This is a genomic window from Labedaea rhizosphaerae (assembly GCF_004362825.1).
GTDB lineage: Bacteria > Actinomycetota > Actinomycetes > Mycobacteriales > Pseudonocardiaceae > Labedaea > Labedaea rhizosphaerae.
In genome coordinates this window covers 1-225,601 of the sequence record NZ_SNXZ01000005.1, presented here as the reverse complement: position 1 = coordinate 225,601, position 225,601 = coordinate 1, and the positions used below count along the sequence as shown (strand labels likewise).

Sequence of the window (225,601 nt, the reverse complement as noted above, 5' to 3'; positions counted from 1 at the left end):
TGCCCGTCCAGCGCGACGTCCACGGCGTAGCCCTCGTCCCGCAGCGCCAGGGACAGGCTTTCGACGAGCTCGCTGTCGTCCTCCACCAGCAACACCCGGTGACCCGTTGGCGAGGAACTGCTCGCACCCTGCATGGTGCTCACCATTGCACCCGTGGACGTCCTGTCAATGTGAAGTTTCAACTTCGCCAAATGGCCGATTGCGTGCTCGGCCCCGGTCGCTAACGTGAGAACACGTCATGTTCCTGGGGTGCGGAGGTTGCTCATGATCCGGCGGCTGGCGTTGCTCGTGTCCGCGGTGGCGATCGCCCCGCTGTTCACCGTCGCGCAGGCGGACGCGTACCCGATCTGCCTGGCGGGATACCAGTGCTCGCGCACCTTCTACGCCGACAGCACCAACAGCCAGGTCGTCGGCGGCTGGGTCAAGTTCTGCGACGGCACCACCGACTCCTGGGGCACCGTGACGCACTACGTGTCGACCTCGCAGGTGCCCTGCGGCTGATCCTCAGCCCACGACGCTCCGGGCGAAACCCTTGAGCAGCGCCATGAACGACCGGTGGTGCCGCGGCTCGGGCGGCAGCATGGTGAGCAGTTCGTCGTCGGTCGCCGGGCGGGCGGACAGGGTCGCCGCGCGCAGGATGCCGCGGTCCACCGCGCGCGTGCCGAGGACGCGCACGAGGACCGGACCCCGGCGGTAGTAGTACTCGTGCCAGTCCTGTCCCGCGACGTAGGCCAGTCCGGGCCGCTCGACGGTGCACGGCGCGTCCCGGAGGTCCGTGTCGCCCGTCGCGCGAGCGCAGTCGTCGCCGGCCGGCACGTCCACGTAGGCGTACACGGAGACCGCACGTGGGCTCGGCGGCGCCGCCGGGTCGTCGGGTTCGAGGTACCAGAGGTTCAGGCCGGGGGCCGGGTGCAGGCCGTCGACCTGGGTGACGAAGTACTGGTTCCGGGTCGCGTGCACCGCGGCGAGCCGGCTCTCGACCTCATCCGGCGTCGTCGCGGCCAGGACGGTCAGCAACCCGTAGGCCGCGGCCAGCGTGAGCACCGCGGCGCCGGCTTGACGTACCACCGGCGCAGCAGCAGGGCCGCCACCAGCGCGGTCGGGATCGCGCTGCGCGGCAGGGCGAACATCGGGTTGCGCATCACTTCGGGTTGCACCTGGGCGTACACGACGGTCGCGAGGTACCAGGCCAGGGTCCCGGCCACGGCGACGGTCAACGCCCAGCCGGTCCGACCGGACGGCGTTGCGGTGAGGTTCGACGCGTCGGGTAGCGCCCAGGCCAGCCCGCGCAACGCACCGGTCAGCACCGTCACCATGACCAGCACGGCGACGAAACCGGCGCTACCACCGGCGAACGACGCCCCGACGATCCACGCGATGCCGATGCCGAACACCAGCGCGCCGATGGCGCCCGCCGCCACGACCTGCAACGCGGAACGCAAGACCAGCAACTGCTTCTCGGACACGCGACGAACCTTCGCAGAGTCCCGGTCCGTCGGCTTGAGTAGATTCACCTGCACCCGATAACTATTCGGCCGGCCACGTCCCCTGGCGTGGGTTCTCAGCCGCGCGGTCGCATACTGGCGATCATGAGACGTGCCGGTGTGTTCGCCGCGGTGGTGACGGTCGTCGCGCTGCTGCTGTTCGGCGTGCCGTGGTTGGTGCTGGTCATGGCCCCGGACTGGCCGGCCGCCGTGACCATCGCCGGCAGCGTGGTCGTGGTGGTCCTGCTCGGCACGCTGCTGACCGGGATGCGCTTCGGCCACGGCAAGCCCGCCAACGACTTCGCGGCACGCGTCGGGGACACCACGCTGGGCTCGGTCTGGGTGCTGTTCACGTGGTCGGTGCTCGGTGCCGTCGTGATGGGTGTGCTCGGCTTGGCCGGGGTGCCGCACGCCGGGCGCTGGAGCGCCGGCGGCGTGCTCGTGGTGGTCGTCGCGCTCCTCGCCCTCGGCAACTACGAGGCCATGCGCGTACCCGCGGTCCGCGCCACCGACGTGGTCCTGCCCGGCCTCGGCGCGGGGTTCGACGGGGTGAAGGTCGCCGTCATCGCCGACACGCACTTCGGCCCCATCAACCGCACGGCCTGGGGCAAGGCGCTGGTCGACCGGGTCAACGAGCTCCAGCCGGACATCGTCTGCCATGCGGGCGACCTCGCGGACGGCACGGTCGAGCGCCGCCGCGACCAGGTCGCCGCGTTGGGCAAGGTCGACGCGCCGCTCGGGCGCTACTACATCACCGGCAACCACGAATACTTCAGCGACGGCCAGCAATGGCTGGACCACATGGCGACGCTGGGCTGGGAGCCCATGCACAACCGCCACGTCGTGCTGACCCGCGACGGCGCCACGCTGGTCATGGCCGGGATCGACGATCCCACGGGCCTGGGCTCCGGCCTGCCCGGCCACGGCCCCGACCTGGCCGCGGCGCTGGCCGCGGCGCCGTCGGCGCCGGTGATCCTGCTTGCCCACCAACCGAAGCAGGTCAGGTTCGCGGCGGAGGCGGGCGTCGCGCTGCAGTTGTCCGGGCACACGCACGGCGGCCAGATCTGGCCGTTCCACTACCTGGTGCGCCTGGACCAGAAGTTCGTGCGCGGCTTGCATTCCCTCGGCTCGACCCAGCTCTACACCAGTGGCGGGGCCGGGTTCTGGGGCCCGCCGTTCCGGGTCTTCGCCCGCAGCGAGATCAGCCTCCTGACCTTGCGCGCTGGATGACGTGACCAGTATCAGTCCACTTCTTGTCCATTAGGCAGTTAATGGCCTGTTTTTAGTCTGTTGTCGTTGTCGGCGCGCTGCTTATGATCTGCCGCGTGCCCGGGTACGAGTTCGATGTGTTCATCAGTTACAGCCAGCGCGGCAGTGCGCAGAAATGGCTGAAGAACCATTTCCTGGCCAAGCTCGAGGATTGCCTGGCCGATCAGGGCGCGCAATCGCCGCGGGTGTTCTGGGACCGGACCATGCACAAGGGCGTGCACTGGCCGTCGCAACTGCAGAAAGCGTTGCACCGCAGCAAGATCATGATCGCGGTGCTCACGCCCTTGTACTTCACGTCGCCGTGGTGCATGGCCGAGCTGCGCAGCATGTACGCCCGCGAGCAGTTGCTCGGTCTCGCCGACACCGCGCGCCCGCAAGGCCTGATTTATCCCATTCTCTATTCCGATTCGCAGAACTTTCCGGCTGAGGAAAGCCTGCATCGTGCGTGGTGGGACTTTAAAGCACTCGCCACGCCGGAACCGGTCTTCCAGGAGAGCCGGGACTGGCATTCCTTCCATCTGCTCGTCTCGAAATTCGCCGAGGATGTCGTGGACCTGCTGAACGAGGTACCGCCTTGGCGCGCCGACTACCCGCTGATCGATCCACCCGACCCCCTGCTCCAGCCGCCGCCGAAGCTGCCGAGGTTCTGATGACCGGCACGATCATCACGTTCTACTCCTACAAGGGTGGCGTGGGGCGGAGCTTCACCCTGGCCAACGTCGCCGTGCTGCTGGCCCGGTGGGGCTACCGGGTCCTCGCCATCGACTGGGACCTCGAAGCGCCCGGCCTGCACCACTACTTCGCGCCGCTGTTGCCCGAGGCGCCCAAGGGCGGCGTCGTCGACCTCGCGGACGAGTTCCTCGCCAACATGACCGAGCCACGCGACCACGCCGTCCGGCTCACGCTCGACGACGGGGTGGTCGACCTGCTCGCGGCGGGCCGCCAGGACGAGGAGTACACGAGCCGGGTCCAGCGCATCGACTGGGCGCGCCTCTACGACCAGGGCTTCGCCGAGTTCCTCGAACGGTGCCGCGAGCTCTGGACCGAGCGCTACGACTTCGTGCTGATCGACAGCCGCACCGGGATCTCCGACATCGGCGGCATCTGCACCGCGCACCTGCCCGACCGGCTCGTGGTGCTGTTCACCGCCAACGACCAGAGCGTCGACGGCGCGGTCGACCTCGCCCGCCGCGCCGATGCCGCCCGGGACCGGATGCCCTACGACCGCCAGCCCCACCTGGTGCTGCCGATCCTGTCCCGCCTGGACAAGAACGTCGAGTACGAGCGGGCCGAGCACTGGCAGAAGCGCTGTGCCATCGTCGCCGCCCCGTTGTTCCGCAACTGGCTCACCAAGTCGGTGTCCGAGGAGCTGATGCTCCAGCACCTCACGGTGCCCTACGTCTCGTACTGGAGCTTCGGCGAAAAGCTGTCGGTGCTGGAGGAGACCACGCCGTCGGCGGGCCAGATCTCGTTCGCGCTGGAAACGGTGGCGGCGGTCCTCGCGCAGCAGTTCGACCGCACCGACCTGCTGGCCGACAACCGGGACGCCTACGTCGCCGCCGCGCGCACCCGCGGCCTGCGCAGCTACGACCTGGATTTGATGGTCTCCAGCCCGCGCTCGGCCATGGACATCGCCAACGGCCTCATCGGTGAACTCCGCGACCTCGGTCTGCGGGTGGACCGGTCCTTGTCCGGTGACGTCGAGTTCCTCGACCAGAGCAAGCTGCCCGCCCGGCACCTGTGCCTCATCGTCGACGGCAAGGTCAGCCGCTGGCAGCTGATGGAGGCCGAGCGGTTCCTGCGTCACGCCCTGGATTCCGATGACCGGCAACTGTTCTGCGTGCTCACCCGCGACACCGAACCCGCGGGCCTGCCCGCGTTCCTGCGCAACCTGCGGCACCTGGAGTTCGACACCGGGATGCGCCCACGCGACATGGCGCGGCGGCTGCACGACCTGATCACCGGCGTCGCCCGCCACACCGACTCCGACCGCAACGCGCTGCGCAACGCCGCCGCCGCTCTGCGTGCGGTGCCACGCGAGTTGCCGCGGGCCGCCCGGTGGGCACTGGTCGAGCAGACCGTGCAGGAGATGGACACGGCGCTGAGCAGCGGGGACCTGGCGTTGCTCAAGGACCTGACCGTCGACCTCGAAGTGCTGAACGAGGTGCGCGCCAACGGGTCCACGTTCCCCGAGCCCGCCGGGCTACGCAAACGGATCACCGCGCTGGGCAAGCGGATCGACCGACGAGTCGGTGCCGACGACAAATGAGGAGAGCGCACATGCCGGAGTACGGAAGCCACGAACGAGCGGCGTTGTTCGTGCTGGCACTGGAGAACCGGGCGATCCCCAACCCGGAACTGGTGCACGACTACGGGATCGACTTGCGTCCGCCGCTGCGGGACCGCCTCAACGAGGCGAGTCTGCTGGACACGACGAAGGACGGTCGGCGCTTCGTCCACCAGATCACCGACAAGGGCATTGTCTGGGTTCAAGATGAACTGGCCGAGGTCGAGACGCCGCCGCGGTCGGGTCCGCTGGCCCGGGTCATGTTCGGCATCCTGCGCAAGGTGGTCGCGCACCTGCGCAGCCTCGACATCGAGCTGATCGACATCCTGCGTCCGGCCGACGAAGCGGCTCCTGCCGATCAGGCAGCGCCGGCCGGCCTGGAATCGATGATCCGCGGTGCCTACCGCGAGCTGGCCACCCGGCCGCAGGACTGGGTCCGCCTGGCCAAGCTGCGGCCGAAGCTCGACGGTGCCGAGCGGTCCGAAGTGGACGACACGCTGTTCTCCATGACCAAGACCGGCCTGGTGCACCTCGCGCCGTCGGCCAACCGGCGGGCGCTCACCGACGACGACCACAAGGCGGCCATCCGGATCAACGGCGAAGAGAACCACCTCCTGGCGATCGAGGAATCATGACGCCCCCACGACAACAGGCGCTGGCCCGGCTGCGCTTCAACTTCGCCGAAACCCCGGACGACGTCTGGCACACCTCGGCGTCGCACGTGGACCGGTTGCACGACCGGGTCCAGCACCGCATCCGGGCCGGCATCACCGACGCGAAGAACAGCCACGGGCCGAGCCCGATCGGCATCGTCCTGCAGGGCCGCAAGGGCGTCGGCAAGACCCACATGCTCGGCTCGGTCCGGCGGATGGTGCAGGACGAGGACGGTTACTTCTTCCTCATCCAGCTCACCACCGGCGCCGCGTTCTGGGAGGACGTGGCCACCGCCATGCGCAGTGAGCTGTTGCGCACCAACGACAACGGGGTCCTGCAGCTCGAACACCTGTTGAACCGGCTGTGCGACAAGGCCGCCGTGTCCGGGGAGCTGCGGAAGGCGATCGTCGGCGCGGCACCGCTCACCACCGACAGCCTGAACAGGTTCATCGTCGCGGTGCGCCGGGTCGACGCCCGCGTCGCGATGGAGTGCGACGACACCATCCGCGCACTGGTGCTGTGCGCCACCTCCGACGGCGAGCAGTCCGACCTCGGCAAGGACTACCTGGCCGGGTGGAAGAGCTCGGCCGAGTGGGGTTTGGGCAAGACCAAGCAGCCGCAGGACACCGTGTCGGACTTCTCGCGGGTGCTCGCGATGACCGGCCCGAGCGTGGTGGCGTTCGACCAGCTCGACTCGTTGATGGACCTGCGGACCAACGCGATCGACGAACAGGCCGCCGACGTCAACGACAGCCTGGCGTTGATCGCCAGCGGGCTGATGCAACTGCGGGAGACGACGCGGCGCACCTTGTCCATCGTGGCCTGCCTGCCCGACACGTGGCAGCTGCTCAACTCGGTGGCCGCCGCCACGGTCACGGACCGGTTCGTCGAGGCGCCGATCCTCGCGTCCATCGTGGACCCGGAGGTCGCCCGCGAGCTGGTGGTCAAGTGGCTCGCCCCGGTGTACGACTCGCTCGCGTTCACCCCGCCGCACCCCACCTGGCCGGTCGCGCCGAGCGCATTCGGCGAGGCGAGCTTCTCCTACACCCCGCGCCAGCTGCTGCGGCGCATCGAGGAACACGCGGAGACGTGCCTGTACGGCGAGTTCAGCGAGCTGACCTCCTTCGACGTGCCTTCGACGCCCGAGGCCGCACCGCCTGTGCCGGCGCTGCCGGAAGGACCGGCGGCACCCTACCTCGCCGACTTCGACCGCCGCTTCGACGAGCTGTGCGCGAACGCCGACGTGGACTCCGCACTGCGCAAGGAGACCGTGGACGCCGTGATGCCGGACCTGTTGCAGGCCGCGCTGAAGTCGTGGATCACCGAGGTCGGCAACGACGACCGTTCCTGGGAGACCGAGCCGCCACCCGAGGGCGACAAGCAGATCCACGCGTCGCTTCGCCGGTTGCTCGACGAGGAACGGGATGTGGTGCAGCGCTGGGTGTTCCGCGCGATCGCGCCGCAGCACGGCAACGGTGTGCTGCGCAAGATCCGCGAAGCGCGCGCCGCGGCGGGCATCCGCGAAGGCGTGCGCAACCGGCACCTCGTGTTGCTGCACCGCGGCGAGCAGGGCTGGGGTGGCCAGAAGACGGTGTCCGTTGTGGACGATCTGGCCAGGGCGGGCAGCCCGCGCTTCGAGATCACCGAGACCGACATCAGGACGTTCTTCGCGCTGCGCGAGCTGCTCGGCAACCAGACCTACGAGCTGTTGAACTGGCTCGTCTCGCGCAAACCAGCGAGCAAGTCCGCGTTCCTGCGCGAGATCCTGTCGACCGTGGGCACGGCTGGTCCAGTGGGCCAAGCAGCTCAGACGGGCCGGCAGGAGTCGCGTCCGCCGCCGGAGCCCGTGGCCGAGGGTGAGATCGCGCTCGGCCTGAACGGGGAGATCCGGCTGAGCCTGGAGTCGCTGCGCAAGCACGCCGTGGTGTTCGCCGGGTCGGGGGCGGGCAAGACCGTGCTGTTGCGCCGGATCATCGAGGAATGCGCGCTGCGGGGCGTGTCGGCCATCGTGCTCGACCCGAACAACGACCTCGCTCGCCTCGGCGATGCGTGGCCATCACCGCCCGAGGGCTGGCGTCCCGGTGACGCGGCCAGCGCGGCCGAGTACATCGCGAACACCGAGGTCGTGGTCTGGACGCCGGGACGTGCGGGTGGGCGGCCGCTGAGTTTCCACCCATTGCCGGACTTCGAAAGCGTGCTCGACGACGAGGACGAGTTCACCGCCGCGGTCGACGCGTCGGTGGCCGCGCTCACGCCCCACGCCCGGGTCACCGGCGGCGCGAAGGCCGCCGTGCGCGGGCAGGCGGTGTTGCGCGAGGCGCTGACGCACTACGCGCGGTGGGGCGGGCGCAGCCTGTCCGGGTTCGTCGACGTGCTCACGGAGCTGCCCGACGGCGTGAGCAAGCTGACCACCGCCACCAAGACGGCAGCGGACATGGCCGAGACGCTGCGCGCCGCGATGGTCAACGACCCGCTGCTCGGCGGCTCGGGCGAGCCCATCGACCCCGGGTTGCTGCTGACGCCGTCGCCGGGCAAGCGGGCACGGGTCTCGGTGATCAGCTTCGTCGGGCTGCCGGGGGAGGAGCAGCGGCAGGGCTTCATCAGCCAGTTGCAGCTGGAGGTGTTCGCCTGGATCAAGCGCAACCCCGCGGTGGACCGGCCGCTGTCCGGGCTGCTGGTGATGGACGAGGCGCAGACGATCGCCCCGTCCGGCACCCGGACGGCCAGCACCCAGAGCACGATCCTGCTCGCATCGCAGGCCCGCAAGTACGGCCTTGCGCTGCTGCTGGCCACGCAGGCGCCGAAGGGACTGCACAACCAGGTCATCGGCAACGCGACCACGCAGTTCTTCGGCCGGTTGAACAGCCCGGCCCAGATCGCCGCGGCCAACGACATGGCACGGGCGAAGGCGAGCTCCATCCCGGACATCTCCCGGTTGGAGCGCGGCCAGTTCTACGTGACGGGGGAGGCGTTCGGGTTCCGGCAGATGCGGGCGCCGCTGTGCCTGAGCCACCACCCGCCGGCGCCGTTGCGGTTGGAGGAGGTGCTGGACCGGGCCCGCAACGGCCAGTGATCGTCAGCGCCACGGCCGTGGTGGGGTGGGACCCCACGGCCGACCGCGCGGGCGGGCTCGTCGGCGGTCGAGCCCGTCTCGCAACGAAAGGGCGCGTTCTCGCCACCCCAGCGAGAACGCGCCCTTTCCGTTGCCGGCGTCAGCCGGCCGTCGCGGTGAGGACGGTGTCGATGCGCTGCCAGAGCGCGGTGAACAACTCCTCCTTGGTGTAGGCACGCGGGTCGTTGCCGTGCTCGAGGACCGAGCGCCCAGAGCCGGGGACACCGTGGAGTTCCAGGCGCGGGCCGCCCGCCTCCGTGTCGTAGACCGGGCGAGCCCAGCCGTTGGTGCAGGCGCTGCCGTGGATGTCGCCGTCGTGCCGGCCGACCACGAAGTTGACCGTCTCGTCGCCGCCGATGCCGCCGCGCTGGATGTCCAGCGCGTAGACGGTGTCGCCCGCGCGCTCGATGCGCAGCGCGATCCGGGAGTCGCCGAGGTGGGCGGTGCCGACGAAGCCGCGCCCGCCCAGGCCCGGCATCGCGGCGGTGAACTGCTCGCCGAGGTAACGCAGGGCCGCGGCCTGCTCGGCGTAGCGGCTGAACGTCGCGGGCACGGTGGTGGGCGAGGTGGTCTCCCGCGCGCGGACGACCACCGTGCTCAGCCGGCCGCGGTGCCAGCCGGCGGACTCGGCCCGTTCGATCCGGGTGGCGAGCGCGTCGGCGAGCTGGTCCGGCTCGCCGGTCTTGCCCCGCACGTACGTCACGTGCGGGTGCAGCAGGTCGGCGGGCACGGCCACGTCGTCGACGAGCACCGGCAGCACGTGCCAGTCACCCGCCTTGACCGCACGCAGCACGGCCGCGGTGAAGTCGTCGATGGTGGCCACGAGCGGCACGAAGAGCCGGATCCGCGCGTCCGGCAGGTCGCCGTCGCTCTTGCCTGCCCACCAGTCGTGCGTGTGCTCGTGGCCGTGCAGGACGGTCAGGCCGCGTTGCCGGCAGGCCTCCACCACGCCGTCGACCGCGCCGCGCTGCGCTTCGTCGAACGACACCGCGATGTCGTAGCTGGCCACTTCGTTCACGGTCATCCCTCTCGTTGAAGTCCGGGTACCGGCGCAGCATCTGCGGCCGGTGTGTACCGGACGTGGATGAGGCGTGGATATCGGGTGTTGACCGTTGCCTCCTTTTCCAGGAAACGGGCAACTCCTTGTTCATGCTCTGGCCGTGACGAATCCTCGGAAGCGAGCAGGAAATTGCTCGCAAGCAAATCAATTGCAAGGAGGATTCGTCATGTCTTTGTCCAAAATCGCGGTGAAAATCGGTCTGGCCATGGGCGCCCTGTGCGCCGCTGCGGTGCTGGCCGGTGTCGGCGTCGCAGGCTCGGTGACCAGCGCGGACGGCGATACGCCGCCCGAGACCACGGCCCCCGCGACCACCGACGGCCACCCCTGGCACGGCTGAACAACGGTTGACTCGCCGGGTGCAGGCTCAGGAACTGTCGCGTTTTGTTTCGCAGGCTGAGTCAGTCCCGGTGAGTCAATTGAACGAGAACCTCAAACCCCGCACGCACACGTCAAACCCGACCGTTGCGTGCGAACCTCTTCCGCCTGCGGCAGTTCGAGCGAAGCGAACCCGGTCTCGGCCGCCACCCAATGCGCAACTGCATCACCATGAGATCCCTTGGCGTGCAACGACTCCGCCAGGTCCCGATGGGCAAGCGCCTGGTGCGCCAGGTTTCCCGACCCGCCGGCCAACTCCAGCGCCTGCTTCCCACACCGCAGGGCCCCGGCGAAATTCCCCTGGGCTCGCGCGGTGGCGGCCTGGTCGAGGGCCAGTTGGGTGTGCAGGTCGGTGTCGTCGGGGACGGATGCGGCGACCCGAGCTGCCTCGGCCTGGTAGCGCACGGCTTCGGCGAGTTTGCCTTGCAGGCGGTGCACGGCACCGATGCTGTTCAACGCGTAGGCAGCGCCGCACTGGTCGCCCAGTTCGACGGCCAGCGCGTGGGACTCCAGGTGGCTCGCCAACGCCTCCTTGAACAGGCCCAACCGCTGCTGCACCGAGCCGAGGTTGTCCAAGGTGTGGGCCAGGCCGTGCGTGTGCCCGACCGAGCGCAGCATGCGCGCCGCCGACGCGTGCTGCTCCAGGGCCGCGCGGTAGTTGCCGCGCTGTTCGTTGAGGTACCCGAGCATGCTCAACGCGTGCCCGTGCCCGCGGCGGTCACCGGTCTGCTCGTACGACGCCAGCGCCGCGGTGAAGTGCTCGATCGACTCGTCGAGCCGGCCGAGTTCCATCAGGGGCATGGCCATGGCGCACAACGCCGCGGCCTCGCAGTCGGGGTTGGCGAGCCGCTGCCACAACGGCACGGCCCGGCTCGCGTGGTCCAGCGCTTCGGCGAGCTGACCGCGCCGGTCGTGCGCGGTGGCCAGGCGCAGCAACACATGCGCCTGGCCGAGTTCGTCGTCAGCCGGCACGGTCCGCCACGCCAGGTTGAGCGTGCCGACCCAGTCGTCGAGCTGGTTGTGCGTGTTGAAGTACCGCCACAACAGCACGGCGAGCTGCCAGGTGTGTTCGGGCAGGTCGTGCGTCGCGGCGTAGCGGACGGCGGCGACGAGGTTGTCCCGTTCGGCGTCGAGCCAGCGCATGCCCTCTTTGGCGCTGGTGAACCGGACGATCACCGGGGACGTCCGGTGCACCGCAGGCCGTTGTGCGCGATCGAACGGGAAGGCGATGTCGAAGGCCGCGGCGAGGGTCACCAGTGTGTGGTCGAGGAGGCGGAGCATGGCGTCGGCGTAGCCGGCGCGCGGCTCGGCGGCGGCGAACGCCTTGAGCGGGTCCAGCATCCGGTACCGGTCCGCGACCGTCTCCTCGACCAGGCTGACCTCGTGCAGCTCGTCCAGCAGCAGGCGCGCCGAGGGCACGGTGCTGTCGCTCAACGCGGCCGCGCCCGCCACGTGGATGTCCGGTCCGGGCAGGCCGCCGAGAAACCGGAACAACGTTTGTTGCTGCTCCCCGAGTTGCTGGTAGGACACCCGGACCGCGGCCGCGCCCTCGTCGTCCCACGGGCCGCTCTCGTCGAGCAGTTTGACCAAGTGTTCCAGCGGCCAGCGGTCGTGGCGGCGCAGGAGCGTCGCCGCCACCCGGATCGGCATCGGCAGGAAGCCGCACCGCTTCACGATCGCGGCGACGTCGGCGTTCTTGCCACGCACGCGGTGCGGACCGGCCAGGGTGCCGAAGAGGTCGGCGGCTTCCTCCGGCGGCAAGGGCGCCAAGCGAATGGGTGGACCGGTGTCGGGGCCACCGGCCCGCCTGCTGGTCACGATGGCCATGCAGCCCGGCGCGTCCGGCAGCAGCTGGCGGATCTGGTCGGGGCCGGAGGCGTTGTCCAGCACGATCAGCGTCCGGGTGCCGCTCAGCGTCGTGCGCAGCAGCGTGACCTTGCGGCCCACCGTCGGCGGGATCTGCTCGGCCGGCACGCCCAGCTCGCGCAGCAGCTCGGCGAGCGCCTCGCCGGCGGTCAACGCCTGCACTTGCGGCGTGAACCCGTTGAGCCGCACCAGGATCTGGCCATCGAGGAACCGTTCACGCAACCGGTAAGCGGCTTCGATGGCGAGCCCGGTCTTGCCGATCCCGGGCGGACCGCTCACCCACACCGCGTGCAGCCCGGTCAGTGCGGCGTCCTCGATCGTGGCCAGTTCGTCCTCGCGGCCGGTGAACCCGCCCGGCCGGGAACCGAGCGAGCTGGGCGGCTCACCGTGCTCGGCCCGCGCGACGAGGTTGCGCAACACCGGTCCCGGTTCCATGCCGAACGCGGCGAGCGCGTCGCGGGTGGTGTTGAAGACGCGGACCGCGCCCACCCGGTCGCCGCCGGCGAGCAGCGCGCGGATGAGCAGTTCGGCGTGCCGGGTGCTCGCCGGATCGGCCGCCACGACGGGCCGCAGCCGGTCGCGCGCCGGACGGTGGTGACCGGCGTCCAGTTCCAGTTCGGCCAGGTCACCGACGGCGTCGGGATAGGCCTCGTCAGGGGAGATGACCTCCGCACCGCCGACCCGGTCGATGTCGATGTCCTCGAGGAACCGCCCGCGCCACAACGACACGGCGGCCCGGAGCAATTCGATCGCCTGGGCGGGCTCGGCGGCCGAGGCCGCTTCGGTGCGCAGCCGGTCGAATCGAACGGTGTCCAGGCGCTCCTCGTCGACGCGCAGCAGGTAGCCGGTCGGCGTGGTCTCGATCTGGACGTCCTCGGTGTGCTGGAAGGCGTCACGCAGGCGCTTGATGTAACTGCGCACGAGCGTGCTGCGGGCCGGGTTGTCGCCCCAGACGATCTCGGTGAGCCGCGCGGTGGACACGGGCCGGTTCGCGTGCAGCAGCAGCACTACCAGGATGAACCGTTGTTGTTGATCACCCAACGGAACCGGCGCGCCGTCGTGCCACGCTTCGAGCGGGCCCAACATCCGAAATTCCACGCCGGCGCCTCCCCTATGTCACGTTGCTGTCTGCAATTCCCATCGCTCGAACCGCCGCAGGAGTATCGAAAAGTGGGCATGCACGTTCTGTCCACTTCTCGTCCACCGTCCCACTGAACCCTGTTCAACGAAAGGAGCCGAACCATGGAAATCCACTAGGAGGGGCCGATGACTGGGAACGCCGAGCTGGTCCGGGAGCTGAAATCGCTGCGCAAAGGGCGTGGCGTGCTCGCGGTGCACATCGAGCAACGGATCGGGCCGGCGTTGCGTGCGATGTGCGATGTCGCGGACGGCGACGGCGCGACGGTCACCCGGCGGAAGGTGGCGGCCCGGCTTGCCGAGCTCGCCGAACAACTACCCGAGGACCTGCGTCTGGCCGCGCTGGCGGCATTCGCGGTCACGGCGGAGGCACGCCTGCCGCTCTACCAGGACCGGGTGCGGTGGGCCGCGGCCCGGGTCGAGCGGGACGCGCGGACGGTGCGGCGCCGGGTCGACGAGGCGATCAACCTCCTCGCCGACCTGGCGGGCGGCCTGACGCATTCGACGGCGCCGAGTGCCGTCACGAGCTGGCACACCACGGAGTTGCGTGTGTCGGTGGCGCTGGACCAGCCCCAGCCCGAGGTGCTCGAACAACGTGTGGTGGTCGCCGACCAGGACGATGTGCGCGAACTGGAACTCGCGATCTCGCTGCCGGTGGCGCGGCGGGAGCTCGACGTCGACTTGTTCTACGGCGGCTCGTTGCGTGATCGCGGCCGGGAGGCGACCGACCGGTTCGGGTTCACCCTCGGGTTGCCGAAGCCGTTGGCGCGCGGTGAGTCGCACGAGTTCGCGATGCGGTTCCGGCTGCCGGACGCCGAGGCGATGCGGCCCTACTTCGTCTGCGTGCCGCGCCGCCCGTGTGAGCTGTTCGACCTGCGTGTCCGGTTCGGCCGCGACCGGGTGCCGTCCAGGGTGTGGTTGCTGGACGGGGCTTTCCAGCGCGACGTCGCCGACCCGGTGCACTCGTGCCCGCGCCACGAGGTCGACGACGCGGGGGAGATCCACCTGCGCTTCCACCAGCTCGCGCCGGGCCTGGCCTTCGGCGCGCGCTGGGAGGACGACACCCGCTTCCGTCAGCGCCTGGCCGAATAACGCAGCACGACCACGCCGTTGGCGAACCCGCGCTCCTCGACCAGGTCGAGGTCCGCGTGGGCGCCGTCGGGGAAGAACCGGGTACCGCCGCCGACGAGCACCGGCGCGATGATCAGGTGGTATTCGTCGACGAGCCCGGCCTTGACGGCCTGCCCGGCCAGTTCGGGCCCGTCGATGGTGAGGTCCTGCTCGGATGAATCCTTGAGCCGCCGCACCGCCGCCGGGTCGAACTCCCGCTCGATCCGGGTGCGCGCGCTGGACGGCTCGGCCAGCGTCCGCGAGTAGACGACCTTCTCCGTGGCCTGCCAGAGGCGGGCCCACTCGAGGACCACCGGTGGCTGGCCGGGGTGCAGGTGCGCGGTCTCCCAGTAGGCCATCGTCTCGTACATCCGCCGCCCGTAGAGGAAGGTGCCGACCGAGGCGGAGAGCTCGTTGATGTAGCCGTGCAGCTCCTCGTCTTCGGGCGCACCCCAGCCGTGCGTGCCGTCGGCGGCCTTGGTGTAGCCGTCGAGCGACTGGATCATCGAGTAGATCAGCTTTCCCATGGTGGTCCCCGTTCAGTGGTGGTGCTCGTTCAGCGGTGGGCGAGTGCGCGAACGGGGGCGTCGTAGGTGCGCCGGGCGCTGGAGCCGGCCACGCGCAGGTCGACGCCGTAGACGTGCAGCGAGATCGTCACCCGGTCGGTGTCGTTGTGGATGCGGTGGATGTCGCCGGGTGGCGCGAGCGCGCTGATCGAGCCCTCGACGTTGCGTGTGGTGGCGGTTTCGACCAGGAAGTCGCCGTGGTCCTCGTACTGCGTTTCCTGCTCACTGCCTTCGAGCACGCAGACCACGCACCAGCACAGGTGGTCGTGGATGCGGGTCAGCTGGCCCGGCCGCCACACGATGGCCAGCAACGAGAAATCGTCCTCGGCGTGCAGGAGGTGACCGGCCGCCCGGTCCGGACCGCCGAGTCGCTGCTCGGGCGTCAGCAAGGCCGAGGTCGGCCGGTGCGCACCGAGCAAAGCGCCGATGCGGGCGGCGGTCGCGGCCGCGTCCCGGCCGGCTTGGACGGTGGGCCGGAGCAGGTCTGCGATGTCTTGGCTGTTCATGCCATTGACCATGACAGCCGCGGATTCATAGGTCCAATGCCGACTTCTGAGCATTCCATCGATAAGGTTGATGAATGCTCGACACCATGCGGTTACGCGTTCTCGCCGCGGTGGCGGCGCACGGATCGGTGACGAAGGCCGCCGAGGCGTTGCACTACTCGCAGCCGGCGGTCAGCCACCACCTCGCCCGGCTGGAGGCCGAGACCGGCGTGCGGCTGCTGCGCAAGGTCGGCCGCGGCATCCGGCTCACCGAGGAAGGGGAGCTGCTTGCCCGGCGTGCCACCGAGATCGTCGGGCGGCTGGACGCCGCGCACGACGAGCTCTCGGCGTTCGCCGGGCTGCGCCGTGGCCGGGTGCGGGTCGCCGGGTTCCAGTCGGCGCTCAGCGAACTGGTGCCCGCCACCGCCACCGCGATGACGGCCAAGCACCCGAACCTGGAGCTGCAGTTGGTCGACGCGCACCCGAAGGTCGCGCTCGGCCTGCTGCGCAAGGGCGACGTCGACTGCGCGCTGATCTTCCGCTACGACGACGAGGTGCCCGAGGGCGTCCGCACCCGCTACCTGCTCGACGACCCGATGTACCTGCTCAGCCGAACCCCGGGCGAGACCCTGACCGACCACGTCGACTCGCCGTGGATCGCCGGGTGCGAGAACTGCCGCGCCGAGTTCGTCGACGCGTGCGCGGCCGCCGGGTTCACCCCGCGCATCGCCTACACCAGCGACGACGTGATCGTGGAGCAGTCGCTCGTCGCGGCCGGGCTCGGCGTGACGACCATTCCCGGTCTGTCGCTGCGGTCGCACCGCGCCGCGGGCATCGAGGCCACCGAGATCCCCGGGTTCCGCCGCCGGATCCTGCTCGCCACCTTCGGCGACCCGCCCGACCCGCCCGCCACGGCGGCCTTCGTCGCCGCCCTCGACGAAGTTGTCCCGAACGTCGTCGCGCGTTCGTCTTCTGGGTGAGAGCACACTGTTCACGGAGGTAGCGATGTTGTACGCCATGATGATCCACACCGACCCGAGCCGCATCCAGGCGCTCTCGGCGGCGGACCTCGAGACGGCGTACGCCGAATACCTGGAGCTGGCGCACGACCCGCGCTGCGTCTCGTTCGCGCAGCTGCAGCCGGCCGACACCGCGACCTGCGTCAAAGGGGACGGCGACCGGACGCTGATCACCGACGGCCCGTTCGCCGACACCAAGGAGGTGCTCGGCGGCTTCTGCCTGATCGAGGCGGCCGACCTGGACGAGGTGCTGGAGATGGCCGCGCGCAGCCCGGCGGTGCGCTGGGTCGGCGGCACCATCGAGGTCCGGCCCGTGGCGCAGTCCTGACCGTGCTCGGCAAGATCTTCCGCGACGAGTGGGGCCGCGTGCTGGCTTCGCTCGTGGGGTACCTGGGCGACTTCGACAAGGCCGAGGACGCCGCGCAGGAGGCGTTCGCGATCGCGGCGCAGCGCTGGCCGGACACCGGCGTGCCCGACAACCCGGGCGCCTGGCTGGTCACCACGGCCCGTAACAAGGCGATCGACCGCATCCGCCGCGAACGCACCCTCGCCGCGAAGCTCCACTTGCTCGGTGCACCGGAGGCCGTGGCCGACGAGGTCACCGACACCGTGATCAAGGACGAACGGCTCGAGCTGATCTTCACGTGCTGCCACCCGGCGCTGCCGCTGGACGGGCAGGTCGCGCTCACCCTGCGCGCACTCGGCGGCCTCGCCACCGCGGAGATCGCCGCGGCGTTCCTGGTGTCCGAGGAGACCATGAAGCGGCGCCTGACCCGCGCCAAGGCGAAGATCAAGGCGACCGGGATCCCGTTCGCCGTGCCCGGCGCGCGCCTGCTGCCCGAGCGGCTCGACGCTGTGCTCGCCGTGCTCTACCTCATCTACAACGAGGGTTACCGCGGCCGCGTCGACCTCGGCGCCGAAGCAATCCGGCTCGGGCGCGTGCTGGCCACGCTCATGCCGGAGGAGCCCGAGGTCCACGGCCTGCTGGCGTTGATGCTGATCCACCACGCCCGCCGCGATGCCCGCTTCGCCGGCGACGACCTCGTCCTGCTCGACGAGCAGGATCGGTCACTCTGGGATCTCGACCAGCTCGCGGAGGGGCGCACGGTCCTGGGCCGCGCGTACGCGCTCGGCGGGCGTGGTGCCTATGCCGTGCAGGCCTTGATCGCGTCCATGCAGACGCGCGAGCCGATCGACTGGGCACGCATCGCCCAGCTCTACGGGCACCTCGCGGCACTGACCGGGTCGCCGGTGGTCGAGCTCAACCGGGCGGTCGCCGTCGCACAAGCCGGTGATCCGGCGCAAGCCTTGCGCGCGATCGACCGGCTCGACCTGGACGGCTACCGCTACTTCCACTCGACACGGGGTGAACTGCTCCGGCGCCTCGGCCGCGCCGAGGAGGCCAAAGCGGCTTATCGCAAGGCGCTCGACCTGGCCACGTCCACGCCCGAACGGCGGTTCCTGACCAGGCGCCTCGACGAATTCTGAATCGGCTGTCCCTTCGGCACGTGCCCGCTCGTCGCCTTCACGACAAGCGAGACCACTGGAGGGAACCATGACCGTCTCCACCGCGATCCCGGGGTACGTGGCCGGAACGTGGCGGGCCGACCCCGCGAACTGCACGATCGCCTTCGCCGTGCGCCAGCTGGCGATCAGCAAGGTACGCGGCCGGTTCGCCGCAGGCGACGTCACCATCGTCACGGGCGACAACCCGCAGCACTCGTCGGTCACCGCGACCATCGGCACCGGCTCGCTCGACACCGGGAACCCGCGCCGGGACAAGCACCTGCGCTCGGCGGCCTACCTCGACGCCGAGCGGTTCCCGGACATGACCTACCGGTCGACCCGGCTCTGGCCGACGGAGCACGGCTGGGTGGTCGACGGCACCCTGACGCTGCGCGGTGTCACCGCGCGAGTCCCGCTTTCCTTGACCCTGACCGAATTCGACGGTCGCCGGGCCCGGTTCACCGCGACCGCGCGGATCAGCCGGCGCGAGTTCGGCGCGGGGCCGTCGCTCGCCGGCATCGTCGCCGACGCGGTGTCGATCGAGCTCGAGATCCCCGCCGTCCGCGAGAACTGAAGGACGAACCATGTACAAGCGCCTGCACGACGCCATCAACACCAACGACCACGACCTGATCATGAAGACGATCGAGGAGGTCATGCGGCCCGACGTGGTGATCAGCACGCCGCTGCCGATCAAGGCCACCGGCGTGGACGCGTTCAAGGAGGTGTTCACCGTACTGGGCAAGGCCTTCCCGGACCTGCACATCGCCGTGGAGGACGAGATCCGCGAGGGCGACAAGGTGGCCTGCCGCACCAAGGTCACCGGGACCCACCTCGGCGAGTACCTGGGGGTGGCGCCGACCGGGAAGACCATCACCTACAACGAGATCTTCATCTTCCGGCTCGTCGACGAACGGATCGCGCAGACGTGGGGCGTGGTGGATTTCGCCGCGCAGTTGCGTCAGCTGGGCCTGCTGCAGTTCCCGCCGGCCTGATCACCGCCCGCCGGTCTGGCCGATGTTCCGGGCATGACCGTAATCGCCCGCAATGGGCGCACCGCACGTTCAGATGACCTCTCCGTCGGAACGGTCGCGGGTTGATGTCCTTGACGTCACACCGCGACCGCTCTAACGTGTCTTGGTAATTACGGTCGGGCCCGTAATAAACCGCAGACCCATGGGAAGGTCGTGGTACGGATGCGTGGCACCGGTTCACCCAGAACTCTGCTCAAGCTCGCCGTGGCGGGATTGGCCGCGTTGGTGCTCCCGGTCGTGATCACCGCCGGGACAGCGGACGCGGCGACGACGGCTTACATCTCCGCGCCCGGCACGTATGCGAGCGATCCGTCGAGCACCCCGTCCGGTTCGAAGCACACCCGCGCGCTCGGCGGCACGATCACCATTCCCGCCGGCCAGACGGACTACCTCAGCAGCAAGCTCAACGTGACCGGCTCGGGTGAGGTCACCGAGGTCTCCCACATGGTCTACTGCCGGCGGCCGGGGCAGACGACCAACGCCGCCCAGTTGGTGACCGGCCAGAACGTCCTGACCGGCGCCTCGGTCACGCTGCTCACCCGCGGTTTCGTCACCGCGCCGGCCGACAGCGCGCTCAGCTGCGCGGTCTACGCCCAGTTCGTCAACCACCACGCCGACGTGGCGGGCCACATCACCGTGTTGTCCTCGTCCTACCTGCAGGACGTCTACGGCGCCATCGCCTCGGTCAAGCAGACGTTCAACGGCAAGGTGCTGGTGAACTCCTCCTACAGCGCGAACATCGTGAACTACACCGCACCCGCCGGCGTCACGGCCATCCAGGCGATCGGCGATCTCAACGTGACGGTGTGCTACGGCACGGACAACAACCTCTGCCAGCGCTCGTCGGGCGCACGGATGGACGGCACCCGGTCCTTGGTGGGCACCCAGCTCGTGGCCAACCAGCTGAACGCCGACGGATCGGTCTGCCACACCACGACCAACGGCGCGCTCGCCGGCGTGTACGTCACGACCACCATCCACCACTACAAGATCAACACCTGGATGACGAGCGTGCCGGTGGACTCGACCTGCTCCTCGCGCAACTTCACCGTCTACACCAGGGTGACCGCCAACTCGGGCTACAACTCGTTCCTGATCGAGGCCAACAACCAGAGCGTCGGCGCGGCGTTCGTCGCCTGATCGAGCGGAGGAGGAGTCATGCGGAAACGTCTTGTGAGTTCGTTGGCCACCACCGCCATGGTGCTCGCCGCCGTGTTCGTGGGTTCGACGGCACCGGCGCAAGCGGTGACCTCGAAGGACTTCGGCCCGGTGGTCATCACCGGCATCCCCGTGAGCCAGTCGCCCGCGCTGCAACTGGTCGTCCCGCTGGCGACCATCGACTCGCCGCAACTGGCCGCGGGCTCGAACGCCTATGTCTACTCCGAACTGAACGCGTCGGCGGCCGACCAGGTGAACCTGGTGGACAACGAGATCCGGTGCACCGGGGCCGGAGCGTCCAATGTGGTCATGGGGGAGAACATCCTCCCGGCCACCGGTGACCCCGCGCACCAGAACATCAAGCTGATCACCCGTTTCCTGGTCACCGCGACCAGCGCGGGGGTCATCTCCTGCACGCTCTACCTGCGCACGTCGTCGACCTCGGCGCACGTCGCGAAGGAAACCGTGCAGGGCAACGTGCGGTTCGCGTCCTACTCCATCCCGGGCGACGTGGACGGCGTGGCCATCCAGAAGTCGTTGCCCGCGGGCAACACCGTGCTCAGTTCCACCGTCGTCGCGCCGGTGCTCGACCGGGTGATCCCCGCCGGGTACACGAAGGTCGACGTGGTGGCCGACATGGAATTCCACTGGTGCTCGACGAACTGCACCCAGCAGTTCGCGAAGGCCCGGTTCGCCCTCACCGTCACCACCTCCGGCGGCACGAACTGTTCCAGCGCGCCCGTCGCGCAAACCGACGAGTACGTGGCGCGGGGCGTCAACCACGCGGCGATCCCGCTCTACACCACCGTGGCCGTCCAACCCGGCTGCACCCACCTGCACGCCCAGGTGACCAGCACCTACCTGTCCGGCAACGTCGGGCTGGTCGGCGGGGCGGCCGCCGGCCTGACCGACACCACGGGGCACAGCGGCGACCTGCCCAACCACACGTCCGCGATGACCCACATGTTCGCGCTGCCGCGCACGGGCTGATCCAACGAGGCTGTCAACGAAGTGAAAGTGGACCAAGCTGTGAAACGAATCGGCGCCGTCGTCTGCGCCCTGCTGTTCCTGCTCGCGTCGGCGACGGTGCCGGCCACGGCCCAGCCGGTACCCACCAGCGACCCCGGTGCCCCGCGGTCGCTGGGGGTGCCGCTGACCGACGTGCTGCTCATCGGCGGCACGGTTGGCACGATGTCCGACGGGCGCCGGGTGATCTGGTCGGCGTCGTCGGGCACGCCCGCGATCCTCAACGCCGTCGACCCGACCACCGGGGCGCCGGTGCTGAGCGTGCCGCTGCCCGGTTCGAGCGGTGCGTACGGCGTCGAGCAGGCGCCGGACGGCTCGGTCTACGTCGGCACCTACAGCGACGGCAAGCTCTTCCGGTTGCCGCCCGGGGCCACGCAGGCCGAGGACCTCGGCGTCCCGATCGCCGGGGAGGCGTACGTCTGGGCGATCGTGGTGGCGCCGGACGGCACGGTCTACGGCGGGACGTCGCCGGGCGGCAAGGTGTTCAGCTGGAACCCGCAGACCAAGGCGTTCCACGACTTCGGCGTCATGGCACCCGGCGAGACGTACGTCAAGAGCATCGCCTACGCCAACGGCAAGATCTACGCGGGCGCGTACGCGTCGTGGAAGATCACCGAACTGGACCCGGCCACCGGAGCCAAGCGGTCGCTGCCGATGCCGGCCGATGTCACCAACCCCACGGGCAAGGTGGTCAACGACCTGCGGGCCTACGGCGACTACCTCTACGCGCGTGAGGGCACGCCGCCCGGGCCGCTGCGGGTCTACGACCTGAAGACCGGCCAGTGGACCAACACGGTGCAGAACGCGGCCGGTCTCGACGTGACACCGCCGGGACCGGACGGCCGGGTCTGGTTCTTCAAGCAGTTCGAACCGGGCACGTCCGAGCTGATCGGCTACGACCCCGTGACGCACGCCGAGCAGCGCACCGGGCTGCTGGCGTACGGGAGGATCGTGAACACCCGCGGCATCGGCTGGGCGCCGGTGAACGCCGACGGCTACCCGGGCCAGAGCATCGTCGGGTTGTTCTGGCGCGGGCTGGAGTTCCGCTACAACCCCGAGACCGGCAAGTCCGAGTCGATCCGCACCACCATCCCCGGTCAGCCGACCGAAGTGCTGGCGCTGGCGTCCGGCGCGCCCGGCACGGTCTACGCGGGCGGCTTCCTGCAGGGCGGGTTCGCCACGGTGTCCACAAAGGACGGCAAGGCGACCTACCAGCGGTTCAGCCAGATCGAGTCGATCCTGCCGACCGAGCAGGGCATCGTGATCGGCGCGTACCCGGACGCCCGCGTGTACCGCTACGACCCGGCTCAGCCGTGGTACAGCCCGGAGTACTCCGACGAGGCACCCTCCGGCACGGCGAACCCGGTGCAGCTGCTCAACCTCCACGAGCACGTCCAGGCCCGCCTGGACGCGATGGCGGAGGTCGGCGGCAAGCTGGTCACGGGGTCGATCCCCTCGGGCAACACGCTGGGTGGCACGCTGGCCGTGCTCGACTCGGCCACCGGTGCGACCGTGGCGATCCACGACCAGTTCGTCGCCGACGAAGGCATCATGGCGCTGACCTCGGACGAGAACGGCATCGTCTACGGCACCACGACCGTCGCGGGTGGACTGTCGACCACGCCGCCGACCCAGTCGCAGGCGACGGTCTTCGCCTACGACGTGGCGCACGACAAGAAGCTGTGGGAGGCGCACCCGTCGGCCACCGCGAAGTCGATCACGGCCGTCAAGGTCGACGGCCTGGGTAGGCTCTGGACCGTGGTGGATGGCGACGTGTACCGGCTCGACCCGCGCACCGGCCGGACGCTGAAGGTGCTCGACACCAGCACGACGGCGACCGCGGCGGCGCAGCTGGCCGTGGACGGGCACACGCTCTACGCGCTCGTCGGCGGGCAGCACGTCGTCCAGGTGAACACGGCCAACGGCAAGTGGAAGCCGCTGTTCGACCAGCAGGCGCTGCGCATGGTCTACAACGACGGCGACCTGGTGTTCGCCAACGGCGCCGAGCTGATCGTCCGGCGTGTGCGGTAGTGCCCACGTTCGACTGGCCCCTGGGTGAGCTCCGGCGCTACCAGCCGGAGCTCACCCATGAGCCCGACTTCGACCTGTTCTGGCAGGACACGCTCGCGGCCGCACGGGAGTGCACCGACGCTCCGTCGGCCACGCCCATCGACGCCGGCGTGCGTGCCTTCGCCACCTATGACGTGACCTTCCCCGGCTGGGCGGGCGAGCCGGTGAAGGGCTGGCTCGTGCTGCCATCCGGCGGATCCGCCCGCTGGTGCGTGGTGGAGTACCAGGGTTATGGCGTCGGCCGGGGCCGGGTGCACGACCACCTGTTGTACGCCGCGTGCGGGGTCGCGCAGTTCGTGGTGGACGCGCGCGGGCACTCGCGGGGCGACACCGGCGACCGGTCGGCCGAGTCCTCGGGACCGCACGAGCCCGGGTTCATGACCCAGGGCGCGCACGACCCGCGTGCGCACTACATGCGCCGCCTGATCACCGATGCGGTGCGTGGCCTCGACGCGGCGCGCTCGCTGGTCTCGGCTTCGCGCTTCGCCGTCGCGGGGCCGAGCCAGGGCGGTGGGCAGGCGCTCGCCGTGGCGGCCCTGGGCGATGGCGTGGCCGCCGTGCTGCCGGACGTGCCGTTCCTGTGCGACTACCGGCGGGGTGCCGACGTCTCCGATCGCGTGCCGTACCTCGAGATCGCGCAGTTCCTGCGCAAGCGGCCCGAGCTGGTGGACGACACGTTCCGGACGCTGAGCTACTTCGACGGGATGAACTTCGCGTCCCGTGCCACGGCGCCGTCGCTGTTCTCGGTGGCGTTGATGGATCCGATCGTGCCGCCGTCGACGGTGTTCGCGGCCTACAACCACTACGCGGGGCCGAAGGACATCCGGGTGTACCCGTTCAACGAACACGAAGGTGGGGGATCGTTGCACGCCATGCAGCGGCTGGAGTTCCTGCGCAAGCTGGCGGAGTTCTGATGGCGGTCACGTACGCGATCGTCGGCGCCGGGCAGCGGGGGACGAGCTACGCGGACTGGATCGCGGCCAATCCCGAGCGCGCCCGGGTGGTGGCGGTGGCCGAGCCGCGACCGGCCGCTCGTGCGCGTGTCGCCCGAGGTGCGGCCCGCGAGTTCGCATCCTGGCAGGAGCTGGCCGCGCAACCGCGGCTGGCCGACGTGGCGATCGTCTGCACGCAGGACGCCGACCACGTGGAGCCGGCGGTCGCGTTGGCGCGCAAGGGTTACCACCTGATGGTGGAGAAGCCGATGGCGCCGAACGAGCGGGACTGCGCCCGCATCGTGGCGGCCGTGCGCGAGGCCGGCGTGCTGTTCGCGGTGTGCCACGTGCTGCGGTACCGGCCGTACAACCGGGTGGTCAAGGAGATCCTCGACGCGGGCCGGATCGGCGAGATCGTCAGCGTGCAACACCTGGAACCCGTGGGGTTCTGGCACTTCGCGCACTCGTACGTGCGCGGCAACTGGCGACGCACCGACACGTCGACCTTCTCGCTGATGAGCAAGTCCTGCCACGACATCGACTGGTTGCGGCACGTGGTCGGCAAGCCGATCCGGTCGGTGGCCAGCTTCGGGTCGCTGCGGCACTTCCGTCGCTCCGAGCAGCCGGCGGGTGCGGGGGAGCGGTGCCTGTCGTGCGCGGTCGAGCAGACGTGCCCGTACTCGGCCAAGCGGATCTACCTGGGGATGCTGCGGTCCGGGCGCACGGGCTGGCCGGTGGACGTGCTGACCGACGACGTGACCGAGGCTGGGGTCACCGAAGCGTTGCGGGACGGTCCATACGGCCGGTGCGTGTACACAATGGACAACGACGTGGTCGACCACCAGGTGGTGGCCATGGACTTCGAGGGCGGGGCCACCGCGACCTTCACCATGGCCGCGTTCACCCCGCACGCCGACCGCCGGACCCAGATGCTCGGCACGCGCGGTTTCCTGGACGGCACGGGTTCGCGCGTGCTCGTGCACGACTTCGTGTCGGACACCGCCACCACGGTGAAGACGGTGAGCGACTTCGAGGACTTCGAGGACATCGACGAATCCCGCGGCATCGACACGGACACCGGCCACGGCGGTGGTGACGCGGGCCTGATGGACGCGTTCACCACGGCCGTCGCCACCGGCGACCCGAGCACGATCCTGTCCGGCCCGGACGAGTCGCTGGAGACCCACCTGGCGGTGTTCGCCGCCGAGCGGGCCCGGGTGACGGGCACGGTGCAGCAGGTCAGCGCAGGCGCCTGAGGGTCTCGGCCGCGACGTCCACAAGGGACTCGGCCGCGCCCGCGACGATGGGACTGATGACGGTCTCGTAGGTGGGCTCGCCGGCGAAGGCAGCCCTCGTGGGCAGATAACCGAGGTAACCGCCGACATAGCCGATCAGGATCCCGTTCACCCGGGAGCGCAGGTCCAGGAAGGGCTCGCCGGGAAGGCCGACCAGCCCCACGGGGCCGAGCCGCGCCGCCCGCACGGTGGCCTCGAGCGGGCGATCCGGCCATGGCAGGTGGTCGCGCAGCCGGACGGCCTGGCGCAGGGTTTCCGCTTGCCGGGTCGAACCGCCGGCCGAGATCGCCGAACCACGTTCGGTGGGAAGGACGACCGTGTCGGCTCGGGCCGTGCGCACCGGGCCGGACGTGCAGTCGACGGGCAGCGCCCGCACCACCTGGTCGGCGACCACCGCACCGAGCCGCGCGCACTCCCCGAGGTCGGCCGCCTGGCGGACGCCACGCGTGCTGATGTCCCCGGCCGCACCCGTCGCGACCACGGTCCACACGCCGAGCCGGTCGGTCAACGCGCGCCGCACGGCCCCGGTGAGGTCGGCGCTGACGACCGTGCTGCTCGCCGGGAGAACCGTCGGATGCACTGGCAGCACGGCGAAAAGCCCGGTCAGCTCGTCGCGCGGACCGCGGAAGGCGATGACGTCCACGGGTACCGGCCGGGTCGCGCCCGGCTTGCTGCGCACGGAGCCCACGTCGGTCACCGACACCAGCGAGGCGCCGATCGTGGAAGTGACCTCGCCGGCCACCGCGTCAGCGCCGGCGCGTCGCGCGGCCGCGGTGACGACCTCGGTCCACGGCGGGGGAGTGGCCGCGCCACCCGGCACGCAGCCGGTCTCGGGTCCGGAATGCGTGTGGGTCGCACACACCCACACGTCGTCGATGCCGAGTTCGATGAGCTCCCGCTCGACCGCGTCGGCAAGATCGACGTTCACGCACACCACATCGAGCACGACGAACGCCATCCGCCGCGCGCCGTCGGACACGGTCACGACGTGGGCTTCCAGCGGGTCCGCGACCCCGGTGCTGGCCGAGGGCCGGTCGACGTAGCCACCCATCGGCGACCCGTCAGGCACCGGGATGGTCGCGGTGCCGTGCCCCGCCTTCACTCGGCGATCGCCACCTCGGCGTACTCCGCCACCCCGATCAGCGCGTCGAAGGCGCGGCCGTACTCGCCCGCGGCCAACAGCTTCGCCCCGTCGAGGCAGCCGCCGCGGGCCTCGGCCACGACCAGCCCGTGCCGGGTCGCCGCGGCGGTGAAGGCCTTGCGCAGCAAGTCGTTGGTCATGATCTGGCCGACCGCGCAGCACCGGGGGTGCTCACCGGCGCCCAGCGCGTCGGCCGCCGCAAGGGCCGCGCTCTTGGCCAGGTCGGCCGCCGCTCGCGCGACGATCCCACCCGCGACCACGTCGCCGCGCTCGGCGGCGTGCAACACCGCCACGGCGAACTCGGCGACGATCTCGGTCGGGTTCGCCGCGCCGTGCAACCGGCGCGCGGCGTTCAGATCCAGGCCGCCGAGGTGGGCCCGGGCCTGCTCGGTCAACGTCGTCGCGGGCCCACGCCCGTCGACCGCCGCGAAAGCCGCGCGCAGCCCGGCCACGCCCATCGCCGACCCGCTGCCGTGGTCGCCGAGGATCGGGCCCCAGCCGTCGACCCGGGCGCACGTCTCGCCGTCGGACCACAACGCGATCGCACCGGTTCCGGCCGACACCACCACGCCGGCCGCACCGCGGAACGCGCCGAGGTGCGCGGTCACCGCGTCCTCGGTCACCAGTACCCGTCCCGCGCCGAGCCGGGCACGCAGCTCTTCGGCCAGCTCGTGGCGTTCGTCCTGGGTGCCGGGCGCGGCCGTGGTGCCGACCGACACGAGGTCGGGCGGCTGGGGCAGCCGGAGGTTGCGCACGGCGTCGACCACCGCGTCCACGCCACTCGACCCGGGCGGCGTGCCGCGGGTCAGCGACAGACCCGGCCCGGCCGAATGCACCCGCGCGCCGCTGCCGACCCGCGCCTCGGCCCGCGTCCCGGACTTGCCCTGGTCGACCGCGACCACCGTTGGTTCGGCCATGTCACGACTCGATCGGACGCAGCCGGGCGGCCCACGCCCGCTCGGCCTCGGCGTTGGGTTCGTCGGCGCCCGCGGTGTTCATCGACCGGTAGACCGGCACCGGGACACCGCGCTCGGCCAGCACGGACAAGGCGTTCGCCACCAGCAACTGCGCGATGAACACGGCGCTCAACGTCGAGGTGCCGCACGCACGCGTGCCATCCGCCAGCGCCACCACGGCATCGCCCACCGGGGTGAGCGTGTCGACCACGACATCGGCGACGTCGAACAAGACCTGCCCGTCGGCGTCCCGGCGTGGCGCCGCGGCCGCGTGCGCCATCGACCCGATGGCGATCACCGGCACCGACCGGTCCCGCACGAGCCGTGCCATGTCCACCACCGCCGGATTGGTGCCCGAGTTGGACGCGATCACCATGACGTCGCCCGGCCGCACATCGTGCAGGGCCAGGACTTCGGCGGCCACACCGGGTTCCCGCTCGAGCTTCGGGTCGCGGATCGACTCCGGCGACCGCCCGCCCCACATCACGAGGTCCTTGATCGCCAGCAGGTTCGTCGGGATGAACCCGCCCGCCCGCGCTACCAGTTCCAGCGCGACACTGCGGGAGTGCCCGGTGCCGTACGCGTGCAGGATCCCGCCGCCGGCCAGCGCGTCGGCAATCAGTCTTCCGCCGTTCGCCAGGGCGTCGCGCTGGTCCTCGGCGACCCGCTCGAGCTGGTCGAGCGCGGTGCCGGCGAAGGCCGCGGCGTACGTGGTCGGGGGCAAGTCACGTCCTCCTCAGGCGAGCCAGCGGTCGAGGTGCGCGCGGACGAACTCGTCGTCGGCGAGCTGGGGGTGGTCCTCGCGTACCCGGTGTATCTCCGCGAGCTGGCCAGCGGATAACACCTCGGCCGGGTCGAGGCAGCGGGCGCTGGTCAGCAGGCCCTGCTCCAGCAGCACCTGCTTGATCCCGGCGATGCAGCCGCGGAAGGAGTTGCGGGCGTCGAAGATCGCGCTGTTCGCGTCGGTCATCCGCCCGGACAGCGCCAGCAGTTCCGGGTAGAGGGCCAGGTCACCGGCGCGGGCCTGGCGGGCGAGCTCCACCATGCGCACCGCTTCGGTGGCCCACACACCCCACTGGCCGAGAAGGCCGCCGCGGACGTCGATGCGCACCCGGTCCTCGTCGTGGCCGAAGTCGAACGACGTCAACAGGTCCACGACGATGTTGTCGTCGTTCCCGGTGTACAGCGCGAGGTCCTCGGCGCGCCCGGCCTGGTAGACGCCACGCGCCACGTCCAGGGTCTGGTACCGGTCGAACGGCGCGACCTTGATCGCGACCACCTCGGGGATGAGCGCCATCTTGGTCCAGAACTCGGGGGAGAGGTAGCGCCCGCCGACCGACTGCTGCAGGTAGAAGCCCATCACCGGGAGGACTTCGGCGACCGCGCGGGTGCGGTCGAGGATCGCGTCCTCGTCGGCGCCGTCGAGGCCGCCCGGGTTGAGCAGGACTGCGTGGTAGCCCAGTTCGGCGGCGCGTTCGGCCTCGGCGACGGCCTGCGCGGTGGGCCCGCACGCGCCGGCGATCAGCACCGTCGTGTCCCGTGCCCAGTCGGCGACGGTCTCCGCCGCGAGCTCCAGCACCGGGCCGAAGAGGCCCGCCTCGCGGATGGCGAACTCCGTCGAGTGCACGCCGACCGCGAGCCCGCGCGCCCCCGCGTCGAGGTAGTACCTGGTCAGCGCGCGCTGGTGGCGTGGGTCGAACGCGCCCGTACCGTCCAGGGCGAGCGGGTGCGCGGGAATGGCGCAGCCCTGCCGCAGGATTCCCAAGGCGGCGTCGGCACCGTCCGCGGCGGAGCTCACCTCGGCCCCGGCGTCCGTCATGGTCATCCCCGCGGTCCCCTCGTTCAACCCCAATATCGGTCCTGACCGTAACTGTGCGGAAAGAGCGATGTCAACGCGCCGGGCCCGACTACGAACAGTCTTGACGGTGACTGTTGCGCAGATTACGGTCCTGGCTGAAATCCAATGAGTTAGGGGTTGTCGCCATGTCGATGCGTAGGTTCATCGCCCCGCTCGCCGCGTGTCTGCTGGTCAGCGCCCCGATCGCGGCGTGCAGTTCCAGCGACGACGCCGGCGGCGGTGGTGGGTCCATCACGGTGCGCGTGTATCCGCTGAAGTCCGAGGCCGACGACAAGGCGTTCTGGGCGACCCAGGTCGCCGCCTTCGAGAAGGCCAACCCCGGCATCAAGGTCACCGTCGACGTCCAGCCGTGGAAGGACCGCGAGACCATCCTGGTCACGCAGATCACCGGCAACAAGGCCCCCGACGTCGCCTACATGGTGCCCGACGAACTGCGTGCGTTCCAGGCGAAGGGCGCGCTCGAGCCGATCCCGGACTCGGTGCCCAAGGACGGCTACCGCCCGGCCGCGCTGAACGCGACCACAGTGGACTCGAAGGTCTACGGCGCGCCGATCCTGATGAGCGTCATCCCGGGCACCTGCGACAAGAAGGTGCTCACCGCGGCCGGCATCACCACCCCACCGGCCACGTGGGACGACCTGATGGCCATCGCGCCCAAGCTGAAGGAGAAGGGCTTCTACGCCACCCAGCTCGACGCGACGCAGGCCGCGGCGATCAACACGACCTTCTACCCGTGGGTCTGGCAGGCCGGTGGCGACATCTTCGACCAGGGCGGCAACCTCACGGTCAACAGCCCGCAGGCGGTGAAGGCGCTGACCTACTGGACGAACCTGGTGAAGCAGGGCTACGCGCCCAAGGCCGAGGCGACCACCGCCGTGCCGCTGGACCAGTCGGCCATGGCCAAGCGCAAGGTGGCGTGCGAGTTCAACATCGAACCGAACCTGCTGGAGAAGCAGTGGGGTGACGACCGGGTCGTGATCCCGCCGCTGAAGGACACCGTGCAGCGCACCTACGGCACCGTCGGCGCCTACACGATCCTCAAGGGCTCCAAGAACAAGGCCGCGGCCGCCAAGTGGATCTCGTTCGTCACGCAGCCCCAGGTGATGGCCGCGGTCGACAAGTTCGGCGGCTACTTCGCGCCGAAGACCACCGCGAACCTCGGCTACGCGCCGGGCACGCCCGCCGCCGAGACCGAGAAGTACCTCGACATGGGCTACACCGGACCGGCCGTGGCCAAGGGCCGTGAGGTCCAGGCCGTGATCGCCCCCGAGGTCCAGGCCGCGGTGCTCGGTCAGAAGACCCCGGAGCAGGCGTTGCAGGATGCGTCGAAGAACGCGCAGCAGATCCTGTCCAGGTGACCTCCTTGCCGACCCAGGTACACGTGGGACCGCCGCCCACCGAAGAGGAGCCCGCGCCCGCGCCCGCGCGGGCTCCTCGGGGGTGGTGGCAGCAGCACGGCGCGCTCGCCGGCATCGCGTTCGTCCTGCCGATGTTCGCGCTCTTCGTCCTGTTCCGGTTCCTGCCGTTCCTCGGCGGGTTCGGGCTCGCGTTCGCCAACGTGGACCTGGGCGGCGAGATCACCTTCGCCGGCATGGCGAACTTCCAGTACATGATCCACGATCAGCTGTTCTGGAAGGCCCTGACGGTCACGCTGCTCTACAGCGTCATCGTCGTGCCGCTGGTGATCGTCGTGTCGATCGGGCTCGCGTTGCTGGTGCGCCGGGGGACCCGGTCGATGCGGATCTTCCGGTCGGTGTTCTTCCTTCCGGTGATCACGTCGCTCGTGCTCGCCGGCGTGGTGTTCATCTGGATCTTCGGTGACGGGGGGCCGGTGCCCTCGCTGATGTCGGTGTTCGGCCTGGACACCGGGTCCTGGCTGACGAACTCGGCGCTGGCGCTGCCCGCGGTCGCGATCGTCGCGGCCTGGAGCCGGTTCGGCTTCGACATGCTCGTGGTCCTGGCCCGGCTCAACGAGATCCCGCGCGAACTCGAGGAAGCGGCCCTCGTGGACGGTGCGAGCGCGTGGCAGCGGTTCCGCCACCTGACCCTGCCGCAGTTGCGCTCGGTCGTGTTCTTCCTCGCCGTGATCGAGACCATCACGTCGTTCCAGGTGTTCGACGCGATCTACATCATGACCTCCGGCGGACCGGTCAACTCGACCTACACGCTGGGTTTCATGCTCTACGACCAGGCGTTCAAGTTCTTCAACTTCGGCTACAGCTCGGCGGTCTCGATCGTCCTGTTCGTGATCGTGCTGGCGTTCACGCTGATCCAGCGGTTCGCCTTCGGGAGGGACGACAATGGCTAGCGACATCTCGCCGGCTCTGGCCAGGCGCAGTGGTCCGGGGCGGATCCTCATCCCGGTCGTGCTCGCCATCGCGGCGCTGATCACGCTGTTCCCCTTCTACACCATGCTGATCATGTCGTTCAAACCCGTGACGGACCTGTCGTTCCCGAACGCGTTGATCCCGACCGGGCTCACCACTGAGGCCTACCGCACGGTGCTCGGCGGCAACGACATGATCCGCTGGATCACCAACACGCTCATCTACTCGCTGGTGAGCGTGGTGCTGGTGCTGCTGCTCGCCTCGATGGCCGGGTACGCCTTCGCCAAGAAGCGCTTCCCGGGCCGCAACGCCATGTTCTGGTCGTTCCTGGCCATGCTGATGGTGCCCTACCACATCACGCTGATCCCGACGTTCGTCATCCTGTCCCACATGGACGGTGTCAGCACCTACTGGGGTCTCATCGTGCCGACGCTGGCCAACGCGCAGGCCACTTTCCTGATGCGCCAGTTCATCTACGGCATCCCCGACTCCCTCCTGGAAGCGGCCAGGATGGACGGTGCGTCCGACCTCCGGATCTTCTTCCAGTTGATCCTGCCGCTGTGCCGCCCGATCCTCGCCACCCTCGGGTTGTTCGTGTTCCTGTGGCACTGGAACGACTTCCTGTGGCCGCTGGTCATCGGACAGGAGCCGGAGATGCGCACGCTGACCACCGGCATCGCCGGGCTGATGCGCGAGTCGACCCCGCTGAACGTGACCTTGGCCGGGTCGGTGGTGGCGCTGGTGCCGATCTTCCTGGCGTACATCCTGGCCCAGCGGCACTTCACCGAAGGTGTCGCCATGACGGGAGTGAAGGGCTGAATGGACATCCACACCGAGGACGAGCTCGAGCAGCTGCTGGCCACACCGTCACCGGAGCTCGTCGCCGACCTGGCCAAGGGCAGCGGTGATCTCGTCGTGCTCGGCGCGGGCGGCAAGATGGGGCCGACGCTGTGCATGCTGGCCGCCCGTGCGCTGCGTGAGGCGGGGCGTTCGGACCGGTCCGTGATCGCCGTGTCCCGCTGGAGCGACGCGGCCGTGCGGTCGCGTTTGGACGGTGCGGGCGTGCGCACGGTCGCGTTCGACCTGCTGGGCGACGAGCCCTACGACGAGCTGCCGGACGCCTCGGACGTGGTGTTCATGGTGGGCGCGAAGTTCGGCAGCGCGGGCGATCCGGCGCCGGCGTGGCAGACCAACGCCGTGGTCGCCGGCCTGGCCGTGCGGCGCTACCGCAAGGCACGGATCGCGTGCTTCTCCACCGGCAACGTGTACCCGCTCGTGCCGGTGGCTGGTGGCGGCGCGCGGGAGAGCGACCCGGTGGGGCCGGTCGGCGAGTACGCGATGTCCACGCTGGGCCGCGAGCGGGTGATGGCCTACGCGGCCGGGCGTTACGGCACGCCGGTCACGGTGATCCGCCTCAACTACGCCGTCGAGCCGCGCTACGGCGTGCTCGCCGACATCGCGACCGCGGTGCGCGACGGGCGGCCGATCTCGCTGGAGAACGGCCACGTGAACGTGGTCTGGCAGGGCTACGCCAACGAGGTCGCCTTGCGTGCGTTGACCATCGCCTCGCCGGAGGTCACCGTGCTGAACCTGACCGGCCCGGAAACGCTGTCGGTGCGCGAACTCGCCGAGACGGCCGGGGAAGCGCTGGGCGTGGCCCCGGTGTTCACCGGGACGGAGTCCGAAGTGGCCCTGCTCAACGACGCCTCACGCTGCCACGAACTGTTCGGCGCGCCCACCCGGTCGGCCGCGCAGTTGCTCGCGTGGCAGCTCGACTGGATCAAGGCCGGGGGAGTGCTGTGGGACAAGCCGACCAAGTTCCAGGTCCGCGACGGCAAGTTCTAGCGCACGGACTCGCAACAGGTCGCGGTGATGCGGACACAAGCCGTGTGTGATCGCAGATCTGCGGGAGAGCCGGGCCGGTTGGGTGTGGGCGGCCGTGGCCGCGCTCGGCTTCGTCGTGTTGCAGTTGTTCCTGGCGCCGTCGGAGCGGCTGTGGCCGGACTCCGCACGCTACGCCGAAGGCGCCTATCGCGTCCTGGGCAACGATCCGCACGACGCCCACCTGCTGGCGGTGCGGTTGTGGTGCACCGATCAGGTCACGGCAGCGCAGGCGGCCAAGGACGGCTACGCGCAGTGCGTGGCGCAGAACGCCGATCACTTCACGCCGACCGCGCAGGTGCGGTACCAGGCGATCTTCGACAGCCGGCCGGGCTACCCGCCGGCCGTGGCGGCGGTGGCGCCGGTCATCGGGGTGCGCTCCGGGCTGTGGGTCGTCCCGGTGTTCTGTGGGCTGCTGGTGCTGTGCGGGCTCTCCATGGCGTCCGTGGTCGCGGTGCTGCTGTTGTCGTAGCGGCTGGGCCTGCCCAGCGGCGCCGACTCGGCACAGGAGGTGCTCACCGGTCACTTCACCCGGCCCGATGTGCCCGACGTCTGGTCGACCCTGGCCGGCGCGAACGTGCGGTACTGGTCGCACTGGCCACGCCTGGTCTGGTCGAACCCGTTGCTGGTGGCCGGTTTCCTCGCCGGCGGCTGGGCGCTGTGGTGCTGGTTCCGCACCGCCGCGTACGTGGTGCTGGCCGTCGGGTTGGTGGGCGCGATCCTGGCGGCCGCGCACCCGGACGTCAACGCGGGCGATCGGGTCTACGCGTTGCTGTGGCTACCGGTCGTGCTCGGCCTGCCCGTCGCCGTGTGGCGCGCGGCCTCGATGCACCCTGTGGTAGGGGTAGTGAGGGTCGTGCGGGTCAGCCGGCCAGTGCCCGCCCGGCGCTGACGATCGCCTCGCCCACCGCCGCGATCTCCTCGTCGGTGTGATCTTCGTGCAACCAGAACACCATCAGCCGGCTCAGCGCCTCCTCGGCGTTCGGGCACAGGCCCGGCGGGTAGACCCCGCGACCTTCCTGCGCCAGCGTCAGCGGATACCCACTGCCGCCGAAGGCCTGACCGGGCCGCAACGCCGTCAGACACGTGTAGATCGGGTCGCCGATGTAGCCCGGCGAGGTCGGGACGCCTTGCGCGGCAAGGGCTTCGCCCCAGGCGGCGGTCTGCCCGGCCGGAACGAAGAACGGGTAGCACCAGTAGGAGGTGTCGCATTCGGACGGTGCCGTCCACCGGGTGGCGTCGGGCGCCCGGTCCACGGCCGCGTCCAGCACCTCGGCGAGCCGGCGACGCCGGGCGATCACGTCGTCGAGCGTGCCGAGTTGCGGAAGCGCAACGGCCGCAACGAGTTCCGTCGCGCGGTAGTTCAGGCCGAGGCGCGGGTAGCCGCGGGCCCCGGCGCTGACCCGGTCCCAGCCCTTGTCACGGAACAGCCGCATCTCGTCGGCGAGCCGGTCGTCGTCGGTGGTGCAGACGCCGCCTTCGCCCGCGGTCATGTGCTTCGACTGCTGGAGCGAGTAGACGCCGATGCGCCCGTACCGGCCGAGGAACCGCCCGTCGAAGCGGGTGGCGTGCGCCTGGCTGCAGTCCTCGATCAACGCGATGCCGTGGCGGTCGGCGATGTCGCGCAACGCCCGCGCGTCGGCGGCCCCGCCGAACGGGTGCACGGCGATGATCGCCGCGGTCCGGTCGCTCACGCAGGCCTCGACGGCGGCCGGGGACATGCCGAGGTGCTCGTCCACGTCCGCGAACACGGGAACGCAACCCTGGTAGAGGATCGGGAGCACGCTGCCCGCGTCGGTGATCGGCGCGGTGATCACCTCGCGACCGGGCGCCGGGTCGAGCGCGGCGAGCGCGGTGTGGATCGCGGCCGTGCCCGAGGAGACGGTGACCGCGTGCTTGGCGCCGTAGTAGGCGGCGAACTCGGCCTCGAACCGGGTGATGAGCGGGCCGCCGACGCCGAAGAGGGTCCCCGAGCGGATCGCTTCGGTCGCGAGTTTCACGGCCTCATCGGAAAACGGCTGCCGGGGCGAGAGCGGGCCGAGCACCACCGAACCACCTCCAATTACGGTCGGGACCGTAATCGCGCCGAAGGGCCCCTGTCAAGCTCAGAGGTACAGCTCGTAGGTCACCAACGGCCGGCCGCTGCCCTCCAGGCCCTGGCGCCCGGTCGACTGCGCGGCCCCCGCGCGCTCGAGCCGGTTCAGCAGCCGCCGCGCGGTGCGCTGCTGCACGCTCAGCGCGGCCGCGACCGAACGCGTGGTGACGGTCGGCTCGTCCTGCTCGGCCAGCATGTCCCGCAACCGCATCAGGGTCGCGGTCGAGAGCCCGGCCCGCTGGCTGAGCAGCGACAACGACGGGCGCCGCACGGGTTTGGTCGCCGTGCCCGACAACGTCAGGTCGATGTCGTTGCGCATCGACACGACCGCCGCCTGCTTACCCAGCTTGCCGGCCCGGCCCAGCGCCCGCTTGGCCAGCGCCTCGGCCTCCGCCGCCGACCCGCCGACGCCGAAACCGATCCGCACGGTCCCGTGCACGGCGCCGAGCTTCGCCACCAGCGGCAGCTCGGTGAACCCCGAAGTCGCGGCGTCGAGCGGACCGCGCGTGGTGAACAGCACGAACGGCCCGCCGCTGGACGCCACCACCGCGCTGCCCAGTCCGCTGGTCTCCCGGCGCAGGTCCGCTTCCGCGGCCGCGGGCAGGTCGCAGAGCCCGACCACGACCTGCGCGTCGTCCGAGCGCGCCTGGCCGACGGCGGCGAGCAACTGCTGGGTGGCGTAGCGGATCGAGTGGATCGACGGCGCCAGCCGGACGACCGTGATGTCGCCCTCGAGCACGTCGTAGGCCGAGCGCAGGCACGTGATCGCGATGTTGACGCCCTCCGCGGCCCGCTCGCGGTGGAACTCCACGATGTCCGACGCGGTCAGCCCGCGGCGATACGGCAGCACGTGCGCGCCGGAGGTGGCGATGCCCGCCTCGCGCAACGTCTCCTCGACCTGGCCGACGTCGAGGATGTCGATGCTGAACGACGACGGGTCGTGCCCGTCGCGCAGCAACCGGAGCATGGCGTTGAGCAGCGGTGCCCCGGTGTAGGTCACGAAGCTGGCCGGCCGGTCGAGCGCGCCCGCCGCGACCGCGAGCTCGTAGGGCACGATGCCGGTGAACAGGAAGACGTCGATGTCGGCGGGGGAGTCGCGGACCACCTGCGCGGCGTCGGTCTCCGTCTCGTACGGGAGCGGGTGCGTCTTCACGCCGGGCATGGCGTCGGCGACCTCGCGGGTCGCGGCCACGAGGTCCTGTGGCCCCACGACGCCAATGGTGATCATGCGGTTTCTCCAGTTGTTCGGTCAGCGACGGAGGTCACGATTCTACGGTGGACTCTACGATGAGCAGCGTGTCCCGGTTCAGCGACGAGACCCTCGGGTCGGCCCTGCGGCACAAGGTGACCGCGGCGGTGCTGACGCCGTTCGACGCCGACGGCACGCCGAACCCCGAGGCAGTCGGCCCGTATGCGGCGTCCTTGGTACGTGACGGCGTCGGCGCGCTGGCGGTCGGCGCGCACACCGGGCGTGGCGCGTTGCTGACCGACGCGGCCCGCATGGCCGTCGTGCGCTCGGTGCGCGATGCCGTGGACGCGCCGCTCGTGGCGGGGGTCGGCCCGGCGAACACGGAGCGGATGGCCGAGCAGATGGCCGAGAGCGGCGCGGATGCGCTGCTGCTCTACCCGTCCGCGGATCCGGACGTGGTCGGGCTGCACGCCCGCGTGGCCAGGGCCTCGGGGCTGCCGGTGATCGCGTTCGTGCTGTACGAGGCCGCGAGCGGTGCGCAGTACCCGGCCGACCTGACGCGCCGGCTGGTCGCCACCGAGGGTGTGCTCGGCGTCAAGGTCGCCGTCCTGGACGACGCCGTGGCCTGCCAGGACGTGCTCACCACGTGCCGCGCCGAGCGGCCGGAGACCATCCTGTTCACCGGCGAGGACCGCATGTTCGGGCCGTCGCTGCTGTGGGGCGCGGACGCGGCGCTCGTCGGGCTCGCGGCTGCCGTGCCCGGCCCGACCGTGGCGACGCTGGCGGCCTGGATCGAGCACCGCTACGCCGACTTCGTGCGGGCCTCGGCCGTCGTGGACGCGGTGGCCGCGGAGGCTTTCCGGGCGCCGGTCGACCGGTACGTCCAGCGCATGGCCTGGCTCGCCGAGTGGGAGGGCCGGCTGCCCGCGGACCTGTGCCACGACCCGATCGCGGACCCCGCGATGCTGCCCGAAAAGGACGCGTTCCTGACGCGGATCGCCCGGCTCCTGCCCGTCACCGCGGCCCCATGACCAGGGTCGGCCTCCACGACCTCGCGACGTCGCACCCGGGCATCTTCGCGCCGTTGCTGGCCGGGCTGGGCATGCCGGTGACCGCCGTGCACGACCCCGTCGCGGCGCGTGTGGACGGTTTCCTGCGGGCGCACCCGGGGGTCGTGGCGACCGCGAGCCTGGCCGAGCTGGCGGCGGTCACCGACGTGGTCATGCTGCTCGGCCGCGACTGGGACCAGCGGCTCACCCAGGTCGAAGAGCTTGTGGCGCTTGGGGTTCCGGTGTTCGTGGACAAGCCGATGGCGGGCACCGCGGCGGAACTGCGCCGCATCGCGGACCTGGCCGACGCCGGTGCCCGCATCGACGGCGGCTCGGCGTTGCGGGTCGCGCCCGAGGCGGTTGCGGTGCCGCCGTGCGCTCGGCTCGAGGTGACCTGCGACGGCCACCCGCTGTACTACGGCGTGCACGCCGTGGCGCTGGCCACGGCCGTGCTCGGGCCGGGTCTGGTCGCGTCGGCCGGGACGCCAGGGGACACCGCGCACGCGATCCGCGGCGTGATCGAGCATGCCTCCGGCGCGAAAATTTCCGTGTCCGTGACCGAAACCCAGCCCGCCGGTGGCTTCCGGGCGGTCGGCCCGGACGGCGTGATCGAGCCGTCGGCGGACCTGTTCTACGCGGCGCTGCTCGGCGACGCGCTGCCACGCCTGACCTCGGCGGCCCCGGCCCGGCCCGGCCGCTCGCTCGTCGAGTGCGAACTGGCGCTGCTGGCCATGGCGTGGTCGGCGGCGACCGGGGGAGCGCCGGTCCGGCTCGACGACGTGCCGCCGGGTTTTCGGCCCTGGCGGCCTTGACGCGCGCTTCACCGCAGTCCTATGGTTCGACCAATTACGGACGTGACCGTAATTGGTCGAAACCTCGTAGTTGGTCGAGTGGAGCGTCGCATGGGCTGGAGACTCGGACGTCGGTTGATCATCGGGCTGGTGGCCGCGGCGGCCGCCCTGGCCACGACCTCGATTCCGGCGGGCGCCGCCGGAACAACGGCAGCGGCCCCGCAGTGGTGGAACCGCGGCACCATCCCGCTGTACTCGACCACCGCGGCCGGTGGCGAGACCGCACGGATGCCCGACGGCTCCGTGCGCACCTACCTGGCGGTGAGCGGCAAACCGGCCTACTTGGCTGAGGTCGACACGTTCTCGGGACACGTGCTGCGGCAGATCCCGTTGTACGTACCGAATCCCGCCTCGACCGAGGTCCCGGCGGACACCGGCGCGCAGGGCGCGTGGGGTGTCTCGGTCGACAAGTTCGGCACCGTGTTCGTCAGCTCCTACGGCTTCGGGCACGTGTACCGGTTGCCGTGGCAAGGCAAGCTCGAAGACCTCGGCCGGCCCGACGCGCGGACCAGCTTCACGTGGGAAGGCGACACGGACAACGCAGGCAACTTCTACTTCGGCACCAGCGAGTACTTCGGCCAGGCGCCGCTGCCCGGCGGCAAGCTCTTCTCGTGGAACCCGGTCACCCGCAAGTACCGCGACTACGGCGACTGGGGCGCGAAGTACGGCTACGTGCGGTCGGTCGAGTACGCCCGCGGCAAGCTCTACGTCGGCCTCGGCCAGACCGCGGGCCTGTGGCAGGTCGACCCGATCACCGGTGCGCGCAAGGAGATCCCGCTTCCCGCCGGGATGCCGATCGACAAGTACGGCTACCAGATGGAAGACGAGGGCGGCTACCTCTACGTGTTGTTCGCCGGCGGCACGACCGGCAACGACAGCTGGGTGCTCGACCTCGCCACCCAGAAGTGGGTGCGCCACATCCCCGGCTACGGCGGCCAGACGATCTCCTCGGCCGACCAGTTCAAGCGGGTCTACCTCGTCGACTCGGGCGAGCTGAAGCAGTACGACCCGAAGCACGGCACGATGACCGGCACCGGGTTCATGGGCGGCGCCGAGCAGGCGGACAAGGGCGGTCTCGGCGCGGGCAAGGGCGTCGGCCGGTTCGTCGACCCGCGCACCGGGCACGAGAACATCGTCGGTGCCACCTCCGGCGGCGAGCTCTGGCGCTACGACACCGTCACCAAGCAGGGGACGTTCGCGCACCTGGATGAGCTGGTCGGTACTCCGACCGCACCGCGTTCGCTGGGCAGGGGCCCGGACGGCCGGATCTACGCGGGCGGCTACTTCCAAGGCGGGCTCGCCATCTACGACCCCGCGACGACACAGTGGACGAGCTATCCGTTCCACCACCAGATCGAGGGCATGGTCGCGCACAACGGCAAGATGTACTTCGGCGTCTACCCCAACGCGCAGATCTGGGAGTTCGACCCGGCTCAGCCCTTCGGCGACAACAACCCCAAGGAGTTGTTCGAACTCAAGTCCTACGGCCAGGAGCGGCCGTGGACGCTGATCGACGCCGGGCCGTACCTGGCGATCGGCACGACGCCCAAGAACAGCCAGCTCAACGGCGCGGTCACGCTGCTGGACACGGCGACCGGCGAGCACCGGACGTGGAACTCCGGGCTGGTCGACGGTGCGAACCAGATCGCGTCGCTGGCCTACCGCGACGGCACCCTCTACGGCGGCTCGCTGGGCTGCTGCAACTTCGACGCCTCGAAGTACCCGGGCCAGGTGTTCGCCATGGACGCCGCGACCGGCGCGATCAAGTGGCGGTCCACGCCGCTGCCCGGCGAGCAGGGCGTCGGTGGTCTGACGTTCGACGGACAGGGCCGTCTGTTCGGGATGACGTACGGCACGGTGTTCGAAATGGATCCCACGAACGGCGCGTTGCTCCGCTCGGTCAAGGAGTTCGACTACAACTGGTCGGTGGTGGCGAGCTTCCAGCCCCGGGCGGTGAACATGGAGTTCGACCCGGGCGACGGCTACATCTACGCCAGCAACGGCAACACCCGCAAGATCGACCCCGGCACGCTGGTCGACCAAGGCCCGAACTACAAGGCCGGGTTCGCCGCCGTGTCGCCGGGCGCGAGCAAGTTCTACGTGCAGAACGGGGTGCTGCTCGAGGTGAAGTGGTACTAGTCCCAGAATGGGTTCCGTGATCGACGCACACGGGCACCTCGGCGGCGGTTTGCTCCCCTGGCGTTCGGCCGACCTGGCCGACGACCTGGTGGCAACCGCCGCCGAGCTGGGCATCGAGCGGACCCTGGTGTCCACTTTGGGCACCACGAGCCTGCTGGAACACCCCGGCCCGGACGAGCTGCGGGCCGCCAACGCCATCACGGCGGCCGCGGTCGAGCGGTATCCCGAGGCCCTGGCCGGGTTGGTCTACCTCTCGCCCGAGCACCCGCGGGCCTCGCTCGACGAGCTGGCCCGGCACGTGGTGGACGGGCCGTTCGTCGGCGCGAAGCTGTGGATCGCCGTGCGCGCGGGGGACCGTCGGATGGACGTGCTCGCCGAGCGGCTGGAGGAACTGGATGTTCCGTTGCTGCAGCACGCTTGGTACAAGGTCGTCGACCGCATGCCCGACGAGTCGACGCCCGCCGACGTCACCGAGCTGGCGCGCAGGCACCCCGGCCTGACCATCCAGATGGCGCACCTGGGCGGGGCGGGCCGGCGTGGCGTGGCGGACATCGCGCCGTACCCGAACATCGTGGTGGACACCAGCGGCGGCGACCCCGTGCTCGGCGAGGTCACGCACGCGGTTGCCACGCTGGGCGCCGAGCGGGTGGTGTTCGGCTCGGACGTGCCGATCCGCGATCCGGCCACCGCCTTGGCCAAAGTGCTCGGTGCGGAACTCACCGACGAGCAACGCGCCCTTGTGCTGCAGGGGAATGCGTTGCGGATGTACCGTCGGCTGTCGTGATCGACGTCAGCTGCTTCGTAGGCCCGGGTCCATTGACCTCGGTGTCCACACCGGACTCGTTGGAGGCGCTGCTGCGGGCCGAAGGTGTGGTGCGAGCGGCGGTGTCCCCGATGCCGGCACTGTTCGGTGGTCCAGAGTTTCCTTTGCCCAGCAGCGACTTCTTCACCCCGGTGCCCATTGTGGAGCCGGGTGCGGAGTTCTCGGCCGACGGTCCGGCGGTGCGGGTCCGCACGGCGCGTGGTGCCGAGGCGGTGAAACGCGCCTGTGGGGCGGCCGGCCTGGTGTTCATCCTGCAGCTGCGGGTGGCCGACCCGCGCAACGTCCCGGCCGAACTCGGCCTTGCCGACGTGACCTTGCCCGACGCGCTGGCCTTGGCCCGCGCGGAGCCGGGGGTGCCGATGATCGTGGCCGGTGCCCGCGTACCGGAGCTCGACGCGATCCTCGCCGCCGCGCCGTCCTCCGTGTTCGCCGAACTGTCTCTGGCCGAGCAGCCGGACGTCGTGCGCCGCGCGGTGCGAACCCATGGGGCGCACCGGTTGCTGATGGGCACGCACGCGCCGTTCCTCACCCCGGCCGCGGCCCGGATGAAACTGGCCGCGGCGCGGTTGAGCCCCGCCGAGCACGCGGCCGTGAGCTACCGCAACGCCGAGGCTTTGGGCTTCTGAGCGCATTCCGCGTCGAGTATGCGCTGAGCGCGGGGCACGGCCAGCCCGCGCCCGGCGGCGAACCAGACGACGAGCAGGACGATCAGCGGCATCTGCGACGTGAGCGACGACTCCACCACGGCATCCGCGGGCCGGCTGTAGATGATCACGATGCGCAGCACCGCGTCCACGAGGAACACCAGGCCGAGCCCCGCGGTCATCAACCGGTACAGCAGCCGGAACTGCGGTGAGCGGTCCCAGCACCGGTCGAACGCCTCGGCGCGTTCCGGATCGCCATGTGCGGCAACGGGTTTCAGCGTGGTGCGCATGAACGGCTGCTCGGTCCACGTGGTCGCCAGCACGATGACGCCCCCGATCGCCAGGTAGATCGACATGCGGGCGAGCACGAACCGCGCGTCGCCGCTGATCGACGTCAGCACGATGCCGGCGACCACCTCGGCCAGCACGACGAACGCGAACGTGTCCAGCTTGCGTTTTCCCTTGCGCAGCAGGTCACCCACAACGATGCCGCCGGAGAGGACCGCGCCGACGACCATGCTGAGCCGGACGTCGACGCCCGCCGCGTAGCCGCCGAGCATGCCCGCCATGGGCACGACGGCGACGACGAGCGCGAGCCGCCAGCGGAACCCGGGGGAGTGGACGGGGCCGCCGATCGCCTTGGCCGCCAGCAGCATGCCGCCGATGGAGAGCAGCAGTGGCGTCGGCAGGTGGGTCGGCGCGAGCGCGACCAGCACCACGGTCGGCAACAGCAGGTCGACCGCCAGGTTGGCGATCATCAGCAGCAGTTGGGCCGCCTTGCGCACAACGATCACACCCATTTCTCTGCACAGCGCATTCTTACGCCTACTAAGATGATGCAACAGTAAGGTAAGCTGTGGCCATGACGCAACCCGAGCCGATCGACCCCGCGGCCGCGGTGGGCCTGGGCCGCGAGTTCGCGACGGCCCTCGTCGTGTTCCACGAGGCGGTGGGCCGGTTGCTGGGCCTGAGCGCGGTCGAGCGCAAGTGCATCGATCTGCTGAAGCAGCTGGGCCCGGTGACCGCGGGGGCGATCGGCGAGCGCACCGGCCTGACCACGGGCGCGGTCACCCGCCTCATCGACCGCCTCGGCAAGGCGGGCTACGTCGAGCGCGTGCCCGACCCCGACGACCGCCGCAAGGTCGTCGTGCGGCTGCTGCCCAACGAACGCATGGACGCGCTGATGGCGTCAGCCTTCATCCCGTTCGGCGAGGACCTCGCCAAAGTGATGGCCAACTACACCGAGGCCGAGACCCGGGTGATCCTCGACTGGGTCCACCGCACGACCGAGGTCCTGGTGGCCAACACCCGCCGCATCGAGCACCAGCAGCATTGACTCGCCGGCTCACACGTCGATGTGGGAGCCCATGATGACCGTCTGGCTGCGGGGCAGGCTGAAGTACTCGGCCGCGTCGGCGGTGATGTAGGAGGTGGCGATGAAGAGGCGTTTGCGCCACCCGGCCATCGAGGGCTGGTCGCCGCGGCGCAGTTCGATCTTCGACAGGAAGTACGACGCCTCGGCCAGGTCGAGCTTGCCCTCGGTGTCCGACGCGTTCAGGCCGGCGAGCGCGTCCGGCACGTTCGGCGTCTCCATGTAGCCGAACTTCGCGGTCACGTGCGTGATCCCGTCGTGGGCGTAACCGAGGTCGTCGATGGTGGTGCGGTCGGCGTCGGCGACCCTCGGCACCGGCTCGGTCTCCAACGAGACGATCAGCAGGTGCTGGTGGCGGACGTGGTTGTGCTCGGCGTTCGCGCGCAGGGCCAGCGGCGTGGTCACCTTGCCGCGGTTGAGGAACACGGCCGTCCCGGGCACGGTCTGGATGTCCTCGGAGTCGTGCAGTTCCCGCACGAACTCCCGCAGCGCGCCCTCTTCCTGCTCGCGCTTGGCCGTGACGATCTCGCGCCCGCGCTGCCACGTCGTCATCACCGTGAACATGGTCAGGCCGATCAGCAGCGGCAGCCACGCGCCGTGCGCCAGCTTGGTCAGGTTCGCGGAGACGAACAGCAGGTCCACGGCGAGCAACAGCCCGCCACCCACGACGAGGATCCAGCGTGGCGTGCCCCACTTCACCCGCGCCACGTAGAAGAACAGCAGCGTGGTCATGGTGATGGTGCCCGTCGCGGCCATGCCGTACGCCGCGGCGAGCGCGGCCGAGGTCCGGAACGCGAAGACCAGCGTCAGCACCGTCGCCAGCAGCAGCCAGTTCACGAACGGCACGTAGATCTGCCCGATCTGCGACTCCGACGTGTGCGCGATCCGCAGCCGGGGCAGGTAGCCCAGCTGCGCGGCCTGCGAGGTCACCGAGTACGCGCCGGTGATGACCGCCTGCGAGGCGATCACGGTGGCCGCGGTGGCCACCAGCACCAACGGCAGCCGCGCCCAGCTCGGAGCCAGCAGGAAGAACGGGCTGTCGGCGTTCTTCGGGTTGGCGATGATCAGCGCGGCCTGGCCGAAGTAGTTCAGCATGCACGCGGGCAGCACGACGAACAGCCACGCGCGCACGATCGACGGACGGCCGAAGTGGCCCATGTCGGCGTAGAGCGCCTCGGCGCCGGTCACCGCGAGGACGATCGCGGCGAGCGCGAAGAACCCGATGCCGAAGTGACCGGCCACGAAGGACACCGCGTACGTGGGCGAGAGCGCCGCGAGGATGCCGGGGTGGCGCACGATGCCGCCGATCCCGCACACCGCGAGGGTGGCGAACCACACCACCATGATCGGCCCGAACACCCGGCCGACCGCGCCGCTTCCCTTGCGTTGCAAGAGGAACAGCACCACGATGATCACCACCGTGATCGGCACGACCAACGTGGCCATCGAGGGCTGGACCACCTCGATGCCCTCGACGGCGGACAGCACCGAGATCGCCGGGGTGATCATGCTGTCGCCGAAGAACAGCGACGCGCCGAAGATGCCCAGGCCCGCGAGGATCAGCGCGCCGCGCCGGCCTCGGTTGCCGCCCAGCCGGCGCAGCAAGGTGATCAGCGCCATGATGCCGCCCTCGCCGTCGTTGTCGGCGCGCGTGGCGAGCAACACGTAGCTCACCGTGACGATGATCATCACGGACCAGAAGATCAGCGAGACGACGCCGAACACGTTGTCCGTGCTGACCGGGACCGGGTGCGGGTCGTCAGGACTGAACACGGTCTGCAGCGTGTAGATCGGGCTCGTGCCGATGTCGCCGAACACCACACCGAGGGCGGCGATGACCATGGCAAGGCGCACGACGTCGTGGGCCTTGCGGTTGCCTTCCTTCGGATTCATGTCCGTGGTGGTGGTCACCGCGGGCTCGTCAGCCACGAGTCCTCCTCACCGGTCGGCGCGTTCGGCAGGACCCTACCGGCGCCCCGGTGGCGGTGGCGGGACGCCCACGGGCCGGTGTGGCCAGGCGCTACTGTGTGTCGCCGTGGCGAAGCTGTACTTCCGGTACGGGGCGATGAACTCCGGCAAGTCGACGGCGTTGATCCAGGTGGCGCACAACTACGAGGAGCGCGGGCAGCGCGTGCTCGTGGTGAAGCCCGCGATCGACACCAAGAGCCCCGCGGTGCTGTCGCGGATCAGCGTGGCGCGCGAGGTGGACCTGGTGGTCGAGCCGGACACCGTCCTGCGCGACGCCGTGCTCGGCGCGGGCGCCCCCGACTGCATCCTGGTCGACGAGGCCCAGTTCCTCACCGGCACCCAGGTCGAAGATCTGTTCCGGCTGGCGGTCCTCGACGGCATCCCCGTGATCGCCTACGGCCTGCGCAGCGACTTCCGCACCCGGGGTTTCCCCGGCAGCCTGCGGTTGATGGAACTCGCGCACTCCATCGAGGAGCTCAAGACCATCTGCCGCTGCGGCCGCAAGGCGACGCTGAACGCCCGCACGGTCAACGGTGAGTTCACGCAGGCGGGCAGCCAGGTCGCCATCGACGGCGAGGTCGGCTACGAGTCCATGTGCGGCACTTGTTACCTGCAGAAGGTCGGCACCCTCGGCTAGCGCGCGTTTGCATGGGGTCGACAAGAGACGCAAGACCCTGCTCACCGGCCGTCCTGGCTGGCAGCCTGAGCCGATGGACCAGCGCGCACCCCGTCGCGCCGAGGTGCTCGCCGCGCTGTCGCTCGCGATCGACCTCGGGCTCGGGCAGCCGATGGAGCACATGCTGCGCTCCGGCATCATCGCGGCGCGGCTGGCCGAGCGGCTCGGTCTGGACGAGCAGCAGCGCGGCACGGTCTTCTACGCCAACCTCGTCGCCTGGATCGGCTGCCACGCCGACTCCCACGAGCTGGCCCGCTGGTTCGGCGACGACATCGCATTCCGGGCGGACACCTACGAGGTGGACTGGCGTGGTCTGCCGTTCCTGCGGATGCTCGCCAGCCACGTCGGCCAGGGCCGCGGGCCGGTGGACCGGGGCAGGGCGGCGGCCGCGTTCTTCGTCAACGCCCGCGGACGGCTGGCCGAGCTGATCCACTCCCACTGCACGTCGGCGGCCTGCCTGTCTGACCGGCTCGGGCTGGGGGAGCCGGTGCGCGCCGCGCTGGTCGCCGCCTTCGAGCGCTGGGACGGCAGTGGGCTGCCCGCCGGGCTGCACGGCGAACAGATCCCGATCGAGATGCGCGTGGTGCACCTGGCCGAAGTCGCCGAGGTGCACTGGCGCCACGGTGGGGTCGAGGCGGCGATGGCCATGGCCAAGGAACGCAGTGCGACCCAGTTCGATCCGCAGGTGGTCGCCGCGTTCTCGGGCACGCTCGTCGACTTCGAAGACGACGTGTGGACCACGGCGTTGCGGCAGGCCCCGGACAACGACCAGGTGCTCGGCGAGGACGAACTGGACGAGCTGCTGGCCGCGATCGGCGATTTCGTCGACCTCAAGTGCCCCTTCACCATCGGCCATTCCCGTGGTGTCGCCGCCCTCGCGGCCGCCGCCGCGCACGGCCGCGGACTGTCCGATTCGGACGTGCGCCTGGTCCGGCGGGCGGCACTCGTGCACGACCTCGGCCGGATGGGTGTGCCCAACACGTTGTGGGAGAAGCCGGGCCCGCTCGGCCGCCGAGTGGGAGCGGGTGCGGCTGCACCCGTACCTGACCGGGCGGATCCTGCGCCGGGTGCCAGGGCTCGGCCAGGTGGCCGCGATCGCGGCGGCGCACCACGAGCGGTTGGACGGTTCGGGCTACCCGCTCGGCGCCGCGGGTGCGTCGCTGGAACCGCTGGCCCGCCTGCTGGCCGCCGCGGACACGTACCACGCGCTGGGGGAAGACCGTCCGCACCGACCCGCCTATGACGCTGCCCGGGCGGCGGAGGTGGTGCGATCCCAGGCCCGCGACGCGGTGCTCGACGCCGAGGCCGTGGAGGCCGTGTTGCGCGCCGCCGGGCACCAGGTCCGCCGCCGCGCGCCGTATCCCGCCGGGTTGACCGCGCGGGAGGTCGAGGTGCTGCGGTTGGTCGCCGGTGGCCGGGCGAACCGGGAGATCGCACGGTTGCTGTCGATCAGCGAGAAGACCGTGCGCAACCACGTGGAGCACATCTACACCAAGGCCGGGGTGACCAACCGGACCGGCGCCGGCCTCTTCGCCTTGTCGAACGGCCTGACCGGGGCGTTCCCGCCGGAAAGATGAGGCAGGCGCCCCATGCTTCGGTGGTGGTCGTTGCCTGACGCTGTCCGGGTACCCGAACGCGGACAGGAGTTGGCATGCGGACCCGTGCAGCGATCAGCCTCACCACCGGTCTCGAGGACCCGGAGAAGGTCACGGTGGCCTTCCTCGTCGCGGTGGGCGCCGCGGAAGACCAGCGCCCGACGATGATGTTCCTGACCAAGGAAGCGGTCCGGTTGGCCCTGGACGGTTTCGCCCAGGCGACGGCATGCGAGGGCTGCCCGCCGCTGGCCGACCTGGTGAAGCGGTACGAGGCCGCGGGTGGCAGGTACCTGGTGTGCCCCATCTGCTTCAACGCACGGCACCTGTCGGCGGAGAACGTGGTGGCCAACGCGTCGCTGGGCGGGACCGTGCCACTGTGGGAATGGATCGGTGATGAGCCAGTTACTACGTTCAGCTACTGAGGGCGAGCTGTTCGCCCGAGCGTTGGCAGCGCAGGACTCCGCGGCGCTGCAAGCCACCTTGGCCCCGTCGATCGACTTCGCTGCGCTCACCCCCGGCCGCCACTGGACCGGAACCTCGCCGACGGAGGTCGACGAGATCATCCTCGGCCGGTGGTTCGGCCCCGGACGGCGGATCGTGTCGCTCTGCTCGGTGAGTTCCGATGCGGTAGCCGACTGCCGCCGGGTGGGGTACCGGTTGCTGGTGCAGCGCGACGGCTTGGACCATCTTGTTGAACAGCAAGCGTTTTACACGACTCGGGGCGGGGTGATCGACTGGCTTCGGGTGCTGTGTTCCGGCTATCGACCTGTGGGTTCCTAGCGGCCTGGTGGCCTTCGACCTCGGGCTCGAGTTGTCCAGCCTCAAGTGCGCGCCTCCAGCAATTGCTTGGCAACCCTGACCCTGCGCGGCCGCGCGGGGACAGCAGTGGAGCGTGCGGTCAGCATCGGGGCGCGCAGCCGAGCGCGGGGCCGGCAGCCGATAGCAGCAACCGGTAACCGGTGGTGGCCCTGTGGGGTGGGTTCGGTTTGACACGGGGACCCCCACGGCGGCCAGCAAGCGCGAAACAAGGGGCAGGCGGTGCTGCCCTTGCTTGCCGGACAGCGTATGGCCGCCGTGCCCCGTGTAAAACCGAACCCAGCACGCCACGTTTGCTTGGTCTCGCTGGTGGCAGCCTCGGGCAGCGTCCAGCCGCCGCCCGAGGGTCAAGCGGCGGTTTGTGCCCAGGGTGGTTTGGTGAAGACGGGCTGGCCGTTATCCATGTGGACTTGCCACCCGGCATGGTGGATCAGGCGATGGTGGAACTGGCACACCAACACCATGTTGTCCAGTCTCGTAGGACCGCCGTCAGCCCAATGTTGTACGTGATGAGCCTGACATTGGTTCGGTGTTCGCTCACACCCGGGGACGGCGCATCCCTTGTCTCTGATGGCCAGGGCTCTACGCAATCGTTTGTCGGCTAGGCGTTTGGATTCGCCGATGTCGATCGGCTGCGAGTTCGTGCCGAGCACGACCGGGATGATTTCGGCGTCGCAAGCAAAGCGGCGGGCCTGCTCCGGAGTCATCCACCGGGCGTCGTCGAGGGTGGCCTTGCCGATCGCGGTCTGCAAGGTCTCCAGGGAGACCGTGACCGCGATGTGCGGGCGTTCGCCACCCTCCATCGGGGCCTGACCGGAGTCGGCGGCGAAGCGGATCACCTCGGCCAACGCATCACCCTGACGCTCGACCAGCGTGCGGTCATCACCGGGCTGCGGCGCAGTCAACGACGACAGCAGAGGCCGCAGAACCGCAGCCGTCTCCGCGCCCAACGTGAACCGGCCCTCCAGCGAGCCGTCCTCACACTCCTGCAAGTCCAGGATGTTCTGGGCTTCGACCACGGTGGGGTCGGCAGGTTTGGCGCCATCCGGGTCGAGGGCGTCGACCATGCGCTTGCCCAGGCGGGCGAGCTGAGCGGGGTTGAACTCCCGCGCCAACTCGGCCAGATCCGCCTCGACCTGGTCGGCGTGCTCGGCGGGCACCGCGGCGACCGTCTTCGCGATCCGGGTGACGTGCTCAGTAGCGATCGCGCCCTCAGCCATCACCGCACGGGCGACAGGAAGCTGCGCCGGGATCACCTGACCCGTGATCCCCACCTTCGGGCACAGCAGCGAAACCTGGGTCTCCAACTGCTTGGCTTCGCGTCGAGTCGCCCGCAGCGCGTCCATCAGAAACTGCCACAAATGCAGATACCCGGACTCACGCCAGTCCACTACGGAAATGGCATCCAGGATCGCCAAGTCAAGCCGCCGCCGTTCGGCGACAAGCGACTGAAGCTCCCCCAGATCCATAACCCAATCATACCACAACATGCGACCAAATGGCGCAACGAAAAAGCCCAACAACGCCACCGCAGCCCGGCAACGCAAACCCACGAAAGAGCGAACACCACACCGCCCCCTCAACCTCGTCCGGGCGCCCTTTAACACGAGGAGGCCAGGGTCAAGGGTCGGCGAAGCCGATCGCGAAGCGACGCCGCAGGCGCCCTTGACGCTGGAATCCTCGTGTTAAACACTCAAGCCCGAGGTTGAGAACCCGATTACGAAGCCTCCCCAGTCAAAGCAAAAGAACCAAGCCGCCGAGTAGCCCCCACAACCCCCACCACAACAAACACGGCAGACACAATCAAAGCAGTAGCCACAGACACAGAAGCGCTGAGCAAAGGAGTACCCCCAATACCATCAGCAATAGCCGTGGCATGCTGACGAACACTGAACACCCGCGCCCCGGCAACAAACCCAACCAGCAGATTCTCCCACAACATGATGTAAACGAGCCCCACAGCAACAGGCCGCTTGGTCAACAACGACAAAGCCAAGAACAACGAACAATAAGCAAGGCTGGCAAAGGTAGCCCCCACCACCATCCCGACAGCCAGCGCCCCAGACCCGGCGATCAACGCCGCAAGAGCCAACGGCACCGCGGTAGCCGCAGAGGTGACCGCCCAGGCGACGGCCAGCTTCGAGAGGATGATCTCTCGACGGGGCAACGGTTTGGTCAGCAGATGCGTGATGGTCCCGTCGTCGATCTCCAGCCCGAGCACGCTGCTGGCCACGACCAACGCCGTCAACGGCAGGATGACGCTGAGCCCGAGGTTCCCGAGCACGGGCGGACCCCACTCGTCGTCCGAGGCTCCGGACGTGACGCCGATGACCGTCATGCCGATCAGCAAGAGGGGCATGGGGAGCAGGAGCAGCACCCGCCGGCGCCCGAGCAGGGCCCGCGCGGTCAGCCGCATGATTGTCGGGTTCATGTCGCCACCAAGTAGGAGAAGACCATCTCGAGGGATTCGTCGGACGGCAGGACGGACGTCAGCCGGATGTCCTGTTCGCGCGCCAGTTTCGCCAGGGCTCGGGTGAACGTGCCGTAGTCGCTGGCCTGGACCTGCACGGCGTCGCGTTCGAGGCTCACCCCCGACACCGACGGCTGTCCGATGAGGACGGTCGCCAGCAGCCGGTCGTTCGAGGACGTGATGCTGAACTGGTGTGGCCGGGTGGTCATGAGGCGCCGGATGTGGCGGTAGTCGCCGGACGCGGCGAGGCGGCCGGCCACGATCACCTGCACGGTCCCGGACAGCTGCTCGACCTCTTCGAGGATGTGCGAGCTGAACAGGATCGTCCGGCCCTCGTCGGCCATCTTGTGGAGCAGCTGCATCAAGTGCATGCGTTGCCGAGGGTCCATCCCGTTGAACGGCTCGTCGAGCAGCAGCACGGTCGGGTCGTGCACGAGGGCGGCGGCCACGCGGGTGCGCTGGCGCATCCCCTTGGAGTACGTGGAGATGCGCCGGTCCTGCGCGTCGTGCAACTCCACGATCGCGAGCGCGCGACGGGCGGCCTCTTCCGGATTGGGCAGCTTGTGCAGCTTGGCGCTGGCCAGCACGAACTCCCACGCGGTCAGGAAGCCCGGCACGCTCTCCCGCTCGGTGACCAGCCCCAGGTCCCGGTACATCTCAGGGTTGCGCCACGCGGGCTTGCCGTCGATCGTGACCGTGCCCTGCGACGGCGCGAGCAACCCGGCCATGAGGTGCAGCACGGTGGTCTTCCCGGCGCCGTTCGGGCCGAGCAGACCCGTCACGCCGGGGCTGATGGTCAGGGTGACGTCGTTGACCGCCACCACGTTGCCGTACCAGCGGGACACGGCGGTCAGTTCCACGGTGCTCACGACTTCACCTTCCGGTAGCGCCACAGTGCGCAAGCGGTGCCGGCCACGATCAGCACGACGGTCAAAAGCCCGTACACCGCGCCGAACCCGCCGACGTTCACCAGTCTGAGGTCCACGCCGAACAGCCACTGGTCCACGCCCGCGAGCAGCCGGGACGGGTCGATGAGACCGGCGAGGTGGCCGGCGGCGCTGTCGTAGCTGAACGCCTCCAGCGCGGCGGACACCGGCGCGGTCAGCAGGAACACCGCGATGATGATCCCGGACGCGAACACCCGCCGGCCCGACAGCGACGCCAGGGGCAGGGCGATCGCGGCGAGCAGGGCCGCGTGGACGACGGCGGCGAGCAGGCCGACGCAGAGACCACCCAACTCGTCGAAGACGCCGGCGATGCCGTCGTCGGTGCTGAACGCCATGCCGGCGAACATGATGAGCATCGGCACGGCGAATAGCACGAACGTCGCTGTCGCGAGAGCCGCCAGCTTCGCCAGGGCGTAGTCCGAGCGGCGGATCGGCCGGGACAGGTAGAGCTGCAACAGGTTGGTGCGCAGGTCCACCGACACCAGTTCCGGCGCGACGATCGCGACGAAAACCGTGGCCGCGTAAGTGAACGTGGACGCGATGCCCGCGTAGTCCAGCACCGGTTCGGGCAGCTGGGTGTTGATCACCACGAGGATCAGCGAGGCGATGCTGGCCATGCCGAGCAGGCCGATGGGCAGCACCTTGGCCCACGCGCTGCGGCCGAGCCCGAAGCTCGACCGGACACTGTGGACGTACAGCGACCGGGCCGCGTACCCCCGGCCCAGGCGTGGCCCCTCGTAACGCTGGTAGCCGATGTCGTGGATGACACCGGTTCTAGGCTGTGGCATTGACGACACGGGTTTCCTCCTCTGTCCTCGGCAGGTCGCGGAAGAGGTCGGCCACCTGGTGGCGCTGGCGCTCGACGCGGTGCAGCGCCAGGTCGAGATCGGCGACGGTGTCGCGGATCGTGTCGTAGACGGCGTCGCTGTCCGCCTGGACCAGCAGGGCGCGATCCTCGTGGCGGCGCACGTCCAGCCCGGTGGCGGTGAGCGCGGCGGCGAGCTTGTTGACGTCCTCGTCCACCTCGACGACGACCAGGTCCCGGACCTGGGTCATCGAGTCCAAAGTGGCCGATCGGAGCAGCCGGCCGGCGTCGATCGCGACGAGCGAGGTGCAGATCCGCTCGATCTCGCCGAGCAGGTGCGAGCAGACGACCACGGAGATGCCGAACTCCGTGCCGATGCGGTGCACGAGGTCGAGCATCGCGCGCCGCCCGGCCGGGTCGAGGCCGTTGGTCGGCTCGTCGAGCAGCAGCAACTCCGGGTCGTGCACGAGCGCCTGTGCGAGCTTGACGCGCTGCTTCATGCCGGTGGAGTAGCCGCCGATGCGCCGGTAGCGCTCCTCGTAGAGGCCGACGTGGCGCAGGGTCTCGGAGGCTCGATCGCGAGCCATGGCGGCGGGCAGCCCGCTGATGCGGGCCATGTGGGTGACGAACTCCGCGGCGATCATGTCGGGTGGCAGGCAGTCGTGCTCGGGCATGTAGCCGACGCGCGCCCGCACCTTCTCGGCGTCGCGCACCGGGTCCAGGTCCAGGACGCGGATGCTGCCGCCGGTGGGTTCGAGCAGGCCGAGCGCGAGCTTGATGAGCGTGCTCTTGCCCGCGCCGTTGACCCCGACCAGTCCGACCACCCCGGGTTCGATCGTCACGGTGAGGTCCGCGAGGGCGGTCACCGCGTTGTCGTAGCGCTTCTGCAGCGCTCGGGTCTCGATGAGTGGCACGCGCCGACGGTATTGGCCGGCGGTGTTCCAGGGCATCGGGCCAGTCCCTGAGTCGACCCTGATCTTCTTCTCAGGTGTCGATTGACGTCCTGACAAAATAGGTTAACTATGTCAGCATGTCAGAACCGAGCATCGGCATCACCGTCAACGGCACCGAGCACCAGGTGAGCACGGATCCCGACCGGCCCGCGGTCGACGTGATCCGCGACGAGCTGGGCCTCACCGGGACGAAGCTCGTGTGCGGGGCGGGTGTCTGCGGCGCGTGCACCCTGCAGCTCGACGGGACACCCGTCGCGAGTTGCCTGCTGCCGGCGGCGGCGCTGGCGGGCAAGTCGGTGACCACCGTCGAAGGGCTGGCGCACCCCGTGCAGCGCGCGATCGCCGCGCACGACGGATTGCAGTGCGGCTACTGCACCCCGGGCTTCGTGGTGGAGGGCGCCGCGTTCGTGGACACGTGGCGGGCCGAGCACGGCGATGTCGCGCCGTCGCGTGAGGAGATCGCGGCGGCGCTCGCCGGGCACCTGTGCCGGTGCGGCGCCTACGACGGGATCTACGACGCCATCGCCGCGGCTTGCACCGGCGCGCACGACACCGTCGAGGCCGACGACTCGCGGCCACCCCGGGTGGAGGCCATGGAGAAGGTGACCGGCCGGGCCCGCTACACCACCGACGTCCAACTGCCCGACCAGCTCGACGGGGCGATCGTCCGCTCGGCGAGCGCGCACGCGCTGGTCCGGTCCGTGAAGGCGCCCGCCGACACCGTGCTCGTGGACCTGCTCGGCGCCGACCGCGTGGTCCGCTACCTCGGCCAGCCGATCGCCGCGGTCGCGGCCGCGACCCGGGCGCAAGCCGCGGAGCTGGCCCAGCAGGTGGTCGTCGAGTACGAGCGGCGACCGGCCGCGGTCGACGTCGAGCACGCCCAAGCGCCGGGCGCGCCGGTGATCTATCCGACGAAGCCCGAACGCAAGGCGGCGCCGAACTCGGGCGAGGGCGTGCCCGTGTTGCCCACCTCCTGGCGCGGCAACGTCCGTGGCCCGTCCTCGATGAGCTGGCGCAGTCGCACGGCGGTCAAGCGGATCGAGGAAGCCAAGGGCCGCAATGATTCCAAGCTCTTCTCGGCCACCTTCACGACGCCGGTCCAGGTGCACACTTGCCTCGAGCCGCACGGCTGCGTCGCCGCCTGGCAACCCGACGGCAGCCTGGTCCTGCACATGTCGACTCAGGCCGTGGGTGAGGTCGCGGAGCGGGCGGCGAAGCGCTGGCAGCTGGGGGAGGGCCAGGTCCGGGTCGTGGCCGAGCACGTCGGCGGTGGCTTCGGCGCCAAGACGGGCCTGACGGTCGAGGCGATCGCGGCGGTGGAACTGGCCAAGGCGCACGGCGTGCCCGTGCGGGTGGTGTTCGACCGGTCCGAGGAGCTGACGACCACCGGCTACCGGCCCGGCACCCACACCGAAGTCCAGCTGCTGGCCGACGACGAGGGCGAGCTCGCGGCGTTGACCATGGACACCCACGGCGACGGCGGGGTCGCGATCGGGTCGGGGGTCGCGGCGCTCGGCCGGCTGGTGTACGGCACCGCGCCGCGCCGGCTGCGGGACTTCGACGTGATCACCAACCAGTCGCCGGGCTCGCCGTTCCGCGGTCCCGGCGGGCCGCCGATGGCGTGGGCGGTCGAGCGTTCGGTCGACGAGATGGCGGTGCGCCTGGGCGAGGACCCGATCGCGCTGCGCAGGCGCTGGGACGGCAACAAGAAGCGGCACGCCTTGTACGACTGGGCATCGGGTCTTCCCGTGTGGGCGGACCGGCCCGCGCCGGGCGCCCAGACGGGCCGGTTCCGGCGCGGTGTCGGTGTCGCCGCCGGGAACTGGATGTACTTCCTCGACCCGGGCACCACCGTGGAGCTCGAGGTGGTCGACGGGGTCGTCGTCGCCCGGAACACGGTGCAGGACATCGGGACCGGCATCCGCTCGGTGATCACCGGCGTGCTGCGCGACGAGCTCGGCCTGCCCGCCGACCGCGTTCGCGTCGAGATCGGCCGGACGACCGCGGCGCACGGGCCGACCTCCGGTGGCAGCCGCACCACCACGTCCGTGGCGCCCGCGGTGCACGACGCGGCCCGGTTGCTGCGCAAGGAACTCGGCGTCGAGCGTGGATCCATTGTGGACAGGCTGGACCAAGCGAACGGGCTCCGGGTGCGGGGCAAACGCCACCGGGACCGTCGCGGCTACCTCACGCCGTTCGCGATGAACGGCGTCGCCGTGGGCCGGGGGATGAGCGGCGCGGTGCACGTGACCGAGGTCGAGGTGGACACCCGGCTCGGCAAGACCCGGGTGACGCGGGTCTGGGCGGGCATCGCCGCCGGGCGCGTCTACAACGAGCGGCTGGCCTACAGCCAGTGCGCGGGGTCGATCATCCAGGGCGTCGGCTTCGCGTTGCACGAGCAGCGCCACCTCGACCCGGCCACCGGCGTCGTGCTCACCGACAACCTCGAGGACTACCGCATCCCCGGCATCGGGGACACGCCGGAGATCGAGGTCCACTTCCACCAGGACGGCTGGGACCACGTGACCGGCGGCGGCATCGGCCTCGGCGAGCTGGCGACCCTCGGCGTGGCCGCGTCGATCGGCAACGCCGTGCGCAACGCCACCGGGTGGAGCCCGCTCGACCTGCCCATCCGCCCCGACCGCCTGCTCGAAGGGATCCACGCATGAGCATCGAGGCAGTGACGACAGCACTGACGACCGCGCTGGCCCACGGCGGCGAGCCGCGCGCGGGCGGGACCGACGTGATGGCACGGCGCGGCGTCGGCCGCGCGACCGGGCCGTTCGTCGACCTCGGCGTGGTGCCGGGAATGCGGGGGATCGAATGGCGCCCGGACGGGTCCGTGCGCATTGCCGCGATGACCACGGTCGCGGAGGTGGCGGTCGAGCTTCGCGACGCGTACCCGGCGCTGGCCGCGACGGCTGGCGCCCTGGCCACGCCGCAGATCCGCGCGGTGGCCACGATCGGCGGGAACCTGTTGCAGCGCAACCGGTGCTGGTACTACCGCAACCCGGCGTTCAGCTGCTTCCAGAGCGGGGGCGACGGGTGCCCGGCCCGCGAAGGCGATCACCTGTACTCGGTCGTGATCGACGAAAGCCCTTGCGTGGCACCGCATCCGTCGTCGATGGCGGTGGCCTTGCTGGCGTGCGACGCGAAGGTCGAGGTTCATGGACGGGACGCGGTGCCGGTCGCCGAGCTTTACAGCGACGACCCCAGCCATGATCACCAGCTGGCGGCGGGTGAGGTGCTGCTGGCGGTGGTGCTCCCGCCGCCGTTCGCGACCGAGCACGGCTCGTACCACCGAGCTATTGCCCGGGCCCACGCCGAGTGGCCGCTGGTGGAGGCGGTGGCGCGACTCGAGCTCGACCAGGACGGCGTCATCACCGCGGCCGGGGTCGCCGTGGGTGGCGTCGCGCGCACGCCGTTGCGGTTGCCGGAGGTCGAAGCCGCCCTGGTCGGTGCGCACGCCGACGAGGACACCCTGGTCGCGGCGGCGCGGCTGGCCGAGCAGCGGTGCACCCCGCTGCCGGGCACGAAGTACAAGGTCACCCTGCTCGTGGACACCGTGCTGGAGGTGCTGGCGCGGGCCTCGGGCGTGCCATGCGATATTCGTGACCATGCCCGACGAGCCGATTGACCGGATCCTGGACGCGGCCTACGCGAGCTTCACCCGGCACGGCATCCGGCGGACCACGATGGACGACATCGCCGCCGCGGCCGGGATGTCGCGCCCGGCCGTGTACCAGTACGTGAAGAACAAGGACGACGTGTTCCTGCGGCTGGCCAACCGCCTCTTCGGCGCCGCGCTGGTCCAGGCCACCGCGGCGGCGATGTCGGAGGGACCGCTGGCCACGCGGCTGCAGCAGGTGCTGGGCGCGAAGCTGGAGCTGACGCTGCGGCTGGTGCGCGAGAGCCCGCACGCGGCCGAGCTGCTGGACGAGAGCGCGCGGTTGTCCGGTGGCGCGGTCGAGGAGTTCACCGGCCAGGTCCGCGAGCTGCTGGCGGACACCATCACCAGCGCGGCCGACCGGGGTGAGATCACCCTGGCGGACGCGAAGCCCACCGAGGTCGCCGAGATCATCATGGCGCTCACCCACGGCCTCGAACTGGACCTCGCCGACGCCGACGGCATGCGGCGCCGGCTGGCGCTGGGCCTCGAGTTGCTGGTCGGCGGGCTGTCGCGCCGCCGAACTACCGGCGCACCTTGAACTTCAGGTGCAGCACGCGGTCGCCTTGGATGACCACGTGCGGGTCCTCCAGCAGGTGCTGGGTGTCGATGCCGCCGAAGTAGCGCTTGCCCGATCCGAACACCACCGGCACCACGTCCATCGCCACCTCGTCCACGAGGCCCGCGGCCAGGATCTGACCGCCCACCTCGCCGCCGTTGACCGCGATGATCCGGTCGCCGGCGAGTTCCTGCGCCTTGGCGATGGCGTCCTTCACGTTGTCGACGAAGTGGTAGGACGCCTCGGGGTGCCAGCCCTCGGGTTTGGGCCGGTGGGACACCACGACCACGTGGTCGCCCGCGGGCGGGCGGCCCTCCCAGCCGTTGGTCAGGTCGAACAGGTTGCGGCCCATCACGATCGCGCCGATCCCCGCCCACATCGACCGGACGTAGGGCGCCGAGGCGGCGGAGACCCGGGTGTCGTTCCCGGCTCTGGACTCGTCGGTTTCGGTCACCGGCGTGTCCCCGCTGGTGTACCAGTCGAACAGTGGTCCGACGTTGTCGTGCTCGTCGGCGATGAAGCCGTCCACCGACACCACGTGGTGCATGATCACAGTTCCCACAAGTCCTCCTCGATCGATCGTGACGCCGGACCGCGCCGCCTGGGGGGATAGGCGGCGCGATCCGAACCCCCAGTGGTCAGGTTGCGCGGTAGCGCAACAACACGTTGTCCGAACCGTCGAGCCGCTCGACGCCCGCGGTCGTGAGACCGGTGACCGGTTCGGTGAACAGCGGCGTCCCGCCGCCCAGCACGGTGGCGCCCACGACCAAGTGCACCTCGTCGACCAGGCCGGCCGCCAGCAGCGACGTCCACGTGACCCGGCTGCCGAACACCGCGACCGTGCCGGACAGGCCCTTCACGTGCGACTGCGCCTCGTCCCGTGGCACCACGGTCGTCTGCTCCCGCCACGGCGCGACGTCCTCGTCGGTGAGGGAGTCCGAGATCACGGACACGGGCAGCCGCCCGTACAGTTCGCCGAACGCCCGGTGCGTCTCGCCCGCCTCCGGGTTGGTGGCCTGGGCCGGCCAGAAGCCCATGAACATCCGGTACGAGTTCGCCCCCAGCAGGATCCGGTCGGCGCCGCTGAGCACCGCCAGGTTGTGCCGGTCGAACGCGCCGTCCATCGGCAGCACCAGCGGGTTGCCCGTGGCGTCGGCGTAGTAGCCGTCCAGGGACATGATGTTGCAGACGATCAGGGTGGCCATCGGGCTACTTCTCCACTCGGTCGTAGACCAGGCAGAGCGCGCCGCTCTCGGTGGCGGTGGACGAGGTCAGCGTCCACGACGCCGCCTGGCCGTCGGTGAACAGCCGTGAACCGCCGCCGACCAGCTCGGGACAGAGCGTCACGCTGAGCCGGTCCACCTCGCCGGCGTCCAGGAGCTGGGTGATGACGCTGGTGCTCGCCAGCACGACGATGTCGCCGCCGTCCTGCTCACGCAGCTGCTTGACCGTCGCCGCCGGGTCCTCGGTGGCCAGGCGGGCATTCTCCCAGTCCACTGTGGTCAACGTGGTGGAGAAGACGACCTTCTCGACTTCGTTGAGCCAGCGGGAGAACGCGCGGTCCTTGGGATCGGCGTTCTCGTCGTCGGCCACCGCGGGCCAGAAGCCACCGAAGCCCTGGTAGTTCTTGCGGCCGAGCAACGCCGTGGTCGCCGGGCTGGTGACCTCGACCATGTGCGCGCGGGAGCCGTCGGTGATGGCGTGGGGGACGATCCAGCCCATGTCGTACTCGCCGCCGGGGCCGGCGATGCGGCCGTCGAGCGAGAGGCTGATGTTCGCGACGACCTTGCGCTTGGTGCTCATCGTGGGGAGTCCTTCCGACTGCCTCGGTAATCGACCAGCTCAGCCTGTCAACGGCGTGGGAGGCTGTCGTCGTCAAAGTTGGTGACATCCGATCCGGGTTATGGGGGCTACGGAGGATGCAGACGTCGGTGGTGAGCCCGCTGTTCGTCGGCCGCGAGGCCGAAAGAGCGGCGATCACGGCTGCCTTCGACCGGGCGCGCGCGGGCCGCGCGGGCACGGTCCTGGTCCGCGGCGAGGCGGGCATCGGCAAGTCACGCCTGGTGTCCACAGTGGTGGCCGAGCTGGCGGGGGAGCCGCTCGTGCTGTCCGGTGGCTGCCTGGAGTTCGGCGCGGACGGTGCGCCGTACGTGCCGTTCGTCGCGGTCGTGCGTGAGCTGGTGCGCCGGCTCGGGCGCGATCAGGTCGTCGCGTTGCTGCCCGCCGACGGCACCGCGCTCGCCGACTGGCTGCCCGGCCTCGGGCCCGCACCCGAGCGCTACGGCCGGACCCGGGTGCTCGAAGAGCTGCTGAACCTGGTGGCCGAGGTGGCCCGCACGCGACCGGTGGTGCTCGTCGTCGAGGACCTGCAGTGGGCCGACGCGTCCAGCCGCGAACTCTTCGCCTACCTCGCCCGCAACCTCGCGGGCGCGGTCCTGCTCATCGGGACCGTGCGCACCGATCTGGCTCGCACCCACCCGAACCGGCAGCTGCTCACCGAGCTCGGCCGGCGCGCCGAGGTGACCCGCATCGACCTCGGGCCGCTGGCCCGCGCGCAGGTGGCGCTGCTGCTCGCGGCGCTCGGTCGCCCGCCGGAGCCCGGCCGCGACGACCGCGTCCACCGGCGCAGCGGCGGCAACCCGCTGTTCGTCGAGGCGCTGGCCAACACGGATGAGGAGCCGGCCGGCGATCTGCGCGCGTTGCTGCTCGACCGGGTCGCGGACCTCTCACCGCCCGCCCGCCAGGGCCTGACCGCGCTGGCGGTCGCGGGCGCGACCGTGCCGGACGAGCTGCTGGGCGAGCTGACGGCGGTGCCCGGGGCCGACTGGCACCCGGTGATCACCGAGCTGGTCGAGCGGGAGCTGGTGGTCGCCGACGTGACCGGCTACCGCATCCGGCACGACCTGATCCGTGAAGCGGTCTACGACGCCGCGCTCCCGTCGGTGCGCCGTCACGTGCACGCCCAGTACGCCACCGTCCTCGGCCGCTACGACACCGACGTGACCGCCGGCGTGGCCTGCGCCCAGCACTGGGCGGCCGCCGGTGAGTGGGCCAAGGCGCTGCCCGCGGCGTGGCACGCCGCCGCGCTCGCGGGCCGGCAGAAGGCCTACGACGAACAGCTCTACCTGCTGGAGCTGGTGCTGGCCCGCTGGTCCGAAGTGGACGGTGCAACCGCGGTCCTCGGCGTCGCGCACGCCGACGTGCTCATCGCCGCCGCCGGGGTCGCGGTGGCCGCGGGCAAGCCGGCCACCGGCATCGAGCACGGCCAGGCGGCGCTCACCGAGCTCGATCCCGCCGTGGACCCGGAGCGGATCGCGTTGGTGCTGGGGTACGTGGGTCAGTCCCGCAACCGCGTCGACGGACGCGGGCAGCCGGAGCTGGAACGCGCCCTCGCCCTCGTTCCCGAGGGCTCGGCGGACCCCCTGCGCGGTTGGCTGCTGGCGCTTCTCGGTGGTCTGTGGGCCGTGGACTACCGGCTGGCCGAGAGCAAGCGGTACGGGGACGCGGCCCTGGCCATCGCCGACCGGCTCGATGACGACGGGCTGCGTGCCAACGCATTGCTCGTGCTCGCCCTGGTGGAGGGCGAGCGCGGGGACCCGGACGAATCCGCACGGCTCTACACGCGAGCGCGGGCCTTCGCCGCCGCCGTGGGTGACGAGGCGACCTACCTCACCTCGTACCAGTGGGAGTCGTCGGTGCAGAACGCGGCCGGGCGGACCGACCGAGCGCTCGAGCTCAGCCGGACCGGGCGGCGCGCCGCGGAACGCATGGGCATGACGCGATCGCGCGGCAGCATGCTGACCGCGGCCGAGGCGTACATATTGACCGCGCTCGGCCGCTGGGACGAGGCCGTTGCCCTCACGGAGGACGCCCTCGCCGAGCAGCCGCCGCCGCTGTACGCGGCGTTCCTGCGCCTGTGCGCGGCGGAGATCGCGCAGTGCCGCGGTGAGACCGAGCGGTTCGAGGAGCTGATGCGGCCGCTTGGCGAGTTCGGCCGGCGCGTCCGCGCGGTCGAGGCGTTCGTGGGATCCCTGATCCTCCAGATTGCGTCGGCGGTGGACCAGGGAGACCTGGTGCTGGCCGACCGGCTCGTCGGCCGGCACTTGGAGGGGGCCGCCGACTGGCCGACCGAGGAGCGGCTGCGGTTCGCCGTGGCGGGCGGCTGGGTGCAGCGAGCCCGGCGCGTCGCGGCGCCCCGCCAGCGGCAGGCGGTCGCCGAGCGGCTTGGCGCGCTGACCGGCCTGGCCGAGTCGGTGCCACCCTCCGTCGCCGAACGCACCGCGACCCTTCGCACCTTGGCGGCCGTCGCCGAGCACTCGTCGTTGTCCGCCTGGGACCGGGCCGCGGCCGCCTGGCGGGAGCTCCCCGTCCCGTACCAGACAGCGCTCGCGTTGACCGAAGGCGCGACCGTGGCGATCGCGTCCAACAACCGGCCCGGGGCCCGGTCCCGGCTGCACGAGGCGCGCGCGCTCGCGGCTTCGCTGCGGGCCGCGCCGCTGCTCGCCCGCGTCGACGAACTGGTCGTCCGCGCCCGGCTGGACGACCTCGAACCCAAGGCCCGCAACGACTCTGGGCTCACCAGCCGGGAGCTGGAGGTGTTGCGGGTGCTGGCGCTGGGCCGGTCGAATCCGGAGATCGCCGAGGAACTGTTCATCAGCACCAACACGGTCGCCACGCACGTCGCCCGGATCCTCGGCAAGCTCGACGCCGCCAACCGCACCGAGGCGGTGAGCCGGGCCCGCGAAATCGGACTTCTGGCGCACTAGTTCCCAGTTCAGGGCATCACATGACCGGCGGGTGAACGTCTGCGGGCGAGCTGTGAACGAGTCTTTGTGGACGCTCCCGCCGTCCGTATGTTGACTTCCGAACCACGGGATGCACCCACTGTCCGGTCTGACCCGCCGTCGGCTCTTTTCAGGTGGTGAGTTGTGCCGTAGGTTCGGCGGCCGAGCGACGGGAGGCTCCCACTTGTCCAGCACGCACCCGACCCGGCGCCGCCTGCTGGCCGGTGGCGTGGTGGCGGTGGCGGCCGCCGTCGTGGCCGGCGTGCTGGTCTTCGCACGCGACGGTGGTGCGCCGCCCGCGCCCGCCGCTGCGCCCGCCGCTGCGCCCGCCGCCGAGCCGGTCGTCGCGGGCACGAGCAACTGCGGCAAGGGCTGGGCACCACACGCGGGGGACCAGACCGTGCAGGTGGTCAACCGCGGCACCGCCGCGACCGACGTCGAGGTGGTCGCGATCCCGTCCGGCGCCGTCCACGGCGAACTCGAGGGGCTCGGCGCGGGTCTGACCAGGCCGCTTCGGGTGGTGCTCGGCGGCGGGGACTACGCGATCCGCTGCGGTGTGGAGGACGTCAGCCCGATCACCGGCCCGGTCGTGCACGTCGCCGGGCCGCCCGGTCCGGCGGGCGTCGTGCCGGTCACCGCGAACGACCTGGCCGGCCCGCTCGAGCAGTACACCGGCTACGTCACGACCGGCCTGACCACCCTGGTGCGCCGCACGACAGAGCTGCGCGACGCCGTGCGGGCCGGTGACCTGGGCAAGGCGCGGTCGGCCTGGCTGCCCGCGCACCTCGCCTACGTGCGCCTCGGCGCGGCCTACGGCGCGTTCGGCGACGCCGACGGCGCCATCGACGGTGATCCCGGCGGGTTGCCGCGCGGTGTCGCCGATCCCGGCTTCACCGGCTTCCGCCGGCTGGAACACGGCCTGTGGCACGGCCAGTCGGCCAAGCAGCTCACGCCGGTCGCCGACAAGCTCGCGGCGGACGTCGCAGCGCTGCGCAAGTCCTTCCCGCGCAGCCAGATCGACCCGCGCGACCTCGGCCTGCGGGCTCACGAGATCTTCGAGGACGTCGATCGGGAGACCTTGACCGGCGGCGCCGACCAGGGCAGCCACAGCGAACTCGCCGAGGTGGCAGCGTCGCTGGACGCCACCAAGGAACTGGTCGGCGTGCTGCGGCTGGTGCTCACCACGCGGTACCCGCGGCTGTCCGAAGTGGACTCCGGGATGGCCCGGCTGGCTTCGCTGCTGGCCGGGCTGCGGCCGTACCGGCCGCTGGGATCGTTGCCCCGCGCCGATCGCGCCCGGCTCAACGGCAGCGTCGGCGACCTCGTCGAGAAGCTCGCGCCGATCGCCGTGATCTGCGCACCGAGGAGGACCTCGTGAGCCACTCGCGGCGGACGTTCCTGCTCGGCGGCCTGGCCGGGGCCGGCGCCGGGCTGCTCACCGGCTCGGCCGGGGCCGAGCCTGCCCGCCCCGCCTCCCTCGCCTTCCACGGCACGCACCAGGCCGGCGTGCTCGCCCCACCCGCCCGGCAGGTCGCGTTCGTCTCCTTCGACGTGATCGCCCCGGACCGGGCCGGGCTCGTCGCGCTGCTGCGCACGATCACCGATCGTGCCCGGTTCCTCAGCGCGGGCGGATCACCGGCGCCGGAGGGCATCGCGGGCCCACCCGCGGATTCCGGCGTGCTCGGCCCTCGGATCCCGGGCGGCGCAACGGTGACGGTGGCGGTCGGCGCGTCGCTGTTCGACCACCGCTACGGCCTCGCCGACCGCAAGCCGGCGCACCTGAAGCCGATGCGCGTGTTCGCGAACGACTCCCTGGATCCCGCGTGGTGCCACGGGGATCTGCTGCTGCAGATCAGCGCGGTGGACAACGACAGCGTGCTGCACGCCCTGCGGGACATCATGCGTGCCACACGCGGCGGGATGCAGGTGCGGTGGCGCATCGACGGGTTCATCAGCCCGCCCCGGCCGTCGGGCACGCCACGCAACCTGATGGGCTTCAAGGACGGCACGGCGAACCCCGATGTCACCAATGGGTCCGAAATGGACCGTCTGGTGTGGGCGGGCGCGGGGGAGCCCGGGTGGGCGGCCGATGGCACATACCTTGTGGTGCGGTTGATCCGGATGCTGGTGGAGTTCTGGGACCGGGTCTCCCTCAGCGAGCAGGAGAACATGTTCGGGCGGCGCAAGGACACCGGTGCGCCGTTGTCGGGTTCGGTCGAGTCGGACCTGCCCGACTACCACGCCGATCCGGTCGGCTCGGTGATCCCGTTGACCAGTCACATCCGCCGGGCGAACCCGCGTACCGCGGAAACCGACGCCAGCCGGATCCTGCGGCGTGGCTACAACTACGACCGCGGTGTCGATGGCGCGGGGAACCTGGACATGGGGCTGGTGTTCACGTGTTTCCAGCAGGACATCGGCCGGCAGTTCGAGGCCACGCAGGAGCGTTTGGCCGATGAGCCGTTGACCGACTACATCGCCCCGTTCGGGGGCGGCTACTTCTTCGTGCTGCCCGGGGTTCCGGGCGCGGACGTCTACTTCGGACAGCCATTGGTCGGCTAGTCCGGTCGTCACCCCACCACACCGACAGGAGAGCAGCGTGAGCACAGCTCGAACAAGGCGCCGATCGCGCGGGACGATCGCCTTCGGCGTGGCCGCGGCGCTCGTCGCCCTGACCGGGACGGCGGTGCTGGCCACCGCCGACGCCCAGCCGTTACCGCAGGCGGCGCCCGGCGGCCTCGGGCACCCGGCGACGCCGATCAAGCACGTCGTGGTCATCTTCGACGAGAACATCTCGTTCGACCACTACTTCGGCACCTACCCGAAGGCGGCGAACACCGACGGCACCCCGTTCAAGGCCTACCCATTCACGCCCAAGGTTCGCGGGTTGGACAAGAAGCTGCTGACCGACAACCCCAACGCCTACAACCCGAACCGGCTCACCCACGAGCAGGGGCTGACCTGCGACCAGGGACACGGCTACGGCGCGGAGCAGAAGGCGTACGACGGCGGCAAGATGGACAAGTTCGTCGAGTACACCGGCCACGACACGTGCACGGGCATGCCGGTGATCTTCGGTGAGCCGGGCCTGGTGATGGACTACTACGACGGCAACACCGTCACCGGCCTGTGGAACTACGCGCAGAACTACACGCTGAACGACAACTCCTTCAACACCAACTTCGGCCCGTCCTCGCCGGGTGCGGTCAACCTGATCTCGGGCAACACCCACGGCATCCACGCGGTGGACCCGGTCACGGGCGCGCCGGTGAGCGACGCCTACGTCGTGCAGTCCCCGGACGCCACCGGGGTCGGCACGATGATCAACGACCCGGATCCGGCGTTCGACGACTGCTCGGATGCCAACCACACCAGCGCCAACAACCTGGGGGTCATGGAGGGCCCGAACATCGGTGACCTGCTCAACGCCAAGAACGTGACCTGGGGCTGGTTCCAGGGCGGGTTCAAGCCGACCGGCACGGCCAACGGGTACGCGGTCTGCGGCACCACGCACAACAACGTCGGCGGCAACTCGGTGGTCGACTACAGCCCCCACCACGAACCCTTCCAGTACTACAAGTCGACGGCGAACCCGAAGCACCTGCCGCCGTCCTCGGTGGCCGCGATCGGGCACACCGACCAGGCCAACCACCAGTACGACCTGACCGACTTCGACGCCGCGCTCGGCTCCGGCAACCTGCCCGCGGTGAGCTTCCTCAAGGCACCGTCCTACCAGGACGGACACGCCGGCTACTCCGACCCGCTGGACGAGCAGCAGTTCCTCGCCGGTGAGATCAACAAGATCCAGCAGTCGAAGGACTGGTACTCCACCGCGGTCGTCGTGGCCTACGACGACTCCGACGGCTGGTACGACCACGTCATGGCGCCGATCGTGAACGGCTCGCACGACGCGTCCCAGGACACGGCGATGTGCACGGCCAAGCCGGCCACCAACGGGTTCGACGACCGGTGCGGGTACGGCCCGCGCACGCCGTTGCTGGTGATCTCGCCGTGGGCGAAGTTCGCCCACGTGGACCACACGCTGACCGACCAGACCTCGGTGCTGCGGTTCATCGAGGACAACTGGGGCACCGGCCGCCTCGGCGGTGGTTCCTACGACGCGCAGGCGAACAGCATCACCTCCATGTTCTCCTTCTGGTTCCCGACTTCACCGAAGGTGATCCTGGACCCGAAGTCCGGCGCCGTGACCAAGCTCGGCTGGTTCCTCTAGTTTTTCTGATTGACCGGTGGCGTGGGTTTCGTTAAATTGCGTCGGAACCCGCGCCACTGGTTGTGCGCGCCCGCGAACTCGAGTGAGGGAGGTCTGGCCATGCGAACGCTGGTCGGCCCTTCCCGTTCGCGGTACGAGGTGATCCTGGTGTCTTCGGCCCCGCGGTACCGGCTGCGCGGCTGGTACTGAGACAGGCGACGAACACCCTCCGGCGGTGAATGTCCGCCTGGTCAATCGCGCCGTCCTGGTTCTCGGATCACCCTGGAAAGGGCGCATTTGTCGTGCGCAAGAAATCGCACCAACCCATCACCAGCATTCGCAATGTGGGCATCCTCGCCCATGTGGACGCGGGCAAGACCACCGTCACCGAACGGATCCTCTACGCGACCGGAGCCACCCACAAACGGGGCGAGGTGCACGACGGCACCACGGTCACCGACTTCGACCAGCAGGAACGCGACCGCGGCATCACGATCTTCGCCGCGGCGGTGAGCTGCGCCTGGCGCGACCACCGGATCAACCTGATCGACACGCCAGGGCACGTGGACTTTGCCGACGAGGTCGAGCGGTCGCTGCGGGTGCTCGACGGCGCCGTCGCGGTGTTCGACGCGGTGGCCGGGGTCGAGCCGCAGAGCGAGTCGGTGTGGCGCCGGGCCGACGCGCACGGCGTGCCACGCATCGCGTTCGTCAACAAGATGGACCGTGTCGGCGCGGACCTCGACCTGGCGGTGGCATCGATCCGGCGCCGCCTGCACCCGGAGCCCCTGGTGGTGCAGCTGCCGATCGGTTCGGAGCACGGGTTCGAGGGCGTGGTCGACCTGGTCCGGATGCGGGCCCTGCGCTTCCCCGACGGCGTCGTCGAAGCGGGCCCGATCCCGGATGAGCTGCGTGAAGAGGCGCAGCGACGGCGGCGACAGCTGGCGGAGGCGGCGGCCGAACTGCACCTGGAGGCGATGGCGGAGTTCTGCACGCGGACCGCGGTGTCGGACGAGACGCTGGCCACCGCACTGCGGGACCTGACGCTGAATGGCGACGGGCTGGTGGTGTTGTGCGGCTCGGCGTATCGCAACCTCGGCATCGAGCCGCTGCTGGACGCGATCGTGGCTTACCTGCCCTCGCCGGTGCGGGCACGCGTGCCCGCGGATCCGGCGGCGCCGTTCGCCGCGCTGGTGTTCAAGGTGGTCGCCACCGACAACGGGCGGCTGACCTACCTGCGCGTGTACTCGGGAACTGTCGAGAAGGGAACGGAAGTGCTCGACGTGGACGCCGGGCGGGTCCGGCTGGCTCGCATCCTGCGGGTGCACGCCGACCGGCACACGGACCTGGACCAGGCCGTGGCCGGCGACATCGTCGCGGTCGTCGGCCCGAAGGCCACCAAGGTGGGGGCGAGCCTGTGCGCGCCCGGCACCCCGGTGCGGTTCGAACCGCCGTTGCCCGCCGAGCCGGTGGTCTCGGTGGCGGTCGAAGCCGGTCGCAGCGCCGACGCGAGCAAGCTGGCGACGGCCTTGCACCGGCTGGTCGAGGAGGATCCGTCCCTTGTGGTCGGAACCGATCCCGAGACCGGGCAGATGTTGTTGTCCGGCATGGGTGAACTGCACCTGGAGGTCGCGGTGGAGAAGGTCCGGCGCAGCCGGGGGCTGGCCGTCAGCGTGGGCCGGCCCCGGGTGGCGTACCGGGAGACCGTGGTGTCCGGCGTGACCGGGTTCGGCTACCGGCACGTCAAGCAGGACGGCGGGGCCGGCCAGTTCGCGCAGGTGGTCCTCGACGTGCAACCGTTGGCCGAGGGGGAGTTCGAGTTCCGCTCGGCCGTCGTCGGTGGCGCGGTGCCCCGCGAGTACGTCAAGGCGGTGGCCCTGGGGTGCTGGGATGCCACGGCCGACGGTCCGCTTGGCGGTCACCCGGTCACCGGGGTGCTCGTCACCCTCACCGACGGGGCGACCCACGTGAAGGACTCCTCGGAACTGGCGTTCCGCACCGCGGGCAAGCTCGGCCTGCGGGAGGCGTTGCGCGCCTGCCGGATGGCCCTGCTGGAACCGGTGTCCGAGGTCGCGGTCACGGTGCCCGAGGAGTCCGTGGGCGCCGTGTTCGGTGACCTGGCCGCGCGGCGTGGCCAGGTGTCGGGTTCGGCCACGCGCGGTGGCACGGTCACGATCACCGCGCGGGTGCCGCTCGCGGAATTGTTCGGCTACGCCGGAAGTTTGCGCAGCCGAACCCACGGCCACGGGTCCTTCACCGCACAACCGATCGGCTATGCCCGGGCAACGGTCGGGACACCGGTCGGTTGAGTCCGGGCGGTCGGCCCCGCTCGCCAGGTGCGAGCGGGGCTCACCGTCCTTAGTGGACGGCGACGACCGCGGCGGTGGCGTTGTCGCCACCGCCGGCGTCGTCGGCCGCTTCGAGCAACCGGCGCACCTTGGTCTCCGCGTCGGCTTCCAGCGACAGGATCTCGCGCAGCGTCAGGAACGGGATCTGGTCGCTGATGCCGTCGCTGCAGAGCAGGAACACGTCGCCGGGCGCGGGATTCACGTTGAGCACATCGGGTTCCGGGCGCTTCTGGTGACCGACGTAGCGGGTGAGCTGGTAGCGCCCGCGCTCGGCGTGCGGCGAGTCGAACGCGTAGATGCCGTGCGTGATGGCCGTCCACGCGTTGGTGTGGTCGTTGGTCAGCAATTCGAGCAGATCGCCGCGCAGCCGGTAGGCACGCGAGTCGCCGATGTGCGTAATCCACCAGCCCTTGTCGCCGCCGTCGGCCAGCGCGGTGAGCGTGCACCCGGCGAGCCCGACGTCCCTGGTGCGGCCGATGTCGATCACCCGGTCCTGGGCCAGCGCCACGGCCGCGCGCAGCTGCCCCGGCCCGACGCTGCCGTGCACCTCCTCGACGAAGGTGTCGACCGCCGTGCGTCCGGCGAGCGCGCTGCCCTCGCTGTCACCCATGCCGTCCGCGACAACCGCCAGCAGCGGCTGCTCTGCGAGATGGGCGACATCGAAGTTGGCCGCGTACTTGACCCCGACATCGCTGCCCATTGCCCCGTCGATCACGGGGCCACTTTATGTGGTCGAATGGGGCTCATGGGGGAGATCACGTCGGCTTGGTCGTTGCGACGGCTGCCGTCCCTGGCCGGGCCGTTGCCGTCGTTCGACCCTGGCAGCGCGCCGCCGGACCCGGACGCGTTGTTCGACCGGTGGCTGGCCGACGCCATCGCGGCCGGCGTCGTCGAGCCGCACGCCATGACGCTCTCGACCGTCGACCCGGCCGGGCGGCCCTCGGCCCGCGTGCTGATCCTGAAGTACCTGCGCGACGGTCACTGGGCCTTCGCGTCCGGGTCGGCGAGCCGCAAGGGCAAGGAACTGGCGAACACGCCGTGGGCGGCGCTGACGTTCTACTGGTCCGCGCTCGGCCGGCAGGTCCGCGTCCGCGGCCCGGTGGAGATCGCCGACGCCGCCGAGAGCGCCGCCGACTTCCTGGCCCGCTCACCCGGCGCCCGCGGCGGCGGCCTGATCGGCAACCAGAGCGAACCCCTCGCTTCCCTGGCGGAACGCGATCGGGTGCTCGACGAGGCCAGCGCCCGCGCTTGCGCCGACCCGGACCTCGTCGCCGCGGACTGGACCGTCTACTGGGTGGTGGCCGACGAAGTCGAGTTCTGGCAAGGCGATGAGCGCCGCCGCCACGTCCGGCTCCAGTACACCCGCGCCACCGGCGGCTGGCACCGTCAGCTGCTCTGGCCCTGAGCCTGCTCGTCCACCGTCAGCTCGACGTCGCCGTCGAGGCGGTAGGGGGCCGCGGTGACGAGGGGGCCGACGATGCGGCGCAGCCTGCTGATCTCCGCGCGCACCGTCACCTGGTGGTCGTCGTCGCCGAAGAGGTGGCGGCTGAGGTCGGCGGCGGTCAGGCCGTCCGGCCCCGTTTGGTGCAGGGCACGCAGGACCTCGGCGTGGCGGCGGGACAGCCGGGTGCGCCAGCCGTCTTGGTCGGACTGCACGTCGAGCACGGCACCGCCGTCGGGTTCGGTGCTCAGGTGCGCGTGGACCGTCTGCCGGGCGCCGGCCTGGCGCACCAGCCAGCCGCCGGGCAGCCGTTCCGGCACGCACAGCCCGAGCCCCGGCACGGTCAGCGGACGCCCTTCGGCCGGGGCGGCAACGCGATCGCGCACGCGCAAACCGGCCTGGTGAGCTACCCAGCCGTCGTCGTCGACCACCAGGAACGGGCCCGAAAGGTGCGCCGCGCTGGCTCGCAGCCGGTCCAGCTGCTCGCGGTGGTGCTGCCACAACCGGGCTTCCGCGAGCTTGGTCGCGGTGTGGATCAACGCGCCGATGGCCGGGTGCAGCGTCATCGCGGGCCCGCTGACGTCGACCACCCCGAGCAGGTCGCCGGTGCGCGGGTCGTGCAGCGGCGCGGCCGTGCAGTACCACGGGTGCTGGCCCTGCTCGAAGTGCTCGGCGCTGAAGAGCTGCACCGGCGCGTGCTCGGCGAGCGCCGTGCCGATCGCGTTGGTGCCGACGTGGTCCTCGGTCCACGTCGCGCCTTGGCCGAAGCCGAGGGAGTCCGCGCGCCGCAGCACCCCGGGCGCGCCTTCGCGCCAGAGGATCACGCCGTCGGCGTCGGTGACGACGCTGATGAAGTGCGAGGCATCGGCGACGCTGCTGAGCACGGCACGCAGCTCGTCCACCACTAGATGCAGCGGTGAGCTGTCCCGGCGGCGTTCCACCTCGTCCGGGGCGAGGAGCGTGCGGGTGTTGCGCCCGGACGGGTCGAGGCCGAAGCCGAGCACGCGCGACCAGGACCTGGACACGACGCCACGCAGCGGTGTCGGCGGCCTCGCACCGCTCATCACCGCGTCGTGTGCTCGGTGCAGCGCGCGGGAGTGCTGCACCAGGTCGGTTCCGGGCAACACCGCCGCGGCGCCGTCAGCGCGCGTCACGCTGCCTCCCGCTTGGCGGCTTCCGGCTCGTTTGCCCAGCATAGGCCGCAAGCAACATCGTGCAACGGTTGGCGCGAGCTCGCCGCGGCGGTTCACTCGCTGGACGGACCGCCTGGGAGGACACCCATGACCGAGACCCTGCCCCGTCCGGCCGAGGCCACGGCATCGGCCCGCGCCGACGACTGGCTCAACTCGTTCGCCGACGCGCTGCGCTCCGGCGACGTCGACCGCGCGGCCGGCATGTTCGCAGCTGAGAGCTACTGGCGCGACCTGATCGCCTTCTCCTGGAACATCACCACGGTCGAGCACCCCGACGGCGTGCGCGACCTGCTCGGCGCGACGCTCGCCCGCACCGCGCCCGACGACTTCGAACGCGAGGACGAGGCCGAGGCGGCCGACGGCGTTGTCACCGCGTGGTTCCGGTTCGAGACCGCCGTGGGCCGCGGCCGCGGGCTGGTGCGGCTGATCGCCGAGGACGGCGTCGACCGCGCCTGGACGTTCCTGACCACGATGTACGAGCTCAAGGGCCACGAGGAACCTGTGCGCGTCCGCCGGCCGATGGGGGCCGAGCACGGCGCGAACAAGCGGCGCAAGACGTGGGCCGAGCGCCGCGCCGAGGAAGCCGAGACCCTCGGCGTCGCCGAGCAGCCGTACGTGCTGGTGATCGGCGGCGGGCAGGGCGGCATCGGGCTCGGTGCCCGGCTGCGCCAGCTCGGCGTGCCCGCGTTGGTGATCGACAAGCACGCCCGGCCGGGCGACCAGTGGCGCAAGCGGTACAAGTCGCTCTGCCTGCACGACCCGGTCTGGTACGACCACCTGCCGTACCTGAAGTTCCCGGACAACTGGCCGGTGTTCTCGCCCAAGGACAAGATCGGCGACTGGCTCGAGGCCTACGTCAAGACGATGGAGGTGCCGTACTGGTCGTCGACCACGGCCCTGTCGGCGACCTACTCGCCGGAGGCGGGGGAGTGGACGGTCGAGGTCGAGCGCGAGGGCACGCCGCTGACGTTGCGCCCCAAGCAACTCGTGCTCGCGACCGGCATGTCCGGCAAGCCGAACGTGCCCGAGATCCCCGGCACGGACATCTTCCGCGGGGACCTGCACCACTCGTCGGCGCACCCCGGACCCGACGCGTACGCGGGCAAGCGTGCGGTGGTCATCGGCAGCAACAACTCCGCGTTCGACATCTGCGGTGCGTTGTGGGAGAACGACGCCGACGTGACGATGGTGCAGCGGTCGTCGACGCACATCGTCAAGAGCGACACCTTGATGGACATCGGCCTGGGTGCCCTGTACTCCGAGCAGGCAGTGGCCGCCGGGGTCACCACCGAGAAGGCCGACCTGATCTTCGCGTCGCTGCCGTACCGCATCCTGCACACGGTGCAGAAGCCGCTCTACGAGCAGATGGCCGAGCGCGACAAGGACTTCTACGACCGCCTGGAGAAGGCCGGCTTCTGGCACGACTGGGGCGAGGACGGCTCGGGGCTGTTCATGAAGTACCTGCGCCGCGGCTCCGGCTACTACATCGACGTCGGCGCGGCCGACCTCGTGGCCAACGGCGACGTGAAGCTCGTGCACGGCCAGGTCGATCACCTCACCGAGGACGCCGTCGTGCTGGCCGACGGCACGTCACTGCCGGCCGACGTGGTCGTATTCGCCACCGGCTACGGCTCGATGAACGGCTGGGCCGCGGACCTGATCAGCCAGGAGGTGGCCGACAAGGTCGGCAAGGTGTGGGGGCTGGGCTCGGACACCGCGAAGGACCCGGGTCCGTGGGAAGGCGAGCAGCGCAACATGTGGAAGCCGACCCAGCAGGAAGCGCTGTGGTTCCACGGCGGCAACCTGCACCAGTCGCGGCACTACTCGCTGTACCTGGGCCTGCAGCTCAAAGCCCGCTACGAAGGCATCGACACGCCGGTCTACCGGTTGGCGGAGGTGCACCACAAGGCGTGACACTGCGGTGGTGACACGACTGGACATCGCCGAGGTGCTCGCCGCGGTCGGCAGGGGAGACCGCGGCGCGGCCGCCGCCTTGGCCAGGACGGGTGATGGCGACCTGGCCCGGGCGCTGGCGTCGCATCTGACCGCGGCCGCCGACGGCTCGGTGTACGACGATCCCGCCGCCTTCGAGGCGTTCATCAGCGGCGGCGGCAACGTCCGGCTCTACCGGGCCGTCAGTGCCGTGCTGGCCGGGCTCTACGACCGCGTTCGGCCGGACCGGCTGCTGGACGTCGGCACCGGCGACGGCCGAGCGGTGCTGCCCGCGCTGGACGCGAGCTCCCACCGGCCGTCGGCCCTGGCCTTCGTCGAGCCTTCCGCCGCGTTGGCGTCAACGTTGCGTCGCAAGGCGAACGACGCTTCGGTGCACGTCGCCTCGGCGCAGTCCTATCTGGACAGTCTGGACGCGACGACCACGTTCGACCTCGTCGAGTCGACCTTCGCCCTGCACGCGATCCCGCCCGACGAGCGCGACGGCGTGCTTGCCGCCTTGGCTCGCCGGGCCGGGGTGCTGGCGATCGCCGAATTCGACGTGCCCGCGTTCGACCACGGCAGCGACGCGCACCTGCGCTTCCTCGCCGAGTCCTACGCCCGCGGCCTTGCCGAGTACGACGCGGATCGCGACCTCGTCGCCGCCGGTTTCCTGATGCCCGTGCTGACCGGCCAGCTGGCACCCGGTGCCGTCCGTTCCACCTGGGAACAGCCGGCCCGGAGCTGGGCCGAGCAGGTGGAACGAGCCGGTTTCACCGAGATCGAGCTGACCCGGCTGGCCGACTACTGGTGGTCGCCTGGGTTCCTGTTGACCGCCCGCGGCCGCCCTGACCGCGTCTCGGCGTAGGCGCCCGTCGACCCGCCCGCGGTGTTCTCGGTTGTGAGCTGGCAACCGGAATTGGCGTTCTCGGAATCCCCGTGCTGGAAGGTTGGCTTGCCGGCGACTTTGAGAGGGTCTGCCGGTCGGCAGGCAGGTCGGTGAACTCAGGCGGGCAGCTTTTGCCAGATCTGCTCGGCGATCTTGGTGGCGTCCGCGCAGATCGACGACGACTTGCCGTCCGCCCACACCATCAACAGCAGGCCTTCGTTCGCGGGTTGGCTGTAGTACTTCGACGTGATCGGTACGTGCTTGGTGCTCAGGAAGCAGAGCGACTGCTTCGTCTCGCCGGAGTAGTCCTGGCTCTGCAGGCTTTGCCTGCCCGCGATGGTGACCGGCTTCTCGTCGTCGAGCGGTCGCTGGTCGGCGGGCTCGACGGTGAAGGCCAGCTCCATGTCCATGTGCGCGTTGTTGTAGTGGCAGATGTGGCCCGTCGGGAACACGCGATCGGTCCTGGCGCCGCTCCCGCCCGGCATCGTGCGCGCCAGGTTCTCGGGCAGCAGCTTGCAGGCGTCCTGGTGCGCCAGGGAGTTCGCGGGCATCGTGCGCTGGGTAGGTGGCTTGATAGGCAAGGACTACATGATGAGGTCCACCACCGTCTTGCCCATGGTGCACAACCCGGCGGGCTTGCCGCCGTAAGCCGTCGTCGCGACGGTCATGGTGATGTCGTCGGCGAACACCAGCTCCTGCACGCAACGCCCTGGGGCATCCCCGGTCCACAAGCCCAGGCCGTGGCCGAGGCTCTGCCGCTGCCAGGAACGCTGCCTGGTCATGGAGCCCGCGTCCTGGAGAAGGCCCCACTCGACGTCGACGAAGTCGGCGCCCTTGGGCCGCATCGTGATCAAGCACGTGTCGACGGCCGAGGGGACGTCGAACCGTGCGTCGAACTGCGCGGTGTATTCCAACGGCAGGTCGCTGATCGAGAGCATGGTGCACGGATCGACGGTGGCGAAGTCGCCGAGCGCGTCCTTGGCCGTGACGTGGTCCGGGTCCAGGATGCGCTTGGCCCGGGCTGGGCTCGCCGTCGGTACCGGCGAGCCGTCGACGTCCGTCGTGCAGGCCGCGGCCAGCGCCGTGACCGCTACGAGCAGCAAGAGTCCACCCCGACGCGGCACGGCCGTCCCCCTGGATATCGGTCCTTGCCGGATCTATCCGGGGTGCGGCCCGGTTCGTTACGCCCAGGCGAATCCGTCGGGATCGGTGAAGGCGCCCGCGTCGCCGTTGATGGTGAGGCGGTGCGAGCCGCTGCCCTCGGGCGCGACGCCGGCGTCCTTGGCGAGCGCCTTGTAGCCGTAGAGGCCCAGCATGACGGGGCTGTCCGGCATGGCGAACTCGACGTACTTGCCGAAGCTCTTGCCGACCTTCAGGCCGTGCCCGACGTAGAACTTCTTGCTGGCCGACACGTCCGCGCAGCCCAGCAGCAGCACGATCTTGTCGATCTCACCGGTGTCCGGGCCGGTGTCCTTCTTGGCCGACGTGGCCATCTTCCAGATCGCGCCGTCCGGTGCCTGCACGACACCGCCGTAGCCCCACAGCGATTTGGTGACCGGCTTGAGCACGGTCGCGCCGGCGTCCACTGCGGACTGGAAGAGGCTCTTGACCGTGGCGGGCTGGGCGACGGTGAGGGAAAGGGTGTAGGCGCGGAACCCGGTGGACGGCGCGGTGGTGGCCTGGACCCGCACCTGGCTGTCCAATCCGAACGCTGCCTTGTAGAAGGCGCTCGCGGCGGCGGTGTCGTCGGCGTCGAGGGTGATCGAAGCGATGTTTGTCATACCGAAGACGTTAGGAGCGTCGGTGCGCCCAGGGCTTCTCCATTCCTGCTCGATGGTTTCTCCATTCCTGACCGGTCCGCGACCGGCGGTGGCCGCTATGCGCAATGATGGCCGCGTGACACCACGGGAACGGTTGCTGGCACGGATCGGCGACATCAACGACTTCGACCGGCCGCGGCCCATGGTGACGTTGCGCGAGTTCTTCGAGGGCAACGACGATCCCGCGTCGATCGGGTACAACCTGCCCGGCGAGCCCGAGCCCGCCGAGTTCTACCGGCTGCTCACCGCCATCGCGGCCAAGCCGGCGGTGCTCGACGTCCGGATCGAGGTGAAGGACCTCGAGGACCCCGACGGCTGGCCGTCGACCGACTCGATCTGGATCGTGACGACGGCGTCGCTGGAGACCGCGCGCACCTGGTTCCCCGACCACCTGGCGCCGGACGAGTGGTACGAACGGGCCGCGATCGGCGTCGAGGAACCGGTGGAGCCGGTGCCGGTGCCGCCCGGCGCGCACGCCTTGTGTGCCTGGTACGACTAGGACGTGAGCCGGGCGAGCTCGTCGCGTAGGTCGTCGATCGGTCTCGGCCGGACGTGCTGCTGGACGATCGTGCCGAGCAGCCACGACAGGACCTGGTGCGCGATCTCCTCGCTGGACGACACCTCGGCGAGCAGTGCGAGCATCTTCTCCAGCATCGCGGCCGGGCGGTCGAGCGCGGCGCGGCGGCTCGCGGCCAGCCAGTACTCGAACCACAGGAACGCCGCGTCCGGCTGTTCGGCGAACGTCGCGAGGTAGGTCTCGACCACCCGCCAGAGGCGCTCGTCCGGCTCGGCCTGGTCGGCGACGTGTCGCAGGTTCGCGAGCATCGCGTCGACGTGGCCCGCCATCGCCTCGTCCACGATCTCGTCGATGTCGCGGAAGTAGTAGTGGATGGCGCTCTTGGTCAGCGGGCTCGCGTCGGCCACCGCACGGGCGGTGCACGCGGCAAGTCCTTGCGTGGCAAGCACTTCCTTGGCGGCGTCGATGATCTGCGCGCGCTTGACGCGCTGGTTGTTGCTCACCACGAGGTGAGCATAACCCGCCGCTTGCCTTCGTTGGGACACGTGTCCTAATCTCAGGACACATGTCCCAACCAAACGGAGGAGCTCGACCGTGTTCGTCTTCATGGACCTGCGCACACCCGACCCCGCGCGTTCGCGTGCCTTCTACGGCGAGTTGTTCGGCTGGCAGGCCAGCGGCCCGCTGTTCACCGCCGCCGACGGCCCGTGGGGCGGGTTGACCCACCTCGCCCCGGACGACGAGCGGTCGCCGCAGTGGGTGCCGTACGCGCCGGTCGACGACCTGGACGAGGCCTTGGCCCGGGCGATCGACCTCGGGGCCAGGGCCACGCGTCCCCGGGTCGACCTGCCGCAGGGCTCGGTCGTCGTGATCGAGGACCCGACCGGCGCGACGCTCGCCCTCTGGGAGCCGAAGCACTCGTGAGGTACTCGTGCGCGCTCGCGCCGAACCACGACATCGTCGACCGGGCTCGCCTCGCCGAGCGGCTCGGCTACCACCGCGTGTGGGTGTTCGAGTCGCCCGCCATGTACGGCGACACCTGGATCGCGCTCGCGCGGGTGGCCGAGGCGACCGACCGGATCGGCCTCGCCACCGGCGTCTCCATCCCGGGTCTGCGCCACCCCGTGGTGACCGCGTCCGCCGCGGCGACGGTCGAGGAACTCGCGCCGGGCCGGTTGGTCCTCGCGTTCGGCACGGGCGCCACCGGCCGCTCGACGCTGGGCAGGAAACCGTTGCGCCTCACCGAGTTGGCCGACCACGTCCGGCAGGTTCGAGCGTTGCTGGCCGGTGCGGTCGTCGAGATCGACGGGCGGCCGGTGCAGCGGCACCTCGGCGCGCCGGTGGACGTGCCGGTCTGGCTCGCCGTGTCCGGTCCCAAGGGGCTGGAGCTGGCGACGGGGGCGCCCGGCGTGATCGCGACGGGCGTGCCGCCCGGTGGCCTGCACGGGTGGGCGGACGTGGCGTTGCTGCGGTTCGGCACGGTGCTCGACGTGGGGGAGGACCACACGAGCCCGCGCGTCCAGGCGGCGGCTGGGCCCGGCTACGTGAGCATCGCCCACCTCATGTGGCAGCAACGGGAAACGGCTGTCGACGCCCTCCCCGGCGGGCGCGGCTGGCGCACGGCGCTCGAGGCGGAACGACCGGCTCGGGAGCGGCACCTCGTTGCGCACCAAGGGCACCTGCAGTCGTTGACCGAGCGGGACCGGCTTTTGGTCGATGCGGCCGGGCCGGGTCTGCTGGCGCCGGGCTGGAGTGGCGACGCGGCCGAGATCCGGCGGCGGATCGACGAGGCCGCGGCCGCGGGCGTCACCGAGATCGTCTACGTGCCCGCTGGGCCGGATCGCGACCGCGAGCTCACCGCGTTCGCGACCGCCGCCCGCCCGTGAAGTGGCCCAGCACCATGTCGGTGAGCGCGGTGACGTCGGTCTTCGCCATCGGTGAGCCGGTGATGCCCATCCGGTGCAGCATGGTGCCTGCGACGACGTCGATGAGCAGCAGGATCTCCGCTTCCGGCTGGTCCAGTTTCGCTTGGAGCGCCTCGAGATAGGGCGCCTGGAAGCGGGTGGACAGTAGCTCGCGCAGGGTCGGGTCGCTGTACGCGTCGACGAACACGCCCGCGAACGCCGCGCCGACGCCGGGTTCGCTGATCTTCCCGGCCAGCCAGCGGATGGCCGTTTCGATCAGGGCGTCGTCCGCCGGCGGCAGCGGCCCGAACGTGTGGATGAGGCAGTCGGTGATCAACGCGCCCTTCGACGGCCACCGCCGGTAGAGCGTCGTCTTGGCCACACCGGCGGCCGCGGCGATGCGGTCCATGGTCGCGCCCGGGTAGCCCAGTTCGTCGACGGTCCGCAACGCGGCCGCGAAGACCTCGTCGTCGATGCCTGCGCGCGGTCGGCCCGGTGATCGGGGAGAACTGGTCACCACCCCACTCTATCGAGTTGCGCTACCATCGGTATCGATACCAACGGTAGCGAAACTTGAGGAGAGCTCATGAGCGAAGTCGACCGGCCACCGCTGGGCGTGCGGTTGTTGCGGTCCCTGGGCAAGGAGCCGGACTGGTCGGCGATGACGGCCGAGCGGCTCGAAGCCCTGGCCGCGGCCGAGAACCGCAAGCGGGCGTCCACAGTGGCCAGGGTCATCACCGGGCGACGAGATCGGGGCGCCGCGATCCGGTGGCGTGAGGTGGGCGTGCCCGGCCGCACGATCCGGGTCCGCGAGTACCGGCCGAAGCGCCGCCAAGCCGAGTTGCCGCTCGTGGTGCACGTGCACGGTGGCGCGTTCGTCGGCACGGCGGTGCAGAGCGACTGGGTGAACAGCCACCTGGCCGCGCGGCTGCCCGCGGTCGTCGTCTCGGTCGAGCACCGCCTGCTCGCGCCGGGCACGTCGCTGGCCGCGGCGGCCGATGACGTCTGGGAAGTGCTGCGCCACCTCGTGGGCCACGCGGCGGACTGGGGCGTCGACCCGGAGCGGGCCGCGGTCTTCGGGGAGAGCGCGGGCGCGATGATGTCCGCGCTCGCCGCCCTCCGGGCCCGGGCCGCGGGGTTGCGGTTGCGCGCGCAGGTGCTGGTCAACCCGGCCGTGGACGTGACGGACAAGATGTTCGACCACGAGTCGGTGACGCGGTACGCGAACAGCCCGACCCTGACCGTCGGCCAGATGGAGTTGTTCGCGCGCCTGGCCGTTCCGGCCGGCGCCGACGCCCGCGAAGTGTCGCCGCTGCACGCCGACGACCTGAGCGGGCTGGCCCCGGCTCTCGTCGTGGTGCCGACCCTCGACCCGGTCGCCGACCACGGCCGCGCCTACGCCGAACTGCTGCACGCGGCGGGAACTCCCGTGCGGCGCACCGAACTCCGAGGCGCGACGCACGCCTTCCTCAGCATGCCGAGCCTGGTCCCGCAGGCGAAGGCCGCGCGCGCCGAGATCACCGCGTTCCTGCGGGAGCGGTTGCACGGTTGAGCCCCGTCGCTGCTCGTGACCAACCATCGGCGGATTGACGGGACTGGTATCCCACCGGCCAGGATTGAGCATCCTTGAGGGAAAGGATCTCCATGGGCAGCAAGGGTTTTCGGGCGTTGGGCTGGACGGCGGTACCGGTGGCGGCCGTCGCCGTGCTGGGGCTGGTGGTCGGGCCCGGGGTCGCGTGGGCCGACCCGCCGCGGGCACTCCCGACGTCGGCGCCGGCCGACGACGCGAAGTGGCAGCCGGCCCTGGACTTCGACACCGACGGTTGCTACAGCACGCCTGCCATCGGCCCGGACGGGACGCTGAACCCGGGCCTCAACCTCGGCGGCGCGGTCAACGGCAACTGCCACGACGCGTCGGATCTGGTCAACACCAACACGTACTCGCGCTCCAAGTGCAACAACGGCTGGTGCGCCTACATGTACTCGTACTACTTCGAGAAGGACCAGGCGCTGCCCGGGCCGTTCCCCGCCGGGCACAAGCACGACTGGGAGGACGTCGTCGTCTGGGTGCAGAACGACCAGGCGAGGTACCTGTCGGTTTCCCAGCACGGCGGGTACCAGACCGGCTCCACCATCCAGTTCGCCGCGGGCACGCACCCGAAGGCCGTCTACCACAAGGACGGCATCAGCACGCACTGCTTCCGCTTCCCCAAGGCCGACGGCGGGGACGAGCCGCCGGAGAACGCCGAGCACACCTGGCAGATCAAGGGCCTGGTCGGCTGGAACAACTACCCGGCGGGCATCCGCGACAAGCTCACCGCGGCCGACTTCGGCGACGCCACCCTGAAGATCACCGACGCCCGCTTCGGTGACGCGCTGTCCAAGGCCAAGCCCGCCGGAATCCCGTTCAACCCCTACGGCTGATGGGTGTTCTTCGGGAGTGAAGTGCAATCCCGCCTCCTCGGGATTCCCGAACCCGGTTGCCTTGGGCTTGGGTCCGGCGGTTGAGTGGGTCACCGTTCACCGCCAGTTCGGTGTCGTGGACCGCCGGCCGCACAGCCACAGGGCGGCAGCCGTGTACGCGCAGAGCACGAGCAGCCCCGCCCACCACGGGAGCGGGAAGTACCCGGTGGACGGCGCGAAGTGGGCGGTCACCTGCGGGTACTCGGTCTGCGTCTGCCCGATCCCGAAGCCCGCCGCCGGGGTGAGCCGCAGCAGCCACCGGTCGAGCGAGTCGGGCAGCAGTGGGATGGTCGCGAGCGCGTACGGCACGACCACCAGCGTGAGTCCACAGAGGACGGCCGCCCAGGCGCGGTGCAGCCAGGCGCCGAGGCCGTAGGCGAACACCGCGCAGAGCCCGAACACCAGCGCGACGCCGACGATCACCCGTGCGCCGGTCAGGAACGACAGCGGCTGGGTCAGCACGCCGTTGCCGGCCAGCACCGTCATGCCCACCGGCACGACCACGCCCATGCCGAGCAAGCCGGTGCCGAAGGTGGCCGCCCCCACCACGCCCGCCCGGCCGATCGAGGGCTGCGTCCGGGCGCCGTAGCGTGCCGCGAGGACGACCACGACGAGCAGCGCGAGCACGAAGCCCATCAGGAGTTTGTCGACGCCGAACGCGCCGTCTTCGCCCACGGGGCCGATGTCGCCGGTGCCGCTGACCGTGACGACGCCGTCGCGGGCCACGGCACCGGACGGGTTGTGGAGCTTCTCCCAGTCCGTCTGGTTCATCTCGCCGACCGACTCGCTGGCCCACGCGCCGCGGGCGCCCACCACCGTGACGTGGTCGAAGGTGCCGACGGCCTGGGTGAACCGGACCTCCTCGATCGCGCCGCCCAGACCGACCTCGCGCAGGGTCAGGTCGCCGGGCGAGGTCGCGAAGAGGCCGACCTGCACGGTGGCGGGCAACCCGTCGAGCGTCGCCGATCCGACCGTGTGCCACTGCTTGCCGTCGGCCGATTCGGCGCCGGTGATGATGGCGCCCGACCGGGTCAGGCGCAGCCAGTGCGGCGCGCCGGTCGCGCTGCCCGCGACGTCGTTGGTGTAGTCGGACTGGAACCGCACGCCGTGGCCGCCGGTGAGCATGAGCGCCGCGTACCGCGAGCCCCGCCGCAGGCCGTCCTTGACGATGATCCCGGTCTTCGCCCACGGCACGAGCCCAGGCACGATCTTGTCGTGGTTCGGCGGGGGATAGGTGATCGTGCCGGTCATGGCGGTCAGCCGCACGGTGATGCTGCCCTCGCGGCCGAGGTCGCGGTGGTAGAACCAGAACCGGTCGGCCACCAGCGAGCCGTCGCTCGCGGTCGGCGCCGGCGGGCACGGCCCGCCGCACGACGCGTGGTTGTTGCTCGCGAAGAACAGGCCGAGCCCGATGATCGAGAGGGCGGCGACGGCGAGCGCGACGAGGCGCGCCGGGCGGAGGAAGTCCATGGCGTCGGTTCTAGGGACCGGCCGCTAACACGGCCCGAACCAGCGCTGTCACGCTGTTGTTAGGTCCGCCGGGGCATCCTTGACCCGTGATCGGAATGCGCAGCGGGACCGTTCGGGCGCGGTTCACCGTGTTGTACGCCGTGGTCTTCCTGCTCTCGGGTGCCGGCTTGCTGCTCCTGACCTTCCTGCTGTCCAACGGGGAGCTCAGCAGCACCGGACCGGCCGGTGACCAAGGCCCCAGCGCCGTGCAGGAGCAGGTCCGGGCGTTGCAGGACCAGCTGTCCGACGTCCACGCGCACCAGTCCCGCCAGCTGCTGGTCGGCTCGCTGCTGGCGCTGGTCGTGATGGTGGTCGTGTCGGTGGTCCTCGGCCGGCTGCTGGCCAAGCGGGTCCTGCGACCGCTGCGGCTGATCACCGGCGCGACCCGGCGCATTTCCGCGGACAGCCTGGACCAGCGCCTGGCCGTCAGCGGCCCGGTCGACGAGGTGAAGGACCTCGCCGACACCATCGATGAGCTGCTGGCCCGGCTCGAGGCGTCGTTCACCGCGCAACGCCGGTTCGTCGCCAACGCCTCGCACGAGCTGCGCACGCCGCTCGCGACCATGCGTGCCTCGCTGGACGTCTCGACCGCCAAGCCCGACGTCCCGGCCGCGACCGTCGCCCTCGCCGACCGGGTGCGCCCGCAGCTGGACCGGGTCGACCACCTGCTCGACGGGTTCCTCGTGCTGGCCCGGGCGCAGCACGGGCCGCTGGCCGACACCGAACCGGTCGACCTCGGCGAGCTGGTCGACACGGCCCTGGGTGAACGTTCGGCCGACGTCGCACGCAAGGAGCTGACCGTCACCGTGGACATCCCGTCCGCCACGACGGTCGAGGGCAGCCCAGCGTTGCTGGCGCGGCTGGTGGGCAACGTCGTCGACAACGCCGTGATCCACAACGAGGACGGCGGCTGGATCCGGATCACCGGGTCCGCGACCGACCTGGTCGTCGAGACCGGCGGCCCGGTCCTGGCGCAGCGCGACGTCGACCGGCTCGCGCAGCCCTTCGAACGGCTCGGCGGCGAGCGGACCGGTTCGTCCGGGCTCGGACTGTCCATTGTGGCCGCCGTTGCCGCCGCGCACGGCGGTTCGTTGTCCTTGACCGCCCGCCCGCAGGGTGGCCTGGCGGTATCGGTCAGGCTGGCATGAGAATCCTTGTGGTGGAAGACGATCACGCGCTGGCCGAGGTCGTCGCCGAAGGCCTGCGTGATCAAGGCATGGCCGTCGACCTCGCCCACGACGGGCTGGCCGCGGCCGAGAAGCTGGAGCTGACCGCGCACGACGTCGTCGTGCTCGACCGCGACCTGCCCGGCGTGCACGGCGACACGCTCTGCCGGATGATCACCGAACGGGCCGACCGGCCGATGGTGCTGATGCTCACCGCGGCGAGCGCTCCCGGCGACCGGGTCAGCGGCCTGAGCCTGGGCGCCGACGACTACCTGGCCAAGCCGTTCCACTTCCCCGAACTGGTCCTGCGCATCCACGCGCTGGCCCGCCGCAAACCCGACGCCCGGCCCCGAACCCTGCACGCCGCCGGCATCGAACTGGACCCGATCCGCCGCACCGTCCTGCGCGATGGGCGGCAGCTTTCCTTGTCGGTCAAGGAGTTCGCAGTGCTGGCGGCGTTGCTGCGGGCCAGCCCTGGCTTCCTGAGCGCCGAAGCCCTGCTCGAACAGGTCTGGGACGAGCACGCGGACCCGTTCACCAACACCGTCACCGTGACCGTCGGCCGCCTGCGCCGCAAGCTCGGCGACCCGCCGGTGATCGCTACGCAACCAGGGATCGGCTACCGGATCGCCTGACCGCCGGGTGCCCGGGCCACTGCACGGCGTAGCCCGGCAGACCGCGGGTCACGCGGGTGTAGCGGATCAGCTCCCGCAGGATGCCCGCGTTGCCCATGGCCCAGCCGGTCCGAGGTGGGAGGTCGCCCGGTGTCTTGCGGTGCTCGTGGTTGGACCAGCGGGCGCCGGTGGCGTCGACCGTTGCGCGCTCGGCAAGGTCGTCGACGAGGAGGGTCGCGAAGTCGTGCGCTGCTCGGCCCTCCGTCGGGTGCTCGACGAACCGGTCGCAGGCGGTCATGAGAACGCCGGCCGTGCCGCAGCAAACGCCGTTGTTGTCCCAGAAGCCAGGCCGCAACCGCGCGGGCAGGCCGCTGTGGGTGAGGGTGTGCCAGCACTGGTCGATCAGCGTGTCCCACTGGGCATCGCCGGTGATGGCGGCCAGCAGCCGGAAGGTCTGAGTATCGCCGGCGGGACCGTTGCACCAGCCGTAGCTGTAGCGCTCGACCAGTTCGGGGCGGTGTTGCGGATCCGAGTGCGGGACGAGGAATCCGTCCGGCCCCTCCTCGTTGCGCGCCACCACGTCGGCGGCCCCGGCCAGGGCGAGGTCGAGCAAGTCCTGCCTGCCGGTTGCCCGGGCGACCGTGGCCAGTGCGAGGACGATGCCAAGCGTGCCGTGCGCCATGTGGTGCGAGCGTGGCGGGCTGGGCCGCACCGCCCAGTTGACTCCGCCCGGCGTGGCGTCCGCCGTGCGCAGGTACGGCTCGACCGCCAGCTCGGCGAGGTCGAGGTCGCCGGCGAGCAGAGCACCGAGGGCGATGCCGGCGTTGCCGCCCAGCAGTTCGAAGAAGTCGTTCCAGCGCTCGCCGTCGAAGGCGGCGCGCACCCGGTCGAGCGCGTGCCTCGCCGCACGCAGACAGGTCTCGTCGCCGAACCGGGTGCCGGCCGCGTGCAACGCGACCGCCATGCCCGCGCGGCCCGGGTACAACGACGACCACAGGTCTTCGTCGTCGACGGCCGCCGCGACCGCGTGGGCGCCCCGCAGCGCGGCATCGCCGTAGCGGTCGTCGCCGAAGTGGTGGTGCGCCTCGATCAACGCCAGCACGATCCCGGCGCACCCGTTGTAAAGCGTCGGATCGACTTCCTTGTCAGCGCAGGGCCGCCAGCTCAGGCTGGTCCCGTCCTCCCGAGCCTGAGCCAGCAACCATTCGACGGCGTCGTGCGCGAGTTGTTCCGCCACATCCCCCATGGAGATGAGCTTAGGCAAGCGTCATCGCGGGGCGCTGATCATCTTGCGCCACTACGCGCACGCCTCCCGAGCGGGCACCGTCGCGGTGGCCGGTTCCGCGTAGGCGTGGCGATCCCGTGCCACGGGCACGGGCTCGGCCGGAGGTGCCGTGGCTCAATAGCGGACGTCGCTCTGCAGCAACGGCGGGTACACAGTGGACGCCTCGCCGTCGACGGTGGTGCCCGCGAACTGCAGCATGGCGCGCATGTCGCCGTTCAGGGCCGCCGGGTAACCCAGCGTCGGCGCTGAGACCTCGTCCAGGCGCTTCAGGTGCTCGTCGGTGAGCTGGACTTCGAGTCCGGCGAGGTTGCCGTGCAGGTGGTCGAGGCGGCGGGCGCCGACGATGGGGACGACCGTGCCCGGGCGCGTCCGCAGCCAGGCCAGCGACACGGCGGCCGCCGTGGTGCCCAGTTCGTCGGCGATGGCGTTGGCCTCGTCGATGACCGTGTAGTCCGCGTCGGTCGGGTGGCCGACGAAGGCCGTGCGCACCGAGTCGTCGATCTTCTTGCCGCGGCGGTACTTCCCGGACAGGAAGCCGTTCTTCAGCGGGCTCCACGGCATCAGCGCCATGCCTTGGTCACGGGCGAGCGGCGCGAGTTCGCCTTCCACGGTCCGGGCCAGCAGCGAGTACTCGACCTGCAGGGCGATCAACGGCGTCCAGCCCTTCAGTTGCGCCGTCGTCTGCGCCTGCGCGGTGAGCCACGCCGGCGTGTTGGAGAAGCCGAGGTAGCGGATCTTGCCGGCCCGGACGAGGTCGTCGAGGGCACGCATCGTCTCCTCGATCGGGGTGTTCCGATCCCAATTGTGCAACCAGTAGAGGTCGAGGTAGTCGGTCCGCATGCGGCGCAAGGTCTCGTCCAGTTGTGCCGTGATCGACCCGCGCCCGGCCCCGCCGCCGTTGGGGTCGCCGGGGAACAGGTTGGTGAAGAACTTCGACGCGAGCACCACGCGCTGCCGTCGCCCGGGCCGCGCGGCGAAGTAGTCGCCGAGGATCCGCTCGGAGTGGGTGTTGGTGTAGAAGTTGGCGGTGTCGATGAAGTTCCCGCCCAGGTCGAGGTAGGCATCGAGGATCTTCTCCGATTCCTCGACGCTGCACCCGGCGCCGCCGGGGTCCTCCCCGAAGGTCATCGCACCGAGGGCGAACGGGCTGACCCGCAGTCCCGAGCGGCCGAGGGTGGTGTAGTGGTCGAGCGGCATGTCCGGTGCTCCTGTCGTGTGTCCTGTTTCGGTGGTTCCATGGCACCGCCTCGTCGCCGCCGCTGGTAGGTCAATCGACGTCGGCTCTTGCCTGATCCTCTCCATCGGCGTCTGATTGGGCTGTGCACACCGACCTGCTCGAGGAGATCCGCCGCGGCATCGCCCGGCACGCCCGCCCGGACATGAGCACCTCGATCGACGGGTTGTTGCTGTCCAAGGTGGAGGTGTCCCCACGCGATCACGCGCTCACCGAGCCGCTGCTGGTCGTCATGGCGCAGGGCGCCAAGCGCCTCCTGCTCGGCGACGAGGTCTTCGAGTACCGGGCCGGGGACTACCTGATCGTGACGACGAACCTGCCGGTCACGGGCGATTTCCTCGACGTCGGCCCATCGAGGCCCGCGCTGGGCCTGGGCCTGGCGTTGCGCCCGGCGGCGGTCGCCCCGTTGCTGCTGGAGGTCCCGCCGGCTCGGTGGGCGCGCCCGGCCACCGGCGCGCCCGCCCTGGCCACCGGCGCGGCCGGTGTGGAGTTGCTCGATCCGGTCGCGCGTCTGCTCCGCCTGCTCGACGCGCCCGCGGACGCGCGCGTGCTGGCCCCGCTGATCGAGCGGGAGATCCTGTGGCGCTTGCTCAACGGCCCGCACGGCGCGGTGCTGCGCCAGATCGGCCTGCCGGACAGCGAACTGGCGCACGTCGGCCGGGCCATCCAATGGATCCGCGACAACTACGCCGAACCTCTGCGGATCCCCGACCTGGCCCGGCTGGCCGGGATGAGCACGTCGGCGTTCCACCGGCACTTCCGCGCCGTCACGGCGTTGAGCCCGTTGCAGTTCCAGAAGCGCATCCGGTTGCAGGAAGCCCGTGCTTTGCTGGTGGCCCGCCCCGGCGACGTCGCGGGGGTCGGGCACCTGGTCGGCTACGACAGCCCGACGCAGTTCAACCGCGAGTACCGCCGCATGTTCGGCGCCCCGCCCGGCGCCGACACCAAGCGGCTGCGGGCGGACGTCGCCCACTTGCCTTGAGCCGTCCGGATCGGGGACGGTTCCGGGTTCTCCCCGATGCCCGGCGGGGCACGACGGGGACATGCTGGTCGGGTAGCAGCCACCGACCACCAGGGAATGGCCCGATGTCCACGACCGATCTCAGCCGCGACACCGACTCGCCGTCGCTCGCGGTCCTCACCGTGCTGTCCGGGCTGGCCACGATGGTGCTGGTGACCGGTGGGGTGGTCGGCATCGTGCTCGCGCCGGACCTGGATTTCACGCCCCTGCAATGGTTCTGGCGCATCGCCCCGACGGTGGCCAGCGCCGCGGTGTTCGTCGGCTGCGTGCTGCGCGGGCGTCGCTGACTCAGCCCACGTAGGTCGCGAGGATCGTGGCGCTGTCCGGCGTGACGTTGACCTGCGTGGCCCGCAGCCGCGGGTGGTCGAGCCAGTAGCGGCGGGCCGGATCGGGCTTGCCCGCGAAGGTCGGTGGCCACCCGGTCAGCGGCGTGAAGTCGTCGATGACGATGAGCCCGCCCGGCCGCATCCACCGCGCGGGGTCGAGCGGCGGCTCGTCGCCCTTGCCTTGGCCGCCACCGTCGAGCACCAGCAAGTCGAAGGGACCGAAGGCGTGCAGGGCCTGCCACCCGCCCGCGTGGACCTCGACGTTCGGCGCTCCGCTGAAGATCGCGGCGGCCGCCGCGGCCCGGGCCGGCTCGTGTTCGACGCTGATCAGCCGCGCGCCCGGCCGCGCACCGTCGGCCAGCCACGCGAGCCCGGCGCCGAAGCCCGTGCCGGTCTCGCCGATCACGCCCGCCCCGGCGCCGCCGGCCAGGAGCCGAAGCAGCATCCCCTGCTGGGGCAGGCAGCAGAAGTCGAATCCCGCCGCCCGCGCCGATGCAACAGCCGATCGCACCAACGGCGGCAACCCCTCGACGCCGTCATAGGCGGCCGTTCCCCGCTCGGTCACCGGATGTCGTTGAGCGGCAACGACTTGCCGAGATCGGCGCGGACTTCGGCCGCGTCCGGCAAGGCCAACTCGGTGAACAGGTCGAGGGCGTCGGTCAGGTAGCCGACCGCCCCGGCCTCGTCGCCGCTCGCCCGGCAAGCCAGGCCGATGCCCCGCAACGCCCGCGCCAGTTCGTACCGGTCGCCCGCGGTCGCCGCCAGTTCGCGCGCCACCTCGTGTTTGGCACGGCTGTCGGCGACGCGGTCGAGCTTGGCCAGCGTTTCCCCGTAGGAGTTGAGGATGTCCAGCTCGATCGTGCGCTGCCCGATCACCCGCACCACCGCGAGGGCCTGTTCGTGCCAGCCGACGGCGTCGTCGAGTTCGCCGAGGGCCGCGTGGTCGAGTGCGATGCCGTTGAGGGCGTCGGCCTCGCCGTCCTTCGCGTCGATCTCGCGGTAGATCGCGAGCGCGTCGTGGTGGTGCCGCAACGACTCCGCGTAGCGGCCCTCGACGCGGTGGAGGCCGCCGAGGTTGTTGAGGCTGTGTGCCTCGCCGAGCCTGTCGCCGACCTCGCGGAACAACGCGTTGGCCGCGTGGAGCCGCTCGGGCACGTCGGCGAGCTGGCCGGTGCGCATGGCCATCACGGCCAGGTTCTGCAACACCGCGCCCTCGCCGCGCCGGTTGCCGGTCGCCCGCCGGATGGCCAGCGACTCGTCGTAGTGCTTGGTCGCCTCGTCGAACCGGCAGAGCACGCCGTAGGTGATGGCGATGCTGTTCAACGCCGCCGCCTCACCGGTCTCGTCCCCGAGCACCCGGCGGATGTCCAGGCAGAGCCGAGAGGCCACGAGCGACGCGTCGTAGTCGCCGATGTTGCGGTAGGCCGTGCTGAGGTTGCGCAGGGCGGTGGCCTCGGCCTCCCGATCGCCCGCGGCCCGGGCCGCCTCCAGCGCCATCTCGTGCGCGGTGACGGCATCGGTGTTGCGGCCCCGGCTCTCCAGGTCGCGCCACAGCGTCGACGCGAGTTCACCCGCCTTGGCCGGCCAGCCGTACTTGGCGGCGTGCACGATCGCGTTGAGCAGGTTGGCCCGCTCGGCGCCGAGCCAGGCGCGGGCGTCGGCCGGTGTCGCCAGGCCCGGCCCCCGCGGCACCGGTTCGGCGGCGCGCGAGCCCCGCTCGGACGGGTAGAGCAGGTCCGTCGCCTGGGTCGCCGCGTGCTGGTAGTGGTCGAGCAGCCGGCCGATGGCGGCCCGGACCTCGTCGTCGTGGCCCGCGCACAGTTCGATGGCGTAGGCCCGCAGCAGGTCGTGCATCGCGAACCGGCCGGGCTCGGGAGTTTGCAGCAGGTGGGCCTGGCGCAAGGTGTCGAGCTGCGTGCGCGCGTCCACGAGGTCGGTGCCGAGCAGCGCCGCCGCGGCGTACGCGTCGAAGTCGGCGCCCGGCAGCGGACCCAGCAGCTCGAACAGCCGCGCGGCGGCCGGGTTGAGCTGCCGGTACGACCAGGACAGCACGGCGCGGACCTCCGTGCGGGCGTCGCCGCCCGCGTCGAGCAGGTCCAGCCGGTGCCGCTCGTCGCGCAGCTCGTGGACCAGCGTGCCGAGCGGGAGATCCGGGTGGTTGCGGGCGTGTTCGGCGGCGATCCGCAGCGCCAGCGGCAGCCGCGCGCACTGGTCGGCGAGCGCCGCGACCGCCGCTGGTTCAGCCTCGGCGCGGTCGGGGACCAGGGTGGCGAGCAACGCGATGGCGTCGGCCTCGGGCAGCAGGTCGAGGTCCAGGCGGCGGGCGCCCTCGCGGGCGACGAGCCCGGTCAGCGCGTCGCGGCTGGTGATCACCACCAGGCAGTTCGGCTCGCCGGGCAGCAGTTCGCGGACGTGCTCGGCGCTGCGGGCGTTGTCCAGCACCACCAGCATCCGGCGCCCGGCCATCGCGGTCCGGTAGCGCGCGGCGCGCTCGGCCGGGTCCCGCGGCTGGTCGGCCGGGCTGACGCCGAGCGCGCCGAGGAACCAGCCGAGCACCTGGCCCGGCGCCACCGGCTGCTCCGGGTCGTAGCCGCGCAGGTTCGCGTGCAGTTGCCCGTCGGGGAACCGCTCGGCGACCCGGTGCGCCCAGTGCACGGCCAGTGCCGACTTGCCGACCCCGGCCGTGCCGGTGATGACGCAGATGCCGGGCCCGTCGGCCGCGGCGAGCCGGTCCAGCGCCGCGAGGTCGTCGGCCCGTCCGGTGAACGCGGCGATGTCGACCGGCAGCTGGCGGGGAACGGCGGCCGGCTCGACGGCGGGCCGCCCGTGCACGGCGACGCGGTACCAGGCCTCACCCCAGCGCGCCTGCTCCTGCGGCGTCGCGCCCAACGCGATGACGATGCGGTCGAGCACCTCGGCGGGCGCCAGGGTCCGGCCGGAGACGTAGGTGTGCACGGTCGAGCGCGGCAGGCCGACCCGGCTCGCCAGATCGGTCAGGCTCACCCGCGGTTTCGCCGTGCCCACGGCCGCGCGGCAGCGCAACAGGTCGAGCTCACGGGCCAGATCGTCCAGGCTGCCGACACCGTCCGGGTCGGGCCCCGTCACCTGCACGTTTCTCCATTCGCCGTCCGGACCTGCCCCCGCTCGCCCAGCATGCCACGAGGGGCAGCGCGGGGGTCTCGCAATGAAGGACGCTCGAGGACGTCAACGCGTTGCGACGGCGGGGACGGACGGCGAGCCCGCGGCCGGACGTGGGCCGCGCCGGGCGAGCAACCGGTCGTCGTGGGCCAGCAGGTGCGTGGCCGCGAGCGAACGCCAGGGACGCCACCGCTCGACGTGGGCTGCGGTCGCCGAGCCGGTAGGGCGACATCTGAGGGGTCCGCGCGGCGCCGGTCACCCTGGGGACGACCGGCGTCCCGGCGGTCACCCGTCCGGGCCGGATCAGGACAAGAACTAACACGCAGGGTGAGCGAGCCCACCGCGATGCAGAGGTCACGGCGGGGTAAACTCGCAGGTCGACTGGTCCGCGGGGACGATCAGTCCCGCTGCGAACCGTTACTGGACACGGCGCAGTACCGGTTGCCCACGGAGGAACCCTTTGCGTCTGTTCGGTGAGTGCTCTTGACCGCTGTTCACGATCGGGCCCTCGAGGCCGCGCTCGATTCCGCCGCGCTTAATTCCACTCTGGACCGCGCCATCGATCCGGCCACGTTCATCGCTGGTCCGGCGGCCCTGCCCCGCACCCTGACCGACATGTTCGCCGAGACGGCGCGGCGATACCCGCTCGCGCCCGCGCTCGACGACGGCACCCGCACCCTGACCTACCAGGCGCTGACCGAGGCCGTCGAGCACGCGGCAGGCAAGCTTGCCGCCAACGGCATCGGCGCGGGCGACCGCGTCGGCATCCGGATCGCCTCCGGCACGGCTGAGCTCTACATCTCGATCCTGGCCGTGCTCGCGGTCGGCGCCGCCTACGTGCCGGTCGACGCCGATGACCCCGAAGAGCGCGCCGACCTGGTGTTCACCGAGGCCGGCGTGTGCGCGGTGCTGACGCCCGACCTGGTCGTGCGCGGCCTGCCCGGCGGTCGCGTCGCCGAGCCGACTCCCGCGGACGACGCCTGGATCATCTTCACCTCCGGTTCGACCGGCAAGCCCAAGGGCGTCGCGGTCACCCACCGCTCGGCGGCCGCGTTCGTCGACGCCGAGGCCCGCCTGTTCCTGCGGGACGAGCCGATCGGCCCGGACGACCGCGTGCTGGCCGGGCTGTCCGTCGCGTTCGACGCCTCCTGCGAGGAGATGTGGCTGGCCTGGCGCCACGGCGCCTGCCTGGTGCCCGCGCCGCGCAGCCTGGTGCGCAGCGGCATGGACCTCGGCCCGTGGCTGGTCGAGCAGGAGATCACCATCGTCTCCACGGTGCCGACGCTCGCCGCGCTCTGGCCCGCCGAGGCGCTCGACGACGTGCGCCTGCTCATCCTCGGCGGCGAGGCCTGCCCGCCGGAGCTGGCCGCGCGCCTGGCCGTCGAGGGCCGCGAGGTGTGGAACACCTACGGCCCCACCGAGGCCACCGTCGTGGCCTGCGCCGCGCAGCTGGCCGGCGAGGGCCCGATCCGCATCGGCCTGCCGCTGGACGGCTGGGAGCTGGCCGTGGTCGACGCCGAGGGCGCCGTCGTGGCGATGGGCGAGACCGGCGAGCTGGTCATCGGCGGCGTGGGCCTGGCCCGCTACCTCGACCCGGTCAAGGACGCGGAGAAGTACGCACCCGCGCTTGCCTGGCGGCGTGCCTACCGCAGCGGCGACCTGGTCCGCGCCGAGCCCGAGGGCCTGGTGTTCCTCGGCCGCGCCGACGAGCAGGTCAAGCTCGGCGGGCGGCGGATCGAGCTCGGCGAGGTCGACGCGGCGTTGCAGGCGCTGCCCGGTGTCGCGGGGGCGGCCGCCGCGGTCAAGACGACCGGCGCGGGCACCCAGCTGCTCGTCGGTTACCTGGTCGGTGACGGCCTCGACCTGGACGCCGCCCGTGCCCGGCTCGCCGAGGAGCTGCCCGCCGCCCTCGTGCCGCGGTTGGCCGTGGTCGAGACGCTGCCGACCCGCACGTCCGGGAAGGTCGACCGGGCCGCGCTGCCGTGGCCGCTGCCCAACACCAGCGGCGACGACCACTCGATCGGGTTGCACGGCACCCAGAAGTGGCTCGCCGACCGGTGGACCGAGGTCCTCGGCACCGCACCCGACAGCCTCGGCACCGACTTCTTCGCCGCGGGCGGTGGCAGCCTCGCCGCGGCCCGGCTGGTCTCCCTGGTCCGCGCCGAGCACCCGACGGTCTCGGTCAGCGACGTCTACCACCACCCGACGCTCGCCGCGCTCGCCGCGCGGCTCGATGCGTTGGCCGATGCGAACAGGCCGGTCCACGAGGTCGTGCCGACCCCGCGGCGCACGCAGGTCCTGCAAACCCTGCTGTTGCTCCCGCTCTTCGGCCTGGTCGGGCTGCGCTGGGCGATCGTGATCGGCGCGGCCGGTGCCGTGCTCCCGGTGGCGTGGCTGCCGAGCGCCCCGTGGTGGGCACTGGGCGCCGGCTGGCTGCTGCTCTTCAGCCCGCCCGGCCGGATCGCGATCACCGCGCTGAGCGCGCGGTTGCTGTTGCGTGGCGTCCGGCCCGGCACCTACCCGCGGGGCGGTTCCGTCCACTTGCGACTGTGGTTCATCGAGCAGCTTTCCGAACGGGTGGGCGCGACCGAACTCGCCGGTTCCTGGCTCACCCACTACGCCCGCGCCCTCGGCGCCCGCATCGCCGCCGACGTCGACCTGCACTCGCTGCCACCGGTCACCGGCCTGCTCAAGATCGGCAAGGGTGCGGCCATCGAGCCCGAGGTCGACCTGTCCGGCTGGTGGCTCGAGGGCGACCGCCTGCACCTGGGCAAGATCCGGATCGGCGCGGGCGCGACCGTCGGCGCCCGCTCCACGCTCTTCCCGGGCGTCCGGATCGGCAAGCGGGCCGAGATCGCGCCCGGCTCGGGCGTGCTCGGTTCGGTGCCGACCGGGCAGCGCTGGTCCGGCGTCCCGGCGACCAAGCAGGGCAAGGCGAACCGGCGCTGGCCGGCCCAGCGCCCGGCCGGGTTGCGTCGCTGGAAGCTGGCCTACGACGTGAGCTCCGTCGTGCTCGGCCTGCTGCCCGCCCTGTGCGCGGTGCCCGCGCTGCTGCTCGGCCTCGTGCTCGTCGGGTCGGCGCCGACGCTCGGCGCCCTGCTGCTCGCCGTGCCACCGGCGACCGTCGCGTGGCTCGCCACCCAGGCGCTGGTGACGCTGGTCGCCGTGCGGCTGCTCGGCATCGGCCTGCGCGCGGGCCACCACCCCATCCGCGGCCGGATCGCCTGGCAGGCCTGGGCGACCGCACGGCTGATGGACAACGCCCGCGGGCAGCTGTTCCCGCTCTACGCCAGCCTGCTCACGCCGGTGTGGCTGCGGGCGCTGGGCATGCGGGTCGGTCGCGGCGTCGAGGCGTCCACGGTCGTCGCGCTGCCCGCCATGACCACGATCGGCGACGGCGCGTTCCTCGCCGACGACACCATGATCGCCGGCTACGAGCTCGGCGGTGGCTGGATGCACATCGCCGAGGCACGCGTGGGCAAGCGTGCGTTCCTCGGCAACTCGGGCATGACCGCGGCCGGTCGCTCGGTGCCCAAGCGCGGCCTGGTCGGCGTGCTGTCGGCGACGCCGAAGCGGGCGAAGACCGGCAGCTCCTACCTGGGCATGCCACCGATGCGCCTGCCCCGCACGGCGCGGGGTGGTGACCAGAGCCGCACCTACGCGCCGCCGCGCCGGCTCGTCGTGGCCCGCGCGCTGGTCGAGCTCTGCCGGGTGGTGCCGGTGATGTGCTCGGTGGCGCTGGCCGTGCTGGTCGGTTATGCGTTGGCGCAGATGGGTTTCTGGCTCGGTCTGCTGCTCGCCGGGGTGTTGCTGGTCGACGCCGGGATCGCCGCGTGCGCCATCGCGGCGGCCGCCAAGTGGGCGCTCTCCGGGCAGTTCCAGACCCGTGAGCACCCGTTGTGGAGCCCCGCCGTGTGGCTCGCCGAGCTGGCCGACACGTTCGTCGAGGTGCTTGCCGTGCCGTGGCTGGTCGGCTCCGTCGCCGGCACGCCGGTGATGTCGGGCTGGTTGCGGGCCACTGGGGCCACGGTCGGGCGCGGCGTCTGGTGCGAGTCCTACTGGCTGCCCGAACCGGACCTGGTGACCCTCGGGGACGGCGTCACGGTCAACCGCGGCTGCGTGGTCCAGACCCACCTGTTCCACGACCGGATCCTGCGGATGGACGCGGTGGTGCTGGCGGCCGGTGCGTCGCTGGGCCCGCACGCGATCACGTTGCCCGGCACCAGGATCGGCGCGCACGCGAGCGTCGGGCCCGCGTCGCTGGTGATGCGGGGTGAGCACGTGCCCGCAGGCACCCGGTGGCTCGGCAACCCCGTGACCGCCTGGCGGTAACGTAGGCGTGGTGTTCCGGGAAGCCGATCTGCTGGGGCACGGCAACCCCGGCTACCACATCACCCACTACGACCTCGCGCTCGCTTGGCGACCGTCCACCGGACGGCTGACCGCGACCGCGCGCCTCGTCGTCACGGCCGTCGACGCCTTGTCGACGGTCGTGCTGGACTTGGGCGGGCTGACCGTCAGCAAGGTGTTGGTGGGCGGGCAGCCGGCGCGCTGGACCCATCGGGGCGGCAAGCTCCGCATCCGGGTCGGGCGGACGCTCGCGGCCGAGTCGGCGATCGAGGTCGAGGTCCGCTACGCCGGGCGTCCGGTGCCGGTGCGCACCCGCCACTGGGGCGAGGTCGGCTGGGACGAGCTGACCGACGGCGTGATCGTGGCGAGCCAGCCGGTCGGCGCGCCGTCGTGGTTCCCGTGCGACGACGCGGTGGGGGAGAAGGCGACCTACCGGATCGCGGTGAGCGTGCCGGACGGGTACACGGTGCTGGCCAACGGATCGCGTGCCGGGAAGGCCCGCTCCGGCCGGGAGACGACGTGGACCTTCGACGAACCCGCGCCGATGTCGGCCTACCTCGCCACCGTCCAAATCGGACAGTACGCGGACGTCGCGCTCGCGCCCGGCCAGCACGCCGCGGTGACCCGGTCGAAGCTGCGTGCGTTCCGGCACGACTTCGCGCGCCAGCCGCAGATGATGTCCTTGTTCGTGGAACTGTTCGGGCCGTACCCGTTCGAGTCCTACGGCGTCGTCGTGACCGAGGACGAGCTCGAGGTGCCGGTCGAGGCCCAGGGCATCTCGATCTTCGGCGCGAACCACGTCGACGGCAAGCGCGGGTTCGAGCGGCTGGTCGCGCACGAGCTGGCGCACCAGTGGTTCGGCAACTCGGTCGGGCTGGCGGCCTGGCGCGACATCTGGCTGAACGAGGGGTTCGCCGCGTACGCGGAATGGTTGTGGTCGGAGCGTTCCGGCGGCCCGCGGGCGTCGGCCCTGGCGGCCGAGGCACGGCGGCGGCTGGCCGGTGAGCCGCAGGACCTGGTGATCGGTGACCCGCCGGCCAAGGACATGTTCGACGACCGGCTCTACAAGCGCGGCGCGCTGACCCTGCACACCGTGCGGACCGCGATGGGCGACGCCGCGTTCTTCCCGATGCTGCGCGAGTGGACCGGCACCTACCGCCACGCCACCGCGACCACGGCGGACTTGCAGAAGCTCGCGCAGCGCCACACCGACACGGACCTCGCGCCGCTGTTCGACGCGTGGCTCTTCGCCGCGCCCTTGCCCTAGCCGGTCGCGCGCCGCACCGCCTCCTCCACGACGAGCCGGCCCGCCTTCTGCCACGGCGCGCGGTTGGCGTCGGCGTAGTTGCCGGCCAGCTTGTGCACCACGACCCGGATCGGCGGCGGTTCGTCGTGCACGGCGCCGATCGCCGCCCGGATGCCGGATGCGAAGTCCTCGGCCCACTCCTCGATGATCTCCCGGAAGTCTTCGGCGGACGGCGGGAGCTGCGCCTCGTCGAGGCTCAGCGAGAAACCCTCGTTCGGGTCCGGCTCGAGGTCGACGAGCGCGACGACGATGCCGGCGCAGTTCCCGGCCGACCCCGCGCGCACCTTGATCCCCCGAAGGGGTAGGGCGCCGACGAGGTCGGCCGCCGCGGGTACGGGCGGGACGTACCGCAGGGCGGTGGTCAGACGGTGCAGGTTCTCGACGACCTGCTGCCCGGCCTCTTCGGCGCCGGTCTGGTCGCCGTCCAGCCGGCGCACCACCACCTCGACGCGGTCCTCGACGGAGAAGTAGTGGTGCAGCGCGGACCGGATGCTCGACGCCAGACCGGCGAGGCGGTCGTCGGTGAGGTCGGGGACTCCGGCGACGACGTCCACTGTGCCCGCGGTGCCTCGTGCGAAGTCGACCTGGGCGGTCGTGCCCTTGGCCCGGACATCGCGGATCGGGAGCGTGTCGAGCAGTTCTTCGGCCGTCATGCGGTGAACACCCCAGCTTCGGTGGCGGCGAGCGCGGCCGCGGCGGCGCGGTCGGCGATGGCTTTGTCGAGCGGCTCGCCGGTGATGAAGAGCCGGAAGTACAAGGGCGCCGTGGCCGTGCGGATCACTTCGACCGCGTCCACGCCCGCGGGTAGCTCACCCCGCTCGACGGCCCGGGTCACGACGGCGGCGGCATCGTGCAGGCGCGTGGCGAAGAACGACGCCAGCGCCTGCGCGCCTTGCGTGGAGCGCAAAGCGGCACTGATGAGCGCGGTGGCCGCACCGCCGTAGGCCGGATCGGTGAAGCCGACCAGCACCGCGTGGGTCACCGCGCGCAGGTCGTCGGCGAGGGAGCCGGTGTCGGGGATCGCCCACTCCGCTTCCGCCGAGTGGGCCAGGGCTTCGGCGACCAAGCCGTCCACGCCGCCCCAGCGCCGGTAGAGCGTGGCCTTGTGCACGCCGGAACGGGTGGCGACCTGCTCGACGGTCAAGGCGTCGTAACCGCCGGAGGACAGCTCGGCCAGCACCGCGTCGACCACGGCCGCCCGCACGCGCGCGCTTCGCCCACCAGGGCGCACGGTTCCCGGTCTGGTCAAAGTCGACTCCAGTCGCGTTAAGGCTTGCGCTCGGCTTCCGAGCCTGCCATGCTCAGCTTAACGCGATCCCAGTCGCAATAGAGATGAGGTTCGATTGACTCCAGATCCCACCACCGTGCACCCGCTGCAAGGCCACGATCGGCTGGTGTTCCTCAAGCCGCTGATCACCGACCCGCGCATCGAGGTCGGCGAGTACACCTACTACGACGACGAGCAGGACGCGGCGGCGTTCCAGGAGCGCAACGTCCTCTACGCCTACGGCCCGGAGAAGCTGATCATCGGCAAGTACTGCGCGATCGCGTCCGGCACCAAGTTCATGATGGCCGCGTCGGCGCACCCGACCATGGGCGGCTCCACGTTCCCGTTCACGATCTTCGGCGGGACCTGGGCCGACCGGACCCTGGACATCGTCACGGGCATGCCGAGCCGCGGTGACACGGTGATCGGCAACGACGTCTGGTTCGGCTACGGCGCGTTGGTCATGCCCGGCGTGCGCATCGGCGACGGCGCGATCATCGCCGCGGGCTCGGTCGTCACCGCCGACGTCCCGCCGTACGCGATCGTGGGTGGCAACCCCGCCACCGTGATCCGCAAGCGGTTCGCCGACGACGACATCGAGCGGTTGCTGCGCGCGGCGTGGTGGGACTGGCCGGTCGAGCTGGTGACCGAACACGTCCGCACGATCATGGCCGGCACGCCGGCCGAGCTCGAACGGATCAGCGCGCAGCGAGCGACCACGGGCAGCTCGGCCACGCGGTGACCGCGTTCACCGCGCGGGCAGCGGTGACGTCGTCCACGGCGTCGCGTCGAGCTCGGTGAAGAGCCTCAGCTCGGTCGCGGCCCGGCGGACGGCCTCGGCCGCGCCGTCGACGATCCGCACGTCGCCGTCCTGGCGCCAGAACCGCTGCGGGATCGGGTTCGGTGCGGCGGCGTTGGCGATGGCTTCGAGGACGCTGGTGAAACCACGGGTGTCGGCGAGCGGGCACAGCGGCCGCCCACCCGCGACCAGGTTCGCCAGCTGGCTGGTGCGCCCGAACCGGGCCTCGGTCCGGCGGCCGTCCCGGTAGGTGATCGTCAGCTCGTCGGTGAGGTAGGCCAGCTCCGCGGTCGCCCGCTCGCCGTGCACGAGCACGACCGGGTCGAGGATCCGGTCCGCGCACAGCGTGCCGGACACGACGATCGGTGGCGCCCCGGCGAAGCGGGCACGCAGGCACGAGGTGTCGTCGCTCTCGATGTCGTTGGCCCGCCACAGTTCGAGCTCGACGGACGCGGCCGCGCGAGCGGTCGCGGCGGTTCCCGCGAGGGCGCAGGCGTTCATGATCGAGTGCGCGAACGGGTTGCTGAGCACACCGTCGACGACCTGGACGCCGTTGAGCACGCGGCGACCGGCCCAGTCCGCGCGGCCGAAGTACGCGCAATCGCGTTGCCACGCCGCGTAGGAGCCGATTCCCTCGATCGCCCCGAGTTCGCCGGTCTCGACCAGCTCACGCAACTGGGCCAGCGCGGCCGAACCCATGGTCTGGAAGCCGACTTCGACCAGGTGCCCCGTGTTCTGCTCGGCCGCGAGCAGCCGGTCCAGGTCGGCGATCGAGGTGACCGGCGGCTTTTCGAGCAGCACGTCGCTGCCCGCGGTCAACGCCAGCTCGGCGAGCTCCGCATGGGTCTGCGGCGGCGTGGCGAGCACCGTGAGCTCCGGTGCCGCCTGCCGCAGCAGGGCGTCGAACTCGGCGAAGTGCGGGACGCCGGCGAGCTCGGTGGCCAGCTCCGGCGGTGGTGGGCGCAGGTCGCAGGTGCCCACGAGTTCGGCGCCTTCGAGGCCGCGGATGGTCGTCAGGTGTGTCCGGCCGAAACCGGTGATCCCGACCAGCGCCACCCGCACGCGACACCTCCGTGGCAGCCGTTAATCGACTCCCGCAAACTATGGACGCGTCGCGGTGGTGTCAATGATGTTGGTCGGCCCGGGCTCAGCACTCCTCGACGGTCGAGGTGAAGTAAGCGGTGCGGACGCCCCAGGTGGAGCTGAAGTAGCTCGGGCAGTAGCCGTACACGTAGCCGCCGACGGGCTCGCCGGTGTGTGCGGACGACGAGTAGTAGGTGTAGGTGAACATGTGGCCGAGCTTGCCGGTGGCCGACGCGGGGCCGCCGGTCATGGTGACGGCCAAGGCGCACCCGGCGGCGACGGCCGCGGCCCGGCGCAGGACGGGGGAGAGGGAAGGCATCGGGGGACCTCCTCGGTTCGTGGCTCCAGGATTGTTGCTCGCGCGCACCGCCGTGGCAGCCGCCGTTCGGGCCGCAGCCGGTCGCCGCCCCGCGCCCCCGCACCGTTCGGCGGATGCCACGGCGGTGGTCGGTGTGGTTCCATCACCGGTAGGAGTCGAGTAATCGATTACTCGATCACTGTCGGGGAGGTCGCATGCGACCACGATGGGTACTGACGGGCCTGGCCGCGCTCACGCTGGTGGGGGCGATGACGGCGCCCGCGGCCGGCCAGGCCGCTGCCACCCAGGCAAGTGCGGTCGAGTGGGTCGGCGCCGATCCGGTGCACCTGGTGTACGACCCGGGCACCCGCTACCTCAACGACCACACCGTGATCAAGGCGCCGGACGGCACGTGGCACCTGTTCGGCATCACGGCGCAGCGGGCCCCGGACGGGCAGTTCCCCGACGGCGGGCTCGAGGTGAACATCGCGCACGCCACCGCACCCGCCCTGGCCGGGCCGTGGACCACGCAGCCCTACGCGCTCACGGTCGACCCGGACTACTTCGGCGAGGCGCACCTCTGGGCGCCACACGTGATCGCCGACAACGGCACGTACTACATGTTCTACGCGGCGGGCGGCAACGGCGCGGCGATGAACCTGGCGACCTCGACGGATCTGAACCACTGGACGCGCATCCCGTCGGGCCCGCTGTTCCGCGGGATCGCCGCGCGCGACCCGTACGTCGTGCGCATCGGGGACCAGTGGGTCATGTATTACTGCGAGATCAACGGCGCCGATCACCACCACGTGGTGGCCTACCGGACGAGCACGGACCTGGTGCACTGGAGCGGCCAGTCGATCGCGTTCACCGACCCGTCCATGGACAGCAACGCCCCGAGCAACACCGAGTCGCCGTTCGTGGTGCGGCACAACGGGTCCTGGTACCTGTTCATCGGTCCGCGCGGTGGCTACGTGGGCACCGACGTGTTCCGCAGCAGCGATCCGCTGCACTTCGACCTCGCGGACTACGCGGGCCACGTGCCGGTGCACGCCGCCGAGGTCGTCGAGGACGGCGGGACGTGGTGGGCGACCGGGGCCGGGTCGTTCGAGCACGGGCTCTACCTGGCGAAGCTGCGCTGGCAGGCGACGCCACCACTGTGGCCGAGCACCGCCAACCCGTCGTCCACTGTGGACGCGCGGCACCGGTTGCAGCTCTTCGCACTCGGCGCGGGCCACACGGTGCTGCGTGCGGTCGAGACCGCACCCGACAGCGGTAACTTCGGTGCCTGGCAACCGTTCGGTGTGGCGGGCACGGTGCCGTCGGTCGTCACGGACCGCGCCGGTCGCCTGGAGGTGTTGGCGCCCAACGCCGACGGGACCGCGTTGCTGCGCCGGGTCCAGACCGACCCGGCCACCGACGCATGGGGAGCGTGGACGACCTTCGGCCCCGCGGTCGGTGCGCCGCCCGCGACCGGCAAGTACCCCGACGGCCGGCTCGCCGTCTTCGCCCTCGGCCCCGGCGGCAACGCGATCAACGTCCGGGTCCAGACCGGCACGGACACGTGGTCGGACTGGCAGCAGTTCGGCGGCCCGGCGGGTGCGCCGCCGGTGGTCGGCACCAACGCGGACGGCCGCCTGGAGGTCTTCGCCGTCGGCCCCGGCGGCGCCTACGTGGCACACCGCTGGCAGAACACACCCGGCGGCGACTGGAGCGCCTGGGACGGCGGCTTCGGCGGTCCGGCGGCCGCCGTCGCACCCAGCGTCGGCAACGACGCGGACGGCCGGCTCGAGGTGTTCATCCCGCACCCGGTCGGCACCGGCACCGCGCAACGGGTGCAGGCCGTCCCCAGCGGCGGCTGGTTCGACTGGCGCCAGCTCAGCGGAACGTGGCCGGACGCGTCCCCCGCGGTGCGCCGCGACACCGACGGGCGGCTCGAGACCTTCTTCCTGTCCCCGGGCGGCGATTACCTGGCCCGCAAGGCGCAGGCCAGTCCGAACGGGACGTGGAGCCCCGAGCAACGGATCGACGACGGCTTCCCGGCCGGCCAGGTGGCGTGCACGCCGGCGGTGACGGCGGAAGCCGACGGCCGGCTGGTCCTGCTCGCGTTGACCCCGAACGGCGCGTTGCAACGCCGAACCCAGTCCGCGCCGAGCAGCAGCACCTGGACGCCGTGGAAACCCTTGGGCGGCACCGCTTTGGCCATCCCGAGCTGCGGCGGGGCCACCTGAGCGGTCAGTTCCGCAGCTGGCCGGTCAGGGTCTTGGTGACGTTCGCGAGAGTTTCGTCGTGGACGTCGGGGAGTTCGGAGTGCACGAGGATCGCCCCGTCGCCACCGTCGACCGCGATGCCGCCGAACGCGACCGTCTCGCCGACGATCCTCACCTCGCCCGCGCCGGGCGGGGACTCGAGCAAGGGCCGCGCCTCGGTCAACGACAAGCCGGCGTCGCGGACCAGCACCGGGCCGAGCACGCTCGCCGCGCCCTTGACCGGAGTGATCACCACGGTCACGTCGAACGAGCCGGAAGCGGCCTTGTAGTCGCAGGCCACGTACACGCCCGCGATGGCGTCGATGGCCGACATCCCGCCCCGCTGCGCGGCGATCGGGTCGTCGGCGGGCTTGCCCGTCTTCGACTTCTGCACGCTGATCGAATCGGGGGTCACGGCCGTGCCGACGCCGGCCGCCTTCAGCGCGGCGGGTGGGTCGAGGTGCAGGGGACAGGTCGACGCATTCGGCGGCGTGGCGCTCCGAGCGCCGTCCATGGAGATCGCCGGGTCGTCCGACGAGCACGCGGCCACGACGAGGACGGCCGCGGAGACGATCAGGAGCCGCGAGTGCATGCCGCACCCTATCCACCACCCGCATCCACCACCCCGGGCACGCCGAAGCGGCGCCGGTCCGTGGGGGACCGGCGCCGCCTGCGGATCATTCGCGAATGGTGCTCGCGGAACCGCCGGCCGCGATCTCGTCCTGGGTGAACCGCTCGGTCACCCACTGCTTGTGCTGGTAGAGCACGGTTTGGTCGGTGTGGTGCGGCGAGGCCGGGTTGGCCGAGAGCGAGTACGTCAGGATCGTGCGGACCCGCGGGCCGTCCGGGGTGAGCTGTGCGGCCATGATGAAGCTCGACCCGAACTCGATCGGGCCGTAGGTGCCGTCGTCACGCAGGGTCCGGTCGGCCGCGTTGGTGATGTTGAAGCAGCCCTCGGCCCCGGTGCAGCCTGCCACCGGGATGCGGCCGTCGGTGAACTGCGTGTCGCCGAAGGCGACGTCCAGCGCCAGACCGTGCGCCGTGATCACCTGCACCGCGTCGGCGAGCGAGGCGCGCAGGCCCGGCGTGCTGGTGTCCACCTTGTTCGGTGTGGTCACCGGGTGCTCCGGGTCGAACGGCACCAGGTAGTGCACGCCCGGCTTGGTGGCGATGGCGCGCAACCAGAATTCCCGCCACAACACCGTGCCACGGCTGGTCGTGTCGGCCTTGCCGTCCCACTTCGCGAGCACGTCGCAGGCTTGCCGGACGTCCACAGTGGTCCCGTCGGTGGCGGTCAGCGACGGGTTCGCACGGCACATCGCGACCACGTCGGACTTGGCCATCTCCGCCGTCAGCTCCCGGTCGCCGAGCATCGCGCCCTGCAACGACGGCAGGTCGAACCCGGGTGCGCCGAGCCCGTCGGTGCCCGCGCGGCGGTCGGCGATCATCTGGTGCGACAGGCGATCCCGGGGCGAGCGGGTGTCGGCGATGTCGCCGTAGATCCGGGGGAAGCCGGTCAGCGGGGCGTCCGCGTTGGTCAGCCACGCCGACTCGTTGGAGTTCGACACGTAGTCGTGCCGGGTCAGCTGTGGCGCGGTCGACGGGCCGAACGTGCCCGGCTGCACGGCGTCCTTGTCGGTGCCCCAGGCGCAGTTGCCGTGCGCGCCGTCGAGCACGATGGTGCGCGGGTACATGGCGTGGCCTTCCGGCGTGTCCACGCACCGCGCGGCCTGCGCGTCGGTGACGTTCGGGACGACGGAGACGTCACCGTAGTAGGTGGTGCCGCTCTTGTCGGCCGCGATCGTGTCCACGAACGGCATCGACTGGTGCTTGCGCTGCACCGCGTTCAGCTCGCCGATCGTGCGCGCCCGGCCGAGGCCCAGCCACTCGTCGACGTCGCGCAGGTTGTCCACATTGGAACCGCGGACGGCGAACGCGCTATCGGCACCCCAGCTGTCGGCGATCACCGGGCCGTAACGCGAGTCGTAGAGCGTCCGCCGGACCTCGGTCACCGTGCCGTCCTTGCCGCGCACCGGCACCCGCACGACCTTCTGCTTCATGGGCTCCGCTTTGCCGTCCACCAGGTAGGTGGTCGGGTGACCGGGCTGGAGCTTCAGCTGGAACAAGGTGAACCGCTGCGCGCTGGACACGGTGTGCGTCCACGCCAGGTCGTGGTTGTGCCCGACCTCCACGGTCGGAGTGCCGAACACGCTGCCGCCCGCGACGTCCAGCAAGCCCGGCACGGTGAGCTGCACCTGGTAGAAGCGGAACATCCCGGACCACGGGAAGTGCGGGTTGCCCAGCACCATGCCGCTGTGGTCCTTGGTGACGTCGCTGCCCAGACCCCAGGCGTTGCTGCCGATGTCGTTGTGCACGGCGGGGGCGGGCGCGGTGCCGTTCTGCTTGCCGGGTGCCGCCGTCGCGATGGACGTGGTGAAGCCGGACAGGCCACCGAGCTGGTTAAGGTGGTGCATCATGCGCCAGACGTCGAGTTCGGTGATCGGCCGGACCCACGCCTTGCCGCGGCACGTCGGGTCGGGCAGCCGGTCGGCGCCGGTGTCGCGCAGGTAGCGGTTGACCCCGGCGGCGTAGCCGGCGACCAGTTCGCGTGCCTGCTTGGACGGCGCGTTGCGCCCGGTCAGCAGCCGCTCGACGACGTGCGCGTCGTTGAGCGAACGGAAGTACGTGTCACTGTCCACATTGGTGGCCGGGCCGCCGCCGTTGTCCACCGTGCCGTCCGGGCCCAGGAACTTGGACCGTTCGCCGCGCAGGGTCAGCACCGCGTCGGCGAGCGAGCAGAGGTTGTCCTGCGTGAACGTGTACCCGTAGCCGTAACCGGCGCTGCCGAGGGTGGGTGCGAGCACGTGCGGGATGCCGTACTCGGTGCGGGTCACTTGCGCCGCATAGTGTTCGCCCGCGCCCAAGTGGACGGTCGGGCCGGGCGTGGCGCCGGCGTTGGTGGCCACCACAGTGGCCACCGCGGCGCCGGTGAGCGCCGCGGCCAGCCCCGCTGAGGCGCGTTTGTACTTGATCCGCATGGATTCCCCCGTCTGGGTCGTCGTTGTGCGGATCAGTCTGTCGGCATGATCACCTGCCGTGATCCGGTATGTCCCGGAATTCGACCCTGACGGGGACCGGTACCCGGGTGGCTGCCGACGGGGGACCGGCAGCCACACCGGCTGGGTGGGCGATCAGCCGCGGGCGGCGGCGATCACCTTCTGCATGGCGACCGCGGTGCGGGCCGCGATGTCCTCGACGTCGAGCGGCTGCAGCCGGCTGGAGAGCACCTCCACCGAGATGGGCAGGTCGACGCCGCGCTCGTTCAGGTCCCGCAGGAGTTCGGCCAGCGGGAACGCGCCCTCGCCGGGCAGCAGGCGCGCGCTGACGCACTCGGTCATCAGGTCGTCGGGGGCTTCGGCGGGGCCGTCGGCCAGCTCGAGCCCCCCGATGTGCCGTGCTTCCAGGCGGTCCAGCGCCGCGCGCCCGCTCGGGTCGCGGAACAGGTGCCAGGTGTCGACCTGGAGCGTCCCGTTCGGACGGTCCGCGCCGAGCAGCACGTCGGCCGCGACGGCGAGGTCGAAACCGGGGAAGGCCGCGATCGTCTCCAGCGCGATGGTCAGGCCGTGCCGGGCGGCGCGGTCGCACATGGCGCCGAACCGCTCGGTGAGGACCTCGGTCGGGATCGGGTCGTGGCCGGGCGGCGTGATGCCCGCCGCCTTGACCTTGGTCGCGCCCGTGGCGACGGCGAGGTCGAAGATGTGGGTCTCGAGTTCGGTCGCCTCGTCGCTGTGGTCCCAGCCGAACAGCACCTCGAGCTCGGCGACCCGCAGGCCGTGGTCGGCGAGGAGCTTGCGCAGACCCTCGGGGGAGTGCCCCGCGAGCTGCTTGTCGGCTTCCTCGACGTTCAGGCCGATGCACGTCACGCCCTGGCGCGCGGCGGCCACCAGCCGGTCACGGAACGAATGCCGGGCGGGCTGGTCCCAGCCTGCGCCGGCCAACTGCAACTGGGGGAACATCAACTCCGGGTCGTCCAGAATTGTCATCGTGGGCCCTACCGTTCGGTGGGATCGCATCCAATCGACGCGACATGGGAGGCGAAGCGGAACCGGGCGTACCATTTCTGGCGCCCGAATCCTGTGCCGTAATCGTCATACGCGCACACCCCTTGGGGCACCCCTGTCCGCGTCGGCGCAACCCCTGTTTCCGCACGTTGTCGCGCACGGTCATGCGCTGGTTACAGCGCCGTGCCGCGATTGGTTAGCGCAAGGTTAGCTAACGGAAAAATGGGACAGGGGTTGGTCAGGATTCGGCGTCGCCGAGGAACGCCAGCAGCGCCGCGTTCACCTCGTCCGGCCGCTCCAGCGGGGGCAGGTGCCCCGTCGCCGGGATGCGCACATGTCGTGCGCCGGGGATTCCGGTGGCGTAGGCCCGCGACATGTCGAGAATCTCCGGCACGTCGGCGTCGCCGCTGAGCACCAGAACGGGCATGGTGAGCTCGTGCAGCCGCCCGACCGCGGGCGGCTCCAGCAGCACCTCGTCGGACTCCGGCGTGCGGATCTCCCGCAACGCCATGTCCACCGCGAGCTCCCACACGTCCGGGGCGAGCGCGGTCTCGTCCCGGTCCGGACCGGCGACGAGCATCCGCGTCTGCAGGACGGCGATCCGCTCGGCCTCCGCGTCGGTCAGGTCCGCGCCGCCCCGGTACGCGGCGAGCCGTTCCGGACCGAGCGAGCCGTAAACCCTGTCCTGCCACAGTTCCAGCCACGACGGCCGCATCGCGAACCCGGAGAGCCCGGCCGCGATCAGCGCGAGCCGGTCGAACCGCGACGGCGCGGCGAGCGCGGCGTCCACGATGGTCCGCCCACCGTTGGAACACCCGACGGCCGCGGCCTGGTCGATGCCCAGGTGATCCATCAACCCGAGCAGATCCGCGTGCGGCGTCCGCTCCGCCGCCCACGGCGAGTCGCCGTGACACCGCTCGTCCACCGCGATCACGCGGTGACGCTCGGACAACGCGGGGACTTGGTGCCGCCACATCCGCCGATCGGCGATGCCCGCGTGCACGAGCAGCACCACCGGGCCGGAACCGACGTCGTCGTAAGCGAGATCCATGCGGTCACGCTAGCCGCGCACCCCGGTCGCGCACCGCCGCTTTATCGCTGGGCGAAACGGTGTGTCCGTTCTGTGTGCGGTCCGTGTGGTGCCGTTCGACACGATCGTCCGGCGAGGTCGTAGCGGTCGTGCACGCGCTGAGCTTGTCGTCCGACCGACGGCCGTCGCCCAAGGATGTCAGAAGATCCAGGAAAGGCACCACACGTGAATTCATATGCGCCGGGACCGACGCAGCGTCCAGCGCGACTGCCCGAACTGCCGACGACGACCAGACCCAAGATCCCCGGCACGCTCACCGGCGCGGCGGTGTTCGCCGGGCTGGCCGGGCTCATCGGCATCCTCACCCTCGTCGTCACCAACGCGTCGGGCGAGAGCATGGTGCTGGATGCGGCGGCGAAGCTCGCCGGTGTGCCCAGCAGCGAGCTCGCCGGTGACGAGTCGGTGCAGTTCGCGCTGCAGGACGCGTTCGACATCCTGCAGAGCCGAGCGGTGTTCTTCGCCGTGTTCGGCGTGATCTTCCTGGCCCTGCTGCTGCCGCTTCGCCTCGGCATGACGTGGGCCCGCATCGTGTACAGCATCTGCGCGCCGATCTCGCTCGCGTTGCTGGTCTACACGCTGCTGGACGAAGGCGTGCCCGCGGCGCTCAAGCTCATGGACGCAGCCAACGCCCTGGCCGCGTTGGTGGCCCTCGTCCTGATCTGGGCAGGCCCCAGCAACGCCGTCAGCCGCGCCCGCAAGGCGGCCAAGCGTTCAGACCAGCAGGCCCTTGCCGCCTGATCTCGACGTTTCACCAGCGGGGGTCGCGGGTGCCGCCAACTCCAGCAGCACCCGCAGCGCGGCCGCCTCGACCACGTCACCGGGCACGTGGTCGAGGCGGCCTGCCTCGTCTTCGCCGGCGACGGCCAGCAACCGCGACGCGATCGCCAGCTGGTCGTCGTCCCCCGTGGCGCGGAACGTCGCCGCGGTGGCCCGCAGCGTGGGCACGGCCCAGTCGAGATCGCCCTCGCCCAGCCGGCACGCGGCGAGGTCACGCGCCGCGACGGCTTGCAGGGCCGGGATGCCGAGCCGTTCGGCAAGGGTCAGGCCCCGCTGGAAGAGGCCACGGGCGACGGCACGGTTGCCCACGGCCGCCTCGGCGAGCGCGCGGACCCGGAGCACCGAGCAGCGCGCTTCGGCCTGATCGCCGACGTCGTCGAGCAAGCGCTCCGCCTCGGCGCTGGCGGCCCGGGCCTCGGCCAGCCGGCCACCCACCAAGTGCAGGCGCGCCAAGAACAATTGCAGCAACGCCAGCGGCCGCGGTGCGCCGAACCGGCGGGACTGCTCGAGGGTCCGGGCGCCGACCGCCGCCGCCTGCTCGAACCGGCCCAGCAACGTCAGCACCACGACCACGTACGAAGCCAAGGTCGTCTTCGCCATGGTGTCGCCGACCAAGCCTTCCGCGCGCTGCAGGCAGGCCAGCGCCTCTTCGAGCCTTCCTGTCGTGGCAAGGAGATTGGCGTAGTCGCCGAGCGCGTACGCGAGGCTCACCGAGTCGCCGAACCGCTCGAAGACCGTGCAGTTGCGCACATAGGTGTCCTCGACGCCGTCGTGCTCGCCCTTGGTGAACTCCAGCGTGGCCAGCAGGCATTCGGCCTTGGCCGCGGCCAGCTCATCCGCCGTCGCGCGGGCGTGGTCGAGGGCGGCCTGCTGCAGCTCGTGCACCTCGTTCCAGTAGCCCCGCATCCAGAGGAACTGCACCAGCCGGTGGCCCAGGCGCACCGCGTCGCGTGGTTGTGCCGCCCGGGCGGTCCGTACCAGGGCCAGCAGGTTCAGGCGTTCGGCGTCGAACCACGCGACCGGATCGGCGATCAGCCGCCGCACGACCCGATCCGGCAGGCCGTGGTCCGGTGCCTGGTCGGCCGGCGGGTGCGCGAGCATCAGCTGGAGCCCGGCCGAGGCCGCATCGGCGATGCCGAGGTAGGCGGTGAAGAGCCGGTCCCGCGCCGCGACCAGGTCGTCGGCCTCGGTCTCGGCTTCCATCCGTTCGCGGGCGTAGACCCGCAACAGGTCGTGCAGCCGGTAGCGGGGCTCGCCGGTCGCGTCCGTGCCGACCTGCTGCAGCAGGCTCGCCTCCAGCAACTCCTCGACGACCTTGTCGGCGTCGGCGGTGCCGGCCAGCACGCCGATGACCCACTCGGCGACGTCGACCGCGCCCAGCAAGCCCAGCAACCCGAACGCGTTGGTCGTGAGCGGGGTGAGGCTGTGGTAGCTCGACTCCAGGCTCGCGCGGACGTTCAGGTCGCTGACCGCGAGCTCGTCGAGCCGTTCCTGCTCGATCTCCAGGCGCTCGGCCAGCGCGTCGAGCCGCGAACCGGACCGCAACGCCAGGCGCGTGCCCGCGACGCGCAGGGCCAGCGGGAGACCGCCGCACGCGGCGACGATGCGGGTGGCCGCGGCGGGCTCGGCGGCGACCCGCGCGGCGCCGAGCATGGTCGCCAGCAAGCCGACCGCGTCCTGCTGGTCCATCGGCGCGAGGGGGAGCGGGTGCACGCCCGCGAGGCCGCTGAGCCGGCTGCGGCTGGTCACCAGCGTGGCGCAGCCGACCGTGCCCGGCAGCAACGGGCGGACCTGCTCGGGCTCGGCGGCGTCGTCGAGGACCACCAGCACACGCCGGTCGGCCAGCCTGGTCCGCAACGCCGCCGCGCGGTCGCCCAGCTGGTCGGGGATGGCCGAGGACGCCATGCCCAGGGCACGCAGGAACTCGCCCAGCACGTCGGCCGGATCGCGTGGGCTCGCCGAGCCGCCGCCGAGCTGGGCGAAGAGCTGGCCGTCGGGGAACGCGTCGCGCACGGTGTGGGCGGCGAGCACGGCGAGCGCGCTCTTGCCGACGCCGGGTTCGCCGGAGATCACCACGACCGGCGCCGTCGACTGTCCTGTTCGGACCAGTTCGCCGACGACCCGCAGTTCGTCGGCCCGGCCGTGGAAGTCCGCGACCCGCGGCGGCAGCTGACCTGGCCGCACGATCGCTGTGGTGGGCGACTCGACGGGCGTGGTTGCGCCCGGATCGCTCCCGCGCAGCAACTTGGTGTGTGCCTTGCGCAGCGCGGCGCCGGGCTCGATGCCGAGCTCGTCGACCAGGACCGCGCGGGCGTCGCGGTAGACGTCGAGGGCCTCGGCGGCGCGCCCCGCGCGGTGCAGGGCGGTCATCAGCTGGATGCGCAGGCGTTCGCGCAGCGGGTGCTCGGAGACCAGCCCACGCAACTCGGCGACGAGCGTGTCGTGCCTGCCGGTGGCGAGTTCGCAGTCCATGAGGTCTTCGAGCAGCGTCATCCGCTTCTCGGTCAGCTCGACGATCACCGGTTCGAGGCTGAGCACCGACAGGTCGGCCAGGGGGCGGCCACGCCACAACGCGAGTGCTTGGCGGAACAACGCCGCCGCGGTCGCCGGGTCCCCGCCCCGCATGGCCTTGCGCGCGGCCGAAGCGTGCTCGTGGAATCGCAGAAGATCGAGTTCGTCCGGCCCGGCGTGCAACCGGTAGGACCGGCCGATCGTGTCGATTTCCGTGTCCGGCAGGCGTTTCTTCAGCCGGGCGAGATAGGTGTGCAGGTTCGACAGGTACGACGACGGTGGCGAGCCGTCCCAGAGCGCGTCGACGAGCCGGTCGACGGGCACGGGTTCGCCCGCGTGGAACAGCAGCACGGCAAGCAGCGTCGAAAGGTTGTGCCCACGCAGGGTCACCGGTTCGCCACTCGGGCCGGACACCAGCAGCTGACCCAGGACAGCGAACTTCATGGGCATCCTCCGTGCGCGCGGCCACGACAACCTACCCCGCTCAGGCCGGCGGTTGGATGAGTTCGATCAGGTTGCCTTCCGGGTCCTTGACGTAGGCGAACCGCGCGCCGGGTTCGACCGCGTCCGCCGGCGGCCACACGCTCGCCGCGCCCGCGGCGGTGATGGCGGCGTACGACGCGTCCAGGTCGCGCACCGACAGCGCCCAGTGGCCGAAGCCGAGGGTCGCGGCGGCGTCGAGCGGGTCGGCGAAGGGGCGTTCACGCGCGGCGCCGGCCCGTTCGATGAGTTCCAGGCGCACGCCCGAACCCGAACGCAGCACCACCGTGCGCACGGCGGGCTCGTCGAGCTGGAACCGCTCGACCACAGTGGTCAGGCCGAGCACCCGCTGGTACCACGCCTGCTGGGCGTCGAGGTCGGCGACGGACAGACTGGTGTGGTGGACGGCGAGCCCGAAGTCGGCCATGGCAACCTCCGTGGTTAATGACACTAACCTGGTAAGTGCTGTTAACCTTACGCGGGTGGACAGCGAAGTCAAACGCCCCAGCGGCCGGCACCACGGTGACCTGCGCCGCGCACTCGAAGCGGCCGCGATGGACGTGGTGGCCGAGAAGGGGCTCGCCGGGTTCACGCTGGCCGAGGTCAGCCGGCGCGCCGGCGTGAGCGTCGCCGCGCCCTACAAGCACTTCGCCGACCGGGAGGCGTTGCTGGCCACCTTGGTCCTGCGCTCCTACGAGGAGCAGCGCAGACGCTACCGGGCCGCGATGGCGCGGGTGGCGGACCCGGTCGAGAAACTGGCGGCGTTCGCCTCGGCCTACGTGCGGTTCGCGGTCGACGAGCGCTCGCTCTTCGAGCTGACCTTCGCTGCCGGGCTCGACAAACGCGCCCGCCCGGAACTGGCCGAGGCCGGCGCGGCGCTGCTCGGCTTGCTCGAAGCACCGGCCCACGCCATCTGCGGCGACGACCAGCGGGCGCACCGGTTGGTGCTGGCGGTCGCGGCCTGTGCGCACGGGCACGCGGTGTTCGTGCTCGAAGGCGTCCTGGACGGCCCGCGCGACGCACGCAGGCAAGCCGCGTCGGCGGCGCGGGTGCTGGCCAACGCGCACGTCGCGCTCTGAGGTCTAAGGAACCGGGTCCGGGCTCTTCTCGTCGGCGAGCCTGCGCAGGAAGCCGAGGATGCCGGCCAGCCCGCCCGCCCACGACACCGATCGCGTGTTCGGCGAGGGCGCCACGAAGACCGGGTGCGCCTCGGTTCCGCCACCGCGCAACACCATCGTGGTCAGCAGGTCGTGCGCGGCCTCGGTGCGCCCGGCACCGATCAGCGCGTTGCCCACGCCCGCGACCCCGCAGCAGAGGCTGAGCGTCGCCATCCGTGGCGCCAGCTCCGCCGCCGCCTCCAGCGCCTCGACGGCCGGTGGGACAAGGGAATCGTCGCCCAGCACGTCGGCGGCGCGGTACAGCGTGCGGGCGATCCCGGCGAGGCCCTGGCACCACGAGCCGGCCAGCGGGTCGGCGGCCGGGGCGGCGTTGATCAACGACCGGGTCCGGGCGACGAGCACGTGCGTGCGGCACGCGGCCACCGCGTGATCCGCCGCGTCACCGGTGTGGTCGGCGTGCGCCAGCAAGAGGTCGACCATCCCGGCGAGCCCGTGCGCACTGCCCGCCGACCCGTCGACGCCGGGCAGGCGCTTCGCGGGCGGCACCATCGACTCCGGGTCGGCGGTCGTCGCGACCAGCCGCGCGCACTCGGCGGCCACGACCGCGTGCGCCGGATCGCCGGTCACGCGATGCAGCCGCAAGTGCCCGAGCCCGATCCCGGCGACGCCGTCGGTGACGTCGGGGCCGCGCTCGCGCCACCCGTCGGTCAACGCCCGGAACGCGGGCACCGCGAAGCCCTGGGCGGCCGCCTCGGCGAAGAACACCGCGATCCCGGTGCGCCCGGTGAACAAGCCGGAGGAGACCGGGATCCGCCGCGCCACGCGGTCGATGAAGCCGATCAGTTCGGTCACCCGCTCGCGCACGCCGTCGATGTCCAAGTGCCGCAACAATTCCAGGCCGACCCCGGCCACGCCGCCGTGCAGGTTGAGGTCGTGCTCGCTGCTCGCGTGGTAGTCCGGCCGCAGCACGTCGTCCACCATGGACAGCAGATCCGCGCGGACATTGCCGATGATCTCGGTCAACCGGTCCGGGGTCACGTCCGGCGGTGCGGGCATGGCGGTCAACGGCGGCCGCGGGACCGCCCCGTCGGCCAGCCGGTCGAACGCGGCCCGCACGCAGTCCTCGTCCTCGCTGAGCAGGTCGGCCAGCACACCCCACTCGACCGGCGCGCCGAGGCGCGGCAAGGTCTGCAGCACGCGGACCCGGGCTACCTCCGCGTCGTCGACCGGGTCGTAGCCGGTCGCGGCGAACGCGAGCGTCATGGCGAGTGAATGCAGGTCGTCGAGCTCGCGGGGTGGCTCGTCGCGCACCTGGCGGGCCGGGGCGTACCCGGGCGTGTGACCGGCCAGGTGGAAGCCGTCGTACGCCGCGATCCCGAAGTCCACAAGGGACACCGCCATACCGTCGAGCACGACGTTGGCGGGTGTGAGGTCCCGCATGACGACACCGCGGTCGTGCACCGCGCGCAAGACCGTCGCCAGCCGGTGCCCGAGCTCCAGCACCTCCGGCAGGGCGAGCGGTCCGTCGGCACGCACGGCCTCGTCGAGCGACCGGCCGCCGCGATCCTCGGTGGCCAGGAACTCGTCGCCGCCCTGGGCGAAGTGGTCGACGAACCGGGGCACGCCCTCGACCCCGTCGAGCACCCGCAACACCCGGCGCTCGTTGCGCATCAGCAGCCGCCGGTCGCGCCCCGGGGCCTGCACCCGCTCGCCGACGAAGGGCCGCGCCTGCTTGACCACGACCGCGGTGCCGTCGCGGAGATCGGTCGCGCGGTACACGTTGCCCGGCGCGGCCTCCCGGATGCCACTGTCCACTCGGTACTGTCCAGCCAGAACCATTGGACCCAGCACCATCGGGCCGGTCGGAGTGTCGTCGGCGAACGGGTCCTGAGCCCAGGAAGGCCGGCGGTAACGCAACCCGGCCAGCGCGTCGAACCGGTCGCCGTCCGGTCCCGCCACCCACATCCCGAAGCGGCCGTGCGCGTCCAGCGACAACGGCCCGCCGCGCATCGGGCCGTACCGGTAGTAGACGGGTGCGTCCGGGTCGACCCGGCGGTCGCTGACCACCGGCGGACCTTCGTGGCCACGCAACAGTTGCGCGAGCGACAACCCGAGCGCCCGCACCTGCGACGGCCGCGGGTAGACGGTGAACGCCTTGCCGACGCTCGCCGGGTGGCTGTGCCCGTCGTTGAGCTCCTCCAGCACGGCGACCGACCGGGCCAGCTTGAACGCGCACCGCTCGGCGACCAGGGCGGGCACCAGTTTCTCCACCAGGGCGTCGAAGGTCGCCGCCCTGGTGGAGATGTGCAACTTCCAGCCGTGTTCGGGGTAGTCGAACCCGGCCGGGGTGACCGTCAGCCAGACATGGTCGTCGCACAGGTCGTAGTCGTGCCCGTCGACGAGCTCGCGCACCCGTGCTTGCATGCCTGACCCCCTTGCCAACAATCGGGCAGTGTGTTCAGCAACCGCCCCCGGTCGTTCATCGGTGTTGCCGCCAGTCGTCGTGCCCCTGGCGGGTCAGGTGCAGCCGGCGCCCCAGGTGATGCGGGGGATCGTGACCGGGCACCGGCCCTGGTCCTGCGCCGTGGAATCCAGCGTCTGGGCGAAGTCCACCTCGGTCTCGGGCAGGGCGTCTGCCACCTGTCGCGGTGCGAGCTCCAGAAGATCGTTCATGGGATCAACTCCGGTTCGTCAAGTAGGGGGCCGGGCCGCGTACTGGGGGACAGGCGGCCCGGCCGGTGACGGAGATCGGCCGCAGCGTCGATCTCCGTGGTCTTCGGCCGTCCTGCGTGGACCGCCTGGCTAGCAGTCGGCCGGGAAGGTGACCTTGGGCAGCGTGATCAGGCAGCGGCCGCGGTCGTTGACCGACGCGTCCAGCGTCTGCACGAAGTCCACATCGGACTCGACGATGGTCTCGTCCACCGTCCGTGGCGCGAGCTCCAGCAACTGGGTCATTGCTTACCTCCTGTGAGTTGTGCGGAAAATCGGAACAACCGGGGGTGGCGGCGCACGAACGTGACGATGAAGATCACCTGCAACGTGCCCTCCACGAGCACGATCAGGGCGCTGTCGATGGCGTGGGCGATGCTGCCGCCCGCCACACCGTGGCTCAGCCCGGAGATGGCCAGCGTGATGCCCTTGACCAGGATGGGCAGTCCGTACCAGGCGAACACGCCGACCGCGATCACGCTGCCGAGGGCCATGGCGATCGCGTACAGCCGCACCGCACGCCGTTCCCGCGCCGCGAGTTCGGTCGTCGGGTCCGTGCTGTCCTTGCCGCGCAGGCGGCGCCCGAGGTGGGCCACGTAGTCGACGCTGTCCTGGAACAGGTTCCGGCAGCGCAGCCGCTCCATCAACACGTAGTAGAGGTCGGTGCGCATGTAGACGTGCGCCTGCATGAACAGGCTGAACGACACGACCAGCGCGACCGCGTTCAGCAGGTGCGTGACACCGGGGGTGAACCCGGCGTAGGTCGCGAGCACCGTGCACGCGCAGATCACCGCGAGGTCCCAGTACATGCCGGCCAGGTACACCCGATAACGCTGCCGCCGCGGTACCGCCCAGACGGCGGTGACGTCGGTCTGCACAACGAGGTGGTGCAGCCGGGTGGCGAAGCTGATCCGCGCGGGTGCCTGGTACGACCGCGCCGCGGCCAGGTGCATCAGCTCGTGCAGGCTGAGGTGCACCGAGAAGATCGCCGTGTTCACCAGCACCACCAGCCCGACGAAGGGCGACCAGTAGAAGTCGCTCGCCGCGGGCAGGGTGCCGGGGTCACGAACCCAGGTGATCACGGCGGCGAGCACGAGCGCCCACCACAGCACGCCCATCGGCCTGCTGAAGAGCCACGCCACGTGCTTGCGGGTCAGCCACGGCAGGTGCTCGGCGGGCTCGGTCGGCCCGGCCACCGGTTCGCCGTCAACCGAGGCGACGAAACCCAGTTCCACCAACGCTTCGGCCAGCTCGGCCAAGTCGAGCCGGGCACCGTGGCGGCGCTCGATCTCGTCCTCCGCCGCGCCGATCGGGTGGCCGTCGGCGAGCAACGCGATGGCCTCGGCGGCCACGGTCGGCAGCTCCACGAACTCACCCAGCGCGGCCCGGCCGACCACCGACACCTCGGGGTCGTCGTCATCGAGCCGGTTCACCAGCGGGTGCAGCACCAGCGTCGTGCCGGCGCCGATGGCGGCAGGCGCGGTCACGTGGCGGTACCGCCCGTCCCTGTACTTGCTGTCGCCGTACCGCACGTCGGGCAGTCGGCGTCGTGCGGGATGTCGATGAAGTAGTGGTGGTCCCAGTTGGCGAAGTTCCAGTGCAGCACGCGCCCGCTGACCTGGGTGGGCAGGCCGCCGAGGTAGTAGACGACCTCGAGCGCGCACAGCTGGCCGCTGACCATCGCGCTCGCGGCGACGACGGCGTTCTCCCGGCCGTGGGGGAACAGCGGGCGGTTGTTGCTGAAGTACTCCCGCGCGTTCTCCTGGCGCTGCAGGCACTCCCAGCACCCGGTGGCGCCCGGGTGGTACGCGCCGACGACGGCCATCGGTCCGGTGTAGAGGGACACGAACCACGGCGTGCCGGTGCGCAGGGCGGCGGCGTTGGTCCACCGCATGATGTCCGGGTTGGGCTCGTCGGCGCACAGCACGAGCGCGTCGCGGTCGGCCATCAGCTCGACCAGGTCGTCCTCGCCGCCGACCCGCAGTTCGGTGCCGGTGACGTCGACCAGGGAGTTCATGGCGGCCAACCGGTTCAGCGCGCTTTCGAGCTTGGGCTGACCGAGGTCGTCCTCGCTGTAGAGCAGCTGGCGGGACAGGTTGGGTTCCTCGACCTTGTCGAAGTCGACGCAGTGCACTGCGCCGACGCCGCTCGCGACGAGTCCGGACGCGACCGCCGAGCCCGTGCCGCCGAGGCCGAGGACCACCACCGAGGAGTCCTTCAGCCGGGCCTGGACCTCGTACGGCGACGACCGCGGCGTCGGGTCGATCCACGCGTAGAAGTGGCGCGGCGACTCGTAACGCGCGGCTTCGCGTTCGGTGAGACCGGCGGGCAACCCGGGTGCGCCCTCCTCGACGAAGCCGGACGCGGTGAGGTCGGCGATCACGTCGCGCACGCTGTTGGCGTCGATGCCCGGGTGGGTGCGGGCGAGGTCGGCGCAGATGTCCTCGAAGCAGCGCGTGCCGTCCATCAGACCCAGCAGCCGCTCGATGGTGTGGTTCTCGTCGTCGTCGATCTCCGAAGCGACGCCGTACTGCATGAGCCCGATGACGATGCGACCGTCAGGCAGGGCGAAGGGGCTGTGCACGTTCTTGATGCGCGGCCGGAGCACGGGAGGACCTCCAGGAAGCGGGGCCGGGCCGCCGGCACTGGGCGGCGGCCCGGCCGGTGGACGAGATCAGCCGTTGGCCCGCTGGCCGGTGGTCTCGAGCTTCTCCAGCTTGCGGATCTTCACGCTGATCTTGGTGGTCGTCTCCATGGCGCTTCCTCCCTGTCGGCGATTCGGACCAGGAGAGACAAGCAGTGCTCAGGGCGTTGGGTGCCGCGATCTGGACGAAGCTGGACGGTTATGGACGGTCCGGCAGCTCGAGGGTGACCAGCGCGCCGCCGTCCGGGGCGTTGGCCAGCCGCAGGTCGGCGTCGAGGACGCGGGCCTGCGCGGAGGCGATCGTGAGCCCCAGGCCGTGCCCGCCGCCGCGATCGCTGCTCGCGGTGCGGAACCGGCTGGGCCCCTCGCGCAGCAGTTCGTCGGGGAAGCCGGGGCCGTGATCGCGCACGCGCACGGTCAGCCCGTCCACCTCGACCTCCACCGGCGGCGCACCGTGGCGTTCGGCGTTGATCAGCAGGTTGGTGAGCACGCGTTCGAGCCGGCGCGGATCGGTGCGGGCCTGCTGCTCGCCGGTGACGCGCACCTCGGCGTCCGGGTTCATCGACGCCACCCGCCGCACGAACTCGCCGAGCTCCAGCTCCACCGGGTCGGCCCGCTCGGCCGCGGTGTCGAGGCGGGCGACCTCGAGGATGTCCTCGACCAGGCGGCGCAACACCCCCACCCGGTCGCGCACCAGCTCGGCCGGGCGGCTCGGCGGCAGCAACTCGGCCGCGGTGACCAGCCCGGTCACCGGCGTGCGCAGCTCGTGCGCGATGTCCGCGGTGACCCGTTGCTCGGCGATCAGCCGCGCGCGCAACGCGGCCGCCATCGCGTCGACGGCCTGGGCCAGCTCGGTCGTCTCGTCGCGGGGCCGGGTGCCGATCGTGGCGCCGACCCGGGTCTCCTGGTCACCTTCGGCCACCTTGCGCGCGGCCGACGCCGCCTTGCGCAGCCGCCGGGAGAGCCTGCTGCCCAGCACGATGCCGAGCAGCGAGCCCAGCACGAGCACCCCGGCCGAGCCGATGGTCAGCACCTCGTCCAGCCGGTCGAGCGCGCGATCGCGGTCGGCATAGGACGTCTTGAGCGACAGCACCTTGCCGTTGGTCTCGGCCGCCGCCCAGATCCACGCACCGGTCGCGTCGCGTTCGAGGTAGGTGGCGCGCTTGCCGCCCTTGACCGCGGCGCGGAGCTCGGCCGGGATCGACGTCGAGTCCAGTTCGGCGCCGAGGGTGGCGTCGCCGGAGAGGCCGTAGTCGCGCACCACCAGCTGGATGCGCTCGTCCTGCACGCGGCGCGCGTCGGCCAGCTGCATCCGGCTGAACTCCGTGCGCACCAACAGGCTCAGCGCCACCGCGACCAGGACGCTGACCACCGCGATGACCGCGCTCAACCGCCAGCGCAAGCTCTGCGGGAACAGCCTCACGGCCCATTCCTGAGCTTGTAGCCGAAGCCGCGCACGGTCTCGATGGCGTCCTGGCCGATCTTGGCGCGCAGCCGCTGCACGTGGACGTCGACCACCCGGGAATCGCCGCCCCACGCGTAGTCCCACACCTGCTGCAGCAGCAGCTCACGGGTGAGCACGGTGCCCGGCGCGTCCACGAACCGCAGCAGCAGGCGCAGTTCGGTCGGCGTCAGCTCCACCGGCCGGCCGGCAAGGCGCACCTCGAGCCCTTCCCGGTCGACCTCCAGCTCACCGAAGCGCGACACGTTCTCGGCCGGCCGGTCGTCGGCCGGCTCGGCGGCGCGGACCATCCGGCGCACCACGGCCCGGATCCGCGCGACGAGCACGGTGCCGTCGAACGGTTTGGTCACGTAGTCGTCCGCGCCGGCTTCCAGGCCCAGCACGACGTCGACCGGGTCCACCCGTGCCGACATCATGATCACCGGGGTCGGGCCCTCCTCACGGATCTGGCGGCACAGGCTGACGCCGTTCATGCCGGGCAGCATGATGTCCAGCAACGCCACGTCCGGCTGCTGCTCGCGGTAGCGGGCGAGACCCGTGATCCCGTCGGCCGCCGCGGTCACGGTGAAACCGTTGCGCTCCAACGTGAGCTGGGTCGCCTCGCGGATCACGTCGTCGTCTTCCACGAGCAACACGTGCATGGGGCTCACTTCTTCGTCTCGACGAACTTCGCGCCGTTCCACCGGTAGAGCTGGAACGACTGGTCGGTGGGGCAGCACGGGTCGTCGCTGACGAGGTAGCGGCTGTGCACCACGGCGAACATCCGGTCGGACTCGGGGACGACCTCCACGCCGCCGTCCTCGGAGGTGAAGATCCGCACCGCCGGGTGGGTCTTGATGTTGTAGATGTAGGCGGCGTAGCCGGGCAGCGTCCGGGCGGTCACCGCGGCCGACTGCTTGGCCACCACCAGGCAGGGGATGAGCGTGACGATCAGGTCGGCCACCCCGTCGCCGGTGAGGTCGCTGTAGCGGTCGTCGATCGGGTAGTGACCGTCCTCGCAGGGCACCAGGGTGCTCTTGATCTTGGCGTTGAGCTTGGGGTCGGCCCGCAGCACGGCGACCGCGTCCTCCGACGGCGGCGTGCCCTTGGGCAGCGGCGTCGAGGTCGGTGGCGGTTTGACCTGGGCGGCGGGCCCGGCCAGCTGGACGCCGCCGGTGGTGGCGCAGCCGGCGAGCAGCACGAGTAGCACGAGCAGCGCGCAGCAACCCGCCCCCACAGCCGCGCGACCCATCCGCCACTCCTCTCCGGGGCCCAGCACACCACGTCGGACCTGGTCCGGCCACCCGCGAGCGCGCCGCTGTTACACGGCCGCGGGACACCTGCGGGGTGGCTGTTACGTGACCGACGGCTGCCAGCCGGAATCCGTCCATACGGTCGCAGACGAGGGGTTCGACACGATCGTCTGGGGGAGACATGATCCACCGCTCGGCTCGGTTCCGCTATCGGGGATTCGCCGCGTCGGCCGCGTTCGTGGCGGCGCTCGCGGCACTGGTCGTCCCGCAGGTGGTTCCCGGCAACACCCCAGTCGCGGCCGGGTCCGCCTGGGTGCCACTGCCGCCCGCGCCGACGGTGCGCCCGGCCGCCCGGCCCAAGCCGAAGGTGGTCCCGGCCAAGACGGTCTTCGACGTCGAGACCAAGGACCGGGTGGTGTTCCTGACCATCGACGACGGCGCCGTGCGCGACCCGTCCATGATCACCGTGCTCAAGCAGGCGCACATCAGGCCGACGATGTTCCTGACCAAGCAGTACGTCGACGCGGACGCCGTGTTCTTCGGCCGGCTGCGCGACGAGACCGGCGGCGCGATCGAGAACCACACCGCCACCCACCCGAACCTCAAGGGCATGCCGCTCGCCGCGCAGCGGGCGGAGATCGGCCCGGTGTCGGACTTCTACGCCAGGAAGTTCGGCAAGCGCCCGACGTTGTTCCGCGCACCGTACGGCAACGTCGACAAGAACACGCTGGCGGCGGCGGCCGCGGCGGGCGCGAAGTACGACGTGCACTGGGACTGCGAGATCAACGACGGGCACATCGCCTACGCCGGGTCGCACCACTTCTGGCCCGGCTCGATCGTGCTCATGCACTTCCGGCACAGCTTCCACCGCGACGTCGCGGCGTTCCTGGCCCAAGCCAGGCACGACCACCTGCGGCCCGCCCTGCTGACGGACTACCTCAGATGAACAAGACCTTGCGCTGGACCGCTCGCACGGTCGTCGTCACGATGTCGGCGGCGCTCTTCGGCGCGATCGCGTTCGGCTACTACACCTACCACCGCGCCGTGGACAACCTGGTCACCGACGACGTGATCGTGGCCGGTGACCAAGGGGTGCCCATGCCGCCGGGGTCGCCGACGCTGGCGCCGCGCCCGGCCGAGGACACCACCATCCTGCTGGTCGGCGTGGACAGCCGGACCGACGCGCACGGGCACCCGCTCTCCCGCGAGGTGCTGGACGAACTGCGCGCGGGCAACGCCGACGGCGAGCAGAACACCGACACGATGATGGTCGTGCACATCCCGGCCGACCCGACCAAGCACGCGTTCGCTGTCTCGCTGCCCCGGGATTCCTATGTGGACATCGCGGGCGGCTTCGGCACGCACAAGCTCAACTCGGCCTACGCGCGGGCGAAGAACGCGAAGCTGACCGAGTTGCTGAACAACGGGGTCGGCCAGGCCGACGCCGAGAAGCAGGCCACCACGGCCGGGCGGCGCAACCTGATCGCCACCGTGACGGCGCTGACCGGGCTGCGCGTCGACCACTACGCGGAGATCAACCTCTACGGGTTCAGCGAGATCACCAAGGCCGTCGGCGGCGTGCCGGTCTGCCTGAACGAGTCCGTGCACGACAAGTACTCCGGCGCGTACTTCCCGGCGGGCAAGCAGACGCTGAAGGGCGTGGACGCGTTGAAGTTCGTCCGGCAGCGGCACGGCCTGCCGGGCGGTGACCTGGACCGGGTGCGCCGCCAGCAGGCCTTCCTGGCCGGGCTGGCCAACCGGATCTTCAGCGCGGGCACGCTCACCGACCCCGGCAAGGTGACCAGCCTCGTCGACTCGCTGACCAACGCCGTGGTGCTGGACAAGAACTGGGACTTGGTCTCGTTCGCGCAGCAACTGCAGAGCCTGACCGGTGACCGGGTCCGCTTCTTCACCATCCCGACGATCCGCCCCGACCTGCCCACGCCGTACGACGGCAGCGCCGTCGAGGTCGACCCGGCGCAGGTGCGCTCCTTCGTCCAGGAACTGCTGGCGGACCACCAGAGCTCGACCGGCTCGGGCCGGACCGGGAAGCCGGAGCCACCGAAGAAGGGCAAGAGCTCCGTCGTCGTGCAGCGCATCAACCAGACCGCCGACGAACACCCGATCGATGCCAGTGAGGTGCCCTGTGTCAACTAAAGGCTTGCCGTGGTGGGCGGTGGCCGCCGGTGCGACGGCGGTCGCCGGCGTCGGTGGCCTGGTCGGTGGCCCATACTTCCCCGCGGCGGTGGTGGCCGGTTGCGTGCTGGCCGCGATCGCGGCGAACCGGTCGGCGTTCTTCACGGTCGTGGCGCAGCCGCCGTTGATCGTGACCGCGATCGCCGTGGCGACGCTCTTGTTCGGGCAGTCGTTCCTCGGTGCGGTGGCGCAGCTGTCGACGGTGTTCCCGTACCTGGCGGCGACGATGGCCGCCGTGGGGTTGATCGTGCTGGTGCGGTTGCGATTGGGCCGAAACAGAAGAGCTTGACCCGCTGGGTTGCCTTCGGGTTGTCGAGGCAAGGGCGCCGCGGACGACACGCGGCGCCTTTGCCGTCAGCTCAACTTGACCCGCAGCGCGGCCACCAGCTCGGAACGGTTGCTGGCGAGCAGCTTCTGGCGTAATCGGGCCACGTGCTGCTCGACGGTCTTCGGCGAGATGTAGAGCCGCGCGCCGATCTCCTTGTGGGTCAACCCGTCCAGCAGCAGCTCGCCCACCGAGCGTTCGCGTGTGGACAGTCCGCCGGCCGACGCCCGCGCCGTCACGATCGTGGCCCGCATGGCGCGGCCGGCGGCGAGCAGTTCCCGTGCCGCCTGGGCGTCGAGGCGACGGGCGCCCGCCGCGCACAACGCCGCGCCTTCCCACGGCTGCCCGGTTTCGGTGAGGGCCTGAGCGGCGGCACGGACCGCGATCGGGTCGCACGAGCCGCTCAGCACGACGGCCCAGCACCGGGCGGCCGCCGCGCGGACCGGGAACCAGCCGTCGAACTCGTCGGCGACCAGGTCGACCGGCTCGTCCAGGGCGGCGGCGCGCTGCACGGCCCACCAGGTGTGCACCGCGAGGGCCCAGGCCGGGCGGCCCGCGCGGGCGATGGCCGTCTCCATCGACGCGACGATCGTGGCGCACTCGGCGGGGGAGACGAGCGCGGCGCCGACCGAGAGCTCACCCCACGCGTCGAGCAGCAGCGGTTCCACGTCGGCCCCCGAGATCACCGGCACCACGCGGTACCAGGTGGCGCGCAAGGCTTCGTCGTCGCCCGCGCGGCGGGCCAGCCCGACCGTGATCGCGGCGGCCAGCACGGCGTCGCGGCGCATGGTCGGCGTCCCGCCGGCGGCGGCGAGCCCCGCCCGGGCATCGGCCAGCCGGCCGGCACGCAGGTCGAGCCAGGCGGTGAGCAGCCGCCGCCGGGTGGTCGTCGGCTGGTCGCCGTGGGCGGCGAGCATGTCGGCCGCGGTCCGGTCGGCGCCCCCGGCGATCGTGACGGCCACGGCGAGTTCGTCCCAGCGCTCGGCGGCCATCGGGTCGGCGGCCACGGTGGCGACGGCGAGCCCCGCGAGCGCTCGCGCGGCGGTGGTGAACTCGCCTCGCATCGCCGCCGTGGTCGCCTCGACCGCGTCGAACAACACGGTCAGCCCGCGTGGGGCCGCGCCCGGGACGAGGTCGCGGGCCGCGGCGAGGTCGGCGTCGGCGGCCGCGGCGTCGCCGATCAGGGCGGCCGCCAGCGCCGCGCGGCCCCCGGCGAGGGCGCCGGGCACGCCGGGCAGCGCCTCGGTGACGTGGCGCCAGCGGTCGGCGGACTCGCCGAGCGCGCCGTCGGCGGCCGCGGCGGCCGCGGCGACGCCTGCGGCGAGGTGGTCCGGGTCGGTGTCGGTGGCGAGCACGTGGTCGGCCACCTCGATGGCGGCAGCGGTGTCGCCGGCGCGCCACGCGCGATCGGCCCACTGCGCATCCATGCCGGTCCCCGCAGCGGTCATGGCCTCTCCGATGTTCGGGCACCCCGCTTCTCGAGGTGCGATTGGCTGGTCGTCGGGTCGCGCTCCCATGCCGGTCCTTGCGGTGGTCCACGCGACGGTCATGGTGTGCTGCTCTGGTCGATGGCGCTCGGGCGTCGTTGGTTGCCGGTTTCGTCGCTGTGGCACGGAAGTCACCCGCGACGGCGCAATTCCGCGGTCGCGGGCAACCTGGGCGGTCATGGTGCGTCCGTTGTTCCGCCGGTGTCCGTGACCGGCGCGACGTGGTCCTCCGGTGCCGCGGCTTCGGTCGTCGTCGTGCCGGTCGTGGTGGTGTCGTCGGTCGTCGTTGTCGTGGTGTCCGTCGTCGTGGTGGTGGTCTCGTCCGTCGTGGTGGTGTCGGGCGGCGCCTGCCGGGTGGTGCGGCGGCGCTGCGTCGTGGTCACCGGCTCCTCGGGCGTCGTCGTGCTGGTGGTGGTCCTGGGCGTTGTGGTGTCCACTGTGGACGTCACACTGGTCCCGGTGTCCGCCCCCGCACCCGACGGGCGGTAGTAGCTCGCGAGCGCGATCGTGCCGCCGGCCAGCGTCGCGACCAGGGCCGCGGCCGCGATGCCGACCGTGGTGCGGGGGAGACCGAACAGTCGCCCGCTTCGCTTGTCCGCTGGTGGCGACACGACGACGGGCAGCGGCGGCCGGTCGGGCGCGGGCAGGGCCACCGGATCGGCCGGCATCGGCCGAACCTCCACTTTGGTCGGTTCCTCGGGTGGGGCCTGGACCCGGCCCACGGCCAGCGCCGCGCCGAGCGCGACCTCGCCCTGCGGGTCGGCGGCCACCGTGACCGGCCGGTTCAGCTGCGCCGACACCACCTGGGTCAGCAAGGGGATGCGTGCCGTGCCGCCGACCAACAGCACCGCGACGGGATCGGCGTCCCCGATCACCCGTTCCAGCGCCGCGGCGAGCTCGGCGGCGGCCGGGGCGATCAGCTCCTCGAACTCGGCGCGGGTGAGCCGCACGGAGGTGTCGATGCCCGGCAGCTCAACGGGGATCTGCACGTCGGTGTTCGCCGAAAGCGCCTCCTTGGCCAGCTCGCACTCGGTGCGTAGCCGGGCGAAGCCCGCGGCCAGCGCCGGATCGGCCGGGTCGAGCTGGTCCCACGCGGGGCCGACGGCGGCCCGCACGTGCTCGAACACGACCTCGTCGAGGTCGAGCCCACCGATCTCCACCTCTTCGGGTGCGCCCGCCTGCGCGAAGCGCCCGTCGGGCGTGGCCCGCACCAGCGTGGCCGTCATCGCGGACCCGCCGAGGTCGGCGACCGCGACGACCCGGCCGGCCGGCACCCGCATCCTGCTCGCGTGCGCCTCCGCGGCGGCCTGCGCGGCCGACAAGAACACGACCGCGCCGAGTCCTTGGGCGACAAGGGCGTTGCGCAGCGAGGTCAGCCGGTGCTTGCCCCAGGCGTCCGGGTGGGTGAGCGCGACCTGCGTGGGCGCGCCGCCCGTCTTGGCCGCGACCTGCGCGAGGACGTGCCCGACGAACCGGGCCGCGAGCACTTCCGCGGGGATGGAGGCGTCGCCGAGGCGCAAGGGCGTCGGGTCGCCGATGCGCCGGGTGAACTGCCGCGCGACCCGGCCCGGGTCGGTCGGCGCCAACGCCTGTGCTTGCTGTCCGAAAGCGACCGTGCGATCCGCGTTGACGAACGCGACCGTAGGCAGGAAGGCTGAGCGCGTGCCAAGCGGCATCAGCTCGGCCCGGCCCGCCCGGCACACCGCCGCGGCAGTACTGGTGGCGCCGAGATCGACGCTGACCTGGTGCGACATCTCGTTCTCCTCCTCGGGACATGGCTTACTACTGCCCCTAGACGAGTAATTCATCGTCGCGGTTCAGCCGGATTGCACGGTTGCGGGGAAATCCCCTATAAGCCCGGGTCCGGCCGGTGCCCACCCCGGGGGCCGCGCGCCGCGGTACCGGAGGCAACCCCGATGGCGGGATGCCTTGACCCGCCTAGCTTTGGTGTCAGCCGAACCGACAACGGACGGCCGGCGTCACGAGATCCCCGAGCGGAGTCGTTACGCCCCAACATGATTGATCAGGAGTGCGTGATGACCAACCCAGTGCCGATCGACTTGAGCCAGTTCCTCGCCAACGTGTCCGATGTGGACCTGCGGTCCGTGCTGGACCAGGACTCCGCCCAGGAGCAGGAGTCGGCCAACGTCAACCCGCAGAACGCGGAGCAGGACTCCGACCAGGGCGCGGTGCTCGACAACGACCAGGACCAGAACACCGACACCGACACCACCACGGTCGGTGGCCACGGTGGCAACGGCGGCATCGCCCTGGGCGGCGACGGCGGCAGCGCCGACGGCGGTTCCGGGCTGGGCCTGGGCGGCGACGGCGGCGACATCGACCAGCGCGGTCAGGTGAACGTCAACTTCGGCGACAGCGCCGGTGGCGACGGCACCGGCTTCGGTGGCAACGGCGGGATCGCGGGCAACGGTGGCAACGCCGACGCGAGCGGTGGCGCCGGCGGCGACGCCGACTCCGACGTGGACGTCGACGCCGACCAGAGCAGCGACCAGGACTCGAGCCAGGACTCGGACCAGGACAACGACCTGGACTCCGACCAGACCACCGTGCAGGACGCGGACAGCGACCAGCACGCCGACAACCACTTCGACGTGGACGTCGACGAGCGCATCGACGACGCGATGGCGGACTTCGACGTGTGACCGGGGCCGGCCGTGGCCGGGGCCGCTGATCGCGTCCCGGCCATGAGCCACGCCCACGCACCGGAAACGGAGGAGATCGACATGACGGCGTTATCCGAGATCGCGAACTTCCTGCTGAGCCTGATGCACAACGGCAAGGCCAGGGAGGAGTTCAACCGCGACCCCGAGGGGGCGTTCGCCAAGCACGGGTTGCACGGGGTCACCGGGCAGGACGTGCGTGACGCGCACCTGATGATGTGCGACGACGGCTCGGTGCACGCGAAGCCGGGGCACGGCGGTGGCGGCGGGGGCGGGGGCGGGCACCACGAGGACCCGGTGCACGCCGTCCAGCACATCTACAACAACTACGAGGTCACCGAGGTCGACGCGAGCTCGCACACGTCGATCGGGGAGATCAACGTGCTCGACATCGACGACCGGGACACCACGGTCATCGACTCGTTCAACTCCGACGACGACACCAACGTCGTCGCCGTGCAGGACAACGACACGACCACCAACGTCGACGACCACAGCACGAACACCGACGTGGACGTGACCAACGTCGAGGACTCGTTCAACGAGGGCGGTCCCACCAACGTGCACACCGACCACGAGGTCGTCACCGACCCGGCACCGGACGCCACCGATCACATCGAGGACCCGGCGCCCGACCCGGCGTTCGACGACACCCCGGTGGACGCTCCCGTGGAGGCGGCGGTCGAGGAACCGCCCGCCGAACACACGGCGAGCATCGACGACCACGCGGACGACTTCGCCGACGACGGGGCCTTCGACCCCGCGGCGGCTGGGTGAGCCCGGTGGCCGCGAACGAGCGGTTGGTGCGGGCCGTGGAGCTGGCCCGCACCGCCATCGAAGGACTGAGCCGGCCGGACCTGGATGCGCGCCTGGCGCGCACCCGGGACCGGCTCGCCGACGAGCGGGTGCGGGTGCTCGTGGTCGGCGAGTTCAAGCAGGGCAAGAGCATGCTGGTCAACGGGCTCGTCGGGGCGCCGGTGTGCCCGGTGCTCGACGACCTGTCGACCGCCGTGCCCACCCACGTCGCGCACGCCGCCACCCCGTCGGTGGCGATCGTGCGTGAGACCGAGCGGATCCCCGTCCCGCTCGACCAGCTGGCCCGCTACGCGTGCGAGTCGCCCAACCGCGACGAGCACCGGCAGCGGATCAGCCGGGTCGAGGTGAACATCCCGCGGTCGATCCTCGAGGGCGGGCTGGTCCTCGTCGACACCCCCGGCGTCGGCGGGCTCGGCTCCGTGCAGGGCGCGGCGACGATGGCGGCGCTGACGTCGGCCGACGCCGTGCTGCTGGTCTCCGACGCCTCGCAGGAGTACACCGCGCCGGAACTGGACTTCCTGCGCACGGCCATGGCGGCCTGCCCGAATGTGGCGTGCGTGCTCACCAAGGCCGACCTGTACCCGCACTGGCGGCAGATCCTCGACCTCGACCGCGGGCACCTCGCGCGGGCCGGCATCGAAGCCGACGTCTTCCCTGTGTCGGCCAGCATGCGCTGGCACGCGCTGACCACGGGTGACGCGGAACTCTCGGCGGAGTCCGGGTTCCCGGAGCTGGTGCGTTACCTGCGGGAGAAGGTGCTCGCGCGGGCCGGGGAACTCGCGTGCCGCTCCACCGTGCACGACGTGCTGGCCGTGCTCGAGCAGGTCGTGTCCACCCTCGACGCCGAGGCGGTCGCGCAGCGCGACCCCGAACGCGTGCAGGAGGTCATCCGCGAGCTGACCGCCGCCGAGGCGCGCGCGACGGCGCTCAAGGAGCGGTCGGCGCGCTGGCAGCAGACGCTGAACGACGGCGTGGCCGACCTCAACGCCGACATCGACTACGACCTGCGCGACCGGCTGCGGGAGATCACCCGCGAGGCCGAGCAGGCGTTGCAGGACAACGGCGACCCGAGCAAGACGTGGGACCAGTTCACCACGTGGGTGCAGCAGGCGACCGCCGCGGCGGCGTCGGCCAACTTCGTGTGGGCCACCCAGCGGGCCCGGTGGCTGGCCGGTCGCGTGGCCGAGCACTTCGACGCCGAGGGCACGCACCTGTTGCCCTCCTTGCGCATCGAGCGGCCCGGACCGTCGCAGGCGCTGGGCTCGATCCGGGCCATGACCGTCAAGGACGGCGAGCCGTTCGGCTTCGGCAGGCAACTGCTGACCGGCGTGCGCGGTGGCTACATGGGCATGTTGATGTTCGGGATGTTCGGCACCCTGGTCGGGTTCTCGTTGCTGAACCCGATCACGGTCGGCGCCGGGCTGCTGATGGGCCGCAAGACCCTCGGCGACGAACGGCGGCGCATCGTGCAGAAGCGCCAGGCCGACGCGAAGGTGGTGCTGCGCCGCTACATCGACGACGTGACCTTCCACGTCGGCAAGGACTCCCGCGACATGTTGCGTGGGGTGCAGCGCGTGCTGCGCGACCACTTCACCGCCCAGGCCGACCAGCTGAAGCTGTCGCTGCAGGATTCGTTGCAGGCGGCCAAGAACTCGGTCAAGGCGACGCAGGCCGAGCGCGACGCCCGGCTCGCCGAGATCAAGCTCGCCCTGGACCGGCTCGAAGCCGTGCGCAAGCACGCGTCCGCACTGCTGCCGGGGGCCGCGACATGACCCAGCACCTGATCACCTCGGTGCGCCATCTACTGCACCACGCGCTGTCGGCCTACCGCACCAACCCGCGGGCCACGGCGGCGCTCGGCCACCAGCTGCACCGCCTCGACGAGCCGCTGCGGGTCGCGATCGCCGGCAAGGTCAAGGCCGGCAAGTCGACCCTGCTGAACGCGCTGGTCGGCGAGGCCATCGCGGCGACCGACGCGGGGGAGTGCACCCGCGTCGTCACCTGGTACCGGGCCGGCGCGACCCCGCGGGTCGTCCTGCAACCGCTGGACGGCCCGCCGGTGCCGCTGCCCGTGGTGCGCACCGGCGGCGTCCTCGAGATCGACATGGGCGGGGTGCCCGCTGAGCGGGTCGACCGGCTGGTCGTCGACTGGCCCGCGCAGAGCCTGCGCGAGATGACGTTGATCGACACGCCCGGCGTCGCGTCGATCGACGCGGCGAACTCCGCGCGCACCACGCGGTTCCTCGAACCGGACGACGAGACGCCGACCGAGGCCGACGCCGTCGTCTACCTGATGCGCCACCTGCACGTCGCCGACGCGCAGTTCCTCGAGTCCTTCCGCGACCAGGGCGTCGCGCGGGCCACGGCCGTGAACACGGTCGCCGCCATTTCCCGGGCCGACGAGATCGCGGGTGGCCGGGTGGACGCCATGTTCTCCGCGCGCGCGATCGCGACCCGCTACCGGTCGGAACCCGCCCTGCGCGGGTTGTGCCAGAACGTCGTCGCGGTGGCCGGGCTGCTCGCGTTCACCGGGCGGACACTGCGCCAGGACGAGTTCGCCGCGGTCAAGGCGCTGGCCGAACTGCCCCGCCCGGAACTCGAGGCCGCGTTGCTGTCGGCCGACCGGTTCCAACGCACGAGCGATCCCGCGCTGGTCGGGCGCTTCGGGCTCTTCGGCATCCGGCTGGCCACCTCGTTGATCCGCCAAGGCGCGGCGAGCCCGTCGGCGCTGGCCGGCGAACTGGTGGCCCGCAGTGGTCTGCACGAGCTGCAGCGGGTGTTGCGCGTGCAGTTCGCCGAGCGGCGCGACCTGCTCAAGGCCCGGTCGGCGGTGCTCGCGCTGGACCGGATGGTCCGGGCCGACGGCGACCCGTACCGGCTCGCGCCCGAGCTCGAACGCATCCTGACCGCGACCCACGAGTTCGCGGAGCTGCGCCTGCTGGCCGCGTTGCGCTCCGGCGCGGTGACGCTGCCCAAGCCCATGGCGGTGGACGCGCAGCGGCTGCTCGGCGACGAGGGTGGCGCCCCCGCGGTCCGGCTGGGTCTCGAGCCGCACGCCGACCGGGCCGACCTGCGCCGGGCGGCGTCGATCGCCTTGCGGCGCTGGCAGGGCAACGCCGAGAACCCGGTGCTCGGCCGGCGGGCCGCGGACGCGTGCCGCGTGCTCGTGCGCACCTGCGAGGGAATCCTCGCCGGAACCTGACTGAACCGGTCCGCTGCCGTGTCCGTGTATCTGCCGAGCGGGCCGCGGGCTCATCTCATCATCGCGAGTGGACAGGAGAAGGTCATGGCGCATCGCGGTCCGGTGATCACCACCGTCGTCGTGCTGGGCGGCTTGCTGGGCTTGATGACCGCGAACTCGGCCGGTGGCCTGGTGACCGGCGCCAAGGGCAAGGCGCAAGGCGTGGCGGTGCAGAGCTCCACAGCCGCGCCGCCGGTCACCTCGGCCACCTCCGCGGCTGGCACGACGAAACCCGCGCCGCCCCCGCCGCAGTTCCCGAAGCAGGTGGTGTTCGCGGGCAAGGCGACGAACAGCCACATCGCGATTGCCGTTGCCATCAAAGGCGACCAGTCGGCCGCTTACCTGTGCGACGGCCGCGACGTCGAGGCGTGGTTGCGTGGCAGCGCCAAGGACGGCCGCGTCGAGCTGAAGTCCAAGAGCGGCAAGAGCCGGCTCGTCGGCCGGCTCGACGGCAAGAAGCTGACCGGCACCATCACCTTGTCCACGAAGGACTATGCCTTCACCATCGCGGTCGCGCCACCGCCCGCCGGGCTGTACCGCGCGCGCAACGGCTCGACGACGGTCGGCTGGATCGTGCTGCCCGACGGCAGCCAGGTCGGCATCGAGACCACTGGCACCACGAGCAAGTCCGCGCCGGTGCTCGATCCCGGACGAGATGGCGTGACCGTCGACGGTCAGGCCCTCACCGCGGCCCCGGTCACCGGCGACGAGACGTTCTAGGAGACGGCCATGACGACCAGACCCCCGCAGGGCTTCGGGCCGACCGGCGACCAGCCGGCGGACGTGACCCAGCCGGTCCGCGGCTACGACGCGACCGGCCCGATCCCGCAGGAATGGCCCGCGCAGCAAGCGGTTCTGGCGCCACCCCCGCCGCCGGCCGCGCCGTCGCGGGGAGGCTTGCGCACGATGGTGATCGCGTTCGCCGTGGGCTCGCTCGTGCTGGTGGCGCTGGGGGTCTACGCCAACCTGCACGACCCGACCGGGCAGGCGCTGAACATCTCCGGCTTCAGCGACGGCTTGCACGCCAAGGCGTGGCTGGCGACGCTGGCCGTTGTGCTGACGGTGGTGCAACTGCTGTCGGCGCTGGCGATGTGGGGCAAGCTGCCCGGCGTGCGCGGTGACGGCAAGGTCGTCGCCGCGCTGCACCGCTGGTGCGGGCGGGCCGCGGTGGTCGTGTCGCTGCCGGTGGCCGCGCATTGCTTGTACGCCTTGGGTTTCGACACCGCCAGCCCGCGGGTGCTGATCCACTCGCTGCTGGGCTGCTTCTTCTACGGGATCTTCGTCGCCAAGATGATCGTCCTGTCCCGCGACGACAAGCCGGGCTGGGCACTGCCTGTCCTGGGCGGCCTGGCGTTCACCGGGCTGACCGGCCTGTGGCTGACGTCGTCGCTGTGGTTCTTCACCGAGTTCGGGGTGCGGTTCTGATGACCATCTCACGACGCGCGGCCTTGGCCTGCGGCGCCGGCTGCGGGGTCGCCCTCGTGGCCGGGTGCACCCGGTACGGCGCACCCGAGCCCGCGGCCCCATCCGGCGCGGCCCTGGGCGCGGTCGCCGACGTGCCGGTGGGCGGCGGCACCGTGTTCAAGGACCAGCAAATCGTGGTGACGCAACCGAAGAAGGGTGAGTTCAAGGCCTTCTCGGCGGTGTGCACACACCAGGGTTGCGTGGTCGCGAACGTCAGCGGCGGCACCATCAACTGCACGTGCCACGGCAGCAAGTTCAAGGTCGCCGACGGCTCGGTGGCCGCGGGCCCGGCGAGCAAACCGTTGCCGGCGCGCGAGGTTCGCGTGGCGAACGGCCAAATCACCCTCGCGTGACCGGGTTCGGCGGTCAGGCCGGCTCCGCCAGTGCCGCCGGCTCCGCCAGTTCGGCCCGCTCCGCCAGTTCGGCCAGGTGGCGCAACGAGTTGATCAGGTGGTCGGGGCCGAACGGCGGGAACTGGATGACCGCCCGGCGCGCCGCCGACACGGCCGACCAGTCGTAGCTGAGGGTGACCTCGGCGGTCGCCGGGCCGAGCGGCACGAGGTCGTAGCGCCAGATCCAGTCGCCGAAGACCATCTCGCCGTCCTCGGCCACGGTGCCGGTCTTCCAGCCGATGGCGCGGGGCGCGTCCAGCACCACGACCTGGTTGACCACCTGGTAGTCGCCGTCCGGGTGCTTGGCGTGGTGCATGTCCATCCGGAAGACCTGACCCACCGCGGTCAGCGGCGCCCGGTCGACGGACTCCTGCACCCAGCCGGTGCCGTCGATGGCGGCGTGCGTCGTCGGATCGGCCAGCACCCCGAACACCGTGGCGGCGGGGACGGCGAAGGTCAGGGTGGCGGTCACGGTGTCGGTCGCGGTGTCAGTCACGGTGTTGCTGGTCATGGTCGCGCTCCTGGGCCGGGCTCGAAACTGCCTCTTGCCCTACCCACGAACGGGGTGCCCTGGAATCGACACCCCAGCGCCGGCGAATCTCAGACCGGGACGGTCACCACGGTCTGGCCCTCGGTGGTGACCACGCGGACCGACTGCACGGCCGCCGGGTCGACCAGGGCCGAGCCCTGCAGGGTCGTGCCCTCCCGGGCACCCTGGGGCGAGACCTTCCAGCTGCCCGCCAGTTGCGCTTCACCGGTGCGCGGCACGACCTGCAGCAGGCACTTCGTGCCCGCCGGGACCCCGGACACCTTGGCGGTCACCGTCACCCAGCCGGCCTTCGGGACCAGCGTGACCTTCATCGTCGCGCCGGTGGTGGGGTCGGTGACCGTGGCAACGCGGGCGTTCGCGGGGATGGTCGTGGCTGGGGCACCAGCGACGGTCGTGGACGCGGTCTGGCGGCCGATCAGGATGCCGCCGCCCACGGCGATCGCCAGCGCCACGGCCGCGACCAGGCCCAGCACGACCGGACCCCAGTTGCGCTGGGCCGGTGCCTCGCGGCGGACCTCGCGCAGGGCGCGCTGGAGCACCAGGTCGTTCTCGGGCGGCCCGTCGAGGAAGGCCTCCGGCGGCACCGAGTCCAGCAGCGGGCGGACCTGGCCGAGCTCGTTGACCTCGCGCTGGCAGTCCACGCACGTGGACAGGTGCGCGCTGACCTCACGGGCCTCGGCCTGGTCCAGCACGCCCAGGGCGTACGCGCCGAGCACGGTGCGGTCGTGCTGGGTCGGGTCGTTCGGGGAAGTACTCATCGCCGCACCTCCTCGGTCTGCACCAGGTCGGACCGCAAGGCCCGCACCGCGTAGTAAGCCCGCGATTTCACGGTACCGGGCGCGATTCCCAGCAACGCCGCGGTCTCCGCCACCGAGTGACCCCGGTAGTAGAGCTCGACGAGCACGGCCCGGTGGTCGGGCGACAACCGCTCCAGCGCGCCGAGCACCGTGATGCTGTCGGCCACCTTGTCGGCTGGGTCGAGGTCCGTGGACGGCACGTCGATCTTCTGGTCGACCTCGGCCGGGCGAGCCGCTCGGGCCCGCGCGCGGTCGGTGACGATGTTGCGCGTGACGGTGAGCAGCCAGCCGCGCACCGAGCCCTTGCCGCTGCTCAGCTCGTCGCGGTGCTTCCACGCCCGCAGCAGGGTTTCCTGCACGACGTCCTCGGCCGCGGCCCGGTCGCCGGTCAGCCGCATCGCGTACGCGAGCAGGCTGCGCCCGTGCTCCTGGTAGAGCGCACGCAGTTGCTCTTCCCCGGGCGCACGTCCCGCCCGGTGGGAGCGCCTGCTCACGATCGACACGATCGCCACCGCCTGCTCGGGTGCCCCGTCCCGCTTGCTCGAGACCGGGCGTCGGTCGCAGAGCAGGCTACTCGACGCAATGGCGCTCACAACGGTCATACGGCCCGCGTCGGCGCACGGTTCAGCAAAAAGAATTGTCGTGTCGATTCGAGCCCGCAACACCGGGGCCAGGGCCGCTACGGGTGGAGCGTGCGGGGGCCGTTGTACTGCTGGTCGGTGACAGGCTCGGCCCACGTCGTTTCCGGGGTCTCGTCACCGGTGCCTTCCCACATGGCGAGGTGTTCCATGAACCGGTCGGGGGTGGCGCCGTGCCAGTGCTCCTCGCCGGGCGGGCAGCTGATGGTTTCGCCGGGGTGGGCTTGGAAGATCGTGCCGTCGCGGGTGCCGATCAGCGCGACGCCGGAGACCACGTGCAGGGTCTGCCCGACGGCATGGGAGTGCCAGTTGGTGCGGGCGCCGGGGGAGAAGCGGACCAGGTTCACCCGCATCCGGGACGGTTCGTGTCCGGCGACGATGACGTCCCACCAGACGTCGCCGGTGAACCACTCGTCCGGGGCCTTGCTGGTGGGCTGCTTGGCGATGAACTCCACGAGAATCCTTCCGGTTGCTTGATGTGTGTGATGGCACCGGCCGGGATGGCCGGCTACCTGGCGACGTACCCGCCGTCGACGGGCAGGGCCACGCCGATGACGAAGCTGGCTCCGGGACTGCACAGCCACAACACGGCCTGGGCGATCTCCTCGGCGGTGCCAAGGCGGTTGATGGGCTGGCTTGCTTTGGCCTCGGCGCGGTCGAGTTCGCCTTTGGCGATCATGTCGCTGACCATCGGGGTGTCGATGGTCCCGGGGCAGATGGCGTTGATGCGGATACCGCGCGGGGCGTATTCGAGGGCGGCGCTGCCGGTCAGGCCGATCACGCCGTGTTTGGTGGCGTGGTAGGACGCGCGGCCGGGGATGCCGACCAGGCCGCCGAGGGAGGAGCAGTTGACGATCGCGCCGCTGCCCTGGGTACGCATGTGGCGCAGTTCGTGTTTCATGCCGGCCCAGACGCCCCGCAGGTTGATGGCGTTGACCCGGTCGAACTGCTCGGCGCTCTCCTCGGCGGCGTCGGCGGGCGGGATCTGGATGCCGGCGTTGTTGTAGGCCATGTCGAGGCGGCCGAAGGTCGCCACGGTGCGGTCGACCGCGGCCGCCACCTGGCCCTCGTCGGTGACGTTGCAGGCGAGCGCCAGCACCCGGTGGCCCTGGTCGGTGAGCTGGGTCGCGGCCGTGCTCAGGCTGCCTTCGTTGATGTCGGCCAAGGCGACCGCGGCGCCTGATTCGGCGAAGGCGCGGGCGGTGGCCAGGCCCATGCCGGAGCTCGCTCCGGTGACGAAGGCGACCTGGCCGCTGAAGTCGTAGGTCGGGTTCATGCTCGCTGCTCCGAATCGTGCTGGGTGCGGGTGTCGGTACTTCGGCCGGCTCGCTCGCCGGTGGACCCGGATCGCCAAGGCATGCGAGGACTTCTTTGCGTGCCAGGAAGCGAGGTCACGCGGCGGCCTCGATGGTGATGCGTTCGGCCCGGGCGAGCTGGTCGGCGTCGGCGTCGAGGTGCCCGAGGACGAGGAGGTCGGGCGACGCGGCGGGGCCGTCGCGGTGGAACAGGGCGAGGTTGCCCCAGGGCGCGTAGTAGGCGAGGTCGCCCGCCTTGGCTGCGGTCGGGGTGGGAGCGGGGGCGGTGGTCAGCTTGCGTGGCGGGTACCCGATCCGTTCCGTCCCGTGGAAGTCCTTCAGTTCCAGGGTGAGCGGCAGCAGGGTGGCGAGATCGCCCGCGGTGGCGCTGTCGTTCAGGGTGGCGTCGACGGGCCGGCCGTCGAGGGTGACGCGGAGGTGCATCGCGGTGTTCCTGTCGGTGGCGGACAAAGTGGTGGACGTCCGTGGCTCCGGCCGGCCCGTCGATGCGGCGGAGGCGGCGGGCGCGGCGGTGTCCGGTGAGTTGGTGGTGCAGGCGGTGACCGCGAGCAGCAGAGTGGCTGCCGCGCCACGGAGCAGGACGCGGCTTGCTGTGCAAGGCATGGTCCGTGGGTCGGGTGCGCGTGGCGCCCAAAGCCGGTCAGGGCGTGAGGAGGGCCTTGATGGCGCGGCGCTCGTCCATCGCCCGGTAGCCCTCCGCGACCTGATCCAGGGGGAGGGTGAGGTCGAAGACCTTCCCCGGGTCGATCCGGCCGCTCAGGACGCGGTCGATCAGGTCGGGCAGGTGGCGGCGCACCGGGGCGGGCCCGCCCCGCAGGCCGACGTGGGAGTAGAACAGTTCCTCCCCGTCGACAGCGACCTCATGCGGCACGCCGACGAAACCGACGTTGCCCCCGGGCCGTGCGCAGCGCAGCGCCTGCCGCATGGCCTCGGCGGTGCCGACGCACTCCAGCACGCTGTCGGCGCCGATACCGCCGGTGAGGTCCTTGATCCTGGCGACACCGTCGTCGCCGCGCTCGCTGACGATGTCCGTGGCGCCGAACTCCCGAGCCAGTTCCTGGCGGGACCCGTGGCGGCTCATCGCGATGATCCGTTCGGCGCCCAGCTGCTGGGCGGCGATGATCCCGCACAGGCCGACCGCGCCGTCACCGACCACCACGACCGTGCTCCCGGGCCGGACCCCGGCGGCGTCGGCGGCCCACCAGCCGGTGCCCATGACGTCCGAGACGGCCAGCAGGCTCGGCCAGAACTCCTCGCCGGGAACGTGGTCGGTGGCGACCAGGGTGCCCTGGGCGTTGGGGATGCGGACGTGGTCGGCCTGGCACGTGCTCATGAACTCCCGGTGCAGGCAGTTGGAGGGAAAACCGTTGCGGCAGTTCGCGCACGTGTTGTCCGAGGTGGCGAAGGAGCCGACGACGAACTGGCCCGGCGTGACCGCGGTGACCGCGCTGCCGACCTCCTCCACGACGCCGATGTACTCGTGGCCCATGGGGTGCGGGTCGCCGACCGGCTCCAACCCGCGGTAGGGCCACAGGTCGGAGCCGCACACACAGGTGAGGGCGGTGCGGATGATCGCGTCGGTCGAGTGGCGGATCTTCGGGTCCTCGAGCGTCTCGACCCGGACATCGCCGGGGGCGTGGATCACAGCTCCGCGCATGACAAGGTTCCCTTCCGTGGTGCGTCGGCGTCGTCGTTGGTCGACGTCAGCCAGTCAACGCGCGCCTCGGGTGCGCAGCGAGTCACCATCGAAAGGTGTACCGGCGGTACACCCCTACGGCTGCTCGCAGGACGTACGGTCGGGGTGTGGACAACCGTGACGAGGTCCGCGAGTTCCTCAGCTCGCGGCGCGCGAAGATCACCCCGGAGCAGGCCGGGTTTCCCGCGGGCGCCCGCCGGCGCGTCCCTGGTCTGCGCCGCAGCGAGGTCGCCGCGCTCGCCGACATGAGCGTCGAGTACTACGCCAAACTCGAACGCGGCAACCTCGCCGGCGTCTCGCCCGCCGTCCTGGAAGCCGTGGCCCGGGCGCTCCAGCTCGACGACGCCGAACGCGCCCACCTGATGAACCTGGCCCAAGCCGCCGACGGCTCCGACGTCCTGACCCGGCCCCGCCGCCGCCCAAGCCGCCAGTGGACCCCGCACCGCAGCCTGCAATGGACCCTCGACGCGATCACGGCCGGCCCGGCCTTCGTCCGCAACGGCCGCATGGACCTCTTGGCCGCCAACCAACTCGCCCGCGCCTTCTACAGCGAGGTCTACGCCAGCCGCGACAACCAGGCCAACCTCGCCCGCTTCAACTTCCTCGACCCGGCCTCCCGCCGCTTCTACCCCGACTGGGACGTCGCCGCCGACATCGTGGTCGCCATCCTGCGCACCGAGGCAGGCCGCAACCCCCACGACAAGGACCTGCACGACCTCGTCGGCGAACTGTGCACCCGCAGCGACGAGTTCCGCACCCGCTGGGGCGCCCACAACGTCCGCCACCACGGCACCGGCACCAAACGCTTCCACCACTGCGTCGTCGGCGACCTCACGCTCGCCTACGAAGGACTGGAGATGGCCGCCGCGCCCGGGCTCACCCTCACCATCTACACCGCCGAGCCGGGCTCGGCGTCGGAGGAAGCCCTGCGCCTGCTCGCCTCCTGGGCTGCCACCCAGGAGGACTCGCCGCCCAGGCAACACCAAACCCGCTGAACCATCTGCCCGCGCGGTCCGGGCCGAGCTGTTCGGTTCAGCAAAAAGAATCGTCGTGTCGATTCGAGCCGATCCCGTTCGTCGCACGTGTAAGGAGCAGACCAGGGAAGGAGACCACGATGAGCACCACCGCAGACCTCACCCACCGGGACCGATCCGTGCTCCGCGCGGTCGCCGCCGGACGCTGCGCCATGTCCGCCGGGGCGTGCCCCGCACTGACCATCGACGGGCTGTGCTGCAGCGACCAGTTCGCCGGCGCGCGGCTCGCCCGGGCCGGGCTGATCAGAAGCGCCCAGGGTGGTGCGGCCGGTGCCGTGTCGCTGACCGACACCGGCCTCGCCGCACTCGGTCTTGGCTCTCAGGACCTTGCCGCATTGGGGCAGGCGGCCTGACGAGCGGCCGGAGTGCTCAGCCGCGGCCGAGACCGGCGTCGCGGGCCCGGATGATGGCCGCGGCGCGGTCGGCGACCTGGAGCTTGGCGAAGATCGCGGAGACGTTGTTCGCCACCGTCTTCGCGGCGACGCCGAGGCGCTCGCCGATCGCGGCGTTCGGCAGCCCCGCGGCGATCAGGTCGAGCACCTGGTGCTCCCGGGTGGTCAGCTCGGGGAACCGCGCGGCCGCGACCGGCGGCGCCGCGAAGAAGCCCAGAACCCGTTGCGCCACCGCGGGTCCGAAAATCGCCTCGCCCGCCGCGACGGCGCGGATGGCCCGGGCGATCTCCTCCTGCTCGGCACCTTTCACCAGGTAGCCGCGAGCGCCCGCACGCATGGCGGCGAACACCGAGTCGTCATCGAAGAACATGGTCAGCACGAGGACGGCGACGCCCGGTGCCGCCCGGACGATCTCCTTGGTGGCCGCGATGCCGTCCAGATCGGGCATCTGCAGGTCGAGCACCGCGACATCGGGCTTGGCCGTGACCACCTCGCGCACGGCCGCGCGTCCCGTCGCCGCGACGCCCGCGAGGGTGAAGCCCGGCAGGGACGCCAGCAACGCCGCCATGCCGTCGCGGACGATCGGGTGGTCGTCGGCGATCACGACCCGGATGTCGTTCATGGCACCGCCAAAGGTAGCCGCACGTGCACCCGTCCGCCGGTCGCCGAAGGCCCGGCGTCCAGCCGGCCACCGAGTTCGGCGGCGCGCTCGCGCATCGCCACCAGCCCGACGCCCGGCCGCCACGGTCCGTCCGGCGGCCCGTCGTCGACCACCTCGACGTGCAGGTCGTCGGCGCAGTGCAGTCTCAGGACCACAGTGGACGCTCCCGAGTGGCGCACCACGTTGGTCAGCGCCTCGGTGGCGATCCGGTAGGCCGCCACCTCCACCGCCGCGGGCAGCGCGGGCAACCGCTCGGGGACCTCGAGGCGGATCCGCAGGGCCGCTCCGTCCGCCCGCCAGGCCAGGTGCTCGGCGCGTTGCCGCAACGCACCGAGCAGGCCGAGTTCGTCGATGGCGGGCGGGCGCAGGTCCTCGACGAGCCGGCGCACATCGGCGATCGCGGTGCGGACGTCGGTGCGGATCGCGGTCAGCAGTTCGCCGGCGCGGTCGGGGTCCGTGCGCAGGACGTTGGTGGCGGCGTCCGCGGTGAGCGCGACGCCGGTGAGCGTCGGGCCGAGCCCGTCGTGCAGGTCGCGCCGCAGCCGGCGGCGTTCTTCCTCCTGCGCGGTCACGATGCGTTCCCGTGAGCTCTGCAGCTGGGCCGAGAGCTGCGTGGCGTGCACGGCGACCGCGAGCGGAGCCGCCATCAACCCGAGCACGGTGCGGTCGGCCGTGCCGAGGCCGCCCTCGCCGGGCCGGGCGCCGACACGCAGTTCGCCGACGGTCGCGCCGCCGTACTCCAGCGGCACTGACTCGACCGCGCCGGACGCCGTGCCGGCCTCGGCCAGCAACCCGTCGGGCGTGACGACCGCGGCGTAAGGGACCCGCAACGCGGCCCGGATCGCCGACACGACACCGGAAAGGCCCGGTCCGGCGAGCTGCTCGCCGACCCGCGACACCACCCGCGCCGGGTCGCTTCGATCGCCGTAGAGGGCGCGGTCGACCAGTCGCTGCAGGCGCGGGAGCACCGGCGCGATCAGCAACGCCACGACGATCGTCGCCACCGCCGAGCGGCCCAGCTGCGCGGCCACCAGCCCGACGAGGATCCCGTAGGTCACCACCACGGCCCCGGACAGCAGCACCCACGCGATCACCCGGGACACCACGAGCCGGATGTCGAGCAGCCCGTGGCGCACGATCGCGATGGTCACCGCGGCCGGGATCAGCGGGATGGCGAACAACACGGCAACCGGTGTGCCCGCGACCAGCGACCACGGCACGATGAACCCGGCCGCGGTGACGGTCGCGAGCAACAACCACAACAGCTGCCTGCGCACCACGTCGTCGCCGCGCCGGTAGCGCACGACCACGGCCGCGATCGCGACGAGCAACGCGGCCAGGACGCGGAGCTCCGAAACCGTCCACAACGGACTCAGCTGGTCGTAGGCGGACAGGGTCAGGTAGCCGGCGGGCAGGCCGGGCGCCGGTGGCTGCGGGTCGAGGCCGCTCTCCAGGACGAACAGCGGCCCGGTCACGATCAACGCGACGACCACGGGCCGCCATCGCCTGCTGGGTGGCCGGCCGTCCGGGAACAACACCAGCGCCAGCGGGAGGAACAAGCCGATCGACCACGGCCACGAGTACGCGAACGCGGTGGCCGCGAGCCGCTGCAGCGCCACGGGCGCGCCGCCGTCGTGCAGGGCCTGCGCCACGGGCCCGCTGAGCGCGCTGGTCGCGTGCCCGAGGCCGTCGGCGAGCAACAGCCAGCCGATCGGGTTGCGGGGCCGGTGCCACGCGATGATCGCGCCGCAGAGGGCGAAGGCCGCGCCGATCACCGAGTTCGTCACCACGAAGGCGTCCAGCGCCTGCCGCCACGACCAGCCGACGCCGAGCGTGGCCACGACGGCGCCGCCGACCTCGGCCATCGCGAGCGCGCCGAGGCCCGCCGCGAGGGTGCGACCGGCTGCCATGCGCTCAGTGTCCGCCCGCGCGTTCCCGGTGTCCCGGGCACGCGGTCCCGAATGTCCCGGGCGATTTCCCCGTGACCGCGGAACGCGGGCTCGGGTGCGGGGAACGACCGGGAGTCCACCGTGGACGCAGTCGAACTTTGGAGGTTCTCGTGTCCCGTTCCCTGCGTGCCGGGCTGGTCCTGCTCGGCCTGATCTCGGTCCTCGACCTGCTGACGCCGTTGGTGACCGACGGCGACCACCCACCGATGCCGATCGCGCTCGGCGCCGCCGTGCTCGGGCTGGTCAGCCTGGCCCTGGTCGTGTCGGCGTGGCGCGGTGCGAAGCGCGCGATCGTCCCGCTCGTCGCGGGGCGCGTCATGTCCGCCCTCGCGGCGGTGCCCGCGGTGTTCGTGGCGGGGACGCCGGGCATGCTCGTAGCGGCCGTCGCCGCCGGGCTCGCCATCACGGTGACCGGTGCGGCTCTCGTGCTCGCTCCGCGGATCGGGGCGCTGCGATGACCGCCACCGCCGCGCCCGTGCTGTCCTCGCCGCGCCCCGCGCCGGTGTCCCGGATGTCACGGTGGCTGATGGCCGCGTTGCTGCCGATCGGCCCGGCCGTGATCGCCGTGCTCCGGCTCGTCATGCCGTACAACACCACGGACGACAGCGCCACGATCGTCGCGAAGGTGGCCGCGCACCAGCAGGCGCAGTCGCTCATCGTCTGGCTCGGGTTCGCCGGGCTGCTGACGTTGGTGCCCGCCGTGCTGTGGGTCGCTCGGCTGACCCGTCCCGCGGCGCCGCGCACGACGACCGCCGCACTGGTGTTGCTGGTGCCGGGCTACCTCGCGCTCGGCCTGCTGGTCGCGGCCGACGCGGCACTGCTGTCCGGCGTGCGCGACCACGTGGACTTCGCCGTGCTCGCCCGCCAGTTCGACGGGTCGCACCCCACCGCGGTCATCGCGGACGCGATCTTCGTGGCGGGCCACGTGGCCGGGACGGTGCTGCTCGGCGTCGCGCTCTGGCTCTCGCGCGTCGTTCCCCGGTGGGCGGCCGTGGCGACGATCGTCGCTCAGCCACTGCACTTCGTCGCCGCGGTCATCCTGGCCAGCCACCCGCTCGACTTCGCGGCATGGGGCCTGAACGCGGTCGGCTTCGCGGTGGCCGCCATCGCCCTCGTGCGGTCACCGGACCCGCGGGCCTGACGGCAAGCGGCGATTCTGAAGGCAAGTGGCTTGCCGTTGCGCGGGGCAACGGCAGGCCACGCCGTTCAGGGTGCCGGAAGCGGAGCCGACGCCTCAGCGGTGACGCGCATGGCCTGGTTCGGCCGGTACGCCAGGATGAGCCGGAACGGGTGCACGTCCCAGGTTTCCACGGCCCACAAGGTCATCCGGCCGTCGGTGCGGGCCTGGTGCTGGGCGTCGTCGGCGAAGTAGGCGTAGCCGGCCTTCTTCGGGTTCGACGGGGGCGGCAAGGTGTCCCAGAACTCCGCGCCCACCGGCACCGGGGACGCTTCCACGACGCAGTAGGGCTTCGCGCGGTCGCCGTCGGCAGGCAGCCGGCACATCAGCACGAAGTTGTGGCCGTCGGCCTCGGCCTTCGGGGTCAGGATCAGGATCTCGTCCCGATCGCCCGCGGCGACGGACACCTCACCGATCCAGTCGAACAGCCCGGTGAGGTCCTCGGCGGTGATGCTCGTGTACGCCGTCTCGTCGCTCACCGGCGCCACCCGCACCGGCGGCAGGTTCCCCGCCAAGGCGAGCGTGCCGGCCGCGGGGTGCAGCCACGCCGCTTCCCACGCCTCGTCGGTCCCGCTGATCGGGCGCCGATCGGTCTTGCTCCGGCCGAGCAGCGCACGCACGGCGTCGGGGTCCTGCATCTGCCAGAAGGTCATCTCCTGGTTCACCCACAACGGCAGGAACGGCCCGATCGGCAAGCCGATCGACACCGACACCGGCGACCCGAACGCGGGTTTGGCGGCGAACTCCGGCGCCAAGCGGGCGGTGGCGAGCACGTGCCGCAACCACCGGCGGCACCGGCTGAGCGGGTGGTCGGGGATGCGTTCGTCGTAGCGCGGGTCGTCGGCGCGGTTCCAGGGCAGCTTCGGGCTGGTCTCGGGCGCGTACGGGTGCGGGCTGGCGAACGCGTCGGGGCTCCCGGTCTCGCTGATGGTGTCCGCGAGCACCATCGACTCGCGGATGCCGGTCGTCGGTCCCTCCACCGCGGTCAGCTTCAGCACGGCGCTGCACGTGTCCTTCGGCACCGTGATCGAGGCGATGAACCCGAGCCCGGGCCGGTCGGGCAGCGGCAGCTTCACGATCTGCAGGAGCGCGGGCTGCCCGTCCACCGTGACGACGAACGCCTCGACCAGACCGCCGTCCGCCGCCGTCTGCACGGCCAGTTCGTGCCGCAGTCGCGGCAGGTCGTCGAGGCCCGCGGGCAGGTTCGGCACCAGGTCGAAGAAGTGCGACGACATCACGTCCCCGGTGGCCGGGTCCACCCAGACGTCGTCGTCTTCGCGCTGGAATCCGGACGTATCCGGAATTATCGACATGCCCCGACCCTAGTGGACGGTCACGCCGAGGCCGGGGCCAGGACGATGTCGAACCGCACGCGGGACCAGGTGCCTTCGATCACGCGGCCGTCCGGGGCCGGCGTACCGGCGTCCTGGCGGTCGAAGTCGCGGACCAGCGAGTCCTTCACGCCGAACACGGTGTCCGAGTCCAGCTGCTCGTCACCGCGGACGAAGATGTGGGTCACCAGCGTCCGCCGGCCCTCGGCGCTGACCATGAAGTGCAGGTGCGCCGCCCGCATGGGCGAGCGTCCGACCGCCTCGAGCATCGCGCCAACGGGGCCGTCGTGCGGGATGGGGTAGGGCGTGGGCGTCGTGCCCCAGAACGCGTACCGGCCCTCGGCGTCGGTGAACAGGTGGGCCCGCCCGGCCACGCGGTCGTCGGTGTACTGCACGTCGTAGAAGCCGTCCTCGTCGGCCTCCCAGACCTCGATGCGAGCGCCCGCCAGCGGCTTGCCCGAGCTGTCGGTCACCATGCCCTCGACCCAGCACGGCTCGCCGGGCGCACCGCCGGAGATGTCACCACCCAGCGGGATGGCCGGGCTGCCGGACACGAAGAACGGCCCGAAGACCGTTGCCTCCGTGGCGTCCCCGTACGCCTCGTTGTTGACCGCGATGGTCTGCATCGAGAGGCCCAGCACGTCCGAGAGCAGGATGAACTCCTGGCGCTTGTCGTCGGTGATGTGCCCGGCGGCGGTGAGGAACTCGATCGCCGCGGCCCACTCGGCCTCGGTCAGCCGGACCTCGCGGACGAAGCCGTGCAGGTGCCGCACCAGCGCGGTCATCAGCTCCCGCAGCCGCGGATCGGCGCAACCGTCGAACGAACGCTCGACCCGCTCGACGAGCTCGGCCTCGCGACGGTCCTGTTCAGCGGAGGTCATGGCGTTCCTTCCCAGGCCGCGCGCAGCAGCGTCGTGAGGTTCTCGAGAGTCACGGGGGTGGGGTTGCCGGCGGGAACAGCCGCCAGCACGGCCGCGGCGGCCGCGTCGATGCCGGCGGCGGGCATGCCGTAGTCACGCAATGCGCGCGGGGCGTCGAGCTGTGCCCGCAGCTGAGCCAGTCCGTCCACCGCGGACGGAGCGTCGAAGGCGGCGGCGATGCGCCGCTCGGCCGACGGGGCGGACGGTGCGTTGAACGCCAGCACGTGGGGGAGCACCACCGCATGGGTCTGGGCGTGCGGGAGGTCGAACATCCCGCCGAGCACGTGGCAGATCTTGTGGTGCAAGCCCGAGCCCGCCGACGCGAACGCCACCGCGGCGAGGTGGGCGCCGTAGAGGGCGTGTTCCCGTCCGTCCAACCCGGCCGGATCGGCCGTCACCGCGGGCAGTCCGATGTGGAGGGCACGGATCCCCTCGGCGGCAAGGGCCTGGTTGATCGGGTCGGTGCGAGGGGCCCACATGGTGTCGACGCAGTGGGCCAGCGCGTTCAGGCCGGACGCCACGCTCAGCTCCACCGGCAGGCCGACCGTCAGCGCCGCGTCGTACACGATCGTGCGGGGCAGCACCCGGGGATCGGTGCCGGTCGTCTTGCGTGCGTTCTCGGTGAGGCCCCAGACGCTGGTCGCCTCCGAGCCCGCGTAGGTGGTCGGCACCGCGACGATCGGCAGTCCGGTGGTCAGCGCGACGGCCTTGGCCAGCCCTGTCGCCGAGCCGCCGCCAACGCTGACCAGGGCGTCCACCTCGTGCGCGGCCGCCGCGGCGCGCGCCCGCGAAGCCACCTCGACCGGCACGTGCATGACGACCTCGTCGTGCCAGTGGGCGACCGGGACGTCGGCGGCGATGCGCGTGGCCACCGCCCGCGACGACGGCGACGAGATCACCATCAGCCGTGCCGCCCCGAGCGCCTCGGCCTCGGCGGCGAGGTTCGCCGCCGCCAGCCCGGAGCCGAACCGGACCCGTTGCGCCAGGGTGTCGTGGTCGAAGCGCATCTCACCCTCTCCCGAGGACCCTGCTCAACGCGCCGCGCAACGCGTCCGCGGGGTCCGACGGCATTGTCATCGACCGCCACGCGATGTGCTTGTCCGGTCGCACCAGCACGGCGCCGTCTTCCTCGACCGCGCGCAGCTTGGCCCAGTCGTAGTACAGGTCGGTCACCGCGCGGCCCGGCCCGATGACGACCGTCTCGAGGGGAACGCCGAGGTCGTGGGCGACCTTGTCGGCCGCGTCGGTCCACGCCTCGCCCGCGATGCCGGTGATGAGCGTGAACCGGTCGTACGGCACGAGGTCCATCATCGCCCGCTTCGACATCGTGTCGCCGACCCATGCGTGCGGCAGGTGCGAGCCGGGCACGGTCGACATCTCGTAGTACAAGACCTCGTCGCGGGCCGGCTCCGGCAACGGGCCGTCCGAGACGACGGCGTCGGATTCGTAGAACTGCCCGAGATCCATGCCGTGCGCGTTGAACTCGTAGTTCTTCAGCTCCATGGCCTCGATCAGCGCGGCCCGCTTCGCCGCGCCCGCGGGCGTGTTCGCCTTGCGTTCCTCGATGGCGGCGCGCATCTCCTCCTCGCTGGTGGCGTCGAGCAGCCCGAGCACCTCGAAGAACCGCACGAACTCGCGGCTGGACTGGTTGGCCCGCTTGACGATCCGCTCGGCCACCGGCGCCCGCTCGGTCGAGTACGTGTCGAGCAGGCTCGGCTCGGCCTGGCCGCGCAGGACCAGCGCGAGCTTCCACGCCAGGTTGTAGGAGTCCTGGATGGAGGTGTTCGAGCCCAGGCCGTTGCTCGGTGGGTGCCGGTGGATGGCGTCGCCGGCACAGAACACGCGCCCCTTCCGCAGGTGGGTCGCGTACATCTCGTTGTTGCCCCAGAGGCTGGTGCCGGTGATCTCGACGTCGATGTCCGGCATGCCGAGCAGATCGCGCACGATCCGGGTCGCGGCCGCGTCGTCGACCACCGGCGGCGGTTCGTTGATGTCGTAGCCCCAGACGATCAGCCACTCGTTCCACGGCCGCACCATCCGCACCAGGCCCGCGCCGATGCCGCCGACGTTCGCGCCCGGCTGGATGACCCAGTACAGCACCGACGGCCGGTGCCCCACGTAGGCGGCGATGTCGGCCTTGAAGGTGATGTTCATCGAGCCCGCGAGGTCCATCGCGCCCTCGAAGGGCAGGCCGAGGTCGGCGGCGACCTGGGAGCGCGCGCCGTCCGCGCCGATCAGGTACTTGGCCCGGATCGTGTACTCGGTGCCGGTCAGCCGGTCGCGCACGAGCACGTCGACGCCGTCGTCGTCCTGCTCGTGGGAGACGTATTCGGTGGCGAAGCGGGTGTGCGTCCCGCGCTGGGTGGCGTTCTTGACCAGGATCGGCTCGAGGTAGGTCTGCGGGATGTCGACCACCAGGCACGGCGACGCCAGCTGGTAGTCGGCCTCACGGGCGGGATGCGTGCCCCACGTGTGGATGCGGCCGATCTCCTCACCGGCGATCGACGTGCAGAACACCGTGTCGCCGACCAGGTGGTGCGGGGTGGCCTCGGCCAGCACCTGCTGCTCGATCCCCATGTCCCGGAACGTTTCCATGGCCCGCTGGTTGGTGATGTGCGCGCGGGGCGTGTTCGCGGTCCACCGGTACTTGGTGACCATGATGTTGTCGACGCCGAGCGTCGAGAGGAACAACGCCGCCGACGCCCCGGCCGGGCCGGAACCGACGATGAGGACGTCGGTCTCGCACATGGCTGTCATGCGTGCGAGTGTCGGCGGCGGCGCCGAGGTCAGGCCATCGATCCCGGCGGGGATGGCGGAAATGAGAACCCGCGCCGGACCTCGCCCGCGGTGACACCGAACCGCTTGCGGAAGCTCTGCGAGAAGTAGGCGACCGAGGTGAAGCCGCAGCGCACGGCCACGTCCGCGGTTCGCAGGTCCTTGTCCGTGGTGAGCACGCTGTGGGCGGCGTCGAGCCGGCGCGCCAGGACGTGCTTGGGCACGCTCGTGTCCGCGGCCGCGAAGAGCCGCGAGAGGTGTCGCTCGCTGATGCCCGTGGCGGTCGCGATGTCGCACGCGGACAGGGCGGGGTCGGCGAGGTGCTCCTCGATGAACGCCCGCGCGGCGGCCCGGTGGGCGACCGGCAGCTCGGCGTGGCCGGCGAGCACCGCGACGAGCTCCAGCACCGCCTGGTCGTCCGCGGGCACCGGGTTGTCGGTGCGCACGGCCCGGGCGACGAGCCTGGCCAGCGCGTGGCCGTGCGGGTTCTCGCTCGTCTCGACGACGACCGGGTCGCCGACCGTGTGCTGCCCGGTGAGCTGGGCGAACTCCGTGCGCGGCACCTTGACGGCCAGTTCGTCGAGGCCGTGGCCGAACCCGCGCAGGAAGGGCCGGTCGGCGTCGCAGACGAGGAGCTGACCCGGTCGCAGCACCCGCCGCCGGCCGTCCTGCTCGAAGACGGCGTCACCCATGACCGTCACGTAGACGGCGATCGCGTCGGCCGGGCTGCGTTCGATCGTGGCCGCGGAGCGCTCGACCACGTGCCGGGTGCCCCGGACGCGGGCCAGGTGCGTGCGTTCGAGCTGCAGGTTGACCTCGGTCGCGGCGAACGGCCGCTCGGCCGGCGGACGGCACGCGAGGGCGATCAACGAGTCGGCGTTGTGCTGCTCCCACGGCTCGACGCCGGCGGTCGCGAAGGCCCGCGCGCGCGGGATCGTGACCATGGCCCGCCCTCCTCCCGCCGGCGACTGCCCTGAATGGCCCATTGGGGGCGTTGAGTGTCCCGAGTGGGTCATTCAGGGCAGTCGGCTTGGATAGTTGTATCCTCAACGATCCCTGTGCTGTCAATAGCCCGGGTTCGGGCGTTCCGGATCGCCGCGCTCCCGGCCCGCCGAGTTGCGGCGGCTTGCGACCCCGCGCCCGGACTGCTCGGCTTCACGGCGTAACCGTTCCCCTCGACATTTCTTCTGCCGCCTCCGGGTCGCCGTCGAACGAATTCCATCGTTGTTCGCGTTCCTGGTGTTACGTCCACGCATCACTTGCGCTGCCAAGGAATTCGAGGCAACCGACCCGTCAGGAAGAGCGTCCTCAGTGCAATTGCGGGGGAATGACTTCGAGCGGTCACCGGCGGGCGCCGGCGCCGCTGTTTCGGCGTGGCCAAAAAGGGGGACTTGATGACGTGGTGGCAATTGTCGCCGATCGTGCTGTGCGCGGCGGTGATCGTGTTCCTGCCGGGGTATGCGCTCGGCCGGTGCTGGGGGTTGCGTGGGCTGGTCGCGGCCGGGGCGGCCGCGCCGGTGTCGGTCGGTGTCACCGCTGGGATGGCGGTGCTCTGCCCCGTCCTCGGCCTGCGCTGGTCGGTGTGGCCGGTGCTGGCGGCGTCGGTGCTCGCCGCGCTCGGCGGCCTGGCCGTGCGCCGGTTCGCACCCGCCGCGTTCGGGTCGCGACCGGCCGCGCCGCTGCGGGCCCGGTGGACGCTGGTGGTGCACGCGGGCGCGGTGCTGATCCCGGCGGTGTTGCTGACCCGCGGGCTGGTGCGGCTGATCGGCGGGCCGGACAACATCTCGCAGGCGTGGGACAACCTGTTCCACCTCAACGCGATCCGCTCGGTCCTGGACACCGGGTCCGGGTCGTCGCTGACCTTGGGGGAACTCGGCGCGAGCGACCGGGTACACCCCTACCCGGCGGCGTGGCACGACCTGGTGAGCCTCGTCGTGCAGGTGACCGGCACGTCCATCCCCGCGGCGGTGACCGCGGTGACGATCGTGGTGGCCGCGCTGGTGTGGCCCGTCTCGTGCATCTTCCTGACCACGAGGGTCACCGGGACCCGGCCGGTGCCGGTACTGCTGGCCGGTGGCCTCGCCGCCGTGTTCGGCGCTTTCCCTTACCAGCTCCTGTACTTCGGCCCGTTGTACCCGTTCTTCCTTGCGGTGGCACTGCTTCCGGCCGTGCTCGCGCTCGTGGCGATGGCGGCCGGGGTCGGCGCGCGGCACGGCACCCCGCGCTGGCTGCTGGTGCTGACCCTCGTGCCGGCCGCTGCCGGTCTGGCGCTGGCGCACCCGAGCGAATTCCTCGCGCTCGCCGTGTTCTCGGTGCCGGTGCTGGTGGTCGCGATCATCCGGTACCGGCGCCACGCCACCGGCGCCCGCCGCTGGATCCCGGTGGCGCTGCTCGCCGGCTACCTCGCGGCCGGCGCCGTGGTGTGGGCCGAGGTGCGCCCGAGTGCGGACGGCTCGCACTGGCAACCGGTCCAGACGCTTTCCCAAGCCATCGGCGAGGTGCTGACCGTGGGCACGATGAAGCTCGGGCCGACGTGGGTCGTGCTCGCGTTGACCGTCGTCGCGGCCGGGCTGGCGCTGCGCAGGCAGGTCAGCTGGTGGGTGCTCGGCGGGTACCTGATCGCCGCCGCGCTGTACGTGGCGACCTCGGCCGGCAAACCCGGGCGGGTGCGCAGCTTCCTGGCCGGGATCTGGTACGACGACCCGCACCGGCTGGCCGCGCAGCTACCCGTGTTCGCCGTGGTGCTCTGCACCATCGCGGCGGCGTGGAGCTGCACCCGCCTGCGCGCCGCGATGACCCTGCGTTTCCCCGACCGGGCAAGGCTTTCGGCGCCGCTGGTCGCCGTGCTGGCGTTCGTCGTCGCCGCCGGGATCGGCGTGGCCGGGCAGCGCAGCTCGGTCAACTCGGCCATCGGCACGGGCGGCAACGTGTTCCAGCGCAGCGACATGCTCTCGCCCGACGAACGCGCGTTGCTGGCCCGCCTGGATCGCACGGTACCCATCGGTGACACGGTCATCGGCAACCCGTGGTCGGGGGCGTCGTTCAGCTACGCCCTGGCCGATCGGCGCGCGCTGATCCTGCAGTACGGCACCAAGGTTCCCGCGAAGACGCAGTTTGTCCTGGACCACCTGCCCGAGCTGCGCACCGACCCCGCCGTCTGCGCGGCCGTGCGGGCGCAGCGCAGCTGGTTCGTCCTCGACTTCGGCGGACCGCAGTACCTGGGCATGAACGCGCACTACCGCGCCATCGACACGGCGGCGGTCAACTCCGGTCTGACCGTGGTGGACCATCAAGGAGCCGCGACGCTGTACCTGGTGACCGGGTGCCGGTCCGGGCGTTAGGCACTGTCCTGCGGATCCGTGGTCGCGGTCTTCGCGCCGAGGCGGCCCCTGGCGGCGTTGGCGGAAAGCCCGAGTACCTCCGGTACGAGGGCTTCCCGCCGCCTTGCCAGGAACCACCTCGATCACGAAGCCCATCGACCGAGATCCACAGGACAGCGCCCAACCGGTGACCTGGCCGGCCCCGTCAGCGACCGTTGACCAGCCGGTAGGTCTGCCGCGGCCGACCCCGGCTCAGGGCCGCGGCCGGCGGGACAGGCCAGGCGAGCCCGTCGCGAGCGAGGTCCTGCAGCACGCGGCGGGCGGTGCGCGGGCTGGTGCCGAGCAACTCGGCGGCCAGCTTGGCGTCCACCACCTTGGCGTCGTCGGAGCCCTCGTCGGCGAGCCCGGCACGCAAGGTCGCCAGTGCCTCGCGACGGCGCGGGTCCGGCATGGGTGCATCAGCCGGCGCGGACTCGGTTCCGTGGTTCATGGCCATGGTCGAGCCGTCGCGCAGGCGCACGTAGACCCGCGCCGCGCCGCTGGCCCGCGCGTCCACGAGGGCCCGCTCGGCGTTGGTCTCGGCGGCCGCCGCCGTCGCCCCGGTGCCGAGCCCGACGTAGGGCGTCACGCCGGTGGCCCGGCGCACCACCGTGACGAACGGCGCGCGGGTGAAGCCCTGCGTGGCCTCGGTGATCGAGCCGAGCGTCGCCACCAGCGCGACACTGGTGTCGGTGCGCGGCATCAGGCTGATGGCCAGCCGGTCGGCCTCGGGGCGCAGCGCGCGCACCACCTCCATGCGCAGCTCCGTGGCCGCCCACGCGCCGCGCGGGTCGGTGCCCGGCCGCCGCGGCACCTCGGGGATCTCGACGACGCCGACCACGACCTGCGCCTCACCGAGCATGCTCCCGGCGCCGAGGAACGTGGCCGTGCGCAACGACGCGCGCAGCGCCGAGCCGGTGGCCCGGATGCGGACGGTCGGCACCTTGGCCCGGCGCAGCTCCCGGTCGACGGCGTCCACTGTGGTCAGTGCGCCGCCGGTGCGCCCCTGCTCGAACAGCTCCCGGTGGAACCGGGCGAACTGCAGCGCCGATTCCGGTCCCTCGTAAGGCATCGCGTGCACCGCCGCGTGGCTGATGTCGCACTCGTCGTAGGCTTCGGCGATCGCGTCGCGGTGTAGCGAGTCGATGCTGACCCGGCGCAGGTCGACGTCACCGCGCTGGATGGTCCGCAGCATCGCGCCGTAGAGCGAGGACCCGGACAGCTCGACGAAGGTGGCCGGACGGGTCAACACCCCGGCGTCCTTCGCCATGTCGTAGGGGAGCGGGCCGGCGAACAGCAGCACGTCCACGTCCTCGGCGATGCCACGCACGCGACCGGGGATCTGGCGGTAGTTCTGGTAGCTCGTGCTGGTCAGGCTCATGGTGGTCGCCTCGGTCATCACGAGCCGGTGCCCGACGTCGACCATCCGGTGCACGACGTCCCTGGGACCGACCACACCGATGCGGACGGTGCCGGTGGCGTCGGGCAGAGTCATCGGATTCGCTCCCTTTCCGAAGGTGCGGTGAACAATAGTGCTCCTCACCGGGTGGCCGCCGTTTTCCGTTCCGGTCAGAGCGCGGCAAGGGCCTCCTCGGCGACCGCGACGGTCTGGTCGACGTCGTCGGCGGTGTGCGCGGTGGACAGGAACCACAGGCCGCGCGGCACGATGTTGACGCCCCGGTCGAGCAGGAGCTGGTGCAGCCGCGCCATCGTGGCCCGGTCGGTCGCGGCGAAGTCGCGGTAGTCCGACACCTCGGTCGCCTCGGTGACGTAGGTCTGCACGACCGGGCCGGGCCCGGTGACCAGCAGCGGAACACCGGTCCTGGCGGCCGCCGCACGCAGGCCCTCGGCGAGCCGGTTGCCGAGGTCGAACAACGTCGGGTAGACGACATCGCGCTGCTCGTCGAGCACCGCCAGCGTGGCCTTCGCGGCCGCGATGGCGACCGGGTGGGAGTTGAAGGTGCCCGCGTGCGCCACCTTGCCGGTGGCGATGTCGTCCATCACCTCGGCCTTGCCCACCAACGCGGACAACTGCATGCCACCCGCCATGGCCTTGCCGAACGTGGCGAGGTCGGGGGTGATCCCCAGGTACTCCTGCGCGCCGCCGGGCGCCATCCGGAACCCGGTGATGATCTCGTCGAAGACGAGCAGGGCGCCGATGTCGGCGCACAACTTCTGGACGCCCTCGAGGAACCCCGGCTTCGGCATGATCACGCCCGTGTTGCACAGGATCGGTTCGAGGATGATCGCCGCGAGGTCGGTGCCCTCCCGGTCCACGATCGCGGTCAGCGCGGCCAGGTCGTTCCACGGCGCGACCACGAGATCGGCCGACGAGCTGAGCTGCTGGCCGCCGGTGCCCCCGACGGCGCTGGGCGCATGCGGGTCGCCCGCGCGCGACAGGTCCGGGTGGACGCTGTAGAGCACCGGGTCGAACCAGCCGTGGTAGTGCCCCTCGAACTTGAGGACCTTGGCGCGGCCGGTGTGCCCGCGGGCCAGGCGCAGCGCACCGTGCACGGCCTCCGAGCCCACCGAGTTGAAGCGCACGCGTTCGGCGCTCGGCACCAGCCGGCACACGGCCTCGGCGACCTCGACCTCCGCCTCGTGCTGGGCGGAGTAGACGACACCGCGCCGGGCCTGTGCGGCGACGGCCGCCGCGACGACCGGCGAGCTGTGCCCCAGGATCGCCGGCCCTTGGCCGAGCACGTAGTCGACGTACCTCGTGCCGTCCACGTCGATGAGGTGGGCGCCCTGCGCGTGGTCGACGAACAACGGCACCCCGGGCATCCGGCGCGCGTCGCTCGACACGCCACCGGCCAGCACCCGCTGGGCGCGGGCCGCGAGCTCCCCGGTCCGATCGAGCTTCCTGATCATCGGCTGGACCTCCCGTGACATCGGACTGCGGACGCTTCGCCGGCACATCGCGCAAGAACGCGTACGTCACCGCAACGCAGCGGCCTTGCCGGGACCGGGCGGATGCGCGACGTTGGTCCGGTACCCGGCGAAAGGCGAGTGGCATGCGGTTGGCACGGATCCGGCGCGGCCCGGGCGAACGGATCGAGCTCGCGGCGCTGGTCGAAGGCGAGGAACTGGTGTCGCTCGCCTCGGTCGACGGGTGCGCCGACGCCGACCCGGTGGCCGCGCTCGCCGAGCTGGGCGTGGAGCGGCTCGCCGAGCACACCGCACGGCTCGCCGGTGGCGAGCGGCTCGCGGCGGCCGAGCTCGTGTTCGAGCCCCCGGTCGCCACGTGCACCAAGATCTGTTGCCTGGCCCTGAACTACGCCGACCACGCGGCCGAGAGCGGGCTCGAGGTACCACCGGAGCCGGTGTTGTTCTTCAAGCCGACCACCGCCTTGATCGGGCACGGTGCGGTGGTGCGCCCGCCCGCGCGCACCCGGCACGTCGAACACGAGGTCGAACTCGCCGTGGTGATCGGGCACGTGGCCCACGGTCTCACCGAGGAGAACTGGCAGGACGCGGTCGCCGGGTACACGGTGGTCAACGACATGACCGCGCGGGACCTGCAGCTGGCCAACATCGCCCGCAACCAGCCGTGGGACCAGTTCAAGGGCTTCGACACCTTCGCCCCGCTCGGCCCCTACCTGGTGACCAGGGACGAGGTGCCCGACCCGCAGAACCTCGAGCTCACGCTGACCGTCGGCGGCGAGGTGCGCCAGCGGGCGAACACCAAGCAGATGGTCTTCCCGCTCCCGCGGCTGCTCGCCGACCTCTCCGACGGGATGACGCTGCTGCCCGGCGACGTCATCGCCACCGGCACCATGGCGGGCATCGCGCCCGTGGCCGACGGCGACGTCATGCACGCGACGGTGGCCGGCGTCGGCACGCTGACCAACCCCGTGCGGTGGCAGTCGACCTAGACTCACCGCATGAGCGCTCCGGTCGCCCTTGCCCTGGTGCTCGACCTCGACGACTTCCAGCTCGACGCCGATCGCCGCGGTCCCGGGTGGGCGCGGACCACGCTGGCGTCCGTAGGCGAGCTGGTCCGCACCGAATGCGACGGGCTCGACGGGGTCGAGATACGCCCCGAGCCGCCGGACTCGTGGCTGGTGACCATCCGCCGCCCGGTCGCCGATGCGTTGGCCGCACAGGGATCCGGGCTCGCCCACCGGTTGCGTGACGCTGTGGCCGCGCGGACGTCGACCACCGCGTCGGTCGGCCTGAGCCAGGTCGTGCACGGCACGTTCGCGCCCGCGGAGGCGGCGCGCCTGGCCCGGGAGACGCTCGCCTACAAGACGCTCGGCGGAACGGGCCGGATCCTCAGCCTCGGCCCGCCGAGCGCGTTCGAACCACCGGACCTCCGGCGCCCGGTGGCGGCCTTGCTGCGGTCCGGGTCCGCGACCGAGGCGGCCGGGCTGGTGCAGCGCTGGGCCGCGACGGCGTTGCGGCGCGGGGTGCCGCCCTCCGAGGTGTTCGACATTTGGCTGCCTGCCTTGGTTCTGGAGGTCACCCATGCGCTCACCGGCTCGCCCGACATGCGCGGCGCCCTCGCCCACACGCCGGTCGCCGAGCTGGCGGGGATCGCGGGCATCCACGAGCACAGCCACCTCGCCGGCTGGCTGCTGGACTGCATGACCCGGCTGAGCGCGGTGGCGGCCACGACGGCGCCCTCGCCGTTGGTCGAGCGCGCCGAGCGGCTCCTGCGGGAGCGGTGCGGCGAGCCGGACCTGAGCCTCGGCGTCCTGGCGCAGGCGCTGGCCGTCAGCCCGTTCCACCTCGCCCACGTCTTCCGCCGCGAGCGTGGCACGACGGTCAAGAACCAGCTGACCGGCTTGCGGGTGCGGCGGGCGTTGCGGTTGCTGGCCGAGGGCGAGCTGAGCGTCGGTGAGGTCGGGCGCCGCTGCGGGTTCCGCACGCAACGGCAGTTCCGCGCGACCATGCAGCGGGAGACCGGCCACGCGCCGAGCCGGTTGCGTCGCGACGGGTCCCGGGGTCAGGACCGCTCACCCGCGTGAGCGAGCAGCCCGGCGATGGTGCCGCCGAGGACCATCGTCTTCTCGTCGTCGTCCAGGGCCGCGAACACCAGGCGCCCCAACGAGGAACGCATGTCGATGAACGGGAAGTCCGAGCCGTACACCAGGCGCTCGGCGCCCACCTCGCGCGCCATCCGCACGATCAGCTCGCCGTGCCCGTGCGACCCGCAGAGCTCCAGGTAGAGGTGCGGGTGCGCCTTGGCGATGGCGATGGCCTCGTCGATGCCCTCACGCAGCACGCCCGCGTGGCCGACCAGGATGTTGGCCTCGGGGTGCCGCTCGGCGACCTGGCCGATCTGGCGCAGGTCGTCGTAGGGCGAGCCGAGCCAGCTGTGGGTCAGCACCGGGCGCCCGGTGCGCTCGGCGAACTCCCACACGGCGGCGTAGCGGTCGCCGGTCACGGCGTAGTGGTGCAGGTCCGGGTGGACCTTGATGCCGACGAAGCGCGGATCGCCGGCCCAGCGGGCGATCTCGGCCTCGGGGTCCTGCCACGGGTTGACCACGATGTAGCCCTGGATGCGGCCGGGGTGGCGGTCGACGGCACGCGCGGTCTCCTCGTTGCCCGCACGCGCGTCGAGCTGGATGCCGAGGTGGCTGGAGAGGATCGTGCGCCGCACGCCGCACCGGTCCATCGCCCGGACCAGGCCGTCGCTGTCGTTGCGGGGGATGAAGAACAACGAGTAGGGACCGACGTGGGCGTGCGCGTCGATGATCTCGATGGCCTGCTGCGGGCGCCGCTCGCGCAGGGCGTCGATCAGCGCCTTCACCCGAACACCCCCGGTCCTGGCAGCATCGCCTCCAGGTTGGCGTGCCCGACGGCCGCGGCGTCGTCGTCGGACAGCTCCGACCACAGCAACCGCGTGACCGCCTCGGCCGGGTCGCGCAACGGGCCGCCGGTGCCGAACACCAGCCGGTGCGGCCCGACCGTCGCGGCGAGCCACTCCAAGCCCTCGTGCGTGGACAGGTCGGACAGGTCCAGGTGGACGTTCTCGGTCCGGCCGAGCACCGCCATCGCCTGGCGCAGCACCCGGTACCCGGTCTGGCAGACGATCACGGCCAGGCGCGGGTGGGCCGTGGCGAGCGCCTCGATCGGTCGCCAGCCGGCCTCGGCGAGGTCGACCAGCAACGGCAGGCCCGCCTCGGCGAACGCCGCGGCGTAGTGGGCGAAGTCGGGGTCGTCGAGGTCGAAGCCGTGGTCCTTCGGGTACACCCGCATGGCGCCGACGCCGGCGGCCAGTGCCGCCGCGACGAAGCGGTCTGGCTTGTCCAGCTCGCCGCAGGACTCCGGCAACGCGACCCAGCAGGGCCGCAGGCGTTGCTGGCCACGCAGTTCCGCCACCACCCGGCGGTTGCCGGTCGCGGGGTCGTGCCGCCACGCCATGGTGTGGCTGACCAGCGCCCGCTCGATGCCCAGTCTGTCCATTGCGGACAAGAGGTCGGGAACTGCCGACCCGCCGACCACACCCCACGGGTAGCCGCCGAGCCGGCAGTTGGCGTCATGGAGCCGCGTCATCGCTGCTCCCACCGCGCCGTGGCCACGACCTGACCATCGGCGCCCCGTCGTTCCCACCGGCCCCTGTCAACGGAGTCGATGAAGCTGCCGCAGGTGATCCGCCACCCACCGTCACACGACGAAAGGCGGGGTGGCGCAACGGATTCCGTCGACGTGGCGGTCAGCAGCACGTCGAACCGGCCGACGGGGGAGTCCAGCCGCAAGGCGTGCAGTGGACCGAACTCGCGTGGCTTGCCTCGCGGCAGCTGCCCGACGCCGACCTCGGTGCGGGCCGCGAGCAGCGCGCGGTGCGCGGGCACGACGTGCAGCGCCGGGCCGCCGGTGCTCGCGAAGCCGCCGTCCACGCTGCGCCACTGCGCGGGGCCGTGGATCGACCAGGTGGCCGGGCCGCCGCCGTCGACGGTGTCGCTGATCAGCCAGTACGCCGGATCGCCTGCCACGAAGAGGATCCGGCGCTCGACGCGCCGCGAGTACCCGTGGTGGTGGGCCCGAAGGACGGTCACGTGCTCGGTGACGGTGAACTCGTCGAGCTCGCAACGCCGATCGGTGGTCATCTGCTCGTCCGGCAGCGTCACGACGTTGTGCGCGGCCGGGGAGCGGTACCAGCTCTGGTAGAGCGGGTCGTCGTAGGTCGGTGGGCCACCGGCTTCGATCGCCAGCGGCGCGTCGAAGGCCACGAGCACGAAGTCGGTCACGGCGAGGTGGCTGTGCGACTCGAGCTCGTGCTCGACGTAGGGGCCGACGTTGACGATCATGAAGGGATTGGCGGGTGGTTGCCCGGCGAGGATCGCGTACCCGCTGCTGGGCAACAACTTCGAGCCCGGCTTCGGCTCAGGCAGTTCGATGTCCGGGTAGACGACCGGGCTGTCCTGCCAGGCCGGGACCCAGCCGGCCGGGGTGCGCATGGCGGCGAGCCAGTCGTGGGCGGCGCCGAAGGCCGGGTGGTCCGACGGCCGCCAGCCGAGGTGGCGACCGGCGACCTCTTCCGCGCGCCGCAACGCCTGCAGGCAGAGCACGTGGTAGCCGGGCGACCGTTCGTGGTGGCCGCCGTCGGGGTAGAAGTCGCGGTCCAGGTGTTCCAGGGTGCGCTCGCGGCCGACGCGCGCCCACTGCGGCGCCTCCTCGGCGTCGGGCAGGAAGGCCGCCACGTGCAGGAGTTCGGCCGCGCACACCAGCTGCCAGTTGCCGTGCCGGAACTCGTCGTGCTCCTCGGCGGCCCAGCGGGCGCCGCCGAGCACGGTGCGCAGCATGTCGGCGAACGTCGCGTCGTCCAGCGCGGGCGTCTCGGCGAAGGTCGTCATCGCGGGCACCAGCACCATGGCCCGCGCCCACACACCGAGCGAGTACCAGACGACGTCGAGCCCCGGCCAGTCGCCGACCACGACGTCCCGGCTGGCGTACCAGGCCCGGAAGATCCGGCCGAACGCCGCCGGGTAGGCGTCGTCGCCGCTGAGTTCGTAGGCCTGCACCAGCGGCGTCATCCACGTCAGGTAGTGCAGCCCGTACAGGCCCGAACGCCCCGCCGCGGGCGAGACGAAGTCGACCTCCCGGGTCAGAAGTTCCTTCGCCGTCTCGAGGATCTCGTCCGCCGCGGCGGTGCCGCGCGCCTGCTCGGCCCACTGCCTGTGGTCCGGCGTCGGATGGCGATCGGGTCGTGCCGCCAGGTGCGCGCGCACCGCGGCGGGGCTCGCGCCGGGCAGGCCGACGCCGGCCGCGAGGTCGTCGTCGGCGATGTGCCGCATGCGCGTCGGGTGCACGTGCGGTGGCCGCTCGACCGGCGCCGGCGGGCTCATGGGGCCGGGGCCACGGGGATCGGCACGCCCCGCTTCGCGGACTCGTGGGCCGCGGCGAGCACGGCGGTGACGTGCCGGGAGCTGGCCACGTCGATCAACGGCTGCCTGCCGGTCAGCGCGCAGTCGACGAAGTGGAACACCGCGTCGCGGTAGGCGCCGGAGGGCTGGCCGTGCAGGTTGCGCTGCAAGGCGTTGCGCGGGTACTGGAACGCGGACTCGGTGGCGATGGTGATGTTCTCCACCTGCCGGTCCAGTTGCGTGACGCCCTTCTCGAACACCGCCTCGACGAAGCTGTCGGTGACCGTCGGGAAGGTGTTCGGGTAGATCCAGCACGACTCGAAGGTCGCGACGGCGCCACGCGAGTAGCGGCACTGGATCTGCATGGCGTCCGGGGTGTCGATGCCCATCGCGGTCAGCACACCGCTGCGCGCGGACGCGAAGACCTCGACCACCGTGTCCCGGTAGAGCCAGCTGACCAGGTCGATGTCGTGGCTGGACAGGAACCACGCGCACGTGGTGCCGGCCGCCCACTTGATCATCTCGGTGGGCACGAAGAGCGTGTCGTTCTTGCGGGTGTGGCCGACCACCGCCTCGCCGAGGTCGGCGCTCAACGCGTACGCCTGCGCGTAGGCGGGCACCCAGCGGTGGTTGAACAAGCACATCGCCACCACGCCCGCCGACCGGATCGCCTCGACGGCCCGGTCGGCCTGGTCGACGTCGGTGGTGAACGGCTTCTCCACCAACAGGTCCACGCCCGCCGCGGCGCCGGCGACCATGGCGTCGGCGTGCAGGTGGTCCGGTGTCGCGATCACCAGCGCGTCGACCACGCCGGCGGCGAGCAGCTCGTCGAGTCCGGAGTAGACGGTCGGCCGGTCGTGCCCGTCGGCGTGCAGCTTGCCGGCGAGTTCTTCCGCGCTGGACTGTGTTCTGTTGGTGAGGGCCGTGACGCGCACAGCGGGGTGCGAGGCGATCGTGGCGGCGTTGGCCTTGCCCATGATGCCGGTGCCGACCACGCCGACGCGCAGCTCGCTGCGCGCCGGCCGGGTGCCGCGGAAGGATTCCTGGGTCATCGACTGCCTTCGGTCACTTGACTGCCCTGGGTTCATTGACCGCCCTGGGTTCATTGACCACTCAGGGCCTTGTTCCAGGCGTCGGCGGCGGTGGCGAGCGCCTGGTCGGCGCTGACCGAGCCCTGCATGAACGCGCGGACCTGTTTGCTCAGCGCGTCGCTGAGCTCGGCGTCCTTGCCGGAGCCGAGCTGGCCGTCGACCAGGTTGGGCAGCTCGGACACGATCAGCTGGCGTGCCTTGCCGATCGGCGAGGTGTCGGTCTTGTCGGTGAAGAACGCGTCCTTGGTGGTCGACACCGTCGACGGGTAGATCGCCACCAGCTTGCAGAAGGCGAGCTGGTTCGCGCCGTTGGTGACGAACTTGGCGAACGCGGCCGCCGCCGCCTGGTGCTGGGACCGGGCGGGCACGGCGAGGGTCTGCTGGCCGAGCAACAGGTACTTGCCGTCCTTGGTCGTCGGCGGCTTGGTGATGGCGAGGTTCTTGTAGACCGTCGGCGAGTTGTTCTCCAGCGACGTGAGCACGAACGGGTAGCCGTCGGGCACGAACGCGATCTGCTGGTTGTCCAGGCTCTGCGGGAAGTTGCGGGTGTCCGCGGAGATGGCGCCGGGGGCGATCGCGTGGCTGTCGTAGGCCTTCTTGAACTTGTTCAGCACGGCGACCGCGGCTGGCGTGTCGAACGCGGCCTTCTTCTTGTCCGGCGTCAGCATCGGGATGCCCTCGTAGCTCAACACCGCGGTCTCGCCGTTGACGTAGCTGGGGATCGAGTTGGTGCCGTAGACCTTGGTCTTGTCGTACACCTGCTGGCCGAGCGCCAGCACCTCGTCGTAGTTCTTCGGCGGGTTCGCCGGGTCGAAGCCGACCTTCGACATGATCGACATGTTGTAGACCCCGACCGGGGCGCCGCCGTTGTACCAAGGCAAGGCGATGAGCGATCCGTTGGGGCGCAACGAGTTCAGCAAGCCGGGCTGGTAGTCGGCCAGCTCGTTCGGCTGGACGAACTTGCCCAGGTCGACCATCTGGTCGGCGAACCGGCCGAGGTTGGCCGAGTCGATGTTCACCACGTCGGGCACGTCGCCGCTGGCCACCGACGAGAGGAACTTGGTGGCGATGTCCTTGCCCGGCACGTCCACCCAGGTGACGTGCACCTTCGGGTGGCTCTTCTGGTAGCTGTCGATCAACCCGGTGATGTAGCTGCCGAAGTTCTTCTTCAGGTTGATCGTCCAGAACGTGATGTCGCCTTCGTCCGCGGCGCCGGCGCCGGACCCGCCCGCGTCGCTCGGGCCGGAGACGCAGCTCGTGGCCAGTGCCGCGACCGCGGCGAGGACCAGGGGAGCGACGAACCCGAGTAACGACCGGCGGCCTCGGCGCTGGTGGCTGGTGATCCGCACGGGGTCCTCCCTCTCTCGCCCAGGGAGCGAAATTTAGGCACCGCACAAAAGGCTGTTTCGGTCAAAGCTAGCGGAGAACGCAGCGATGTCAAGGAGTTCTTGGCGTGCCGGTTGAGCAGGGGTGCCGAGCTGATCGTGCCCGCGTCGTCACACTTCGGATCGGGTCCTATCTGGACTCGGTGTCCTTGACAGCCGTCACGAGCCACGCAGATCATGGGCGGGTCCGGAGAGCCGGTTCTCCTCGACCGCCCGGCCGCGCGCGGCACCCATCCCACCGCCGGAGGCAGCCCTGGTGAGCGACAGCACGCAGGTGGCTGCCACGCCCGCGGCGCCGGCGGAGGTCCCGGTCGCGGTGCGCCGCGCGGCCGCGAAGCCGGTGTCGTTCGGCCAGGTCGTCGGGCGCAGCCCCTTCGTGCCGTACCTCTTCCTGCTGCCGGGTCTCGCGTTGTTCGTGGTCTTCTTCGCCTGGCCCGCCGTCGAAGCCGTCGAGGCGTCGTTCACCGACTACAGCATCGTCAACCCGTTGCACGTGGTCGGGTTCGCCAACTACACGGAGCTCTTCCACGACGAGGTGTTCCTCGCTGCCCTCGGCCACTCGTTGATCGTGATGGTCGGGCTGCTGCCGTTCTCGGTGGCGATCCCGCTCTGGCTCGCCATCCTGGTCAACCGCAAGCTGCGCGGCATCCAGGTCTTCCGGGCCGTCTACTTCCTGCCGGTGATCACGTCGATGATCACCGTCGCGGTGGCCTGGAACTACGTGTTCGCCGACAAGGGCGTGCTCAACTGGCTCGTCGCCACCCTCGGCCTGTCCGACGCGCCGATCCACTTCCTGCTCGACCCGCACTGGGCCCTGGCGTCGGTGATCCTGGTCGAGGGCTGGAAGGGCATCGGCACGTACATGATGATCTACCTCGCGGGTCTGCAGGCGATCCCGGGCGACCTGTACGAGGCCGCGGAGATCGACGGGGCGGGCGCGTGGCAGCGGTTCACCCGGGTGACGCTGCCGTTGATGCGCCCGTTCATGGCCGTGGCGCTCGCCATCGAGATGGTCAACGCCTTGCAGGTCTTCACCTCCGTCTATGTGCTCACCCAGGGCGGCCCGAACGACCACACCACGACGGCCGGTTATTTCGTGTGGTCGCAGGCGTTCCAGCACTACCGGTTCGGCTACGCCAGCGCCGCGGGGGTCGTCGTGTGGGCGATCCTGATCGCGCTCGCACTGGTGAACCACCGGCTCACCAACGGGAAGCAGGCGAACACGCCATGAGCGAGCGCCAGGTGCTCCGCCGCCGGCGCGGCGCGCGGTGGACGGTCCGGCGGATCGGCGTCTACCTGCTGCTGGCCGCCATCGCCGTCGTCTTCGTGTGGCCGTTCCTGTTCCTGCTCGCCACCGCCTTCAAGGCGCCGACCCAGGACGTGTACTCGTTCCCGCCGAGCCTGATCCCGCGGCCGCCGGTGCTGACGTGGCTGCACAACGCGTGGACGCAGATCCCGTTCCCGCGCTACCTGCTCAACTCGCTGCTCTACGTGCTCGGTGGAGTGCCGCTGTTCGTCCTGATCAGCGCGATGACCGCGTACCCGCTGGCCACCGCGTCCTTTCGCGGCAGCAAAGTCATGTTCTTCGCGATCCTGTCGACGATGTTCGTGCCCGCCGAGCTGATGCTGATCCCGCGGTTCCTGGTGGCGAACCAGCTCGGGCTGACCAACACCTACGCCGGGGTCATCCTGCCCGGCGTGCTCAGCGCGTTCGGGGTTTTCCTGCTGCGCCAGGCTTTCGCGGCGGTGCCGGCCGAACTCGGCGAGGCGGCCCGGCTGGACGGCTGCGGCGAGTGGCGGGTGTTCTGGACGGTGATGCTCCCCGTGGTCCGCCCGACGCTGGCGATCTCCGCGATCTTCGGGTTCATCTTCATCTGGAACGACTTCCTGTGGCCGCTGGTCGTGCTCAACGATGACACCAAGTACCCGATCGCGCTCGGCATCGCCTACCTGACCGGCATCTCCGGCACCGACACCCGCACGCTGTCCGCGGGCACGCTGCTGTCGCTGGTGCCCATCGTCGTGTTCTTCCTGTTGCTGCAGCGCCAGATCCTCGAAGGCGCGAAGGGCGCGGTGAAGGGCTAGGCGCGGTACAGAACCGGGTTCAGCTCGGTCTCCGGCACGCTGCCCACGGCCGTCCCGCCGAGCCAGGTGGTCAGGTCGTTGCGCTGCGAGTCGTTGACCGGTTCGCTCACCACGGCGTCGGCGTCCACGTAGATGATCGTCATCACGCGGCGCGGGGTGGTCGAGCGGTTCGGGCCTGCCCGGTGGAAGGTCCAGCCGAGGTGGAAGCTGGCGTCGCCGAGCGCGTACGGCGCACTGTCCACTTCGAACCCACGCGCGGCCAGCTCCTCCTGCAGCGCCTGCTCGGACTCGTCGCCGATCGGCAGGTCGCGGCCGTGGGAGAAGTGGTGGCTGCCGCGCGCGAACTCCAGCGAACCGAGTTCGCGTGGGGTGTCCTGCAACGGGATCCACACGGTGATCGTCCGGTCGGAGGCGAACGGCCAGTAGTACTGGTCGGCGTGCCACGGCGTGATCCCGCCGCCGGGCTCCTTGTACAGCGCCTGGTCGTGGTAGAGCCGCACGGCGTCGACGCCGAGCAGTTCGGCGGCCGCGCGGGCGAGCCTGGGGGAGAAGACCAGCCGCCGCACCCGGTCGTCGTGCTGCCACAGGTTGGTCACCTGCAGGAACGCCCGGTCGTAGGTGTCCCGCTCGTCCATCGGCAGGTGCATGGCGTTCAGCGCCAGTACCCGCTCGGTGATCGTCGGCTCGAAGTGGGCGACGGTCGGCGGGCTGAGCAGGTTCGAGAGGCGGACGAAGCCCTGTCGGTCGAGCGCCTCGACGTGGGCGCTGGTCAGCGGGTACGCGGAGTCGACGTCGACGGTCGCGCTGGTCATCGGTCCCCCTGGTGCTCGGCGGTCGGAACTCCAGGCTGGCCGTCACGGGCACCGCGAGCTAGTGCGCGGGGGCGCCCGAACTGGTACTGGTGTGACCCCATTTGCCGACTACCGTGTCGATCCGTGCGTGCTGCTGTCGAGTTCATCCCACTGAAGGCGGGCCGCGCCTGGGCGTTCCACGTCCGCGAGGCGCCGGAGTTCCCGTTCACCTGGCACGCGCACGACTACTACGAGTTGACCGTGATCACGGCGGGTCGCGGCCGGCGGTTCGTCGGCGACCACGTCGCGCCCTACGAGCCCGGCGACGTCGCGTTGTTCGGGCCGCGGCTGCCGCACACCTACGCGGCGACGGCAGCCGACGGTCCGCACGAGGCCTGCGTCGCGCAGTTCCCCGCCGCCTGGGTCGAGCGGCTGACCGAGGGGCCGGAGTTCGGTGCGGTCCGGGCGATGCTCGCCCAGTCGGCCCGCGGGGTGACCGGCACCGCGCCCGTACTGGCGGCCGCGCGGCGCCTGGCGGAGCTGGACGGCGCACGGCAGACCGTCGCCCTGCTGGACCTGCTCACCGAGTTGGCAGAAGACCCCTCGCTCGCCCCGCTGGCGAGCACGGCGAGCTCCCGGTCGATCTCCACGGCGTCGGCCGACGCGCTCAGCGCGGTGATCGGCCACCTCGACACCCACTACGCCGAACCCTTGTCCCGCAACGACATCGCCGCGGCTGTCGGCATGTCGCCGTCGTCGGTCAGCAGGCTGATGCGCCGCCAGATGGGCACGACCCTGACCGAGTACCTGACCGAGGTGCGGGTCGGCGCCGCGAGCCGCGCGCTGACCGGCACCGACCGCCCGATCGCCGACATCGCCCACGCCTGCGGGTTCGCGAACCTCGCCAACTTCAACCGGCGGTTCCGCCGCAGCAGGCACCTCACACCACGCGAGTACCGCCGGGCGTTCGGCTGAGAGGCCGCTGAGAGTTCGGTGAACCTCCCCGCCGTCCTCTGCTACTCACCACCGAGGGGAGGTGGCCGGTGCGTGGAACGGACGAGGTCTTGCTGCGCCGGGTCGCGCGGGGCGAGGCCGACGCGTTGACGGCGTTGTACCGCAGGCACGCCGAGGGCTTGTTCGGGTTCCTGCAGCGCCTGGCCGGTGATCGGATGCTCGCCGAGGAGATCCTGCAGGACACCTTGCTCGCGGTGTGGCGGGGCGCCGAGCGGTTCGAGGGCCGCGCTCAGGTGCGCACCTGGCTCTACGGCATCGCCCGTCGTCAGGCCCACAACCGGCTGCGGTCGGTGCGCCCGGCCGAGACCGCGCTCGACGACGTACCGGACGTGGCCGAGCCGGCCGCGGGCCCGGAGGAGCTGGCCTTGGTGCGCCTGGACCGCGACCAGGTGCTGGCCGCCGTCGCCCGGTTGGGCCTGCGGCACCGCGAGGTGGTGGTGCTGGCGTTCGTCGCCGAGCTGAGCCAGGCCGAGATCGCCGACGTGGTCGGGGTGCCGGTCGGCACCGTGAAGAGCCGCCTGCACCACGCCCGCGCGGCGCTGGTGCACGCCCTCGCCGAGTTGGAGGGGACGCAACGATGAGCGAGTTCTGGCAGTCCATTCAGGACGCACTGCGGCCCGGCCCGCCGCCGGCCGATGCCGTGTCCGCGATGCTGCGCCGGGCGGCCGGCGAGCCGGAGCTCGTCCGCCGCCGGCATGGTCACTTGTGGTTCGCCGCCCAGCTGCTGACCGCGCAGATGCGCCTGATCCGGGTGTCCGTGTGGCTGGCGTCCGCGTTCGTGATGGCGTTCGGGGTCCTGGTGTTGATCCCGTTGCGCCAGGGCGGCCTGTCCGAATCGGTGCTGGCGATGATCGCGCCGTTCGTTGCCGCGGCCGGCATTGCCGGGGTCTGCGGGCCGGAGCGCGATCCCGGGCTGGAGCTGACGGCGGCCACCGCGACCTCGCCCCGCACGGTGCTCGTGGCGCGCGTGGCGTTGGTGTTCGGCTACGACCTGGTGCTCGCGCTCGGCGCGTCGCTCGCGTTGGTCGCCCTGGGCCTGGACACGTCCGGGCTGGCCGCGTTGATCGGTGCGTGGCTCGGCCCGATGGCCCTGCTGTCGTCGTTGTGCCTGCTGCTGGCCGTCGCCGTGGGCACCACCGCGGCGTTCACCGTCGGGCTGGCCCTGTGGCTGGCCCGGCTGCTGGTGCCCTCGCTCGCGCTCGACACCCGGTGGTTCGTCCCCGTGGCGAACGCGGTGAAGGTGTTGTGGGCCACCAACTTCGTGTCCGGCGTGCTCGCCGCCGCGCTGCTCGCCGCGACCGTCGTGGTGGTCGGGCGCGCCTACCGGTACCCGTCGGCGGCCTGAGAAATGAACCTGATCGCGTCCCGCCGCTACCAATCCGGCATGACACCACTGGATCTGTGGCGGCACGAGCTGCGCCGCATCGGCTGGGCGGCGCTGGTGACGCCGCCCGCCGCGGCCGCGCTCGTGGCACTGCTCGCCGTGCTGCAGTCGTTCGGCACGCAGGACGACGCCTCGACCGCACGCACCTTCCACGACGTGCTGGCCATGGGCATCCCGCTCGCGGTCGGCGTCGTCGCCGGGTCGCTGATCGGCCGCGACCCGGTGGCCGAGCTGCAGCTCAGCGTGGTCCGCGAATACCGGGCCACGCTGCTGCGCCGGCTGCTCCTCGCCGCCGGGTGGGCGGCCGTGGTGGCCGTGGTCGCTACCGTCGCCGTGGTCGCGTCCGGCTGGTGGTACCGGCTGCCGTCGGCGCCGGACCCGGTGGCCGGCCAGCTCACGTGGCTGGCTCCGTCGCTCGCGCTCGGCGGCCTCGGGTTCCTGGTCGCGGCGCTGTCGCGCACGGCGGCGCTGGCCGCCGGGCTCGTGTCCGGCGTGTGGCTCGTCGAGCTGATGATCGGCGACACCCTGCGTGGGTCGAGCCCACTCGAGCTGCTCAACCTGTTCGCCCGCCGCACGGCCGATCCCGGCGCGTGGCTGGCCAACCGGGCCGTGCTGCTCGCCCTCGGCGCCGCCCTGCTCCTCGCGGCCTGGGGTGTGCTCGCGCGCCCGGAACACCTGCTGAAGGGGGAGGAAGGATGACCGCGTTCCGCGCGGCGTTCGGCTACGAGCTGCGGATGCAGCTGCGCAAGGTGTCGGTGTGGGTGACCATCGGCGCGCTGGCCCTGCTCACGGCCGTCGCCACCAACGTGATCCACCTGGTCCTCGCCATCGACGACGGCGAGGAGGCGGCCGTGCGGGCGGCGCGCCTGACGATGGCGCTGCTCCCGGTCGGGTTCGGCTGCCTGGTCGCCGACCGGCTGGTCCGCGACGACCGCCTCGGCGTGCGGAGCCTGCTCGACGCCACGCCCGGTGGCCTCGGCGTCCGGCTCGTCGGCAAGTTCCTCGGCTCGTGCGCCGCCACCGCGATCCCCGTGGTCGGCAGCTACCTGCTGCTGGTCGGCGCCTACGCGATCCGGCACGGCGACGCGACCGCGCTCGGGGCGTCCGGCCTGCTGGTCGTCACGGTCATGCTGCCCGCGTTGCTGTTCGTCGGCGCGTTCGCGATGCTCTGCCCGCTGGTGATGCCGACACCGCTGTTCCGCGTGCTGTTCGTCGGCTACTGGTTCTGGTCCACCCTGGTCTACCCGAGCCTGCTGCCCACGTTGAACGGCACGCTGTTCACGCCCGTCAACGGCTACCTCATGCGCGCGCTCCTGCACGCCGAGGACGGCGACCTCGCGGGCCGCGTGGACGGCGCCGCACTGAACTTCCTGCGTCCTGACCCGTCCGCGGTGACCGCGTGGCTCGCCCTCGGCGTGCTGGCCGCCGCCACCGCCCTGGCCCTCAGCGGCGCTCGCGCGCTGCTCGCCCGCACCGCCCGATAGGGAGAACACCGTGCACATCACGATCACCGACCTGACCAAGACCTACCCGGGCGGCACGCGCGCGCTCGACGACCTCACCCTCACCGTGCCGACCGGCATGTTCGGCCTGCTCGGCGCGAACGGCGCGGGCAAGACGACGCTGATGCGCATCCTCGCCGGGCTGCTGCGGCCCTCGGCGGGGCGGGTGCTGGTCGACGACTACGACCTGGGCACCGCCGCCGGGCGCACCGCGGTCAAGCGCCTGCTCGGGTACCTGCCGCAGGACCTCGGCGTGTACCCCGACCTGACCGCCGCCGAGTTCCTCGACTACATCGCCCTGCTCAAGGGCATCGACAGCCGGGCCGCGCGCCGGCGCCGGGTGGCCGAGCTGCTCGAGGTCGTGGCCCTGGCCGACGCGGCGAAGCGCAAACTCAAAGGTTTCTCCGGCGGGATGCGGCGGCGCGTCGGCATCGCGCAGGCGTTGCTCAACGACCCGCGGCTGCTGATCGTGGACGAGCCGACCGCCGGGCTCGACCCGGAGGAACGCATCCGCTTCCGCACCCTGCTGGCGCGCCTGGCGGGGGACCGGACCGTGTTGTTGTCCACGCACATCGTCGAGGACATCGCGCAGACGTGCCGCGAGCTCGCCGTGCTGGACAAGGGGAAGTCGCTCTTCCGCGGCACGGTCGCCGAGCTGACCGCGCGCGCGGAGGGACGCGTGTGGTCGGTGCTGATGTCCGGGCCCGAACCGGCGGGCGGGGTGGTCGTCTCGGCGCTGCCCGACGCGCACGGCGTGCGGTACCGGGTGGTCGCGCCCGCGCCGCCGTCCCCGGAAGCGGAGCCGCTCGGCCCGACACTGGAGGACGGCTACCTGGCCTTGCGTGGCGCGCAGGCGGTGACCGTCTGACCGACCTCCACCTGTTCGCGGTGGTGGCAGCTCAGGGGCGGCTGTGGCGGAGCAGGGCCAGCGCCGACGATTGCATGAGTTCGGCGGCTTCGTCGCGGGCGAGGCCGGCGACGTCGGTGAGCCAGACCAGCGACTCGATGCCGACGGCGCTGCGGATGGCCACGGCGAGACGGTGCACGCCGGCGTCGGTCAGCTGCTGCCGAAGTGGTTCGAGCGCGTCTTCGAACCAGGCGATCGCCCGGCCTCGCCGCAGGGGCAGCTCGCGGGCGGCGGCGTCCGGTTCGAGGGAGAGCCGCAACATCGTGCGCTGTTGCTGCTCGGTTTCCAGCACCAGCTGGATGAACGCCTTGACCGCGGACAGGATCCGGTCTTCGGGGTCATCGCCGGCGTCGGGCGGCAGGAGGGACTTGGTCTCGGTCTCCGGGTGGGCCGCGACGAGGAGTGCCTTCTGGTTGGGGAAGTACCGGTAGGCGGTGGTGCGTGAGATGCGTGCCGCCGCTGCCGCGTCCTCGACCGTCGGGGGCGACCCGCCGCGCGTCACCAGCTCACGCGCGGCCGCGACCAGGGCGTCGCGGGTGCGCGCCTTCTGCCGTGTTCGTCCGGTCTGCTCGTACTGCGTTGACACGCTGCTCACGGTACCGTAGTTTCATCATGGGACTTGAGTCCCACGAAACTGAGAGAAGCCGACATGAAGACCTTGACTGCGACGGTGCGCCAGAGCGGCGAGGGCGAACAACGGTGGTTCTGCGGCGGTGGATTGCACACGCTGAAGGCCACCGAGCAGGAGACCGGCGGCGCGTTCCTGATGTTCGAAGACCGACTCGACGTGGGGAAGGTGACGCCGCTGCACCGGCACCCCGACGCGGACGAGACGTTCTACATGCTTGAAGGCGAGATCCTCCTGCACGTCGACGGCGAGCAGCACACGCTCGGCGCCGGCGGCATCGTGATCATGCCGCGTGGCCTCCCGCACGCCTTCAAGGTCGCCGCCGCGGCGCGGATGCTGTGCCTGCAGACCCCCGGTGGTGGCGGCGCCTTCTACCGGCACGCAAGCGAACCCGCTCGCCCCGGCGACCAGCCGTACCCGGTCGACTTCGACCGGGTACGCGCCGCGGCCGTGGCGACCGGCGCGATCGAGATCCTCGGGCCGCCCCCGTTCTGAGGTCACCGGCCACCGGGTGCCGGCACCGGCCAGGACCCGGTGCTCTGCCGCGTCGACCCGGAGAGCCATGAACGTCGGATGCCCACGAGTCGAACGTGGTGTCTTCCGCGCCCGAAGCGGATGGGTTGCCGTCTCCCTCGCACCCGTTGGTGGTCACCGGCCGCCCCCTGCGACGCCCCGGCCGGTGACACGCAGCCGACCCGGGTATCGATCCCGGTCCTCCGCTGTGAAAGAGCGGTGACCTAGCCAGCAGTCCCATCGGCCTTGTTTCATGAAATTGTCAACGAGCAATTCTCGGGCGCACGAAATAGAAGAAGCCGCCCGGATCGCTTTCGGCGATGGGCGGCTCCCGTGATCACGACCGTCAGGTCATGGTGGGGAGCAGGTGTTCGTTTCGTGGCTGGTGAACGGCATGGTGAAGGGCCTGGGGCAGCTTGTCGGCGAGCACGCGACGACGAACGCCGCGACAGGGTTCTGCCGCCACGCCTCGTGCTTGCGAGTGCTCGTCATCACTGCCTCTCTCATTGGTGTGAATTCATCATGACCGACAACGGCAGTGGCCGTCAATCGAATTCAGAAATGCAATTGGTAGGCTCACGCGGTGACTGTGGAACAAGCGTTGGCCAGCCTTCGCGGCCTGGCCGTCGGGGACGCGTTCGGGGCGCAGTTCGGGCTGCCCGGCGACCACCCCGACGTCGTGGCCCGCAAGCCGCCGCCCGCGCCGTGGGGTTGGACCGACGACACCGAGATGGCCTGCTCGATCTACGCCGTGCTCTGCCGCCACGGGCGCATCGACCAGGACGCGCTCGCCGCGTCCTTCGTCGAGCACTACGACGCCGACCGCGGCTACGGCTCCGGCACCGAGCGCCTGCTGAACCAGTTCCGCGGCGGCGGGTCGTGGCGCGAGCTCGCCGTCAACGCGTTCAAGGGCGGGTCGTGGGGCAACGGCGCGGCGATGCGCGTGGCCCCGCTCGGCGCGTTCCACGGCCCGGACCTGCCTCGGGTGCTGCGGGAGGCCGAACAGTCCGCCGAGGTCACGCACGCCTACTTCGAGGGGGTCGCCGGCGCGGTGGCGGTCGCCGTGGCCGCGTCGTTGCGCGCGGTCACGCCGAACCTCGGCGGCGAGGCGCTGCTGCGGGGTGTGATCCCGTTGGTGCCGCCGGGCCAGGTTCGCACGGGGGTGGAGTCCGCCGTGGCCCTGCTGAACGCGCCGGTGCGGGTGGCGGCCGCGCGGCTGGGCACCGGGCGCGAGATGGCCGCGCACGACACGGTGCCGTTCGCGTTGTGGATCGCCGCCCGGCACCACACCAGCTTCGAGGAAGCACTGTGGACGGTCGCGCAGCGAGCCGAGGACGTGGACACCGTCGGTGCCATCGTTGCCGGCGTGCTGGCGGCGGGAGACCACCACATCCCCGCGAAGTGGCTCGAGGCAACGGAGCCGTTGCCGGCGTGGATCCGCTGATGCGACTGCTGCTGATCGCCGACACGCACGTTCCCAAGCGGGCCAGGGACATGCCCGCGCCGGTGTGGGCGCAGGCCGAGGCGGCGGACGCCGTGGTCCACGCGGGTGACTGGGTCGACGTGCGCCTGCTCGACGAGCTGGAACGCCGCTGCCGCAGGGTGATCGGCGTGTACGGCAACAACGACGGGCCGTCGCTGCGGGCCCGGCTGCCGGAGGTGGCCACGGCCGAACTCGAGGGCGTCCGGTTCGCCGTGGTGCACGAGACGGGTCCGGCCAAGGGCCGGGAAGCCCGGTGCGCGGCGGCTTACCCGGACGCGGAGGTCCTGGTCTTCGGCCACAGCCACATCCCGTGGGACACCACGGCGGACACCGGCCTGCGCCTGCTCAACCCCGGCTCGCCGACCGACCGGCGGCGCCAGCCCCACCACACGTACATGACCGTCGACGTGTCCGGAGGCCGGCTCGGCGAGGTGGTTCTGCACACCGTGGCAACCTGATCGGTGCCGTCGGGCGGCCCCCGCGGCCCGATCCATGCCCCTAGCGCGCCGGGACGACGATGCCGTAGTTGTGGATCTTGCGGTAGATGGTGGCGCGGGACATGCCCAGCAGCTTCGCCGCCCGCACCTTGTTCCCGCCGGCGTCTTCCAGACCGCGCACGATGGCGTCGCGCTCCACCGACTCGATCCGGTTCAACGGGCGCCGCGGCGCCGTGCGGAACTCGGCGGGCAGGTCAGCGGGCATGATCGTGCCGGCCCGGCGGTGCTGGGTGACCTGCTTGAGCACCAGGTAGAGCTGCGCCACGTTGCCGGGCCACGAGGCCCGGCTCAGCAGGTGCATCGCCGCGGGGGAGCAGGTCAGCGGCGCACCCGGGCACAGCCGGTTCAGCATCAGCGGCACGATCTCCGGCAGGTCCTCGATGTGCCTGCGCAGCGGCGGCACCTCGATGGTCAGCGGGAAGAGGGCACGCAGGTCGTCGGGCAGCTCCGCCGACGCCTCCGCGGTCAGGGCGACCCACGGCAGGCGGCCGGTCCGGTTCTCCACGACGTTGCGCAGCTCGTCGGCCACCTCGGTCATGGCGTCGGCGCCCAGGCGGTGCGCGTGCCGGATCACCAGGGTGCCGACCGGGTCGTCGACCAGCTCGTGGCGCAGGTGCTCGCGCATCCGGTCCGGGCGGATCGAGGCCATGTCCAGCACGTGCATGCGCGCGAGCGGGTTGCGGCGCTGGTGCACGCCCCGGGCGATGGCGTGCTTGCCCACGCCGGCCTCACCGGCGAGGATCGACCACTCGCCGCGGCCGTACGCGGTGTCGACCTGGTGGCAGCACCGCAGCCACGTCGACGCCGAGCCGACCGTACCCGGCAGGAACATCGGCAGCACCGGACCGCCGAGCTCGGCCACGTCCTGCTCGGAGTCGAGGAAGTCGACGATGAGCACGCCGCCGGTGACCCCGTGCGCGTCGCGCCCGGCGATGGGACGGCACCGCACGGCGACCTTGGTGCCGGTCGCGAGCGTGACCGTCGTATCGCGCCGGCCTTCGCGCAGGGCCGTTGTACCTTGACCGATGATGGCGGACTGGTCGACGGGGTCGAGCAGCTGGCGCGCGCGGTCGTTGACCACCACGGCCTCCTCGTCGAAGGCCATGACCATGCCCATCGTCCGGCGGCAGGCCGCCAGGTAGGCGCGGAACAGGGCCAGCTCGCGCGCGTCGCCGTAGTTGAGCAGCGCCTGGCGGATCTGGTCGGCGGTGGAGCGGGCCAGCGCCATGAGCAGCCGCCCGGCGTCCTTGCGCCAGCACGTGAGGTCGATGGCCCCGATCGTCTTGCCTGAGACAGGGTGTCTCACGGGCACCCCGGCGCACGCCAGGTTCTCGAGGTTCTCCGCGTAGTGCTCGTGCCCGAAGACGTGCACGGGCTGGTTCTCCGCGAGCGCGGTGCCGATGCCGTTCGTGCCGACGAACTTCTCCCCGTAGCTGAAACCGGGCACCAGGTCGACGCGCTCGAGCTTGCGGTGCAGGTCGGTGTCGCCGGTGTCCTGCAGCAGCACCACGCCGGTCGGATCGGTCAGGATGATGCTGATCGGCTGACCGTCGAGCTGCTCGCCGAGCCTGCGCAAAACGGGCCTGGCGCTGCGGATGAGCGGCGTTTCGTAGTCCCGGGAGTCGATGTAGGGCAGGTCTATCCGGTCGGCGGGCACCTTGAGCTCACGCGAGCGCCACCACGACGCCAGGATCGGGTCGCGGACGCGGTCGTCGTCGAACCGCTCCGCGGACAGGAACTGGACCCTGATGTCGGCGAGGTCGTCGTCGTCAGCGGGAACGAGACGACGCCGAAGCATCGGACCGGCCTTCCACGCTGTGTCATCCACTGCGATCTCCTCGTCGAGGTCACGGGGACATTCAGACTAAACCGTTGCGCCGCGACCCGATGTCTCAAGTTGAGACACCCACGGTCACGCGCGGTGGCTCTAATGGAGGGAAATCGTCGGAAATCGAGGTGGACGATGGACGATCAGCAGTCGTTTGAAACATACAACCCGTGGACCGTGGTGAACGTGGTCTTCGAGCACCTCGCCGACGTCGGGCTGCACCCGACGTTCGGCGCCGGCGGCCATCCGGGTGAGGCCGCCGCCGATCTTCTCCGGGCCTTGGGGATCACTCCGGACAACCAAGGAGACGCGCGCGTGTCTTTGGATATCCAGCACACGCTCGCCCAGATGAGAGCACATCAGTTGCCCGAGAGCTGAGCCGTGAGTGGTTGTTCCATATTGAGACTCGCAGACGGCTCGAGGTTGGGTGTAATCGACGGACGGGACCGCGAGTGAACCCACGGGATCGGCCGGGCGTGGGGGAATCAGTCACGGCCTGCGTGGTCCGGTTAGGAGAAGACATGAGCCGTCAGAGTGTCGCAAAGGCCCACCAGAAGATCCAAGAACTGTCGTGGGAACCCGCTTACCATGAGCCGGTTTCCCACTACGGCACCGATTACACCTTCCACAAGGCCCAGAAGAAAGACCCGCTGAAGCAGGTTTTGCGGTCTTACTTCCCGATGCAGGAAGAAAAGGATCACCGCGTGTACGGCGCCGAAGACGGCGCCATTCGCGGCAACATGTTCCGGCAGGTGCAAGAGCGCTGGCTGGAATGGCAGAAGCTCTTCCTTTCCATCATTCCGTTGCCGGAGATCTCCGCGGCGCGGGCGATGCCGTTGCTGTTCCGCACGGTTCCGAACCCGGAGCTGCACAACGGCCAGGCGATCCAGATGATCGACGAGGTCCGGCACTCGACGATCCAGCAGAACCTCAAGCGCCTGTACATGAACAACTACATCGATCCCGCGGGCTTCAACTCGAGCCTGCGCAACTTCCAGAGCGACTACTGCGGCACCATCGGCCGCCAGTTCGCCGAGGGCTTCATCACCGGTGACGCGATCACCGCCGCGAGCATCTACCTCACGATCGTCGCGGAGACCGCGTTCACGAACACCCTGTTCGTCGCCATGCCGGCCGAAGCGGCCGCCAACGGCGACTACCTGCTGCCGACGGTGTTCCACTCGGTCCAGTCCGACGAGTCCCGGCACATCAGCAACGGGTACGCCACGCTGTTGATGGCGCTCTCCGACGAGAGCAACCACCAACTGCTGGAGCGGGACCTGCGCTACGCGTGGTGGAACAACCACCGCGTGGTCGACGCGGCGATCGGCACCTTCATCGAGTACGGCACGAAGGACCGCCGCAAGGATCGCGAGTCCTACGCGGAGATGTGGCGTCGGTGGATCTACGACGACTACTACCGCAGCTACCTCGTGCCGCTGGAGAAGTACGGCCTCGTGATCCCCCACGACCTGATCGAAGAGGCGTGGAACCAGATCTGGAACAAGGGCTACGTCCACGAAGTCGCCCAGTTCTTCGCCACCGGCTGGCTCGCCAACTACTGGCGGATCGACGGGATGACGGACAAGGACTTCGAGTGGTTCGAGTACAAGTACCCGGGCTGGTACGACAAGTACGGCAAGTGGTGGGAGAACTACAACCGCCTCGCCACGCCGAACGGTCACAACCCGATCGCGCTCGAGGACGTCGACTACGTCTACCCGCACCGTTGCTGGACGTGCATGGTGCCGTGCCTGGTCCGCGAGGACATGGTCATGGACAAGGTGGACGGGCAGTGGCGGACGTACTGCCACGAGGCCTGCCGGTGGACCGACGCCGAGGCGTTCCGGCCCACCTACATGGGCCGCAACACGCCGAACATGGGCAAGCTCATCGGGTCGCGTGAGTGGGAGACGCTCTACCACGGCTGGAACTGGGCCGATGTGGTGTCGGACATGGGTTTCGTGCGCGACGACGGCAAGACCCTTGTCGCCCAGCCGCACCTGAACCTCGACCCCAAGAAGATGTGGACCCTGGACCACCTGCGGCGCTGCCCACCGCTGCAGAGCCCGAACGTGCTGCTCAACGAGATGAACGACGAGCAGCGTGCGGCGTTCGTGGCGGACTACAACCGCCAAGGTCCCGCGGGCCGGCCGGCGAGGGCCACCGCCTGACGGGCGATCCATGGGGGCGCGTCGCGGAGGGCTCCGGCTGGTCACCGGAGCCCTCGGCGGCGGCGCCCGGATCCCACGGATTTCTGTGCGCAAGGCGTTGGCCGACGAGTTGGGAGCGAGGAAACGGTGGCGGACAAGCACGTCGTCCGGTTCGAACCGGTCGGAATCGAGATCGAGGTCGCGGAGGAGCAGACGATCCTGCGCGCGGCCGCCGAGCAGGGCGTCATGTTGATGCACGGGTGCAAGGAAGGCCAGTGCGCGGCGTGCAAGTCGTTCCTGCTCGAGGGCGACGATGTCGAGCATGACCGGTATTCGACGTTCGCGTTGCCGGATTTCGAGAAGGAGGAGGGCTACACGCTGCTGTGCCGGGCGCACGCCTACGAGGACCTCACGATCGAACTCCTCAACTACGACGAGGACATGATCCGTTCCGGCCTGCCGATCCAGAACTCGACGGTCGAAGTGGTGTCCAACGAGAGCGTCACGCACGACATGCGCCACCTGGTGGTGCGGCTGATCGAGCCGACGTCGATGCGGTTCTTCCCGGGCCAGTACGTGGATTTCACGGTCCCCGGCACGGAGCACACCCGGTCGTTCTCGATGGCCAACATCTCCACTTCGGACGGTGGGAAGCTCGAGTTCGTCATCAAGATCTACCCCGATGGGCTCTTCTCCCACTTTCTCGACGCGAAGGTCCAGGTCGGTGACAAGCTCGAGATCACCGGGCCGTTCGGGGTCTTCACCTTGCGCGACGCGCCGGACGCGCCGCTGGTCTTCGTCGGTGGTGGCGCCGGGATGGCTCCCATCCTGTCGTTGCTGCGGGCGATGGCCGAGCGGGGCATCGATCGTCCCGCGACGTACTTCTACGGCGCGCGCCGGCGCAAGGACCTGTGCTTCACCGAAGAGCTCACCGCCCTGGCCGAACGGCTGCCGAACTTCACGTTCGTGCCCGCACTGTCCGAACCGGACGACGAGGACTGGGACGGCGAGGTCGGCCTCATCACCGACGTGGTGAAGAGGCTGACGGGCGACCTCAAGGGGGCGGACGCGTACGTGTGCGGGCCGCCGCCGATGGTCGAGGCCGCGCTCGCGTTGCTGCCTCAGCTCGGTGTGGCCGAAAAGCGCGTCTTCTACGACAAGTTCACCACCAGCAGCGACAGCGAACAGGGCGGCGGCCCGCAGGCGTAGCCCGCGGACGAGTAGGCCCGAGAGAAGGAATCCGCCGATGACAGCGACGTCAGAACGAAGCGTTCCCAAGCCGGAGTTCACCGACGCGGAGGCCGGCGCCAAGGTGTTCCCGGACTCGAACTCCCGCCAGTACAACTACTTCAAGGCGCAGAAGCGCAAGCAGAGCCACTACGAGGACGTGACGGTCGAGGTCCAGCCCGACCCGCGCCACTACCTGAGCCAGGGCTGGCTGTACGGCTTCGCCGACGGCAAGGGCGGTTACCCGCTCGAGTGGACGGTGCTCAAGGCCTGGGGCAGCGACCGGCCGGTCCCCGAACGTGGTCCCGGCTCCGGCGGCCAGGGCTACGAGTGGCCCGCCCACGGCTGGCACGAGTTCCGCGACCCGAACGAGGAGTGGGAGCTCACCCTCTACCGGTACAACGCGAACGTGGTCCGCCAGCTCAACCAGAACGTCGAGGCCGCGCGGCAGGCCAAGGCGTTCGAGCAGTGGAACCAGAACTGGGTCGACTTCGTCGCCCGGCACGTCGGCGCTTGGATGCACGTCGACCACGGCCTCGGCTTGTACTTGTTCGCCAACGCCAACCGGCGCGCACCGACGAACATGCACAACAACGCCATCTCGGTGAACAGCATGCACCGCATCCGGTCCGCCCAGGACCTGGCGCTGTACAACCTGACCCTCACCGAGGAGATCGAGGGCTTCGACGGCACTGCGCACCTGTCCACCTGGAACGACGACCCGGCGTGGGCGGGCGTGCACGAGACCGCCGAGCAGCTGACCGGTGTCTGGGACTGGTGCGAGGCGATCTTCGCGGCCAACGTGGTCTTCGAGCCGCTGGTCGGCGAGTTGTTCCGCAGCAACCTGGTGCAGCAGGCCGCCCCCGCCAACGGCGACTTCGTGACACCGACGCTGGTGGGCGCGGCCGAGTACGACTACGCCGAGCGCGACCTGCGCTACACCAAGCCGATGTTCCGCTTGCTGGTCGACGACAAGGAGTTCGCCGACCACAACAAGAAGATCATGCAGCAGTGGCTGTCGGACTGGGTGCCCAAGTGCATCGCCGCGGCCCGCGCGATGCAGCCGCTGTGGTCGCAGCCCGACGCGCGCCCGCCGCGCTTCGAGGACGGTCTCGACCGCGCCAAGAGCCGGTTCGCCGGAATCCTGTCCGACCTCGGCCTGCAGGCGCCGAAGGAGCTGAGCCAGTGACCACGTACAAGACATCGGAAAGCCCGTTCAAGTCCGACAACACCGCGTCGAACATGTGCGGGTTCACCCTGATGAACAACCAGGTCGGCGCGATCATCGCCCAGGTGATGGCGCCCAAGGAGAACGTGACCGTCACCCCGTTGCCCTCGATGATCCGCGTCGACGCGGTCGGCACCATGGTGCTCGACTACGGCGAGATGGACGAGGCGGCCGGCGAGGAAGAAGGCTGGTTCAGCGCGGCGGAGTTCGAAGAGAGCATGTCCACCCACTACGGCCGCATGGTGCACATGGACGACAAGACCATCATGTTCGCCAACCCCGAGGACGCCGCCGAGTACATCGACTTCGACCTCAAGCCCATCAAGTAGCGGACGGCCCGGTGCGCGACCGGGCCGATGACGTCCGCCCGGGCCACCGGGCGGACGTCGCCGCGACACCGCGCAGGGAGTACCACGATGTACACAAAGGACGGCGAGGACTACTTCGTAGTCGACGCGCACACGCACTTCTGGGACGCCAGCCCCGCGAACTGGGTGGCGGGCCAGGAGCAGTACGCCAAGGGCTGGATCGAGTGCTTCCACGCCTACCAGGGCCTGGGGCCGGCCGAGACCCACTGGCCCATCGAGAAGTTCCAGAAGTACTCGGAAGAGACGATGATGCGCGACCTGTTCGAGGACGGGCACGTCGACATCGCGATCTTCCAGCCGACCAACCTGCGGCAGTGGTACACCGAGGGCTTCAACACCACCGAGACCGACGCGGCGATGGCCGAGCGGCACCCGGGCAAGTTCATCGTGAACACCACGTGGGACCCACGCGAGGGCGACGACGGTCTCAAGGGGCTCGAGGAGCGCGTCAAGCGCTTCGGCTGCAAGGGCGTCAAGCTCTACACGGCCGAGTGGCGGGGTGACTCCCGCGGCTGGAGCCTGAAGTCCCCGGAGTCCGCCCGCTACCTGGAGAAGTGCCAGGAACTCGGGGTCAAGAACGTCCACGTCCACAAGGGACCGACCATCTGGCCGCTGGACAAGGACGCTTTCGACGTGTCCGATGTGGACCACGCGGCGACCAACTTCCCCGAGCTCAACTTCATCGTCGAGCACGTGGGCCTGCCCCGCATCGAGGACTTCTGCTTCATGGCCACGCAGGAGCCCAACGTCTACGCCGGCCTCGCCGTCGTCGTCGGCGGCCTGATGCACGCCCGGCCCCGGTTCTTCGCGAAGGTCATGGGTGAGCTGCTCTTCTGGCTCGGCGAGGACAAGCTGATCTTCGGCGCGGACTACGCCATCTGGGAGCCGAAGTGGCAGGTCGAGGGCTTCGTCGACTGGCAGATGCCCGACGACGAGGAGTTCGGCGACTACGCGAAGCTGACCGTGACGGCCAAGCAGAAGATCCTCGGCCTGAACGCGGCCCGGCTCTACGACATCGAGGTGCCTGAGAAGCTGGCGCCGAAGAAGGCGGAGGAGACCTCGCCGGTCGGGGTTGCGGGATCGTGACCACCGTCGCCGCACGCACCGTGTCCGAGGCGGTTTGGGCCGCCTTGGGCACGGTGCGCGACCCGGAGCTGGACGAGCCGCTGACCGACCTCGGCTTCGTCGCGCGGTGTGCGGTGACCGGCGGGGACGCGGGTGCCACGGATGCCACAGATGCCGCGGGTGCCGAAGTGGCGGTGCAGCTGCGGCTGCCGACGTACTTCTGCGCGCCGAACTTCGCGTTCCTCATGGTCGCCGACGCGCACGACGCCGTGTCCGCGGTGCCCGGTGTCGGCCGCGTGGTGATCGAGTTGATCGACCACTTCGCGGCGGACTCGATCAACCAGGGCGTCGCGGCCCGCGCCGGGTTCGTCGGCACGTTCGGCGACGAGGCAGCGGACGAACTGGACGACCTGCGCGCGGATTTCCTGCGCAAGGCCGTGCTCGCCGGAACCGACCGGGTGTGCCGCGCCGTGCTCGCCGCGGGGGCCGACCCCGCGACGCTGGGCCGGCTCACCCTCGGAGACGCACCGGCGAGCGCCGACCGCGAGCGGCTGCGCGACCGCCGCCGCGAGCTCGGCCTGCCGAGCACCGACGACGCCCCGCTGGTCCTCGACCCGGCCACGGGCAACGGGGTCGAGGACCCCGCCGTTCGGCGCCACTTGGGGCTCGCCCGCCTGACCAGGGTGAGCCAGGAAGCCAACTCAGGCGTGTGCCGGGGCATGTTGCTCGCCCGCTACCCCGGCACACAGGCCATCGGTCAGGTTGGCCACACCGGCGAATCGGGAGAGGAGCAACGGCCATGAAGGCAGTCCGACTGCACGCGTACCACGAGAAGCCGGTGATCGAGGAGGTCCCGGAACCCGAGGCGACCGGGCCGTTCGACGTCGTGGTCAAGATCGGCGGCGCCGGTGTCTGCCGCACCGACCTGCACATCATCGAGGAGCAGTGGGCCGAGAAGTCCGGCGTCGCGCTGCCCTACACGATCGGGCACGAGAACGCGGGCTGGGTGCACGAGGTCGGCTCGGCGGTGTCCAACGTGGCCGTCGGTGACACCGTGATCCTGCACCCGACCCCCACGTGCGGCCTGTGCCACGCGTGCCGTGCGGGCAACGACATGCACTGCGAGAACTCGACCTTCCCCGGCATCGACAGCGACGGCGGGATGGCCGAGTACCTGCTCACCTCGGCGCGTGCGTGCATCAAGCTCGACCCGGACACCCAGCCCTCCGACGTGGCCGCGCTGGCCGACGCCGGGATCACCGCCTACCACGCGGTGCGCAAGGCCGTCCCGCTGCTGTACCCCGGCACCGTGTGCGTCGTGAACGGCGCGGGCGGGTTGGGCCACATCGGCATCCAGTCGTTGCGTGCGCTGACGGCGTGCAAGGTCGTCGTCGTGGACCGCAACGCGGCGGCGCTGGAGCTGGCGAAGACGTTGGGCGCGCACGAAACCGTGCAGGCCGACGGCAAGCACGTCGACGCGGTGCTCGACCTGACCAACGGCAACGGCGCCGAGGTCGTCCTCGACTTCGTCGCCGAGCAGGGTGCGCAACAGGACGCGTTCGCCATGACCAGGCGGGGCGGCTCGCACTTCGTGATCGGCTACGGCAGCAACATCGACATCCCGACCATCGACATCATCTCGACCGAACGCAACGTCATCGGCAACCTGGTCGGCACCTACAACGACCTCGTCGAGCTGATGGTCCTCGCCCAGTCCGGTCAGGTCACCTTGCACACCAAGAAGTACCCGCTCGACGCGGCGCTCGACGCGCTCGCCGACCTGGACGCGGGCCAGGTCCGCGGCCGGGCGATTCTCACCCCCTGACGAGAACGGGAGCACACGATGGCGAAGGAACTCCGCTTCGGTGCGGAAGCCCGCGACCTGCTCCTGGCAGGCGTGGACAAGCTCGCGGACGCGGTCAAGACCACGCTGGGACCCAAGGGCCGCAACGTGATCATCGAGAAGATCACCGGTTCGCCGGTGATCACCAACGATGGCGTGACGATCGCGCGCGAGATCCACCTGAAGAACCAGTTCGAGAACATGGGTGCCCAGCTGGTCAAGGAAGCGGCGATCAAGACCAACGACGTGGTCGGCGACGGCACCACGACCGCCACCGTGATCGCGCAGGCGATCATCCGGGAGGGCATGAAGGCCATCTCGAGCGGTGGCAACCCCGTGCTGATCAAGCGCGGCGTCGACAAGGCGGTGGCGCTGCTGGTCAACCACCTCGAGCGGGTGGCCCACCCAGTGGAGTCCGAAGAGGACTACTCGCGGGTGGCGGCGATCTCGGCCAACGACGACGACGAGGTCGGCGCCGTGATCGGCCGGGCCCTGCACGTGGTCGGCGAGGGTGGCGTGGTCACCGTCGAGGAGTCGTCGTGGATCGGGATGTCCGTCGACTTCGTCGAGGGCTTCGAGCTCGACAACGGCTACATCACGCCGTACCTGGTCACCGACCCGGGCCGGCTCGAGGCCGTGCTCGACGACCCGTACATCCTGATGTGCAGCGGGAAGATCACGAAGGTCCAGGAGCTCATGCCGATCCTGGACAAGATCATGCGCGACCCGCGCCCGCTCGTGCTGATCGCCGAGGACGTGGAGGGCACGGCGCTGTCGATGCTCGTGCACAACCACGTCAACGGTCAGTTCCAGTCGGTGGCCGTGCGGGCGCCCGGGTTCGGTGACCGCCGCATCCACAAGCTGGAGGACCTGGCCGCGGTCGTCGGCGGGGCCGTGCTGTCCAAGACGGCATCGTTCTCGTTGGAGTCCATGGGCATCGAGCACCTCGGCCGGGCCAAGCAGGTCCGGGTCACCGAGCACGCGACGACGATCGTGGGCGGCGCGGGCTCGGCGCAGGACGTGGCGTTCCGCGTCGGGCAGCTGCGGGCCGAACGCGACCGCGCCCAGTTCGGCGTGGACGAGGACGTGCTGACCGAGCGGATCGGCGCGCTGACCGGCAAGGTCGCGGTGATCCACGTCGGCGCGGCGACACCCGCGGAGCTCAAGGAGTTGCAGCACCGGGTCGAGGACGCGTTGTCCGCCACCCGTGCGGCGATCGCCGAGGGCATCGTGGCCGGCGGTGGCGCGGCGTTGCTGCACGCCGAGCACGTGCTGAGCGGGCTCGACCTGGAAGGCGACGACGAGACCGGCGCGGCGATCGTGCGCGCGGCGCTGTCCGAACCGGCCTGGCTGATCTCGAGCAACGCCGGCTACCCGGCCGCCGAGGTGCTGGCCAAGTGCCGCGAACTCGGTCCCGACGAGGGCTTCGACGCGCTGCACGGGCGCTTCGGCAACCTCGTCGAGATGGGCGTCATCGACCCGCTGCGCGTGTGCCGTTCGGCGTTGCAGAACGGCGCGTCGGTGGCCGGCCTGCTGCTCACGACGAACTCGCTGATCGCCGAGGAGCAGACGCCGTGGGGCGGCAGCGCCGCCCTGATGACGGAGTTCGGTCCGCTCGACGAGGGTCTGCACCAACCCTCGCCGGACGCGAGCACCCCGCAGTCGCTGGGACTGGGGCCGTCCGTCGCCTGATCCGACAACTGTTCGTTGGAAGCAGGAGAGGAGATCGCGGCGGTGTTCGAACGGAATCCGATCGACGACGCGACCTCCTTCCTGCCGACCGCGCGCATACCGTCGCGGGTCGCGGTCTACGGGCCCGCGGTGGTGGCGAGCGTCGCCTACATCGACCCCGGCAACTTCGCCACGAACATCACCGCGGGCGCGCGGTTCGGCTTCACGCTGGTGTGGGTGGTCGTCGTGGCCAACGCCATGGCGGTGCTGGTGCAGTACCTCTCGGCCAAGCTCGGCATCGCCACCCGCCGGAGCCTGCCCGAGCTGTGCCGGTCCCACCTGCCCAAGCCGGTGTCGTGGGGCCTCTGGGTCCAGGCCGAGCTGGTCGCCATGGCGACCGACCTCGCCGAGTTCGTCGGCGCGGCCATCGGCCTGAACCTGCTCTTCGGCGTGCCTCCCGCGATCTCGGGGCTCATCACCGGTGTCGTGTCGTTCGCGCTGCTCGCGTTGGAGCAACGCGGGTACCGCCGCTTCGAGATCGCGATCGCCGGGCTGTTCGGCGTCGTGCTGCTGGGGTTCGCCTGGGAGGTCACCCGGGTCGGCTTCAGCGGCGCGACCGTCGTGCGCGGCCTCGCCCCGGGCTTCACCGGCGCCGACAGCGTGCTGCTCGCGGTCGGCATCATCGGCGCGACCGTCATGCCGCACGTGATCTACCTGCACTCGGCGCTGACCAAGAACCGCGGCCGCTGGACCGACGAGCAGTCCCGGCGCAAGCTCCTGCGCTCGCAGCGCGTGGACGTGGCGGTCGCGCTCGGCTTCGCCGGGGTGACCAACCTGCTCATCCTGATCCTCGCCGCGTCCCTGCTGCACGGCGCGGGCCTCGGCGACGCCGACCCCATCGAGTTCGCCCACAGCCGGCTCGGCGAGGTGGTCGGCGGCAGCGCCGCGTTGATCTTCGCCGCGGCCCTGCTCGCGTCCGGGCTGTCCTCGTCGAGCGTCGGCACCTACGCCGGCCAGGTCGTCATGCAGGGCTTCATCCGCAGGCGCGTGCCGCTGGTGGTGCGCCGCGGCGTGACGATGCTGCCGGCCCTCGTCGTGCTCACCATGGGTCTGCCCGCGACCCAGGTCCTGGTGATCTCGCAGGTGACCCTGTCGTTCGGCATCCCGTTCGCCTTGGTGCCCTTGCTGTGGCTCACCCGCAAGAAGGAGCTGATGGGGGTGTTCGTGAACCGGCCCGTCACGACGCTGGCCGCGTCGGCCTGCGCGGCGCTGATCATCGGCCTGAACATCTTCCTGATCGTGGAAACGGTGGGCTGATGACGATCGCCGCGACCGCCTTCGAAGTCAGCGCCACGACCTCGGCGCTGGGCGTCATCGGCCTGCTGTCGATGCTGGTGCTGCGCGTGGCCCTCAAGGTCTGCGACGCGGAGAACTTCGACCACCTGCCGGTCGCCCTGGCGGCCCGGGTGCGGTGGTGGGATCGCCATCACCCGGCGCTGCTCGCGGCCAGCGCGTGCCTGCTGGCCGGTGGTGTCGTCGGGCTCGTGCTGGATTAGCCGTATCACCGGGCGTGGCCGCGCATCTGGAGAGCGTTGGTCGGTACTCCAGGAGGAGCGCTCCGGTATGGCACAAACAACCGTCTCGCGGCGTCGCCCGTGCACCACCTGCGGCGGCCGCTACTTCGTCCGCACGATCTCCGTCGTCGCCGCGTTGATCGCGACCGCGGTGGCCCTGGGCGGGATCGCCAAGGCCGTCGTGAGCAGCGGCGTGCTGACCGCGTCGAACGCCCACATCCCCGACCAGTCGCAACTCGTCCTGGCCGGCGCGTGGGCGATCGGCGGGATCCTCGTCGCGGGCATCATCGCCACCGTGGCGAGCGGGCACCGGTGCATAGCTTGCGACACAAAGCAATGAGCGCCAACCGCGACTGGCTCGGCGCCTCGACGTCCGCGACCGCCGGTTCACCGTTCTTGCCCTGAACTTGGCGTCCGCTTGGCCGCACCCACCAGGTGGTTGTTCCGGGTGCGGGCATGCTGGGCCATTCGGTGTGGGTCTTCCGCCGATCTGCCTACGCCGATCACAGGACAATAACCGGTGAATCACGGTGGGTGCACCGGCATTGGTCCATTCGGGGGTGTAGCAGGAAGAACGCCGCCAATATGGTTCGCCTCGACTCGGAGCCCCCGGTGCCCCGGGCCGTTTCGACGCATTCTTGGTCATTTTGGCCTGCGAACGCGTGAAGGCGGGATGTGAATGGAGCGGCAACCCCGGAATTCGGGCGAAGGGGCGGACGGCCCGCGGCGGGTCACCTCCGACGACGCGGCCCTGGCCTGGCGCAAGGCAGGCGGCCAGGCACGGGAGTGGGACTACGCCTCGTCGCCGCGGCCATGGCCGGTGGTGGACGAGTTCGGCGGTGCACCCGGCGAGTCCGACGAACCCGACGGGCAGGCACGACGCCGGCGGCTCATCGGCCGCCGCGGCCTGGTCGCCGCGCTCGTCGGTGGCGGCCTTGGGGCCGCCACGATCGGGACCGTCCTGAGCGTCGACGAGGGCGTGGTCGCCGAGGCGGCGCGTCCCCGGCACCCCAGGACCAACCTGCACCGCCCGGCCGGAGCCATCCCGCGCGACGGCGGCACGTACGCCGACCGCGACGAGAGCTACTCGCAGGCAAGCGGTGCCCGGCCGCAATTGCCCGAGCGCGCGACCCAGAACACCGAGCGCGTCCAGTTCGACGGTCCCGCCGAGGCCGCCGCGAACACCAAGGTCACGGTGGCGACCATCCTCGACACCACGCACCCGGAGCTGCACCTGCTGCGCCGGGTCACCTTCGGCCCGACGCCGGACCTGGTCGCCGACGTCCGCGCCAAGGGCATCGACGCGTGGCTCGGCGAGCAGCTGAACCCGGCGTCGGTGCCGGACCCGGTCGGCGATCGGGTGTGGCGGGCGTTCCCCCACGCGAGCATGACCACGTCGCAGGTCCGCGGGTCGATCAAGCGGTACAGCTGGGACGCCATGTTCGGCTACGCGCAGGCGACCCTGGCCCGGCAGATCTGGTCCAGCAGGCAGGTCCAAGAGGTGATGGTCGACTTCTGGGCCAACCACCTCAACGTGCCGATGCCCAGCGACGGCGCGTGGGACGTGGGCGTGTCCTACCACAACGACGTGATCCGCAAGAACGCGCTGGGCAGCTTCGAGACGATGCTGAAGGCCGCCATCCGCCACCCGGCGATGCTGCGGTTCCTGTCCAACGACCAGTCCCGCAAGGAGTCGGTCAACGAGAACCTCGGCCGCGAGCTGATCGAGCTGCACACGGTCGGCATCGACGCGGGGTACTCCGAGACCGACGTGCGCAACAGCGCCTACATCCTCACCGGCCGCACGGTCGCCGACGACGGCTCGTTCCGCTACGACGCCGACCGGCACTGGACCGGCAAGGTGAAGGTGCTCGGGTTCACCGACAGCAACGCCTCGCCGTCGGGCGGGCTCGCGGTCGGCGACCGGTACCTGCGCTACCTGGCCCACCACCCGTCGACCGCGACGATGATCGCGCGCAAGCTCTGCGTGCGGTTCGTGGCCGACACGCCGCCCAAGGTGCTCGTCGAGCGGGTGGCCAAGGCCTACCTCGACTCGGGCACCAGGATCGTGCCGGTGCTGCACACGTTGTTGTCCAGCCACGAGTTCTGGGCCGCGGTGGGGCAGAAGGTGCGCCGGCCGCTGGAGAACCTGGTCGCCGGCGTGCGGGTGCTCGGCGTGCGGCCCGGCTCGGACGTCCCGAAGGGCGTCAGCGGCCTGTACTGGAACCTCGACCAGGCCGGTCACCGGCCGCTCGGGTGGGCGCCGCCCAACGGGTACCCAGACGTGGCCCCCGCGTGGGCGTCGTCGGGCGCCATGCTGCAGCTGTGGAACGGCCATCGCGGGCTCGTGCAGGGCTGGTGGCAGGGCCTCGAGTTCGTCAAACCTGACAAGCTCGTGCCGAGCTCCCCGGCGCCGTCCTATGTGGACAAGCTGGCGCAACGCCTCGTGTTCCAACGGCTCGGCGCGGCGCACCGCACGGCGCTGATCGAGTTCCTCGGCACCAATCGGCCCGCGGACTACGCGCCGCACCTCGCGCCGCTGCTGCTCGACTCCCCGTACTTCGCGCTCCGCTGACCCAGAGGTTGCCCGATGCCTGACACCCCGCAAGGCCTGCACCCGGACTGCCCGGACTTGCGGCGCCTCGGCCCGAACCGCGCGGAGGCCACCCTGCGTGCGACCGCCGCACGCATGCGCCACGACGAGGAGCGCCGATCGGAACTGTGGAGCCGCGGCTTCACCCGCCGCCGGGCGCTGGCCGGGGCCGGCATGGTCGGCGTGGCCGCGTTCGGCGCGCAACTGGTCACCACGCGGGTGTCGTTCGGCGACCCGGCGTCCACCGGCGGCACGCTGGTCGTGGTGTTCCTGCGTGGTGGGATGGACGGGCTCTCGGTGCTCGTGCCCGCCGACGACCCGCACCTGAAGCAGGCGCGGCCGAACATCGCCGTGCCCGGTGGTGCGCTGATCCCGCTCACCCGCGGATTCGGCTTGCACCCGGCCCTCGAACCGATGCGCAAGCACTGGAAGAACGGCACGTTCAGCGCCGTGCCCGCACTGTCCACACCGGACCTGTCGCGCAGCCACTTCCAGGCGCAGGACTGCCTCGAACGCGGGGGCGCGTCCACGTCGGCGGCGGCGACCGGGTGGCTGGACCGCGTGCTGGCCCAGCTGGGCCCCGGCACCACGTTCCGGGCCGTGGGCGAGGCCAGCACCTTGCCGCGCGCGCTGGTCGGGACCGGGGGAGAGCTGGCCCTGCGTGGCATCGACACGTTCAAGCTGGCCGGCTGGGACGGCGTGCACGACCGGACCGTGCAAGCACTGTCCACCTTGTACACCGGGTTCGACCACCCCCTTGCCGGGCAGGCGAAGAACACCCTGCAGGCGCTCGCCACCGCGGAGAAGCTGTCGCACGCCCAGTACCAGGCGTCGGTGCCGTACCCGGACGACGACTTCGCCAAGTCGCTGGCCGACGTCGCCCGCCTGATCAAGAGCAAGGTCGGCCTGCGGGTGGCCTGCGTCGACCTCGGCGGCTGGGACATGCACACCAACCTCGGCAAGGTCGACGCGGGCGACATGACCAGCATGCTCACCCGGCTCGGCAAGGCGTTGGACGCCTTCGCCACGGACCTCGGTCCCGCCCTGAACGACACGACGCTGGTCACGATGACCGAGTTCGGCCGGCGCGTCGAGGAGAACGGCAACACCGGCCTCGACCACGGGCACGGCGCGGTCGCCCTGCTGCTGGGTGGCGGCCTCAAGGCACAGAACATCGCCGGTGACTGGGCCGGGCTCGCGCCCGACGTGCTCGACAACGGCGACGTGCCGGGCAGCAACGACTACCGAGACCTGCTGGGCGAGCTGGTGACCAAGCGCCTCGGGCTTGGCGCGGACGGCCTGCGCACGATCTTCCCCGGCCACGACTACGCGGCGCTGGGGGCGATGCGGTAACGGCGTCAGGCCGGCAACCCGACGAAGTCGGCCATCGACTCCACGCAGTGGTCGAAGAACGGCTTGCTGGGGTCCACGCTGCCGACGAGCTGGCCGAACAGCTCGAAGCTGATCATCCCGAACAGCTGCGTCCAGGCCAGGATCGCGCGCGTGACGGCATCGGCGGGCAGGTCCGTCCCGGTCGCCTCGGCCACGGCCTCGACCTGGGCTTTCAGCGTCAGGCTCAAGGCCGGACCGGCGAACGCGGGCGTGAGCTGACCGTCGTGGTGGGCGCCGCGCAGCGCGTCGAGGAGCACGAGCGGCACCCGCGCGGCCGGTGCGACGGTGTCCTGGGGGGCGGCGTAGCCGGGCACCGGTGACCCGTAGATCAACGCGTACTCCTGGCGGTGCTCCAGCGCCCACTCGCGGGCCGCCGTGCAGCAGGCGCGCCAGCGCAGCCGCGGCTTGCGGTGGGCCTTGCCTGCTTGTTCGACGGCGTCGCCGAGGTCGGTGCAGGCGTCGATGATGAGCGCGGTCAGCAGGTCGTCGCGGCTGGGGAAGTAGCGGTAGATGGCCGAGGAGACCATGCCCAGCTCGCGGGCGATCGCGCGCAGCGAGAGGCCGCCGGCGCCGTGCTCGGCGAGTTGGATGCGGGCCTGGGCCTTGATTTCGCTGGTCAGCTCGGCGCGGGCGCGTTCACGGGCGGTCAGGCTGCGGCTGGGCGGCATGGCGCAAGTGTCGCACATCTTCGGGATCGGTGCACAAATTAGAGAGCACCGCTCTTGCGTTGTGCTCGATCATGGTGTTCACTGGTCCACAACGAGAGCAGTGCTCACACTTTGCACCCGGAGGATCCGATGACCGACCGTTACCTGAAGCCCGCCAAGCCGACCAACACCTTCAACACCATCGTCGCGGCGCTGACCCGCCGGGGCATCAGCGTGCTGGGCAGCCGGATCCTCGGCGTGCGCGGCCGCAAGTCCGGCGAGCTGCGCACCACCCCGGTGAACCTCCTGACCGTCGACGGCGAGCGCTACCTGGTCGCGCCGCGCGGGCACACGCAGTGGGTGCGCAACCTGCGGGCCGCGGGGGAGGGCACGCTGCGCGTGGGCCGCCGGACCGAGACCTTCCGCCCGACCGAACTCGCCGATGCCGACAAGCCGGAGATCCTGCGCGCGTACCTGCGCCGCTGGTGGTTCGAGGTCGGCGCCTTCTTCGGCCCGGGCATCAACGCCAAGGTCCCCGACGAGAAGCTGCTGGAGATCGCCCCCGGCTTCCCGGTCTTCCGCATCACCACCGCGTAGCCGGGTGGAAGACTGCGCGGGTGCTTTATCCGTACAACTTGACGTGGGCCGAGGCCGATCCGGCCACGCACCCCTTCGACGCGGCCGGTGTGGAAGGCGTGGTGCGTGCGTTCCACAGCGCCATGCCCAAGGACCGCTTCGAGGACAAGGTCGCCTGGTGCGATGAGCTGACCGAAGCCCTGGCCACCCGCTACGGGCCGTGGGCCTCGGGCTGGCGGTGGGCGCGCGACGAGGGCGACCTCGGCGGCGGCCCGGTCTCGGCGTGGTGTTGCCCTCGGGACTCGATGAAGTCGCCCGACCAGGCGCTGCGGTCGGCTGCGTCGGCGTTGTGCGAGTGGCGGGCCTGGCTGGAGCGCCTGGCCGCCCGGTTCGACGAGCACCCGCTCCCGGCGACCGATCCCGTTGCGCGGCACCGGGTCTGGCGACGGGCGGCGATCGAGCTGATCGCGATGGTCGTCGACCAGACGGGCGCGGGGGATGCCTGGTATGCGCACTGCCAGCAGGTGCTGAGCTGGTACCTCGCGCGGTGGGACGTGCCGGACAAGACCGCGCGCAAGGCGGTGGGCAAGGCGATCGGCGGCCGGTTCGAGAGCTGGGTGGGACCGCCGGAGGACGTGGTGACCGAGGTCGTCGAGCGGCTGCGATTGGCGTGACCGACCACCTCTCCGCCTGGCTGGCGGTGCGGGACTCCGTTGCGTGGCAGGACTTCCCGGCCGACGACGCTCCGGTCGAGCCACGACGCGACGGCGCCGCGCACGACATCGAGACCTTCGACCGCCCGCGCGACCCGGCACGCGCCGATCGGCTGCTGACCGCCCTCGCGCTGGTTCGTGCGACTCGCGGGCCGCTGACCGTCGAGCGGCTGAGCGCGTGGCAGAGCCTGGTGCTCGGCTCGAGCCGGGCGCCGTTCCGGGGTGGTCCGGCCTACGCCAAATCCGGCGCCGAGCGCTACGACGGTGGACCCGAGGCGCCCGACCGGTTCCGGGCGTGCCTGGCCGAAAGCGCCGAGCCGGGCGTGGCCGTCGCCGCCAGGGCGGCGCGGGTCTACCTGGACGTGTGCTTCTTCCACCCGTTCGCCGACGGCAACGCCCGCTCGGCGTTCCTGGCGTGGGTGTTCGTGCTGGCCGCCGCGGGGATCGCGGTCGACGCGGTCGGCCCGGTCCGCCGCCCGCTCTGGTACGCCGACGACCCCGCCGACGCGATGGCCCTCACCCGCGTGACGGCGACCCTGATCGCCGCGACGCGAAGGCGGGCCGTTGGATGAGGGTGCTGGTTCGTCTCAACGCCTTCGACCACATGGCCGGCGCACGCTAGGTCCTCGACATCGGGTGCGGCACAGGCAAGCTCGTCTGGGAGGCCTGACGGCGCTACGTTGGCGCCATGGAGGCCTTGATCATCGGGGACGTGCAGGTCGGGATCGTCGGGTTCATCCCAGCTGCTGAAGGTGTGTTGCCGCCCTTGGCCGCGGCGGTGGCGGCCGCGCGGGCCAAGGGCGTGCCCGTGATCTACGTGCGGGTCGCGTTGCGGGCGGACCGGGCCGAGGTGCCCGCGCGCAACCCGGTCGCCACCTGGATGTTCGAGCAGGGCGACCTGCTCCAGGAGTCCTCGCCCCAGACGGCCGTCCACCCCGCCATCGCGCCGCAGCCCGGCGAGCCGGTGCTGACCAAACGGCGCGGCAGCGCGTTCCACGGCACCGACCTCGACGGCATCCTGCGCGCCCGCGGGATCACCGGCGTGACCCTCGCGGGCATCGCCACCAGCGGCGTCGTACTCGCGACGGTGATCGACGCCGTCGAGCGCGACTACGCGATCACGGTCCTGCGCGACGGTTGCGTCGACGCCGAGACCGACGTCCACGAGTTCCTGCTGGACCGGATCTTCCCGGGTCGCGGGGCGCGGGTGGTGACCGCCGAGCAGTGGATCGACGGGCTCGGCTGACCCGGAGCCGGTATCCTCGGGAACCATGTCCGAGCTGCCGGTGCACCGATTCCCCGGCCGCGACGGCGTCGAGCTCGCCTACCGCGAAGTCGGGCACGGCCGGCCCATCGTGCTGCTGCACGGCTTCGCGACGAGCGGGTCGCTCTGGCTCAACCCCGGCCCCGCGGCCACCATCGCGGCCCTCGGCTACCGGCTCATCCTCCCGGACCTGCGCGGACACGGGGACAGCGCGCACCCCCGGGACGCCGCGTCCTACCCGCCCGACGTCCTCGCCGACGACGGGCTTGCCCTCGTCGACTGGCTCGGCCTGGACGACTACGACCTCGGCGGCTACTCGCTGGGCGGCCGGATCGCGCTGCGCATGCTGGCCCGCGGTGCCCGTCCGATCCGCGCGATCGTTGCCGCTCAAGGGTTTTCCGCGATCACCCGCCCGCTCAGCCCGAACAACCTGTACCGCCGGGTGCTAATGGGGATGCTCAACGGCGAGACGTTCGACCGCGGCACACCGGAGGCGGAGCAGGCCTTCTGGTTCGGTCAGGGCACCGTCGACCCGCAGGCGCTGCTGCACGTCCTGGACGCGCAAGTACCGACGCCCGCGGCCGAGCTGCCCCGGATCACGACCCCGGTCCTGGTCGCGGTCGGCGACCAGGACCAAGGCCATGCTTCGGCGTCGGAGCTGGCCGAAGCGTTGCCCAACGGGGAGTTCGTCCGCGTGCCGGGCAACCACTTCACCGCGATGACGAGCCCCGAGTTCGCGGCCGCGGTCACCTACTTCCTCGGCTCCCGTTCCCGCTAGCGGGCACCGCCGCTGCCACGTCGGTGGTCATCTCCTGCGGGTGGGTGGCCAGCGCCTCGACTTCCACGGTGAGGTAAGGGAAGAGCGGCAGCGACGTGAGCACGTCGTGCAGGTGCGTCGCGTCCTTGGTCTCGTAGAGGCCGAGCGTCCCCTGCTTTCCGGGCAGGCGCCACAACCGCTTGAGGATGCCGTCGGCGCGCAACGCCATCGCCAGCGTCCGTTCCTGCCCACGCAGGTCGAGGATGTCCTGCGCCGAGAGGCCCGGCGGGAAGCTGGTGGTCGAGCGGACCAGGAACTCCATGAAAGTGATCTCTCTTCCGTTGTCAGGCGGCGAGGCCGTGCAGCACGTCCGCGAGCTCGGCCGGCGCGGTGACCATGGCCTCGTGCCCGGTGAGCAGTTCGTGGACGTCGTAGCCACGCTCCTTGGCGCGCTGGGCGTACGGGGCGAAGACGGCCATCCAGTCGGTGCAGTCCACATAGGACGCTGGCAGGTCACCGGGTAGCGCGGCGCTCACCGGGTCCACATAGGTCTTCCACGGGTGCGGGGACAGCCGCGGGGTCAGCCAGTCCAGGTCGGACTGCTCGGTCACGCCGAGCACCTGCAGGGACCGCGGCGGGATGAGCCAGCCGAAGCCGGGGCCGGCCACCGACTCGCGGTAGTGCGCGGCGACCTCGTCGGGGAGCAGGTCGATCGCGCGCTCACCGGTGTCGGCCACGAACGCGTCGAGGTAGACCGCCCGGCCGATGCGCGAGCGGCTGCGCGCCGCCACCTCGGTGACGACCTGCCCGCCGTAGCTGTGCCCGACCAGCACGACGTCGGTGAGGTCCCACGCCTCGATCAGGCCGCGGACGTCTTGCGCGTGGGTGTCGAGGCCGACGTCGGGGGAGAGCAGGTGGCGGCGGTCGCTGACGCCGCTGAGGGTGGGCGCGAAGACGCGGTGCCCGTGGCGTTGCAGCCCCGAAACCACCCGCTGCCAGCACCAACCCCCGTGCCAAGCCCCGTGAACCAGTACGTAGGTACTCATCCGGCCCCTTCTGAGATACGTCCCACATCATGCATTGCGCTACAGGATTGTTAACAATAAGGTACAGCCATCTCAGCTGGAGGGGAAGGACAACCAGTGCCGAACGAGCGCCTGACCCGGGCCGCGGTGACCACCGGGCGTCGCACCGTCGAGTTCTGCGAGCTGCCGGTGCCCGACCTGGGGGAGGGCGACGGACTGCTCGCCGTCGAGGCCGTCGGGATCTGCGGGTCGGACGTCGTGTCCTTCGACCGCGCCGACGAGCCGGTGCGCGTCATGGGCCACGAGACCGTCGGCCGGATCGCGGAGGCCACGCCGTCGGCGATGTCCCGCTGGGGCGCGCGACCCGGTGACCGCGTGCTGCTGGAGGAGTACCTGCCGTGTGGGCACTGCCGGTTCTGCCGCTCGGCGGAGTTCCGGTTCTGCCTGGAGTCCGATCCGGCCGCCACCCCGGGCGCGTTGCGTTATGGCACAACGGGTCTGGCCGTCGCGCCCGGCCTGTGGGGCGGGTTCAGCGAACTGCAGTACCTGCACCCGCGCACGGTCCTGCACCACGTCCCCGAGTCGCTGCCGGCAGACGTGGCGACCATGGCCTTGCCGGTGGCCAATGGCTACGAGTGGGCCTACCGCAGCGGGGGTGTGGGGCCTGGGTCGGCAGTCGTGGTCATCGGCCCGGGCCAGCAGGGCCTCGGCTGCGTGCTGGCCGCGCGGATCGCGGGCGCGTCGGTGATCGTCGCGGTCGGACTCGAACGCGACGGCGCCCGGCTGGCGGCCGCCAAGTCGCTGGGGGCCACGCACACGATCGTCAGTGGGCCGGACCTCGTCGAGCAGGTGCTGGCCGCGACCGGCGGTGAGGGTGCGGACGTCGTGGTCAACACCGCGTCGGGCAAGAGCGCCGTCTTCAACGACGCGGTCGCCATGCTCCGCAAGTCCGGCCGCCTCGTGCTGCCGGTGCGCGAGAAGCTCCGGCAGGACGGCGTCGACCTCGGCGCCGTGGGGCGCAAGTGCCTGATCGTGATCGGCATGCGCGGCCACAGCTTCGCCGCCGTCGAGTCCGCGATCGCCATCCTGCAGGACAACCTGGAGCTCGTCCGTCCACTCGCGACGATGACCGTCCCGCTCGAGCGGGTGGCCGACGCGATCCTGTCCACCGGCGGTACCGGGCCGATACCCGATGTCATCCACGCGACCGTCGCCGTCGCGCCGGCCGACCAGTCCACTTCGGAGGCATGAGCGAATGCGCATCACGAAGGAACAGAACGAACGGCTCACCCGGGTCGAGGGGGACGCCCCGATGGGTCAGGTCTTCCGCCGGTACTGGATCCCGGCGCTGCTCGCCGAGGAGGTTCCCGAGCCGGACTGCCCACCGGTGCGGGTGCGGCTGCTCGGCGAGGACCTGGTGGCGTTCCGCGACTCCAACGGCGAGGTGGGCCTGCTCGACGCCTACTGCTCGCACCGGCGCGCGCCGCTGTTCTTCGGGCGCAACGAGGAATGCGGCCTGCGGTGCGTCTACCACGGGTGGAAGTTCGACGTGAACGGCAACTGCCTGGACACGCCGTCGGAGGAGCCCGGCACGCGGCTGCGGTTCCGCGCGGGCATCAAGGCCTACCCGGTGTTCGAGGCCGGCGGGATCATCTGGACCTACATGGGCCCGGTCGACACCATGCCCGAGCCGCCGGACTACGAGTGGTTGCGTGCGCCCGCGACCCACCGCGGTGTGTCGAAGACCAACGAGGCGTGCAACTTCCTGCAGGCCATCGAGGGGGGCATCGACACGGCGCACTCGTCGTTCGCGCACAACAACGACCTGTCCAACACCAAGTCGCTGCGTGCGCTCGACCGGCACCCGAAGCTCGAGGTGGAACTGCAGCCGCACGGCTTCACCTACGCGAGCCTGCGGCGCATCGGCGGCGGGCGCAAGTACCTGCGCGTCTACCAGTTCGCCATGCCGTTCATGCAGATCCGCAGCGTGCTGCTGAGCTGGCACGGGCAGGGCGAGGACGCCGAGTACCCCGCGCTGCACGGCCACATCTGGGTGCCGATCGACGACGTCACCACCGCGATCTACAACTTCGCCTACTCCGCGCGGCCCGAGCAGCCGATGCCGCCCAACTGGTTCGCCGAGCACGAGGTCGAGATGGGCCGCGGCCCCCAGGACTTCAAGCCCGGCACCTACTGGCTGGTCCGCGAGCCGGCCAACGACTTCATGATCGACCGGGAAGTCCAGCGGACCAGGACGTTCACCGGCATCGAGGGCGTGAACACCCAGGACTTCGCGATCCAGACCGGGATGGGCGCGATCGTCGACCGCAGCAAGGAAGCGCTGGGCAGCACGGATCTCGCCATCTCCACGGCCCGCAAGCTGCTGCTGGAGGCGACCGACCGGGCCGAGCGCGGCGAGCCGATGCTCGGCGCCGCGCCCGAGGACCACCGCAACACCCGCGCCGCCGACCTGCTCATCGCCGAGGGCGACGCGTGGCGCGAGGTGTCCAAGGACCTCCAGTCCGCTTGGTACTGAGCAGCGCCTGATCCAGGTTTGGGAGCCGACGATGACCTACAAGATCGTGACCGTCCGGGCCACCGGGCTCACCCCCGAGGCCGTGTCCGAGGAGCTGGAGCGCGAGCTCAACACCGCCGTCGCGGACGGCTGGGACCTCGACCGGATCCAGCCGATCATCTACAACTCCTCCACGACCGGCTACTTGCTGCTGATCCTGCGCAAGGACGCGGCATGACCCACCGGATCGCCATCGGCCTCACGCCCAACGCCTTCACCCGGCCCGTGCTCGACGGGCGTGTGCGGATCGCGGGGGTCGAGACGACGGCCTTGGCGTTGCACCCGTCCGAGCTCTTCTGGCGGCAGTTGCACTTCGCCGAGTTCGACGTCTTCGAGGCCTCGATGTCGACGTGCTTGCGGTTGGCCTCCCTGGGGGACAAGCGGTTCGTCGCGCTGCCGATCTTCACCACCCGCACGCTGTGCCACCTCGGCATCGTGGTCGGCCACGGCATCAAGTCCCCGGAAGACCTGCGCGGGCAGAAGATCGGCGTCCCGGAGTACCAGCAGACCTCCGCGGTGTGGAGCCGCGGCGTGCTGCAGCACGACTTCGGCGTCGCGCCGTCGGACGTCCACTGGGTGATGGAACGCGGTACCGCGCAGAGCCACGGTGCGGCCACGGACTTCCAGCCACCACAAGGCGTTCGGGTCGACGTCATGTCCCCTGAGGACAGCATCGGCTCGATGCTCGCCGAGGGCCGCCTCTCCGGGTCGCTGCTGTACTTGTCGGAGAAGAACCTCGTCGACCGCTCGCCCGAGCGCAGCGAGGCCGAACTGCGGGTGCACCGGCTCTTCGACGCCGAGACCGAGCGAGCGCGGTACCTCGCGAGCGGGACCGGCCTGCACGCGACGCACTGCGTGGCGATCCGCCGCGAACTCGCCGAGGAGCTGCCTTGGCTGGCGCTCAACGTCTTCAGCGCGTTCACCGAGGCCAAGACCGCCGTCCTGGCCGATGCTGCCGCCGCCTTCGAACCCTGGCGGCTCCTGGCGCCGGACACCGTCGCGGCCGCGAGCGGGCTCGCCGCGGCCGACCCGGTGCCCTACGGCGTCGCCGCCAACCGGCCGATGCTCGATCGGCTCTTCCAGTACGTCGTGGAGCAGGGCATCGCCGTGCGCGAGGTGGCCCTCGCCGACGTGTTCGCCCCGCAAACCCTTGACCTGTAGAGCAACCGAACGGATATCCACTGTGGAAGCAAGCAAGAGCGTTCTCGTGGTGAGCGCCCATTCGGCGGACTTCGTGTGGCGTGCGGGCGGCGCGATCGCGTTGAGCGCCAAGGCCGGGCACCCGGTGCACGTCGTCTGCCTGAGCTACGGCGAGCGCGGCGAGTCGCAGGGGCTGTGGCGCAAGGAAGGCATGACCATCGAGAAGGTCAAGCAGGCCCGCGAGGACGAGGCCCGCCAGGCCGCCGACATCCTGGGCGCCGAGATCACCTTCTACGACATGGGCGACTACCCGCTGACGCCCGACCGCGCGGCGGCCGACCGGCTGGTCGAGGACATGCGCCGCGTCCAGCCGGGCGTGATCCTCACCCACGTCGAACGCGACCCGTACAACCTGGACCACTGCTTCGCCCACGAGCTGGCGTTGCGCTGCCGGATGGTGGCGCAGGCCGCGGGCCACCCGTCCGCGCACCCGCCGATTGGCGCGCCGCAGGTGCTCTGCTTCGAGCCGCACCAGCCCGAGCAGTGCCACTTCAAGCCCGACCTGCTGCTCGACATCACCGAGGTGTTCGACCTCAAGCGCGCGGCGATGGCGGCGATGGGTGGCGCGCAGGGCCACCTCGTCGACTACTACACCGATCTCGGCACCCGGCGCGGCGTGCAGTACAGGCGCAACGGCGGCGTGGGCGCCGAGCACGCGGAGGCCTACGAGTCGATCTTCCCGACCGTGGCGACGGCGATCGTATGACCCACATGAATCATGTCGTCGTCCGCTCCGATCGCGGGCCCACCCCGGAACAGCTCGAGAAGGCGGCGCGCTGCGGCGTCGCGACCGTCCACGAGGCGCAAGGTCGTCGTGGGCTGACGAAGCCGTACCTGCGGCCGATCTACCACGGTCCCGCCGTGGCCGGGCGGGCCGTCACGGTGCTCTGCCACCCCGGCGACAACCTGATGATCCACGCCGCCGTCGAGCAGTGCCGCCCCGGCGACCTGCTGGTGGTGACCACGGTGTCCGAATCGACCGACGGCATGTTCGGTGAGCTGCTCGCGACGTCGTTGCGGGCCAGGGGAGTGGTCGGCCTGGTCATCGACGCCGGGGTGCGGGACGTCGCGGAGCTGACCGAGCTGCGCTTCCCGGTGTGGTCCAAGGCCGTGTCGGCGCAGGGCACGGTGAAGGCCACCCCGGGTTCGGTGAACGTCCCCGTGGTCGCCGCGGGGGCGCTGGTCAACCCGGGCGATCTCGTCGTGGCCGATGACGACGGCGTCGTGGTCGTTCCGCTGGACCAGGTCGAGGACGTGCTCGCCGCCGCCCAGCACCGCCTGGAGCGCGAGACCGAGAAGCGGGCCAGCCTCGCGTCCGGCGTCCTCGGGCTCGACCTCTACTCCCTGCGCGACCAGCTGGCCGACCTGGGCGTGACCTATGTGGACGCCGGCGAAATCACCGCAGCAGACTTCCCGACTGGAGGAAACCATGGCTGAGATCGTCGCCGCGGCGGCCGCCGTGCACGCCCCGCAGCTGCTGAGCCGGCCCAAGCACGAGGAACTCGACAAGCTCGACCGCAGCACCGACGCGCTCGTGGCGTTCGGCGCCGAGCTGGAGAAGGCGCGGCCGGACGCCGTGCTCGTCATCGGCCTGGACCACCTGGAGACGTTCTGGCTGGAGGCGGTTCCCACCTTCACGCTGGTGGTCTCGCAGGAGTGCGAGGCGCACTACATGGAACAGCAGATGCGCAAGCAGGTGCACACCGAGGTCGCCATCGACCTGCTCAAGAAGGTCATCGCCGACGGCTTTGACATCACCTACTCGCAGGAGGCCGTGCTCGGGCACGCCTTCCTGACGCCGTTCAAGTACATCCTCGGCAAGACCGACGCGCCGGTGATCCCGTTGCTGGTCAACACCTACCTGCCGCCGATCCCCAGTCCACGCCGCTGCTACGAGCTGGGCAAGGCCATCGGGCGCGCGCTGCAGACCCGCGACGAGCGGATCGCGGTCATCGCCAGCGGTGGCATGTCGCACTTCCCGGGCACGTCCCGGTACATGGCCCCGAACTACGAGTTCGACCGCTGGATCATCCAGGAAGCCGCGGCCGGCCGCTACGAGGACCTGCTCGACCTCACCCCGGTCAACCTCGACGAGGTCGGCGAGAGCGAGCTGCTCACGTGGTGCGTCCTGCTCGGCATCATCGGCCAGGTTCCCGGTCACCTGCTGTCGTACCAGGAGATGGCGCACCACGGTCAGGGCGTCATCCAGTTCCTGCCGCAGGTCGGCGGCGACAACGTGCACGAGGCCAGCAAGGAGACCTCGCTGCCGCGCCACGGCGGGTACGAGTTCACCAGCAACGACTACGTCTACTACAAGTTCCCCGAGCCGGAGACGTTGCCGCTCAACAAGTTCCTGCACCGGCTGATCGTCGAGGAGGACCTGCGCAACGACTACGCGCGCGACGCCGAGAAGGTCATCGCGGGCAGCGGCCTGGCCGAGCACTTCCAGAACGCGTTGCGCCAGCCCGGTTTCGACGCGCTGGTCGAGGCGGGCGCCCACCCGCTGCTCGCGTTGTCGTCGCGTCAGGTCGTCCGGCTCGCCGCCGATCGGCTGGCCGAGGCGGCCTCGTGACGGCGATCGACGGGGTAGTCGACGGGGCGGACGCCGGGGTGGCTGCCGAGACGGACGCCGGGGTGGTCGAGGTCGAGGTCGTCGAGCGCCGGGTCGTCGCGCAGGGCGTCCTGGAGGTCGAGCTGCGCCCGGTCGACGGCCGCCCGTGGCCCGACCACGGACCCGGCGCGCACGTCGATGTCTACCTGCCCAACGGCCTGATCCGGCAGTACTCCCTGCTGGCGGCGGCGAAGGCCGCGCCGACGGCGAAGATCGCGGTGCTCAAGACCGTGGACTCGCGTGGTGGGTCGCAGCTGGTGCACGAACGCCTGCGGCCGGGCCACCGGATCCTGGTCAGCGAGCCGAAGAACACCTTCGAGCTCGGCGCGGACGACGAGCACGCGGTGCTGGTCGCCGGCGGCATCGGCGTGACGCCGTTGCTGGCGATGGCCCGCGAACTGGCCGCGCGCGGCAGCAGCTTCGAGTTCCACTACCGCGTGCGCACCCCGGACCGGGTGGCCTTCGCCGACGAGCTGGCGGAACTGGTCCCGAACGGAGCGTTGCACATCGGTGCCGACTCCGACGGCGGCATCTTCGCGCCCGAGTCCGTGCTGCGGGCGGCCGGTCCGAACGCGACGGTCTACGTCTGTGGGCCCGAGCCGTTCATGGAGTTCGTGCGCAAGGGCGCCACCGCCGCCGGACTCGGCGCGGACGCGGTCCGGGTCGAGCACTTCAAGCACGACGCGGACACGGAAGGGCGGCCGTTCACGCTCACCGCCGCCCGCAGCGAGGTGACGGTGCAGGTCGGTCCGACCGACACCCCCGCGCAGGCCCTCGACCGTGCGGGCGTGTTCGTCCCGACGGCCTGCGAGCAAGGCGTCTGCGGCACGTGCAAGGTCCAGGTCCTCGCCGGGACCGCCGACCACCGCGACGTCGTGCTTACCGCGAGCGAACGGGCCGGTGGGCTGATCACCTTGTGCTGCAGCCGATCCACCACGGACCAGCTCGTCGTGGATCTATGATTGTAGGACAATTTAGTCAACTGAAACGCTAGCAATCGTGTCAGACATAACGTAGGGTCCGGTCAACGAAAAGCGGCTGGTACCGGAAAGAGGAGCAAAGATGCTCAAGAAGCCCATGGGGGGACTGGCCGGCCTCGTCGCCGCGGTCGGCATCGGCGCACTGCTGTCGGCATGCGGGTCGCCCGCCACGGCCAACACCCAAGCGGCCCAGGACGCGTACGCGAAGTACGCGTCGATGAAGGGGAAGACCCGCGAGGACGCACTTGTCGCCGCGGCCAAGTCCGAGGGCTCGGTCAGCCTCTACATCACGAACTCGGCGATCAAGCCGGAGATCGTCCCCGCCTTCGAGAAGAAGTACGGCATCAAGGTCACCATCTATCGGGCGACCACCGAACAGCTGCGCACGCGCATCCTGCAGGAGGCCGGCGCCCACCGGATCCAGAACGACGTCGTCGAGACCAAGGATTCGGAGATGGCGATCCTGGACCAGAAGGGCCTGATCGCGCCCTACCAGAGCGACATCACCGCGCAGGTCCCGGACGAGGCCAAGACCGACGACCTGGTCGGCGCCTACTACATCGCCACCCTGCCCATCCACAACACCAAGCAGGTCCAGCCGGGCGAGCTGCCCAAGGACATCGCGGGCTACGCCGACCCGAAGTGGAAGGGCAAGATCGCCGTCGACCAGGGTGACTTCAACTGGTACGAGGACCTCTACAACTACTACACGAAGCAGAAGGGCATGTCCGACGCGGACTTCGTCAAGATGATGAAGAGCGTCGCGGCCAACTTCCGGGTCGTCGACGGCCACGTCGCCAACACGCAACTGTTGCAGGCAGGCGACTTCCCGGTCTTCCTGTCCGACTTCCTGCACTACGTGCCCGCGAACGGCAACACCACGCTGTCCTTCGAGCAGCCGATGACGCCGGTGACGCTGCAGATCCTCGGCGCCAACCCGATGAAGGGCGCCGCCCACCCGGCCGCGGCCCTGCTCTTCTGCGACTTCTACCTGACCGAGGCGCAGAAGTACCTCAACGACGCGGGTTACATCCCGACCAACCCGTCGGCCATCCCGGGTTACACGCCGCGGCTGCCTGAGGGCACCACGTTCGTCTACGACGACTGGAAGACCCTTGCCTCGGACAAGGGCAACGCGTGGCAGCAGGCGTGGAGCAACCTGCTCAAGGGCCAGGACCCGGTGCTGCCGCAATGAGCACCACGCTCGCGGACCGCCCCGAACGCCCCGCTGAGACCGGTCCGGTCCGGTCTCAGCGGGTGACTCGCCGCCGCGCCGGGCGCTTCGAGGCCAAGCACATCGTGATCGCGGTGGTCGTGCTGCTGCTGGCCTACCTCGTGCTGGTGCCGCTGATCTTCCTGCTGTGGAAGACGTTCGTCGCCGACGACGGCACCGCGGGCCTGTCGGGCTTCGCGCACGCGTTCCCCGACAACGCCGACACGTGGGCGATGGTCGGGAACACGCTTGCCTTCGCCTTCGGCTCGATGGTCGTGTCCATGGTCATCGGTGGCGGGTTCGCCTACCTCGCCGAGCGCACCGACGTGCCGTTCCGCCGGCTGCTCAGCCTGGCCGCGCTGGTGCCGCTGATCATCCCGGCGATCCTGTACGCACCGGCATGGATCTTCCTGGGCAGCGCCAACATCGGGCTGATGAACAACGTCACCGGGTTCCTCTTCGGCATCAGGCCGTTCGACGTCTACTCGGTGTGGGGCATGATCTGGGTGCAGAGCCTGCACTCCGCGCCGATCGTGTTCCTGTTGCTGTCAGCGGCTTTCCGCGCCTCCGATCCGTCGATGGAGGAAGCCGGGCGCGTCGCGGGTCTCGGTGGCTGGCGGGTGCTGACCCGGATCACGCTGCCGATGGTGAAGCCCGCGCTCGCGGGTGCGGCGTTGATCGTGTTCATCCAGTCGCTGGAAGTCTTCGAGATCCCCACGTTCCTCGGGCTCCCGGCCGGCCACTACGTGCTGACGAGCCGGCTCTACTACCTGTACCAGCAATACCCGACCGACTACCAGGCCGTCGGTGCGATCGGCGTGGGCCTGCTGGTGATCGCCTGCCTCGGCGTGTGGCTGGCCGGGCGGGTCGGCGGCTCGCTGCGCGAATCGGGGACGATCAGCGGCAAGGCGTTCCGGCCGCGCCGCAAGAAGCTGGGCCGGGCCCGCCCGTGGGCCGGGTTGCTGGTATTGGGCTACTTCGTCCTGGCCGTCGCGCTGCCGTTGCTGATCCTGCTGTACTCGTCGTTGCTCAAGACGTACGAACAACCCGGCATCCACGCGCTCGGCGACCTGTCGCTGAACAACTACCGCACGCTGTTCAGCGACCCCGGGATCGTCGGCTCGTTCGAGAACACGATGATCGTCGCCGTGTGCGCGGCGACCGCGGCGATGGTGCTCGCCACGGTGGCCTCGTGGATCGTGGTCCGCACCGGCGGCGCGGGCCGCCGGTTCCTGGACGCGCTGACGTTCTCGCCGCTGGTGATCCCGGGTCTGGTCTTCGGTGTCGCGCTCGCGGTGGTGTACCTGCGGGTGTCGCTGCCGATCTACGGCACGCTCGTGATCCTGTTCATCGCGTACACGACCCGTTTCCTGCCTTATGGGATGCGGTATGCGAGCGCCGCGTTGTCCACGGTGTCGCGTGAGCTCGAGGAGTCCGCCCAGGTCGCGGGCGCGCGGTGGTTCACAACGATGCGCCGGGTGCTGCTCCCGCTGGCCGCCCCGGGCGTGATCGGCGGGTGGGTCTACATCCTCATCGTGAGCTTCCGGGAGCTGCAGAGCAGCATCCTGCTGTACACCCCGGGCAAGGAGGTCGTCTCGGTGACGATCTTCCAGCAGTACCAGGACGGCAACGCCACGCTCGTGTCCGCGATCGGCGTCGTGCTCGTCCTGCTGCTGACGGTCCTCGTCGTCGTCTCGCAGACCATCGCGGCCCGCCGCGGTGTCCGCGCCGAATAGCCCCGACTGCAAGGTGGTCGAACCATGCTCACCGTGACCGAAGTGGTCAAGAACTACGACCCCCAGTCCGTCCGGCGACTGCGCAAGCGCGGGGTGGACGTCGACACCACGCGTCCCGCGCTGGGCGGGGTGAGCCTGCGGGTCGAGGACGGGCAGTTCCACACGCTGCTCGGCCCGTCGGGGTGCGGCAAGACGACCCTGTTGCGGTCGGTGGCCGGCCTGGAGCACCCGGACGCCGGCGAGATCGAGCTGGGCGGCGACACGCTGTTCTCCGCCGCGCGCTCGGTCGACCTCTCGCCGGACCGGCGCGGGCTCGGCATGGTCTTCCAGTCCTACGCCATCTGGCCGCACATGTCGGTCAAGCAGAACGTCGCGTTCCCGATGCGGGCCGGCCGGGCCAAGCGCCCCAAGGCCGAGGTCGACAAGCTGGTGCTGGAAGCGCTGGAGTCGGTCGGGCTCGCCGACTACGTCGACCGGCCGGCGACCAAGCTCTCCGGTGGGCAACAGCAGCGGCTGGCGTTCGCGCGGGCCATGGTCGGCCGGCCGCGGCTGCTCCTGCTGGACGAGCCGCTCTCCAACCTCGACGCCCAGCTGCGTGCGTCCATGCGGCTGGAACTCAAGCGGCTGCAACGCGAACTCGGGCTCACGACGTTGTACGTCACCCACGACCAGGCCGAGGCGCTGGCCATGTCCGACGTGATCACGGTGATGAACGGCGGCCGGGTGATGCAGCAGGGCACGCCGCGCGAGGTCTACGACCGCCCGGCCAACCTGTTCGTCGCCCGATTCGTCGGATCACCGAACCTGTTGCCCGCCAAGGTGGACAGCGGCTCCGGGCGGCGCACGGTGCTCACGAGCGTGGGCCCGCTGGTGCTCGGCGAGGCGGTGCCCGCCGGGCTGGAGGAGGTCGCGGTGGTGCTGCGGCCGGAAGACCTCGAGCCACGCCTCGCCACCGGGGCCGCCGGCTCGCCGGGCACCAACGAGCTGACGGGAACCGTGGTCACCCAATCCTTCGAGGGGGAGTGCATCCGCCACATCGTGGCGATCGGCGATCAGCGACTGGAGTGCCGCTCGGGCCGGCACTGCGACGTGCGCCCCGGCGACGAGGTGGTCGTTTCCGTGCCCGGTCGTTCGTTGTCGGTTGTTGATGCGCAGGACGAATGAACGCGAGCGGTACGATGACCGGCACCAGTCTCGTGGCAGTGTTCTCAAGAAAGGAGGGGGTAGCCGGGTATGAAGCAGCCTGAACCACTCGTCGAACGGTTGCGAACCGCAATCATCCACGGTCAGTTGTTTCCGGGACAGCGACTTGTAGAACTCGATCTCGCGAGCCTGTTCGGTTCGTCGCGGGGGAGCGTGCGCGAAGCGCTTGTGTTGCTGGAGAACGAAGGGCTCGTCGCACGCGAGCGCAACCGCGGTGCCTGGGTGCGCCCCATCTCGCTGCAGGAGGCCGTCGAGATCACCGAGGTGCGCGCGGTCGTCGAGGGGCTGTGCGCGCGCAAGGCGGCGGCGTCGATCGGCGCCGACGGCAAGCGCCGGCTGCGCAAGCTCGGCGACGCGATGCGCTCGGCGGTCAAGGCGGGCGACGTGGTGGCGTACAACGACGTCAGCCAGGAATCGCACATGGTGATCCGCGAGCTCGGCGGCCAGGGCACGGCGAACAGCGTGCTGGAGCGGCTGCGCTACTCGAGCGTCCGCTACCAGTTCCAGGTGGCGTTGCTGCCCGGCCGGGTCGAACAAGGACTGGTCGAGCACCTCGATGTGATCGACTCGGTCATTTCCGGCGACGAGGCCGAGGCGGAATCCCAGATGCGCGCGCATTTGACGAGCGTCATCGCGGGCTTGCAGAAATTGAGCGATCTGGGCGCGCTCCCGGCCGTGGCGCTGGGCACCCCGTAGGATTGCCGACGACGACGCAAAAGGGCTCCTGGCCGGTTGCCAGGAGCCCTTTTGTTTTGCCTCACGCCGCCGTCAGCCGGAACTCCTGGTTGCCCGCGCCGGTGCACGTGACCTGGGTCAGCTGACCGCCGGTCTCGGTCAGGCACTTCGAGCTGAGCTTGTTGACCAGGTGGTACGCGCCGCCCTCGTCGTCGACGGCTTGCCACTGCTGGTTGGCGCCGTTGCCGTAGGTCCACAACTGGATCGGCGCGTTGTCCGAAGTGGACCGATCGGTGACGTCGAGGACCGCTGCCGGGTTGGGCTTGCTGTCCACCCGCAGCCACGGCCCGTCGGTGCTCGCGAACCGGAACCGCTGGCTGTCGCCGCCGTCGCACGCGCCGGTCCGCACCGCGGAACCGTTGGCCGTACCGGAAGCCGTGACGCACGCACCGTCCGCGCCGGTGACCGTGAACCACGCGGCCGGGTCGATCGGCGCCGTCGGTGCGTCACTGGGCGCCGCGCCGCCGAGCCACAACAACCCGTCGATCAGGAACGCGTCCTGCGCCGGATCGGCGAAGGTCGACGACAACCCGGTGCCGGTGTCGTAGTTCATCGCGTTGTGACCGAAGTTCGCGTAAAGCATCTTGAAGTTCTTGTTCGTCCACAGGATCGGGTAGTAGCCGTCGTACCAGGACTGGTTCGGGTCGGTGCCGAGCGGGAAGCTCGACGGGTCGACCGAGGCGAGGACGTCGATGTCCGGGTTCTGCCGCAGGTCGTGGGACCAGCTGTACCACTCGCTGACCCCGCTGGTGAACGTCGCGGGCAGCCGCCGGGTGGCCGGGTGGGTGGCGTCTTCGACCTTCAGCACGGCGGTCGTCGGGCCCCACGTGTTGGTCTGGAACGACCCGCTGCCGAGGAACGTGTCGTGGTACCAGCTCCAGCCGCCCGGATCGGTGGTGAACGCCGCGACGTGGAAGCCGAACCACGCGCCGCCGTTGGCCATGTAGTGCTGGAACCCGGTGCGCTGGGCGGCGCTCTGCGGCAGGTCGTCGAGGAACATCACGACCTGGTACTGGTCGGCGGAGATCGAGTCGAGCCGGTCCCAGTCGTTGGTCGCCTCGTAGCTGAAGCCGTATTTCGCGGCCAGTTGCGGGAACGTGCGGTTGGCCTCGTGCACGTAGTCGATGTGCGCGGCGTCGTAGGTTCCGTTGTAGAAGGCGAGAACCGAGAACTGTGGTGCCGTGGCGGTGGCGGTCCCGGACAACCCGGCGACCGCCAGCAGCGCGGCCGCGATCGCGACCAGTGCTCTGCGCATGTCGAACCCTTTCCCCGACGACGTGAACTTTCTTCGCGTCTTGAGGAAAGGGGAAACTGAGCTGCGCGGTCAACGCGCGGGCAAGCGCGTCCCTCCAATGGTCTAGTCCATTCGGGCAGAGCGGTGACGCCATACCCTGTGCCCATGACCACGGCCGAAGAGCACCTGCGTCGAGCGGATCCCGTCCTGGCCGCGATCATGGACGAGGTGGTCGCCGGGGGCGAGGCGCCGACCTTGGCGGCCGGTCACCCGGAGATGCCACTGGACCACTACGGGGTGCTGGTGCGGGCGATCGCCGGTCAGAACATCTCGAACATCGCCGCACGCGCCATCTACCGCAAGCTGACCGAGCGGTACGACGGACGGCTGCCGACGCCTGAGGAAGTCCTTGCCGAGAATCCGGACGAACTGCGGACGGCGGCGGGCCTCTCGCATGCGAAGACCGCGTCGTTGCGCTCGCTCGCCGAGCACATCCGCTCCGGCGCGGTCGACCTCGACCGCCTGCACGAGCTGCCGGACGCGGCCGTGATCACCCAGCTGACCGCGGTGAAGGGCATCGGCGGGTGGACCGCCGACCTGTTCCTGATCTTCCACCTGCACCGCCCGGACGTGCTGCCGGTCGGTGACCTCGAGCTGCGCAAGGTGGTCGAACGCCGCTACAAGCTGGCGAAACCACCGACCCCGGCCGAGTTCGAGCGGATCGGGCAGCCGTGGCGTCCACACCGGACACTCGCGTGCCGGTACCTCTGGCGGCTGCGCGAGCTCGTCTAGCCGCGGTTGTCCTCACGCACCACGTTGACGGCGGCCTCTTCCGCGGAGGCACCCGCGCCGTCGATGCCGACGTCGGTCGCCACCAGCTCGTCGTCGCCGTCCACGCCGAGCAGCCGCCCGGCCCGCAGATCGCCGACCTCGTCGTCGAGCAGTTCGCCGTCGGTGTCCTCGGCATCGCCCAGGCCATCGTCGTCTTCCTCGTAGCCGAGGTCAGGCAGCTCGCGGGCCAGCCGCCCGTCGAGCCCTTCGCCCTGGCGCAGCTCCGCGGCGGTGGTGCCCCAGTCGTTGGAAGCCCAGGGCTTCTCGGCGGCCGTGTAGCCCTCGTCGAGTGGGTCCGCCGGCCGCCCGTACTCGAGCGTGTCACTGGCGTCGAGCTGCTCGAAGACGTCGTCGTCGCCCTCGTCGATGTCGGCCATGCGCACTTCCTAACTCTCCGGCGACCCAGAGTCAAACGAGCATCGCCCTGAGCTGCTCGGCCAGCCGCGCGGTGTCCACCGGGCCGCTGGTGTCGACCCGCACGACCGGGCCGAGGGCGACCGGCTCGCCGTCCTCGGCCCACCGCCGCCATTCCGCGGTCATGTCCCGATCGTCCCGGTGCACGGGGTGTCGCCGCCGTTGCTCGTAGCGGCCGCGAGCGATCCGCGCGGAGACGTCGCACCACACCTCGACCGACGAGCGCGCACCGGCGGTGGCGAGGCCCCGCGCCAGGAAGTCGCGATCGCGCGGGGCGAACCACCAGGACTCGGCGACGACGAGCCCGGGCACGCGTGCGGCCAAGGCCCACAACGCCTCCGTGGCCACGGCGCCGAGGCTCGGCTCGAGCCCAGGCCAGGCCACCACGTCGGCAAGGGCTTCCTTGATCCGATCCTTCGACAGCCACGGGCAGCCGAGTTCCCGGGCCAGCCGGGCCGCGAGGGTCGACTTGCCGGCACCAGGCAGGCCGTTGACCAGGATCAGCCGGTTCGCCACCCGCCCATGATGGCGCCTCAGCCCTGCGTGTCGGTTCCGGCGCGGCGCCATTGCACCGGGCTGATGCCGTGCACCTTCCGGAACGTGCGGGCGAAGTACCCCGCATCGCGGAAGCCGACTTGACTGCCCACGTCACCGACCGGCAACTCCGTCGCGGCCAGGAGGCGGCGGGCCTGGACCATGCGGCGCTCGGTGATCCACTCCTGCACGGTGCGCCCGGTCCGCCTGCGGACGGTCGAGGTCAGGTGGCCGGGGGAGACGTTGACGGCGGCGGCCACGTCACGCAGCGACAGCGGCTGCGGGTAGCGCCGCTCGATCACCTCGAACACGGCCGCCAGCAACGGTTCCCGGTTCTCCCGCAGATCGCCGACCACATCGGCCGCGAGCCGCGAGACGCCCACCAGCAACAACACCAGGTGCGCGAGCACGGCCTCCCGGTAGCCGTCACGACGCTCGGTCAGCTCCGTGTGCATGGCCTTGATGCGGGCGATCCACTCAGGACGTTCCGCGGCCGGCACGCGCAGCCGCAACGCGCCGATGGCGCCGCCGCGGACGAAGGGGAACAGCAACGGGTGCGTACGCCAGGCCATGTGCGCGCCGGGGACGTCCGGGCCGAGGGCGTCGGCGGTGAAGAACACACCCCAGCCGTGGCAGCCGGCCAGCTCGGCCGCGTCGACGTGGCCCATCAGGTCGCCGGGCCCGACCACGTAGAGATCGCCCGCTTCGATCGGCCAGCTGCGGCGGCCGGTGCGCAGGGTGCCGCCCGAGGTCTCGAAGTACGCGATACCGGGGAAGTCGTGTGCGTGCTCCTCGAACGTGCCGGTGCCGCCGCTCCGCCAGCCGTGGTCCATCCGCCAGGTCGTCACCGGCAGCTCGCCCGGAGCCAGCACCATCGAGTAGGTGGCAGGCAGGTCCTTGCTCGGCGCGCGCCGTACCGTCCGCATCGTCGAATCGTCCCACTCAAACCACGGATCCGTACAGATCCGCAGGTCCAAAGGCAGTCACAATCGCATCATGACCGAAACAACGTCCGAACGTGACTACCTGCCGGGCATGGGCAAGCACTTCCTGCTGCCCCTCTACGACGTCGTGCACCGCCTGTTCCGGGTCGGCCGGGTGCACGAGGAAATGATCGAACGCGCGGGGCTGACGGCCGGTCAGCGCGTGCTGGACATCGGCTGCGGCACGGGGAACCTGTTGCGCGCCACCGCCACCCGGCGCCCCGACGTCGAGCTCAGCGGCCTCGACCCCGACCCGAAGGCGCTGGCCCGCGCCCGCCGCAAGGTGAAGAAGGCCCGGCTGGAGCGCGGCTTCGCGCAGGAACTGCCCTACCCGGACGACTCGTTCGACCGCGTGTTCTCCAGCCTGATGCTGCACCACCTCGACACCAAGTCGAAGGACGAGATGCTGGCCGAAGTGCGCCGGGTGCTGCGCCCGGGTGGCGTGTTCGTGCTCGCCGATATCAAGGTCGACCAGCACAGCCACGGGCACGGCAGCCGCCCGATGAGCGAGCACCTGCACGACAACGTCGGCGACGCGATCGCCCAGCGCCTCGAAGCGGCCGGGTTCACCACGGAACCCACGCACACCATGATCTTGCGCAAGAACTGGCAGGTCGGCATCGAGGTGGCCCGCTAGATCCCGCGCGCGGGCCGGATGAGGTTCGTGGGGTCAATCCGGCGCTTGAGTTCGGTGAGGCGGCGGTGGTCTGCGGGGTCGTAGCAGGTCGCCGCCTGCTGCGGGGCGTCGCCGAACAGGAAGTTGAGCATCCGGCGCTTCGACCCGCGGCCGAGCTTCTCGATCATCGTGCTGTGCAGGGCACCGAGCCCCGCCGCGGCGGGGTACACGACCGGCGTGGTGGCGCGGACCAGGAACCGGGCGTCGCGATGGCCGACGGCGTTCGCGGGCGTCGGCGGGGTGGCCATGGCGCCGCCGAGGTGGTGCACGACGAGGAACATGGCGTGCTCGGCACCGGGATCGAACAGGTCGGCGAAGTCGGCCGCGGCCGCTGGATCGAGGTCGGTGGCGACGACGGCATCGCCTTGGAAGCCGTGTGGCGTGGTCGGTTCGGCGAACACCGCGGCGATGTCGGCGTAACGCATGGCTCGGACGGTGTCCTCGAGGACACCGATCCGGCGCAACGGCTCGAGCGCCGGCTCTTCCCCGCCGACGACGACCACCCGCAGCACCTTGCGGCCGCGCAACGGCGGCGGCATGCCAGGGGAGTCGGGGAAGTTGGTCAAGGCGAGCGCCGAGGTCAGGTCGTCGGGAACCTCGTCTGTCCACTTGCGATAGTGCTGGAGCACCTCGGGGAACCGGGCCGGGTCGAAGGTGAGGCTGCCGCCGAGGATCCGGTCGACCGGGAAGAGCTTGAACCGCAACGAAGTCACGACGCCGAAGCTGCGGCCCGCACCCCGCAGGGCCCAGAAGAGGTCCTCGTCGTCGGCGCTGACCCGGCGGTGTTCCCCGCTGGGCAGCACGATGTCGACGCTGAGCACGTGATCGGCCGCGTAGCCGTACCTGCGCGACAACGGGCTCAAGCCGCCGCCGAGGGTGTACCCGGCGACGCCGACCGTCGGCGAGGTACCGCTGAGTGGTGCGAGTCCATGGCGCGCGGCTTCGCGGACGACCCCGTCCCACGTGACGCCGGCGCCGACTTCCGCGGTGCGCGCCTGCGGATCGATGTGCACGTGGTCGAGCCGGGCGGTGTTGATCAGCACCCCGCCGTCCGACGACATCGCGCCGTGCCCGGTCGCCTGTGCTGAGACAGGCAGGCCCTGGGTGATCGCGCGCTGGACGTCGGTGACGTCGGCCGCCTCGACCACGAGGTCCGGCCGCGAACGCACACCGGTCTGGAAGCTCATCGAGTTGTCCTTTGTGGAGAGTTGGCGGTCAGGGCGACGACGATGAGCACGGCGACCGCCGCGGCGAAGCCGAGCCCGGACGCGCGCAGTCCCCAGTGGACGGACGCGGCACCGGCCAGCACCACGGGAAGCGAGATGCCGGCGTAGACCACGACGAAGAAGCCGGACATGGTCCCGGCCCGCCGGTCGGCCGGTGCGCGGTCGCCGATCGCGGCGATCGCGGCGCGGAACGCCACGCCCTGACCCGCGCCGATGACGACCGTGGCGGCGGCCAGCACGGCCGCGGACTCGGTCGCCAGTGCCGTGGCGAACCCGATGATGCCCACGAGCACGATCGCGCAGCCGAGGGACAGCGCACGACTTGTGCGCAACCGGCGCGAAGCGACCTGCCCGGCGGCAGAGGCCGCGAACATCGCGAACACGACCGCGCCGGGCACCACCGGGCTGCGCACGTCGAGCAACCGCACCAGCAGCGACGGTTCCACGGCGGCCGCCAGCCCGAACACGGCGAAGATCGCGAACATGGCGGTGGCAGCGGGCAGGAACACCGGCCGCACCTCGGCGGGCACGGTGGGCCGGTCGATGCGCAGCCGGGCGCCCGGCCGGGCCGGCACCGGTTCGGGCGCGCGCCACACGGCCACGGCCGCGGGCACCAGCAAAGCCAGGTGGGCCAGGAAGGGCAGGTGCAATGGATCCGGGGCGGTGGTGGCGAGCACGCCGCTGAGCAGGGGACCGCAGCCCAGGCCGAACATGTTGGCCACGGTCGCCACCAGCCCGGCGTGGTGCCGATCGCGGCCTAGATCGCCCAGCGCCGCGGTGGCCGTGCCGGTGACCAGTCCGGCCGAGAGCCCGGAGAGCACCCGGCCGATGAGCAGTGCCGCCAACCCGGCGCCGCTGAGGAACGCGACGGCCGACAACGCGGCGCAGGCGAGCGCGGCGAGCAGCACCCGCCGCCGGCCGATCACGTCCGACGCGTGGCCGAACAGCAGCAGAGCCGCGATCACCCCCAGTGCGTAGACCGCGTACAGGACCGTGCTGACCAGTTCGCCGAAGCCGTATTCGTGTTGCAGCAACGGATACAGCGGCGTCGGCAACGTCGTGCCGAGCATGGTCGCGCCGAACGCGAACGCGACACCCCAGAAGCCTCGCCTCATGGTTTCCACCTTGACCGGCAAGTCAGCATCAGTCCAACAGATTCACTCCATCCGCACGATCGATATGATCGATGGATGGAGTTGCGGCAGCTGGAGCACTTCCTGGTGCTCGCCGAGGAGTTGCACTTCACCCGCGCGGCGGCCCGGGTGCACCTCGTGCAGTCGAGCCTGTCCAGCTCGATCGCCGCGCTGGAGCGGGAACTGGGCACGGAGTTGCTGGTCCGGTCGCGGCGCGGGGTGGAGCTGACCGAGGCCGGGCGAGCGCTGGTGCCCGCGGCCCGCCGATCGGTCGAGGCCGCTGAGGAAGGCCGTGACGCGGTGGCCGCCGTGCGCGGGCTGCTGCGGGGCCGGCTGCGCCTCGGCGCGATCCAGACGCTGGGCGAGATCTCGATGCCCCGGCTGCTGGCCGAGTTCCACATCCGCCACCCCGGCGTCTACCTGCAGCTGCGCCACGGCTCGGTGCCCGCCCTGGTGAGCGACGTCGTCGACGGCGAACTCGACGCGGCGTTCGTGGACCGCCCCTTCGATGACCGCCGCCTCAGCACCCGCCCGCTGGCCGTGCAATCCCTGGTGCTCGCCGTGCACGACGCCGACCCGCTGGCCGAGCGCGACCACATCGCGCTGCGCGAGCTGTCCGATCGCGACTTCGTGGAGTACCGGGTGGACTCGGCCCTGCGCGCCCGCATCGATGCCGCCTACGAGCGAATCGGCTTGCGGCGCAACAGCATCTGCGAGGTCGACACCATCCCTGATCTCCTCGGCGCCATCGAGCACGGCATGGGCATCGCCCTCGTCCCGCCGGAGACCCTCGATCGCCACCCGAGGGTGCGGGCCCTGACCACCAAACCCCGCATCGACCGCGAGCTGGTGCTGGTGCACGCCGCACACCGGCCCCTGAGCCCCGCGGCAGCAGCGTTCTTCGCCGGTCTCGACCTCTGAAGCGTGTCGAGGCCAACGCGCGGGCGTGGCTGGCTAGGTTCAGGGGATGCGGATCCGTCCCGTGCGGCTGTCGCTGATCGCGTGGCTGGCCGTCCTGCTCTTCGGCGGTGCGGGCGTGATCTACCTGTCGGTCACGAGTGGTTCCGATTACGTGTGCGAGCCGGTACGCGACCTGCCGCCGTACCACCAGGTGGCGAAGTCCGACGTGCGCGTCGTCGCGGTGCCGCACGGCTCAGCGCCGGACGGTGCGACCGGCTCGCCTGAGTCGTTGATCGGGCGGTACACGGTGCAAGCACAGCCGGCGGGGCGTCCGCTGGTCCCGAGCGCCATGGGCCCGGTGTTGCCACCGGGCTCCCTGGGTGGCCCGGTGGTCGCTCTGGCCGCGGCACCCGAGACCACCCTCGGCGACCGGCTGCAGCGCGGCGACCTGGTTGATGTCCTGCTTTCTTCCGGCGCCAGGGCGCAACGGGTCAGCGGAGCGCTGGTGCTCGACCTCGTGTCCGGACCACGTGCCGCCGTCGTGCTCCAAGTGTCGGCCGCACAGGTGCCGATAGTTGCGGGACTGCGTGCAACCGCGCCGGTCGTGGTACGAACCGAGCCCTATCAGTCGCCTTGATCCGGCGGGGCGGGGTGGCGGCGCAGGTATCGGCGGTGCGGACGATCCCATTGCGGTCGGAAGCCCTGCACCACGAATCCGTAGATGTGCTCGAATGCCTCTTCTTCGTCCCGAACGTCCAGGACCGACGGCCACTGCCGCAGCAGCCGGTCGCGGTAGAGGTCCCACGCGGTGCGCTGCTGCTCGGCCAACTCGGTCGCTCCAGTCAAGGCGGTGACGTACGCGCCGTAGGACAGCGCGGCGCCAACGAGCACGACACCGGCGAACAACAGCGGCGCGCCGTGCCCGAGCAGCACTGCCGTTGCTCCGATCACCGTGGCCACCGCGGCTTCGAACGACACCACCAACGGGAATTCGGCATTGGCCTGCGCCGCTTGGTAGTTGGTCCGGAACGCGGGTGGTAGCAGCGGGAACAGCCGGGGCCAGAAGACAACACAGTCGATCTTGTAGTGGTCGGTCGAGTAGTACTCACCGGCGAGCAGGATGTTCCCGAGGCGGGTAGGCAACACCGGGATCGGCCCCTCGTCGGTGTCCTCTGGTGGGTACCTGTAGTACTGGTCGGTCACCTCGGCGCGGCTGGTGTCCGCGAGCCGGGCTCGCCGCGCTTCGTGGGCAGAGATCCCCGGCGCGGACCGCTGAAACCGTCCCAGCAGGCCGACCAACGGGTAGCCCTCGTATAGGCGGATCAACCCGCGCCACTGGCTCGCCACGGCCGAGGACAGGAAGAACGTGCACACGGCGACGAGCAGGGCCATCGCGATCTTGGTGAGCGCATCGAGCCGGCCCCACCAGGCGGCGGCAGCTGGGAGACCGGCGGTGCTGTGGACGATCAAGGTGGCCGTCGCGGCGGCGAACACGAAGGTCGGCAGCAAGGCGTTGAGCAGGAACCGCCGGGTGAAGACCTCGGTCAGGTCCTTCAAGGAGTCACCCGGCATGCGTCACCGGCGCTCGACCTTGGCCAGCTCGCTCTTCGGCGCCTGGCATTTCGGGCACTTGGCCGGCACCCGGAACACGGGCCCGATCTCCTCGGCGCAGGCACGGCAGCGCAGGTACAACTCGCGGCCATGCGAGCGTCCTGGCGGTATGGAATAGCCGCCCGTCATGCTGCCTCCGTCGTGCCGTCTCAGGTGGTTATCGTCGGCCGCTGCCGCGGCGTTGACAACCTCGGACCCGCCGCTTGTGGCGGGCCGCGTTGGATAGGGTGCGCTGTGTGACGAGCCAGTTCAGTGTGTTGCTCCGGCAGTTCCGGCTGCAGAAGGGGCTGACGCAACAGGAACTCGGGACCTCGTCGGGTGTCTCCGCGCGGACCATCCGCCGGTTCGAGAACGGCGAGAGCGCCAACCCTCAGATCGAGACCGTGCGGCTGCTCGCCGACGCGCTCGAGCTCGGCTCCGACGAGCGGGCCCAGATGCTGGCCGCGGTGGGTGGGCAGGACTTGCCGGAAGCGCCGCCCGGCAACGGCAACCGGGTCGAGTCGGCGTCGGAGCGGCGGTTGGCGGAGGCCGCCGGCGAGCTCGCGCTGGTGGTCGAAGGACGCCTCAAGCGCGAGGAGGAGCTGCGCGGGATCCAGGATCCGTTCCCGCTGCCGGTCCGCTGGGAGCTGGCCCCCAGCACGGTCATGGACCACTGGGAGAACATCTGCCGGGTGCTGCCCGGGGAGCGGGCCAAACCGCTGGACCTGGCCGGCCGGCTGCACGACATCGCCACCGTCTACCGGCGGATCCCGTCCGGGCGGCTGGTCGTGCTCGGGCGCGCGGGGTCGGGCAAGTCCGTGCTCGCCGCGCGGTTCGCCCTGGAGCTGCTGCGCATCCGCGATCGAAGCGACCCGGTGCCGGTCATCGTCAACCCCGGGTCCTGGGACCCGACCACCACCGCGTTCCGGGACTGGCTGGCCGACCGGCTCACACGCGACTTCCCGTCGCTGGCGACCACCGGCCACGACGGTCCGGACCTCGCGACCGTCCTGGTCGACGCCGGTCGCATCCTGCCCGTGCTGGACGGCTTCGACGAGCTCGCCGCCGGCCTGCACCGCGACGCCCTGCGCAAGCTCAACGCCACGACCCTGCCGCTGCTGGTCACCAGCCGCCCCGGCGAATTCCTGACCGCCGCCCGCTCGGCCGCCCTGACCGCCGCCGCGGCCGTCCGGCTGACCGACCTCACCGTCACCGACCTGTTCGACTACCTGCCCCGGACCACGCGCAAGGACGCGGGCGCGACCCTGTGGGATCCCGTGCTCACCGAGCTGAAGGAGCACCCGGAGCGCCCGGAGTGCGTCAACCTGCGCGCGGTGCTGACCACTCCGCTGATGGTCGGGCTCGCCCGCGCCATCTACAGCGACGCCGACGGCCCCGATCCCGCCGTGCTGCTGGACACCGCGCGGTTCGGCAGCCAGTACGAGCTCGAGGACCACCTGCTCGGCAGCTTCATCCCGACCGTCTACCAGCACCAGGACGCGCGCTGGGACACCGAACGCGCGCGCGGCTGGCTCGGCTACCTCGCCCGGCACCTCGAGCAGATCGGCAGCGCCGACCTGGCCTGGTGGCAGCTGGGCACCGCGATGCGCCGCGGTGCCCGCGCGCTGGTCGTCGGGCTGGTGGGCGGGCTCGCCGTCGGGCTGCTCACGGGCCTGCTGATCTGGCTGGCCGGCCCGCCGGTTCCCACCGAGGCCAACGCGTTCGTGATCGCGGTGGAGAACGTGCTCGGGTTCGGGCTGGCCTTCGGGGTCGGGCACGCCGTGGTGATCGCGCGCGCGGGTGGAGCCCTGGAGCCGGCGCGGGTCCGGCTGCGTGCCCGGGGCGGGTCGCGGCAGCTGCGGAGCAGGCTGGGGCCCAGATTCCTGATCGGCGTGGCCGGCGGGATCTGCGTCGGCCTGATCCTGGGTCTCGGGAACGCCGCCGGGCACAACCCCATGGGCCTGGTCGGGTTCGGGTTCCTCGGCGGTCTCGTGACCGGGGCCGTGATGGGGACGCTCACCGGGCTCTGGTGGGGGCTGATGGCCGGGTTCGAAGCCCCGGTCGACATCAGATCGGTCGTCGGCCCCAGCGGCCTGCTGCGCACCAACCGGGCGATAGTCGTTGTCGAGTTCCTCGGCCTGGGGTTGGTGCTCGGCCTCGCCCACCTGGTGATGAGCGCGGTCGCGCTCGGCCACCTGGACCCGGCCGCGATCCCGCGCGACCTCGCGATCGGCGCGGTGGTCGGGCTCGCGATCGGGACCTGCCTGAGCGCGTGGGGCCAGTGGCTGGTGTTCGCGCGGGTCTGGCTGCCGCTGACCGGCCGGCTGCCGTGGTCGGTGGCCGCCTTCCTCGACGACGCGTGCCGGCGGGGGGTGCTGCGCCAGGTCGGGGCGGTCTACCAGTTCCGGCACGCGCGGCTGCAAGCTCACCTGATCGACGCGGCCTGACCTGCGGTTTTCCTCAGGGGACATAGATGTCCGCCGCCCAGCTCTCGCCCTGCGGGATCTTCACATGTCACTCTCTGCGCTGTGTTCGAAACTGTCGAAGAGCTGGCGAGCACGGTCACCGGGGTCCTGAGTCCGGACGGGCCGTTGGGGTCGCTCACGTCGACCCTGACCAACGCGCTCGACAGCGTGTGGGCGGAGTTCTTCTCGTCCCCCACGCCGCCGGGCGACACGCACTGGAACGCGTACACCCACGAGCAGCTCTACCAGATGCTGTGGGGTGAGGACGCGGACGTGGGCGACGTCGCCGGCGTCGCCGACGAGTGGGGCCGGCACAGCGAGGCCCTCACCGCGTCGGCTGACGCGCTGCGCAGCCAGGGCGACGCGTTGCGTTCGAACTGGCAGGGCCGCGCGGCCGAGGTCGCCGCTGACCGGCTCGCGGAGCTGAGCGACCGCGTCTGGAACGTCGGCGCCCGGGCCGGCACGGTGCAGAAGGCGGCGAGCGACGCCGGTGACGCGCTCGCGGTCGCGCGCACCAACATGCCGCCACCGCCGCCGGACCCGGTGACGCTGATGTCGAGCGCCGTGGGTGCCGGTCCGATGCCACCGCTCAACGCGGTGATCATCGGTGGCGCGCGGATCTTCACCGGTGACGCGGTGGCGGGGGCGCAGAAGGCCGAAGCCGTGCGGGTCATGCAGACCTACGAGGAAAGCCTGCGGGCCAGCAGCCACCAGGTAGTGCCGCCGCAGCCCGGCGACACCGACGCCCGCTCCTACGGCGTCGACGATCCCGGGTACACGAGCCCAGCCTCGGCCGGCGGTGGCGGGCTGACCGGTGGCGGCACCGGCGGTGGGGTGCCGTGGTCGCGGCTCACCGGCGGCGGCGCGGGCGGCACCGGCAACGCGCCGAGTCCCGGTGCCCTGACCGGCGCCGGTCCCGGTGGCGTGCAGAGCGTGCTGGCCGCCGAGAACGCCGCGCTGAGCAACGCGGCCGCCAAGCGCGGGGCCGGCGGCCCGATGGGCATGTACCCGCCGATGGGCCGGGGCATGGGCGGTGACGACGACAAGCGGCGCACCAACCGCCTGCCGAACGTGGAGAACGGGCTCTTCTCGCTGGATGAGCGGACCAGTTCCTCGGTGATCGGGGAGCTGACGGACAGGGAGCGCAACATTGGCCTCTAAGAAGCAGGGCTACGAACTCCTGCCCGAGGAGCTGGTCGACCAGGTCCGCGCGCTGGTCGACATCGCCGACCAGACCAACGGGCTGGTGTCCTCCGCGCAGCGGCTCGGCGAGCACAACCCGTTGCTCGGCTCGGCGCCACCCGCGCTGCACCTTGCGCTGCGGTTGCGTGACGCGGCCGGTCCGAGCGGGCTGACCGGCGAGGTCAGCGCGGCCGACACCGAACTGGCGAGCTACCACCGCGCGCTGCAGGCCACGGTGCACCGGTACCAGGAGGGCGACAGCGAGGTCGCCTGGCAGCTCAGCGACGGGCCAACGGCGACATGACCGAGGAAGCGGCCACCCCAGAGCCGCCCGCCGACCAAGGTGTCCACTTCGGACTCGTCGAACTCGACCTGCTGGCCACCCACGCGGGCACGCGGTTCCCGTTCCCGTTGCGGGTGCCCGAGTTCGGCCGGATCGAGGGGGAGCGCCAGATCCTGCTGGCCGCGGCCGGGGTGACCTTGCGAGCCAGGGGGCTGGCCGGCGAACGCGGGCCGCTGGGCCTGGCCGCCGAGGTGGTCACGGCGTTGCGGGAGTACCGCGGCTCGGTCGACCTCGTGCTGGTCGACCCGGGCCTCACCGTCGGCGTCGTCGCCATGATCTACCGGTCGTGGACGCTGCTGTGCCGCCAGCCGCTGACCGGTGACCTGTCGACGAACCCGGCGACCAACGGCGTGCGGATCCAGCGGGTGGCGCAGAGCGCGCTCACCGACGAGCTGTTCGAGATGGTGCCCGACATCGAGTCGGCCATCGCCATGCCGATCACGCTCTCCCCGCAGGACGCCGATTCCGCGGTCATCGAGGACCTCGGCCGGATCATCCCGGAGCTGAACGGCACCGGGCAGCTGGGCGCGAGCCGGCGCGGCGCGGGCCGGATCGGCACCGATCTGTCCTGGGTGGACGGTCCACGCGGCCGGGTCCGGGTCAACCGCGGCGCGGACGGGTGGATCAGCGTCAACGCCTTGCGCCAGGACGAAATACGCCACGCGATCGACGAGTTGGCCATGAGCGCCAGGAGGGAAGACGATGGATCCACAAGAGTGGCTGGCGCAGTATGAGAAGCGGATCAGCGAGGTCTCGGCGCGGGCCAAGGACGCCAGCTCCCGCCTCCGCAAGGTCGGGGTGACGGTCAGCTCGCCGCGTGGCGAGGTCGAGGTGAAGGTCAACGCGGGCGGCGTGCTCGAGGACCTCACCCTCACCCCCGAAGCTCGAACGCTGGAATCCCATGAACTCGCACGGCTCATCCTGGACACCACGCGCAGGGCGCGGCACGAGGTCAGCACCCAGATCGCCGGCATCTCGAGCAAGTACTTCGGCGAGGGGCCCGCGCTGGAGGTGATCAAACAGCACCTGCCGGCCGGCGTGCCGGTGATCAAGGACCGAGACGACGACGACTACTTCGCCAACCCTCCGGAGATCACCCAATGAGTCCCCAATTCGACGTCGACACCCAGCAGCTCCACGGCCACGCGGCCAGCGTCAGCGACGTCGCCGAGCAACTGTCCGCCATCGGCGGCAAACTGCCCAGCGGCCTGTCCGACCTCGCGCTCGGTGTCTTCGCCCAGTTCCTCGCCACCGGGCTCGGCGGCGCGATGACGCAGGTGGCGAACACGATCACCGCCGCGTCGTCCTCGGTCGCCGAGCTCTCCACCGGCATCAGCCACACGGCCACCAGCTACCAGAACACCGACGGCGGCAACTCCACCAAGTTGACCGAGGAGTACCCCCGATGACCAACACCAACACCGCTCAGATGGTCGCCGACCTGCAGGCGAACGACCAAGCCATCCAGGCGCAGGGGTGGATCGCACCGGGGCTCGGCCGGCCGAACTCCGCGCTCGGCTTCCTCAACTCGGGCCTCAACCCGTTGTCCGGGCTGGCGGCCGCGGGACTCGCGTGGTTCACGCCGCTCGTGTCGTTCCTCGGTGAGGGGCTCACGCAGCTGCAGGGCGGCGACTCGGGTTCGGTGTCGTCCGGGTCGCAGGACTTCAGCTCCGCGGGTTCGGACCTCGGCAACCTGGCCGGCGACTACCGGGCGTCGACCACCGCGCAGACCTCCGGCTGGACCGGGGAGGCCGCGGACGAGTACCGCAACGCCGCCGCGCAGCACGCCGACGGCGTCGCGGGCCTCGGCGGGGCCAGCAACTCGACCGCCAGCGCGATCGTCGGTGCCGGTCAGGTCGTGGCGCAGTGCATCGCGGAGGTCACCGAGCTGATCGCCGAGGCGGTCTCGCAGATCGTCCCGATCATGACGCAGGCCGTCGCTCGGGCGGGGGAGACCAACGGCGAGAGCATCGCCGAGGCCATCCCGCCGTGCATCGCGATCGCGGTGGAGTATGCGCTGCGGATCGCCGCGAAGCTCGCCGCGCTCATGGCCAGTGGCGACAACCTGATGAAGCTCGTGCAGGGCGGCATGGCCATCGTCAACCTGATCCGGACGGCGATGACCAGCATCAGCAGCCAGAGCGTCCAGCCCGAGGCGCAGGGGCAGACGCTGAGCGCCGGTGCCGAGCAGCCACAAGGCGGCGCGGCGGCGGGTTCGGACACCCCGCAGCAGGCCCAGGACCTGGCCGACTGGGGCAGCAAGGACCAGCCGGCCCTGTCCTCGGGCTCGGGCGGTGGCTCGGGCGGTGGCTCGTCGCTGGGCGACGTGTCCCCGACGCCGTCGGCGAGCCAGGACACCTCGGTGACGCCCGGCACGCATGCGTCGAGCGTGACCCCGTCGCCGATCTCGTCGATCCCGGCCACGTCACCGACCACGACCCCGTACCACTCCACCGGCGGCACCGGGACGACCTACCACGGCAGCGGGCTCACCAACAGCCTCGGCATGGGCTCGGCCGAGGGCGTCTCCCGCTCCGGCTCGGGCGGTTCGCGCACCGGCGCGGCCCCGGGTTCGCGCACCGGCGCCGGGATCGGCGGCGCGCGCGAGGAACGCAGGCAGCAGCAGGAGTCCCGCCCCGCGGCGAAGAGCTCCGGCACCACGGCGGGCGGCATGCCGATGGGTGCCATGGGCGGCGCCCGTGCGGGTGGCGACCAAGACAAGGAGCACCAGCGCAAGTACGGTCTCGACGATCCGAAACTCTTCGAGCCGCAGACGCCGGACATCGAAAGCCCCACGATCGAGGCGTCCTAGGCGCTGTCCTGTGGATCTCGGCGCGAAGACCGCGACCACGGATCCGCAGGACAGTGCCTAGCTGGTGGTCCACCCGCCTCCGTGCCATGAAATCCCCGTCATGGCACGGAGGCACCCCCAGTTTGGACACGCCATGGACCAGGTGGACGAGACCACCCAGCGGATCATCGAGGCGGCCATCGCGTTGTACGACAAGGGGTCTGGCGCCGTCCCGGACGTCTATGCCTACTTCGACGACCTCGTGCCCGGCTTGCCCGAAGCGGCCGAGAACCCCGGTGACAGCGCGGAACCTCACACGCCGGTGTTGCCGCCGTAAGTAGCGATCTTGTACTCGGTGGCGGCCAGCGACAACGTCAGCTCCCGCAGTTGCCGCCGGATGGTGTCGCGGTGTTCCAGGAGCATGTCGAGCCGTTCGGGCACCGTTTGCTCGCCCTTGTCGACCAGCTCGACGTAGTGCTGCAGGTCGCGCATGGGCATGCCGGACAGGCGCATGCGGGTCAGGAACACCAAGCGGCGCACGGCTTCCGCGTCGTAGCTGCGGTGGCCGTTGGCGTCCCGGTCGACGGTGACCAGGCCCACCCGCTCGTAGTAGCGCAGGGTGTGCGGCGAGAGGTCCAGCGCGTCGGCGACCTCGGCGATGGTCATCGGGGTGGCCAGGTCGCTTGTGTCGGCGAGCCGGTGGATCACCTCCACCGACAGCGGTCCGTCCACTTCGGGCAGAGCGGCCAGGGCCCGGGCCATCAGGTCGTCGGTTGCCACGGTGTCGATCCTAATCAGTTCTGGGAGTGAGTCATCCGGCACACTCCTGGTGGTAGCCGGCCGGCAGGTGAGCACTGATCGTTCCTGGACGTTGAGTCCTGCT

Annotated in this window: 222 protein-coding genes and 2 pseudogenes (1 of these 224 cut by a window edge); 133 read left to right on the top strand and 91 right to left on the bottom strand. The window is 71.1% G+C overall.

Annotation, left to right across the window (positions count from 1 at the left end; all coding sequences use genetic code 11):
• A protein-coding gene (locus EV186_RS27705) for a response regulator transcription factor (protein WP_133852390.1) crosses the window boundary here: on the bottom strand, positions 1–134 show its 5' end (the start). 553 nt of this gene lie to the left of the window's left edge; 134 of the gene's 687 nt are visible here — the first part of the coding sequence; it begins with the start codon at positions 132–134; the stop codon falls past the left edge of the window.
• A gap of 115 nt (positions 135–249) precedes the next feature.
• Here EV186_RS27705 and EV186_RS27700 point away from each other — a divergent pair, with 115 nt between their 5' ends.
• Complete coding sequence (locus EV186_RS27700; protein ID WP_133852389.1) at positions 250–501, top strand: DUF6289 family protein; 252 nt, start codon at positions 250–252, stop codon at positions 499–501.
• Positions 502–504: 3 nt separating this feature from the next.
• Here EV186_RS27700 and EV186_RS27695 read toward each other — a convergent pair whose 3' ends face one another.
• Both EV186_RS27695 and EV186_RS27690 read right to left on the bottom strand, forming a co-directional pair.
• Entirely contained in the window at positions 505–1,068 is a 564-nt protein-coding gene (locus tag EV186_RS27695; RefSeq protein ID WP_133852388.1) for a hypothetical protein, read from the bottom strand.
• A complete protein-coding gene (locus tag EV186_RS27690; RefSeq protein WP_133852387.1) occupies positions 1,011–1,466 on the bottom strand; it encodes a hypothetical protein in 456 nt (151 codons plus the stop codon). The genes EV186_RS27695 and EV186_RS27690 overlap by 58 nt, the downstream gene beginning before the upstream one ends.
• A 123-nt stretch (positions 1,467–1,589) precedes the next feature.
• On the opposite strand from EV186_RS27690, the gene EV186_RS27685 reads away from it, so the two are divergent.
• The 5 genes from EV186_RS27685 (at position 1,590) to EV186_RS27665 (ending at position 8,767) form a co-directional block, all read left to right on the top strand.
• Positions 1,590–2,714: a metallophosphoesterase gene (locus EV186_RS27685; RefSeq protein ID WP_133852386.1), complete on the top strand. Its 1,125-nt coding sequence runs from the start codon at positions 1,590–1,592 to the stop codon at positions 2,712–2,714.
• 95 nt (positions 2,715–2,809) lie between these two features.
• On the top strand, positions 2,810–3,403 hold the full coding sequence (locus EV186_RS27680) for a TIR domain-containing protein (RefSeq protein ID WP_133852385.1): 594 nt from the start codon (positions 2,810–2,812) through the stop codon (positions 3,401–3,403).
• Positions 3,403–5,022 carry a CATRA system-associated protein gene (locus EV186_RS27675; protein ID WP_133852384.1) on the top strand — a complete coding sequence of 540 codons (1,620 nt, stop codon included), beginning with the start codon at positions 3,403–3,405 and terminating at the stop codon, positions 5,020–5,022. Before EV186_RS27680 ends, EV186_RS27675 begins: the two co-directional genes overlap by 1 nt.
• 11 nt (positions 5,023–5,033) lie before the next feature.
• On the top strand, positions 5,034–5,675 hold the full coding sequence (locus EV186_RS27670) for a hypothetical protein (protein ID WP_133852383.1): 642 nt from the start codon (positions 5,034–5,036) through the stop codon (positions 5,673–5,675).
• Positions 5,672–8,767: an ATP-binding protein gene (locus EV186_RS27665; RefSeq protein WP_133852382.1), complete on the top strand. Its 3,096-nt coding sequence runs from the start codon at positions 5,672–5,674 to the stop codon at positions 8,765–8,767. The genes EV186_RS27670 and EV186_RS27665 overlap by 4 nt, the downstream gene beginning before the upstream one ends.
• Positions 8,768–8,906: 139 nt before the next feature.
• Here the strand turns inward: EV186_RS27665 and EV186_RS27660 are convergent, their stop codons facing one another.
• Entirely contained in the window at positions 8,907–9,830 is a 924-nt protein-coding gene (locus EV186_RS27660) for a hypothetical protein (protein ID WP_243754318.1), read from the bottom strand.
• A gap of 202 nt (positions 9,831–10,032) precedes the next feature.
• Here EV186_RS27660 and EV186_RS39090 point away from each other — a divergent pair, with 202 nt between their 5' ends.
• Positions 10,033–10,203, top strand: a complete 171-nt coding sequence (locus tag EV186_RS39090) for a hypothetical protein (protein ID WP_166659366.1) — start codon at positions 10,033–10,035, stop codon at positions 10,201–10,203.
• Positions 10,204–10,295: 92 nt separating this feature from the next.
• On the opposite strand, the gene EV186_RS27655 is transcribed toward EV186_RS39090, so the two are convergent.
• Complete coding sequence (locus tag EV186_RS27655) at positions 10,296–13,205, bottom strand: AfsR/SARP family transcriptional regulator (protein WP_243754317.1); 2,910 nt, start codon at positions 13,203–13,205, stop codon at positions 10,296–10,298.
• Positions 13,206–13,373: 168 nt separating this feature from the next.
• Here EV186_RS27655 and EV186_RS27650 point away from each other — a divergent pair, with 168 nt between their 5' ends.
• Complete coding sequence (locus EV186_RS27650) at positions 13,374–14,336, top strand: hypothetical protein (protein WP_243754316.1); 963 nt, start codon at positions 13,374–13,376, stop codon at positions 14,334–14,336.
• Here EV186_RS27650 and EV186_RS27645 read toward each other — a convergent pair.
• Together EV186_RS27645 and EV186_RS27640 are read right to left on the bottom strand one after the other, a co-directional pair.
• Positions 14,318–14,881 (bottom strand): dihydrofolate reductase family protein, encoded by a 564-nt coding sequence (locus tag EV186_RS27645; RefSeq protein ID WP_133852381.1) that lies wholly within the window; start codon positions 14,879–14,881, stop codon positions 14,318–14,320. The two genes, EV186_RS27650 and EV186_RS27645, sit on opposite strands and share 19 nt — an antisense overlap.
• Before the next feature lie 29 nt (positions 14,882–14,910).
• A complete protein-coding gene (locus EV186_RS27640; protein ID WP_166659365.1) occupies positions 14,911–15,426 on the bottom strand; it encodes a cysteine dioxygenase family protein in 516 nt (171 codons plus the stop codon).
• A 74-nt stretch (positions 15,427–15,500) separates the two neighbouring features.
• Here EV186_RS27640 and EV186_RS27635 point away from each other — a divergent pair, with 74 nt between their 5' ends.
• The 10 genes from EV186_RS27635 (at position 15,501) to EV186_RS27590 (ending at position 25,406) form a co-directional block, all read left to right on the top strand.
• Complete coding sequence (locus EV186_RS27635; protein WP_133852379.1) at positions 15,501–16,385, top strand: LysR family transcriptional regulator; 885 nt, start codon at positions 15,501–15,503, stop codon at positions 16,383–16,385.
• Positions 16,386–16,410: 25 nt separating this feature from the next.
• On the top strand, positions 16,411–16,752 hold the full coding sequence (locus tag EV186_RS27630; RefSeq protein WP_133852378.1) for a YciI family protein: 342 nt from the start codon (positions 16,411–16,413) through the stop codon (positions 16,750–16,752).
• 2 nt (positions 16,753–16,754) lie between these two features.
• A complete protein-coding gene (locus EV186_RS27625; protein WP_166659364.1) occupies positions 16,755–17,912 on the top strand; it encodes an RNA polymerase sigma factor in 1,158 nt (385 codons plus the stop codon).
• Between the two features lie 67 nt (positions 17,913–17,979).
• Positions 17,980–18,504, top strand: a complete 525-nt coding sequence (locus tag EV186_RS27620) for a YceI family protein (protein ID WP_133852377.1) — start codon at positions 17,980–17,982, stop codon at positions 18,502–18,504.
• A 10-nt stretch (positions 18,505–18,514) separates the two neighbouring features.
• Positions 18,515–18,925 (top strand): ester cyclase, encoded by a 411-nt coding sequence (locus tag EV186_RS27615; protein ID WP_133852376.1) that lies wholly within the window; start codon positions 18,515–18,517, stop codon positions 18,923–18,925.
• Between the two features lie 201 nt (positions 18,926–19,126).
• On the top strand, positions 19,127–20,104 hold the full coding sequence (locus EV186_RS27610; protein ID WP_133852375.1) for a hypothetical protein: 978 nt from the start codon (positions 19,127–19,129) through the stop codon (positions 20,102–20,104).
• 18 nt (positions 20,105–20,122) lie between these two features.
• Positions 20,123–21,112 (top strand): hypothetical protein, encoded by a 990-nt coding sequence (locus EV186_RS27605; protein ID WP_133852374.1) that lies wholly within the window; start codon positions 20,123–20,125, stop codon positions 21,110–21,112.
• A gap of 39 nt (positions 21,113–21,151) precedes the next feature.
• Positions 21,152–23,179, top strand: coding sequence for an NHL repeat-containing protein (locus EV186_RS27600; protein WP_133852373.1), 2,028 nt, complete (start codon positions 21,152–21,154; stop codon positions 23,177–23,179).
• A complete protein-coding gene (locus EV186_RS27595; protein ID WP_133852372.1) occupies positions 23,179–24,132 on the top strand; it encodes an acetylxylan esterase in 954 nt (317 codons plus the stop codon). Before EV186_RS27600 ends, EV186_RS27595 begins: the two co-directional genes overlap by 1 nt.
• Entirely contained in the window at positions 24,132–25,406 is a 1,275-nt protein-coding gene (locus EV186_RS27590; RefSeq protein ID WP_133852371.1) for a Gfo/Idh/MocA family protein, read from the top strand. Before EV186_RS27595 ends, EV186_RS27590 begins: the two co-directional genes overlap by 1 nt.
• Here the strand turns inward: EV186_RS27590 and EV186_RS27585 are convergent.
• From EV186_RS27585 to EV186_RS27570, 4 genes are read right to left on the bottom strand one after another with little or no spacing between them, the layout of a single operon-like run.
• Positions 25,390–26,547, bottom strand: a complete 1,158-nt coding sequence (locus EV186_RS27585; protein WP_133852370.1) for a hypothetical protein — start codon at positions 26,545–26,547, stop codon at positions 25,390–25,392. The genes EV186_RS27590 and EV186_RS27585 overlap by 17 nt on opposite strands.
• Positions 26,544–27,503, bottom strand: coding sequence for an N-acetylglucosamine kinase (locus EV186_RS27580; protein WP_133852369.1), 960 nt, complete (start codon positions 27,501–27,503; stop codon positions 26,544–26,546). Before EV186_RS27580 ends, EV186_RS27585 begins: the two co-directional genes overlap by 4 nt.
• 1 nt (position 27,504) lies before the next feature.
• On the bottom strand, positions 27,505–28,266 hold the full coding sequence (locus EV186_RS27575; RefSeq protein WP_133852368.1) for a sugar isomerase domain-containing protein: 762 nt from the start codon (positions 28,264–28,266) through the stop codon (positions 27,505–27,507).
• A gap of 12 nt (positions 28,267–28,278) precedes the next feature.
• The gene (locus EV186_RS27570) at positions 28,279–29,367 is read right to left on the bottom strand and encodes a dihydrodipicolinate synthase family protein (protein WP_133852367.1); all 1,089 of its coding nucleotides are present in this window, start codon (positions 29,365–29,367) and stop codon (positions 28,279–28,281) included.
• A gap of 158 nt (positions 29,368–29,525) precedes the next feature.
• Between EV186_RS27570 and EV186_RS27565 the strand changes: the two genes are divergently transcribed.
• Genes EV186_RS27565 through EV186_RS27540 form a run of 6 tightly spaced genes read left to right on the top strand, consistent with a single transcriptional unit; the run spans position 29,526 to position 34,500 of the window.
• Entirely contained in the window at positions 29,526–30,758 is a 1,233-nt protein-coding gene (locus EV186_RS27565; protein WP_133852366.1) for an ABC transporter substrate-binding protein, read from the top strand.
• Positions 30,755–31,708, top strand: coding sequence for a carbohydrate ABC transporter permease (locus EV186_RS27560; RefSeq protein ID WP_208115818.1), 954 nt, complete (start codon positions 30,755–30,757; stop codon positions 31,706–31,708). Before EV186_RS27565 ends, EV186_RS27560 begins: the two co-directional genes overlap by 4 nt.
• The gene (locus EV186_RS27555) at positions 31,701–32,546 is read left to right on the top strand and encodes a carbohydrate ABC transporter permease (protein WP_133852365.1); all 846 of its coding nucleotides are present in this window, start codon (positions 31,701–31,703) and stop codon (positions 32,544–32,546) included. Before EV186_RS27560 ends, EV186_RS27555 begins: the two co-directional genes overlap by 8 nt.
• Complete coding sequence (locus EV186_RS27550; RefSeq protein WP_133852364.1) at positions 32,547–33,572, top strand: NAD-dependent epimerase/dehydratase family protein; 1,026 nt, start codon at positions 32,547–32,549, stop codon at positions 33,570–33,572.
• A gap of 46 nt (positions 33,573–33,618) precedes the next feature.
• Positions 33,619–34,080, top strand: coding sequence for a hypothetical protein (locus EV186_RS27545; protein ID WP_133852363.1), 462 nt, complete (start codon positions 33,619–33,621; stop codon positions 34,078–34,080).
• A gap of 39 nt (positions 34,081–34,119) precedes the next feature.
• The gene (locus EV186_RS27540) at positions 34,120–34,500 is read left to right on the top strand and encodes a hypothetical protein (protein ID WP_133852362.1); all 381 of its coding nucleotides are present in this window, start codon (positions 34,120–34,122) and stop codon (positions 34,498–34,500) included.
• Here EV186_RS27540 and EV186_RS27535 read toward each other — a convergent pair.
• The gene (locus tag EV186_RS27535; RefSeq protein ID WP_166659363.1) at positions 34,472–35,608 is read right to left on the bottom strand and encodes a DegT/DnrJ/EryC1/StrS family aminotransferase; all 1,137 of its coding nucleotides are present in this window, start codon (positions 35,606–35,608) and stop codon (positions 34,472–34,474) included. The two genes, EV186_RS27540 and EV186_RS27535, sit on opposite strands and share 29 nt — an antisense overlap.
• A gap of 105 nt (positions 35,609–35,713) precedes the next feature.
• The gene (locus tag EV186_RS27530; protein WP_133852360.1) at positions 35,714–36,913 is read right to left on the bottom strand and encodes a hypothetical protein; all 1,200 of its coding nucleotides are present in this window, start codon (positions 36,911–36,913) and stop codon (positions 35,714–35,716) included.
• A gap of 77 nt (positions 36,914–36,990) precedes the next feature.
• Between EV186_RS27530 and EV186_RS27525 the strand changes: the two genes are divergently transcribed.
• The 5 genes from EV186_RS27525 (at position 36,991) to EV186_RS27505 (ending at position 42,380) form a co-directional block, all read left to right on the top strand.
• Positions 36,991–37,923, top strand: a complete 933-nt coding sequence (locus tag EV186_RS27525; protein ID WP_133852359.1) for a dihydrodipicolinate synthase family protein — start codon at positions 36,991–36,993, stop codon at positions 37,921–37,923.
• Positions 37,920–38,753: a Gfo/Idh/MocA family oxidoreductase gene (locus tag EV186_RS27520; RefSeq protein ID WP_133852358.1), complete on the top strand. Its 834-nt coding sequence runs from the start codon at positions 37,920–37,922 to the stop codon at positions 38,751–38,753. The genes EV186_RS27525 and EV186_RS27520 overlap by 4 nt, the downstream gene beginning before the upstream one ends.
• A gap of 90 nt (positions 38,754–38,843) precedes the next feature.
• A complete protein-coding gene (locus tag EV186_RS27515; protein ID WP_166659362.1) occupies positions 38,844–40,931 on the top strand; it encodes a PQQ-binding-like beta-propeller repeat protein in 2,088 nt (695 codons plus the stop codon).
• A gap of 16 nt (positions 40,932–40,947) precedes the next feature.
• Positions 40,948–41,715, top strand: a complete 768-nt coding sequence (locus tag EV186_RS27510) for an amidohydrolase family protein (protein ID WP_166659361.1) — start codon at positions 40,948–40,950, stop codon at positions 41,713–41,715.
• Positions 41,712–42,380, top strand: a complete 669-nt coding sequence (locus EV186_RS27505) for an amidohydrolase family protein (RefSeq protein ID WP_133852355.1) — start codon at positions 41,712–41,714, stop codon at positions 42,378–42,380. Before EV186_RS27510 ends, EV186_RS27505 begins: the two co-directional genes overlap by 4 nt.
• Here EV186_RS27505 and EV186_RS27500 read toward each other — a convergent pair.
• Complete coding sequence (locus tag EV186_RS27500) at positions 42,350–43,198, bottom strand: VC0807 family protein (RefSeq protein WP_133852354.1); 849 nt, start codon at positions 43,196–43,198, stop codon at positions 42,350–42,352. The two genes, EV186_RS27505 and EV186_RS27500, sit on opposite strands and share 31 nt — an antisense overlap.
• A 62-nt stretch (positions 43,199–43,260) precedes the next feature.
• Here EV186_RS27500 and EV186_RS27495 point away from each other — a divergent pair, with 62 nt between their 5' ends.
• Positions 43,261–43,734 (top strand): MarR family winged helix-turn-helix transcriptional regulator, encoded by a 474-nt coding sequence (locus EV186_RS27495; RefSeq protein ID WP_133852353.1) that lies wholly within the window; start codon positions 43,261–43,263, stop codon positions 43,732–43,734.
• A 9-nt stretch (positions 43,735–43,743) separates the two neighbouring features.
• Here EV186_RS27495 and EV186_RS27490 read toward each other — a convergent pair whose 3' ends face one another.
• The gene (locus tag EV186_RS27490) at positions 43,744–45,699 is read right to left on the bottom strand and encodes a potassium transporter Kup (protein ID WP_243754315.1); all 1,956 of its coding nucleotides are present in this window, start codon (positions 45,697–45,699) and stop codon (positions 43,744–43,746) included.
• A 106-nt stretch (positions 45,700–45,805) separates the two neighbouring features.
• On the opposite strand from EV186_RS27490, the gene EV186_RS27485 reads away from it, so the two are divergent.
• From EV186_RS27485 to EV186_RS27470, 6 genes and pseudogenes are all read left to right on the top strand, one after another.
• Positions 45,806–46,375 (top strand): thymidine kinase, encoded by a 570-nt coding sequence (locus tag EV186_RS27485; protein WP_133852352.1) that lies wholly within the window; start codon positions 45,806–45,808, stop codon positions 46,373–46,375.
• A 73-nt stretch (positions 46,376–46,448) separates the two neighbouring features.
• A pseudogene (locus tag EV186_RS40215) lies at positions 46,449–47,333 on the top strand (HD domain-containing phosphohydrolase); the annotation flags it as partial.
• A pseudogene (locus tag EV186_RS40725) lies at positions 47,275–47,655 on the top strand (HD-GYP domain-containing protein); the annotation flags it as partial. The pseudogenes EV186_RS40215 and EV186_RS40725, both read left to right, overlap by 59 nt.
• A 21-nt stretch (positions 47,656–47,676) precedes the next feature.
• The gene (locus tag EV186_RS40210; protein WP_279538333.1) at positions 47,677–47,991 is read left to right on the top strand and encodes a response regulator transcription factor; all 315 of its coding nucleotides are present in this window, start codon (positions 47,677–47,679) and stop codon (positions 47,989–47,991) included.
• Positions 47,992–48,065: 74 nt separating this feature from the next.
• Entirely contained in the window at positions 48,066–48,431 is a 366-nt protein-coding gene (locus tag EV186_RS27475) for a DsrE family protein (RefSeq protein ID WP_133852351.1), read from the top strand.
• On the top strand, positions 48,403–48,789 hold the full coding sequence (locus EV186_RS27470; RefSeq protein WP_133852350.1) for a hypothetical protein: 387 nt from the start codon (positions 48,403–48,405) through the stop codon (positions 48,787–48,789). The genes EV186_RS27475 and EV186_RS27470 overlap by 29 nt, the downstream gene beginning before the upstream one ends.
• Before the next feature lie 383 nt (positions 48,790–49,172).
• On the opposite strand, the gene EV186_RS27465 is transcribed toward EV186_RS27470, so the two are convergent.
• From EV186_RS27465 to EV186_RS27445, 5 genes are all read right to left on the bottom strand, one after another.
• Positions 49,173–50,294, bottom strand: a complete 1,122-nt coding sequence (locus EV186_RS27465) for an HNH endonuclease signature motif containing protein (RefSeq protein WP_166659360.1) — start codon at positions 50,292–50,294, stop codon at positions 49,173–49,175.
• Positions 50,295–50,542: 248 nt separating this feature from the next.
• A complete protein-coding gene (locus tag EV186_RS27460) occupies positions 50,543–51,256 on the bottom strand; it encodes an ABC transporter permease (RefSeq protein WP_133852348.1) in 714 nt (237 codons plus the stop codon).
• Positions 51,253–52,164: an ABC transporter ATP-binding protein gene (locus tag EV186_RS27455; protein ID WP_133852347.1), complete on the bottom strand. Its 912-nt coding sequence runs from the start codon at positions 52,162–52,164 to the stop codon at positions 51,253–51,255. The genes EV186_RS27460 and EV186_RS27455 overlap by 4 nt, the downstream gene beginning before the upstream one ends.
• On the bottom strand, positions 52,161–53,030 hold the full coding sequence (locus tag EV186_RS27450) for an ABC transporter permease (RefSeq protein ID WP_133852346.1): 870 nt from the start codon (positions 53,028–53,030) through the stop codon (positions 52,161–52,163). The genes EV186_RS27455 and EV186_RS27450 overlap by 4 nt, the downstream gene beginning before the upstream one ends.
• Positions 53,017–53,961, bottom strand: a complete 945-nt coding sequence (locus EV186_RS27445) for an ABC transporter ATP-binding protein (RefSeq protein WP_133852345.1) — start codon at positions 53,959–53,961, stop codon at positions 53,017–53,019. Before EV186_RS27445 ends, EV186_RS27450 begins: the two co-directional genes overlap by 14 nt.
• 116 nt (positions 53,962–54,077) lie before the next feature.
• Between EV186_RS27445 and EV186_RS27440 the strand changes: the two genes are divergently transcribed.
• Genes EV186_RS27440 through EV186_RS27430 form a run of 3 tightly spaced genes read left to right on the top strand, consistent with a single transcriptional unit; the run spans position 54,078 to position 58,208 of the window.
• On the top strand, positions 54,078–56,669 hold the full coding sequence (locus tag EV186_RS27440) for a molybdopterin-dependent oxidoreductase (RefSeq protein ID WP_133852344.1): 2,592 nt from the start codon (positions 54,078–54,080) through the stop codon (positions 56,667–56,669).
• The gene (locus EV186_RS27435; protein WP_133852343.1) at positions 56,666–57,637 is read left to right on the top strand and encodes an FAD binding domain-containing protein; all 972 of its coding nucleotides are present in this window, start codon (positions 56,666–56,668) and stop codon (positions 57,635–57,637) included. Before EV186_RS27440 ends, EV186_RS27435 begins: the two co-directional genes overlap by 4 nt.
• Complete coding sequence (locus EV186_RS27430; RefSeq protein WP_133852342.1) at positions 57,618–58,208, top strand: TetR/AcrR family transcriptional regulator; 591 nt, start codon at positions 57,618–57,620, stop codon at positions 58,206–58,208. Before EV186_RS27435 ends, EV186_RS27430 begins: the two co-directional genes overlap by 20 nt.
• Here EV186_RS27430 and EV186_RS27425 read toward each other — a convergent pair.
• The 3 genes from EV186_RS27425 to EV186_RS27415 all read right to left on the bottom strand — a co-directional run bounded on the left by EV186_RS27425 (position 58,192) and on the right by EV186_RS27415 (position 60,029).
• Complete coding sequence (locus EV186_RS27425) at positions 58,192–58,788, bottom strand: dihydrofolate reductase family protein (protein ID WP_133852341.1); 597 nt, start codon at positions 58,786–58,788, stop codon at positions 58,192–58,194. The two genes, EV186_RS27430 and EV186_RS27425, sit on opposite strands and share 17 nt — an antisense overlap.
• A gap of 76 nt (positions 58,789–58,864) precedes the next feature.
• Complete coding sequence (locus EV186_RS27420) at positions 58,865–59,431, bottom strand: dihydrofolate reductase family protein (RefSeq protein WP_133852340.1); 567 nt, start codon at positions 59,429–59,431, stop codon at positions 58,865–58,867.
• A gap of 4 nt (positions 59,432–59,435) precedes the next feature.
• On the bottom strand, positions 59,436–60,029 hold the full coding sequence (locus EV186_RS27415) for a dihydrofolate reductase family protein (protein WP_133852339.1): 594 nt from the start codon (positions 60,027–60,029) through the stop codon (positions 59,436–59,438).
• Between the two features lie 116 nt (positions 60,030–60,145).
• Here EV186_RS27415 and EV186_RS27410 point away from each other — a divergent pair, with 116 nt between their 5' ends.
• From EV186_RS27410 to fusA, 5 genes are all read left to right on the top strand, one after another.
• Positions 60,146–62,992, top strand: coding sequence for an ATP-binding protein (locus tag EV186_RS27410; protein ID WP_133852338.1), 2,847 nt, complete (start codon positions 60,146–60,148; stop codon positions 62,990–62,992).
• Positions 62,993–63,194: 202 nt separating this feature from the next.
• A complete protein-coding gene (locus EV186_RS27405; RefSeq protein WP_243754314.1) occupies positions 63,195–64,388 on the top strand; it encodes an EfeM/EfeO family lipoprotein in 1,194 nt (397 codons plus the stop codon).
• Positions 64,385–65,572, top strand: coding sequence for a Dyp-type peroxidase (locus tag EV186_RS27400; protein ID WP_133852336.1), 1,188 nt, complete (start codon positions 64,385–64,387; stop codon positions 65,570–65,572). Before EV186_RS27405 ends, EV186_RS27400 begins: the two co-directional genes overlap by 4 nt.
• 37 nt (positions 65,573–65,609) lie before the next feature.
• On the top strand, positions 65,610–67,241 hold the full coding sequence (locus EV186_RS27395) for a phospholipase C (RefSeq protein WP_133852335.1): 1,632 nt from the start codon (positions 65,610–65,612) through the stop codon (positions 67,239–67,241).
• A 281-nt stretch (positions 67,242–67,522) separates the two neighbouring features.
• Positions 67,523–69,526, top strand: a complete 2,004-nt coding sequence (fusA, locus tag EV186_RS27390) for an elongation factor G (RefSeq protein WP_243754313.1) — start codon at positions 67,523–67,525, stop codon at positions 69,524–69,526.
• A gap of 49 nt (positions 69,527–69,575) precedes the next feature.
• Here the strand turns inward: fusA and EV186_RS27385 are convergent, their stop codons facing one another.
• Positions 69,576–70,280 (bottom strand): PP2C family protein-serine/threonine phosphatase, encoded by a 705-nt coding sequence (locus EV186_RS27385; RefSeq protein WP_243754312.1) that lies wholly within the window; start codon positions 70,278–70,280, stop codon positions 69,576–69,578.
• A 30-nt stretch (positions 70,281–70,310) separates the two neighbouring features.
• Between EV186_RS27385 and EV186_RS27380 the strand changes: the two genes are divergently transcribed.
• Entirely contained in the window at positions 70,311–70,970 is a 660-nt protein-coding gene (locus EV186_RS27380) for a pyridoxine/pyridoxamine 5'-phosphate oxidase (protein WP_133852333.1), read from the top strand.
• On the opposite strand, the gene EV186_RS27375 is transcribed toward EV186_RS27380, so the two are convergent.
• Positions 70,952–72,160: a sigma-54-dependent transcriptional regulator family protein gene (locus EV186_RS27375; protein ID WP_243754311.1), complete on the bottom strand. Its 1,209-nt coding sequence runs from the start codon at positions 72,158–72,160 to the stop codon at positions 70,952–70,954. The two genes, EV186_RS27380 and EV186_RS27375, sit on opposite strands and share 19 nt — an antisense overlap.
• 126 nt (positions 72,161–72,286) lie before the next feature.
• Here EV186_RS27375 and EV186_RS27370 point away from each other — a divergent pair, with 126 nt between their 5' ends.
• The gene (locus tag EV186_RS27370) at positions 72,287–74,113 is read left to right on the top strand and encodes an NAD(P)/FAD-dependent oxidoreductase (RefSeq protein ID WP_133852331.1); all 1,827 of its coding nucleotides are present in this window, start codon (positions 72,287–72,289) and stop codon (positions 74,111–74,113) included.
• A gap of 10 nt (positions 74,114–74,123) precedes the next feature.
• On the top strand, positions 74,124–74,996 hold the full coding sequence (locus EV186_RS27365) for a class I SAM-dependent methyltransferase (RefSeq protein WP_133852330.1): 873 nt from the start codon (positions 74,124–74,126) through the stop codon (positions 74,994–74,996).
• Positions 74,997–75,133: 137 nt separating this feature from the next.
• On the opposite strand, the gene EV186_RS27360 is transcribed toward EV186_RS27365, so the two are convergent.
• The 3 genes from EV186_RS27360 to EV186_RS27350 form a co-directional block, all read right to left on the bottom strand.
• Positions 75,134–75,568, bottom strand: a complete 435-nt coding sequence (locus tag EV186_RS27360) for a hypothetical protein (protein ID WP_133852329.1) — start codon at positions 75,566–75,568, stop codon at positions 75,134–75,136.
• A 33-nt stretch (positions 75,569–75,601) separates the two neighbouring features.
• On the bottom strand, positions 75,602–76,120 hold the full coding sequence (locus tag EV186_RS27355; protein WP_133852328.1) for a hypothetical protein: 519 nt from the start codon (positions 76,118–76,120) through the stop codon (positions 75,602–75,604).
• A 78-nt stretch (positions 76,121–76,198) separates the two neighbouring features.
• Positions 76,199–76,798: a VOC family protein gene (locus EV186_RS27350; protein ID WP_133852327.1), complete on the bottom strand. Its 600-nt coding sequence runs from the start codon at positions 76,796–76,798 to the stop codon at positions 76,199–76,201.
• Positions 76,799–76,913: 115 nt separating this feature from the next.
• Between EV186_RS27350 and EV186_RS27345 the strand changes: the two genes are divergently transcribed.
• Positions 76,914–77,336 carry a hypothetical protein gene (locus EV186_RS27345; RefSeq protein WP_133852326.1) on the top strand — a complete coding sequence of 141 codons (423 nt, stop codon included), beginning with the start codon at positions 76,914–76,916 and terminating at the stop codon, positions 77,334–77,336.
• Here EV186_RS27345 and EV186_RS27340 read toward each other — a convergent pair.
• On the bottom strand, positions 77,333–77,860 hold the full coding sequence (locus EV186_RS27340) for a TetR/AcrR family transcriptional regulator (protein ID WP_243754310.1): 528 nt from the start codon (positions 77,858–77,860) through the stop codon (positions 77,333–77,335). The two genes, EV186_RS27345 and EV186_RS27340, sit on opposite strands and share 4 nt — an antisense overlap.
• A gap of 88 nt (positions 77,861–77,948) precedes the next feature.
• Between EV186_RS27340 and EV186_RS27335 the strand changes: the two genes are divergently transcribed.
• Both EV186_RS27335 and EV186_RS27330 read left to right on the top strand, forming a co-directional pair.
• A complete protein-coding gene (locus EV186_RS27335; RefSeq protein ID WP_243754309.1) occupies positions 77,949–78,278 on the top strand; it encodes a VOC family protein in 330 nt (109 codons plus the stop codon).
• The gene (locus tag EV186_RS27330; protein ID WP_208115817.1) at positions 78,275–79,240 is read left to right on the top strand and encodes an LLM class flavin-dependent oxidoreductase; all 966 of its coding nucleotides are present in this window, start codon (positions 78,275–78,277) and stop codon (positions 79,238–79,240) included. Before EV186_RS27335 ends, EV186_RS27330 begins: the two co-directional genes overlap by 4 nt.
• Here EV186_RS27330 and EV186_RS27325 read toward each other — a convergent pair.
• Positions 79,209–79,775, bottom strand: a complete 567-nt coding sequence (locus EV186_RS27325) for a TetR/AcrR family transcriptional regulator (protein ID WP_133852324.1) — start codon at positions 79,773–79,775, stop codon at positions 79,209–79,211. The genes EV186_RS27330 and EV186_RS27325 overlap by 32 nt on opposite strands.
• A gap of 69 nt (positions 79,776–79,844) precedes the next feature.
• Here EV186_RS27325 and EV186_RS27320 point away from each other — a divergent pair, with 69 nt between their 5' ends.
• Positions 79,845–80,810 (top strand): alpha/beta hydrolase, encoded by a 966-nt coding sequence (locus EV186_RS27320; protein ID WP_133852323.1) that lies wholly within the window; start codon positions 79,845–79,847, stop codon positions 80,808–80,810.
• A gap of 92 nt (positions 80,811–80,902) precedes the next feature.
• Positions 80,903–81,682, top strand: a complete 780-nt coding sequence (locus tag EV186_RS27315; protein WP_133852322.1) for an NPP1 family protein — start codon at positions 80,903–80,905, stop codon at positions 81,680–81,682.
• 96 nt (positions 81,683–81,778) lie between these two features.
• Here EV186_RS27315 and EV186_RS27310 read toward each other — a convergent pair whose 3' ends face one another.
• Positions 81,779–83,191, bottom strand: a complete 1,413-nt coding sequence (locus EV186_RS27310; protein WP_133852321.1) for a DUF1349 domain-containing protein — start codon at positions 83,189–83,191, stop codon at positions 81,779–81,781.
• A 95-nt stretch (positions 83,192–83,286) separates the two neighbouring features.
• Here EV186_RS27310 and EV186_RS27305 point away from each other — a divergent pair, with 95 nt between their 5' ends.
• Positions 83,287–84,378 (top strand): sensor histidine kinase, encoded by a 1,092-nt coding sequence (locus tag EV186_RS27305; protein WP_133852600.1) that lies wholly within the window; start codon positions 83,287–83,289, stop codon positions 84,376–84,378.
• Positions 84,375–85,031, top strand: a complete 657-nt coding sequence (locus tag EV186_RS27300; protein ID WP_133852320.1) for a response regulator transcription factor — start codon at positions 84,375–84,377, stop codon at positions 85,029–85,031. The genes EV186_RS27305 and EV186_RS27300 overlap by 4 nt, the downstream gene beginning before the upstream one ends.
• On the opposite strand, the gene EV186_RS27295 is transcribed toward EV186_RS27300, so the two are convergent.
• Entirely contained in the window at positions 84,997–86,256 is a 1,260-nt protein-coding gene (locus tag EV186_RS27295) for a lanthionine synthetase LanC family protein (RefSeq protein WP_133852319.1), read from the bottom strand. The two genes, EV186_RS27300 and EV186_RS27295, sit on opposite strands and share 35 nt — an antisense overlap.
• Before the next feature lie 153 nt (positions 86,257–86,409).
• Positions 86,410–87,492 (bottom strand): aldo/keto reductase, encoded by a 1,083-nt coding sequence (locus EV186_RS27290; protein WP_133852318.1) that lies wholly within the window; start codon positions 87,490–87,492, stop codon positions 86,410–86,412.
• 134 nt (positions 87,493–87,626) lie between these two features.
• Here EV186_RS27290 and EV186_RS27285 point away from each other — a divergent pair, with 134 nt between their 5' ends.
• A complete protein-coding gene (locus tag EV186_RS27285) occupies positions 87,627–88,511 on the top strand; it encodes an AraC family transcriptional regulator (protein ID WP_133852599.1) in 885 nt (294 codons plus the stop codon).
• 104 nt (positions 88,512–88,615) lie between these two features.
• A complete protein-coding gene (locus EV186_RS27280) occupies positions 88,616–88,837 on the top strand; it encodes a hypothetical protein (protein WP_133852317.1) in 222 nt (73 codons plus the stop codon).
• Position 88,838: 1 nt separating this feature from the next.
• Here EV186_RS27280 and EV186_RS27275 read toward each other — a convergent pair whose 3' ends face one another.
• Together EV186_RS27275 and EV186_RS27270 are read right to left on the bottom strand one after the other, a co-directional pair.
• A complete protein-coding gene (locus tag EV186_RS27275; RefSeq protein ID WP_133852316.1) occupies positions 88,839–89,441 on the bottom strand; it encodes a class I SAM-dependent methyltransferase in 603 nt (200 codons plus the stop codon).
• Positions 89,438–91,981 (bottom strand): ATP-binding protein, encoded by a 2,544-nt coding sequence (locus EV186_RS27270; RefSeq protein WP_133852315.1) that lies wholly within the window; start codon positions 91,979–91,981, stop codon positions 89,438–89,440. The genes EV186_RS27275 and EV186_RS27270 overlap by 4 nt, the downstream gene beginning before the upstream one ends.
• Before the next feature lie 579 nt (positions 91,982–92,560).
• On the opposite strand from EV186_RS27270, the gene EV186_RS27265 reads away from it, so the two are divergent.
• Together EV186_RS27265 and EV186_RS27260 are read left to right on the top strand one after the other, a co-directional pair.
• The gene (locus tag EV186_RS27265) at positions 92,561–96,346 is read left to right on the top strand and encodes a Pls/PosA family non-ribosomal peptide synthetase (protein ID WP_243754338.1); all 3,786 of its coding nucleotides are present in this window, start codon (positions 92,561–92,563) and stop codon (positions 96,344–96,346) included.
• A gap of 10 nt (positions 96,347–96,356) precedes the next feature.
• The gene (locus tag EV186_RS27260; RefSeq protein ID WP_208115816.1) at positions 96,357–97,631 is read left to right on the top strand and encodes a M1 family metallopeptidase; all 1,275 of its coding nucleotides are present in this window, start codon (positions 96,357–96,359) and stop codon (positions 97,629–97,631) included.
• On the opposite strand, the gene EV186_RS27255 is transcribed toward EV186_RS27260, so the two are convergent.
• Both EV186_RS27255 and EV186_RS27250 read right to left on the bottom strand, forming a co-directional pair.
• A complete protein-coding gene (locus EV186_RS27255; RefSeq protein WP_133852313.1) occupies positions 97,628–98,323 on the bottom strand; it encodes a hypothetical protein in 696 nt (231 codons plus the stop codon). The two genes, EV186_RS27260 and EV186_RS27255, sit on opposite strands and share 4 nt — an antisense overlap.
• A complete protein-coding gene (locus tag EV186_RS27250) occupies positions 98,320–98,874 on the bottom strand; it encodes a TetR/AcrR family transcriptional regulator (RefSeq protein ID WP_208115815.1) in 555 nt (184 codons plus the stop codon). Before EV186_RS27250 ends, EV186_RS27255 begins: the two co-directional genes overlap by 4 nt.
• Before the next feature lie 139 nt (positions 98,875–99,013).
• On the opposite strand from EV186_RS27250, the gene EV186_RS27245 reads away from it, so the two are divergent.
• Positions 99,014–99,679, top strand: coding sequence for a CatB-related O-acetyltransferase (locus tag EV186_RS27245; RefSeq protein WP_133852311.1), 666 nt, complete (start codon positions 99,014–99,016; stop codon positions 99,677–99,679).
• 6 nt (positions 99,680–99,685) lie between these two features.
• On the opposite strand, the gene EV186_RS27240 is transcribed toward EV186_RS27245, so the two are convergent.
• Positions 99,686–100,798 carry a Gfo/Idh/MocA family protein gene (locus EV186_RS27240; RefSeq protein WP_166659359.1) on the bottom strand — a complete coding sequence of 371 codons (1,113 nt, stop codon included), beginning with the start codon at positions 100,796–100,798 and terminating at the stop codon, positions 99,686–99,688.
• Between the two features lie 85 nt (positions 100,799–100,883).
• A complete protein-coding gene (locus EV186_RS27235) occupies positions 100,884–101,138 on the bottom strand; it encodes a hypothetical protein (protein ID WP_133852309.1) in 255 nt (84 codons plus the stop codon).
• Between the two features lie 194 nt (positions 101,139–101,332).
• Here EV186_RS27235 and EV186_RS27230 point away from each other — a divergent pair, with 194 nt between their 5' ends.
• On the top strand, positions 101,333–103,348 hold the full coding sequence (locus EV186_RS27230) for a DUF8189 domain-containing protein (RefSeq protein WP_133852308.1): 2,016 nt from the start codon (positions 101,333–101,335) through the stop codon (positions 103,346–103,348).
• A gap of 4 nt (positions 103,349–103,352) precedes the next feature.
• Here the strand turns inward: EV186_RS27230 and EV186_RS27225 are convergent, their stop codons facing one another.
• The 4 genes from EV186_RS27225 to EV186_RS27210 all read right to left on the bottom strand — a co-directional run bounded on the left by EV186_RS27225 (position 103,353) and on the right by EV186_RS27210 (position 108,478).
• Complete coding sequence (locus tag EV186_RS27225) at positions 103,353–103,958, bottom strand: hypothetical protein (RefSeq protein WP_133852307.1); 606 nt, start codon at positions 103,956–103,958, stop codon at positions 103,353–103,355.
• Positions 103,959–104,043: 85 nt separating this feature from the next.
• Positions 104,044–106,404, bottom strand: a complete 2,361-nt coding sequence (locus EV186_RS27220; protein WP_133852306.1) for a penicillin acylase family protein — start codon at positions 106,402–106,404, stop codon at positions 104,044–104,046.
• Between the two features lie 153 nt (positions 106,405–106,557).
• Entirely contained in the window at positions 106,558–107,409 is an 852-nt protein-coding gene (locus EV186_RS27215; protein WP_166659358.1) for a sugar phosphate isomerase/epimerase family protein, read from the bottom strand.
• 256 nt (positions 107,410–107,665) lie between these two features.
• On the bottom strand, positions 107,666–108,478 hold the full coding sequence (locus EV186_RS27210; RefSeq protein ID WP_133852304.1) for an alpha/beta fold hydrolase: 813 nt from the start codon (positions 108,476–108,478) through the stop codon (positions 107,666–107,668).
• A gap of 204 nt (positions 108,479–108,682) precedes the next feature.
• Between EV186_RS27210 and EV186_RS27205 the strand changes: the two genes are divergently transcribed.
• Complete coding sequence (locus tag EV186_RS27205; protein WP_133852303.1) at positions 108,683–109,255, top strand: hypothetical protein; 573 nt, start codon at positions 108,683–108,685, stop codon at positions 109,253–109,255.
• Here the strand turns inward: EV186_RS27205 and EV186_RS27200 are convergent.
• Both EV186_RS27200 and EV186_RS27195 read right to left on the bottom strand, forming a co-directional pair.
• Complete coding sequence (locus EV186_RS27200) at positions 109,229–112,249, bottom strand: AfsR/SARP family transcriptional regulator (RefSeq protein ID WP_166659357.1); 3,021 nt, start codon at positions 112,247–112,249, stop codon at positions 109,229–109,231. The genes EV186_RS27205 and EV186_RS27200 overlap by 27 nt on opposite strands.
• Positions 112,250–112,289: 40 nt before the next feature.
• A complete protein-coding gene (locus EV186_RS27195) occupies positions 112,290–112,712 on the bottom strand; it encodes a VOC family protein (protein WP_133852301.1) in 423 nt (140 codons plus the stop codon).
• Between the two features lie 55 nt (positions 112,713–112,767).
• Between EV186_RS27195 and EV186_RS27190 the strand changes: the two genes are divergently transcribed.
• The gene (locus tag EV186_RS27190; protein ID WP_208115814.1) at positions 112,768–113,364 is read left to right on the top strand and encodes a TetR/AcrR family transcriptional regulator; all 597 of its coding nucleotides are present in this window, start codon (positions 112,768–112,770) and stop codon (positions 113,362–113,364) included.
• A gap of 3 nt (positions 113,365–113,367) precedes the next feature.
• On the opposite strand, the gene EV186_RS27185 is transcribed toward EV186_RS27190, so the two are convergent.
• From EV186_RS27185 to EV186_RS27160, 8 genes are all read right to left on the bottom strand, one after another.
• Positions 113,368–115,827: a class III lanthionine synthetase LanKC N-terminal domain-containing protein gene (locus EV186_RS27185; RefSeq protein ID WP_133852299.1), complete on the bottom strand. Its 2,460-nt coding sequence runs from the start codon at positions 115,825–115,827 to the stop codon at positions 113,368–113,370.
• A 93-nt stretch (positions 115,828–115,920) separates the two neighbouring features.
• Positions 115,921–116,076, bottom strand: a complete 156-nt coding sequence (locus EV186_RS39085; protein WP_166659356.1) for a hypothetical protein — start codon at positions 116,074–116,076, stop codon at positions 115,921–115,923.
• Between the two features lie 129 nt (positions 116,077–116,205).
• Positions 116,206–116,358 carry a hypothetical protein gene (locus EV186_RS39080; RefSeq protein ID WP_166659355.1) on the bottom strand — a complete coding sequence of 51 codons (153 nt, stop codon included), beginning with the start codon at positions 116,356–116,358 and terminating at the stop codon, positions 116,206–116,208.
• Positions 116,355–117,599: a hypothetical protein gene (locus EV186_RS27180; protein ID WP_133852298.1), complete on the bottom strand. Its 1,245-nt coding sequence runs from the start codon at positions 117,597–117,599 to the stop codon at positions 116,355–116,357. Before EV186_RS27180 ends, EV186_RS39080 begins: the two co-directional genes overlap by 4 nt.
• Complete coding sequence (locus EV186_RS27175) at positions 117,596–118,720, bottom strand: HesA/MoeB/ThiF family protein (protein ID WP_133852297.1); 1,125 nt, start codon at positions 118,718–118,720, stop codon at positions 117,596–117,598. The genes EV186_RS27180 and EV186_RS27175 overlap by 4 nt, the downstream gene beginning before the upstream one ends.
• 235 nt (positions 118,721–118,955) lie before the next feature.
• Complete coding sequence (locus EV186_RS27170) at positions 118,956–120,179, bottom strand: sensor histidine kinase (RefSeq protein WP_133852296.1); 1,224 nt, start codon at positions 120,177–120,179, stop codon at positions 118,956–118,958.
• Positions 120,176–120,859, bottom strand: a complete 684-nt coding sequence (gene cseB, locus EV186_RS27165) for a two-component system response regulator CseB (RefSeq protein ID WP_166659354.1) — start codon at positions 120,857–120,859, stop codon at positions 120,176–120,178. Before cseB ends, EV186_RS27170 begins: the two co-directional genes overlap by 4 nt.
• A gap of 5 nt (positions 120,860–120,864) precedes the next feature.
• The gene (locus tag EV186_RS27160; protein ID WP_133852294.1) at positions 120,865–121,449 is read right to left on the bottom strand and encodes a hypothetical protein; all 585 of its coding nucleotides are present in this window, start codon (positions 121,447–121,449) and stop codon (positions 120,865–120,867) included.
• 182 nt (positions 121,450–121,631) lie between these two features.
• Here EV186_RS27160 and EV186_RS27155 point away from each other — a divergent pair, with 182 nt between their 5' ends.
• Genes EV186_RS27155 through EV186_RS27145 form a run of 3 tightly spaced genes read left to right on the top strand, consistent with a single transcriptional unit; the run spans position 121,632 to position 123,935 of the window.
• Positions 121,632–122,396, top strand: coding sequence for a polysaccharide deacetylase family protein (locus tag EV186_RS27155; protein ID WP_133852293.1), 765 nt, complete (start codon positions 121,632–121,634; stop codon positions 122,394–122,396).
• Positions 122,393–123,607: an LCP family protein gene (locus EV186_RS27150; RefSeq protein WP_243754307.1), complete on the top strand. Its 1,215-nt coding sequence runs from the start codon at positions 122,393–122,395 to the stop codon at positions 123,605–123,607. The genes EV186_RS27155 and EV186_RS27150 overlap by 4 nt, the downstream gene beginning before the upstream one ends.
• Positions 123,597–123,935, top strand: a complete 339-nt coding sequence (locus EV186_RS27145) for a DUF6542 domain-containing protein (protein WP_133852292.1) — start codon at positions 123,597–123,599, stop codon at positions 123,933–123,935. The genes EV186_RS27150 and EV186_RS27145 overlap by 11 nt, the downstream gene beginning before the upstream one ends.
• 65 nt (positions 123,936–124,000) lie before the next feature.
• On the opposite strand, the gene EV186_RS27140 is transcribed toward EV186_RS27145, so the two are convergent.
• The gene (locus EV186_RS27140; RefSeq protein WP_133852291.1) at positions 124,001–125,419 is read right to left on the bottom strand and encodes a LuxR C-terminal-related transcriptional regulator; all 1,419 of its coding nucleotides are present in this window, start codon (positions 125,417–125,419) and stop codon (positions 124,001–124,003) included.
• 215 nt (positions 125,420–125,634) lie between these two features.
• Entirely contained in the window at positions 125,635–127,212 is a 1,578-nt protein-coding gene (locus tag EV186_RS27135) for an Hsp70 family protein (RefSeq protein ID WP_166659353.1), read from the bottom strand.
• 282 nt (positions 127,213–127,494) lie between these two features.
• Between EV186_RS27135 and EV186_RS27130 the strand changes: the two genes are divergently transcribed.
• The 7 genes from EV186_RS27130 to EV186_RS27100 all read left to right on the top strand — a co-directional run bounded on the left by EV186_RS27130 (position 127,495) and on the right by EV186_RS27100 (position 134,013).
• The gene (locus EV186_RS27130; RefSeq protein WP_133852289.1) at positions 127,495–128,121 is read left to right on the top strand and encodes a hypothetical protein; all 627 of its coding nucleotides are present in this window, start codon (positions 127,495–127,497) and stop codon (positions 128,119–128,121) included.
• Between the two features lie 81 nt (positions 128,122–128,202).
• Complete coding sequence (locus EV186_RS27125) at positions 128,203–128,916, top strand: hypothetical protein (protein ID WP_133852288.1); 714 nt, start codon at positions 128,203–128,205, stop codon at positions 128,914–128,916.
• Between the two features lie 5 nt (positions 128,917–128,921).
• Positions 128,922–130,727, top strand: coding sequence for a dynamin family protein (locus tag EV186_RS27120; RefSeq protein ID WP_243754306.1), 1,806 nt, complete (start codon positions 128,922–128,924; stop codon positions 130,725–130,727).
• Positions 130,724–132,157, top strand: a complete 1,434-nt coding sequence (locus tag EV186_RS27115; RefSeq protein WP_133852287.1) for a dynamin family protein — start codon at positions 130,724–130,726, stop codon at positions 132,155–132,157. Before EV186_RS27120 ends, EV186_RS27115 begins: the two co-directional genes overlap by 4 nt.
• Before the next feature lie 84 nt (positions 132,158–132,241).
• Positions 132,242–132,916: a hypothetical protein gene (locus EV186_RS27110; protein WP_133852286.1), complete on the top strand. Its 675-nt coding sequence runs from the start codon at positions 132,242–132,244 to the stop codon at positions 132,914–132,916.
• A gap of 9 nt (positions 132,917–132,925) precedes the next feature.
• Positions 132,926–133,621, top strand: coding sequence for a DUF6529 family protein (locus tag EV186_RS27105; protein WP_243754305.1), 696 nt, complete (start codon positions 132,926–132,928; stop codon positions 133,619–133,621).
• Positions 133,621–134,013, top strand: coding sequence for a Rieske (2Fe-2S) protein (locus EV186_RS27100; RefSeq protein WP_133852285.1), 393 nt, complete (start codon positions 133,621–133,623; stop codon positions 134,011–134,013). The genes EV186_RS27105 and EV186_RS27100 overlap by 1 nt, the downstream gene beginning before the upstream one ends.
• A gap of 13 nt (positions 134,014–134,026) precedes the next feature.
• Here the strand turns inward: EV186_RS27100 and EV186_RS27095 are convergent, their stop codons facing one another.
• The 7 genes from EV186_RS27095 to EV186_RS27065 form a co-directional block, all read right to left on the bottom strand.
• Entirely contained in the window at positions 134,027–134,563 is a 537-nt protein-coding gene (locus tag EV186_RS27095) for an SRPBCC family protein (protein WP_133852284.1), read from the bottom strand.
• Positions 134,564–134,652: 89 nt separating this feature from the next.
• Complete coding sequence (locus EV186_RS27090) at positions 134,653–135,360, bottom strand: anti-sigma factor family protein (protein ID WP_133852283.1); 708 nt, start codon at positions 135,358–135,360, stop codon at positions 134,653–134,655.
• Positions 135,357–135,893: a sigma-70 family RNA polymerase sigma factor gene (locus EV186_RS27085; RefSeq protein WP_243754304.1), complete on the bottom strand. Its 537-nt coding sequence runs from the start codon at positions 135,891–135,893 to the stop codon at positions 135,357–135,359. Before EV186_RS27085 ends, EV186_RS27090 begins: the two co-directional genes overlap by 4 nt.
• A gap of 185 nt (positions 135,894–136,078) precedes the next feature.
• Positions 136,079–136,492: a (R)-mandelonitrile lyase gene (locus EV186_RS27080; RefSeq protein ID WP_133852281.1), complete on the bottom strand. Its 414-nt coding sequence runs from the start codon at positions 136,490–136,492 to the stop codon at positions 136,079–136,081.
• A 53-nt stretch (positions 136,493–136,545) separates the two neighbouring features.
• Entirely contained in the window at positions 136,546–137,313 is a 768-nt protein-coding gene (locus EV186_RS27075) for an SDR family NAD(P)-dependent oxidoreductase (RefSeq protein ID WP_133852280.1), read from the bottom strand.
• 115 nt (positions 137,314–137,428) lie between these two features.
• Positions 137,429–137,956, bottom strand: coding sequence for a cyclophilin-like fold protein (locus tag EV186_RS27070; protein ID WP_133852279.1), 528 nt, complete (start codon positions 137,954–137,956; stop codon positions 137,429–137,431).
• Positions 137,957–137,993: 37 nt separating this feature from the next.
• On the bottom strand, positions 137,994–139,010 hold the full coding sequence (locus EV186_RS27065) for a zinc-dependent alcohol dehydrogenase family protein (RefSeq protein WP_133852278.1): 1,017 nt from the start codon (positions 139,008–139,010) through the stop codon (positions 137,994–137,996).
• A 146-nt stretch (positions 139,011–139,156) separates the two neighbouring features.
• Here EV186_RS27065 and EV186_RS27060 point away from each other — a divergent pair, with 146 nt between their 5' ends.
• Positions 139,157–140,044 carry a helix-turn-helix transcriptional regulator gene (locus EV186_RS27060; RefSeq protein ID WP_133852277.1) on the top strand — a complete coding sequence of 296 codons (888 nt, stop codon included), beginning with the start codon at positions 139,157–139,159 and terminating at the stop codon, positions 140,042–140,044.
• Positions 140,045–140,163: 119 nt separating this feature from the next.
• Positions 140,164–140,436, top strand: coding sequence for a hypothetical protein (locus EV186_RS27055; protein ID WP_133852276.1), 273 nt, complete (start codon positions 140,164–140,166; stop codon positions 140,434–140,436).
• 16 nt (positions 140,437–140,452) lie between these two features.
• Here the strand turns inward: EV186_RS27055 and EV186_RS27050 are convergent, their stop codons facing one another.
• Positions 140,453–141,097, bottom strand: a complete 645-nt coding sequence (locus EV186_RS27050; RefSeq protein ID WP_133852275.1) for a response regulator transcription factor — start codon at positions 141,095–141,097, stop codon at positions 140,453–140,455.
• Positions 141,094–143,046, bottom strand: a complete 1,953-nt coding sequence (locus tag EV186_RS40205) for a sensor histidine kinase (RefSeq protein WP_133852274.1) — start codon at positions 143,044–143,046, stop codon at positions 141,094–141,096. The genes EV186_RS27050 and EV186_RS40205 overlap by 4 nt, the downstream gene beginning before the upstream one ends.
• 149 nt (positions 143,047–143,195) lie before the next feature.
• On the opposite strand from EV186_RS40205, the gene EV186_RS27040 reads away from it, so the two are divergent.
• Positions 143,196–143,543 carry a hypothetical protein gene (locus EV186_RS27040; RefSeq protein WP_133852273.1) on the top strand — a complete coding sequence of 116 codons (348 nt, stop codon included), beginning with the start codon at positions 143,196–143,198 and terminating at the stop codon, positions 143,541–143,543.
• On the top strand, positions 143,540–144,226 hold the full coding sequence (locus tag EV186_RS27035; protein WP_133852272.1) for a hypothetical protein: 687 nt from the start codon (positions 143,540–143,542) through the stop codon (positions 144,224–144,226). The genes EV186_RS27040 and EV186_RS27035 overlap by 4 nt, the downstream gene beginning before the upstream one ends.
• A 65-nt stretch (positions 144,227–144,291) precedes the next feature.
• On the opposite strand, the gene EV186_RS39510 is transcribed toward EV186_RS27035, so the two are convergent.
• The 5 genes from EV186_RS39510 to EV186_RS27010 are packed head-to-tail and all read right to left on the bottom strand — an operon-like array spanning position 144,292 to position 150,232.
• Positions 144,292–145,575 carry a hypothetical protein gene (locus tag EV186_RS39510; protein ID WP_208115813.1) on the bottom strand — a complete coding sequence of 428 codons (1,284 nt, stop codon included), beginning with the start codon at positions 145,573–145,575 and terminating at the stop codon, positions 144,292–144,294.
• A gap of 20 nt (positions 145,576–145,595) precedes the next feature.
• Positions 145,596–146,474, bottom strand: coding sequence for an intradiol ring-cleavage dioxygenase (locus EV186_RS27025; protein ID WP_133852271.1), 879 nt, complete (start codon positions 146,472–146,474; stop codon positions 145,596–145,598).
• On the bottom strand, positions 146,471–147,520 hold the full coding sequence (locus EV186_RS27020; RefSeq protein ID WP_133852270.1) for a maleylacetate reductase: 1,050 nt from the start codon (positions 147,518–147,520) through the stop codon (positions 146,471–146,473). Before EV186_RS27020 ends, EV186_RS27025 begins: the two co-directional genes overlap by 4 nt.
• Before the next feature lies 1 nt (position 147,521).
• Positions 147,522–149,270: an FAD-dependent oxidoreductase gene (locus EV186_RS27015; RefSeq protein WP_133852269.1), complete on the bottom strand. Its 1,749-nt coding sequence runs from the start codon at positions 149,268–149,270 to the stop codon at positions 147,522–147,524.
• A 29-nt stretch (positions 149,271–149,299) separates the two neighbouring features.
• On the bottom strand, positions 149,300–150,232 hold the full coding sequence (locus tag EV186_RS27010) for a helix-turn-helix domain-containing protein (protein WP_133852268.1): 933 nt from the start codon (positions 150,230–150,232) through the stop codon (positions 149,300–149,302).
• A 450-nt stretch (positions 150,233–150,682) separates the two neighbouring features.
• Between EV186_RS27010 and EV186_RS27005 the strand changes: the two genes are divergently transcribed.
• A complete protein-coding gene (locus tag EV186_RS27005; protein ID WP_133852267.1) occupies positions 150,683–152,629 on the top strand; it encodes a DUF6541 family protein in 1,947 nt (648 codons plus the stop codon).
• Between the two features lie 184 nt (positions 152,630–152,813).
• On the opposite strand, the gene EV186_RS27000 is transcribed toward EV186_RS27005, so the two are convergent.
• Both EV186_RS27000 and EV186_RS26995 read right to left on the bottom strand, forming a co-directional pair.
• Positions 152,814–154,142 carry a helix-turn-helix domain-containing protein gene (locus EV186_RS27000; protein ID WP_133852266.1) on the bottom strand — a complete coding sequence of 443 codons (1,329 nt, stop codon included), beginning with the start codon at positions 154,140–154,142 and terminating at the stop codon, positions 152,814–152,816.
• A 74-nt stretch (positions 154,143–154,216) separates the two neighbouring features.
• A complete protein-coding gene (locus EV186_RS26995; protein ID WP_166659352.1) occupies positions 154,217–155,518 on the bottom strand; it encodes an aspartate aminotransferase family protein in 1,302 nt (433 codons plus the stop codon).
• A gap of 143 nt (positions 155,519–155,661) precedes the next feature.
• Here EV186_RS26995 and EV186_RS26990 point away from each other — a divergent pair, with 143 nt between their 5' ends.
• On the top strand, positions 155,662–156,522 hold the full coding sequence (locus tag EV186_RS26990) for a fumarylacetoacetate hydrolase family protein (RefSeq protein WP_208115812.1): 861 nt from the start codon (positions 155,662–155,664) through the stop codon (positions 156,520–156,522).
• A 9-nt stretch (positions 156,523–156,531) separates the two neighbouring features.
• Positions 156,532–157,617 carry a helix-turn-helix transcriptional regulator gene (locus EV186_RS26985; protein WP_133852264.1) on the top strand — a complete coding sequence of 362 codons (1,086 nt, stop codon included), beginning with the start codon at positions 156,532–156,534 and terminating at the stop codon, positions 157,615–157,617.
• Here EV186_RS26985 and EV186_RS26980 read toward each other — a convergent pair.
• The 5 genes from EV186_RS26980 to EV186_RS26960 are packed head-to-tail and all read right to left on the bottom strand — an operon-like array spanning position 157,596 to position 163,399.
• Positions 157,596–158,402, bottom strand: a complete 807-nt coding sequence (locus EV186_RS26980; protein WP_133852263.1) for an amidohydrolase family protein — start codon at positions 158,400–158,402, stop codon at positions 157,596–157,598. The two genes, EV186_RS26985 and EV186_RS26980, sit on opposite strands and share 22 nt — an antisense overlap.
• Positions 158,399–159,148 carry an amidohydrolase family protein gene (locus EV186_RS26975; protein ID WP_133852262.1) on the bottom strand — a complete coding sequence of 250 codons (750 nt, stop codon included), beginning with the start codon at positions 159,146–159,148 and terminating at the stop codon, positions 158,399–158,401. Before EV186_RS26975 ends, EV186_RS26980 begins: the two co-directional genes overlap by 4 nt.
• Positions 159,145–160,941 carry a heparinase II/III family protein gene (locus EV186_RS26970; RefSeq protein ID WP_133852261.1) on the bottom strand — a complete coding sequence of 599 codons (1,797 nt, stop codon included), beginning with the start codon at positions 160,939–160,941 and terminating at the stop codon, positions 159,145–159,147. Before EV186_RS26970 ends, EV186_RS26975 begins: the two co-directional genes overlap by 4 nt.
• The gene (locus tag EV186_RS26965; protein ID WP_133852260.1) at positions 160,938–162,011 is read right to left on the bottom strand and encodes a Gfo/Idh/MocA family protein; all 1,074 of its coding nucleotides are present in this window, start codon (positions 162,009–162,011) and stop codon (positions 160,938–160,940) included. The genes EV186_RS26970 and EV186_RS26965 overlap by 4 nt, the downstream gene beginning before the upstream one ends.
• A gap of 50 nt (positions 162,012–162,061) precedes the next feature.
• Positions 162,062–163,399 (bottom strand): ABC transporter substrate-binding protein, encoded by a 1,338-nt coding sequence (locus EV186_RS26960; protein ID WP_166659351.1) that lies wholly within the window; start codon positions 163,397–163,399, stop codon positions 162,062–162,064.
• A gap of 292 nt (positions 163,400–163,691) precedes the next feature.
• On the opposite strand from EV186_RS26960, the gene EV186_RS26955 reads away from it, so the two are divergent.
• Both EV186_RS26955 and EV186_RS26950 read left to right on the top strand, forming a co-directional pair.
• Positions 163,692–164,666, top strand: a complete 975-nt coding sequence (locus EV186_RS26955) for a carbohydrate ABC transporter permease (protein WP_208115811.1) — start codon at positions 163,692–163,694, stop codon at positions 164,664–164,666.
• The gene (locus EV186_RS26950; RefSeq protein ID WP_133852258.1) at positions 164,663–165,520 is read left to right on the top strand and encodes a carbohydrate ABC transporter permease; all 858 of its coding nucleotides are present in this window, start codon (positions 164,663–164,665) and stop codon (positions 165,518–165,520) included. The genes EV186_RS26955 and EV186_RS26950 overlap by 4 nt, the downstream gene beginning before the upstream one ends.
• On the opposite strand, the gene EV186_RS26945 is transcribed toward EV186_RS26950, so the two are convergent.
• Positions 165,517–166,332, bottom strand: a complete 816-nt coding sequence (locus EV186_RS26945) for a phytanoyl-CoA dioxygenase family protein (protein WP_133852257.1) — start codon at positions 166,330–166,332, stop codon at positions 165,517–165,519. The genes EV186_RS26950 and EV186_RS26945 overlap by 4 nt on opposite strands.
• A gap of 123 nt (positions 166,333–166,455) precedes the next feature.
• Here EV186_RS26945 and EV186_RS26940 point away from each other — a divergent pair, with 123 nt between their 5' ends.
• The 6 genes from EV186_RS26940 to EV186_RS26915 all read left to right on the top strand — a co-directional run bounded on the left by EV186_RS26940 (position 166,456) and on the right by EV186_RS26915 (position 171,079).
• The gene (locus EV186_RS26940; RefSeq protein WP_166659350.1) at positions 166,456–167,286 is read left to right on the top strand and encodes a helix-turn-helix domain-containing protein; all 831 of its coding nucleotides are present in this window, start codon (positions 166,456–166,458) and stop codon (positions 167,284–167,286) included.
• A 68-nt stretch (positions 167,287–167,354) separates the two neighbouring features.
• Positions 167,355–167,906, top strand: a complete 552-nt coding sequence (locus EV186_RS26935) for an RNA polymerase sigma factor (protein WP_166659349.1) — start codon at positions 167,355–167,357, stop codon at positions 167,904–167,906.
• The gene (locus tag EV186_RS26930; RefSeq protein ID WP_133852254.1) at positions 167,903–168,670 is read left to right on the top strand and encodes a hypothetical protein; all 768 of its coding nucleotides are present in this window, start codon (positions 167,903–167,905) and stop codon (positions 168,668–168,670) included. The genes EV186_RS26935 and EV186_RS26930 overlap by 4 nt, the downstream gene beginning before the upstream one ends.
• 39 nt (positions 168,671–168,709) lie before the next feature.
• Positions 168,710–169,408, top strand: a complete 699-nt coding sequence (locus EV186_RS26925) for a hypothetical protein (RefSeq protein WP_133852253.1) — start codon at positions 168,710–168,712, stop codon at positions 169,406–169,408.
• Entirely contained in the window at positions 169,405–170,193 is a 789-nt protein-coding gene (locus tag EV186_RS26920) for a hypothetical protein (protein WP_133852252.1), read from the top strand. Before EV186_RS26925 ends, EV186_RS26920 begins: the two co-directional genes overlap by 4 nt.
• A gap of 10 nt (positions 170,194–170,203) precedes the next feature.
• Positions 170,204–171,079, top strand: coding sequence for an ABC transporter ATP-binding protein (locus EV186_RS26915; RefSeq protein ID WP_133852251.1), 876 nt, complete (start codon positions 170,204–170,206; stop codon positions 171,077–171,079).
• 31 nt (positions 171,080–171,110) lie between these two features.
• Here the strand turns inward: EV186_RS26915 and EV186_RS26910 are convergent, their stop codons facing one another.
• Entirely contained in the window at positions 171,111–171,704 is a 594-nt protein-coding gene (locus EV186_RS26910) for a TetR/AcrR family transcriptional regulator (RefSeq protein WP_133852250.1), read from the bottom strand.
• A gap of 63 nt (positions 171,705–171,767) precedes the next feature.
• On the opposite strand from EV186_RS26910, the gene EV186_RS26905 reads away from it, so the two are divergent.
• The 3 genes from EV186_RS26905 to EV186_RS26895 all read left to right on the top strand — a co-directional run bounded on the left by EV186_RS26905 (position 171,768) and on the right by EV186_RS26895 (position 174,200).
• Entirely contained in the window at positions 171,768–172,241 is a 474-nt protein-coding gene (locus EV186_RS26905; RefSeq protein ID WP_133852249.1) for a cupin domain-containing protein, read from the top strand.
• 601 nt (positions 172,242–172,842) lie between these two features.
• Positions 172,843–173,703: an ADP-ribosylglycohydrolase family protein gene (locus EV186_RS26900; protein ID WP_133852248.1), complete on the top strand. Its 861-nt coding sequence runs from the start codon at positions 172,843–172,845 to the stop codon at positions 173,701–173,703.
• A complete protein-coding gene (locus EV186_RS26895; protein ID WP_133852247.1) occupies positions 173,703–174,200 on the top strand; it encodes a metallophosphoesterase family protein in 498 nt (165 codons plus the stop codon). Before EV186_RS26900 ends, EV186_RS26895 begins: the two co-directional genes overlap by 1 nt.
• A 40-nt stretch (positions 174,201–174,240) precedes the next feature.
• On the opposite strand, the gene EV186_RS26890 is transcribed toward EV186_RS26895, so the two are convergent.
• Positions 174,241–176,067 (bottom strand): sigma-54-dependent Fis family transcriptional regulator, encoded by a 1,827-nt coding sequence (locus tag EV186_RS26890; protein WP_341815486.1) that lies wholly within the window; start codon positions 176,065–176,067, stop codon positions 174,241–174,243.
• A 135-nt stretch (positions 176,068–176,202) separates the two neighbouring features.
• Between EV186_RS26890 and EV186_RS26885 the strand changes: the two genes are divergently transcribed.
• The 14 genes from EV186_RS26885 to EV186_RS26820 all read left to right on the top strand — a co-directional run bounded on the left by EV186_RS26885 (position 176,203) and on the right by EV186_RS26820 (position 191,142).
• Positions 176,203–176,445, top strand: a complete 243-nt coding sequence (locus EV186_RS26885) for a hypothetical protein (RefSeq protein ID WP_133852246.1) — start codon at positions 176,203–176,205, stop codon at positions 176,443–176,445.
• A gap of 143 nt (positions 176,446–176,588) precedes the next feature.
• Positions 176,589–178,241 (top strand): ferritin family protein, encoded by a 1,653-nt coding sequence (locus EV186_RS26880; protein WP_133852245.1) that lies wholly within the window; start codon positions 176,589–176,591, stop codon positions 178,239–178,241.
• Between the two features lie 126 nt (positions 178,242–178,367).
• On the top strand, positions 178,368–179,429 hold the full coding sequence (locus tag EV186_RS26875) for an NADH:ubiquinone reductase (Na(+)-transporting) subunit F (RefSeq protein ID WP_133852244.1): 1,062 nt from the start codon (positions 178,368–178,370) through the stop codon (positions 179,427–179,429).
• A gap of 37 nt (positions 179,430–179,466) precedes the next feature.
• Positions 179,467–180,636: a ferritin family protein gene (locus EV186_RS26870; protein ID WP_133852243.1), complete on the top strand. Its 1,170-nt coding sequence runs from the start codon at positions 179,467–179,469 to the stop codon at positions 180,634–180,636.
• Complete coding sequence (gene mimD, locus EV186_RS26865; RefSeq protein ID WP_133852242.1) at positions 180,633–181,004, top strand: propane 2-monooxygenase effector subunit MimD; 372 nt, start codon at positions 180,633–180,635, stop codon at positions 181,002–181,004. The genes EV186_RS26870 and mimD overlap by 4 nt, the downstream gene beginning before the upstream one ends.
• 87 nt (positions 181,005–181,091) lie before the next feature.
• A complete protein-coding gene (locus EV186_RS26860; RefSeq protein ID WP_133852241.1) occupies positions 181,092–182,129 on the top strand; it encodes an amidohydrolase family protein in 1,038 nt (345 codons plus the stop codon).
• Complete coding sequence (locus EV186_RS26855) at positions 182,123–182,911, top strand: iron-sulfur cluster assembly protein (RefSeq protein ID WP_424983568.1); 789 nt, start codon at positions 182,123–182,125, stop codon at positions 182,909–182,911. Before EV186_RS26860 ends, EV186_RS26855 begins: the two co-directional genes overlap by 7 nt.
• A complete protein-coding gene (locus tag EV186_RS26850) occupies positions 182,908–183,933 on the top strand; it encodes an NAD(P)-dependent alcohol dehydrogenase (protein WP_133852239.1) in 1,026 nt (341 codons plus the stop codon). Before EV186_RS26855 ends, EV186_RS26850 begins: the two co-directional genes overlap by 4 nt.
• 18 nt (positions 183,934–183,951) lie before the next feature.
• Positions 183,952–185,643: a chaperonin GroEL gene (gene groL, locus EV186_RS26845; protein WP_133852238.1), complete on the top strand. Its 1,692-nt coding sequence runs from the start codon at positions 183,952–183,954 to the stop codon at positions 185,641–185,643.
• Positions 185,644–185,685: 42 nt separating this feature from the next.
• A complete protein-coding gene (locus EV186_RS26840) occupies positions 185,686–186,939 on the top strand; it encodes an Nramp family divalent metal transporter (RefSeq protein ID WP_243754303.1) in 1,254 nt (417 codons plus the stop codon).
• Positions 186,939–187,178: a hypothetical protein gene (locus tag EV186_RS26835; protein ID WP_133852237.1), complete on the top strand. Its 240-nt coding sequence runs from the start codon at positions 186,939–186,941 to the stop codon at positions 187,176–187,178. Before EV186_RS26840 ends, EV186_RS26835 begins: the two co-directional genes overlap by 1 nt.
• Before the next feature lie 67 nt (positions 187,179–187,245).
• A complete protein-coding gene (locus EV186_RS26830; RefSeq protein ID WP_133852236.1) occupies positions 187,246–187,536 on the top strand; it encodes a hypothetical protein in 291 nt (96 codons plus the stop codon).
• Between the two features lie 339 nt (positions 187,537–187,875).
• Positions 187,876–189,771 carry a DUF1800 domain-containing protein gene (locus tag EV186_RS26825; RefSeq protein WP_133852235.1) on the top strand — a complete coding sequence of 632 codons (1,896 nt, stop codon included), beginning with the start codon at positions 187,876–187,878 and terminating at the stop codon, positions 189,769–189,771.
• Between the two features lie 15 nt (positions 189,772–189,786).
• Positions 189,787–191,142 carry a DUF1501 domain-containing protein gene (locus tag EV186_RS26820; RefSeq protein ID WP_133852234.1) on the top strand — a complete coding sequence of 452 codons (1,356 nt, stop codon included), beginning with the start codon at positions 189,787–189,789 and terminating at the stop codon, positions 191,140–191,142.
• Between the two features lie 5 nt (positions 191,143–191,147).
• On the opposite strand, the gene EV186_RS26815 is transcribed toward EV186_RS26820, so the two are convergent.
• Positions 191,148–191,849 (bottom strand): TetR/AcrR family transcriptional regulator, encoded by a 702-nt coding sequence (locus EV186_RS26815; RefSeq protein ID WP_133852233.1) that lies wholly within the window; start codon positions 191,847–191,849, stop codon positions 191,148–191,150.
• Between the two features lie 129 nt (positions 191,850–191,978).
• On the opposite strand from EV186_RS26815, the gene EV186_RS26810 reads away from it, so the two are divergent.
• From EV186_RS26810 to EV186_RS26795, 5 genes are all read left to right on the top strand, one after another.
• Positions 191,979–192,425 (top strand): nitroreductase family deazaflavin-dependent oxidoreductase, encoded by a 447-nt coding sequence (locus tag EV186_RS26810; RefSeq protein WP_133852232.1) that lies wholly within the window; start codon positions 191,979–191,981, stop codon positions 192,423–192,425.
• Positions 192,426–192,445: 20 nt separating this feature from the next.
• Positions 192,446–193,078, top strand: coding sequence for a hypothetical protein (locus tag EV186_RS39075; protein WP_166659348.1), 633 nt, complete (start codon positions 192,446–192,448; stop codon positions 193,076–193,078).
• Complete coding sequence (locus EV186_RS39070) at positions 193,075–193,689, top strand: Fic family protein (RefSeq protein ID WP_166659347.1); 615 nt, start codon at positions 193,075–193,077, stop codon at positions 193,687–193,689. Before EV186_RS39075 ends, EV186_RS39070 begins: the two co-directional genes overlap by 4 nt.
• A 116-nt stretch (positions 193,690–193,805) precedes the next feature.
• The gene (locus EV186_RS26800; protein WP_133852230.1) at positions 193,806–194,363 is read left to right on the top strand and encodes a cysteine hydrolase family protein; all 558 of its coding nucleotides are present in this window, start codon (positions 193,806–193,808) and stop codon (positions 194,361–194,363) included.
• A gap of 25 nt (positions 194,364–194,388) precedes the next feature.
• Positions 194,389–195,159 (top strand): alpha/beta fold hydrolase, encoded by a 771-nt coding sequence (locus tag EV186_RS26795; RefSeq protein WP_133852229.1) that lies wholly within the window; start codon positions 194,389–194,391, stop codon positions 195,157–195,159.
• Here EV186_RS26795 and EV186_RS26790 read toward each other — a convergent pair.
• Both EV186_RS26790 and EV186_RS26785 read right to left on the bottom strand, forming a co-directional pair.
• Positions 195,128–195,460, bottom strand: coding sequence for a muconolactone Delta-isomerase (locus tag EV186_RS26790; protein WP_133852228.1), 333 nt, complete (start codon positions 195,458–195,460; stop codon positions 195,128–195,130). The two genes, EV186_RS26795 and EV186_RS26790, sit on opposite strands and share 32 nt — an antisense overlap.
• A 22-nt stretch (positions 195,461–195,482) precedes the next feature.
• On the bottom strand, positions 195,483–196,184 hold the full coding sequence (locus tag EV186_RS26785) for an alpha/beta fold hydrolase (protein WP_133852227.1): 702 nt from the start codon (positions 196,182–196,184) through the stop codon (positions 195,483–195,485).
• A 96-nt stretch (positions 196,185–196,280) separates the two neighbouring features.
• On the opposite strand from EV186_RS26785, the gene EV186_RS26780 reads away from it, so the two are divergent.
• The 12 genes from EV186_RS26780 (at position 196,281) to EV186_RS26730 (ending at position 208,377) form a co-directional block, all read left to right on the top strand.
• Positions 196,281–197,414: a zinc-dependent alcohol dehydrogenase gene (locus EV186_RS26780; RefSeq protein WP_133852226.1), complete on the top strand. Its 1,134-nt coding sequence runs from the start codon at positions 196,281–196,283 to the stop codon at positions 197,412–197,414.
• A 4-nt stretch (positions 197,415–197,418) separates the two neighbouring features.
• The gene (locus tag EV186_RS26775; RefSeq protein ID WP_166659346.1) at positions 197,419–198,699 is read left to right on the top strand and encodes a Rieske 2Fe-2S domain-containing protein; all 1,281 of its coding nucleotides are present in this window, start codon (positions 197,419–197,421) and stop codon (positions 198,697–198,699) included.
• 31 nt (positions 198,700–198,730) lie between these two features.
• Positions 198,731–198,916: a hypothetical protein gene (locus EV186_RS26770; protein ID WP_133852224.1), complete on the top strand. Its 186-nt coding sequence runs from the start codon at positions 198,731–198,733 to the stop codon at positions 198,914–198,916.
• Positions 198,913–199,899, top strand: a complete 987-nt coding sequence (locus tag EV186_RS40200; protein ID WP_243754301.1) for a type 2 periplasmic-binding domain-containing protein — start codon at positions 198,913–198,915, stop codon at positions 199,897–199,899. The genes EV186_RS26770 and EV186_RS40200 overlap by 4 nt, the downstream gene beginning before the upstream one ends.
• 49 nt (positions 199,900–199,948) lie before the next feature.
• Positions 199,949–200,644 carry a PIG-L deacetylase family protein gene (locus EV186_RS26765; protein ID WP_243754300.1) on the top strand — a complete coding sequence of 232 codons (696 nt, stop codon included), beginning with the start codon at positions 199,949–199,951 and terminating at the stop codon, positions 200,642–200,644.
• A gap of 5 nt (positions 200,645–200,649) precedes the next feature.
• Positions 200,650–201,375, top strand: coding sequence for a 4-carboxy-4-hydroxy-2-oxoadipate aldolase/oxaloacetate decarboxylase (locus EV186_RS26760; RefSeq protein ID WP_133852222.1), 726 nt, complete (start codon positions 200,650–200,652; stop codon positions 201,373–201,375).
• Entirely contained in the window at positions 201,368–202,510 is a 1,143-nt protein-coding gene (locus tag EV186_RS26755) for a DODA-type extradiol aromatic ring-opening family dioxygenase (RefSeq protein WP_166659345.1), read from the top strand. The genes EV186_RS26760 and EV186_RS26755 overlap by 8 nt, the downstream gene beginning before the upstream one ends.
• Positions 202,507–203,511, top strand: a complete 1,005-nt coding sequence (locus EV186_RS26750) for a PDR/VanB family oxidoreductase (protein WP_133852220.1) — start codon at positions 202,507–202,509, stop codon at positions 203,509–203,511. The genes EV186_RS26755 and EV186_RS26750 overlap by 4 nt, the downstream gene beginning before the upstream one ends.
• A gap of 100 nt (positions 203,512–203,611) precedes the next feature.
• On the top strand, positions 203,612–204,724 hold the full coding sequence (locus tag EV186_RS26745; protein WP_133852219.1) for an ABC transporter substrate-binding protein: 1,113 nt from the start codon (positions 203,612–203,614) through the stop codon (positions 204,722–204,724).
• 62 nt (positions 204,725–204,786) lie between these two features.
• Positions 204,787–206,478, top strand: a complete 1,692-nt coding sequence (locus EV186_RS26740) for an ABC transporter permease (RefSeq protein ID WP_208115809.1) — start codon at positions 204,787–204,789, stop codon at positions 206,476–206,478.
• A 24-nt stretch (positions 206,479–206,502) separates the two neighbouring features.
• Positions 206,503–207,642, top strand: coding sequence for an ABC transporter ATP-binding protein (locus tag EV186_RS26735; protein ID WP_133852217.1), 1,140 nt, complete (start codon positions 206,503–206,505; stop codon positions 207,640–207,642).
• Positions 207,643–207,711: 69 nt separating this feature from the next.
• Positions 207,712–208,377: a GntR family transcriptional regulator gene (locus tag EV186_RS26730; RefSeq protein WP_133852216.1), complete on the top strand. Its 666-nt coding sequence runs from the start codon at positions 207,712–207,714 to the stop codon at positions 208,375–208,377.
• A gap of 61 nt (positions 208,378–208,438) precedes the next feature.
• Here EV186_RS26730 and EV186_RS26725 read toward each other — a convergent pair whose 3' ends face one another.
• Complete coding sequence (locus EV186_RS26725) at positions 208,439–209,671, bottom strand: ThuA domain-containing protein (protein ID WP_133852215.1); 1,233 nt, start codon at positions 209,669–209,671, stop codon at positions 208,439–208,441.
• 144 nt (positions 209,672–209,815) lie between these two features.
• Here EV186_RS26725 and EV186_RS26720 point away from each other — a divergent pair, with 144 nt between their 5' ends.
• The gene (locus EV186_RS26720; RefSeq protein ID WP_133852214.1) at positions 209,816–210,442 is read left to right on the top strand and encodes a DNA-3-methyladenine glycosylase family protein; all 627 of its coding nucleotides are present in this window, start codon (positions 209,816–209,818) and stop codon (positions 210,440–210,442) included.
• Here EV186_RS26720 and EV186_RS26715 read toward each other — a convergent pair.
• Genes EV186_RS26715 through EV186_RS40195 form a run of 3 tightly spaced genes read right to left on the bottom strand, consistent with a single transcriptional unit; the run spans position 210,439 to position 212,355 of the window.
• Positions 210,439–210,858 (bottom strand): DUF5709 domain-containing protein, encoded by a 420-nt coding sequence (locus tag EV186_RS26715; protein WP_133852213.1) that lies wholly within the window; start codon positions 210,856–210,858, stop codon positions 210,439–210,441. The genes EV186_RS26720 and EV186_RS26715 overlap by 4 nt on opposite strands.
• Before the next feature lie 31 nt (positions 210,859–210,889).
• Positions 210,890–211,411: a P-loop nucleotide/nucleoside kinase family protein gene (locus EV186_RS26710; RefSeq protein WP_208115808.1), complete on the bottom strand. Its 522-nt coding sequence runs from the start codon at positions 211,409–211,411 to the stop codon at positions 210,890–210,892.
• A gap of 17 nt (positions 211,412–211,428) precedes the next feature.
• Positions 211,429–212,355, bottom strand: coding sequence for a helix-turn-helix transcriptional regulator (locus EV186_RS40195; RefSeq protein WP_133852212.1), 927 nt, complete (start codon positions 212,353–212,355; stop codon positions 211,429–211,431).
• Here EV186_RS40195 and EV186_RS26700 point away from each other — a divergent pair.
• The gene (locus tag EV186_RS26700) at positions 212,312–213,049 is read left to right on the top strand and encodes a class I SAM-dependent methyltransferase (RefSeq protein ID WP_279538329.1); all 738 of its coding nucleotides are present in this window, start codon (positions 212,312–212,314) and stop codon (positions 213,047–213,049) included. The two genes, EV186_RS40195 and EV186_RS26700, sit on opposite strands and share 44 nt — an antisense overlap.
• Here EV186_RS26700 and EV186_RS26695 read toward each other — a convergent pair.
• Together EV186_RS26695 and EV186_RS26690 are read right to left on the bottom strand one after the other, a co-directional pair.
• On the bottom strand, positions 213,046–214,275 hold the full coding sequence (locus tag EV186_RS26695) for an FAD-binding oxidoreductase (RefSeq protein WP_133852210.1): 1,230 nt from the start codon (positions 214,273–214,275) through the stop codon (positions 213,046–213,048). The two genes, EV186_RS26700 and EV186_RS26695, sit on opposite strands and share 4 nt — an antisense overlap.
• Positions 214,272–215,429, bottom strand: coding sequence for an MFS transporter (locus tag EV186_RS26690; protein ID WP_133852209.1), 1,158 nt, complete (start codon positions 215,427–215,429; stop codon positions 214,272–214,274). Before EV186_RS26690 ends, EV186_RS26695 begins: the two co-directional genes overlap by 4 nt.
• A gap of 75 nt (positions 215,430–215,504) precedes the next feature.
• On the opposite strand from EV186_RS26690, the gene EV186_RS26685 reads away from it, so the two are divergent.
• Together EV186_RS26685 and EV186_RS26680 are read left to right on the top strand one after the other, a co-directional pair.
• Entirely contained in the window at positions 215,505–216,368 is an 864-nt protein-coding gene (locus tag EV186_RS26685; protein WP_133852208.1) for a LysR family transcriptional regulator, read from the top strand.
• Positions 216,369–216,414: 46 nt separating this feature from the next.
• Complete coding sequence (locus EV186_RS26680) at positions 216,415–216,984, top strand: CpaB family protein (RefSeq protein WP_133852207.1); 570 nt, start codon at positions 216,415–216,417, stop codon at positions 216,982–216,984.
• Here the strand turns inward: EV186_RS26680 and EV186_RS26675 are convergent.
• Together EV186_RS26675 and EV186_RS39065 are read right to left on the bottom strand one after the other, a co-directional pair.
• Positions 216,972–217,919 (bottom strand): hypothetical protein, encoded by a 948-nt coding sequence (locus EV186_RS26675; protein WP_133852206.1) that lies wholly within the window; start codon positions 217,917–217,919, stop codon positions 216,972–216,974. The genes EV186_RS26680 and EV186_RS26675 overlap by 13 nt on opposite strands.
• Before the next feature lie 3 nt (positions 217,920–217,922).
• The gene (locus tag EV186_RS39065; RefSeq protein ID WP_166659344.1) at positions 217,923–218,087 is read right to left on the bottom strand and encodes a hypothetical protein; all 165 of its coding nucleotides are present in this window, start codon (positions 218,085–218,087) and stop codon (positions 217,923–217,925) included.
• 107 nt (positions 218,088–218,194) lie between these two features.
• Between EV186_RS39065 and EV186_RS26670 the strand changes: the two genes are divergently transcribed.
• The 8 genes from EV186_RS26670 to EV186_RS26635 all read left to right on the top strand — a co-directional run bounded on the left by EV186_RS26670 (position 218,195) and on the right by EV186_RS26635 (position 225,055).
• Complete coding sequence (locus tag EV186_RS26670; RefSeq protein WP_133852205.1) at positions 218,195–220,384, top strand: helix-turn-helix transcriptional regulator; 2,190 nt, start codon at positions 218,195–218,197, stop codon at positions 220,382–220,384.
• Positions 220,385–220,465: 81 nt separating this feature from the next.
• Positions 220,466–221,563 (top strand): WXG100 family type VII secretion target, encoded by a 1,098-nt coding sequence (locus EV186_RS26665; protein ID WP_133852204.1) that lies wholly within the window; start codon positions 220,466–220,468, stop codon positions 221,561–221,563.
• Positions 221,553–221,888 carry a hypothetical protein gene (locus EV186_RS26660; protein WP_133852203.1) on the top strand — a complete coding sequence of 112 codons (336 nt, stop codon included), beginning with the start codon at positions 221,553–221,555 and terminating at the stop codon, positions 221,886–221,888. Before EV186_RS26665 ends, EV186_RS26660 begins: the two co-directional genes overlap by 11 nt.
• Complete coding sequence (locus EV186_RS26655; RefSeq protein ID WP_133852202.1) at positions 221,885–222,661, top strand: ESX secretion-associated protein EspG; 777 nt, start codon at positions 221,885–221,887, stop codon at positions 222,659–222,661. Before EV186_RS26660 ends, EV186_RS26655 begins: the two co-directional genes overlap by 4 nt.
• Positions 222,630–223,031, top strand: coding sequence for a YbaB/EbfC family nucleoid-associated protein (locus EV186_RS26650; RefSeq protein ID WP_133852201.1), 402 nt, complete (start codon positions 222,630–222,632; stop codon positions 223,029–223,031). The genes EV186_RS26655 and EV186_RS26650 overlap by 32 nt, the downstream gene beginning before the upstream one ends.
• A complete protein-coding gene (locus EV186_RS26645; protein ID WP_133852200.1) occupies positions 223,028–223,336 on the top strand; it encodes a type VII secretion target in 309 nt (102 codons plus the stop codon). Before EV186_RS26650 ends, EV186_RS26645 begins: the two co-directional genes overlap by 4 nt.
• Positions 223,333–224,739 (top strand): hypothetical protein, encoded by a 1,407-nt coding sequence (locus EV186_RS26640; protein ID WP_133852199.1) that lies wholly within the window; start codon positions 223,333–223,335, stop codon positions 224,737–224,739. The genes EV186_RS26645 and EV186_RS26640 overlap by 4 nt, the downstream gene beginning before the upstream one ends.
• 133 nt (positions 224,740–224,872) lie before the next feature.
• Positions 224,873–225,055, top strand: a complete 183-nt coding sequence (locus EV186_RS26635; protein WP_133852198.1) for a hypothetical protein — start codon at positions 224,873–224,875, stop codon at positions 225,053–225,055.
• Here EV186_RS26635 and EV186_RS26630 read toward each other — a convergent pair.
• A complete protein-coding gene (locus EV186_RS26630; RefSeq protein WP_133852197.1) occupies positions 225,031–225,498 on the bottom strand; it encodes a MerR family transcriptional regulator in 468 nt (155 codons plus the stop codon). The genes EV186_RS26635 and EV186_RS26630 overlap by 25 nt on opposite strands.
• Positions 225,499–225,601: the final 103 nt, after the last annotated feature.

Bases quoted from the DNA above. Each gene is read 5' to 3' on its own strand.
- EV186_RS26985 (WP_133852264.1), top strand. From the start codon at position 156,532: ATGAGCGCTCCGGTCGCCCTTGCCCTGGTGCTCGACCTCGACGACTTC.
- EV186_RS26785 (WP_133852227.1), bottom strand. From the start codon at position 196,184: ATGAGTACCTACGTACTGGTTCACGGGGCTTGGCACGGGGGTTGGTGC.
- EV186_RS27620 (WP_133852377.1), top strand. From the start codon at position 17,980: ATGACCGTCTCCACCGCGATCCCGGGGTACGTGGCCGGAACGTGGCGG.
- EV186_RS26730 (WP_133852216.1), top strand. From the start codon at position 207,712: ATGAAGCAGCCTGAACCACTCGTCGAACGGTTGCGAACCGCAATCATC.
- EV186_RS26880 (WP_133852245.1), top strand. From the start codon at position 176,589: ATGAGCCGTCAGAGTGTCGCAAAGGCCCACCAGAAGATCCAAGAACTG.
- EV186_RS26795 (WP_133852229.1), top strand. From the start codon at position 194,389: ATGTCCGAGCTGCCGGTGCACCGATTCCCCGGCCGCGACGGCGTCGAG.
- EV186_RS27105 (WP_243754305.1), top strand. From the start codon at position 132,926: ATGACGACCAGACCCCCGCAGGGCTTCGGGCCGACCGGCGACCAGCCG.
- EV186_RS26905 (WP_133852249.1), top strand. From the start codon at position 171,768: ATGAAGACCTTGACTGCGACGGTGCGCCAGAGCGGCGAGGGCGAACAA.
- EV186_RS27070 (WP_133852279.1), bottom strand. From the start codon at position 137,956: ATGCCTTGCACAGCAAGCCGCGTCCTGCTCCGTGGCGCGGCAGCCACT.
- EV186_RS27035 (WP_133852272.1), top strand. From the start codon at position 143,540: ATGACCGCCACCGCCGCGCCCGTGCTGTCCTCGCCGCGCCCCGCGCCG.
- EV186_RS27460 (WP_133852348.1), bottom strand. From the start codon at position 51,256: ATGAACCCGACAATCATGCGGCTGACCGCGCGGGCCCTGCTCGGGCGC.
- EV186_RS27115 (WP_133852287.1), top strand. From the start codon at position 130,724: ATGACCCAGCACCTGATCACCTCGGTGCGCCATCTACTGCACCACGCG.
- EV186_RS27220 (WP_133852306.1), bottom strand. From the start codon at position 106,404: ATGCGGATCAAGTACAAACGCGCCTCAGCGGGGCTGGCCGCGGCGCTC.
- EV186_RS27130 (WP_133852289.1), top strand. From the start codon at position 127,495: ATGACCAACCCAGTGCCGATCGACTTGAGCCAGTTCCTCGCCAACGTG.
- EV186_RS27450 (WP_133852346.1), bottom strand. From the start codon at position 53,030: ATGCCACAGCCTAGAACCGGTGTCATCCACGACATCGGCTACCAGCGT.
- EV186_RS26830 (WP_133852236.1), top strand. From the start codon at position 187,246: ATGGCACAAACAACCGTCTCGCGGCGTCGCCCGTGCACCACCTGCGGC.
- EV186_RS27470 (WP_133852350.1), top strand. From the start codon at position 48,403: ATGAGCCAGTTACTACGTTCAGCTACTGAGGGCGAGCTGTTCGCCCGA.
- EV186_RS26645 (WP_133852200.1), top strand. From the start codon at position 223,028: ATGAGTCCCCAATTCGACGTCGACACCCAGCAGCTCCACGGCCACGCG.
- EV186_RS27670 (WP_133852383.1), top strand. From the start codon at position 5,034: ATGCCGGAGTACGGAAGCCACGAACGAGCGGCGTTGTTCGTGCTGGCA.
- EV186_RS27255 (WP_133852313.1), bottom strand. From the start codon at position 98,323: ATGACGGCCGAAGAACTGCTCGACACGCTCCCGATCCGCGATGTCCGG.
- EV186_RS26870 (WP_133852243.1), top strand. From the start codon at position 179,467: ATGACAGCGACGTCAGAACGAAGCGTTCCCAAGCCGGAGTTCACCGAC.
- EV186_RS27140 (WP_133852291.1), bottom strand. From the start codon at position 125,419: ATGACCGCTGCGGGGACCGGCATGGATGCGCAGTGGGCCGATCGCGCG.
- EV186_RS27230 (WP_133852308.1), top strand. From the start codon at position 101,333: ATGCGACCACGATGGGTACTGACGGGCCTGGCCGCGCTCACGCTGGTG.
- EV186_RS27195 (WP_133852301.1), bottom strand. From the start codon at position 112,712: ATGGCCGACTTCGGGCTCGCCGTCCACCACACCAGTCTGTCCGTCGCC.
- EV186_RS26725 (WP_133852215.1), bottom strand. From the start codon at position 209,671: ATGCGCAGAGCACTGGTCGCGATCGCGGCCGCGCTGCTGGCGGTCGCC.
- EV186_RS26745 (WP_133852219.1), top strand. From the start codon at position 203,612: ATGCTCAAGAAGCCCATGGGGGGACTGGCCGGCCTCGTCGCCGCGGTC.
- EV186_RS27155 (WP_133852293.1), top strand. From the start codon at position 121,632: ATGATCCACCGCTCGGCTCGGTTCCGCTATCGGGGATTCGCCGCGTCG.
- EV186_RS27315 (WP_133852322.1), top strand. From the start codon at position 80,903: ATGGGCAGCAAGGGTTTTCGGGCGTTGGGCTGGACGGCGGTACCGGTG.
- EV186_RS26775 (WP_166659346.1), top strand. From the start codon at position 197,419: ATGCGCATCACGAAGGAACAGAACGAACGGCTCACCCGGGTCGAGGGG.
- EV186_RS27010 (WP_133852268.1), bottom strand. From the start codon at position 150,232: ATGGTCACGATCCCGCGCGCGCGGGCCTTCGCGACCGCCGGCGTCGAG.
- EV186_RS27440 (WP_133852344.1), top strand. From the start codon at position 54,078: ATGTCAGAACCGAGCATCGGCATCACCGTCAACGGCACCGAGCACCAG.
- EV186_RS27380 (WP_133852333.1), top strand. From the start codon at position 70,311: ATGGGGGAGATCACGTCGGCTTGGTCGTTGCGACGGCTGCCGTCCCTG.
- EV186_RS27640 (WP_166659365.1), bottom strand. From the start codon at position 15,426: ATGAACAGCCAAGACATCGCAGACCTGCTCCGGCCCACCGTCCAAGCC.
- EV186_RS27295 (WP_133852319.1), bottom strand. From the start codon at position 86,256: ATGGGGGATGTGGCGGAACAACTCGCGCACGACGCCGTCGAATGGTTG.
- EV186_RS26685 (WP_133852208.1), top strand. From the start codon at position 215,505: ATGGAGTTGCGGCAGCTGGAGCACTTCCTGGTGCTCGCCGAGGAGTTG.
- EV186_RS27665 (WP_133852382.1), top strand. From the start codon at position 5,672: ATGACGCCCCCACGACAACAGGCGCTGGCCCGGCTGCGCTTCAACTTC.
- EV186_RS27675 (WP_133852384.1), top strand. From the start codon at position 3,403: ATGACCGGCACGATCATCACGTTCTACTCCTACAAGGGTGGCGTGGGG.
- EV186_RS26965 (WP_133852260.1), bottom strand. From the start codon at position 162,011: ATGACCCAGGAATCCTTCCGCGGCACCCGGCCGGCGCGCAGCGAGCTG.
- EV186_RS27685 (WP_133852386.1), top strand. From the start codon at position 1,590: ATGAGACGTGCCGGTGTGTTCGCCGCGGTGGTGACGGTCGTCGCGCTG.
- EV186_RS27135 (WP_166659353.1), bottom strand. From the start codon at position 127,212: ATGTCGCACCAGGTCAGCGTCGATCTCGGCGCCACCAGTACTGCCGCG.
- EV186_RS27435 (WP_133852343.1), top strand. From the start codon at position 56,666: ATGAGCATCGAGGCAGTGACGACAGCACTGACGACCGCGCTGGCCCAC.
- EV186_RS27100 (WP_133852285.1), top strand. From the start codon at position 133,621: ATGACCATCTCACGACGCGCGGCCTTGGCCTGCGGCGCCGGCTGCGGG.
- EV186_RS27370 (WP_133852331.1), top strand. From the start codon at position 72,287: ATGACCGAGACCCTGCCCCGTCCGGCCGAGGCCACGGCATCGGCCCGC.
- EV186_RS39090 (WP_166659366.1), top strand. From the start codon at position 10,033: ATGTCTTTGTCCAAAATCGCGGTGAAAATCGGTCTGGCCATGGGCGCC.
- EV186_RS26770 (WP_133852224.1), top strand. From the start codon at position 198,731: ATGACCTACAAGATCGTGACCGTCCGGGCCACCGGGCTCACCCCCGAG.
- EV186_RS26825 (WP_133852235.1), top strand. From the start codon at position 187,876: ATGGAGCGGCAACCCCGGAATTCGGGCGAAGGGGCGGACGGCCCGCGG.
- EV186_RS27150 (WP_243754307.1), top strand. From the start codon at position 122,393: ATGAACAAGACCTTGCGCTGGACCGCTCGCACGGTCGTCGTCACGATG.
- EV186_RS27650 (WP_243754316.1), top strand. From the start codon at position 13,374: ATGACTGGGAACGCCGAGCTGGTCCGGGAGCTGAAATCGCTGCGCAAA.
- EV186_RS27095 (WP_133852284.1), bottom strand. From the start codon at position 134,563: ATGACCAGCAACACCGTGACTGACACCGCGACCGACACCGTGACCGCC.
- EV186_RS27630 (WP_133852378.1), top strand. From the start codon at position 16,411: ATGTTGTACGCCATGATGATCCACACCGACCCGAGCCGCATCCAGGCG.
- EV186_RS27605 (WP_133852374.1), top strand. From the start codon at position 20,123: ATGCGGAAACGTCTTGTGAGTTCGTTGGCCACCACCGCCATGGTGCTC.
- EV186_RS39065 (WP_166659344.1), bottom strand. From the start codon at position 218,087: ATGACGGGCGGCTATTCCATACCGCCAGGACGCTCGCATGGCCGCGAG.
- EV186_RS26950 (WP_133852258.1), top strand. From the start codon at position 164,663: ATGAGCGAGCGCCAGGTGCTCCGCCGCCGGCGCGGCGCGCGGTGGACG.
- EV186_RS26995 (WP_166659352.1), bottom strand. From the start codon at position 155,518: ATGATCAGGAAGCTCGATCGGACCGGGGAGCTCGCGGCCCGCGCCCAG.
- EV186_RS27430 (WP_133852342.1), top strand. From the start codon at position 57,618: ATGCCCGACGAGCCGATTGACCGGATCCTGGACGCGGCCTACGCGAGC.
- EV186_RS26930 (WP_133852254.1), top strand. From the start codon at position 167,903: ATGAGCGAGTTCTGGCAGTCCATTCAGGACGCACTGCGGCCCGGCCCG.
- EV186_RS27185 (WP_133852299.1), bottom strand. From the start codon at position 115,827: ATGCAAGCACGGGTGCGCGAGCTCGTCGACGGGCACGACTACGACCTG.
- EV186_RS26760 (WP_133852222.1), top strand. From the start codon at position 200,650: ATGAATCATGTCGTCGTCCGCTCCGATCGCGGGCCCACCCCGGAACAG.
- EV186_RS27475 (WP_133852351.1), top strand. From the start codon at position 48,066: ATGCGGACCCGTGCAGCGATCAGCCTCACCACCGGTCTCGAGGACCCG.
- EV186_RS27550 (WP_133852364.1), top strand. From the start codon at position 32,547: ATGGACATCCACACCGAGGACGAGCTCGAGCAGCTGCTGGCCACACCG.
- EV186_RS27420 (WP_133852340.1), bottom strand. From the start codon at position 59,431: ATGGCCACCCTGATCGTCTGCAACATCATGTCCCTGGACGGCTACTAC.
- EV186_RS26815 (WP_133852233.1), bottom strand. From the start codon at position 191,849: ATGCCGCCCAGCCGCAGCCTGACCGCCCGTGAACGCGCCCGCGCCGAG.
- EV186_RS27015 (WP_133852269.1), bottom strand. From the start codon at position 149,270: ATGACAGCCATGTGCGAGACCGACGTCCTCATCGTCGGTTCCGGCCCG.
- EV186_RS27410 (WP_133852338.1), top strand. From the start codon at position 60,146: ATGCAGACGTCGGTGGTGAGCCCGCTGTTCGTCGGCCGCGAGGCCGAA.
- EV186_RS26945 (WP_133852257.1), bottom strand. From the start codon at position 166,332: ATGACCAGCGCGACCGTCGACGTCGACTCCGCGTACCCGCTGACCAGC.
- EV186_RS26885 (WP_133852246.1), top strand. From the start codon at position 176,203: ATGGACGATCAGCAGTCGTTTGAAACATACAACCCGTGGACCGTGGTG.
- EV186_RS26675 (WP_133852206.1), bottom strand. From the start codon at position 217,919: ATGCCGGGTGACTCCTTGAAGGACCTGACCGAGGTCTTCACCCGGCGG.
- EV186_RS26640 (WP_133852199.1), top strand. From the start codon at position 223,333: ATGACCAACACCAACACCGCTCAGATGGTCGCCGACCTGCAGGCGAAC.
- EV186_RS40195 (WP_133852212.1), bottom strand. From the start codon at position 212,355: ATGCGGACGGTACGGCGCGCGCCGAGCAAGGACCTGCCTGCCACCTAC.
- EV186_RS27495 (WP_133852353.1), top strand. From the start codon at position 43,261: ATGACGCAACCCGAGCCGATCGACCCCGCGGCCGCGGTGGGCCTGGGC.
- EV186_RS26850 (WP_133852239.1), top strand. From the start codon at position 182,908: ATGAAGGCAGTCCGACTGCACGCGTACCACGAGAAGCCGGTGATCGAG.
- EV186_RS26820 (WP_133852234.1), top strand. From the start codon at position 189,787: ATGCCTGACACCCCGCAAGGCCTGCACCCGGACTGCCCGGACTTGCGG.
- EV186_RS26860 (WP_133852241.1), top strand. From the start codon at position 181,092: ATGTACACAAAGGACGGCGAGGACTACTTCGTAGTCGACGCGCACACG.
- EV186_RS27415 (WP_133852339.1), bottom strand. From the start codon at position 60,029: ATGAGCACCAAGCGCAAGGTCGTCGCGAACATCAGCCTCTCGCTCGAC.
- EV186_RS26635 (WP_133852198.1), top strand. From the start codon at position 224,873: ATGGACCAGGTGGACGAGACCACCCAGCGGATCATCGAGGCGGCCATC.
- EV186_RS27075 (WP_133852280.1), bottom strand. From the start codon at position 137,313: ATGAACCCGACCTACGACTTCAGCGGCCAGGTCGCCTTCGTCACCGGA.
- cseB (WP_166659354.1), bottom strand. From the start codon at position 120,859: ATGCACGTGTTGCTCGTGGAAGACGACGACGTGATCCGCGAGGCGACC.
- EV186_RS39080 (WP_166659355.1), bottom strand. From the start codon at position 116,358: ATGACCCAGTTGCTGGAGCTCGCGCCACGGACGGTGGACGAGACCATC.
- EV186_RS26990 (WP_208115812.1), top strand. From the start codon at position 155,662: ATGCGGTTGGCACGGATCCGGCGCGGCCCGGGCGAACGGATCGAGCTC.
- EV186_RS27050 (WP_133852275.1), bottom strand. From the start codon at position 141,097: ATGAACGACATCCGGGTCGTGATCGCCGACGACCACCCGATCGTCCGC.
- EV186_RS27565 (WP_133852366.1), top strand. From the start codon at position 29,526: ATGTCGATGCGTAGGTTCATCGCCCCGCTCGCCGCGTGTCTGCTGGTC.
- EV186_RS27570 (WP_133852367.1), bottom strand. From the start codon at position 29,367: ATGACCATGACGGACGCCGGGGCCGAGGTGAGCTCCGCCGCGGACGGT.
- EV186_RS27200 (WP_166659357.1), bottom strand. From the start codon at position 112,249: ATGAAGTTCGCTGTCCTGGGTCAGCTGCTGGTGTCCGGCCCGAGTGGC.
- EV186_RS27555 (WP_133852365.1), top strand. From the start codon at position 31,701: ATGGCTAGCGACATCTCGCCGGCTCTGGCCAGGCGCAGTGGTCCGGGG.
- EV186_RS27520 (WP_133852358.1), top strand. From the start codon at position 37,920: ATGACCAGGGTCGGCCTCCACGACCTCGCGACGTCGCACCCGGGCATC.
- EV186_RS26895 (WP_133852247.1), top strand. From the start codon at position 173,703: ATGCGACTGCTGCTGATCGCCGACACGCACGTTCCCAAGCGGGCCAGG.
- EV186_RS40200 (WP_243754301.1), top strand. From the start codon at position 198,913: ATGACCCACCGGATCGCCATCGGCCTCACGCCCAACGCCTTCACCCGG.
- EV186_RS26800 (WP_133852230.1), top strand. From the start codon at position 193,806: ATGGAGGCCTTGATCATCGGGGACGTGCAGGTCGGGATCGTCGGGTTC.
- EV186_RS40205 (WP_133852274.1), bottom strand. From the start codon at position 143,046: ATGGCAGCCGGTCGCACCCTCGCGGCGGGCCTCGGCGCGCTCGCGATG.
- EV186_RS26655 (WP_133852202.1), top strand. From the start codon at position 221,885: ATGACCGAGGAAGCGGCCACCCCAGAGCCGCCCGCCGACCAAGGTGTC.
- EV186_RS27500 (WP_133852354.1), bottom strand. From the start codon at position 43,198: ATGGGTGTGATCGTTGTGCGCAAGGCGGCCCAACTGCTGCTGATGATC.
- EV186_RS27160 (WP_133852294.1), bottom strand. From the start codon at position 121,449: ATGGGTCGCGCGGCTGTGGGGGCGGGTTGCTGCGCGCTGCTCGTGCTA.
- EV186_RS27580 (WP_133852369.1), bottom strand. From the start codon at position 27,503: ATGGCCGAACCAACGGTGGTCGCGGTCGACCAGGGCAAGTCCGGGACG.
- EV186_RS26715 (WP_133852213.1), bottom strand. From the start codon at position 210,858: ATGGCCGACATCGACGAGGGCGACGACGACGTCTTCGAGCAGCTCGAC.
- EV186_RS26790 (WP_133852228.1), bottom strand. From the start codon at position 195,460: ATGGAGTTCCTGGTCCGCTCGACCACCAGCTTCCCGCCGGGCCTCTCG.
- EV186_RS27025 (WP_133852271.1), bottom strand. From the start codon at position 146,474: ATGACCTCCGCTGAACAGGACCGTCGCGAGGCCGAGCTCGTCGAGCGG.
- EV186_RS26720 (WP_133852214.1), top strand. From the start codon at position 209,816: ATGACCACGGCCGAAGAGCACCTGCGTCGAGCGGATCCCGTCCTGGCC.
- EV186_RS27090 (WP_133852283.1), bottom strand. From the start codon at position 135,360: ATGAGTACTTCCCCGAACGACCCGACCCAGCACGACCGCACCGTGCTC.
- EV186_RS26810 (WP_133852232.1), top strand. From the start codon at position 191,979: ATGACCGACCGTTACCTGAAGCCCGCCAAGCCGACCAACACCTTCAAC.
- EV186_RS27465 (WP_166659360.1), bottom strand. From the start codon at position 50,294: ATGGATCTGGGGGAGCTTCAGTCGCTTGTCGCCGAACGGCGGCGGCTT.
- EV186_RS26680 (WP_133852207.1), top strand. From the start codon at position 216,415: ATGCGGATCCGTCCCGTGCGGCTGTCGCTGATCGCGTGGCTGGCCGTC.
- EV186_RS26925 (WP_133852253.1), top strand. From the start codon at position 168,710: ATGACACCACTGGATCTGTGGCGGCACGAGCTGCGCCGCATCGGCTGG.
- EV186_RS26920 (WP_133852252.1), top strand. From the start codon at position 169,405: ATGACCGCGTTCCGCGCGGCGTTCGGCTACGAGCTGCGGATGCAGCTG.
- EV186_RS27280 (WP_133852317.1), top strand. From the start codon at position 88,616: ATGTCCACGACCGATCTCAGCCGCGACACCGACTCGCCGTCGCTCGCG.
- EV186_RS27055 (WP_133852276.1), top strand. From the start codon at position 140,164: ATGAGCACCACCGCAGACCTCACCCACCGGGACCGATCCGTGCTCCGC.
- EV186_RS27590 (WP_133852371.1), top strand. From the start codon at position 24,132: ATGGCGGTCACGTACGCGATCGTCGGCGCCGGGCAGCGGGGGACGAGC.
- EV186_RS26695 (WP_133852210.1), bottom strand. From the start codon at position 214,275: ATGAGCTTCCAGACCGGTGTGCGTTCGCGGCCGGACCTCGTGGTCGAG.
- EV186_RS27305 (WP_133852600.1), top strand. From the start codon at position 83,287: ATGCGCAGCGGGACCGTTCGGGCGCGGTTCACCGTGTTGTACGCCGTG.
- EV186_RS26975 (WP_133852262.1), bottom strand. From the start codon at position 159,148: ATGACGCGGCTCCATGACGCCAACTGCCGGCTCGGCGGCTACCCGTGG.
- EV186_RS27005 (WP_133852267.1), top strand. From the start codon at position 150,683: ATGACGTGGTGGCAATTGTCGCCGATCGTGCTGTGCGCGGCGGTGATC.
- EV186_RS27645 (WP_133852381.1), bottom strand. From the start codon at position 14,881: ATGGGAAAGCTGATCTACTCGATGATCCAGTCGCTCGACGGCTACACC.
- EV186_RS27660 (WP_243754318.1), bottom strand. From the start codon at position 9,830: ATGACCGTGAACGAAGTGGCCAGCTACGACATCGCGGTGTCGTTCGAC.
- EV186_RS27210 (WP_133852304.1), bottom strand. From the start codon at position 108,478: ATGGATCTCGCTTACGACGACGTCGGTTCCGGCCCGGTGGTGCTGCTC.
- EV186_RS27000 (WP_133852266.1), bottom strand. From the start codon at position 154,142: ATGACTCTGCCCGACGCCACCGGCACCGTCCGCATCGGTGTGGTCGGT.
- EV186_RS27300 (WP_133852320.1), top strand. From the start codon at position 84,375: ATGAGAATCCTTGTGGTGGAAGACGATCACGCGCTGGCCGAGGTCGTC.
- EV186_RS27525 (WP_133852359.1), top strand. From the start codon at position 36,991: ATGAGCAGCGTGTCCCGGTTCAGCGACGAGACCCTCGGGTCGGCCCTG.
- EV186_RS26735 (WP_133852217.1), top strand. From the start codon at position 206,503: ATGCTCACCGTGACCGAAGTGGTCAAGAACTACGACCCCCAGTCCGTC.
- EV186_RS26650 (WP_133852201.1), top strand. From the start codon at position 222,630: ATGGATCCACAAGAGTGGCTGGCGCAGTATGAGAAGCGGATCAGCGAG.
- EV186_RS27215 (WP_166659358.1), bottom strand. From the start codon at position 107,409: ATGACAATTCTGGACGACCCGGAGTTGATGTTCCCCCAGTTGCAGTTG.
- EV186_RS27125 (WP_133852288.1), top strand. From the start codon at position 128,203: ATGACGGCGTTATCCGAGATCGCGAACTTCCTGCTGAGCCTGATGCAC.
- EV186_RS27110 (WP_133852286.1), top strand. From the start codon at position 132,242: ATGGCGCATCGCGGTCCGGTGATCACCACCGTCGTCGTGCTGGGCGGC.
- EV186_RS27235 (WP_133852309.1), bottom strand. From the start codon at position 101,138: ATGCCTTCCCTCTCCCCCGTCCTGCGCCGGGCCGCGGCCGTCGCCGCC.
- EV186_RS27635 (WP_133852379.1), top strand. From the start codon at position 15,501: ATGCTCGACACCATGCGGTTACGCGTTCTCGCCGCGGTGGCGGCGCAC.
- EV186_RS27065 (WP_133852278.1), bottom strand. From the start codon at position 139,010: ATGCGCGGAGCTGTGATCCACGCCCCCGGCGATGTCCGGGTCGAGACG.
- EV186_RS26970 (WP_133852261.1), bottom strand. From the start codon at position 160,941: ATGAGCCCGCCGGCGCCGGTCGAGCGGCCACCGCACGTGCACCCGACG.
- EV186_RS27310 (WP_133852321.1), bottom strand. From the start codon at position 83,191: ATGGACTTCCTCCGCCCGGCGCGCCTCGTCGCGCTCGCCGTCGCCGCC.
- EV186_RS27615 (WP_133852376.1), top strand. From the start codon at position 18,515: ATGTACAAGCGCCTGCACGACGCCATCAACACCAACGACCACGACCTG.
- EV186_RS27610 (WP_133852375.1), top strand. From the start codon at position 19,127: ATGCGTGGCACCGGTTCACCCAGAACTCTGCTCAAGCTCGCCGTGGCG.
- EV186_RS27225 (WP_133852307.1), bottom strand. From the start codon at position 103,958: ATGCACTCGCGGCTCCTGATCGTCTCCGCGGCCGTCCTCGTCGTGGCC.
- EV186_RS39510 (WP_208115813.1), bottom strand. From the start codon at position 145,575: ATGTCGATAATTCCGGATACGTCCGGATTCCAGCGCGAAGACGACGAC.
- EV186_RS27350 (WP_133852327.1), bottom strand. From the start codon at position 76,798: ATGACAAACATCGCTTCGATCACCCTCGACGCCGACGACACCGCCGCC.
- EV186_RS27290 (WP_133852318.1), bottom strand. From the start codon at position 87,492: ATGCCGCTCGACCACTACACCACCCTCGGCCGCTCGGGACTGCGGGTC.
- EV186_RS26690 (WP_133852209.1), bottom strand. From the start codon at position 215,429: ATGAGGCGAGGCTTCTGGGGTGTCGCGTTCGCGTTCGGCGCGACCATG.
- EV186_RS39085 (WP_166659356.1), bottom strand. From the start codon at position 116,076: ATGAACGATCTTCTGGAGCTCGCACCGCGACAGGTGGCAGACGCCCTG.
- EV186_RS26755 (WP_166659345.1), top strand. From the start codon at position 201,368: ATGGCTGAGATCGTCGCCGCGGCGGCCGCCGTGCACGCCCCGCAGCTG.
- EV186_RS27360 (WP_133852329.1), bottom strand. From the start codon at position 75,568: ATGCCCGCGAACTCCCTGGCGCACCAGGACGCCTGCAAGCTGCTGCCC.
- EV186_RS27020 (WP_133852270.1), bottom strand. From the start codon at position 147,520: ATGCGCTTCGACCACGACACCCTGGCGCAACGGGTCCGGTTCGGCTCC.
- EV186_RS26835 (WP_133852237.1), top strand. From the start codon at position 186,939: ATGACGATCGCCGCGACCGCCTTCGAAGTCAGCGCCACGACCTCGGCG.
- EV186_RS27320 (WP_133852323.1), top strand. From the start codon at position 79,845: ATGAGCGAAGTCGACCGGCCACCGCTGGGCGTGCGGTTGTTGCGGTCC.
- groL (WP_133852238.1), top strand. From the start codon at position 183,952: ATGGCGAAGGAACTCCGCTTCGGTGCGGAAGCCCGCGACCTGCTCCTG.
- EV186_RS27515 (WP_166659362.1), top strand. From the start codon at position 38,844: ATGGGCTGGAGACTCGGACGTCGGTTGATCATCGGGCTGGTGGCCGCG.